The 220920-nt window shown below is 74.6% G+C and carries 182 protein-coding genes, 1 tRNA gene, 2 pseudogenes and 3 riboswitches (1 of these 188 only partly in view); of the genes and pseudogenes, 105 read left to right on the forward strand and 80 right to left on the reverse strand.

Annotated elements, in window-relative coordinates:
* Both rimI and ABIE39_RS05380 read left to right on the forward strand, forming a co-directional pair.
* Positions 1–246, forward strand: the final stretch of a protein-coding gene (gene rimI, locus ABIE39_RS05375; RefSeq protein WP_175007858.1) for a ribosomal protein S18-alanine N-acetyltransferase. 294 nt of this gene lie to the left of the window's left edge; the window shows 246 of its 540 coding nt (coding positions 295–540); its start codon lies beyond the left edge, outside the window; its stop codon occupies positions 244–246.
* A complete protein-coding gene (locus tag ABIE39_RS05380; RefSeq protein ID WP_175007859.1) occupies positions 243–1091 on the forward strand; it encodes a rhodanese-like domain-containing protein in 849 nt (282 codons plus the stop codon). Before rimI ends, ABIE39_RS05380 begins: the two co-directional genes overlap by 4 nt.
* Before the next feature lie 106 nt (positions 1092–1197).
* Here the strand turns inward: ABIE39_RS05380 and ABIE39_RS05385 are convergent, their stop codons facing one another.
* Positions 1198–1845: a malonic semialdehyde reductase gene (locus tag ABIE39_RS05385; RefSeq protein WP_175007860.1), complete on the reverse strand. Its 648-nt coding sequence runs from the start codon at positions 1843–1845 to the stop codon at positions 1198–1200.
* Between the two features lie 100 nt (positions 1846–1945).
* Here ABIE39_RS05385 and tsaD point away from each other — a divergent pair, with 100 nt between their 5' ends.
* Positions 1946–3013 (forward strand): tRNA (adenosine(37)-N6)-threonylcarbamoyltransferase complex transferase subunit TsaD, encoded by a 1068-nt coding sequence (gene tsaD, locus ABIE39_RS05390; RefSeq protein WP_175007861.1) that lies wholly within the window; start codon positions 1946–1948, stop codon positions 3011–3013.
* 13 nt (positions 3014–3026) lie between these two features.
* Here tsaD and ABIE39_RS05395 read toward each other — a convergent pair whose 3' ends face one another.
* Both ABIE39_RS05395 and ABIE39_RS05400 read right to left on the reverse strand, forming a co-directional pair.
* On the reverse strand, positions 3027–4184 hold the full coding sequence (locus tag ABIE39_RS05395) for a glutamate--cysteine ligase (protein WP_021482303.1): 1158 nt from the start codon (positions 4182–4184) through the stop codon (positions 3027–3029).
* On the reverse strand, positions 4181–5482 hold the full coding sequence (locus ABIE39_RS05400) for a class I SAM-dependent methyltransferase (RefSeq protein WP_354050728.1): 1302 nt from the start codon (positions 5480–5482) through the stop codon (positions 4181–4183). Before ABIE39_RS05400 ends, ABIE39_RS05395 begins: the two co-directional genes overlap by 4 nt.
* A gap of 238 nt (positions 5483–5720) precedes the next feature.
* On the opposite strand from ABIE39_RS05400, the gene groES reads away from it, so the two are divergent.
* Entirely contained in the window at positions 5721–6017 is a 297-nt protein-coding gene (gene groES, locus ABIE39_RS05405; RefSeq protein WP_108048801.1) for a co-chaperone GroES, read from the forward strand.
* Positions 6018–6205: 188 nt separating this feature from the next.
* Here groES and ABIE39_RS05410 read toward each other — a convergent pair whose 3' ends face one another.
* Positions 6206–6496 carry a WhiB family transcriptional regulator gene (locus tag ABIE39_RS05410; protein WP_175007863.1) on the reverse strand — a complete coding sequence of 97 codons (291 nt, stop codon included), beginning with the start codon at positions 6494–6496 and terminating at the stop codon, positions 6206–6208.
* A 305-nt stretch (positions 6497–6801) separates the two neighbouring features.
* Here ABIE39_RS05410 and ABIE39_RS05415 point away from each other — a divergent pair, with 305 nt between their 5' ends.
* Together ABIE39_RS05415 and guaB are read left to right on the forward strand one after the other, a co-directional pair.
* Positions 6802–7887 (forward strand): MerR family transcriptional regulator, encoded by a 1086-nt coding sequence (locus ABIE39_RS05415; RefSeq protein ID WP_255436999.1) that lies wholly within the window; start codon positions 6802–6804, stop codon positions 7885–7887.
* Between the two features lie 127 nt (positions 7888–8014).
* Complete coding sequence (gene guaB / locus ABIE39_RS05420; protein WP_021479849.1) at positions 8015–9544, forward strand: IMP dehydrogenase; 1530 nt, start codon at positions 8015–8017, stop codon at positions 9542–9544.
* 97 nt (positions 9545–9641) lie between these two features.
* On the opposite strand, the gene ABIE39_RS05425 is transcribed toward guaB, so the two are convergent.
* A complete protein-coding gene (locus tag ABIE39_RS05425) occupies positions 9642–11255 on the reverse strand; it encodes an FAD-dependent oxidoreductase (RefSeq protein ID WP_175007865.1) in 1614 nt (537 codons plus the stop codon).
* A gap of 359 nt (positions 11256–11614) precedes the next feature.
* On the opposite strand from ABIE39_RS05425, the gene ABIE39_RS05430 reads away from it, so the two are divergent.
* Positions 11615–12253, forward strand: a complete 639-nt coding sequence (locus ABIE39_RS05430) for a Rid family hydrolase (protein ID WP_074808939.1) — start codon at positions 11615–11617, stop codon at positions 12251–12253.
* A 123-nt stretch (positions 12254–12376) separates the two neighbouring features.
* Here the strand turns inward: ABIE39_RS05430 and ABIE39_RS05435 are convergent, their stop codons facing one another.
* Together ABIE39_RS05435 and ABIE39_RS05440 are read right to left on the reverse strand one after the other, a co-directional pair.
* Positions 12377–13912 carry a helix-turn-helix domain-containing protein gene (locus tag ABIE39_RS05435; protein WP_186810343.1) on the reverse strand — a complete coding sequence of 512 codons (1536 nt, stop codon included), beginning with the start codon at positions 13910–13912 and terminating at the stop codon, positions 12377–12379.
* A 138-nt stretch (positions 13913–14050) separates the two neighbouring features.
* On the reverse strand, positions 14051–14752 hold the full coding sequence (locus ABIE39_RS05440; protein ID WP_209827164.1) for an exonuclease domain-containing protein: 702 nt from the start codon (positions 14750–14752) through the stop codon (positions 14051–14053).
* 148 nt (positions 14753–14900) lie between these two features.
* Here ABIE39_RS05440 and ABIE39_RS05445 point away from each other — a divergent pair, with 148 nt between their 5' ends.
* Genes ABIE39_RS05445 through ABIE39_RS05460 form a run of 4 tightly spaced genes read left to right on the forward strand, consistent with a single transcriptional unit; the run spans position 14901 to position 19346 of the window.
* A complete protein-coding gene (locus tag ABIE39_RS05445; RefSeq protein ID WP_175007868.1) occupies positions 14901–16025 on the forward strand; it encodes a GuaB3 family IMP dehydrogenase-related protein in 1125 nt (374 codons plus the stop codon).
* Between the two features lie 8 nt (positions 16026–16033).
* Entirely contained in the window at positions 16034–16654 is a 621-nt protein-coding gene (locus ABIE39_RS05450) for a GNAT family N-acetyltransferase (protein WP_354050732.1), read from the forward strand.
* On the forward strand, positions 16651–17706 hold the full coding sequence (locus tag ABIE39_RS05455) for a GNAT family N-acetyltransferase (protein WP_209827166.1): 1056 nt from the start codon (positions 16651–16653) through the stop codon (positions 17704–17706). Before ABIE39_RS05450 ends, ABIE39_RS05455 begins: the two co-directional genes overlap by 4 nt.
* Positions 17703–19346, forward strand: a complete 1644-nt coding sequence (locus ABIE39_RS05460; RefSeq protein WP_354050734.1) for a succinic semialdehyde dehydrogenase — start codon at positions 17703–17705, stop codon at positions 19344–19346. Before ABIE39_RS05455 ends, ABIE39_RS05460 begins: the two co-directional genes overlap by 4 nt.
* Positions 19347–19356: 10 nt before the next feature.
* Here the strand turns inward: ABIE39_RS05460 and ABIE39_RS05465 are convergent, their stop codons facing one another.
* The 5 genes from ABIE39_RS05465 to ABIE39_RS05485 form a co-directional block, all read right to left on the reverse strand.
* The gene (locus tag ABIE39_RS05465; RefSeq protein ID WP_354050736.1) at positions 19357–19902 is read right to left on the reverse strand and encodes a SanA/YdcF family protein; all 546 of its coding nucleotides are present in this window, start codon (positions 19900–19902) and stop codon (positions 19357–19359) included.
* 269 nt (positions 19903–20171) lie between these two features.
* Complete coding sequence (locus tag ABIE39_RS05470; RefSeq protein ID WP_354050738.1) at positions 20172–21149, reverse strand: DUF4031 domain-containing protein; 978 nt, start codon at positions 21147–21149, stop codon at positions 20172–20174.
* A gap of 120 nt (positions 21150–21269) precedes the next feature.
* Positions 21270–22529: an acetate/propionate family kinase gene (locus ABIE39_RS05475; protein ID WP_074808948.1), complete on the reverse strand. Its 1260-nt coding sequence runs from the start codon at positions 22527–22529 to the stop codon at positions 21270–21272.
* On the reverse strand, positions 22526–24715 hold the full coding sequence (pta, locus tag ABIE39_RS05480) for a phosphate acetyltransferase (RefSeq protein ID WP_175007873.1): 2190 nt from the start codon (positions 24713–24715) through the stop codon (positions 22526–22528). Before pta ends, ABIE39_RS05475 begins: the two co-directional genes overlap by 4 nt.
* Positions 24712–27213: a phosphoketolase family protein gene (locus ABIE39_RS05485; RefSeq protein ID WP_209827182.1), complete on the reverse strand. Its 2502-nt coding sequence runs from the start codon at positions 27211–27213 to the stop codon at positions 24712–24714. Before ABIE39_RS05485 ends, pta begins: the two co-directional genes overlap by 4 nt.
* A 260-nt stretch (positions 27214–27473) precedes the next feature.
* Here ABIE39_RS05485 and ABIE39_RS05490 point away from each other — a divergent pair, with 260 nt between their 5' ends.
* Together ABIE39_RS05490 and ABIE39_RS05495 are read left to right on the forward strand one after the other, a co-directional pair.
* Entirely contained in the window at positions 27474–28367 is an 894-nt protein-coding gene (locus tag ABIE39_RS05490; RefSeq protein WP_354050741.1) for an SURF1 family protein, read from the forward strand.
* A 194-nt stretch (positions 28368–28561) separates the two neighbouring features.
* A complete protein-coding gene (locus ABIE39_RS05495) occupies positions 28562–28843 on the forward strand; it encodes a hypothetical protein (protein ID WP_354050743.1) in 282 nt (93 codons plus the stop codon).
* Between the two features lie 142 nt (positions 28844–28985).
* On the opposite strand, the gene ABIE39_RS05500 is transcribed toward ABIE39_RS05495, so the two are convergent.
* From ABIE39_RS05500 to ABIE39_RS05510, 3 genes are read right to left on the reverse strand one after another with little or no spacing between them, the layout of a single operon-like run.
* Positions 28986–30023 (reverse strand): GNAT family N-acetyltransferase, encoded by a 1038-nt coding sequence (locus tag ABIE39_RS05500; protein WP_175007877.1) that lies wholly within the window; start codon positions 30021–30023, stop codon positions 28986–28988.
* Between the two features lie 26 nt (positions 30024–30049).
* A complete protein-coding gene (locus tag ABIE39_RS05505) occupies positions 30050–31783 on the reverse strand; it encodes an ABC transporter ATP-binding protein (protein ID WP_354050745.1) in 1734 nt (577 codons plus the stop codon).
* Positions 31780–33576 (reverse strand): ABC transporter transmembrane domain-containing protein, encoded by a 1797-nt coding sequence (locus ABIE39_RS05510; RefSeq protein ID WP_175007879.1) that lies wholly within the window; start codon positions 33574–33576, stop codon positions 31780–31782. Before ABIE39_RS05510 ends, ABIE39_RS05505 begins: the two co-directional genes overlap by 4 nt.
* A 121-nt stretch (positions 33577–33697) precedes the next feature.
* Here ABIE39_RS05510 and ABIE39_RS05515 point away from each other — a divergent pair, with 121 nt between their 5' ends.
* Together ABIE39_RS05515 and ABIE39_RS05520 are read left to right on the forward strand one after the other, a co-directional pair.
* On the forward strand, positions 33698–34144 hold the full coding sequence (locus ABIE39_RS05515) for a DUF3817 domain-containing protein (protein ID WP_354050747.1): 447 nt from the start codon (positions 33698–33700) through the stop codon (positions 34142–34144).
* On the forward strand, positions 34141–35451 hold the full coding sequence (locus ABIE39_RS05520; protein ID WP_354050749.1) for a ThiF family adenylyltransferase: 1311 nt from the start codon (positions 34141–34143) through the stop codon (positions 35449–35451). The genes ABIE39_RS05515 and ABIE39_RS05520 overlap by 4 nt, the downstream gene beginning before the upstream one ends.
* 98 nt (positions 35452–35549) lie before the next feature.
* Here the strand turns inward: ABIE39_RS05520 and ABIE39_RS05525 are convergent, their stop codons facing one another.
* The 3 genes from ABIE39_RS05525 to thiO form a co-directional block, all read right to left on the reverse strand.
* Positions 35550–36392 (reverse strand): thiazole synthase, encoded by an 843-nt coding sequence (locus ABIE39_RS05525; protein WP_354050751.1) that lies wholly within the window; start codon positions 36390–36392, stop codon positions 35550–35552.
* A 9-nt stretch (positions 36393–36401) separates the two neighbouring features.
* Positions 36402–36635, reverse strand: coding sequence for a sulfur carrier protein ThiS (gene thiS, locus ABIE39_RS05530; protein WP_076405108.1), 234 nt, complete (start codon positions 36633–36635; stop codon positions 36402–36404).
* Positions 36636–36640: 5 nt separating this feature from the next.
* Entirely contained in the window at positions 36641–37933 is a 1293-nt protein-coding gene (gene thiO / locus ABIE39_RS05535; RefSeq protein WP_354050753.1) for a glycine oxidase ThiO, read from the reverse strand.
* Positions 37923–38025, reverse strand: a riboswitch (TPP riboswitch). It overlaps the preceding gene by 11 nt.
* Positions 38026–38069: 44 nt before the next feature.
* On the opposite strand from thiO, the gene thiE reads away from it, so the two are divergent.
* The gene (thiE, locus tag ABIE39_RS05540) at positions 38070–38783 is read left to right on the forward strand and encodes a thiamine phosphate synthase (RefSeq protein ID WP_502914833.1); all 714 of its coding nucleotides are present in this window, start codon (positions 38070–38072) and stop codon (positions 38781–38783) included.
* 42 nt (positions 38784–38825) lie between these two features.
* Entirely contained in the window at positions 38826–40439 is a 1614-nt protein-coding gene (gene guaA, locus ABIE39_RS05545) for a glutamine-hydrolyzing GMP synthase (protein ID WP_354050755.1), read from the forward strand.
* 84 nt (positions 40440–40523) lie between these two features.
* Here the strand turns inward: guaA and ABIE39_RS05550 are convergent, their stop codons facing one another.
* The 3 genes from ABIE39_RS05550 to ABIE39_RS05560 all read right to left on the reverse strand — a co-directional run bounded on the left by ABIE39_RS05550 (position 40524) and on the right by ABIE39_RS05560 (position 43079).
* Positions 40524–40949, reverse strand: coding sequence for a DUF6228 family protein (locus ABIE39_RS05550; RefSeq protein ID WP_354050757.1), 426 nt, complete (start codon positions 40947–40949; stop codon positions 40524–40526).
* 9 nt (positions 40950–40958) lie between these two features.
* Positions 40959–41871 (reverse strand): IS5 family transposase gene (locus tag ABIE39_RS05555; protein WP_354050759.1). Its coding sequence is split into 2 segments (ribosomal slippage): positions 40959–41507 and positions 41509–41871, totalling 912 coding nucleotides; the frame shifts between segments, so codons are not numbered across the junction.
* Between the two features lie 47 nt (positions 41872–41918).
* On the reverse strand, positions 41919–43079 hold the full coding sequence (locus tag ABIE39_RS05560; RefSeq protein ID WP_209827196.1) for a glycosyltransferase family 4 protein: 1161 nt from the start codon (positions 43077–43079) through the stop codon (positions 41919–41921).
* A 225-nt stretch (positions 43080–43304) separates the two neighbouring features.
* On the opposite strand from ABIE39_RS05560, the gene ABIE39_RS05565 reads away from it, so the two are divergent.
* Positions 43305–44132 (forward strand): hypothetical protein, encoded by an 828-nt coding sequence (locus ABIE39_RS05565; protein WP_354050761.1) that lies wholly within the window; start codon positions 43305–43307, stop codon positions 44130–44132.
* Positions 44133–44279: 147 nt separating this feature from the next.
* On the opposite strand, the gene ABIE39_RS05570 is transcribed toward ABIE39_RS05565, so the two are convergent.
* Together ABIE39_RS05570 and ABIE39_RS05575 are read right to left on the reverse strand one after the other, a co-directional pair.
* A complete protein-coding gene (locus ABIE39_RS05570) occupies positions 44280–44867 on the reverse strand; it encodes a hypothetical protein (protein ID WP_209827198.1) in 588 nt (195 codons plus the stop codon).
* A complete protein-coding gene (locus ABIE39_RS05575; RefSeq protein ID WP_186810345.1) occupies positions 44867–46684 on the reverse strand; it encodes a PspC domain-containing protein in 1818 nt (605 codons plus the stop codon). Before ABIE39_RS05575 ends, ABIE39_RS05570 begins: the two co-directional genes overlap by 1 nt.
* A 136-nt stretch (positions 46685–46820) precedes the next feature.
* Between ABIE39_RS05575 and ABIE39_RS05580 the strand changes: the two genes are divergently transcribed.
* Positions 46821–48194 (forward strand): PspC domain-containing protein, encoded by a 1374-nt coding sequence (locus ABIE39_RS05580; RefSeq protein ID WP_175007887.1) that lies wholly within the window; start codon positions 46821–46823, stop codon positions 48192–48194.
* Positions 48191–48889: a LuxR C-terminal-related transcriptional regulator gene (locus ABIE39_RS05585; RefSeq protein ID WP_354050764.1), complete on the forward strand. Its 699-nt coding sequence runs from the start codon at positions 48191–48193 to the stop codon at positions 48887–48889. Before ABIE39_RS05580 ends, ABIE39_RS05585 begins: the two co-directional genes overlap by 4 nt.
* Before the next feature lie 7 nt (positions 48890–48896).
* Here ABIE39_RS05585 and cobA read toward each other — a convergent pair whose 3' ends face one another.
* From cobA to ABIE39_RS05610, 5 genes are read right to left on the reverse strand one after another with little or no spacing between them, the layout of a single operon-like run.
* Positions 48897–50309 carry a uroporphyrinogen-III C-methyltransferase gene (gene cobA, locus ABIE39_RS05590; protein ID WP_354050766.1) on the reverse strand — a complete coding sequence of 471 codons (1413 nt, stop codon included), beginning with the start codon at positions 50307–50309 and terminating at the stop codon, positions 48897–48899.
* 20 nt (positions 50310–50329) lie between these two features.
* Positions 50330–51712 carry a sulfate adenylyltransferase subunit 1 gene (locus ABIE39_RS05595; protein ID WP_209827202.1) on the reverse strand — a complete coding sequence of 461 codons (1383 nt, stop codon included), beginning with the start codon at positions 51710–51712 and terminating at the stop codon, positions 50330–50332.
* Entirely contained in the window at positions 51712–52707 is a 996-nt protein-coding gene (cysD, locus tag ABIE39_RS05600) for a sulfate adenylyltransferase subunit CysD (protein ID WP_209827204.1), read from the reverse strand. The genes ABIE39_RS05595 and cysD overlap by 1 nt, the downstream gene beginning before the upstream one ends.
* A gap of 8 nt (positions 52708–52715) precedes the next feature.
* Positions 52716–53594: a phosphoadenylyl-sulfate reductase gene (locus ABIE39_RS05605; RefSeq protein WP_209827206.1), complete on the reverse strand. Its 879-nt coding sequence runs from the start codon at positions 53592–53594 to the stop codon at positions 52716–52718.
* The gene (locus ABIE39_RS05610) at positions 53591–55360 is read right to left on the reverse strand and encodes a nitrite/sulfite reductase (RefSeq protein ID WP_354050769.1); all 1770 of its coding nucleotides are present in this window, start codon (positions 55358–55360) and stop codon (positions 53591–53593) included. Before ABIE39_RS05610 ends, ABIE39_RS05605 begins: the two co-directional genes overlap by 4 nt.
* A 411-nt stretch (positions 55361–55771) precedes the next feature.
* On the opposite strand from ABIE39_RS05610, the gene ABIE39_RS05615 reads away from it, so the two are divergent.
* The 4 genes from ABIE39_RS05615 (at position 55772) to ABIE39_RS05630 (ending at position 58110) form a co-directional block, all read left to right on the forward strand.
* Positions 55772–56137: a hypothetical protein gene (locus tag ABIE39_RS05615; protein WP_209827210.1), complete on the forward strand. Its 366-nt coding sequence runs from the start codon at positions 55772–55774 to the stop codon at positions 56135–56137.
* Between the two features lie 99 nt (positions 56138–56236).
* Positions 56237–56797, forward strand: coding sequence for a PadR family transcriptional regulator (locus ABIE39_RS05620; RefSeq protein WP_209827213.1), 561 nt, complete (start codon positions 56237–56239; stop codon positions 56795–56797).
* Entirely contained in the window at positions 56794–57600 is an 807-nt protein-coding gene (locus tag ABIE39_RS05625) for an alpha/beta fold hydrolase (RefSeq protein WP_209827215.1), read from the forward strand. Before ABIE39_RS05620 ends, ABIE39_RS05625 begins: the two co-directional genes overlap by 4 nt.
* A 27-nt stretch (positions 57601–57627) precedes the next feature.
* Positions 57628–58110: a DUF456 domain-containing protein gene (locus ABIE39_RS05630; protein WP_354050771.1), complete on the forward strand. Its 483-nt coding sequence runs from the start codon at positions 57628–57630 to the stop codon at positions 58108–58110.
* A gap of 17 nt (positions 58111–58127) precedes the next feature.
* Here the strand turns inward: ABIE39_RS05630 and ABIE39_RS05635 are convergent, their stop codons facing one another.
* The gene (locus ABIE39_RS05635; protein WP_354050772.1) at positions 58128–58508 is read right to left on the reverse strand and encodes a VOC family protein; all 381 of its coding nucleotides are present in this window, start codon (positions 58506–58508) and stop codon (positions 58128–58130) included.
* A gap of 170 nt (positions 58509–58678) precedes the next feature.
* Here ABIE39_RS05635 and ABIE39_RS05640 point away from each other — a divergent pair, with 170 nt between their 5' ends.
* Complete coding sequence (locus ABIE39_RS05640; RefSeq protein WP_354050774.1) at positions 58679–61438, forward strand: UvrD-helicase domain-containing protein; 2760 nt, start codon at positions 58679–58681, stop codon at positions 61436–61438.
* Positions 61439–61528: 90 nt separating this feature from the next.
* On the opposite strand, the gene ABIE39_RS05645 is transcribed toward ABIE39_RS05640, so the two are convergent.
* Complete coding sequence (locus tag ABIE39_RS05645; RefSeq protein ID WP_354050776.1) at positions 61529–62242, reverse strand: DUF6518 family protein; 714 nt, start codon at positions 62240–62242, stop codon at positions 61529–61531.
* A 106-nt stretch (positions 62243–62348) separates the two neighbouring features.
* Here ABIE39_RS05645 and ABIE39_RS05650 point away from each other — a divergent pair, with 106 nt between their 5' ends.
* Positions 62349–63266, forward strand: a complete 918-nt coding sequence (locus ABIE39_RS05650) for a DUF5996 family protein (RefSeq protein WP_354050778.1) — start codon at positions 62349–62351, stop codon at positions 63264–63266.
* 51 nt (positions 63267–63317) lie between these two features.
* Here the strand turns inward: ABIE39_RS05650 and ABIE39_RS05655 are convergent, their stop codons facing one another.
* Both ABIE39_RS05655 and ABIE39_RS05660 read right to left on the reverse strand, forming a co-directional pair.
* Complete coding sequence (locus ABIE39_RS05655) at positions 63318–63893, reverse strand: Clp protease N-terminal domain-containing protein (RefSeq protein ID WP_354050780.1); 576 nt, start codon at positions 63891–63893, stop codon at positions 63318–63320.
* A 1-nt stretch (position 63894) separates the two neighbouring features.
* Positions 63895–64116 (reverse strand): helix-turn-helix domain-containing protein, encoded by a 222-nt coding sequence (locus ABIE39_RS05660; protein WP_031316040.1) that lies wholly within the window; start codon positions 64114–64116, stop codon positions 63895–63897.
* 209 nt (positions 64117–64325) lie between these two features.
* Between ABIE39_RS05660 and sucC the strand changes: the two genes are divergently transcribed.
* The 3 genes from sucC to ABIE39_RS05675 all read left to right on the forward strand — a co-directional run bounded on the left by sucC (position 64326) and on the right by ABIE39_RS05675 (position 67833).
* The gene (gene sucC / locus ABIE39_RS05665; RefSeq protein WP_021482339.1) at positions 64326–65495 is read left to right on the forward strand and encodes an ADP-forming succinate--CoA ligase subunit beta; all 1170 of its coding nucleotides are present in this window, start codon (positions 64326–64328) and stop codon (positions 65493–65495) included.
* A 37-nt stretch (positions 65496–65532) separates the two neighbouring features.
* On the forward strand, positions 65533–66423 hold the full coding sequence (gene sucD / locus ABIE39_RS05670; RefSeq protein WP_021482340.1) for a succinate--CoA ligase subunit alpha: 891 nt from the start codon (positions 65533–65535) through the stop codon (positions 66421–66423).
* Positions 66424–66588: 165 nt separating this feature from the next.
* Complete coding sequence (locus ABIE39_RS05675; protein WP_354050783.1) at positions 66589–67833, forward strand: cell division protein PerM; 1245 nt, start codon at positions 66589–66591, stop codon at positions 67831–67833.
* A gap of 148 nt (positions 67834–67981) precedes the next feature.
* Here ABIE39_RS05675 and ABIE39_RS05680 read toward each other — a convergent pair whose 3' ends face one another.
* Complete coding sequence (locus ABIE39_RS05680) at positions 67982–68593, reverse strand: hypothetical protein (RefSeq protein WP_186810346.1); 612 nt, start codon at positions 68591–68593, stop codon at positions 67982–67984.
* 138 nt (positions 68594–68731) lie between these two features.
* Here ABIE39_RS05680 and purN point away from each other — a divergent pair, with 138 nt between their 5' ends.
* Positions 68732–69373 (forward strand): phosphoribosylglycinamide formyltransferase, encoded by a 642-nt coding sequence (gene purN, locus ABIE39_RS05685; protein WP_108048604.1) that lies wholly within the window; start codon positions 68732–68734, stop codon positions 69371–69373.
* On the opposite strand, the gene ABIE39_RS05690 is transcribed toward purN, so the two are convergent.
* Positions 69370–69987 carry a helix-turn-helix domain-containing protein gene (locus tag ABIE39_RS05690; protein WP_175007903.1) on the reverse strand — a complete coding sequence of 206 codons (618 nt, stop codon included), beginning with the start codon at positions 69985–69987 and terminating at the stop codon, positions 69370–69372. The two genes, purN and ABIE39_RS05690, sit on opposite strands and share 4 nt — an antisense overlap.
* Positions 69988–70091: 104 nt before the next feature.
* On the opposite strand from ABIE39_RS05690, the gene ABIE39_RS05695 reads away from it, so the two are divergent.
* Together ABIE39_RS05695 and purH are read left to right on the forward strand one after the other, a co-directional pair.
* On the forward strand, positions 70092–71558 hold the full coding sequence (locus ABIE39_RS05695) for an MFS transporter (RefSeq protein ID WP_354050786.1): 1467 nt from the start codon (positions 70092–70094) through the stop codon (positions 71556–71558).
* Between the two features lie 4 nt (positions 71559–71562).
* A riboswitch (ZMP/ZTP riboswitch) is annotated at positions 71563–71651 on the forward strand.
* A gap of 60 nt (positions 71652–71711) precedes the next feature.
* Positions 71712–73394 (forward strand): bifunctional phosphoribosylaminoimidazolecarboxamide formyltransferase/IMP cyclohydrolase, encoded by a 1683-nt coding sequence (gene purH, locus ABIE39_RS05700; protein WP_074809012.1) that lies wholly within the window; start codon positions 71712–71714, stop codon positions 73392–73394.
* A gap of 72 nt (positions 73395–73466) precedes the next feature.
* Here the strand turns inward: purH and ABIE39_RS05705 are convergent, their stop codons facing one another.
* Positions 73467–74852, reverse strand: a complete 1386-nt coding sequence (locus ABIE39_RS05705) for an FAD-dependent oxidoreductase (protein ID WP_354050788.1) — start codon at positions 74850–74852, stop codon at positions 73467–73469.
* 54 nt (positions 74853–74906) lie between these two features.
* Between ABIE39_RS05705 and ABIE39_RS05710 the strand changes: the two genes are divergently transcribed.
* The gene (locus ABIE39_RS05710; RefSeq protein ID WP_175007907.1) at positions 74907–75338 is read left to right on the forward strand and encodes a DUF3017 domain-containing protein; all 432 of its coding nucleotides are present in this window, start codon (positions 74907–74909) and stop codon (positions 75336–75338) included.
* Positions 75339–75434: 96 nt separating this feature from the next.
* Here ABIE39_RS05710 and ABIE39_RS05715 read toward each other — a convergent pair whose 3' ends face one another.
* A complete protein-coding gene (locus ABIE39_RS05715; protein ID WP_354050790.1) occupies positions 75435–76517 on the reverse strand; it encodes an MIP/aquaporin family protein in 1083 nt (360 codons plus the stop codon).
* A gap of 374 nt (positions 76518–76891) precedes the next feature.
* On the opposite strand from ABIE39_RS05715, the gene ABIE39_RS05720 reads away from it, so the two are divergent.
* The 8 genes from ABIE39_RS05720 (at position 76892) to ABIE39_RS05755 (ending at position 94546) form a co-directional block, all read left to right on the forward strand.
* Complete coding sequence (locus ABIE39_RS05720; RefSeq protein ID WP_354050792.1) at positions 76892–78109, forward strand: NADP-dependent isocitrate dehydrogenase; 1218 nt, start codon at positions 76892–76894, stop codon at positions 78107–78109.
* A gap of 143 nt (positions 78110–78252) precedes the next feature.
* Complete coding sequence (locus tag ABIE39_RS05725; protein WP_354050794.1) at positions 78253–79239, forward strand: malate dehydrogenase; 987 nt, start codon at positions 78253–78255, stop codon at positions 79237–79239.
* A gap of 125 nt (positions 79240–79364) precedes the next feature.
* A complete protein-coding gene (locus ABIE39_RS05730) occupies positions 79365–83009 on the forward strand; it encodes an ATP-binding cassette domain-containing protein (RefSeq protein ID WP_354050796.1) in 3645 nt (1214 codons plus the stop codon).
* 278 nt (positions 83010–83287) lie between these two features.
* Positions 83288–89476 carry a pullulanase-type alpha-1,6-glucosidase gene (pulA, locus tag ABIE39_RS05735; RefSeq protein ID WP_354050797.1) on the forward strand — a complete coding sequence of 2063 codons (6189 nt, stop codon included), beginning with the start codon at positions 83288–83290 and terminating at the stop codon, positions 89474–89476.
* Between the two features lie 142 nt (positions 89477–89618).
* Positions 89619–90110: a GNAT family N-acetyltransferase gene (locus ABIE39_RS05740; RefSeq protein WP_175007912.1), complete on the forward strand. Its 492-nt coding sequence runs from the start codon at positions 89619–89621 to the stop codon at positions 90108–90110.
* Between the two features lie 350 nt (positions 90111–90460).
* Positions 90461–92017 (forward strand): multiple monosaccharide ABC transporter ATP-binding protein, encoded by a 1557-nt coding sequence (mmsA, locus tag ABIE39_RS05745; RefSeq protein ID WP_043652783.1) that lies wholly within the window; start codon positions 90461–90463, stop codon positions 92015–92017.
* A gap of 55 nt (positions 92018–92072) precedes the next feature.
* Complete coding sequence (mmsB, locus tag ABIE39_RS05750) at positions 92073–93362, forward strand: multiple monosaccharide ABC transporter permease (protein ID WP_051027756.1); 1290 nt, start codon at positions 92073–92075, stop codon at positions 93360–93362.
* 71 nt (positions 93363–93433) lie between these two features.
* On the forward strand, positions 93434–94546 hold the full coding sequence (locus ABIE39_RS05755; protein ID WP_043652781.1) for a substrate-binding domain-containing protein: 1113 nt from the start codon (positions 93434–93436) through the stop codon (positions 94544–94546).
* Positions 94547–94697: 151 nt separating this feature from the next.
* Here the strand turns inward: ABIE39_RS05755 and purU are convergent, their stop codons facing one another.
* Positions 94698–95618 carry a formyltetrahydrofolate deformylase gene (purU, locus tag ABIE39_RS05760; protein WP_354050798.1) on the reverse strand — a complete coding sequence of 307 codons (921 nt, stop codon included), beginning with the start codon at positions 95616–95618 and terminating at the stop codon, positions 94698–94700.
* Between the two features lie 108 nt (positions 95619–95726).
* Here purU and ABIE39_RS05765 point away from each other — a divergent pair, with 108 nt between their 5' ends.
* From ABIE39_RS05765 to ABIE39_RS05785, 5 genes are all read left to right on the forward strand, one after another.
* On the forward strand, positions 95727–96245 hold the full coding sequence (locus ABIE39_RS05765) for a GNAT family N-acetyltransferase (protein WP_043652776.1): 519 nt from the start codon (positions 95727–95729) through the stop codon (positions 96243–96245).
* A 31-nt stretch (positions 96246–96276) separates the two neighbouring features.
* A riboswitch (ZMP/ZTP riboswitch) is annotated at positions 96277–96387 on the forward strand.
* An 81-nt stretch (positions 96388–96468) separates the two neighbouring features.
* Positions 96469–97758, forward strand: coding sequence for a serine hydroxymethyltransferase (glyA, locus tag ABIE39_RS05770; RefSeq protein ID WP_043652773.1), 1290 nt, complete (start codon positions 96469–96471; stop codon positions 97756–97758).
* The gene (locus ABIE39_RS05775) at positions 97755–98636 is read left to right on the forward strand and encodes a bifunctional methylenetetrahydrofolate dehydrogenase/methenyltetrahydrofolate cyclohydrolase (protein WP_209827237.1); all 882 of its coding nucleotides are present in this window, start codon (positions 97755–97757) and stop codon (positions 98634–98636) included. The genes glyA and ABIE39_RS05775 overlap by 4 nt, the downstream gene beginning before the upstream one ends.
* An 85-nt stretch (positions 98637–98721) precedes the next feature.
* Positions 98722–100065 carry an MFS transporter gene (locus ABIE39_RS05780; RefSeq protein ID WP_354050801.1) on the forward strand — a complete coding sequence of 448 codons (1344 nt, stop codon included), beginning with the start codon at positions 98722–98724 and terminating at the stop codon, positions 100063–100065.
* A 45-nt stretch (positions 100066–100110) separates the two neighbouring features.
* Positions 100111–100914 (forward strand): exodeoxyribonuclease III, encoded by an 804-nt coding sequence (locus ABIE39_RS05785; RefSeq protein ID WP_083385320.1) that lies wholly within the window; start codon positions 100111–100113, stop codon positions 100912–100914.
* A 10-nt stretch (positions 100915–100924) separates the two neighbouring features.
* Here the strand turns inward: ABIE39_RS05785 and galK are convergent, their stop codons facing one another.
* The 7 genes and pseudogenes from galK to ABIE39_RS05820 form a co-directional block, all read right to left on the reverse strand.
* Positions 100925–102187, reverse strand: a complete 1263-nt coding sequence (gene galK, locus ABIE39_RS05790; protein ID WP_502914836.1) for a galactokinase — start codon at positions 102185–102187, stop codon at positions 100925–100927.
* Between the two features lie 24 nt (positions 102188–102211).
* A pseudogene (gene galT / locus ABIE39_RS05795) lies at positions 102212–103414 on the reverse strand (galactose-1-phosphate uridylyltransferase); the annotation flags it as partial.
* A 63-nt stretch (positions 103415–103477) separates the two neighbouring features.
* Positions 103478–104251 carry a DeoR/GlpR family DNA-binding transcription regulator gene (locus ABIE39_RS05800; RefSeq protein ID WP_043652765.1) on the reverse strand — a complete coding sequence of 258 codons (774 nt, stop codon included), beginning with the start codon at positions 104249–104251 and terminating at the stop codon, positions 103478–103480.
* Between the two features lie 92 nt (positions 104252–104343).
* Positions 104344–105555, reverse strand: a complete 1212-nt coding sequence (locus ABIE39_RS05805) for an ABC transporter permease (RefSeq protein ID WP_175007917.1) — start codon at positions 105553–105555, stop codon at positions 104344–104346.
* Positions 105552–106445, reverse strand: coding sequence for an ABC transporter ATP-binding protein (locus ABIE39_RS05810; protein ID WP_081599852.1), 894 nt, complete (start codon positions 106443–106445; stop codon positions 105552–105554). Before ABIE39_RS05810 ends, ABIE39_RS05805 begins: the two co-directional genes overlap by 4 nt.
* A complete protein-coding gene (locus ABIE39_RS05815) occupies positions 106445–107473 on the reverse strand; it encodes a permuted SH3 domain-containing protein (protein WP_175007918.1) in 1029 nt (342 codons plus the stop codon). Before ABIE39_RS05815 ends, ABIE39_RS05810 begins: the two co-directional genes overlap by 1 nt.
* A gap of 430 nt (positions 107474–107903) precedes the next feature.
* Entirely contained in the window at positions 107904–109052 is a 1149-nt protein-coding gene (locus tag ABIE39_RS05820) for a P-loop NTPase (protein ID WP_175007919.1), read from the reverse strand.
* 109 nt (positions 109053–109161) lie between these two features.
* Between ABIE39_RS05820 and ABIE39_RS05825 the strand changes: the two genes are divergently transcribed.
* On the forward strand, positions 109162–109959 hold the full coding sequence (locus ABIE39_RS05825) for a maleylpyruvate isomerase N-terminal domain-containing protein (RefSeq protein WP_209827243.1): 798 nt from the start codon (positions 109162–109164) through the stop codon (positions 109957–109959).
* Positions 109960–110035: 76 nt separating this feature from the next.
* Here the strand turns inward: ABIE39_RS05825 and ABIE39_RS05830 are convergent, their stop codons facing one another.
* Together ABIE39_RS05830 and ABIE39_RS05835 are read right to left on the reverse strand one after the other, a co-directional pair.
* Positions 110036–110545, reverse strand: a complete 510-nt coding sequence (locus ABIE39_RS05830; protein WP_085388831.1) for a DUF1003 domain-containing protein — start codon at positions 110543–110545, stop codon at positions 110036–110038.
* Positions 110538–111878 carry a magnesium transporter MgtE N-terminal domain-containing protein gene (locus ABIE39_RS05835; RefSeq protein WP_085388346.1) on the reverse strand — a complete coding sequence of 447 codons (1341 nt, stop codon included), beginning with the start codon at positions 111876–111878 and terminating at the stop codon, positions 110538–110540. The genes ABIE39_RS05830 and ABIE39_RS05835 overlap by 8 nt, the downstream gene beginning before the upstream one ends.
* Before the next feature lie 155 nt (positions 111879–112033).
* Between ABIE39_RS05835 and ABIE39_RS05840 the strand changes: the two genes are divergently transcribed.
* Positions 112034–112816, forward strand: a complete 783-nt coding sequence (locus ABIE39_RS05840; protein WP_354050806.1) for a YflT domain-containing protein — start codon at positions 112034–112036, stop codon at positions 112814–112816.
* 268 nt (positions 112817–113084) lie between these two features.
* On the opposite strand, the gene ABIE39_RS05845 is transcribed toward ABIE39_RS05840, so the two are convergent.
* Complete coding sequence (locus ABIE39_RS05845) at positions 113085–114722, reverse strand: aminopeptidase P family protein (protein ID WP_209827245.1); 1638 nt, start codon at positions 114720–114722, stop codon at positions 113085–113087.
* Positions 114719–115615 (reverse strand): alpha/beta fold hydrolase, encoded by an 897-nt coding sequence (locus tag ABIE39_RS05850; protein WP_175007925.1) that lies wholly within the window; start codon positions 115613–115615, stop codon positions 114719–114721. The genes ABIE39_RS05845 and ABIE39_RS05850 overlap by 4 nt, the downstream gene beginning before the upstream one ends.
* A 117-nt stretch (positions 115616–115732) precedes the next feature.
* Between ABIE39_RS05850 and ABIE39_RS05855 the strand changes: the two genes are divergently transcribed.
* Together ABIE39_RS05855 and ABIE39_RS05860 are read left to right on the forward strand one after the other, a co-directional pair.
* A complete protein-coding gene (locus ABIE39_RS05855; RefSeq protein WP_175007926.1) occupies positions 115733–116572 on the forward strand; it encodes a PHP domain-containing protein in 840 nt (279 codons plus the stop codon).
* Between the two features lie 7 nt (positions 116573–116579).
* On the forward strand, positions 116580–117212 hold the full coding sequence (locus ABIE39_RS05860; RefSeq protein ID WP_061266900.1) for a MarC family protein: 633 nt from the start codon (positions 116580–116582) through the stop codon (positions 117210–117212).
* A gap of 87 nt (positions 117213–117299) precedes the next feature.
* Here the strand turns inward: ABIE39_RS05860 and ABIE39_RS05865 are convergent, their stop codons facing one another.
* The gene (locus ABIE39_RS05865) at positions 117300–119126 is read right to left on the reverse strand and encodes a chitinase (protein WP_354050808.1); all 1827 of its coding nucleotides are present in this window, start codon (positions 119124–119126) and stop codon (positions 117300–117302) included.
* Between the two features lie 139 nt (positions 119127–119265).
* Between ABIE39_RS05865 and ABIE39_RS05870 the strand changes: the two genes are divergently transcribed.
* The gene (locus ABIE39_RS05870; protein ID WP_232423032.1) at positions 119266–119985 is read left to right on the forward strand and encodes a FadR/GntR family transcriptional regulator; all 720 of its coding nucleotides are present in this window, start codon (positions 119266–119268) and stop codon (positions 119983–119985) included.
* Positions 119982–121172, forward strand: a complete 1191-nt coding sequence (locus ABIE39_RS05875; protein WP_051028539.1) for a CynX/NimT family MFS transporter — start codon at positions 119982–119984, stop codon at positions 121170–121172. The genes ABIE39_RS05870 and ABIE39_RS05875 overlap by 4 nt, the downstream gene beginning before the upstream one ends.
* Before the next feature lie 97 nt (positions 121173–121269).
* Here the strand turns inward: ABIE39_RS05875 and ABIE39_RS05880 are convergent, their stop codons facing one another.
* Positions 121270–122937: a DEAD/DEAH box helicase gene (locus tag ABIE39_RS05880; RefSeq protein WP_209827249.1), complete on the reverse strand. Its 1668-nt coding sequence runs from the start codon at positions 122935–122937 to the stop codon at positions 121270–121272.
* 242 nt (positions 122938–123179) lie between these two features.
* On the opposite strand from ABIE39_RS05880, the gene ABIE39_RS05885 reads away from it, so the two are divergent.
* Positions 123180–123893, forward strand: a complete 714-nt coding sequence (locus ABIE39_RS05885) for a ferritin-like fold-containing protein (protein WP_051028611.1) — start codon at positions 123180–123182, stop codon at positions 123891–123893.
* A gap of 88 nt (positions 123894–123981) precedes the next feature.
* On the opposite strand, the gene ABIE39_RS05890 is transcribed toward ABIE39_RS05885, so the two are convergent.
* Positions 123982–124206 (reverse strand): DUF3107 domain-containing protein, encoded by a 225-nt coding sequence (locus ABIE39_RS05890; protein ID WP_034654117.1) that lies wholly within the window; start codon positions 124204–124206, stop codon positions 123982–123984.
* A gap of 94 nt (positions 124207–124300) precedes the next feature.
* On the reverse strand, positions 124301–125038 hold the full coding sequence (locus ABIE39_RS05895) for a TetR/AcrR family transcriptional regulator (protein ID WP_051028608.1): 738 nt from the start codon (positions 125036–125038) through the stop codon (positions 124301–124303).
* Positions 125039–125104: 66 nt separating this feature from the next.
* On the opposite strand from ABIE39_RS05895, the gene ABIE39_RS05900 reads away from it, so the two are divergent.
* Genes ABIE39_RS05900 through ABIE39_RS05910 form a run of 3 tightly spaced genes read left to right on the forward strand, consistent with a single transcriptional unit; the run spans position 125105 to position 133071 of the window.
* Positions 125105–126076, forward strand: coding sequence for a DUF3152 domain-containing protein (locus ABIE39_RS05900; RefSeq protein WP_354050812.1), 972 nt, complete (start codon positions 125105–125107; stop codon positions 126074–126076).
* A gap of 57 nt (positions 126077–126133) precedes the next feature.
* Positions 126134–129502, forward strand: a complete 3369-nt coding sequence (locus ABIE39_RS05905; protein WP_354050814.1) for a PD-(D/E)XK nuclease family protein — start codon at positions 126134–126136, stop codon at positions 129500–129502.
* On the forward strand, positions 129499–133071 hold the full coding sequence (locus tag ABIE39_RS05910; RefSeq protein WP_502914834.1) for an ATP-dependent helicase: 3573 nt from the start codon (positions 129499–129501) through the stop codon (positions 133069–133071). Before ABIE39_RS05905 ends, ABIE39_RS05910 begins: the two co-directional genes overlap by 4 nt.
* Positions 133072–133083: 12 nt before the next feature.
* On the opposite strand, the gene ABIE39_RS05915 is transcribed toward ABIE39_RS05910, so the two are convergent.
* Positions 133084–134004: a phosphotransferase gene (locus tag ABIE39_RS05915; protein WP_108047431.1), complete on the reverse strand. Its 921-nt coding sequence runs from the start codon at positions 134002–134004 to the stop codon at positions 133084–133086.
* Between the two features lie 125 nt (positions 134005–134129).
* Between ABIE39_RS05915 and nudC the strand changes: the two genes are divergently transcribed.
* Positions 134130–135269 carry an NAD(+) diphosphatase gene (gene nudC, locus ABIE39_RS05920; RefSeq protein ID WP_354050816.1) on the forward strand — a complete coding sequence of 380 codons (1140 nt, stop codon included), beginning with the start codon at positions 134130–134132 and terminating at the stop codon, positions 135267–135269.
* Positions 135270–135397: 128 nt separating this feature from the next.
* Here the strand turns inward: nudC and ABIE39_RS05925 are convergent, their stop codons facing one another.
* Positions 135398–135664 (reverse strand): mycoredoxin, encoded by a 267-nt coding sequence (locus tag ABIE39_RS05925; RefSeq protein WP_043658319.1) that lies wholly within the window; start codon positions 135662–135664, stop codon positions 135398–135400.
* A 126-nt stretch (positions 135665–135790) separates the two neighbouring features.
* Between ABIE39_RS05925 and ABIE39_RS05930 the strand changes: the two genes are divergently transcribed.
* From ABIE39_RS05930 to ABIE39_RS05940, 3 genes are all read left to right on the forward strand, one after another.
* Complete coding sequence (locus ABIE39_RS05930) at positions 135791–137845, forward strand: ATP-dependent helicase (protein ID WP_354050818.1); 2055 nt, start codon at positions 135791–135793, stop codon at positions 137843–137845.
* 166 nt (positions 137846–138011) lie between these two features.
* On the forward strand, positions 138012–138167 hold the full coding sequence (locus ABIE39_RS05935) for a hypothetical protein (protein ID WP_167405678.1): 156 nt from the start codon (positions 138012–138014) through the stop codon (positions 138165–138167).
* 178 nt (positions 138168–138345) lie between these two features.
* Positions 138346–138777 (forward strand): WhiB family transcriptional regulator, encoded by a 432-nt coding sequence (locus tag ABIE39_RS05940; protein ID WP_081600232.1) that lies wholly within the window; start codon positions 138346–138348, stop codon positions 138775–138777.
* Here ABIE39_RS05940 and ABIE39_RS05945 read toward each other — a convergent pair.
* Entirely contained in the window at positions 138751–139851 is a 1101-nt protein-coding gene (locus ABIE39_RS05945) for a ThiF family adenylyltransferase (RefSeq protein ID WP_354050819.1), read from the reverse strand. The two genes, ABIE39_RS05940 and ABIE39_RS05945, sit on opposite strands and share 27 nt — an antisense overlap.
* A gap of 235 nt (positions 139852–140086) precedes the next feature.
* On the opposite strand from ABIE39_RS05945, the gene ABIE39_RS05950 reads away from it, so the two are divergent.
* Complete coding sequence (locus tag ABIE39_RS05950) at positions 140087–140671, forward strand: YgjP-like metallopeptidase domain-containing protein (protein WP_354050820.1); 585 nt, start codon at positions 140087–140089, stop codon at positions 140669–140671.
* Positions 140672–140687: 16 nt separating this feature from the next.
* On the opposite strand, the gene ABIE39_RS05955 is transcribed toward ABIE39_RS05950, so the two are convergent.
* Positions 140688–142274: a zinc-dependent metalloprotease gene (locus ABIE39_RS05955; RefSeq protein WP_354050821.1), complete on the reverse strand. Its 1587-nt coding sequence runs from the start codon at positions 142272–142274 to the stop codon at positions 140688–140690.
* A 69-nt stretch (positions 142275–142343) separates the two neighbouring features.
* Here ABIE39_RS05955 and ABIE39_RS05960 point away from each other — a divergent pair, with 69 nt between their 5' ends.
* Complete coding sequence (locus tag ABIE39_RS05960) at positions 142344–143456, forward strand: NAD-dependent epimerase/dehydratase family protein (protein WP_354050823.1); 1113 nt, start codon at positions 142344–142346, stop codon at positions 143454–143456.
* A 68-nt stretch (positions 143457–143524) separates the two neighbouring features.
* Positions 143525–144634, forward strand: a complete 1110-nt coding sequence (locus ABIE39_RS05965; RefSeq protein WP_175007933.1) for a PDZ domain-containing protein — start codon at positions 143525–143527, stop codon at positions 144632–144634.
* A 15-nt stretch (positions 144635–144649) separates the two neighbouring features.
* Here ABIE39_RS05965 and ABIE39_RS05970 read toward each other — a convergent pair whose 3' ends face one another.
* Positions 144650–145279: a PPA1309 family protein gene (locus tag ABIE39_RS05970; protein ID WP_354050824.1), complete on the reverse strand. Its 630-nt coding sequence runs from the start codon at positions 145277–145279 to the stop codon at positions 144650–144652.
* A gap of 163 nt (positions 145280–145442) precedes the next feature.
* Here ABIE39_RS05970 and ABIE39_RS05975 point away from each other — a divergent pair, with 163 nt between their 5' ends.
* From ABIE39_RS05975 to ABIE39_RS06000, 6 genes are all read left to right on the forward strand, one after another.
* Positions 145443–148502, forward strand: a complete 3060-nt coding sequence (locus ABIE39_RS05975) for a UPF0182 family protein (protein WP_175007934.1) — start codon at positions 145443–145445, stop codon at positions 148500–148502.
* Between the two features lie 134 nt (positions 148503–148636).
* Positions 148637–149689, forward strand: coding sequence for an aldose 1-epimerase (locus ABIE39_RS05980; protein ID WP_354050825.1), 1053 nt, complete (start codon positions 148637–148639; stop codon positions 149687–149689).
* Between the two features lie 62 nt (positions 149690–149751).
* Positions 149752–149825: transfer RNA gene (locus ABIE39_RS05985), tRNA-Met, on the forward strand.
* Positions 149826–150024: 199 nt separating this feature from the next.
* A complete protein-coding gene (locus ABIE39_RS05990) occupies positions 150025–150903 on the forward strand; it encodes an ABC transporter substrate-binding protein (protein WP_354050826.1) in 879 nt (292 codons plus the stop codon).
* A 7-nt stretch (positions 150904–150910) separates the two neighbouring features.
* Positions 150911–151840 carry an amino acid ABC transporter permease gene (locus ABIE39_RS05995; RefSeq protein WP_085388326.1) on the forward strand — a complete coding sequence of 310 codons (930 nt, stop codon included), beginning with the start codon at positions 150911–150913 and terminating at the stop codon, positions 151838–151840.
* A complete protein-coding gene (locus ABIE39_RS06000) occupies positions 151837–152634 on the forward strand; it encodes an amino acid ABC transporter ATP-binding protein (RefSeq protein ID WP_354050827.1) in 798 nt (265 codons plus the stop codon). Before ABIE39_RS05995 ends, ABIE39_RS06000 begins: the two co-directional genes overlap by 4 nt.
* Before the next feature lie 51 nt (positions 152635–152685).
* Here the strand turns inward: ABIE39_RS06000 and ABIE39_RS06005 are convergent, their stop codons facing one another.
* Positions 152686–154953 (reverse strand): serine/threonine-protein kinase, encoded by a 2268-nt coding sequence (locus ABIE39_RS06005; RefSeq protein WP_354050828.1) that lies wholly within the window; start codon positions 154951–154953, stop codon positions 152686–152688.
* Between the two features lie 95 nt (positions 154954–155048).
* On the opposite strand from ABIE39_RS06005, the gene ABIE39_RS06010 reads away from it, so the two are divergent.
* The 3 genes from ABIE39_RS06010 (at position 155049) to ABIE39_RS06020 (ending at position 157874) form a co-directional block, all read left to right on the forward strand.
* Positions 155049–157043: a thioredoxin domain-containing protein gene (locus tag ABIE39_RS06010; protein WP_354050829.1), complete on the forward strand. Its 1995-nt coding sequence runs from the start codon at positions 155049–155051 to the stop codon at positions 157041–157043.
* A 76-nt stretch (positions 157044–157119) separates the two neighbouring features.
* A complete protein-coding gene (locus tag ABIE39_RS06015; protein WP_061266925.1) occupies positions 157120–157596 on the forward strand; it encodes a dsRBD fold-containing protein in 477 nt (158 codons plus the stop codon).
* On the forward strand, positions 157593–157874 hold the full coding sequence (locus ABIE39_RS06020) for an acylphosphatase (protein ID WP_175007940.1): 282 nt from the start codon (positions 157593–157595) through the stop codon (positions 157872–157874). Before ABIE39_RS06015 ends, ABIE39_RS06020 begins: the two co-directional genes overlap by 4 nt.
* Positions 157875–157924: 50 nt before the next feature.
* Here the strand turns inward: ABIE39_RS06020 and ABIE39_RS06025 are convergent, their stop codons facing one another.
* Positions 157925–159046, reverse strand: coding sequence for a M15 family metallopeptidase (locus ABIE39_RS06025; RefSeq protein ID WP_354050831.1), 1122 nt, complete (start codon positions 159044–159046; stop codon positions 157925–157927).
* Between the two features lie 192 nt (positions 159047–159238).
* Between ABIE39_RS06025 and ABIE39_RS06030 the strand changes: the two genes are divergently transcribed.
* Positions 159239–160369, forward strand: a complete 1131-nt coding sequence (locus tag ABIE39_RS06030) for a T6SS phospholipase effector Tle1-like catalytic domain-containing protein (RefSeq protein ID WP_354050833.1) — start codon at positions 159239–159241, stop codon at positions 160367–160369.
* A gap of 33 nt (positions 160370–160402) precedes the next feature.
* Positions 160403–160945, forward strand: a complete 543-nt coding sequence (locus tag ABIE39_RS06035; protein WP_255437006.1) for a DsbA family protein — start codon at positions 160403–160405, stop codon at positions 160943–160945.
* 140 nt (positions 160946–161085) lie between these two features.
* Here the strand turns inward: ABIE39_RS06035 and nhaA are convergent, their stop codons facing one another.
* Positions 161086–162501 carry a Na+/H+ antiporter NhaA gene (nhaA, locus tag ABIE39_RS06040; RefSeq protein WP_209827259.1) on the reverse strand — a complete coding sequence of 472 codons (1416 nt, stop codon included), beginning with the start codon at positions 162499–162501 and terminating at the stop codon, positions 161086–161088.
* A 396-nt stretch (positions 162502–162897) separates the two neighbouring features.
* On the opposite strand from nhaA, the gene ABIE39_RS06045 reads away from it, so the two are divergent.
* The 4 genes from ABIE39_RS06045 (at position 162898) to ABIE39_RS06060 (ending at position 166761) form a co-directional block, all read left to right on the forward strand.
* Positions 162898–163377, forward strand: coding sequence for a deaminase (locus ABIE39_RS06045; RefSeq protein ID WP_175007945.1), 480 nt, complete (start codon positions 162898–162900; stop codon positions 163375–163377).
* A gap of 59 nt (positions 163378–163436) precedes the next feature.
* On the forward strand, positions 163437–164912 hold the full coding sequence (locus ABIE39_RS06050; RefSeq protein ID WP_175007946.1) for a solute carrier family 23 protein: 1476 nt from the start codon (positions 163437–163439) through the stop codon (positions 164910–164912).
* A gap of 83 nt (positions 164913–164995) precedes the next feature.
* Entirely contained in the window at positions 164996–166315 is a 1320-nt protein-coding gene (locus ABIE39_RS06055) for a molybdopterin molybdotransferase MoeA (RefSeq protein ID WP_354050835.1), read from the forward strand.
* Positions 166312–166761, forward strand: coding sequence for a molybdenum cofactor biosynthesis protein MoaE (locus ABIE39_RS06060; RefSeq protein WP_175007948.1), 450 nt, complete (start codon positions 166312–166314; stop codon positions 166759–166761). Before ABIE39_RS06055 ends, ABIE39_RS06060 begins: the two co-directional genes overlap by 4 nt.
* A gap of 170 nt (positions 166762–166931) precedes the next feature.
* Here ABIE39_RS06060 and ABIE39_RS06065 read toward each other — a convergent pair whose 3' ends face one another.
* Both ABIE39_RS06065 and moaA read right to left on the reverse strand, forming a co-directional pair.
* The gene (locus ABIE39_RS06065; protein ID WP_175007949.1) at positions 166932–167204 is read right to left on the reverse strand and encodes a hypothetical protein; all 273 of its coding nucleotides are present in this window, start codon (positions 167202–167204) and stop codon (positions 166932–166934) included.
* A gap of 98 nt (positions 167205–167302) precedes the next feature.
* A complete protein-coding gene (gene moaA / locus ABIE39_RS06070) occupies positions 167303–168409 on the reverse strand; it encodes a GTP 3',8-cyclase MoaA (RefSeq protein WP_175007950.1) in 1107 nt (368 codons plus the stop codon).
* 257 nt (positions 168410–168666) lie between these two features.
* Between moaA and ABIE39_RS06075 the strand changes: the two genes are divergently transcribed.
* From ABIE39_RS06075 to ABIE39_RS06085, 3 genes are read left to right on the forward strand one after another with little or no spacing between them, the layout of a single operon-like run.
* Positions 168667–169941: an XdhC family protein gene (locus ABIE39_RS06075; RefSeq protein WP_354050837.1), complete on the forward strand. Its 1275-nt coding sequence runs from the start codon at positions 168667–168669 to the stop codon at positions 169939–169941.
* A complete protein-coding gene (locus ABIE39_RS06080; RefSeq protein ID WP_209827267.1) occupies positions 169941–170810 on the forward strand; it encodes an FAD binding domain-containing protein in 870 nt (289 codons plus the stop codon). Before ABIE39_RS06075 ends, ABIE39_RS06080 begins: the two co-directional genes overlap by 1 nt.
* Positions 170807–173827, forward strand: a complete 3021-nt coding sequence (locus ABIE39_RS06085; RefSeq protein WP_354050838.1) for a molybdopterin-dependent oxidoreductase — start codon at positions 170807–170809, stop codon at positions 173825–173827. The genes ABIE39_RS06080 and ABIE39_RS06085 overlap by 4 nt, the downstream gene beginning before the upstream one ends.
* Before the next feature lie 51 nt (positions 173828–173878).
* Here the strand turns inward: ABIE39_RS06085 and ABIE39_RS06090 are convergent, their stop codons facing one another.
* Positions 173879–174550 (reverse strand): nucleotidyltransferase family protein, encoded by a 672-nt coding sequence (locus ABIE39_RS06090; protein WP_354050840.1) that lies wholly within the window; start codon positions 174548–174550, stop codon positions 173879–173881.
* Positions 174551–174727: 177 nt separating this feature from the next.
* Here ABIE39_RS06090 and ABIE39_RS06095 point away from each other — a divergent pair, with 177 nt between their 5' ends.
* Positions 174728–175891: an SPFH domain-containing protein gene (locus ABIE39_RS06095; protein ID WP_209827272.1), complete on the forward strand. Its 1164-nt coding sequence runs from the start codon at positions 174728–174730 to the stop codon at positions 175889–175891.
* Between the two features lie 2 nt (positions 175892–175893).
* Positions 175894–176970, forward strand: a complete 1077-nt coding sequence (locus ABIE39_RS06100; RefSeq protein ID WP_209827273.1) for a TFIIB-type zinc ribbon-containing protein — start codon at positions 175894–175896, stop codon at positions 176968–176970.
* Between the two features lie 4 nt (positions 176971–176974).
* Here ABIE39_RS06100 and ABIE39_RS06105 read toward each other — a convergent pair whose 3' ends face one another.
* Positions 176975–177382 (reverse strand): winged helix-turn-helix transcriptional regulator, encoded by a 408-nt coding sequence (locus ABIE39_RS06105; protein WP_074809138.1) that lies wholly within the window; start codon positions 177380–177382, stop codon positions 176975–176977.
* Positions 177383–177523: 141 nt separating this feature from the next.
* Between ABIE39_RS06105 and ABIE39_RS06110 the strand changes: the two genes are divergently transcribed.
* Complete coding sequence (locus ABIE39_RS06110; RefSeq protein ID WP_354050842.1) at positions 177524–178402, forward strand: SDR family oxidoreductase; 879 nt, start codon at positions 177524–177526, stop codon at positions 178400–178402.
* A gap of 51 nt (positions 178403–178453) precedes the next feature.
* Here the strand turns inward: ABIE39_RS06110 and ABIE39_RS06115 are convergent, their stop codons facing one another.
* Both ABIE39_RS06115 and ABIE39_RS06120 read right to left on the reverse strand, forming a co-directional pair.
* Entirely contained in the window at positions 178454–178837 is a 384-nt protein-coding gene (locus ABIE39_RS06115; RefSeq protein WP_074809141.1) for a universal stress protein, read from the reverse strand.
* A 45-nt stretch (positions 178838–178882) separates the two neighbouring features.
* Positions 178883–179740 carry an IclR family transcriptional regulator domain-containing protein gene (locus ABIE39_RS06120; RefSeq protein WP_175007958.1) on the reverse strand — a complete coding sequence of 286 codons (858 nt, stop codon included), beginning with the start codon at positions 179738–179740 and terminating at the stop codon, positions 178883–178885.
* 70 nt (positions 179741–179810) lie between these two features.
* Between ABIE39_RS06120 and eda the strand changes: the two genes are divergently transcribed.
* From eda to ABIE39_RS06150, 6 genes are all read left to right on the forward strand, one after another.
* A complete protein-coding gene (gene eda, locus ABIE39_RS06125) occupies positions 179811–180470 on the forward strand; it encodes a bifunctional 4-hydroxy-2-oxoglutarate aldolase/2-dehydro-3-deoxy-phosphogluconate aldolase (RefSeq protein WP_209827275.1) in 660 nt (219 codons plus the stop codon).
* A gap of 2 nt (positions 180471–180472) precedes the next feature.
* The gene (locus tag ABIE39_RS06130; protein ID WP_175007960.1) at positions 180473–181594 is read left to right on the forward strand and encodes a PfkB family carbohydrate kinase; all 1122 of its coding nucleotides are present in this window, start codon (positions 180473–180475) and stop codon (positions 181592–181594) included.
* A gap of 87 nt (positions 181595–181681) precedes the next feature.
* Entirely contained in the window at positions 181682–182077 is a 396-nt protein-coding gene (locus ABIE39_RS06135; protein ID WP_175007961.1) for a DUF8817 family protein, read from the forward strand.
* A gap of 112 nt (positions 182078–182189) precedes the next feature.
* On the forward strand, positions 182190–182654 hold the full coding sequence (locus ABIE39_RS06140; protein WP_354050845.1) for a TFIIB-type zinc ribbon-containing protein: 465 nt from the start codon (positions 182190–182192) through the stop codon (positions 182652–182654).
* Positions 182655–182679: 25 nt separating this feature from the next.
* On the forward strand, positions 182680–183450 hold the full coding sequence (locus tag ABIE39_RS06145; RefSeq protein ID WP_175007963.1) for an SDR family oxidoreductase: 771 nt from the start codon (positions 182680–182682) through the stop codon (positions 183448–183450).
* A 100-nt stretch (positions 183451–183550) separates the two neighbouring features.
* Entirely contained in the window at positions 183551–184528 is a 978-nt protein-coding gene (locus ABIE39_RS06150) for a bile acid:sodium symporter family protein (protein WP_354050847.1), read from the forward strand.
* A 108-nt stretch (positions 184529–184636) separates the two neighbouring features.
* On the opposite strand, the gene ABIE39_RS06155 is transcribed toward ABIE39_RS06150, so the two are convergent.
* Both ABIE39_RS06155 and ABIE39_RS06160 read right to left on the reverse strand, forming a co-directional pair.
* On the reverse strand, positions 184637–185098 hold the full coding sequence (locus tag ABIE39_RS06155) for a SufE family protein (RefSeq protein WP_175007965.1): 462 nt from the start codon (positions 185096–185098) through the stop codon (positions 184637–184639).
* A 158-nt stretch (positions 185099–185256) separates the two neighbouring features.
* A complete protein-coding gene (locus ABIE39_RS06160) occupies positions 185257–186168 on the reverse strand; it encodes a rhodanese-like domain-containing protein (protein ID WP_175007966.1) in 912 nt (303 codons plus the stop codon).
* A gap of 136 nt (positions 186169–186304) precedes the next feature.
* On the opposite strand from ABIE39_RS06160, the gene ABIE39_RS06165 reads away from it, so the two are divergent.
* A complete protein-coding gene (locus ABIE39_RS06165) occupies positions 186305–186835 on the forward strand; it encodes a methyltransferase (RefSeq protein ID WP_175007967.1) in 531 nt (176 codons plus the stop codon).
* Between the two features lie 7 nt (positions 186836–186842).
* Here the strand turns inward: ABIE39_RS06165 and ABIE39_RS06170 are convergent, their stop codons facing one another.
* Positions 186843–188237 (reverse strand): aspartate aminotransferase family protein, encoded by a 1395-nt coding sequence (locus ABIE39_RS06170; protein WP_354050850.1) that lies wholly within the window; start codon positions 188235–188237, stop codon positions 186843–186845.
* 93 nt (positions 188238–188330) lie between these two features.
* Here ABIE39_RS06170 and ABIE39_RS06175 point away from each other — a divergent pair, with 93 nt between their 5' ends.
* The 4 genes from ABIE39_RS06175 (at position 188331) to ABIE39_RS06190 (ending at position 192974) form a co-directional block, all read left to right on the forward strand.
* On the forward strand, positions 188331–189251 hold the full coding sequence (locus ABIE39_RS06175) for a LysR family transcriptional regulator (protein WP_086148833.1): 921 nt from the start codon (positions 188331–188333) through the stop codon (positions 189249–189251).
* 68 nt (positions 189252–189319) lie between these two features.
* Entirely contained in the window at positions 189320–190633 is a 1314-nt protein-coding gene (locus tag ABIE39_RS06180; RefSeq protein WP_354050852.1) for a transcriptional regulator, read from the forward strand.
* A 178-nt stretch (positions 190634–190811) separates the two neighbouring features.
* Positions 190812–192335: an aldehyde dehydrogenase gene (gene adh / locus ABIE39_RS06185; protein ID WP_074809157.1), complete on the forward strand. Its 1524-nt coding sequence runs from the start codon at positions 190812–190814 to the stop codon at positions 192333–192335.
* Positions 192336–192530: 195 nt separating this feature from the next.
* A complete protein-coding gene (locus ABIE39_RS06190; protein WP_354050900.1) occupies positions 192531–192974 on the forward strand; it encodes a DUF779 domain-containing protein in 444 nt (147 codons plus the stop codon).
* Here the strand turns inward: ABIE39_RS06190 and ABIE39_RS06195 are convergent.
* Positions 192971–193711 (reverse strand): FliH/SctL family protein, encoded by a 741-nt coding sequence (locus ABIE39_RS06195; protein ID WP_354050854.1) that lies wholly within the window; start codon positions 193709–193711, stop codon positions 192971–192973. The two genes, ABIE39_RS06190 and ABIE39_RS06195, sit on opposite strands and share 4 nt — an antisense overlap.
* A gap of 44 nt (positions 193712–193755) precedes the next feature.
* On the reverse strand, positions 193756–194037 hold the full coding sequence (locus tag ABIE39_RS06200) for a DUF3892 domain-containing protein (RefSeq protein ID WP_076405185.1): 282 nt from the start codon (positions 194035–194037) through the stop codon (positions 193756–193758).
* A 415-nt stretch (positions 194038–194452) separates the two neighbouring features.
* Here ABIE39_RS06200 and ABIE39_RS06205 point away from each other — a divergent pair, with 415 nt between their 5' ends.
* The 6 genes from ABIE39_RS06205 (at position 194453) to ABIE39_RS06230 (ending at position 203049) form a co-directional block, all read left to right on the forward strand.
* Positions 194453–196612 (forward strand): hypothetical protein, encoded by a 2160-nt coding sequence (locus ABIE39_RS06205; protein WP_354050856.1) that lies wholly within the window; start codon positions 194453–194455, stop codon positions 196610–196612.
* Positions 196613–196704: 92 nt separating this feature from the next.
* Entirely contained in the window at positions 196705–198285 is a 1581-nt protein-coding gene (locus tag ABIE39_RS06210) for a class I SAM-dependent DNA methyltransferase (protein WP_502914837.1), read from the forward strand.
* The gene (locus ABIE39_RS06215) at positions 198278–199468 is read left to right on the forward strand and encodes a restriction endonuclease subunit S (RefSeq protein WP_354050860.1); all 1191 of its coding nucleotides are present in this window, start codon (positions 198278–198280) and stop codon (positions 199466–199468) included. Before ABIE39_RS06210 ends, ABIE39_RS06215 begins: the two co-directional genes overlap by 8 nt.
* Positions 199469–199719: 251 nt before the next feature.
* Complete coding sequence (locus ABIE39_RS06220; RefSeq protein WP_354050862.1) at positions 199720–199941, forward strand: hypothetical protein; 222 nt, start codon at positions 199720–199722, stop codon at positions 199939–199941.
* Positions 199942–199978: 37 nt separating this feature from the next.
* The gene (locus tag ABIE39_RS06225) at positions 199979–201466 is read left to right on the forward strand and encodes a hypothetical protein (RefSeq protein ID WP_354050864.1); all 1488 of its coding nucleotides are present in this window, start codon (positions 199979–199981) and stop codon (positions 201464–201466) included.
* Positions 201467–201657: 191 nt separating this feature from the next.
* Entirely contained in the window at positions 201658–203049 is a 1392-nt protein-coding gene (locus ABIE39_RS06230) for an SNIPE associated domain-containing protein (protein WP_354050866.1), read from the forward strand.
* Positions 203050–203064: 15 nt separating this feature from the next.
* Here the strand turns inward: ABIE39_RS06230 and ABIE39_RS06235 are convergent, their stop codons facing one another.
* The 6 genes and pseudogenes from ABIE39_RS06235 to zorA all read right to left on the reverse strand — a co-directional run bounded on the left by ABIE39_RS06235 (position 203065) and on the right by zorA (position 211423).
* Positions 203065–203556 carry a HipA domain-containing protein gene (locus tag ABIE39_RS06235; protein WP_354050868.1) on the reverse strand — a complete coding sequence of 164 codons (492 nt, stop codon included), beginning with the start codon at positions 203554–203556 and terminating at the stop codon, positions 203065–203067.
* Positions 203552–203845, reverse strand: a pseudogene (locus ABIE39_RS06240) (HipA domain-containing protein); the annotation flags it as partial. The gene ABIE39_RS06235 and the pseudogene ABIE39_RS06240, both read right to left, overlap by 5 nt.
* A gap of 452 nt (positions 203846–204297) precedes the next feature.
* Positions 204298–207315 (reverse strand): DEAD/DEAH box helicase, encoded by a 3018-nt coding sequence (locus tag ABIE39_RS06245; RefSeq protein ID WP_354050870.1) that lies wholly within the window; start codon positions 207313–207315, stop codon positions 204298–204300.
* 4 nt (positions 207316–207319) lie between these two features.
* Entirely contained in the window at positions 207320–208732 is a 1413-nt protein-coding gene (locus ABIE39_RS06250; protein ID WP_354050872.1) for an EH signature domain-containing protein, read from the reverse strand.
* A 131-nt stretch (positions 208733–208863) separates the two neighbouring features.
* Positions 208864–209652, reverse strand: coding sequence for an OmpA/MotB family protein (locus ABIE39_RS06255; RefSeq protein ID WP_354050874.1), 789 nt, complete (start codon positions 209650–209652; stop codon positions 208864–208866).
* Positions 209645–211423: an anti-phage ZorAB system protein ZorA gene (gene zorA, locus ABIE39_RS06260; protein WP_354050876.1), complete on the reverse strand. Its 1779-nt coding sequence runs from the start codon at positions 211421–211423 to the stop codon at positions 209645–209647. Before zorA ends, ABIE39_RS06255 begins: the two co-directional genes overlap by 8 nt.
* Positions 211424–211785: 362 nt before the next feature.
* Here zorA and ABIE39_RS06265 point away from each other — a divergent pair, with 362 nt between their 5' ends.
* The 3 genes from ABIE39_RS06265 (at position 211786) to ABIE39_RS06275 (ending at position 216547) form a co-directional block, all read left to right on the forward strand.
* Positions 211786–215133, forward strand: a complete 3348-nt coding sequence (locus tag ABIE39_RS06265) for a type I restriction endonuclease subunit R (protein WP_354050878.1) — start codon at positions 211786–211788, stop codon at positions 215131–215133.
* A 10-nt stretch (positions 215134–215143) separates the two neighbouring features.
* Positions 215144–216121: a phospholipase D-like domain-containing protein gene (locus tag ABIE39_RS06270; protein WP_354050880.1), complete on the forward strand. Its 978-nt coding sequence runs from the start codon at positions 215144–215146 to the stop codon at positions 216119–216121.
* Between the two features lie 171 nt (positions 216122–216292).
* Positions 216293–216547, forward strand: a complete 255-nt coding sequence (locus ABIE39_RS06275; protein ID WP_354050882.1) for a hypothetical protein — start codon at positions 216293–216295, stop codon at positions 216545–216547.
* Positions 216548–216984: 437 nt separating this feature from the next.
* Here the strand turns inward: ABIE39_RS06275 and ABIE39_RS06280 are convergent, their stop codons facing one another.
* Positions 216985–217350: a DoxX family protein gene (locus tag ABIE39_RS06280; RefSeq protein ID WP_034653676.1), complete on the reverse strand. Its 366-nt coding sequence runs from the start codon at positions 217348–217350 to the stop codon at positions 216985–216987.
* 154 nt (positions 217351–217504) lie between these two features.
* Here ABIE39_RS06280 and ABIE39_RS06285 point away from each other — a divergent pair, with 154 nt between their 5' ends.
* Entirely contained in the window at positions 217505–217942 is a 438-nt protein-coding gene (locus ABIE39_RS06285) for a winged helix-turn-helix transcriptional regulator (protein ID WP_354050884.1), read from the forward strand.
* Between the two features lie 45 nt (positions 217943–217987).
* Here ABIE39_RS06285 and ABIE39_RS06290 read toward each other — a convergent pair whose 3' ends face one another.
* Positions 217988–218851: a hypothetical protein gene (locus ABIE39_RS06290; protein ID WP_354050886.1), complete on the reverse strand. Its 864-nt coding sequence runs from the start codon at positions 218849–218851 to the stop codon at positions 217988–217990.
* A gap of 176 nt (positions 218852–219027) precedes the next feature.
* Positions 219028–220743, reverse strand: a complete 1716-nt coding sequence (gene aceB, locus ABIE39_RS06295; RefSeq protein ID WP_175007977.1) for a malate synthase A — start codon at positions 220741–220743, stop codon at positions 219028–219030.
* Positions 220744–220920 lie beyond the last annotated feature (177 nt).

Below are 220920 nucleotides of genomic sequence, written 5' to 3' on the forward strand. Positions count from 1 at the left end.
CTCCTGGAGGCGCTGGTCGAGCGGTCGCGCGAGCTCGGGGCGAGCGCGGTGCTGCTCGAGGTGCGCGTCGACAACGACGCGGCGCTCGGGCTCTACGCGAAGCACGGGTTCGAGCAGCTCGGCATCCGCAAGCGGTACTACCAGCCCGAGGACGTGGACGCGTACACGATGCGGCTCGAGCTGGGCCCCACGCCGCCCCGCGACGAGCCGGACTACGGGACGGCGTCCGCCGACGTGGTCGCGTGACGGGCGACCTCGCGCGGCGCGACCGCGTGCTCGTCGACGCGCGGGGCCTCGCCGCGGCGCTCGCGGGCGACCGCCCGCCCGTCGTGCTCGACGTGCGGTGGGCGCTGGGCGTCACGGACGGGCGCGAGCAGCACCGTGCCGCGCACGTGCCGGGCGCGGTGTACGTGGACCTGGAGACGGAGCTCGCGGGGCCGCCGTCGCCCGCCGCGGGCCGCCACCCGTTGCCGGAGCCGGGCGCCCTCCAGGCGGCGGCCCGGCGGTGGGGCGTCCGCGCCGACCGTGGCGTCGTCGTGTACGACGCCCTGGGCGGCACGTCGGCCGCGCGCGCGTGGTGGCTGCTGCGGTGGGCCGGCCACGACGACGTCCGCCTCCTCGACGGCGGCCTGCCCGCGTGGCGCGCGGCGGGGTACCCGACCGAGGAGGGCGACGTGCGGCCCGAGCCGGGGGACGTCGTCGTCTCCCCGGGCGGGATGCCGGTGCTCGACGCCGACGACGCGGCCCGGCTCGCGGCGTCGGGCGTGCTGCTCGACGCGCGCGCGGGCGAGCGCTACCGCGGGGAGGTCGAGCCCGTCGACCCGCGGGCCGGCCACGTCCCCGGCGCGGTGAGCGCCCCGACGACGGGCAACCTCGCCGCCGACGGGACGTTCCTCGCCCCGGACGCGCTCGGCGCGCGGTTCGCCGCGCTCGGCGTCGACCCGTCGAGCCGGGTCGGGGTGTACTGCGGCTCGGGCGTCACCGCCGCGCACGAGGTCGCCGCGCTCGCGACGCTCGGCGTGGACGCGGCGCTCTACGCCGGGTCGTGGTCGCAGTGGTCGAACGACCCGGACCGCCCCGTCGCGACCTGACGGACGGCGGCGCGCCCGGCGCCGGGGGCGACCCGCAGCCCCCGGGACGCGACGAGGCGGCACCCCGGTGGGGTACCGCCTCGGCGCGCACGGTGCGGGACGTGGCTCAGAGGACCTCGGCGACCTGGTGGAAGTCGAGGCGCGCCTGGCGCGGGAAGTGCGCGCCCTCGTCGGCCGGGTAGCCCACGTTGATCGCGACGAGCGTGCGCCAGCCGGACTCGCCGAAGAACTCGGCGTCGATCCCGGCGGCGTCGAAGCCGGTCATGGGGCCCACGGACAGGCCGGCGGCGCGCAGCCCGACGATGAGGTAGCCGATCTGGATGAGCGCGTTGGTGCGGGCCATGCCCTCGCGCAGCTCCGTCTGCGGGTCGAGCTGCTCGGCGATGCCCTCGCGGAACGGCGCGAGCGTGCCGAGGTGCTGGTGGAACGACGGGTCGGCGGCGGCGACGATCGTCACCGGCGCGGCGAGCGTCTTGTCGCGGTTGAAGTCCGCCATGTGCGCGCCGAGGCGCTGCTTCGCCTCGGACGTGCGGACGACGAGCAGCCGCAGCGGCAGGGTGTTCATCGCGGTGGGCGCCCAGCGGACGAGGTCCCAGGCGGCCTGGATCTGCTCGTCGGTGACGGGCTCGTCCGAGAACGCGTGCGTCGTGTGCGCCGCGCGGAACAGGCGGTCCGCGGCCTGCGCGTCGATCGCGAGCCGGTCGGCCTGCTCGGTCGGCGCGGCGGAGGACTCGATGAGGGTGTCGGTGCTCATGACCCGTACGAACAGTTGAACCCTTGATCATCTTCCGGACAGACGGTGTGACGTGCGCGACACGCACGGCCCGCCCCCGCGCGCGACTACCCTGGAGACCATGGTCCCCACCGCTCCCGCGAGCTCCGGCGAGCCCCTGGTGCTCGGCATCGAGACGTCCTGCGACGAGACGGGCGTCGCGCTCGTCCGTGGCCGCGAGCTCCTCGTCGACACGGTCGCGAGCTCCATGGACGAGCACGCGCGCTACGGCGGGATCATCCCCGAGGTCGCGTCGCGCGCCCACCTCGAGGCGATGATCCCGACGCTCGAGCGCACGCTCGGCACGGCCGACGTCGACCTCTCCGAGATCGACGCGATCGCCGTGACCGCCGGGCCGGGGCTCGTCGGCCCGCTGACCATCGGCGCCTCGGCGGCGAAGGCCCTCGCGCTGGCGCTCGGCAAGCCGCTCTACGGCGTGAACCACGTGATCGGCCACGCCGCCGTCGACGAGCTCGTGCACGGCGCGTTCCCCGAGCGCGTCATGGCGCTCGTCGTGTCCGGCGGGCACAGCTCGCTCCTGCTCGTGGACGACGTCGCGACGTCGGTCACGGAGCTCGGCTCGACGCTCGACGACGCCGCGGGGGAGGCGTTCGACAAGGTCGGGCGCCTGCTCGGCCTGCCGTACCCCGGCGGCCCGCACATCGACCGCCTCGCGCGCGAGGGCGACCCCACGGCGATCCGGTTCCCGCGCGGCCTCACCGCGCGCAAGGACCAGGAGAAGCACGCGTACGACTTCTCGTTCTCGGGCCTCAAGACGGCCGTCGCGCGCTGGGTCGAGGCGCGCCAGGACGCGGGGGAGGAGATCCCCGTGCACGACGTCGCCGCCTCCTTCGCGGAGTCCGTCGCCGACGTGCTCACCGCGAAGACCATCGCCGCGTGCGAGCGGCACGGCGTGTCGACGCTCGTCGTCGGCGGCGGGTTCAGCGCGAACTCGCAGCTGCGCGACATGGCGGCGAAGCGCTGCGCGGAGGCGGGCATCGAGCTGCGCATCCCGCCGATCCGCTACTGCACCGACAACGGGGCGATGATCGCTGCCCTCGGCTCGGCCGTCGTGCGGGCGGGCGTCGCGCCGTCGAGCCTGGACATCGGCGTCGACTCGTCGATGCCGCTCACCGTCACGCACGTGTGACGGCCCGGCCGGGTCACAGGGGCCGGCCGGCCCGCATCTCGGCGACGAGCGAGCGCACGACGGCGTCCAGCTCGCCCCCGTGGCGCCGCGCCACCGCGCGCTGCCGTTGGTAGGACGCGCCGCGCCGCACGATCGTGCGCACGCCGTCGAGCTCGTCGAGGCACCCGAGGCGCGCCGCGACCGGCTCGAGCTCGACGAGCAGCCGCCCGACGGCGTCGGTCACGAGCTCCTCGTTGCCCTCGCGGTCGAGGATGATGATGGCGTCCATCCCGTAGCGCGCCGAGCGCCACTTGTTCTCCTGCGCGTACCAGGGCGGGATGCTCGGCAGCTCGCGGCCCTCGTCGAGCATCGTCGAGAAGTGCTCGACGAGGCAGTGCGTGAGCGCGGCGAGCGCCAGGAGCTCGGAGATGTTCGTGACGCCGTCGCAGATGCGCGTCTCGAGCGTGCCGAACTGCGGCGCGGGCCGCAGGTCCCACCGGACCTCGTCGAACGCGTCGATGACGCCGGTGTGCAGCATGTCGGCGACGTACCCCTCGAGCTCCTCCCACGTCCCGAACTGGAACGGCAGCCCCGCGGTCGGCAGCTGCTGGAACATCAGCGCGCGGTTCGACGCGTAGCCGGTGTCCTTGCCGCCCCAGAACGGCGAGCTCGCCGAGAGCGACTGGAGGTGGGCGAACGTCGTGAGCATCGCGCGCTGGATCGGCAGCACCTTGGCGCGGTCCTCGATGCCGACGTGCACGTGCACGCCGTAGATGAGCATCTGCCGCCCCCACCACTGGGTGCGGTCGATGAGGGTGGTGTAGCGCTGCTTGTCGGTGACCTTCTGCTGCGCCCAGCGCGCGAACGGGTGCGTGCCCGCGCTCATGAGCTCGACGCGCAGCGGGTCGGTCACGGCGCGCAGCTCCTCGACCGAGCGCTGCAGGTCGCGCCCCGCCTCGCCGACCGTACGGCACACCCCGCTGACGACCTCGACCGTGTTGAGCAGGAGCTCCTGCTTGATCGACGGGTGCGGGCCCCCGTCGGCCGGGCGCACGGCGTCGAGCACGGTCTGCGCGACCTGCCGCAGGTCGCCCGAGTCGGCGTCGACGAGCGCGAGCTCCCACTCGAGCCCGACGGTCGAGCGCTCCGAGCGGGCGAAGGGGATCGCCGTGCGGCGCGGCAGGGCGCTCACCGGGGCCCGCCCTGCTCGCCGTCGGTCGGGGCGCCTGCCTGCGTCCCCGCCGGGGGAGCGGACAGCGGCTCGACGACGAGCACCTGCTGGGAGCCGCCGACGCGCGTGAGGACGATCGTCGCGGTCGCGTCGCCCGTGAGAGCGAGCTGACGCCGGAGCTGCTCGGGTGTGACGGCCGTGCCCCGCTTCTTGATCGTCAGGCGCCCCACGCCGCGCTCGCGCAGGTAGGAGCGCAGCCGCTTGAGGCCGAACGGCATGGTGTCGAGCACGCGGTAGCCGCGCGCGAGCCCGTCCGCGAGCCCGGTCGCGTCGAGCGGCGCGGGGGAGTCGGTCGTCACGTACGCGATGGTCCGGTCGAGCAGGCGGCCGCCCAGGCCGCTTGCCGCGTGGGCGACGAGTCCGGCCCGGATCACGGCGCCGTCCGGCTCGTAGAGGTACTGCCCGACGGCGCCCACCTCGGGCACCACGTCCGCGTCGCCCGGGCGATGGGCGATCCGACGGGTCGTGGTCCGCTCGGTCCCGTCGGGCCCGGTCCACGACGACAGGACGAGCGCGGAGCGCCCCGGTCCTTCGGGCGCGAGCGGGCCGAACCAGAGCCCGGCCTCCACGACGTCGCCGTCCACCGACACCCACTCGGTCTCGGCGTCCTCGGGCAGTCCGGCGTGCGGGATGCCCGGACCGACCTTGATGCCGACCGCGGGCACGCGCTCGCGCAGCGCCCACACCGCGTCGAGCGGCGGGGCGTAGGCCTTCGGGTCGAACACGCGCGTGCCGGCGCGCGTGCGGCGCGCCGGGTCGGCGTACACGCCCTCGATCCGCTCGCCCTCCAGGTCGAGCGCGAGCCCGTCGCCGTGGCGCACCTCGGCCTCGGGGAAGTGGCGCAGGTTGACGGTCGCGATCGCCGCCGTGAGCTCGTCGACGTCGGTCGCGAGCACCTCGAGCTCCGCGGCGGCGAACGCGAGCGCGTCGACGCCGATCCCGCTCGTGAGGTCCGCGACGCGCCGGATCCCCGCCTCCTGGTACCGCCGGGCGTGCAGCCCCGCGACGACGAGCCGGCTCGCCTGCTCCAGCCCCGCCTGCGTGAAGAGCATGCCGTCGGCGAACGCGCCGAGCTTGCCGTGCGCCGCGGCGCGCAGCCGGGACTGGGTGAGGGCCGCGGCGGCCAGGTCGGGGTCGACGCCCTTCGCGCGCAGCCCGGCCGCGAGCACGAGCGCCTGCTGCTCGTCGTACGGCGGGAGCGCGCCGAGCAGGGCCCAGCCCTCGGGGCTGAGCAGCTTGGTCAGCGTGGCGGCGTCCATGGCGTCGATCCTTCCACGGGGGCCGGGGACCACGCGCAGCCTGGGCCAGGTCGTCCGCAGGACGGACGTTGGCACTCGCCTTGACCGAGTGCTAACCGGGACCTAGATTTGAGACGTGCCGCCACCGCTCGCGGAGGCGGCACCACGTGCGACCAGGCTGTCCGGCACCCGCGACGACGGCCAGCCGGTGCGCTCGACCCATCCGTTGCAGTTCTCACCGCGAAAGGGGAGGTCCGACGTGTCGGTCCCCATCAAGCCGCTCGAGGACCGGATCGTCGTGAAGGCCCTCGAGGCCGAGACCACGACCGCATCCGGCCTGGTCATCCCGGACACCGCCAAGGAGAAGCCCCAGGAGGGCGAGGTCCTGGCCGTCGGTCCGGGCCGTGTCGACGACAACGGCAACCGCGTCCCGCTCGACGTGAGCGTCGGCGACAAGGTCATCTACAGCAAGTACGGCGGCACCGAGGTCAAGTACGGCGGCGAGGACTACCTCGTCCTGTCCGCGCGCGACATCCTCGCCGTGGTGGTCGGCTGACGCCGACCCGGTTCAGCAGCAGGGCCCCGCGACCGTCGGTCGCGGGGCCCTGCTGCGTTCCGTGGCCGGTCGCCCCACCGGTGGTCCCACGGGTCGTGCGCACGGGTGCCCGGTGCGACGTCGGACCGGGGCCGTGCAGGTCTGCTGGTGGCGCGGGGGCGCCGAGGGCGGTGCCAGGGGAGGGTGCGTCAGCCGGTGCGGCGGGCGCCGCCCGCGAGGATGGCGGCGCGCTCGTCCTCGCTCAGGCCGCCCCACACCCCGTACGGCTCGCGCACGCGGAGCGACTGCTCGCGGCACTGCAGCATCACGGGGCACGAGTGGCAGATCGCCTTCGCGGCCTCCGCCCGCCGTCGTCGCGTCGAGCCGCGCTCACCCTCGGGGTGGAAGAACAACGTGTCGTCCGCGTCGCGGCACGAACCCTGGTACTGCCATTCCCACAGCTCCATGACGGGCCCGGGGAGCCTCGAGATCTCTGCCATGCCGAACAACCTACAAGCGTTGCAAGGGTTGTTCAAGTCCCCTGTGAGGAAAAAGTGAACGAGCAGGTTGAACCGCTCGTGGAGCGGTGTGAGTTTGCCCAACCGCGTCGGCCGATCCGGTCGCGCTGACGCGATCGGCTGCGCGCGGCGCGTTTGCGCGTGCAGCGAACAAATATGGCGCGGGTGTGGCGCGAAGGGTGCACGACTGTGACCTCTACGAGGTGGCGAGACGGGTGCCCGCTCGGCAGAATCGATCCATGACCTCAGTCCGGTCCGCCCCCGACCCCGAGGGAGCCCGACCGAGCATGACCTCGTCTCCCGGCCTCGCCGTCGCCGCCGTCGCGCGCCGGCTCGGCGTCGCGCCCGCGACCCTGCGCACCTGGGACCGTCGCTACGGCCTCGGCCCCTCGCAGCACCGGGCCGGCTCCCACCGGCGCTACACGGACGACGACGTCGCTCGCCTCGTCGTGATGCGCCGACTCACGCTCGACGGCGTCGCCCCCGCCGACGCGGCCCGCGCCGCCCTCGCCGCGGACGAGGAGGAGCTCGCGGCGAACCGCGGCGCGATCTCCTTCGACGACCGCGGCGGCGACGGCGCGGCGGACCTGGACGCCGACGAGCCCGAGACGGACGACGACGCGCCCGAGCCGCCGCCGTCGCGCCCGTTCCTGCGCGCCGTCCCCGGGGGCGAGCCCGCGCGCGCCGCGGGGCCCCGCCCGGTCGGCGTCCGCGAGGGGCCGCGGCCCACGCGCGTCTCCGACGTCGTCGACGCGGCCATCGCCTACGACCAGCGCGCGTGCGACCGGCTGCTGCGCATCCCGACGGGCGGAGACCCGGCCGCGTGGTGGTCCGACCTCGTCGAGCCCGCGCTCGAGCGCCTGGCCGAGCGCACCGTGCTCGCCGGCCCGGGCGAGGTGCCCGAGGTCGTGCTCGCGAACGCGACGCTCGTCGCGCTGCGCGAGTACACGCAGGCGAGCGAGGACGCGATCGTGGCCGCCGGCGGTCCGCCCCGGAACCACCCGAGCCGCATGCGGCGCATCGTGCTCGTGTTCGCCGCGCCCGACGAGCCGCTCCCGCTGGCCGCGCACGCGCTCGCCGCGTCGCTCGCGTCGCACGGCGCGATGGCGCGCATCGTCACCGGGCCCGCGAACGTGCACCGCACGCTCGAGATCGTGACGATGGTGCGGCCGTCCGCCGTCGCGATGGTCACCACCCAGGCGCGACCCGACCTGGGCATCGTGCACGCCGCGCACGACGCGAACCCGAGCCTGCCGTTCTTCGTGGGGCTCCCGAGCGACCAGGCCGCGGAGGAGCTGCCGCTCGCCGCGACCGTCCACCGGGTGCGCAGCTTCACGGGCCTCCTCCACGAGCTGCTCGCCGTCGTGCGCTGAGCTGCCCGCGGGCCCGCCGGTCGGGCGGGGTGCGCGCTCGTGCACCCCGCCGTCCGCCCCTCGCGCGGGCCCGGCCGACGAGCACCGGCCGGGAATACGGCGAGGGCCCGCGGCGTAGAATCCTGGTGTGACCGCCTCGCCCGTCCCCGCCGCCGTCCCCGACCGTGACCCCTTCGGATTCCTGGGTCTCACCTACGACGACGTCCTGCTGCAGCCCGGCTACTCGGACCTGGCGCCGTCGGACATCGACACCACGACGCGCCTGACGCGCGAGATCTCGATCCGCGTGCCGCTCGTCTCGGCGGCCATGGACACCGTCACCGAGTCGCGCATGGCCATCGCGATGGCGCGCCAGGGCGGCATCGGCGTGCTGCACCGCAACCTCTCGATCGAGGACCAGGCGCTCCAGGTCGACCTGGTGAAGCGCACGCAGACGGGCATCATCGACAACCCGGTGACCATCGGTCCCGACGCGACGCTCGAGGAGCTCGACAAGACCGCGGGCGAGTACCGGATCTCCGGATTCCCCGTCCTGGACGCCGAGCGCCGCCTCATCGGCATGGTGACCAACCGCGACCTGCGCTTCACGCCCGTCGCCGAGTGGGCGACGACGAAGGTCGACGAGGTCATGACGCCCCAGCCGCTCATCACGGGACCGGCGGGCATCTCCCGCGAGGAGGCGACCGCCCTCCTGCGCAAGCACAAGCTCGAGCGCCTGCCGCTCGTCGACGCGGACGGCCGCCTCACCGGGCTCATCACGGTCAAGGACTTCGTCAAGTCCGAGCAGTTCCCGAACGCGTCGAAGGACGGCCAGGGCCGCCTGCTCGTCGGCGCCGCGATCGGCTACTTCGGCGACGCGTGGCAGCGCGCCACGACGCTCATCGACGCGGGCGTCGACGTGCTGGTCGCGGACACGGCGCACGGCAACGTCCGGATGCTCATCGAGATGGTCGCGCGCCTCAAGTCCGACCCGGCGACACGCGACGTCCAGGTGATCGGCGGCAACGTCGCGACGCGCGAGGGCGCGCAGGCGTTCGTCGACGCGGGCGCCGACGCGGTCAAGGTCGGCGTCGGGCCGGGCTCCATCTGCACCACGCGCATCGTCACGGGCGTCGGCGTCCCGCAGGTGACCGCCGTCTACGAGGCGTCGCTCGCCGCGCGTCCGGCCGGCGTGCCGGTCATCGCCGACGGCGGCATGCGCCACTCGGGCGAGATCGGCAAGGCGATCGTCGCGGGCGCGGAGACGGTGATGCTCGGCTCGATGCTCGCGGGCACCGAGGAGTCCCCGGGCGAGACGATCCTCGTCAAGGGCAAGCAGTACAAGGCGTACCGCGGCATGGGCTCCATGGGCGCCATGTCCTCGCGCGGCAAGAAGTCCTACTCGAAGGACCGCTACTTCCAGGCCGAGGTCACGAGCGACGACATGATCGTCCCCGAGGGCGTCGAGGGCCAGGTGCCGTACAAGGGCTCGCTCGGCACCGTCGCGCACCAGCTCGTCGGTGGCCTGCACCAGACGATGTTCTACGTCGGCGCCCGCACCGTGCCCGAGCTCCAGGAGAAGGGCCGCTTCATCCGCATCACGTCGGCGTCGCTCAAGGAGAGCCACCCGCACGACGTGCAGATGACGGTCGAGGCCCCCAACTACACGGGCTTCTGACCACCGGCACGCGGCACCACGACGGACGGCCCGGCACCACCCTCACGGGGTGGCGCCGGGCCGTCGGCGTTGCGTCAGCGCCTCGTGCGGTCGGCCGTCACGACGCCATGACGCGGGCGTGCAGCGCCTGGACCGCGTAGCGCGCGGCCCAGAACGCGCCGTGCTGCCAGGCCGAGATCTCGGACATCCAGTCGCCCGCGAAGTACACGTTCCCGGCGCCCTGCTGGAGGAGCTTGAAGCGCGACGACTGCGTGTTCGGGTACGCCCACGCGCCCTCGATGTAGGGCACCTTGTGCCACGCGATGGAGAACGAGCTCTCGAGCTCCGTCCGGTACTTCTCGCCGTGGATCTTCACGCCCTGCTCGACGGCGCGCATCTCCCGCTGCCGCGGCGTCATGTCCGCGTAGGCGCGCGCGTTGGCGCCGGTGTTGTAGTAGCCCACGACGAGCCCCCGGCGCTCCCCGTAGCCGTAGGACGGGTACCAGACGTGGGCGAGGTCCATGTCCGTCTCGGTGATGCCGCCGTAGATGCGGTGGTCGTCCTCCCAGAACCGGGACCGGTACTGGAGCCCGATCTTGCCCGCGGGCGACCCGACGGCGAACTCGCCGAGCGCGGCGTCGACGTCGGGCCCCCAGTTCGTGTCCCAGCGGCGCATGAGCCCCGCGGGCGCCGAGACGACGGCGAAGTCGGCGTCGATCTGCCGCGCCTTGCCGTTGTGGGCGGAGTAGGTGACCGAGACGCCGCGCGGCGTGTTCTTCACCGCGGTGACGGGCGAGCTGAGCTGGACGTTCTGCTTGCCGATCGCCCTGACGAAGTAGTCGTAGGTCGTGTCCATGCCGCCCTTCGGCTGGAACATGAGCATCGACTGCTCCCAGTTGATCTCGAACGGGAAGTACTGCCCGACCTTCGAGGCGAGCACCTCCGACACCGAGCCCGGACCGGGGAGCGGGGTCCCGTGCTCGTTCCAGGCGGACGGGTACACGGCGTACCCGCGGTTGTTGCCGCCCCGGTAGCTGCCGTCGGCCTGGAGCGAGCCCCACGACCGGAGGAACGCGCGCAGGTTCTCCTTGTCCGCGGCGGTGAGCTTCTGGTCGAGCGCCCCCTGGTCGGTCGCATAGCTGAGCAGCTCGGACGTGTAGCCGAACACGTCGGCCTTCGCGGTGCGGTACCGGACGGGGTTGCCGGGGGTCGCGCCGGAGCGCTCGTTGTAGAGGTAGGCGTCCGCGTTGGCGTTGGTGAACACCTCGTAGGGGACGCCGAGCTCGCGCAGGTAGTCCATGGTGACCATCCACTGGGCGATGCGCCCCGCACCCGCGTTCATGTAGACGCCGTCGGCGAACCGTGCCTTCTGGGTGACGCCGTTGACGTCGGTCTCCGCGTCGCCGCCGCGTATGGTCAGCGTCCGGCCGCCGACGCGGTGCCGCGCCTCGAGGACGGTGACCCGGTAGCCGGCCTTCTGCAGCTCGTACGCCGTGGCCAGGCCCGCCGGCCCGGCGCCGACGACGACGACCTTCTTCGCGGACCGGCCGGTGAGGCTGAAGTCGCTGCCCCGCGGCGGTGTCCACGACTCGTTCCGCGGCTGCGCGGCGGCCGTGGGCGCGAGCCCGACCGCGCCCATCGTCGCGAACATGACGCCGGCGCTGGAGCCGACCCCGACGGCCTGGAGGAAGTTGCGGCGCGAGACGCCGGTCGTCTTCTCGTCAGTGACCATGTGGCTGGAGCCCTCTCGTCCACGGCCTGACGGGCGGGGAGCCCGGCCCACGATGCCGGGTGCCGCCGTCAGCACCGGGGCCGACGCTAGGGACGTGTCGTCGCGAGCACGGGTCCGGCGCGTTTCGTGCCGGTCAACGGATCGGGGTCCGGCGTAAACGTCTCGTGACGCCGCCCGTTCGCCGGTCCGCGGGACGGCGCGGCGGTGCGCCCGCGGTGCGCCGGCGTCGGCGACGACCCGACACGTCACCGACACGGCACGGAAACGGGGGCTGGCTAGCGTCGCGGCCCCGGCGGTCCTCGCGACCGGCCGGAGCCCGGGCGCCAGGGTGGCGCCCGTCGTCCCCCTGGGAGGCCTGCATGAAGAACCGCACCAAGGTCGTCGTCGCCGTCGCCCTCACCGCCGCCGTCGCCGTCCCCGGCACCGCCGTCGCCGCCGGGAGGCTGTTCGAGCCGAAGCCGACCGAGGCCCACTCCTTCGTCACCGGCGACACCCCGTCCATCGCCGACGGGGTCGCGATCGGGAAGAACGTCGCCTGGTACAAGTCGTCCGGCCTCGGTCCCGCCGCGATGAACACGACGCCGGGCGCGACGGCCGAGCAGCGCTACGTCCCGACCGACGTCTTCCCGGGCGGCGTCCTGCCGGCGGGCGTGACGATCACGGAGGCGCAGGGCATCAACGTCCTCATGCGGATCGGGGAGAACCTCGAGCGGGCCGGGCTCTCCTACGACGACGTCGTCTCCATGCGGGTGTTCCTCCAGAACCCCGCCGGCCAGGAGAAGATGGACTTCGCCGGCTGGAACCGCGCCTACCGGCAGTTCTTCGCGAACACGAACCTCGCGACCGGCGCGACGCTCGAGGTCCAGCTCGGCTCGGCCCGGACGGCGCCCATGGTCGTCAACGCGGCCCGGCCGTCGCGCTTCGCGCTCGAGATCGAGAACCTCCCGGTCGACGGCTGGCTCGTCGAGGTGGAGGTCGACGCCGTCTACCCGAAGTGACGACGACCTCCCCGACGTGACGACGACGGGCCGCCCTCCCGGAGGAGGGCGGCCCGTCGTGGTCGTGCGGGCGCCGCGGGCTCTGCGTGCGCCGAGGCCGCCGGCGCCGAGGCGGGCGAAGGGTCAGTCGCGGAACGTCTCGATGTTGGCGCCGAGCTCGCGCAGGCGCTCGGTGAGGCCCTCGTAGCCGCGCGCGATGATGTCGACGCCGCGCAGGACGGAGGTGCCCTTGGCCGCGAGCATCGCGAGCAGGATGACGACGGCGGGACGCAGCGCGGGCGGGCAGCTCACCTCGGCGCCCGACCAGCGCGTCGGGCCCGTCACCTGGAGCCGGTGCGCGTCCAGGAGCCGCACGTCCGCGCCGAGCCGCGTGAGGTCGGTGAGGTGGATGGCGCGACCCTCGTAGACCCAGTCGTGGATGAGCGTCGTGCCCTGCGCGTTCGCGGCGATGACCGCGAAGAACGGCAGGTTGTCGATGTTGAGGCCGGGGAACGGCATGGGGTGGATCTTGTCGATCGGCGCGTGCAGCTCGCTGGGGTGCACCGTGACGTCGACGAGGCGCGAGCGGCCGTTGCGCGCCACGTACTCGGCGCTCTGCGTGTACCGCAGACCCATCTCGGCGAGGGTCGCGAGCTCGATCTCCATGAACTCGATCGGGACGCGGGCCACGGTGATCTCCGAGCCCGTGACGATGCCCGCCGTGAGCAGGCTCATCGCCTCGACCGGGTCCTCCGAGACGGCGTACTCCACGTCCACGTCGATGTCGGTGCGGCCGTGCACGCGCAGGGTCGTCGTGCCGATGCCCTCGACGCGGACGCCGAGCAGCTCGAGGTAGAAGCACAGGTCCTGCACCATGTAGTTGGAGCTGGCGTTGCGGATCGTCGTCACGCCGTCGCGGCGGGCCGCGGCCATGAGCGCGTTCTCGGTGACGGTGTCGCCGCGCTCGGTGAGCACGACCGACAGGTCCGTGCCCGACGCCGGCGCGACCGTCGCGTGGTAGTTCCCGCCGGTCGCGGTGACGGCGAGGCCGAAGGGCCGGAGGGCGATCATGTGCGGCTCGACGGTGCGCGTCCCGAGGTCGCAGCCGCCCGCGTACGGGAGCTCGAACGTGTCCCGCAGCCCGAGCAGGGGCCCGAGGAACATGATGATCGAGCGCGTGCGGCGCGCGGCGTCGACGTCGATCGCGGCGAGGTCGAGCCGCTCCGGCACGACGATCTCGAGGTCGCGGCCGCCCGTCGTCCACGTCGCCCGCACGCCGATGGAGCGCAGCACGTCGACGATCCGGTCGACCTCGACGATGCGGGCCACGCCGCGCAGGGTGGTGCGGCCGCGGTTGAGGAGCGAGGCGCACAGCAGCGCGACCGCGCCGTTCTTCGAGGAGTTGACCTCGATGCGGCCGGAGAGGGTCTGGCCGCCCTGGACGCGCAGGTGCGCGTGCTTGGGGCCGCCGAGGCTGATGATCTCGGAGTCGAGCGCGAGCCCGATGCGGTTGAGCATCTCCAGGCTGAGGTTCTGCGAGCCCTGCTCGATGCGGTGCACGGCGCTCTGGCTCGTGCCGAGCCGCTCCGCGAGCTGGGTCTGGGTGAGACCACGGTTCTGGCGGGCGCCACGGATGAGCGCCCCGACCTGCGTGAGAGGTGCGTCGTCGATCGCTGTCATGAGAGCGACGATAACTCATGGATGAGATATCGACGCGGCGAGCGGCCCGCTTCAAGCGCTCGCCATGCCACCATCACACGACCTTCACCCGGATCATGAGATATGCGCCGAGGTTCCTCGCGGGGGTGGTGACCCGCGTCAGCCCGGCCAGCGGCCGTCCGCCCCGGCGCCGACGTAGGGCCGGTCACGCTCCGGGTCGAGGGCGTCGACCCACCGCCGGTGCGCGACGACCTGCAGGTCGTGCAGCGCGGCCGGTCCGAGACCCGCCAGGTCGGGGTACGCCCGCGCGAGCGCGTCGAGCAGGTCGAGCGTCGCGAGCACGTCCCCGTCCGCGGTGTGCAGGGGCCCGACGTCGAGCACCTCGTAGCGCGCGCACAGGTCGACGAGCCGGCGCTTGCCCTCGCGGGAGGGGTCCCACGCCCGGTCGAGCACGAGCGGGTCGAGCACCGGCCGGACCGGTCGCCCGAGGCGCGCGGAGAGCGTCGGCAGGCCGTGGCGCACGAGCTCGGTGTCGAGGATCGCGAGGTCGAACGCCGCGTTGTAGGCGACGAGGGGGACGCCGTCGCGCTGGGCGTCGACCACGAGCGTCGCGATCTCGTCGAGCGCGACGGCGGGCGCCGTCCCGTGCGCCGTGGCGTGCGCGGTCGTGATGCCGTGGATCGCCGTGGCCTCCGCCGGGATCTCGACGCCCGGGTCGAGGAGCCACGTGCGCACGTGCGTGGCACCCGGCTCGCGGAGCACGAGCGCGGCGGTGACGACGCGGTCGACGTCGACGTCGAGGCCCGTGGTCTCGGTGTCGAGACCGAGCAGCGGTCCCGCCGTCCAGGGCGTCGTCGTCATGGTCCACCTCTGCCGTCCGGTCGGGTCCCGGGGCGCCCGGCGCTCCCGTCGTCGCCGGACGTCCCGGCGACGAGCGTCACCCTGCCAGCGCCCACCCACACGGTGGTCGGTGCAGGTGACGGGCACGGCCCGCCGGTAGGCTGACCCGGTGAGCAACGAGATCGAGATCGGACGTGGCAAGCGCGGTCGGCGCGCGTTCTCCTTCGACGACGTCGCCGTCGTGCCCTCGCGGCGCACGCGCGACCCGGAGGAGGTGTCGGTCGGCTGGCAGATCGATGCCTACCACTTCGAGCTGCCGATCCTCGCGGCGCCCATGGACTCGGTCATGAGCCCGGCCACCGCCGTCGCGCTCGGCAACCACGGCGGCCTCGGCGTCCTCGACCTCGAGGGCCTGTGGACGCGCTACGACGACCCGACCGCGCTCCTCGAGGAGATCGCCGGGCTCGAGCCGCTCGAGGCCACGCGCCGCATGCAGGAGATCTACGCCGAGCCCATCAAGGCCGACCTCATCACGCAGCGCCTCAAGGAGATCCGCGCGGCGGGCGTCACGGTCGCCGCGGCCCTGTCGCCGCAGCGCACGCAGGAGCACTACCAGACGGTGGTCGACGCGGGCGTCGACCTGTTCGTCATCCGCGGCACGACGGTCTCCGCCGAGCACGTGTCCGGCGTCGCCGAGCCGCTCAACCTCAAGCGCTTCATCTACGAGCTCGACGTCCCGGTCGTCGTGGGCGGCGCGTCCACGTACACCGCGGCGCTGCACCTCATGCGCACGGGCGCCGCGGGCGTCCTCGTCGGCTTCGGCGGCGGCGCGGCCCACACCACGCGGGTCTCGCTCGGCATCCACGCGCCCATGGCGACCGCGGTCGCGGACGTCGCGGCGGCACGGCGCGACTACCTCGACGAGTCGGGCGGCCGCTACGTGCACGTCATCGCGGACGGCGGCGTCGGCCGCTCGGGCGACCTCGTCAAGGCGGTCGCGTGCGGCGCCGACGCGGTCATGCTCGGCGCGGCGCTCGCGCGGGCCGAGGAGGCGCCGGGCAAGGGCTGGCACTGGGGCTCGGAGGCCCACCACGCCCAGCTCCCGCGCGGCGAGCGCGTGCGCGTCGGCACGGCCGGCACGCTCGAGGAGATCCTCTTCGGGCCGGGCCGCCAGGCTGACGGCACGCTCAACCTCGTCGGCGCGCTCCGCCGGGCCATGGCGACGACCGGGTACTCGGACCTCAAGGAGTTCCAGCGCGTCGAGGTCGTCGTCTCCCCGTACCAGCCGCGCTGACCGGCGCCGTGGCCGGACGCATCGCCGACGGTCCGCGCCTGACGCACGCCGGTGACGGCGTGCCGGGCGGCGGAGCCGTGCCCGCCGAGGGCGCGGGCCGCCCGGGGACCGACGCCGTGGACGGGGCCTCCACGGAGGTGGCCGCCATCGACGTGTCCTTCACGGAGGTCGAGGACGGCGACGTCGAGGCGGTCGTCGCGCTGTGGCGCGACCCCTACCGCGACCTCGCCGACGCCCGTCTGGGCGAGACCTCGACCGTCCTCGTGGGCCGCGCGACGCGGGACCTGCCCGCGGTGGCCACGGACGGCGCACCGGGGGAGCCCGGCCCTCGCGAGGTCGCGGCCGGGGAGCTCGTCGCGACGGCGATGACCGGCGTGGACGGGCACCGGGGCTGGCTCTACTACGTGGCGGTCGACCCGCGCCTCCAGGGCCGCGGGGCGGGCCGTGCGACGGTCGTCGCGGCGGAGGCGTGGCTCGCCGCCCAGGGCGCGCGGGCCGTGCGCCTCATGGTGCGCGCCACGAACGACGCGGTGCGTGGCTTCTACGAGCGGCTCGGGTACGCGGACCAGGAGTGCGTCGTGCTCGGCCGCCCGCTCGGCGCCCCGGACGCCCGCGACGCCGGACGATGAACCCCGCCGCGTGGCGGCCGGACGACGACGACCTCGCCGCCCTCGAGACCGAGCACCGCGCGCGCGTCGCCGCGCTCGACCCCCTCGTCGCGGTCCCCGCCCTCGGCGCCACGACGGACGACGAGCGACTCCTCGCCGTGCGGCTCCCGGACGGCTCGCGCGCCGCGGGGCTCCTGGGCGTGGGGGACGTCCGGCCGGACTCCGTGGCGGCGGGGTTCCGCGCGCTGCGCGAGCACCGGCTGCGGGCGCGCGCAGCGGGACCGGACGTGGGTGGCGCGGTCCGCGCGCTCGTGGCGGTCTGGACGGCGCGCGTGGGGCGCGACCCAGGTAGGGCACCGGAGGGCGACGGGCTGCCCGAGCGGGGCCCCGCGCCCCGCGACCACGGCCTGGCGCTCCTGTGGCCGAGCCGCGACGTCGAGGCCGTGGGCGCGCTCGCGGCGAGCGGCCTGCGCCCGACCGTCCACCTCGCCGCGCGCCGCGGCGCCTCCTCGGTCCGGCCCCGCGACGACCTCCCCGGGATCGTGCTGGCCGACGCCGGCCCGGACGACGTGACCGCCGTCGTCGAGCACCAGCGCGCCGAGCTCGCGTACGACGAGCTCGTGGGCGCGGCCCGCGTCCGGCCGCTCGCGGCCGAGCACCTCGCCGCCCAGGTCGCGGCCGCCGTCGAGAACCCGCGCACCACGGTGCTCGTGGCACGCCGCCAGGTGCCGGGGGAGCGGGCGGGCGAGGTCGTGGGCGTCGTCGCGGTCGAGCCGCCCGAGCGCTCCGGGGCCGTGGCCGGGACGGTCGCGGCAGGGCCGGTCGCCTATCTCGTCCTGCTGCACGTGACGGGCAGCGCGCGCGGCACCGGCCTCGGCGGGGCGCTCGTCGACGCGGCGCTCGCGCGCGTGCACGAGCGGGCGGGGCCGGGCGCCGTCGTCGTGCTGCACCACGGCGTGCTCAACCCGCTGTCCGCGCCCTTCTGGGCGCGGCAGGGCTTCCGGCCCGTGCTCACCACGTGGGAGCGGCCCGTCGACGCGCTGTCAGCGCCACGACGTAGCCTGTCCCCATGACGAGCTCATCCGGCACACCCGGCTCCGGGCGCGGCGACGGCGCCGCGCTGGACGGTCTGATCGACCCCGAGAACCCGGCCGCGACCTACGTCCTCGAGCCGGAGGTCGTGGCCCCCCTCGCGCAGCGCGTCGTCACGTCCAACGAGGCGGGCATGCACCGCTCCGTCCTGCCCTCCACGGGAGCGCCGCTCGCCGCGGTCCCCGTGTCGTCCGTCGAGGACGTCGCCCGTGCCGTGGCGCGCGCCCGGGCGGCGCAGCCGGCCTGGGCCGCCCGCTCCGTGCGCGAGCGCGCGGCCGCGCTGCGGCGGTTCGGCGAGCTCGTGCTCGCGCGCCAGTCGGACGGCCTCGACCTCATCCAGATGGAGTCCGGCAAGTCGCGGCGCAGCGCGTTCGAGGAGATCGCGGACGTCGCGATCCTCACGCGTCACTACGCCCAGCGCGGCCCGCGCTACCTCGCCGACCGGAGGGCGCCCGGGATGCTGCCCGTGCTCACCGGCACGCGCGTGCACCGTCGCCCCGTGGGCGTCGTCGGCGTCATCGCGCCGTGGAACTACCCGCTGACGCTCGCGCTCGCCGAGGCCGTGCCCGCGCTCGTGGCGGGGAACGCCGTCGTGCTCAAGCCGGACCCGCAGACGACGCTCACCGCGCTGTGGGGCGCGGAGCTGCTCGAGGAGGCGGGACTGCCCGCGGACCTGTTCCTCGTCGTCGCGGGCGGGGGAGAGGTCGGCGCCGCGGTGACCGACCACGTGGACCACATCGCGTTCACCGGCTCGACCGCCACCGGCCGCAAGGTCGCCGCGCGCGCGGGGGAGCGCCTCATCGGCGCGACGCTCGAGCTCGGCGGCAAGAACCCGCTGTACGTCGCGGCCGACGCCGACGTGCGCGCCGCCGCGCGCGGTGCCGTGCGCGCGTGCTTCTCCAACTCCGGCCAGCTCTGCGTGTCGATCGAGCGGCTCGTGCTGCACGAGGACGTCGCGGACGCCTTCCTCGACGAGTTCGTGCCGCTCGTCCGCGAGATGCGCCTCGGCGCGGGGCTCGACTACTCCGCGGACATGGGGTCGCTCACGTCGCAGGCGCAGCTCGACCGCGTGGTCGCCCACGTCGAGGACGCCATCGCGCGCGGCGCGCGCGTCCTCGCGGGCGGCGTGCACCGGGCGGACATCGGCCCGTGGTTCTACGCGCCCACCGTCCTCGACGACGTGCCCGACGACGCGGCGTGCGCGCGCGAGGAGACGTTCGGCCCGGTCGTCTCCGTGCGCCGGGTCGCGAGCGACGACGAGGCCGTCGAGGTCATGAACGACACCGAGTACGGGCTCAACGCGAGCGTGTGGACGCGCGACGCGGCACGGGGCCGTCGGATCGCGGCGCGCGTCGAGGCCGGGACGGTCAACGTCAACGACGGCTACTCCGCGACGTGGGGCTCCGTCGGGGCCCCGATGGGCGGGTTCAAGGCGTCCGGCCTCGGGCGCCGCCACGGGCGCGAGGGGATCGAGGCGCTCACCGAGGCGCAGACGATCTCCGTGCAGCGCGGCGCGAACCAGGGCCTCACGCTCGACACGCTCTACCAGCTCGGCGGCGAGCTGCCGAGCAAGGTCCTCACGTCGGCGCTCGACGTCATGCGCCGCCTGCGGCTGCCCTGAGGAGCCCCGCTCAGCGGAGCACGGCGTCGAGCACGGCCTTCGTCGCCGCGGGGACCTCGCGGGCGCGGTAGAGCACGGCCTTCCACGGCTCGACGCTCGTCGCGCTGACGCCGACCCCCACGGCGTCGAGACCTGCGACGCGGCACGAGAACAGCGTGCGCGGCAGGTGGTACCCCTGCGTGACGACCACCGCCGTGCCGACGCCGAACTCCGACGCCGCGCGCGTGCACGTCGCGTGGGTGTCGAATCCCTCGCGGTCGAGCAGGATCGCGTCGTCGGGCACGCCGCGGCTGAGCAGCCACGCGCGCATCGAGCCGGGCTCGTCGTAGTCGTCGTGCGCGTCGCCGCTCACGAGCACGACGGGCGCGACGCCCCGGCCGTAGAGCTCCGCCGCCGCGTCGAGCCGACGGCGCAGGTACGTGGACGGAGTCCCGTCCGGCCGCAGGCCCGCCCCCGGCACGACGATCGCGTCGCTCTCCGGCACGTGCGCGGCGTGGGCGACGTGCGCGCGCCCGACCGCCTGCACGACGACGAACGGCGCCAGCACGAGCACCACGAGCCCCGTCGCCGTCCCGAGGGTGAGGCGCCGCCGTCGGGACCGGCGCGGACGACCCCCCGCAGGCCGGCCGGACGGTGGTGCCGGAGGTGACGCCGGATCGTCGATCACGTCCTGACCCTAACGCCGCCACCGCGTCGACCAGGCCCTCCTGGCCGGCCGAGCAGGTTGTCCTGGTCCGTCCGCAGTCCGGGACGGACCACGACCGCCTGCTCGGCGGATGGGGGTGGGGGCTGGGGTGGGGGCGGGGCGGGGGCTGGGAGTGAGGGTCAGGCTCGGGCGTCGAGGGTCGTGAGCTCGGCGGTGAGGTTGGCTCGGGCGCGGTCCTCCCAGAGCGTCGCGCCCTGCGGGGTGCGGAACAGCGCACCGCCGGCGAGCAGTCCGCGCAGGACGGCGGCCCGCCCGGCCCGGAAGGTGTCGTCGGGCACGTGGGCGTACTCGGCGCGCACCTGGCGGGCGTAGCGGGCGTACCGGTCCGGCGCGGACCCGAGGACGGCGAGGTCGGCGTCCGAGACGAGCGCCCCGGGCCCGTCGTCCTCGGCCGGGGCGTGGTCGGTCGTCACGAGCACGAGCCGCACGACCTCCTCGACCTCGCGAGCACCGAGGTGGCTCGCCAGCCGGGCGTCCGCGAGCTCGGCCGACCGCTCCTCGTCGCGGCCCGCCTCGCCGTCGTGCACGGCGTCGTGGAACCACAGCGCGAGCTGCGTCACCCCGGGCGTCGCGCCCGTGACCGCCGTCGCGCCGCCCGACGCGCCCGTGGCCGACGCCGCGCCACGTGCCACGCCGACCGACGGCGCGGCGTCGGGCACGCCGGGCGGGCGTCCCTCCAGGAGCGCGAGCGAGTCGAGGGCGTGCACGAGGTGCTCGGGCCCGTGGTAGACGCGGTGCGGCTCGTGCCAGCGCTCGACGAGCTCGACCCCGACGTCGCGCGCGCCCGGGAGGAGCGCGTCCCAGCGCGCGAGGAGGGCGTCGGCCTTCGCCGCGCTCCGTGCCCGGCCGGGCACGCGCAGGCCCGAGGCGCCGAGGCGCCGGGCGAGCTCACGACCCCCGACCGGGACCGCGCCCGCGGCGACCGCGACGTCGTACCGCTCGGCGGCGACGTCGTAGTGGTCGAGGTCGAACGCCCGCGGGCTCACGCCGATCGACGCCGCGAACGCGTGCAGCTCCGCGAGCGACGCGTCGGACACGAGATGGCTGAACAGCGTCCCGTGCGCGGGCCACGCGGGCGGGTCGATGAGAACGGTCACCGCCCGAGCATGCCACCGACCGGTGAGCCGACGCGCGGGCGTCGGCTCACCGGCCGGGGAACGGGCCGAGCCCGGCGGGGCTCCCCCGGCAAGGTCCGGGCGAGTCCCGGGCGGCGAGCCTCAGCCGGCGCGCGACGCCGCCTCGACGACCTCGACCGACTGGCGGGCGATGGCGAGCTCCTCCATCGTCGGGACCACCATGACGAGCGTGCTCGTCCAGTCCGGCGAGATGACGCGCGGCTCGCCGGAGTCGACGGCGTTGCGGTCCGGGTCGACGGCGAGGCCGAGCGGCTCGAGGCCCTCGACGACGGCGGCGCGCACCTCGGCGTCGTGCTCGCCGACGCCCGCGGTGAAGGCCACGACGTCCACGCGGCCGAGGACGGCGGCGTACGCGCCGACGTACTTGCGGAGCCGGTGGATGTACACGTCGAACGCGAGGCGGGCGCCCTCGTGACCGGCCTCCATGAGCCGGTGCAGCTCGCGGAAGTCGTTCACGCCGGACAGGCCCTTGACGCCCGAGCGCTTGTTGAACAGGTCGTCGATCTCGTCGATGCTCATGCCCGCGTTGCGCGCGAGGTGGAACACGACCGCCGGGTCGATGTCGCCGGTCCGCGTGCCCATGACGAGGCCCTCGAGCGGGGTGAGGCCCATCGAGGTCTCGACCGGCACGCCGCCCTTCACGGCCGACGCCGAGGCGCCGTTGCCGAGGTGCAGGACGATCGTGTTGAGACCCTCGATCCGGCGCCCGAGGACGCGCGCGACCTTCCCCGAGACGTACTGGTGGCTCGTGCCGTGGGCGCCGTAGCGCCGGATCGCGTACTTCTCGGCGACCTCGGCGTCCAGGGCGTACGTCGCCACGTGCGCCGGCAGCCGCTGGAAGAACGCCGTGTCGAACACCGCGACGTGCGGCACGTCGCCGAGCAGCGACCGCGCGACCTCGATGCCCTTGACGTTCGCCGGGTTGTGCAGCGGCGCGAGCGGGGACAGCGAGCGGATCCGCTCGAGCACGCCGTCGTCGACGAGGACCGGGTCGGCGAACAGCGAGCCGCCCTGCACGACGCGGTGCCCCACCGCGTACACGTCGGCGTCGGAGAGCGTCGGGCCGACCTCGTCGAACATCCCGAGCGCGATGCGCAGCGCGTGCCCGTGGTCCGCGACGGGCTCCTCGCGCGTCGTCGTGTTCCCGGCGAACCGGTGCTTGATGATCCCGGACTCCTCGCCGATGCGCTCGATCGTGCCCGCGGCGATCGCCTCGCCGCCGACGGGGTTGACGAGCTGGTACTTGAGCGAGGACGACCCCGAGTTCATGACGAGCACGGACCCGTGCGCGCCGTACGCGCTGTAGGGGTTGGGGCGCTCGCCCTCGGGCAGGATCGTCATGACGTGGCTCCCTGGGAGTCAGAGGTGGGGTCGACGGCGTCGGCCGGGGCCTGCGCCTGGATCGCGGTGATCGCGACGGTGTTGACGATGTCCTGCACGAGCGCGCCGCGCGAGAGGTCGTTCACCGGCTTGTTGAGGCCCTGGAGGACCGGCCCGACCGCGACGGCGCCCGCCGAGCGCTGCACGGCCTTGTAGGTGTTGTTGCCCGTGTTGAGGTCCGGGAAGATGAACACGGTCGCGCGCCCCGCGACGTCCGAGCCCGGCATCTTCGACGCCGCGACGGACGCGTCCACCGCGGCGTCGTACTGGATCGGGCCCTCGACGAACAGGTCGGGGCGGCGCTCGCGCACGAGCGCCGTGCCCCGGCGCACCTTGTCCACGTCGGCCCCCGATCCGGACTCGCCGGTCGAGTACGACAGCATCGCGACCCGCTGGTCGACGCCGAACTGCTGCGCCGTCGCCGCCGAGGAGATCGCGATGTCCGCGAGCTGCTCGGCCGTCGGGTCGGGGATGACCGCGCAGTCGCCGTAGACGAGCACGCGGTCCTGCAGGCACATGAGGAACACGGACGAGACGACGGACACGCCCGGCTGGGTCTTGATGATCTCGAACGACGGCTTGATGGTGTGCGCCGTCGTGTGCTTCGCGCCCGACACCATGCCGTCCGCGAGGCCGAGGTGGACCATCATCGTGCCGAAGTAGGACACGTCCTGGACGCGCTCGCGCGCCTCCTCGAGCGTCATGCCCTTGTGCGCGCGCAACCGCTGGTACTCCGCGGCGAACCGCTCCACGAGCTCCGGGTCGTGCGGGCTGACGACGTGCGCGGCGTCGATGTCGAGGCCGAGCTCCGCCGCGCGGGCACGGACCTTCTGCTCCTCGCCGAGGATCGTCAGCTCCGCGACCTGGCGGCCGAGCAGCGTGGACGCGGCGCGCAGGATGCGGTCGTCGTCGCCCTCGGGCAGCACGACGTGCTTGCGGTCCGCGCGGGCGCGGGACAGCAGCTCGTACTCGAACATGAGCGGCGTGACGACCTCGGGGCGGGGCACGTCGAGCCCCGCGAGGAGCGCCGCGCCGTCGACGCTCTGCTCGAACAGGGCGAGCGCCGTGTCGACCTTGCGCTGCGACTCCTTGGTCACGCGGCCCCGGGCGCTCGCGGCGGCGCTCGCCGAGCGGAACGTCCCGAGGTCGGTGCGGATGACCGGCAGGCTCGGGTCGAGGTCCGCGACGAGGCGCGCCGTCGACTCGGGCGGGAAGAACCCGCCGTTGAGGATGACGCCCGCGAGTGACGGGAAGCCGGACGCCGAGTGGGCGGCGAGCAGCCCGATGAGGATGTCCACCCGGTCGCCGGGCGTGATGACGACGGCGCCGTCGGTGAGCCGGTCGAGCAGGTGCTCGAACGACATCGCGCCGACGAGCAGGTCGGTCGCCTCGCGCGCGAGGAGCTCCTCCTCGCCGAACGCGAGCGTCCCGCCCACGGCCTCCATGAGGATCCGCACGGTCGGTGCGTCGAGGAACGGGTCCTCGGGCACCGCCCAGCCCGGCAGCCGCGTGCCCGGGGCGGGCTCCGCCGTCGGGCCCGACGATGTCCCGCCCGCGAGCGGCTCGCCGTCCGGGCCGAGCGACCCGAGGAGCGCGCGCACCGCGTCGAGGTCGTCGGGCTGCACGCGGTTCGCGACGACGCCGATGGGCTGCGCGTGCTGCGAGCGCAGCTCGGCGACGCTCACCTCGATGAGGTTCCCCACGGCGTCGGGCGTGCGGCCCTTGCCGGAGACCACGAGGAGGACCGGCGCGCCGAGGTTCGCCGCGACGCGCGCGTTGAACGACAGCTCGGTCGGCCCGGCGACGTCGGTGTAGTCGGTGCCCACGACGACCACGAAGTCGCACTGGCTCGCGACCTCGTGGTACCGAGCCACGATCCGCGAGAGCGCGGCCTCCTGGTCGGCGTGGACGTCCTCGTACGTGACGCCGATCGCCTGCTCGGCGGTCGTGTCGACGCCGTCGTGCGCGAGCAGGAGCTCGAGCACGTAGTCCTGCACGTCCGGGCCGGCGGCCCGGGTGACCGGTCGGAAGACCCCGACCCGCTGGACCTTGCGGACCAGCAGGTCGAGGACCCCCAGCGCGATCGTGGACTTGCCCGTCTCGCCCTCGGGCGAGGTGATGTAGATGCTGCGAGCGGTGTCGCTCACTCGTTGTCTCCTCCGGTGTCCTGCACGGCGGCGCTCGCGCCGTTGTACTGCGGGCCACCCTCCTCGGTCGCCGTCTCGCCGACGTCCGGCCACACCCAGTCGCGCACCTCGGGGATGTCCTCCCCGTGCTCGCGGGTGTACTGGCGGGCCGCCAGCCGCGCGTCGACCATCTCCTGGCGCAGACCCGCGTAGGTCGAGCGCAGGGACGGCACACGGTCGATGACGTCGACCACCAGGTGGTAGCGGTCGATGTCGTTGAGCATGGCCATGTCGAACGGGGTGGTGGTGGTGCCCTCCTCCTTGTAGCCGCGCACGTGGATGTTCGCGTGGTTCGTGCGGCGGTACGTGAGGCGGTGGATCAGCCACGGGTAGCCGTGGTAGTTGAAGATGACGGGCCTGTCCGTCGTGAAGAGCGTGTCGAAGTCCTTGTCCGACATGCCGTGCGGGTGCTCCTTCTCGTCCTGGAGCCGCATGAGGTCGACGACGTTCACGACCCGGACCTTGAGGTGGGGGATGCGTCGGCGCAGGATGTCCGCCGCGGCGAGCACCTCGAGCGTGGGCACGTCGCCCGCCGAGCCGAGCACGACGTCCGGGTCCTCGCCCTCGACCTCCGTGCCGGCCCACTCCCAGATGCCGAGGCCGCGCGTGCAGTGCGCGACCGCCTGGTCCATCGACAAGAACTGCGGCGCCGGCTGCTTGCCTGCGACGACGACGTTCACGTACTGGCGCGAGCGCAGGCAGTGGTCGTAGGTGGACAGGAGCGTGTTCGCGTCCGGCGGCAGGTAGACGCGGACGATCTCGGCCTTCTTGTTCACGACGTGGTCGATGAAGCCCGGGTCCTGGTGGCTGAAGCCGTTGTGGTCCTGGCGCCACACGTGGCTCGACAGCAGGTAGTTGAGGCTCGCGACCGGCCGCCGCCACGGGATGTGGTTCGTGACCTTGAGCCACTTCGCGTGCTGGTTGAACATCGAGTCGACGATGTGGATGAACGCCTCGTAGCTCGTGAACAGGCCGTGCCGCCCGGTGAGCAGGTAGCCCTCCAGCCAGCCCTGGCACTGGTGCTCCGAGAGCATCTCCATGACGCGGCCGGCGCGCGCGAGGTGCTCGTCGACGTCAGGCCCGAAGAAGTCGGCGTTCCACTGCTTGTCCGTGACCTCGTACACGGCCTGGAGCCGGTTCGACGCGGTCTCGTCGGGGCCGAAGATCCGGAAGTTGTCCGGGTTCATCCGCACGACGTCGGTGAGCCACTGCCCGAGGACGCGCGTCGACTCGGCGATGGAGCTGCCCGGCGCCTTCACGTCCACGGCGTAGTCGCGGAAGTCCGGCAGCCGCAGGTCCTTGAGCAGGAGCCCGCCGTTCGCGTGCGGGTTGTCGCTCATCCGGAGCGTGCCCTCGGGGGCGAGCGCCGCGACGTCGTCGACCAGGCGGCCGTCCTCGTCGAAGAGCTCGTCGGCCCGGTACGACTCGAGCCAGCCGCGCAGCACCTCGAGGTGCTCCGGGGTGTCCCGGGCGCTCGCGAGCGGCACCTGGTGCGCGCGCCACGAGTCCTCGGTCTTCTTGCCGTCGATGACGGGCGGGCACGTCCAGCCCTTCGGCGTGCGGAACACGATCATCGGCCACGCGGGCCGCTCGTCGTTCCCCGCCGCGGCGTCGGCCTTGATCTGCGCGATGTGGTTGAGCACCTCGTCGAGGAGGTGCGCGAAGCGGCGGTGCACCTCGAAGTGGTCCTCGCCGTCGAACCCGCCCGTGAAGAAGTAGGGCGTGTGGCCGTAGCCGATCATGAGGTCGCGCAGCTCGTCGTCGCTGATGCGCGCGAGCACCGTCGGGTTGGCGATCTTGTAGCCGTTCAGGTGCAGGATCGGCAGCACGACGCCGTCGTTGCGCGCGTTGACGAACTTGTTCGAGTGCCAGCTCGTCGCGAGCGGGCCCGTCTCCGCCTCACCGTCGCCGACGACCGCGGCGACGAGGAGGTCGGGGTTGTCGAACGCGGCGCCGTACGCGTGGGAGAGCGCGTAGCCCAGCTCGCCGCCCTCGTGGATCGACCCCGGCGTCTCCGGCGCGACGTGGCTCGGGATGCCGCCCGGGAAGGAGAACTGGCGGAACAGCCGGCGCAGGCCCTCGGTGTCCTGGGTGACGTCCGAGTAGGTCTCGGAGTACGTCCCCTCGAGGTACGCGTTCGCGACGAGGCCCGGGCCGCCGTGGCCGGGACCGGCGACGTAGATCGTCGACTGGCGGCGCTGCGCGATCGCGCGGTTGAGGTGCGCGTAGAGGAAGTTGAGGCCCGGCGTGGTGCCCCAGTGACCCAGCAGGCGCGGCTTGACGTCGTCGCGGTCCAGCGGCGTGCGCAGCAGCGGGTTGTCCAGGAGGTAGATCTGGCCGACGGAGAGGTAGTTCGCCGCGCGCCACCAGGCGTCGACGCGACGCAGGGTGTCGTCGTCGAGCGGTGCGATCTCGGCGGGTTGCCAGGCGGTGGACTCGGTGACGGTGGTCGTGCTCATCTCACGCTCCTGCGGGGGAAGGGTCCGTGAACGACTACGGCTTCATACAACCCCATCGACCGGGGGCCTGCACTATTCCTCCTGGCGCCCGGCGGTGTGACCTGCGCCCACGACGGCACAAAAGGTCCAAGGTCCCGCGGACGGGAACCACGGTCGAGGACGTTGTCCCCGGCGGCGGAGGTCCGTGGGCGGCGTGTGACGTTCGCCCGGGAGGCGGGACGGATGCGGGGACTCGCCCGCGCCCCGGATACCGTGGGGTCGTGCCCGAGCCCACCGCGCCCCGCTCGTTCTGGGCGGTCGCCCGCGAGCCCCGGGTCGTCGGGCTGCTCGTGCTCCTCCTCGTCGCCGCGGCGGTGTGCGCGCGGCTCGGTGTCTGGCAGCTCGACCGCGCCCAGCAGCGTGCCGAGCTCGCGGCGCAGCACGAGGCCGCCGAGCTCGAGGCCGCCGGACCCGAGGGCGTCGGCGTGCTGCTCCCGCCGCAGTCCACGTTCCCCGGCGAGCTCGTGGGCCGCCAGGCCTGGGTCGAGGGCGAGTACGACGCGGCGGGGCAGCTCCTCGTGGAGGGTCGCGCGCTCGACGGCCGCGTCGGCTACCTCGTGCTCACCCCGCTCCGCGTGACCGACGACGGCACGCAGGGCGCGTCGTGGGCCGACCTCTCGGGCGCCCCGGTCCTGCCCGTCGTGCGGGGCTGGGTCGAGTCGCCCGAGGAGAGCGCCGCGCTCGACCCGCCCGACGGCGTCGTGCGCCTCACCGGCTACCTCCAGGCGTCCGAGGCGGCCGGGCAGGGCGGCTCCGCCCCTGGTCGGACCGACGCGATCTCGACGGGCGAGCTCGTCAACCAGTGGGGCGGGCCGATGTACTCGGGGTACCTCGTCCTGCTGTCCTCGGACCCGGCGCAGCCGTCGGCGGCCGACGGCGGCCCCGCCCAGCTTCCGCGCCCCACCATCGAGGGCGGCACGGGGCTCAACCTGCAGAACCTGTTCTACGCGCTCCAGTGGTGGGTGTTCGGCGGGTTCGCCGTCCTGCTGTGGGTCCGGCTCGTGCGCGACGAGGCGGCGGGCGGCAAGCGCCGCACCCGCGGGGAGGACGCCGGGATCGCGGGCCTGCCCGGTCCCGCCGACGTCGACGCGACCGGACCTCGACCGGCCCCCTGAGGCGCGGCCGGGACCGCGCGTCCCGGCCCGGGCCGGGGGTGGGACGATGCCCCGTCTCACGACGTGACACAGCGGTTGCCCGGGATATGTACGGGCCGCAGTCTTATCCCGCCCGGGCAGAGTGTCCGGGCGGTCCGCCGGTCGGCGTCGCCCGGCGGTCGGAGAGACACGGGGGTACTCCATGAAGAAGCGTCTTGCACCGTTCGCCGTGGCAGTCGTCACGATCGGCCTGGTCCTCGCCCCGGCGGCGAGCGCGAGCGCGGCGAGCCAGGACCACGCCGTACAACTGCGGCACCCGCGACGCGAAGATCACGGCGAGCGCGCCGACGAACGTGTCGCTCACGGCCAACGGGGCGACCAAGAGCGCGCGCAACAGCGCGGGCGCGGCGGTCACGCTGTACGACTACGACGGCCAGGGCACCGCCTACGCGACGTCGACCGACGCGTCGGTGGCGATCCACGTCTCGTGCTTCTGACGCGTTCGTCCCGGCGGGTCGCCTGACTCCGTAAGGTCGCCCGACGCGTCATCCGGTGCCCGGTCGTCGTCCGCGACGGCCGGGCACCGGCACGTCCGGCGACCGGTGCGCGTCCGACGCCGCCGGCACCGCCGGGCGGCGGTCAGCCGTCGAGGTCGAGGTCCTTGAACCACGACTCGGTGACGTAGTCCGTCTCCCAGCCGAGCGAGCGGTAGAGCTGGTCGGCCTTCGTGGGGGAGTCGGCGTCGACCTCGAGCGCCACGCGGTCACGACCGTCTCGGGCGGCGTCCGCGATCACCGTCGCGAGGAGCGACTTCGCCACGCCGCGGCCGCGGGCGGCGCGCGTCACGCCGATGTACTCGACGTAGGTGCCCCGTGCGCCGCTCTCGCCGGCGGCGATCGACGAGCACACCACGGTGCCCGCGGGCACGCGGCGGCCGTCGTCGGTCTCCACGTACGCGAGCCACCAGTGGTCCCAGCTGTGGCCCGGGTCCTCGCGGAGCCGCTGCACGAACTCCGAGAAGCTCTCGCGGTAGGAGTTGAAGTGGTCCTGGAAGGACGTCTCCAGCATCTGGTGCACGACCTGGAGGTCGGTCGCGACGGGCATCCCGTTCTCGTGCCGCTCGACCGGCCGGACCGTGACCCCGGCGCGCGGTGCGAGCGCGGCCTCGTCCGGGACGACGGGGCGCGTCATGTGCAGCCAGCTGCGCCGTCGGGCGTACCCGGCGCGCGTCAGCCACTGCGCCTGCCGCGTGTCGTCGGCGAACGGGCTCTCGTCGAGGCGCGTCGCCGTCACCCCGCGCAGGCGCGCCATCGCGACCGCCGTGCGCTCCGCCCAGCGGTAGAACGCGTCGGCGATCGCGTCGACCTCGGGCACGTCGCGGTCGAAGTAGCCCCAGACGGTCGCCCGCCCGGCGGCGCGGTCGTGCACGGTCACCCAGGCGCGGGGGACGTCGTCGGGCCCGACGGCGACGAGCTGGCGCCGCGTCCACGACGCCAGCCCCGCGACCTCGGACTCGATCCCGGCGGGGTCGACGTGCGTCGACCCCGTCCCCTGGAGCTCGTCCAGGCGTCGCAGCCGGACGAGGGCGTCGATGTCGGCGTAGCCGGGGACCCGTGCCCGCCAGGGGCTCGGGAGGGTCGGGAGGTCGTGCGGGGTGGCGCTCGTGGTGTCAGGCATCAGCACCATCTTGGCACCGTCCGGCGCTATTCCTGCTGCCAGGAGTGCCAGAGCCGCGCGTAGTCGCCGCCCGCGGCCACGAGCTCGTCGTGCGGACCGATCTCGCTGATCCGGCCGCCGTCGACCACGGCGACGCGGTCGGCGTCGTGCGCGGTGTGCAGGCGGTGCGCGATCGCGACGACCGTGCGGCCGGCGAGCACGGCGTCGAGCGAGCGCTCGAGATGCCGGGCCGCGCGCGGGTCGAGCAGGGACGTCGCCTCGTCGAGCACGAGCGTGTGCGGGTCGAGCAGCACGAGCCGCGCGAGCGCGAGCTGCTGCGCCTGCGCCGGGGTGAGGACGTGCCCGCCCGACCCGACGGCCGTCGTGAGGCCCTCGGGCAGCGACTCGGCCCACCCGCGCGCGTCGACGGCGTCGAGCGCGTCGAGCAGCTCCGCCTCGCTCGCGTCGACCTTCGCGAGGCGCAGGTTGTCCGCGAGCGTGCCGACGAACACGTGGTGCTCCTGGGTGACGAGCGCGACCTCGCGCCGCAGGTCCTCGAGCGGCAGGTCGACGAGCCGTACGCCGCCGGAGCGGACGGACCCCGCCGTCGGAGGGTGGATGCCCGCGAGCATGCGGCCGAGGGTCGACTTGCCCGCGCCCGACGGCCCGACGACGGCGAGCCGCTCGCCCGGCTCGAGGTCGAGCGAGACGCCGTGCAGCACGGGGTGGCCCTCGCGGTAGGCGTACTCGACGTCGCGCGCGACGAGGCGGTCACCGTCGGGCACGTCGCCCGTCGGGACGCGGTCGCCGGGCACCTGCGCGACGCCGACGATGCGCGCGTACGACGCCGCGGCCACCTGGATCTCGTCGAGCCAGAAGATGAGGTTCCACACCGGCCCGGCGAGCTGGAACGCGTACGTGGTCACCGTGGCCACGGCGCCGAGCGTCGTCTGGCCCTGCGAGAGCAGCCACGCGCCCCAGACGAGCGCCGCGACGGGCGCGATCGCGATGGCCAGGTCGATGCCCGGGAACAGCACGGTGCGCAGCCCCAGGGTGTACCGCTCCGCCTCGAACGCCTCGGTGAGGTCGGCGCGCACGCGCGCCTGGCGGCGCTCGGTGAGCGAGAGCGCGTCGACGGTGCGCGCGCCCTCGACGCTCTCGGTGATGGTGCCGTTGAGCGTCGCGTAGGCGGCGGCCTCGCGCTGGTACCCGGCCGACGCGCGCTTGAGGTACCACCGCGAGACGACGACGAGCAGCGGCACGCCCACGAACAGCGCGAGCGCGACGAGGGGCGCGACCACGACGGCCGCGACCGCCGTGAGCACGAGCGTGACGACGGCGACGAGGAGCTGCGGCACGCCGAACCGCACGGCGTGCTGGATGCGGTCGACGTCGTTCGTCGTGCGCGCGACGAGGTCGCCCGTGCCCGCGCGCTCCACCGTGGACAGCGGCAGCGACGTCACCGTCTCGACGAGGTCCTCGCGCAGCTCGGCGAACACGGTCTCGCCGAAGACCATGGACAGGCGCTGCGCGTAGCGGCGCAGGACGGCCTGCGCGAGGACCGCGCCCGCACCCACGGCGACGACGGTCGTCACGTACGAGGACGTGGTGCCCTCGGTGACGGCGTCGACGAGCCGGCCGAGGAGCCACGGCCCCACGAGGCCCGCGACCGCGGCCAGCGTGTGGAGGACGGCGATGAGCACGAACGTGCCGCGGTGCCGGGCGAACAGGCGTCCGGCGGCGGCGCGGACGGCGGGGCCGTCGGCGACGGGGAGCCTCATGCCTGGCCTCCTTCGGGTGCGGTGCGGGCGAGGGCGGGGGTGTCGTCGAGCGAGCGCCCGACGACGCGCAGGTACCGGGCCGCGTCGTCGTCCGGCGCGGTCGCGGGGGAGTGGGCGCGGTCGACGAGGTCGCGGTGCGTGCCGCGCGCCGTCACCCGGCCGTCCTCGAGGAGCAGCACCTCGTCGACGTGCTCGAGCACGAGCGGCGAGGCCGTGACGACGAGGGTCGTGCGCCCGCGGCGGGCCTGCGCGAGGCTCGCGGCGATCCGCGCCTCGGTGTGCGCGTCGACGGCGCTCGTCGGCTCGACGAGGACGAGGATCTCCGGGTCCGTGAGGAGCGCCCGGGCGAGCGCGACGCGCTGGCGCTGGCCGCCCGAGAGCGACCGCCCCTTCTCGGGCAGCTCGCCCGCGAGGCCGTCGGGCACGGAGTCGAGCACGTCGTGCGCGTCGGCCGTGCTCACCGCGGCGAGCACCTCGGCCTCCGTCGCGGCACCGCGCGCGTCGAGCTCGTCGCGCAGCGCGCCCGAGAAGAGCTGCGGCGTCGCCTCGGCGACGACGACGCGGCGCCGCAGCGCGTGCTTGTCGAGCGCGGCGAGCAGCGTCCCGCCGAGCCGCACGGGCGTGGCCGCCTCCGCGGCGTCGTCGAACCGACCCAGCCGGGTCGCGACGGCCGCCGACGCGTCCGGGTCCGCCGAGACGAGCGCGACGACGCGTCCCGGCTCGAGCACGAGGCCGCTCGTCTCGTCGACCAGGGGGCTGCCCTCGGGCGGCATGGGCGCGGTGGCCGGGGTCGCGCCCGCGGCCGGCTCGACCGCGAGGACGCGCACGATCTTGCGCGCGGCGACGTGGGCGCGCGTCGCGATGTTGAGCATCTGCGTCGCGACCTGGAGCGGCCAGCCGAGGAACGCCGCGTACCCGTAGAACGCGACGAGCTGGCCGGGCGTGATCTCGCCGCGCAGGGCCGCCGTCGCGCCGAGGTAGACGACGAGCACGACGAGCAGGCCGGGCAGCAGCACCTGGAGCGCGTCGAGCGTGGCCTGCGTGTGCGCGACCTTCACGCCGGCCTCGCGGACCTTCTGCGACTGCCGCGCGTAGCGGCCCACGAACACGCCCTCGCCGCCGATGCCGCGCAGGATCCGCAGGCCCGACACCGTGTCCGCGCCGAGCGTCGTCAGGCGACCTTGCGCCTCGCGCTGCGCGGCCTGGCGCTGCTGCAGCGGCTTGACGAGCAGCGCGAGCACCGCGGCCACGACCGGCAGGCCCAGCACGACGACGAGCCCGAGCTGGAGCGACGTCGAGAGCATGATGACCGCCACGACCACGTACGCGCCGAGCGCGCCGAGGAACTGGCCCATCATCGAGAAGAGCTGGCCCACGCGCATCGCGTCGCTCGCGACGGTGGACACGACCTCGCCCGTCGGGAGCTCCTCGGTGATCGCGTCGCCCGAGCGGGCCGTGACGTCGCCCACGAGCTGCGACGTCGTGAGCGCCGAGCGCAGCCAGTTCGCGATGTCGAACCGGTGCTGCGTCACGCCCGTGACGACGATGCCCAGGCCCAGCGCGAGCAGGAGGCCCGCCCAGCGCCACAGCTCCGCGCCGAACCCGGCGGTGAGCCCCTCGTCGAGCGCGCGGCCGAGCATGTACGGCTGGAACGCCTGGCACGCGAAGTTCACGAGGCCGAGCAGCACGGACACCGTGAGCACCGTCCACTGGCGCCGGGCGATCCAGAGGAGGTAACGGGACGGGCCGCGCAGGTCGGGGGTCCCCGGGTCGGGGAGAGGGAGGGGTCGCACGGTGTTCTACCCTAGGTTCGGCGTCCGACACGCGGCGACGGTTTAACACGGCGACTGCGTCACGCCACCGCACGCGGCGGAGACCGCCGCGGCCGTCTCGCCCGGAACGAGGACCTCTCCCATGACCACGCAGGACCCGGCCACCCCGACCGACGCGCCCGTCGTCGCCCCCGCCGACGCGGCGGCCCCCAGCACGGAGGCGGCGCGCACCGCGATCCGCAAGGCGCGCGGCGCGCTCGCGCGCTACCGGGTCCTCGCGATCATCACGGGCGTGATGCTGCTCATCCTGTGCGTCGAGATGATCGTCAAGTACGGCGTGGGCCAGTTCGTCGACGTCGACGGGATCATGCGGTACGTGTCCTGGATCCCCTTCGCGCACGGCTGGATCTACGTCGTGTACCTCGTCACGGTGCTCGACCTGTGGACCAAGATGCGCTGGGGCTGGGGTCGCCTCGCGACGATGGTGTTCGCCGGCGTCGTCCCGGTCATGTCGTTCATCCTGGAGAAGAAGGTGCACGCCGAGGCGGAGGCGAAGCTCGCCGCGCTGGAGGAGCGGTACGCGGCATGACGACGCCGCTCGCGCCCCTCGTCGCGCCCGGTCCCGAGCTCTCGACGCCGGAGCTCGAGCGGTACGCGCGCCACCTCGCGCTACCGGGCGTCGGCACCGACGGCCAGCGCCGGCTCGCGGCCGCGCGCGTGCTCGTCGTCGGCGCGGGCGGCCTCGGCAGCCCCGCGCTGCTCTATCTCGCCGCCGCGGGCGTCGGCACGATCGGCATCGTCGACGACGACGCGGTCGACACGTCCAACCTGCAGCGCCAGGTCATCCACGGCGGGTCCGACGTAGGGCGCCGCAAGGTCGACTCCGCGCGCGAGAGCATCGCGGACGTCAACCCGCACGTGCACGTGGTCGAGCACGCGCTGCGGCTCGACGCGGACAACGCGCTCGACGTGCTGCGCGGCTACGACGTCGTGCTCGACGGCGCCGACAACTTCCCGACCCGCTACCTCGTCTCCGACGCGGCCGAGGTCCTCGGCCTCCCCGTGGTGTGGGGCTCGATCTACCGTTTCCAGGGACAGGTCAGCGTCTTCTGGGCCGCGCCCCGGTTCGCCGTGCCCGACGACGCCGCGCACCCGGACGCGGCGGGTCCCGACAGCGCGGAGCCGGGAGAGCAGGGTCCGCGCGGGGTCACGTACCGCGACGTGTTCCCCGTCCCGCCGCCCCCGGGCGCGGCGCCCGACTGCGCGACCGGCGGCGTGTTCGGCGCGATGTGCGGGACCGTCGGCTCCGTGATGGCGACCGAGGCGATCAAGCTCGTCACCGGCGCCGGCACGACGCTGCTGGGCCGCCTCGCCGTCTACGACGCGCTCGACCTCTCCTGGCGCCAGCTCACCGTCCGCGCCGACCCGACGCGCGAGCCCGTCGTCGCGCTCCTGCCGGGGGACGACGCCTACGCCGCGTTCTGCGGGCTCCGGCCTCCGGCGTCGGCCGCGGTGGCCTCCGGTGCCGGGGCGGCGACGACCGATGCGTCGGAGGCGGCGCCGCGCGACGTGTCCGCCCCCGACGCGGCCGCCCTCCTGCACGGCGACGACGCGCCGTACGTGCTCGACGTGCGCGAGGACTGGGAGGCGCAGGTCCGCCCGCTCCCCGGGTCGACGCTCGTCCCGAGCGGCGTGTTCCTCGGCGGCACGCAGGACCCCGCCGCCGCCGCGGCGCTCGCGGACCTGCCGGCCGACCGCCCGGTGCTCGTGGTGTGCGCGGTCGGCGGCCGGTCGGCCCGCGTCGCCGACGTCGCCCGCGCCGCGGGCATCGACGCGCGCTCCGTGGTCGGCGGCGTCCCCGCCCTCCTCGACGCCCAGGAGGCCAACGTCCCGTAGCCCGGATCGTCAGCGCCGATGCCGAGCATGCGTCTGCCGCTCGTGCAGGGCGGCTCGTGGGCTGTGTCCGCATGGTCGGCCCCACCACGGGTCTTCGGTCAGAGGGCGAGGTCGAGGCGGCCCTGGGGGGACGAGCTCGCGAGGGCGCCCTCGCGGCGGGGGATGCGCCCGGCGCCCGCGGCGAGCCGGCCCGACTCGACGGCGAGGCGCATCGCGTGGGCCATGCGGACCGGGTCGGCGGCGCGCGTGACGGCCGTCGCGAGGAGCACGCCGTCGCAGCCGAGCTCCATGGCGAGCGCGGCGTCGGACGCCGTGCCGATCCCCGCGTCGAGGATCACGGGCACCCGGGCCGCGGCGGCGATCGCCTCGATGTTGCGCGGGTTGAGGATGCCGAGCCCGGTGCCGATGGGCGCCCCCAGGGGCATGACAGCCGCGCAGCCGACGTCCTCCAGCCGTCGCGCGAGGATCGGGTCGTCGTTCGTGTAGGGCAGCACGACGAACCCGTCGCGGACGAGCTGGTCGGCCGCCTCGACGAGGCCGACCGGGTCGGGCAGGAGGGTCACGTCGTCGGCGATCACCTCGAGCTTGACCCACTCGGTGCCGCACGCCTCGCGCGCGAGGTGCGCGGTGAGCACCGCCTCGCGCACGGAGAAGCAGCCGGCGGTGTTGGGGAGCGCGCGGATGCCGAGGCGGGCGAGCAGCGCCCAGATCCCCGCGTCGGGGCTCGCGTCGCCGCCGGCACGGACGGCGACGCGACGCATCGCGACGGTGGTCAGGGCGGTGCCCGACGCGACGAGCGCGTCCTCGAGCGTGAGCAGGTTCGCGGCCCCGCCGGTGCCCATGACGAGGCGGGACCCGATCGGGGTGCCGGCGACGACGAGCGGGTCGTCGGCACCGGCCGGGCCGCTCGCGGTGGCGGGGGAGAGGTCGGTCGTGGTCATGGGTCCTCCTCAGCCGCCCTGGACGGCGGTGACGATCTCGATGCGGTCCCCGGGGGCGACGACGGTCGTCGCCCAGGCGCCGCGCGGCACGACGGCGTCCCCGACCGCCACCGCGACGCCCTGCGGCGTGCCGTCGGCGACGTAGGCGGGGACGAGCGCGGCGACGAGCCGCTCCAGGTCGACGTCGCCGTCGAGCGGGTACGGCTCGCCGTTGACGAGCGCGGTCGGTGCGGGTGCGGTCACGGGTCTCACCTCGGTGTCGTGGCGGTGCGGACGAAGCGGTCGGTGCGGGCGGTCGCGAGGGCGGTCGCGACGTCGTCCCCGGGGGCGGTCCCGCCGGGCTCGGTCCCGTCGTCCCCGGGAAGGCCGCCGAGCCCGGCGACGACGGCGTCGGCCGTGAGCGGGGCGAGCAGGATGCCGTTGCGGCCGTGGCCCGTCGCGAGGTGCAGCCCCGGGACGTCCGTGGGCCCGACGAGCGGAAGGTTGTCCGGGGTCGCCGGGCGGGCCCGCGGCGTCACCTCGACCAGGGCGGCCTCGTCGATCCCCGGCAGGAGGGCACGCGCGTCCCGCAGGAGCGCGAAGACGCCGCCGGCGGTGGCGCGGCGGTCGTCGGGGTTCTCCTCGGTGGTCGCCCCCACGACGACCTCCCGGTGCCCGGCGCGCGGCCCACCAGGCTCCGGGTCGCGCGGCACGACGTACACCGGCCGGCCCTGCACCAGCCCGCGCACGACGTGCTCCAGCGCGAGGTCCGGGCCCGCGTCGAGCCGCAGCGTCTGTCCCTTCACCGGGCGGGTGGGCACGACGACGCCCGGCACGCCCGCGAGCAGGGCGCCCGACTGCCAGCCCGCCGCGACGACGACCGCACCCGCGCGGTGGAGCCGGCCCGCGTCGTCGTGCACGCCGACGACGCGCCCGGCCGGGTCGAGCGCGAGCCGGGTCGCGGCCGCGCGGACGACGCGCGCCCCGGTGGCCGAGCTCGCGCCTGGGGCGTCGCGTCGGCCGAGCGCCGCGAGCAGCGCGGCGTGCGTCGCCCGCGGGTCGACCGCGTGGTCCGCGGGCGCCCACGCGGCCCCGGCGACGCGCGGCCCGAGGTAGGGCTCGCGGCGGCGCGCGTCGGCGACGGTGAGCTCGTGCGACGCGAGACCGTGCACCGCGTGCAGGGCGAGGACGCGACGGAGCAGCGCGAGGTCGTCCGCGTCGTAGGCGAGAGTGAGCGTCCCGGCGGTCCGCAGCCCGACGTCCGCCCCCGTCGCCGTGTGCAGGTCCGCGGCGAACGCGGGCCACGCTGCGGCGGCCGCGAGGTGGAGCCGCAGGGCGGCCTCCTCCCCGAAGTCGGCCTCGGTCACCGGTGCGAGCATCCCCGCGGCGGCGTGGGTCGCGCCCGCGCCCGGCGCCGGATCGAGCACCGTGACGGTCATGCCCGCGCTCGCCCCACGCCACGCGACGGCGAGGCCGAGGATCCCGCCCCCGACGACGACGACGTCGCGCGCCTCGCCGGGCACGGCGGAGCCACCCGCGGACGGGTGGACGGACAGGCTCATGTGCGCTCCCTTCGCTGGCATGACCCAGATCAGGTTCGACGGTCGGCGGCGACGCCCTCTCAGCCCCGTGCGGGGCTCCCGTGCTGTCGGCCACAGTACCTCCTGCGGCGGACGCGCCGGGGCTAGGCTCCCGCGGGTGAGCTCCGAGACCTCCACCACCTTGGCCGCCCTCGCCCCGGCGGCGGCGGACGCCGCACGCGCCCGGCTCGCCGACGCCCGCCTGTACCTCTGCACGGACGCGCGCGAGGAGCGCGGCGACCTCGAGGACTTCCTGCGGGCGGCGCTCGCGGGCGGGGTGGACGTCGTGCAGCTCCGCGACAAGACGCTCGACGTCGCGCGCGAGCTCGAGCTCCAGGAGGTCGTCGCGCGGGTCGCGACGGAGCACGGCGCGCTGTGGGCCGTGAACGACCGGGCGGACGTGGCGTCGGTCACGGGCGCCCCGGTCGTGCACATGGGTCAGGGCGACCTGCCCGTGCCGGCGGTCCGGGCGCTGCTGGGCGCGGGGCCCGTCCTCGGCCGGTCCACGCACTCGGCCGCGCAGGCGGCCGCGGCGGAGGCCGACCCGGCGGTGGACTACTTCTGCGTGGGCCCGTTGTGGGCGACCCCGACGAAGCCGGGACGCGCCGCCGTCGGCCTCGACCTGCTGCGGGACGTCGCGGCGACCCGGCCCGCGACGCCCTGGTTCGCGATCGGCGGCATCGACGCGGACCGGCTCGACGCGGTCCTCGACGCGGGCGCGACCCGGATCGTGGTGGTGCGCGCGATCACCGGGGCGAGCGACCCGGAGGCCGCCGCCCGCGCCCTGCGCGAGCGGGTCCTGGAGCGCGCCGTCGCGCGCGCCGACGCCTGAGACGCGGGACGAGCCTCGCCGCACGGCGACTATCCTGGGCGGGTGACGTCACCCGCCACCGCTCCCGACACCCCCACCACCGCCGAGGTGGCCTCGACACCGCGGCCCGTGCTCGTCGTCGACTTCGGCGCCCAGTACGCGCAGCTCATCGCGCGCCGCGTGCGCGAGGCCAACGTCTACTCCGAGATCGTGCCGCACACGTTCACGGTCGAGCAGATGCTCGCCAAGGACCCGGCCGCGATCATCCTCTCGGGCGGTCCCTCGTCCGTGTACGCGACGGGCGCCCCGTTCGTCGACCCGGCGCTGTTCGAGGCCGGCGTCCCCGTCATGGGCATCTGCTACGGCTTCCAGGCCATGGCGAAGGCGCTCGGCGGCGAGGTCGCCCAGACGGGCCTGCGCGAGTACGGCGGCACCGAGGTCGAGGTGTGCGCCGCGGGCGTGCTGCTCGACGGCACGCCGCAGAACCAGACCACGTGGATGAGCCACGGCGACGCCGTGCACCGCGCGCCCAAGGGCTTCGAGGTCCTCGCGACGTCGTCCGGCTCGCCGGTCGCCGCGTTCGAGGACCGCGAGCGCCGCCTCTACGGCGTGCAGTGGCACCCCGAGGTCAAGCACTCCGCGCACGGCCAGACGGTGCTGGAGCACTTCCTGTACGACGGCGCGGGACTCGCCCCGGACTGGACGCCCGGCAACGTCATCGCGGACCAGGTCGCGGCGATCCGCGCCCAGGTGGGCGACGCGCGCGTCATCTGCGCGCTCTCGGGCGGCGTGGACTCCGCCGTCGCCGCGGCGCTCGTGCAGCGCGCGGTGGGCGACCAGCTCACGTGCGTGCACGTCGACCACGGGCTGATGCGCGCGGGCGAGGTCGAGCAGATCGAGCGCGACTTCGTCGCGGCGACGGGCGTCAACCTCGTGATCCGCGACGAGAAGGAGCGGTTCCTCACCGCGCTCGCCGGGCACAGCGACCCGGAGACGAAGCGCAAGATCATCGGCCGCGAGTTCATCCGCGTGTTCGAGGACGCGGCGCGCCAGATCGTCGAGGACGCGGGCGAGCACGGCGCCGAGGTGAAGTTCCTCGTGCAGGGCACCCTCTACCCGGACGTCGTCGAGTCCGGCGGCGGCGAGGGCGCGGCGAACATCAAGAGCCACCACAACGTCGGCGGCCTGCCCGACGACCTGCAGTTCTCGCTCGTCGAGCCGCTGCGCACGCTGTTCAAGGACGAGGTCCGCGCGGTCGGCCGCGAGCTCGGCGTGCCCGAAGAGATCGTCGCGCGGCAGCCGTTCCCGGGCCCCGGGCTGGGTATCCGCATCGTCGGCGAGGTCACGGCGGACCGCCTCGAGACGCTGCGCGCCGCCGACGCGATCGCGCGCGAGGAGCTCACGAAGGCCGGCCTCGACCAGGAGATCTGGCAGTGCCCGGTCGTGCTGCTCGCCGACGTCCGCTCGGTCGGCGTCCAGGGCGACGGCCGCACCTACGGTCACCCGATCGTGCTGCGCCCCGTCTCGTCCGAGGACGCGATGACGGCGGACTGGACGCGCCTGCCGTACGACGTGCTGTCCGTCATCTCGACGCGCATCACCAACGAGGTCTCCGAGGTCAACCGCGTCGTGCTCGACGTGACGAGCAAGCCCCCGGGCACCATCGAGTGGGAGTGACTCCCTAGGACGTGTCTCCTAAAGGAAGGCACTGAGCGACAGTGCAGTTGACCTCTTGACCGCTGATTACGCGGACCTCGGGGATCAGGTCGAGGTGTCGAGAAGGGCGTGAAACGCATCTGCTATGCGGCGCACGTCCTCACCTGCTCCGTGGTGCGTCGTCGTCGAGAAGGTCCAAGAGTCGTCGTCGTACGGCCTGTTCGTGACCTCCCACCGGAGGTGAACATGACCGTCGTGACGCGCGACAACACGCAACTCGTCCTCAAGCGACTGCCAGGTACGTTCGCCTGTCCACCCTCGGAACTCGTCGTACAGGCCGTACAGAAACGCCGAGAGTCCGCCGCTTCCCAGGGAGAGAATGATCCGCTGCTCGACTTGCAGATGGTCTCCGACTGCCCGAACGAGCATCCCAGACACGTACGGGTCGTCGGGACCGTATGGAAACGACTGTTCGAACTCCAGCGTCAAGCCGGTCGAAGCGGGAATGCGCACCGCAGCCTGATCGAACACGCCGCCAATCTACCGGGATCGCAACCAACTGATGATCGCCGCCAGTACTGCTCCGGCCCGGTACACAGCGGCGTGCTTGTCGTAGCGGGTGGCGAGGCCGCGCCATTGCTTGAGCAGGTTGAAGGACCGCTCGACGACGTTCCTCCGCTTGTACGTCTCCCGGTCGAGCTTCGGCGGGCGACCGCCTCTTGCCCCACGCCGCTTGCGGTTGGCCTGCTGGTCGGACGGCTCAGGGACCACGGCCCTGATCCCGCGCCGACGCAGCATCGCCCGGTTCCCGCGCGAGGAGTACGCCTTGTCCCCGAGCACCGCGTCCGGCGTGGTCCGCGGCCGGCCCGCACCGAGGCGTGGGACGCTGATGTCTGCCAGCACGAGCTCAAGCGCGCGCCCGTCGTGAGACTGCCCCGGAGTCACCACCACCGCCAGCGGGCGGCCACGCCCGTCGACAGCGTGGTGAATCTTGCTCGTCAACCCGCCACGAGACCGCCCAATGCCATGACCTTCGGGTTCACTGTGGACGACGCCCTCGCGAAGCCTCTTGTGATTCGACGTCGCCCCCTGTGTCCTGCTCTGCGCGCCTCGTGTTCGTTGCGTGCTGGTGCGCGCGGTTGATCGTCGAGTCCACCGACACCGTCCAGTCGATCTCACCGGCCGCGTCAGCCTCGGCCATCAGGTGCGCCAGAATGCTGTCCCAGGTGCCGTCGTCGGAGAACCTCTTATGCCGCTTCCACACCGTCTGCCACGGCCCGAACGCCTCCCGAGGCAGGTCCCGCCAAGGAATCCCGGTCCGATACCGGTAGGCGATGCCCTCGACCACAGTGCGGTGATCACCGAACGGGCGACCGACCTTGCCCGCGTTCGACGGCAGCAACGGCTCGATCCGCTCCCACTGATCGTCCGTAAGAACCTGGAACCGACTCACGGCCTCGAGTCTGACGCCCGCACCAACTAAGAGTTGGGAGACACGCCCTAGCGGGACGGACGGGCCCGACGATCCACGGCGATCGTCGCGGCCCGTTCGTATGCCCGCTCCACGTCGGCGAGCACGCGCGGCCAGCCCGCCGACGACGGCACGTCCCGGTTGTGCGCGATGATCCGGTCGAGCAGGCCGTCCTCGGTCGCGAAACGCACGAGCGCGTCGGCGAGGCCGGGGTCGTCGTCCGCCACGAGCGCGTCCACGCCGTCGGTGAGGCGCTCCGCGACGCCCGACTGCGAGCGGGTGAGCACCGCCAGCCCGGCGGCCTGGCCCTCGAGCGCGGCGATGCCGAACGCCTCCTCGACGGCGGGCGCGGCGAACACGTCGGCACGCGCGTAGAGCCGCTGGAGGCCCGTCGCGTCGAGGCGCCCCGGGAGCGACACGACCGACCCCAGCCCGTGCTCCGCGACGAAGCGCCGCGCGTCGGGCAGCTCGGGGCCGTCCCCGGCGAGCGTCACGTGGAGCGCCCCCTCGGGGAGGCGCGCGACGGCGTCGCGCACGACCTCCAGGAGTGGCAGCACGCGCTTGCGCGGGGCGAACCGCGTCGCGGCCACGACGTGGACGGCTGCGCCCTCCATGCGGCCGGCGCGCTCGGTGCGGGGGACGCGCCACGCGTCGAGGTCGAGGCCGTTGTGCAGCACCACGACCTCGCCCCGGTCGCCGACGATGCGGCGCAGGGGAGCGGCGGTCAGCTCGCTCACGGCCGACCACAGCACGGGCCAGCGGGACCAGCGGACCACGCGGTCGAGCCCGGCGAACGCGCGCTCCGCGCCGCCCCACACGCTGTGCACGGTGAGGACCGCGGGCAGCCCCGCGCGCACGACCGTGCGCAGCGACGCCTGCGTGGAGGGTGTCAGCACGCCCATGTGCAGGTGCACGACGTCGGGCCGGTCGGCGCGCAGGACCCGCGCCACGTGGTGCGGCGCGCGCGGGTGCACGGGGTAGCCGCCCGGGACGCGCGCGGCGAGCCGGTGCACCGTGACGTCGCCGTCCCGCTCGGTCGACACGCCGTGGGCGCCGGGGCGCGCGGGCGTCGTGCAGACGACCGCGACGTCGTGACCGGCGGCCGCCTGCTGCTGCGCGAGCCGCGCGACCTGGGTCTCGATGCCGCCGAGCAGCGGCAGGTAGCAGTCGGTCAGGTGGGTGATGCGCACGGACGGCATCCTCCCATCCCGAACTCGGCGGGCCGTGCGGTCGTCGCCGCGCCTGCCCTGAGGTGCGCGCCCGCCCTGAGGTGCGCGTTCGCCGCGCGGTGGGCGTCTCCCGTCGCTACCGTGGGCCCCGTATGGGTGGTTCGACCGTCCCGTGACCGGCCCGCACCCGCGGGTCGTCTCGTGCGGGCGGCTGCAGGTGGGTCCTGACGAAGGGGAGAACGCGCCATGTCGAGCACCGTCACCGTCACACCGACGAAGGGGGCACGGGGCATCGGCCTCGTGTCGATCATCGCGGGCATCATCCTTCTCCTCGCGGGCATCGGCACATGGATCGTCGTGTCGAACCAGCTCTCCGCCGAGGAGATCACCGTCTCGGACGACGCGTCGTTCCTCGCGGGGCGCCACGTCAACGGGCCGCTCACCGCGTACGCGCAGGCCGAGGTCATCAACAAGCACGCGCTCGAGGCGAGCGACGGCAAGACCTACGCCGAGCTCGACCAGGACGACCCGACGCGCCAGACCGTCATGACGGCCTCGTTCCTGCGCGCGTCGCTGTTCACGTCCGTCGTGGCGTTCGGGGTGTGCGCCCTCGTCATCGGGCTGGGCATCCTGTTCATCCTCGTCGGCATCGCGCTGCGTCGGCTCGCGGGCGGGCCGAGCGTCGCCGTCGAGACCCCGGGCGGCTACTCGTCGTCGGGCGACCTGTCGGACGCCGGGCGGCACGCCGCGCCCGCGCACGCGTCCCCGGGGCACGTCGAGCCGTCGCCGACGGCGCCTCCCGTGCGTCCCGAGCCGACGTCCCCGGGCCGCCCGTCCGCGCTCTCGACCCCCGGGGCAGAGGGCCGCGCGGCCGCACCCGGCACGACCGCGACGCCCGTCGAGCCGACCGGTGCCGCGGGGACGGGCACGCCGAGCGCGCCGGGCTCCTCGCCCGCGGCCTCGCCCGACACCCCGATGACGACCACCGGGCCGACCGCGCCCGAGCACCGGGCCGACGGCCCGACGCACCGGGCCGACGACCCGACGCGGCGGGGCGACGAGCCGACTCCCTGACCGTCCCGGCAGCCCGTCCGGGCGCCGAGGACCCGCTCCCACCGGGTCGCACCGGGGAGAGCGTGCGGGGCGGCGTCGCTCGGGCACACCGAGGGCCGTGGCACGTCGTGCCACGGCCCTCGGCGTGCCCGGAGGTCCCGGTACGGATCAGCCCCGACGGCGTCGCGCGCCGGAGACGATCGACCCGACGACGAGCGTGACGCCCGCCGCGGCGAGCACGACGATCGTCGCGAGCCCGAGGTCGACGCGGGCGCCGAGCGCGGCAGCCAGCACCACGACGGCGAAGGCGACGATGACGAAGCCCCACACGATCGTGGCGACACGCGGGCCGCGCCGCGGGAGCGGGCCGGGGTCCGCGGTCCCGCCGGGACCGGTCTGCTCGGCCGCGGACGACGGGTCGGCGCTCGACGTCGTCGGGCCGGCGCCGGAGGACGACGCACCGACGGACGACGCACCGACGGACGGCGCGTCGACAGACGGTCTGTCGACCGACAGCGGGTCGACCGACAGCGGGCCGACCGACGGCGCGGTGGGAAGCGGCGTGGTGGCTCCGACGTCGGCGAGCGGCGTCGCGGCCGGGAGCGGGGTCGTCGCACGGCTGTCGGCCGCGGACGACACGGCCGGGAGCGGGACCGTCGGGTCCGCCGCGGACGCCGGGTGCTCCGTGCGGGCGGGGTCGAACAGCTCGTCCCCGAGCGGCCGCGTCTCGTCGTCGCGGTGGTTCTCGTCGTTCATCAGTCCTCCTCGATCGTGACCTGGCCGGCGCCGACCTCGACCTGCAGCACGAGCAGCGGGTCGTCGCCCGCCTGGACCTCGTCGTTGTCGAACGTCACCGGCTGCGTGCTGACCCCGCCGATCTCCTGCCGGTCGCCGTCGACGTGCCAGCGCGCGTTGCCCGCGAGCACCTGCACCTCGGCGCGGACGGGGACACCGTCCGGCACGACGACCGTCGCGTCGCCCGCGCCGAGCCGGACGGGGACCTCGACGGGCGAGCCGGCGGTCGCGTCGGACAGGTCCAGGTCGGACAGGTCGATGCGCGGGTCGCCGAACGAGACGCCGAACCCCTGCGCGGCGACGTCGGGGTCGGTGATGCGGTGCGTGCCGTCGGTGACGGTGCGCACGGAGTCGTCGACGAACACGGTGAACGGGGTCGTGCGCCACGCCGAGGCGGGGAGCGCGACGACGAGCAGGACCACCGCGAGCCAGCCGAGGCCGCCGCTCGTCCGCCCGCGCAGGCCGCTCACGACGATCGCGAGCCCGGCGAGGATCCCGCTGAGGCCGGCCCACGTGAGGAAGACGGGCCAGGGCAGCTCGCCCTGACGGTCGATCACGAGGAGCAGCGCCCCGAGCAGGAGGCTCAGCCCGACGACGACGCCGGTCGTCGTGGCACCCGGGCCGCGCGGGCGCGGGGGCTTGGGCGGGCGCGGGGCGCGCGGGGGCTGCGGCGGGCGTGGCGGCTGCGGTCCGCGGCCCTGGGCGGCGGCCCCGTGGTGCCCGAGCGGCGACGTGACGCCCGGCGTGTACGGGGCCCCCGGCGTGTACGGAGCACCCTGCATGGACGGAGCGCCCTGCACGGACGGAGCACCGTGCGCAGACGGGGGGAGGGGGGCGGTCGTGCCGTGGGCGGCGGCCGCGTACGGGCTCGCCTCCGCCGACCAGACCGCGTCGTCCTGCGTCCCGGACGTCGCGCCGCCCGCGGGCGTCCCGCCGGGGGCGCCGGACGTCGTCGGGCCGCCCGGGAACGCCGGGCCGGGGCTGCCCCACGGGGCGTCCGAGGGTGCACCGCCGTCGGGGGCGCCGGGGGACGCCGTCGGGCCGTGGCCCGGGGCGTGCGGGCCCTGCGCCGGACCGGCGCCGCCCGGACCGTAGCCCGGGCCGCCCTGCCACGGCGGCGCCTGCGGCGGCGTGCCCTGCCCGCCGCGGGGGGCGCGCTGCGTGAGCGCCGAGACCGCGACGACCGCCACGGTGACGAAGGCCGCGACCCAGAACAGGCCGGTCAGCCAGCCCAGGTGGAGCGCGTCCCACCACGACCACCAGCCGCCGCCCCACGAGAACCCGACCACGACGAACGCCGCCGCGCCGAGCAGCGCGACGTCGACGTTGCCGCGGAAGGCCTCCTGGAGGTGGATGCGACCGTCGCGGCGCTCGGGCAGCAGGGCCCACGCCGCGCCGTACAGGACGAGCCCGGCGCCGGAGAGGAAGAACGTCACGAACAGCAGGCCGCGCACGACGAGCGGGTCGATCCCGAAGCGCTCCGCGACACCGGACGCGACGCCGCCGATCCAGCGGTCGTCCGACCGGTAGATGCCGACGCGGCGGACCGCGTCGAAGAAGCCGTCGGTGCCGCTCGGCCGCCGGGGTGCCTCGCCGGGCGCGGCGCCCGCGGGTGCGCCCGGGGGCGGGCCGGCGGGGCCGGCCCAGCCCGGTCCGGCGCCGTGGTCGGGGCCGCTCGGTCCCGGGGGGACCGTTCCCGGCTGCGCGCCGGGTGTCTCGGTGTCGCCGCCGGAGCTCCCGGGCTGGGCGCCGGGTCCGGGGAGGTCGGGAGTGCTCATGACCACCATGCTGGTGCGCGGGGCGCACGGCCGGTATCGGGTGCCACCCTGACCCGACCCTGAACCGTCCGGCACGCGACCCTGGTTTCCCCGCCCGGGGACGCTCGGGGCGCCCGCGCCGTGTGACGATCGGGGGGTGACGACAGCAGCCCGGCCCGGTGCCCGACCGCGCGACCTGCCGCTGCGCCGTCCCGAGCGCGGCCGGTGGGTCGGTGGCGTGTGCGCGGGCCTCGCGGCGCACCTCGGCGTCGGCGTGGGGGTCGTGCGCCTCGTCATGGCGCTCCTCGCGCTCGCAGGCGGCGCGGGCGTCGCGCTGTACGTGTTCTGGTGGCTCACCGTGCCGCCGGGCGACCCGCTGGCCGCGCGCGACGAGCAGCGCCCCGCCTCGCTGTCGCGGCTCGCGCCGCGCCTCCAGGGGAGCGTGCGGCGCCTGCCCGTGCGCGACGTCGCGATCGGCGTCGTCCTGCTGGGCGGCGCCGCGCTGCTCGTGGCGCTGCGCACGGGCGTCGACGTCGAGGTCTCCTGGGTCATCCCGGTCCTCATCGCGCTCGCGGGCGCGGCGCTCGCGTGGAGCCAGCTCGACGCCGTCGAGCGGGGCCGGCTGCTCACCCGGGCGGGCGGGCGCACGCCCGCCGGGGTCCTGCGCATCGCGGGCGGCGTCGTGCTCGTGCTCGTCGGCATCGTGCTGCTCGTCGGCCAGGACGCGCGGCCCACCCAGGTCGTCCGGGCCGCCGTGGCCGCGGTCGCGGTGCTCGCGGGCGTCGCGATCGTCCTCGCCCCGTGGTGGCTGCGGCTGATGCGCGAGCTCGGCGACGAGCGGGCCGCCCGGGCGCGCGAGGCCGAGCGGGCCGACATCGCCGCGCACCTGCACGACTCCGTGCTCCAGACGCTCGCGCTCATCCGCGCCCGCTCCTCCGACGCCGACACGGTCGCGCGCCTCGCCCGCGCCCAGGAGCGCGAGCTGCGCGAGTGGCTGTACGACGACCGCCCGTCGCCGGGCACGTCGCTCGCCGCGGAGCTGCGCGGGCTCGTCGCTGAGGTCGAGGACGGGCGCGTGGGCCGGCGCGCGGAACCCATCGGCGCGGCGCCCGGCACGCCCGATCCCGGGCCGGTCGTCGTGGACGTCGTCGTCGTGGGGGACTGCACCCCGACGCAGGAGACGGCGGCGCTGCTCCAGGCGACGCGCGAGGCCCTCGTCAACGCCGTCGCGCACGGCGGGCCGCCGTACTCCGTCTACCTCGAGGTGAGCGACGCCGCGGTCGAGGTGTTCGTCCGTGACCGGGGCGAGGGCTTCGACATGGACGACGTCGCCCCCGACCGGTTCGGGGTGCGCGAGTCGATCCTCGGGCGCGTGCAGCGCCGCGGGGGCAAGGCCGAGATCATCAGCCGTCCGGGGTGGGGCACCGAGGTACGGTTGCGCGTGCCGCAGGCCGTGCCGCAAGCCGCGCCGAAGGAGGCGCCGACGGACCCCGGCCCGGCGAGCACCGCACCGAGCGAGGAGACCCCGTGACGACCATCCCCAGCGCGACGCCGGACGGCGCGCCCGCCACCGGGCCCGTCCCCGTGGTGCTCGTGGACGACCACCACATGTTCCGAGCCGGGGTGCGCGCGAGCCTCGACCCGGGGCTCGTCGCGGTCGTGGGCGAGGCGGACGACGTGGAGTCGGCGGTCGCGCGCGTCCACGAGCTGCGGCCGCCGGTCGTGCTCCTCGACGTGCACCTGCCCGGCGGGAACGGCGGCGGGGGTGCGGAGGTCATCCAGCGCTGCGCGGACCTGCTCGGCGACGTGCGGTTCCTCGCGCTGTCCGTGTCCGACGCCGCGGAGGACGTCGTCGCGGTCATCCGCGCCGGGGCGCGGGGCTACGTGACCAAGGCGATCTCGGGCCCGGACCTGTCGGCCGCCGTCGGGCAGGTCGCGGGCGGCGACGCCGTGTTCTCCCCGCGGCTCGCGGGCTTCGTGCTCGACGCGTTCGGCACGGGTGCGGCGGACGTCGCCGTGCACGACGACGAGCTCGACCGCCTCTCCGCGCGTGAGCAGGAGGTCATGCGCCTCATCGCGCGGGGGTACACGTACCGCGAGGTCGCGTCGGAGCTGTTCATCTCGATCAAGACCGTCGAGACCCACGTCTCCGCGGTCCTGCGCAAGCTCCAGCTCTCGTCCCGTCACGAGCTCACCCGCTGGGCGGCCCAGCGCCGCCTCCTCTGAGCTCCGCTCAGCGCGGGGCGGGCGGGGTACGGGGCGGCCAGGCAGCGGAGAGGGTGACCACGTCGCCGACGACGGTCACGGCCGGGGGGCGGACGTCGGCCTCGCGGGCCCGCTCGGCGATGGTCGCGAGCGTCCCGACCGTGGTCCGCTGGCGCGGGCCGTAGCCGTCCTCGACGACGGCGACCGGCGTCTCGGGCGACCGGCCCTGCGCGACGAGCGCCGCGGCGGTCTCCCCGAGGCGCGAGACGCCCATGAGCAGGACGACGGTGTGGTCGCTCGCGGCGGGGACCTTCCCGACGTCCTCGTGCCCCGTGAGCACGGTGAACCCGCGCGACAGGCCACGGTGCGTCACGGGGATGCCCGCCGCGGCGGGCACGGACACGGCGCTGGTCACGCCCGGGACGACCTCCACCGGGATGCCGTGCGCGCGGCACGCGTCGAGCTCCTCCCCGCCGCGCCCGAAGACGTACGGGTCGCCGCCCTTGAGCCGGACGACCCGGCGGCCCACGAGGGCGTGGTGCACGAGGATCCGGTTGATCTCGTCCTGCGGCACGGGGTGGTTGCCCGACGTCTTGCCGACGTCCACGACCACGACGTCGTCGCCGAGCTCGGCGAGCAGCGCGCGCGGCGCGAGCCGGTCGACCACGACGACGTCGGCCTCCGCGAGCACCCGGCGTCCGCGCACGGAGATCAGGCCCGCGTCACCCGGGCCTCCGCCGACGAGCGCCACGGAGCCCACGGGACGCACGAGCGGCGCGGTGACGGCCCCCGCGGGGAAGGCCTCGGACCCGGACCCCGCCTGCGCGGCGGGAGCCGCCGGGCCGGCGTCGGGAGGGGCCGGACGCACCGGTCGCAGCGGGAGCTCGCCCGTCTCGAGGAGCGCCGCGACGGCGTCGCGCACGCGTACGGCGCGCCGGGGGTCCCGGCCCGCGTTGACGGCCACCGTGACCTCGGCCTCAGCGGTGCCGGGTGCGCCCGGCACGAGCGTGCGCGCGACGGCCGGGACCCACGCGGTCGCGCGCTCGGCGTCGCCGGCGGTGACGCAGAAGACGCGGTCCGCCTCGGCGTCGGCCGCGACCTCGGCGTCGACGCGGGCGTCGCCCGTCGCGGTGTGGACGAGCCACGCGCCGTCGAGGTCGCCCGTGAGGTAGTCGCGCCGCACCCAGGCGAGCCGGCCGTCCCGTGCCGGGCCGGCCGCGGGGCCGTGCGCGGCCGCGTGACCCGTGGTCCCCGGGCCGTGCGCCGCGAGGAGCTCGGCGAGGTCCTCGCACGCGAACGGCGAGACGACGGTCACGACCGCGCCCGCGTCGAGGAGGCCCCGCGTGCGGCGTGCGGCGACGGGGCCGCCGCCGACGACGACGACGCTGCGGCCGTCGAGACGCAGGCCGAGGGGGTACGTCTCGTGGGTGGGTGCGGTCACGGTGCCAGCCTAGGTGTCGTCTAGATCGCGTAGGAGCCGGGGCGTTCCGCCGGACGGCGGGCGGCGGCGAGCGCGTCGCCGACCATGCCGGCGGCGAGCGTGCCGCCGTCCTGGGCGTCGACGAGCAGGAAGGCGCCCGTGCGGCGCGCCACGACGTACTCCTCCGCCGCGACGGGCGACGCGAGCCGCAGCGTCACGCGGCCGATGTCGTTGAGCTCCAGGCGCTCGGCGGGCTCGAGCTCGGCGGTGTCCAGGTCGAGGCGCCCGACGACGTCGCGCACCACGGCCTGCACGGTGCGGGTCGTGTGCTTGAGCAGCACGCGCGCGCCGGGCAGGAGCGGGCGGTCGCCCAGCCACGCGACCGTGCCCTCGACGTCCTGCGTGACGTCGGGGGCCTCGGCCGCGGACGCGAGGAGGTCGCCGCGCGCGACGTCCACGTCGTCGGCGAGGCGGATCGTCACCGACTGCGGGGCGAACGCCTCGGTGAGCTCCGTGCCGCTCGCGAGGGAGTCGGCGGTGTCGATCCCGACGACCGTCGTGCGGCGCCCGGACGGCAGCACCACGACCTCGTCGCCGACCGTCACGACGCCCGACGCGACCTGCCCGGCGTACCCGCGGTAGTCGCGGTAGCGCTCGTCGGCCGCGGCCTGCGGGCGGATGACGACCTGGACGGGGAAGCGGAACGCCTCGGTCTCCGGGTCGTCGCCGGTCGGGAGCTCCTCGAGCAGCTCGAGCAGGCTCGGGCCGTCGTACCAGGGCGTGCGCGTGCTCGCCCGGTCCACGACGTTGTCGCCGACGAGCGCCGAGACGGGGATCGTGTGCACGTCGCCGACGCCGAGCGACGTCGCGGCCGCGCGGATGTCCGCCGCGAGCTCCTCGTAGCGCGCCTCGCTGTAGTCGACGAGGTCGATCTTGTTCACCGCGACGACGACGTGCGGCACGCGCAGCAGGCTCGCGACCGCGAGGTGGCGCCGCGTCTGCTCCAGCAGGCCCTTGCGCGCGTCGATGAGCAGCACGACGACGTCCGCCGTCGACGCCCCGGTCACCGTGTTGCGCGTGTACTGCACGTGCCCGGGGCAGTCGGCGAGGATGAACGACCGGCGTGCGGTCGCGAAGTACCGGTACGCGACGTCGATCGTGATGCCCTGCTCGCGCTCGGCGCGCAGGCCGTCGGTGAGCAGCGCGAGGTCCGCGGTCTCGAGGCCGCGGTCGCGCGAGACGCGCTCGACCGCGTCGAGCTGGTCCGCGAGCACCGACTTCGAGTCGAACAGCAGGCGGCCCACGAGCGTGGACTTGCCGTCGTCGACGGAGCCCGCCGTCGCGAGGCGCAGCAGCGTGCCGCGGCGCGCGTCGTCGAGCGGGGGCGCCGCGTCCGCGGTGCCGGTGGTGGTCTGGGTGCCCATCAGAAGTACCCCTCCTTCTTGCGGTCCTCCATGGCGGCCTCGGAGAGGCGGTCGTCGGCGCGGGTCGCGCCGCGCTCGGTGATGCGCGTCGCGGCGACCTCGGCGATGACGTCGTCGACGCCGGTCGCGTCCGAGCGCACGGCTCCGGTGCACGACATGTCGCCCACCGTCCGGTAGCGCACGGTCTCCGTCCGCAGCGACGCGGCCTCGGCGTCCGTGCGGGGCGCGGAGTACGGCCCGACGGCCAGCAGCATCCCGTCGCGGTCGAACACCTCGCGCTCGTGCGCGTAGTAGAGCCCGGGGAGCTCGATGCGCTCGCGCGCGATGTAGCGCCACACGTCGAGCTCGGTCCAGTTCGACAGCGGGAACACGCGCACGTGCTCGCCCGGGCGGTGCCGCCCGTTGTAGAGGTTCCACAGCTCGGGGCGCTGGTTGCGCGGGTCCCACTGGCCGAACTCGTCGCGCAGGGAGAACACGCGCTCCTTGGCGCGCGCCTTCTCCTCGTCGCGGCGGCCGCCGCCGAACACGGCGTCGAACCGGTGCCCCGAGATGGCGTCGAGGAGCGGCTGCGTCTGGAGCGGGTTGCGCGTGCCGTCGGCGCGCTCGCGCAGCCGGCCGTCGTCGATGTAGTCCTGCACGCGCGCCACCTCGAGGCGCAGGCCGAGGCGCTCGGCCGTGGCGTCGCGGTAGGCCAGCACCTCGGGGAAGTTGTGCCCCGTGTCCACGTGCAGCACGGGGAACGGCACGGGCCCGGGCGCGAACGCCTTGACCGCGAGGTGCAGCATCACCACGGAGTCCTTGCCCCCGCTGAACAGCAGGACCGGACGCTCGAACTCGGCGACGACCTCCCGCACGATGTGGATGCCCTCGCTCTCGAGCGCGTCGAGCTGGGCGAGGCGGCGGCTGCCGGGGAGCGCCGCGGCGGGCGCGGTGCCCGCGTCGGCGGAGGCGCCGGGGGAGCCCGGCGCGTCGGTCGTCAGGTCGATGGTCGTCATGCCCGTCCTCATCCGTGGAGTCCGCACTCTGTCTTGTCGAGCCCTGCCCAGCGGCCGGCCCTCGGGTCCTCGCCCGGCGCGACCCGCCGGGTGCACGGCCGGCAGCCGATCGACGGGTAGCCGTCGTTCAGCAGGGGGTTGAGGATCACCTGGTGCCGCGCGGCGTACGCGAGCAGGTCGTCGAACGACCAGGCCGCGAGCGGGTTGATCTTCACGAGCCCGTTCTTCTCGTCGAACGTCACGAGCGGGGTGCTCGTCCGGGTCGGCGCCTCGTCGCGACGCACGCCCGTGACCCACACCTCGTAGCCCGCGAGCGTGCGGTGCAGCGGTTCGACCTTGCGCAGCTGGCAGCACAGCGCCGGGTCGCGGCCGAACAGGTCCTTGCCGTGCGCCGCGTCCTGCTGGGCGACCGTGAGGTCGGGCCGGACGTCGACGATCGTCACGTCCATCTGCTGCTCGACGGCGTCGCGCGTCCCGACGGTCTCGGCGAAGTGGTAGCCCGTGTCGAGGAACAGCACGTCGACCCACGGGATCTGCGTCGCCACGACGTGGGGGAGCACGGCGTCGGCCATGGAGCACGCGACCGCGACGGAGGTCCCGAACTCGCGCGCCGCCCAGGCGATGACCTCCTCGGCCGTCGCCTCCGGACGGGTTGCCCCCTCGACACCGGGCGTGCCGGCGCCGTGCAGCAGCTCGGCGCCGCGGCGCGCGATCTCTCGCAGCTCGTCGAGGGACCGCTTGGCCCTGCCGTGCTGAGCGCGCTCCGCGTGGTGCGCGGCCTTCGCGCTCTCGCGCTGCTCGGTCCGGGCACGGGCCGCGGCGCGCAGCGCCGCGAGCGGGTCGGTGCTCGCGGGTGCACCGGGCCCGCCGGTCAGGTCTGCGGTCATCGGAGCGCCTCCTCGTCCGCGCGGTGCGCCCACTCGGCGAAGGTCTCGGACCCGTCCTTGTCGCTCTCGTAGCGCCGGACGACGCGCTCGACGTAGTCGGTGAGGTCGTCCGCGGTCACCTTGAGCCCGCGGACGGTACGGCCCATGCCCGCGACCTCGCGGTCGTCGGAGGCCAGCCCGCCGCCCAGGTGGACCTGGAAGCCGGGGACCTGCTGACCGTCGTCGTCCATGACGAGCTGGCCCTTGAGGCCGATGTCCGCCGTCTGGATGCGCGCGCACGAGTTGGGGCAGCCGTTGACGTGCAGGGAGAGCGGCTTCATCTGGGACAGGTCCCCGAGCCGCTGCTCGAGCTCGTCGATCGTCGCGGTCGCGGTGTCCTTCGTGTCGACGATCGCGAGCTTGCAGTACTCGATGCCGGTGCACGCGATCGTGCTGCGGCGGAACGGGCTCGGCCGGGCGTCGAGGCCGTTCTCCTTGAGCGTCGACACGACGTGCTCGACGTGCTCGTCCGGCACGTCGAGGACGAGGAGCTTCTGGTGCGGTGTGAGGCGCACGCGGTGCGACCCGACCGACTCCGCGAGGTCGGCGACGTTCGCGAGGATCGTGCCGGACACGCGCCCGACGTACGGCGCGGCCCCGACGTAGTTGAGCCCGTCCTTCTGCTTGTGCACGCCCACGTGGTCGCCGGGGACGGACGGCTTGGGCGCCGGCGGGCCGTCGGGCAGCGCGTACCCGAGGTACTCGGTCTCGAGCACCTCCCGGAACTTCTCCGGCCCCCAGTCGGCGAGCAGGAACTTCAGGCGCGCCTTGTTGCGCAGCCGGCGGTAGCCGTAGTCGCGGAAGATCTGCACGACGCCGTGCCACACGTCGGGCACCTGCTCCTCGGTGACGAACGCCCCGAGGCGCTCCCCGAGGCGCGGGTTCGCGGACAGCCCGCCGCCGACCCAGAGGTCGAACCCGACGCCGAGCTCCGGGTGGCGGTGCGCGACGAAGGCGACGTCGTTGATCTCGTGGACGACGTCCTGGCTCGGGTGGCCGGTGAGCGCCGTCTTGAACTTGCGGGGCAGGTTCGCGAGCTCGGGGACGCCGATGTACTTCTCGGTGATCCCCGCGACGGCGGGGCCGATGTCGATGAGCTCGTCGGCGGCGATGCCCGCGACGGGGCTGCCCAGCACGACGCGCGGGACGTCGCCGCACGCCTCGGTCGTCTGCAGCCCGACGGACTCCAGGCGGCGCCAGATCTCGGGGACGTCCTCGACCTCGACCCAGTGGAGCTGGATGTTCTGGCGGTCGGTGATGTCCGCGCTGTCGCGGGCGAACTCCGTGGAGATGCCCGCGACGACGCGGAGCTGCTCGGTCGTGAGCGCCCCGCCGTCGATGCGGACCCGGAGCATGAAGTACCGGTCCTCGAGCTCGTGCGGCTCGAGCGTCGCGGTCCGGCCGCCGTCGATCCCGGGCTTGCGCTGCGTGTACAGGCCCCACCAGCGGAAGCGTCCGTGGAGGTCGTCGCCGGGGATGGAGTCGAAGCCCTCGTGTGCGTAGACCGTCTCGATGCGCTCGCGCACGGACAGGCCGCCGTCCTCCTGCTTCCACTTCTCGTTCGCGTTGAGCGGCTCGGTGCCGTCGACCTTCCACTGCCCGTTCGGCCGTGCGGCGCGCGCGGGGCGGTCTCCCGGCGTCCGGGCCGGGCGCTCGGCGGGCCGCGGTGGACGGGCGGGCGGAGTGCTGCCGTCCGTGGCCTCGGGCGCAGTCGGTGCCTGCGTCATCGGGGTTCCTCGTGTCCTCGTTCGGGGGCGGGGACGCGCGACGGCGAGCGCTCAGCGAGGATGCTGCGAGTGGCTGAGGACCGACGGCGCGCGCCGGTTCTCAGGGGTTCTCGGGAAGAGAGGCGAGCGACGGCTCGCGCTGAGTCGGGCGCGGTTCAGCGACAACAGCTGAGACACGTGTGCGCGCACGCCGGCGTCCCGTGACCGGAGGTCACGAGGAGGGTGCGGGCTGCCGTGGTCATGCCGAGAACAGTAGCGGCGGTCCGGACGCGTGGACAGCCCCGGTCCGCATGGTGGGAAACCGCAAATAGTAGACCGATTCGGTCTGCTTTGTCGAGCCCTGGCGCGACCGGGCGCATCTCACCTTGTGCAAACTTTCACGACACGGACGTCAGCAAATACCATGGGCTCATGGAGCTCCTCTACAACGTCTTCGTCGCGCTGCACTTCATCGGGTGGGCCATCGTGCTCGGTGGCTACCTCGCGTCCCTGCGCTCGCCGGGCCTGTACAAGGGCGTCTTCCACGGTGCGCTCACCGCGCTCGTCGCGGGGATCGCCATGGTCGGGATCGGCGAGGCGTCGGTCTGGGGTGACGGCGGTCCGGACATGGCCAAGATCGGCGTCAAGCTGGTCGTCGCCCTCGTCATCGCCGTCCTCGCGTTCGTCGCCAAGCGCCAGGGGGCCAAGGCCTCCGACGGTGCCGTGGCGCCGGGCCTCAAGCACGCCATCGGCGGCCTGACCCTCGTCAACATCCTCGTCGCCGTGTTCTGGAACTGACCGCACCGCCGGCCCCCGGCCCGTCGACGCTCCGCGTCGGCGGGCCGTCGTCGTCTCCGAGGCGTTGACCCGCTTCTAGGTGCATGGTCCACTAGTCGCATGGTCCTTCGATATCTCGTGCTCGGGCTCCTCACGGTCCGGCCCATGACCGGCTACGACCTCAAGCGCGCGTTCGACACCTCCGTGCACCACTTCTGGGCCGCCGACCGCTCGCAGCTCTACCGCACGCTCGCGGCCCTCGTCGACGCGGGCCTCGCCGAGGTGGAGGTCGTGCCGCAGGAGAGCTACCCCGACCGCAAGGTCCACACGATCACCGCCGCGGGCCGCGCGGCGCTCCGCGACTGGCTCGCCGCGCCGCTCGAGCCGGAGGACGCGCGCGAGCCCTTCCTCGGGCGGCTGTTCTTCGCCGACCAGCTCGACGACGCGGGCGTCGCGGAGCTCCTCGCGTCCCGCCGCGCGCAGGCGGAGGAGGCGGTCGCGGCGCTCACCGCCGAGCAGGAGCGCGTCGCCGCCGTCCTGGCCGACGGCGATCCCGACGCCGACCGCGTCCGCGGCACCCGGGGGCTCGCCCTGCGCCTCGCCACGCTCCGCCACGGTCTCGCGCACGCCCGGACCGAGCTCGCGTGGCTCGACGAGACCGAGCGGGAGGTGCTCCCGTGACCACGCCGGACGCCGTCGGACGCCACCCCGCGACGCCGCCCGACGGCGCGGGGACGGGCGAGGTCGCCGTCGTCCTGCTGCACGGCGGCAACGTCGCGTCGTGGATGTGGGAGCCGCAGGTCGAGCACCTCGCCGACCTCGACGTCCGGACACCGGACCTGCCCGGGTTCGGGTCCCGGGCGGCCGAGGACGTCGTGTCGCTCGACGCCACCGCCGACGACGTGGCCGCCCTCGTCGCGGCTCTGCCCGCGGGCCGGGCCGTGCACCTCGTCGGGCTGTCGTACGGCGGGATCGTCGCCCTCCGGGTCGCGGCACGGCACCCCGGGCTCGTGCGCTCCGTCCTCGCGTCCGGCGCGGCGGTCGACGGCGTGCCCGGGCTCGCGGGCGTCGTCGGGCGCGCGCAGCTCGGGGTGTGGGACAGGCGCTGGTACTGGGAGGCGCAGGCGCGAGCCTTCCGCCTCCCCGCCGACGCGCGCGACCTCTTCGTCCGGTCCGGCCTCGCGATCCGCCGCGACAACATGGCCCGCACCCTGCGCGACGTCTACGGCGGCTGCTGGCCGACGGGCCTCGAGGCGTCGGGCGCGCGCGTCCTCGCCGTCGCGGGCTCGCGCGACCTGCGCGCCGCCCGCTCCGCGCTCGGGACGATCGCCCGCCGGGCGCCGGACGCCGTCGTCCGCCTGGCGCCCGGCATGCACCACCAGTGGAGCGCGGAGGACCCCGACCTGTTCAGCGCGATGATCCGCTCGTGGGTGGTCGACGGCGTCGCGCACCCCCGGCTGGTCCCGCCCGCGGGACGTGCGTAGCGCGACGGACGTGCGAGTGTTTCCCCCGTGAGCGTCGGTGGAGAGGTCCTCGTCGGGCTGGCGATCCTGGTCGGGCTGATCGGGATCGTCGTGCAGATCCTGCCCGGGAACGTGCTCGTGCTCGGGGCGATCCTCGTCTGGGCGATCGTCACGGGCGGCACGGCGGCCTGGGTCGTCTTCGCGGTCGCGGCCGTGCTCGTCGTCGCCGCCGAGGTGTCGCAGTACGTCCTCGCGGGTCGGCACATGCGCCGGGCGGACGTCCCGTGGTCGACCCTCGTGTGGGGCGGGATCGCGGGCGTCGTCGGGTTCTTCGTCATCCCCGTGATCGGGCTCTTCATCGGGTTCGTGCTCGCCGTGTTCCTCGCCGAGCTCGTACGCCGCCGCGACCGGCGCGCCGCCTGGCGCGCGACGGTCGCCGCCATGCAGGCGACCGGCATCACGATCCTCGTCCAGCTCCTCGGCGGGCTGCTCGCCGCCGCGACGTGGGGCATCGGGCTCGCGATCACCTGACCCGGGGGCGTCTCCGGTCAGCCGGGGAGCTCCATCACGTAGAGGGTGTTGCCGTCGGCGTCGCGCAGCGCGAACATCGGCGGGACCCCCTCCCAGCGCAGGAGCTCGCCCGTGTCCGCGCCCGCCGCGGAGAGCGTCGCGTGGTCGCCCGCGGCGTCCGTCGTCGTGAGGCGGATGCCGGTGTCCACGCCCGCGCCGCGGCCGTCGTCGGCCCGGACGAGCGCGACGGACGTCGCGGCGCCCGGGGGTGCGACCTCGATCCAGCGGAAGCCCGCCTGGAGCTCACCGTCCATCCGGAGCTCGAGGCCGAGCGTCCCGGTGTAGAACGCGAGCGCGCGGTCCTGGTCGGCGACCGGGACCGCGACGGTGTGCACGCCTGTGAGGTGCGTCGTCGCCATGGTGACTCCTTCGTGGTGCGGGCCCGTGCTGTGCGCACGTGCTGCGGACGATCGGGGAGACCGCGCCGGGCGGCGGGACTCATCGGCACGACCCGTCGGCGGCGCTCGTCGGTGGACGCGGCGGCCGGGCGGTGCCGGGTGTGGGCGCGGGCGCCTAGGCTGGAGGGGCTATGGCTTCGCTCTTCGAGAACCTCCCGCTGCCCGGCCTCGAAACGCTGTTCGACGGCCCGCGCGTCGACCACGGCGGCGAGTCCCGCCTCCCGCGGACCGCCCCGCGCTGGACCGACGACCCGGCCGTGCCCGACGGCGCCGGGTCGCCCGCCGGTGACGGCGCGCCGGGGGCGACCGGCGGTGCGCCGTCGGGCGAGCGCCGCGGCCGGTACGCGCACCTCGACCCCGACGCGCTGCTCGACGGGCTCAACCCGCAGCAGCGCGAGGCCGTCGTGCACGCGGGCGGGCCGCTGCTCATCGTCGCGGGCGCCGGGTCGGGCAAGACGCGCGTGCTGACGCACCGGATCGCGCACCTGCTCGCCACGGGCCGGGCGCGCGCCGGGCAGATCCTCGCGATCACCTTCACCAACAAGGCCGCGGCCGAGATGCGCGAGCGTGTCGAGGCGCTCGTCGGGCCGTCGGCGCGGAACATGTGGGTCTCCACGTTCCACTCGGCGTGCGTGCGCATCCTGCGGCGCGAGGCGAAGACGCTCGGCCTGCGGTCGAGCTTCTCGATCTACGACGCCGCCGACTCCCAGCGGCTCATCACCCTCGTCACGCGCGAGCTCGACCTGGACCCGAAGAAGTACCCGGCGCGGTCGCTCGCCAACAAGATCTCGGACCTCAAGAACGAGCTCATCGACCCCGAGACCTACGCGCGCGACTCCGGCGCCCACGCGACGGACGACGGCCTCGCGGCGCGGGCCGGCCAGCACGGCGCGAACGTGCCCGAGTTCGACCAGGTGCTCGCCGACGTCTACACGCGCTACCAGGCCCGGCTCGTCGCGGCGAGCGCGCTCGACTTCGACGACATCATCATGACCACGGTCAACCTGCTCCAGGCGTTCCCCGCGGTCGCCGAGCACTACCGTCGCCGGTTCCGCCACGTGCTCGTCGACGAGTACCAGGACACCAACCACGCGCAGTACGTGCTCGTGCGCGAGCTCGCGGGCGTGGGCGAGGACTCCGCCGCGACCGACGCGGCGACGAGCGGCACGGGCGAGGCGCAGGTCCCGGCGCTCGACCCGGCCGAGCTCACCGTCGTCGGCGACGCCGACCAGTCGATCTACGCGTTCCGCGGCGCCACGATCCGCAACATCCTCGAGTTCGAGGCCGACTACCCGGACGCCCGCACCATCCTGCTCGAGCAGAACTACCGCTCGACGCAGAACATCCTCTCGGCTGCCAACGCCGTCATCTCGCGCAACCCCGACCGCAAGCCCAAGCGCCTGTGGACGGACTCGGGCGCGGGCGCGAAGGTGATCGGCTACGTCGCCGACAACGAGCACGAGGAGGCGCGGTTCGTCGCGGAGGAGATCGACCGCCTCGGCGACACCGAGGGCGTGCGTCCCGGCGACGTCGCGGTCTTCTACCGCACCAACGCGCAGTCCCGGGCGCTCGAGGAGGTGCTCATCCGCGTCGGCCTGCCGTACAAGGTCGTCGGGGGCACCCGCTTCTACGAGCGCCGTGAGGTCAAGGACGCCGTGGCGTACCTGCGCGCGATCGACAACCTCGACGACGACGTCAACCTGCGCCGCGTCCTCAACGTGCCCAAGCGGGGCCTCGGCGACCGCGCCGAGGGCGCCGTCGCGGCGCTCGCGGACCGCGAGCGCATCTCGTTCGGCGCGGCGCTCGCCCGCATCGACGAGATCCCCGGCCTGACGAACCGCACGCTCAACCCGTTGCGGGCCTTCGCGGAGCTCATGACGGGGCTGCGCGAGCTCGCGGACTCCGGCGCGAGCCCGTCCGAGATCCTCGGCGCCGTCCTCGACCGCACCGGCTACCTGGCCGAGCTGCGCGCGAGCGACGACCCGCAGGACGCGACGCGCGTCGAGAACCTCGCCGAGCTGCACGCCGTCGCGACCGAGTTCAGCGAGCTCGACCCCGAGGGCACGCTCTCCGACTTCCTCGAGCGCGTCTCGCTCGTCGCCGACGCCGACCAGATCCCCGCGGACGACGGCGACGACGAGGACGCCGAGGTCGAGGAGAAGGAGGACCCGGGCGTCGTCACGCTCATGACCCTGCACACCGCCAAGGGCCTCGAGTTCCCGGTCGTGTTCCTCACCGGCATGGAGGACGGCACGTTCCCGCACATGCGGTCCCTGCACGACGACGCCGAGCTCGCCGAGGAGCGCCGCCTCGCCTACGTGGGCATCACCCGCGCGCGCGAGCGGCTCTACGTGTCGCGGTCCGCGGTGCGCTCCGCGTGGGGCATGGCGAACGAGTTCCCGCCGAGCCGGTTCCTCGAGGAGATCCCCGAGGAGCTGTGGGACTGGCGGCGGCGCGAGTCGTCGATGGCGACCCTGCGCGCGGGCGGGTCCGTCTGGGGGCGCGGGTCGGGCTCGTGGTCCGGTTCGCGTTCCGGATTCGGGTCGGGGTCGGGGTCGCGCGCCGAGGGGGCCGGTGCCGGTTCCGCCACTCGTAGCCCTCGATCCTCGGGCTCCTCCCGCCAGGCCCGCCACGATCCGGCCTCGACCTCCTCGGCGCGATCGTCGTTCGGCTCGCCGTCCGGCGGGGCGAAGTTCGGGTCGGCGACGCCGCGGGCCGACGGGGACGTGCCGAACCTCGCCGTCGGCGACAAGGTCACGCACGACGCGTACGGGCTCGGGACGGTCGTCTCGCTCGAGGGCGCGGGGCCGAACGCCGTCGCGAAGATCGACTTCGGCGCGGACGGCACCAAACGGCTGCTGCTGCGGTACTCGCCCGTCACCAAGCTCTGACGCGCCATGCTCCGACGCGCCACGCGCTGACACACAGGGCGGTCGACCGGCCGGTCGAGCGCCCTGCGTGCGCGGGGGACGTCCGCCGCGTCAGCCGATCGTGCCGAGCGCGCGGTAGGCGAGGACGAACGCCGTGGCGACGACGGCGGTGCCTCCCGCGGCGACGGCCACCGGGACGGGGCCGCGCAGGCGCCGGGCCAGCACGGCGCTGAGCAGCACGAGCGACGCGAGCCCGATCACGACCCAGTACGTGGCGCCCGTCGTCTCGACGACCGTCGTGAGCCCGTACACCGACTCGCCGAGGCCGATGCCCGCGAGCACCGCCGTGCCGAGGGCCGCGCGCACGCCCGGGCGCCACAGCCACGCCGCGGCGACCCCGACGAACGGGCCGACGACGAGGCCGACCACCCCGAACAGCGTCGGGTCGTAGAAGAACCCGCGCAGGTCGGCGGCGACCGTGTACCCGAGGGTGAGCAGCACGAAGCTCGCGGCACCGAGCACGGCGGCGTGCCACGTCCGCGTCCGCGCGTCGCGGGCGGCCCAGGCGACGGCGAGCGCGGTGAGCAGGGTCCAGCCGCTCGCCGAGTTCGCGAAGGGGGCTGCGGCGTCGGCCAGGAAGCCCTGGGCGAAGGACGTGAGGCCGCCGAGCAGGAAGCTCGCGGCGAGCACGACGGCGCCCCGCGCCCACGGCTGCCCGCCGGGAGCAGGGACGCCGGTCGAGCGGGAGGCCGCGGAGCGCGTGCGGAGGGCGGGGGCGTCGGAGCGGTCGTCCGAGCGGTGGGGGAGCGCGGTCTGGTCGGGCACACCCCGACGGTAGGCGCGGCTCCGCGGCGGGGCGTCAGCCCGTCGTCGGGCACGAGCACGCGCACGGTCCTACCGTGGCAGGACGACCGAGCCCGAGGAGCCTGCCGTGACCCAGCCGTCGGCCGCCCGTCCCGCCCCCTGGCCCGACCTCAACGTGCGGCGCTGGGAGCCGACGCGCCGGCCGCTGCACCTGTTCACGCAGGTCGTCGGCAAGGTCGTGCTCGACTTCACCCCGTTCGTCAACCACTGGTGGAACGTCGCGTTCCACGTGACGGCGCGAGGGTTCGTGACCCCCGTCATGCAGGTGGGCGAACGTGCCCTCGACGTCGAGATCGACCTCGTGGGGGAGCGGGTCGCGTTCCGCACGTCCGACGGGCGCACCGAGACGATCGGGCTGGGGCCGATGTCGGTGGCCGACTTCTACGCCCGCACCCTCGCGTGCCTCGACCGGCTCGACGTCCCCGTGCGCGTCTGGTCGACCCCGCGCGAGATCCCCGACCCCGTACCGTTCGAGCAGGACACCGCGGTCGGGGAGTGGGACGGCGAGCTCACGCGCACCTGGCTCGCGACCGTGCAGCGTGTTGCCGCGGTCATGGAGCGGTTCCGCTCCGGGTTCTACGGCAAGTCCAGCGGGCCGCGCTTCTACTGGGGCGCGTTCGACCTGGGGCTCACGCTGTTCAACGGGAAGCCGCACCCGCAGCCGGACGACCTCGAGCCCATCTACCGCTACGCGGAGAACGCGGAGAACGTCGCCGTCGGCTACTGGCCGGGAGACCCGACGACGCACGCCGACCAGGTGTACGCCTACGCCTACCCGGAGCCGCCCGGCGCCGCGGGCCTCGACCTGGCGCCGGGGTACTGGGACCCCGCCCTGCGCGAGGCGGTGCTCCCGTGCGGCGTGCTGCGCGACGCCGCCGACCCCGACGCCGTGCTGCTCGCGTTCTTCGAGCGGTCGTACCGCGAGCTGGCCACGGCGGCCGGGTGGGACCTGGACGCGTTCACCGGGCCGGTCCCGCCGGGCTGACCGCGGGCACGCCGAGCCTGCGCGGTTCGACGTGCCCCCGTCGCGCGCCGGTCAGGACGCGGCGCGGTGCCGGGTCGCGAGCGCGGCGCGCAGCCCGGCGTCGTCGGACCCGGCGGCCGTGAGCGCTCCGGCGAGCGCCCGGTGCGCCGTCGAGCCCGTGCTGCGCGCGACGGCGGCGAGGACGTGGCCCGAGTCGATCACGCGCGACGCGTCGTGCACCGCCTCGCGCAGCGAGAGCTCGAGCACCTTCTTCGCCTCCGGGGTGAACGGGACGTGCGAGCGGCTTCGGCGTCGCCCGCGGCCCCGCGCGTCGTCTCCCGCCCGGTCGAGCGCGCCGGGGCCGAACGCGGCGTCCGTGCGGGCCCGGACCTGGTCCAGGTCGATCCCGAGCGCGGCCAGGGCGGGGCCGTCGAGGGCGTCGCGGCCGCCGGCCACGTCGACCTGGCGCTCGAGCTCAGCGGGGCTCACGCCGACCGCGGCGAGCGCGGCCGACCCTGCGCTGCCCTCCTGCCGGGCGAGCGACAGGAGCAGGTGCACCCCGTCGATCGCGTCGTCGCCGCGCTCCCGCGCGACCTCCTGGGCGCCGACCACGGTCTCCCGGGCGTCGGCGGCGAAGCGTTCGAACATGTCACGACCTCCTCGTGGTGCGGGACGCGCCGTACTTCTTGTGCACGGCCTGACGCGTGACGCCGAGCCGGTCGGCGATCTCCTGCCAGGACCAGCCGAGCGACCGGGCGTGCTCGACCTGGAGCGCCTCGAGGCGCTCGGCCAGCACGCGCAGCGACCGCACGGCCCGCAGCCCGACGTCCGGGTCGGTGCTGCTCGCAGCGTCCATGTCGACGGGTTCCATGCGTGTCAATATAGGTTGACACGCCTGGTGGTGTCAACAGTGGTTGACGCGCGCCGCCAGAGGTGACGAAGGGAACACCCGCCCGCGTGGCCCCGCAGCGACCCCGGATAGGCGCGTCCCGGAGCGGGGGCTACCCTGTACGGGGATGTCTTGATGTCGAGACATCGGTCATGCCGCACACGGCGCATCAGACGGAAGGACGCAGCAGGGTGGACCTGTTCGAATACCAGGCGCGTGACATCTTCGAGAAGCACGGCGTGCCCGTGCTGGGCGGGGTCGTCGCGACGACGCCCGAGGAGGCCCGCGCGGGAGCCGAGAAGCTCGGCGGGGGCACCGTGGTCGTCAAGGCCCAGGTGAAGACCGGCGGCCGCGGCAAGGCCGGCGGCGTCAAGCTCGCCCACTCGCCCGAGGAGGCCGCCGAGAAGGCGTCCGAGATCCTCGGCATGGACATCAAGGGCCACACCGTCCACCGCGTGATGGTGGCACAGGGTGCCAAGATCGCCGAGGAGTTCTACTTCTCGGTGCTGCTGGACCGCTCGAACCGCAACTACCTCGCCATGTGCTCCGTCGAGGGCGGCATGGAGATCGAGCAGCTCGCCGTCGAGCGTCCCGAGGCGCTCGCCAAGGTCGCCGTCGACCCGATCGTGGGCATCGACGAGGCGAAGGCGCGCGAGATCGTCGACGCAGCGGGCTTCGCCGAGGAGCTCAAGGCGCCGGTCGCCGACGTCATCCGCTCGCTGTGGACCGTGTTCACGGCCGAGGACGCGACGCTCGTCGAGGTGAACCCGCTCGTCCGCACCGAGGACGGCTCGATCATCGCGCTCGACGGCAAGGTCACGCTCGACGACAACGCGTCGGAGGTCCGTCACCCGGACCACGAGGCGCTGGAGGACAAGGAGTCGACCGACCCGCTCGAGGCGAAGGCCAAGGAGAACGGCCTCAACTACGTCAAGCTCGACGGCGAGGTCGGCATCATCGGCAACGGCGCCGGGCTCGTCATGAGCACGCTCGACGTCGTCGCGTACGCGGGCGAGGAGCACGGCGGCGTCAAGCCGGCCAACTTCCTCGACATCGGCGGCGGCGCGAACGCGCAGGTCATGGCGAACGGTCTCGACGTCATCCTCAACGACCCGCAGGTCAAGTCGGTCTTCGTCAACGTCTTCGGTGGCATCACCGCGTGCGACGAGGTCGCGAAGGGCATCGTCGGCGCGCTCGAGATCCTCGGCGACGAGGCGACCAAGCCGCTCGTCGTGCGCCTCGACGGCAACAACGTGGAGCTCGGCCGCGCGATCCTGCGCGAGGCGAACCACCCGCTCGTGACCCTCGCCGAGACCATGGACGGCGGTGCCGCCAAGGCGGCCGAGCTGGCCAACGCCTGATCGCCCGTAGACGCGGAAAGCTGAGACAGAGAACACCATGTCGATCTACCTGAACTCCGACTCCAAGATCATCGTCCAGGGCATCACCGGCGGGATGGGTGCCAAGCACACCGCCCTCATGCTCGACTCGGGCGCGCAGATCGTCGGCGGCGTCAACGCCCGCAAGGCCGGCACGACCGTCACCCACAAGGACCACGAGGGCAACGACGTCACGCTGCCGGTGTTCGGCACCGTCGCCGAGGCGATGGCCGAGACGGGCGCGAACGTGTCCGTCCTGTTCGTCCCGCCGGCGTTCACCAAGGACGCCGCGATCGAGGCGATCGACGCCGAGATGCCGCTCATCGTCGTCATCACCGAGGGCGTGCCCGTCCAGGACACGGCCGAGGTCTGGGCCTACCTGCAGGGCAAGGGCACGCGCATGATCGGCCCGAACTGCCCCGGCATCATCACGCCGGGCGAGTCGCTCGCCGGCATCACCCCGCACACCATCACGGGCAAGGGCCCGGTCGGTCTCGTGTCGAAGTCGGGCACGCTGACCTACCAGATGATGTACGAGCTCAAGGACCTCGGCTTCTCGACCGCCATCGGCATCGGCGGCGACCCGATCGTGGGCACCACGCACATCGACGCGCTCGAGGCGTTCGAGAACGACCCCGAGACCAAGGCGATCGTCATGATCGGCGAGATCGGTGGCGACGCCGAGGAGCGCGCCGCGGCGTACATCAAGGAGCACGTCACGAAGCCGGTCGTCGGCTACGTCGCCGGCTTCACCGCCCCCGAGGGCAAGACGATGGGCCACGCCGGCGCCATCGTCTCCGGCTCCGCGGGCACCGCCCAGGCGAAGAAGGAGGCCCTGGAGGCCGTCGGCGTCAAGGTCGGCAAGACGCCGTCCGAGACCGCCGCGCTCCTGCGCGAGGTTCTCGCCTGACCCTGGCTCCGTCGGGCCGCACGGCCCGCAGCCACCCCGTACGACGCCCCGCGACCGGTCCGCCGGTCGCGGGGCGTCGTCGTCCCCGGAGCCGGTGGCGCCGGTAGTCTGGCGCGCCGGGGCGAATGCCCCGAACCGACCTCTCGATCGACGACGATGGGCACCATGAGCACCACCAGCACGACTCGCGGTGCGCGCACGCGCACCGTGGAAGGCAGCCCGGCACCCGCACCCGTCGGGGTGCGCCGTGCACCGTCCGGCGTGCTCGCCGCGCTCCAGGCGCTCACCCTGTCGCTCGCCGTCGTCGTGCTCCCGGGGGTCGTCGCGTTCCTGGCGTCCTCGACCGGTGTCTCCGAGGGGACGGGCTGGGGACAGTCGGTCACCGTCGCGGCGGGCTTCTGGCTCCTCGGGCACGGCGTCCCGCTCGTCGCGAGCGGCACGACGGTCACCCTCGTCCCGCTCGGGCTCACCGCGCTCGCGCTCTTCTGCTGCTTCGCGTCGGCACGCCGCTCGGCGCACACCGCGACCTCCGCCTGGGTCGCCGGCACCGTCACGTACGCGCTCGCGACGCTCGGCGTCGCGCTGCTCGCCGGCTCGACGCCGCCCTGGGGGCTGGGCGTCGCCGTCGTCGGGGGAGCGGTCGTCGGAGGGCTCGGGCTCGGCGGCGGGATCCTCGCGCGCCCGGACGCGCCGTTCGTCGCCGACCTCGCCCGGCGCCTCGACCGGGTCGTGCCCCCGGCGGTGCGCCTCGGCCTGCGTGGCGGGCTGCTCGGCACGAGCCTGCTCGTCGGCGCCTCTGCCGTCGTCGTGGGTGCGTGGCTCGTCGCGGGTCGCGCGACGTCGGGCGACATCGTCGCCGGGCTCGTGCCCGGCACCGTCGGGGGGATCGTCCTCGCGCTCGGCCAGCTCGCCGTCCTGCCGAACCTCGTGGCGTGGGCCGGGGCGTGGCTCGTCGGCCCCGGCTTCGCCGTGGGCGAGGGGAGCACGTTCGCGCCCGGCGGGTCGGAGCCGGGCGCGCTGCCCGCGATCCCGCTCCTCGGGGCGCTGCCCGGTGACGACTGGACGAACGCCATCACCCCCTGGGTCCCGGCGGCCGTCGTCGCGCTCGGCGTCGTCGCGGGCGTCTTCGTCTGGCGGCGCCTGCGCGAGGTGACGGGCACCCACCCCGACGACGACGTCCCCTGGTCCGCCGTCGTCCTCGCGCTGACGGGCGTCGCGCTCGCGTCCGGCCTGCTCGTCGGGTTCGTGAGCTGGCTCGCCGGGGGAGCGGTGGGCCCCGGCCGGCTCGAGGTCGTGGGCGCGGACGCGCTCGTCGTCGGGGCGCTCGCCGCGGCCGAGACAAGCGGCGGCGCCGCGCTCGCCGTCCTGTGGGCACGGCTCGAGGTCCTGGGCCGGCGCCACGCCGACTGACCGGCGCGCAGCCTGGTCGCCGGGGTGGACCGGGCAGGAGCTGCCGCGCGGCGTCGTCCGCGGCGGTCAGCCCGCCGGGGTCGCCGGCCCCGTCACGCGCTCACCGTCCGCGAGCTGCGTCGCGAACGGGTGACGGAGCCTCGACGCGTCAGGAGGACGCGGGGGCGGGGGTCGGGATCCAGCGCGCGAACTTCTCCTCGAGCGCGTGCGTGCGCTCGACGTCGCAGCGCTTCTCGGCCGAGACGGTGATCGCCCCGTCGAGGCACTGCTGGTGCGCGAGCGCGACGTCCCAGGTGACGAGCGTCGAGACCATCTGGAGCGCGAGCATGGCCGAGAGCCCGACGCCGATCCCGAGGGCCGGGACCAGCGCACCCCGCACGCGGGCTCGCCAGACGGCCAGCAGCGCCCGGATGCCCACGACGATCGCGCCGAGCGCGAGCGCGAGGCTCACGGCCTGCCACGGGAACGGCATGGTGCTCACGACGATGACGGCGAGCAGGAGCAGACCGAAGTGCAGGGTGCGCCGCGTCGCCTGCCGGGCGAGCTCCGGGTCCGGCTCCGGGGGCTCCGGCTGCGCGGGGCGGCGGTGACCCGGCCCGGCCTGCTGGTCCGGGCGCACGGGTGCCGGGGGGAGCGGGGCGGGCGCGGGGCCCGGTGCGGGTGCCGGCGCGTCCGGACGCGCTCCGTCCTCCGGCTGCGCGGGCTCGGGTCGAGGCTGCTGCGGCGCGTCGGGACGGGGCGGTGCGTACGGGTTGCCCACGGGCAGCTCCTCGGTCGGTCGGGCGGCTCGCGGTACATTCTCCCATCGGAGGCTGCGTGCCCCGACGGGTGTCCGACCGGCCCGCCGCCGCGACCGCGCCCCGAGACCCGCGAACCCCCGAAGCCCCGCAGGAGCACCGTGCAGACGCCGTCCGGCCACCCCGTCGAGTCCACCTCCGCCGCCCGCGTCGTCGTCCTGGTGTCCGGGGCGGGCAGCAACCTCGCGGCGCTCCTCGCCGCGCACGACGACGCCGCGTACGGCGCGCGCGTCGTCGGCGTCGTCTCCGACAAGGCCGACGCCGGCGGTCTGGACCTCGCCCGCGAGGCGGGCGTCGCCGCCGTCGTCGTCGCCCCCGGGGAGTTCGAGGACCGCGGCGCGTGGAACGAGGCCGTCGCCCAGGCGGTGGACGTGTTCCGGCCCGACCTCGTGGTCCTCGCCGGGTTCATGCGCATCCTCGGCCCCGCCTTCGTGGGGCGCTTCGCGGGCCGCACGCTCAACACCCACCCCGCGCTCCTGCCGTCCTTCCCCGGCGCCCACGGCGTGCGCGACGCGCTCGCCTACGGCGTCCGCGTCACGGGCTGCACGGTCCACGTGGTCGACGACGGCGTCGACACCGGCCCGATCGTCGCCCAGGTCGCGGTGCCCGTCGAGGACGGCGACGACGAGTCGTCGCTGCACGAGCGCATCAAGGTGGCCGAGCGCGCCCTGCTCGTCGAGACCGTGGGGCGCGTCGCGCGCGAGGGCCTGCGCATCGACGGTCGCCGGGTCGTCCTGGGCTAGCCGGCCGGCGCCGCGGCCGGTCGGCCCGACGGATCCTCTCCGGGCGGGGGCGACGGTTCGTCGTCCGCGGAGGGCAGGTCGCGCGGGGCGAGCACCGCGAGGACCTGGTAGGTCTCGCGGCGCGCCTCGGGGTCCGCGCGCCCCTCGTCGAGCGACCGCGTGTTCCAGCGCTCCAGGAGCTCCTGGAGCTCACGCGTCATCGTCGCCGCCTGCTCGGGGCTGAGGACGAGCGTGCTCAGCGCGAGGATGCGATCCTCGCGCGCGCCCATCACGCTCCCGCGGCGGAAGGTCTCCTCGGCCCAGGCGAGCGCCGGGCGGACGACGTGGCGCACCGCGTCGGGCGTCCCGGGCTCCACCGCGTAGCTCTGCGCGACGTTCTTCCACACGCGGTCCCGCCGGTCGCGGGCGTGCTCGGGGGCCTCGACGATCATGCCCGCCCGGGCGAGGACGCGGAGGTGGAAGCTCACGGAGTTGGCGGGCTCCCCGGTGGCCCGGGCGAGGTCCGCCGCGCGCGCGTGCCCGAGGACGGCGAGCTCCATGAGGATCCGTTGGCGCAGCGGGTGCGCGATCGCGCGCAGCGCCGCGGGGTCCTGGACGTGGAAGGTGTCGAGCACACGCCGAGGCTAGCAACGCCCGGGCATCCCGCACGGGGGAGTGCTCACCACATAGTGCGCAATGACTATTGCGCAACTGGCGTTGCGCACATAGGTTCGTCGGCATGACGAACCAGCCGCCGACGTCCCCGCCCGACCGCCCGTCCCCGCCTTCGTCCAGGGCCGCGGTCGGTCTGGCGCCGGACGCGCCCACCGCGACCCCCGACCCGGGCACGACCGCGGACGCCCCGGTCCCCGAGGGGACCCCGGACGCCACCGGCTCCGCACCAGTCGACCCGCCGTCGCTCCTGCGCAACCGCTCGTACCTGCTGCTCATGACCGGCCTGACCGCCGAGTCGCTCGGTGCGGGGGTGGCGCTCTTCGCCGTCCCGCTCGTGGCGTACGGGCTGACCGGGTCCGTCGTGCAGGCGGGGGTGGTGGCCGCCGTCGGGCAGGTGGGCGCGCTCCTGGCCACGCTGCCCGCGGGCGTCGTCGCCGACCGGGTGGACCGACGCCGCCTCGTCGTGGGCGCGGCGACCGTCGGGGCCCTGCTCTGGACGACCGTCGCCGTCGCCGCCGGCACCGGGTCGCTCACGGCGTGGCACCTCGCCGCCGTCCTCTTCGGGGCCTCCGCCGTCGGCGCGCTCGTGGACCCGGCGACGAGCGGCGCGTTCCGCTCGGTCGTGCCGGTGCCGCAGCTCCCGACGGCGCTCGCGGCCGCGCAGGGGCGGGACGCGGTGGCGAGCCTGCTCGCCGGACCGCTCGGCGGGGCGCTCTACGCCGTCGCGCACGCCGTCCCGCTCGCCGGGGCCGCGATCGGGCACGCGGCGACCGCGGTGTGCACGTGGCTCGTGCGCGAGCCGCTCAACGGCGACGTCGAGGCGGCGCGCGCGACCCGGCCCCTCGCGGCGCTGCGCGAGGGCCTGCGCTTCGTGTGGTCCGTGCCGCTGTTCCGTGCGCTGCTCGGCCTGTTCGTCGTCATCAACGTCGCGTTCGGGAGCCTCATGGTCGGCATCAACCTCGAGCTCGTGCGCACGCGCACCGCGCCGGTCCTCATCGGCCTCGTCGACCTCGCGGTCGGCGTGGGCGTGCTCGTCGGCGCGGTGCTCGCGCCCCGGCTCGTCGCGCGGGTCCGCGCGGGGGCGCTCGTCGTCGCGGCGCTCGGCGTGCTCGCCGCGGGGTCCGTCGTCATGGCCGTGCTGGAGTCGTACGCGGCGTACCTCGCGGTGCTGCCTGTCGCTCTCCTGCTCGTCCCGGCCGTGAACGCGGGCCTGTCGGGTTATGCCGCGGCCGTCACCCCGCCGCAGCTCCAGGGCCGGCTCGCGTCCGTGCTCGGGCTCACCGGGCTGGCGGCCGGCCCCCTCGTCCCGCTCGTCGGGAGCGGGCTCCTCGAGCGGTTCGGGCTCGGGACCGCGCTCGCGGTGCTCGCGGGGCTGCTCGTCGTCACGGTCGCGGTCCTCAGCACGGTCCGGTCCCTCTGGCGGGTCGGCACCCCGGACACGTGGGCCGACGACGCGGCCGCCCTCGCGGCGTCGGGCACCGTGCCGTGCGCCGCGCCGGCCGAGCCGGGGCCTTCGCCGTCGGGCCGCTAGACTGGACGACGGCCGCGACTGGCGAGGGTGGGAACGACCACCGGGGAGCGGCCGGATCTACCTGCTGGAGCGTCGACCGCCTGGGCGCCTGGGTTCTGCCACTCGCGTCGGCTCCGCCGGCGCAGCGACCGCGACCCAGAGGAGCCCCTCGTCATGTCCCACCCGGCCCCGCACGTGCCCTCCGCCCCCGACGTCCAGCTCACCGACGACGCACGGCGCCCCGTGCGGCGTGCGCTGCTGAGCGTCTACGACAAGACGGGCCTCGTCGAGCTCGCGACGGCGCTGCACGCCGCGGGCGTCGAGCTCGTCTCCACCGGCTCGACGGCGTCGACGGTCGCGGCCGCGGGCGTCCCGGTGACGAAGGTCGAGGACCTCACCGGTTTCCCCGAGTGCCTCGAGGGCCGCGTCAAGACGCTCCACCCGCGGGTGCACGCCGGCATCCTCGCGGACTCGCGCAAGGCCGACCACCTCGCGCAGCTCGACGAGCTCGGCATCGCGCCGTTCGAGCTCGTCGTCGTCAACCTCTACCCGTTCGCCGCGACCGTGGCGTCGGGCGCCGGGCCGGACGAGGTCGTCGAGCAGATCGACATCGGCGGCCCGTCGATGGTCCGCGCCGCGGCGAAGAACCACCCGAGCGTCGCGGTCGTCGTCGACCCCGCCCGCTACGACGACGTCGTCACGGCCGTGCAGGCGGGCGGCTTCACCTACGCGCAGCGCAAGGCGCTCGCCGCCGCGGCGTTCGTGCACACCGCGACGTACGACGTCGCCGTCGCGTCCTGGATGGGCAACGTCGTCGCGCCCACGGACGCGGTCGAGACCGACGGCGAGACCGTGAGCACCGGCTTCCCGGCCTGGATCGGCGCCACGTGGGACCGCGCCGACGTGCTCCGGTACGGCGAGAACCCGCACCAGCGTGCCGCGCTCTACACGAACGGCCACGGCGCGACGGGGCTCGCCCAGGCCACGCAGCTCCACGGCAAGGCGATGAGCTACAACAACTACGTCGACGCCGACGCGGCGTGGCGCGCCGCGCACGACCACGACGAGCCGGCCGTCGCGATCATCAAGCACGCGAACCCGTGCGGCATCGCGGTCGGGGCCGACGTCGCCGAGGCGCACGCGCGCGCCCACGCGACCGACCCGGTCTCCGCCTACGGCGGCGTGATCGCCGCGAACCGCGTCGTGACCCGCGCGGCCGCGGAGCAGATCGCGCCGGTCTTCACCGAGGTGGTCGTCGCGCCCGGGTTCGAGCCGGACGCGCTCGAGGTGCTCCGGGCGAAGAAGAACCTGCGCCTCCTCGTCGTCGACGCCCCGCCGACGACGACCGTCGAGACCCGCCCCGTCAGCGGCGGCCTGCTCGTGCAGAGCACGGACCGGGTCGACGCCGTCGTGACCGACGCCGAGGGGAACGTCACCGGCGGCGACGCGCCCGAGCACTGGACGCTCGTCACGGGCGACGCGGCGGACGACGCGACGCTCGCGGACCTCGCGTTCGCGTGGCGCGCGATCCGCGCCGCGAAGTCGAACGCGATCCTCCTCGCGCGCGACGGGGCCGCCGTCGGGGTCGGGATGGGGCAGGTCAACCGTGTCGACTCGTGCCGCCTCGCGGTCGAGCGGGCCAACACGCTCGCGGAGGGCGAGGAGCGGGCCCGGGGCGCCGTCGCAGCCTCCGACGCGTTCTTCCCGTTCGCCGACGGCCTGCAGATCCTGCTCGACGCGGGCGTGCGCGCCGTCGTGGCACCGGGCGGGTCGATCCGCGACGCCGAGGTGGTCGAGGCGGCACGGGCCGCGGGCGTGACGATGTACTTCACGGGGACGCGCCACTTCGCGCACTGACGCGACCCGCGCGACGGCCCCGTCGGTCACCGGACCGGCGGGGCCGTCGCGCGCCCGGCGTCGGGCCGGGCGTCAGGAGAGGGCGTCGCGCAGGCGTCGGGCCGGGTCGCGCGCGACGTCGAGGTCGACGCGCAGGCGGCCCGTCCGGTTCATCGCCTTGCGCACCGGGCCGACGTCGCGCGGCGAGTCGACGAGGAGCACGGCCCGGACGTCGGTGCCCCGCGCTGCGGGGTCGTCGCCCGCGGGAGGATCGCCGGGCCCGGAGAGCGTCGGGGGCGGCACGTAGAACGCGGCCCAGCCCTCGTGGCCGGTGGCGCCGCCCGCGGGGTCGCCGCGCAGCACGACCTCGTCGCCCTCGGCCGGCACCCCGAACAGCGCGAGGTCGTGCCCGAGCTGCTGGGAGAACACGTAGGGCGCGTGCGCGGCCCGGTCGCCGTCGTCGCCGAGCAGCGCCGCGACGGTCGCGTCCGGGTCGTGGAGCGCCGCCGACCAGTGCCCGCCGGGCACGGCGCCGAGCACGGGGTGGTCGCGGTTCGCGCAGTCGCCGACCGCCCAGAGGCCGGGCAGCCCCGGCACGGCGCCGTCCGCGTCCACCGGGACGCCGCCGCGCGCGTCGCGCGGCACGACGCCGTCGAGCCAGTCGGTGGCGGGCCGGGCGCCGACGGCGGCGAGCACGACGTCGGCCGGCAGCTCGCGGCCGTCGGCGAGCCGCACGCCGTCGGGCCGGACCTCCGCGACGGTCGCGCCGGTGACCAGCTCGGCACCCGCGGCGGCGTACCAGGGAGCGAGGTGCGCCCCGACGTCCGGGCCGAGCTGGCGGTGCAGCGGCGCGCCCGCGGCCTCGACGACCGTGACGTGCGCGCCCGCGCCCGCCGCGACCCCGGCGAGCTCCGCGCCGATCCACCCGGCCCCGACGAGGACGAGGCGCAGGCCGGGTCGCAGCGCGGCGCGCAGGCTCTCGGCGTCGGCCGCGGTGTGGAGCACGCGCGCGTGCTCCCAGCCGCGGGGCCGCACGGGCACGGAACCGACCGCGAGCACGACGGCGTCGGCGACGAGACGGTCGCCCGACCGCGTCTCGACGGACCAGCCCGGAGCGTCGGGGGCCCCCGCCCGCTCGAGGCGTACGGCCGGGTCGGCGAGGCGGAGGTCGTCGGCGAGCGCGTCGACGTCCACCCCGAGGTCGTCGGCGAGCCACGCGGGGGAGGGCCGGCTGAGGAGCTCCTTCGACAGGGGCGGTCGGTCGTACGGCGGCACGCCCTCCGCGCCGAGCAGCGTCACCCGCCCGGCGTAGCCGCGGCGGCGGAGCGCCGCGACGGTCTGGGCGCCTGCGAGCCCGGCCCCGACGACGACCACGGACGACGGCGGCCCGCCGTCGTGGGACGCGGGCGCGGGACCGGGCACCGGGCCGGTCGTGGTGGCGAGGGGAGCGGACGGGACCGGCGGCACGACGGACGGCATGCACGTCACGCTAGGGCACGACGGTAGGCTTCCGGGCGTGGAAGGTGCAGCAGCGTGAGCGACGTCACCGCGGACGGGGGGACGCGGCACCGGCCACGCGCGACGCTCGTGCCGGTGTGGCACCACGTGGACGACGAGACCGACGACGGCCCGGTTCCCGAGGGCGCTCCCGCGCCCGACGACGCGACCCCGCCCCCGGTGCCCGAGCCACCCGCGAGCCTCGCGCCGTCCCGCCAGCCCGCGATGTGGCTGGTCCTCGCGGGCGTCGCCGTCTCCACGCTCGTGTCCGTCCTCGCCGGTGCGCGGGCGGGCTGCTTCGCGCTCGCGGGGCTGCTCGCCGTCGCGGGCGTGTGCCGCGCGGCGATCCCCGGCCCGGGCCCGGTCGGCATCACCGTCCGGTCGCGCGGCCTCGACGTCTTCTTCTTCCTCGCGCCCGCCGCGGTCATGGCGTTCCTCGCGCTGAGCCTGGACCAGGGCGAGCTCTGACGCCCGCGCGGAGCGCCGCGCGCGACGTCGGGCACTGACGACGACGGGCCCGGACCGCGTGCGCGGTCCGGGCCCGTCGGGTGTGCGGGGGAGAGGTCAGACCCGCGGGGTCGTGCCCTCACCGGCGGTGGGGGCGTCGGGGTCGTCCGTCTCGGGCTCCGTCTCGACGACCTCCTCGACCGCGACCACGTCACCGTTCTCGTCCGTGACGACGACCGCCTCCTCGACGACGGTGCCCGCGCCGGCCCCGGCGACGGCCGCGCCCGCACCGGCGCCGACCGCGCTCCCGGCACCGCCGGCGACCTCGGCCTCGGTCAGCGTGACGACGTGGTCCTCACCGAGCAGGTCGTCCTGCTTCGGGGCGAACGCGAACGCGCGGTAGAAGAGGCCCGCGATCGCGGCGCCGAGGAGCGGCGCGACCCAGAAGACCCACTGCTGCTTCCACAGGTCCCCGTCGCCCGCGAACACGGCCGACGCCATGGAGCGCGCCGGGTTGAGCGACGCGTTCGTGACGGGCACCGCGACGAGGATCAGGGCGGTGAGGGTGAGGCCGATGACGACCGGCGCGTACTGCACGGTCGCGCGCTTGTCGGTCACGCCGAGGATCACGCCGACGAAGACCGCGGTCGCGATGGTCTCGATGAGCAGCGCGGCGAGCAGCCCGAACTCGGTGCCGCCCTGCGACGCCGTGGAGAGGGACGAGAAGTCGCCGTAGCCGTTCGCGGTCGACACGAAGAGGCCGCCGCGGCCCTCCTGCCCGACGAGCGCGGGCAGCGAGTTGGGGACGGTGGCGAGCAGGACGAGGCCCGCGAGGAGGGCGCCGACGAGCTGCGCGACCCAGTAGGGCAGCACGTCGCGCCATGCGGTGCGGCCGCCGATGGCGGCGCCGAGCGTCACCGCCGGGTTGAAGTGGCCGCCGGAGACGTTGCCGACGGCGGCGGCGCCGGCGAGCAGCGCGAGGCCGCCCGCGAGAGCGACGGCGAGGGCGTTCTGCTGGCTGACGAAGGTGTACAGCGCCACACCGATGATCGCGAGGACGAGGAAGAACGTGCCGAAGACCTCGGCGCCGAGGCGCGCGAGGAGGCTGGGCTGGACGACAGCGACGGCCTCGGTCGGCGCGAGGCGCGCGTCGTCGACGTAGCCCTCCGGTGCGCCGGGAGCGGTGGTGTCCTGGGACATGATGATCCTGTCTGGTTCGGTGGGAACTTCGGGCAGTCCCGGCCCGGTGTGCCACGGTGCGGCACCGGCGGGCCGTCGGGACGACGGCACGATGCCTGACCGAGTGCCCGGCCATTCCGGCATCTGGGGGCATCTTGCCACCACCACCCGGGAGATGCGTGGAGATCTGCGGTGCTGCACCTGAGAACGGACGCCCGGTCTCACGATCCGAACGCGGTCGCCGGGGGCCGACAAAGTATCTTGACGTCGAGAAGTCGAGTACCCTGGACCGCGGTCAGCAACGCCCTCGTGTGCGACGGACCGGGCCCACGGGCCGCACGGTCGCCGTCCGACACCCGGGGGCTCCAGTCCCCGACAGTTGGAGCGATCTGCGCATGGGCAAGATCAAGGTCGTCAACCCGGTCGTCGAGCTCGACGGCGACGAGATGACGCGCATCATCTGGCAGTTCATCAAGGACCGCCTCATCCACCCGTACCTCGACGTGGACCTCAAGTACTACGACCTGTCGATCCAGAACCGCGACGCGACCGACGACCAGGTCACGATCGACGCCGCGCACGCGATCAAGCAGTACAACGTCGGCGTCAAGTGCGCGACGATCACGCCCGACGAGGCGCGCGTCGAGGAGTTCGGCCTGAAGAAGATGTGGGTCTCGCCGAACGGCACGATCCGCAACATCCTCGGTGGCGTCGTCTTCCGCGAGCCGATCATCATCTCCAACATCCCGCGCCTCGTGCCGGGCTGGAACAAGCCGATCATCATCGGCCGTCACGCCCACGGCGACCAGTACAAGTCGACCAACTTCAAGGTCCCCGGCCCGGGCAAGATCACGATGACGTTCGAGCCGGCCGACGGCTCCGAGGCCCAGAAGTTCGAGGTCGTGACCATGCCCGAGGAGGGCGGCGTCGCGATGGGCATGTACAACTTCAACGAGTCGATCCGCGACTTCGCGCGCGCCTCGTTCGCGTACGGCCTCCAGCGCGAGTACCCCGTGTACCTCTCGACGAAGAACACGATCCTCAAGGCCTACGACGGCGCCTTCAAGGACATCTTCCAGGAGGTGTTCGACGCCGAGTTCGCCGAGGCGTTCGCCGCGAAGGGCCTCACGTACGAGCACCGCCTCATCGACGACATGGTCGCCTCGGCCATGAAGTGGGAGGGCGGCTACGTCTGGGCCTGCAAGAACTACGACGGCGACGTGCAGTCCGACACCGTCGCGCAGGGCTTCGGCTCGCTCGGCCTCATGACGTCGGTCCTCATGACCCCGGACGGCCAGACCGTCGAGGCCGAGGCCGCGCACGGCACCGTGACGCGTCACTACCGCCAGCACCAGCAGGGCAAGCCGACGTCGACGAACCCGATCGCGTCGATCTTCGCGTGGACCCGTGGCCTCCTGCACCGCGGCAAGCTCGACGGCACGCCCGAGGTCACCGAGTTCGCGCAGACGCTCGAGGACGTCGTCATCAAGACGGTCGAGTCCGGCAAGATGACGAAGGACCTCGCGCTCCTCATCGGCCCGGACCAGGAGTGGCTGACGACGGAGGAGTTCCTCGCCGCGCTCGACGAGAACCTCAAGGCGCGCCTGGGCTGACCCGGCCCGCACCGCACGCCCGACGGCGGCGCCCCCTCGCGCAGGGGGCGCCGCCGTCGTCGTCCCCGCGCACGGGCGGAGACGCACCCGTGGGCGTGCCGCGCCGCACGTCCGGGCGGGTCGCGTTGTGGGAGAGTGAGCGCATGACTTCCCCCGTGAACGTGACGGTGACCGGCGCGGCCGGTCAGATCGGTTACGCGCTGCTGTTCCGCATCGCGTCGGGCCAGATGCTCGGCCCCGACACCCCCGTGCGCCTGCGCCTCCTCGAGATCCCGCAGGGCGTCAAGGCCGCCGAGGGCACGGCCATGGAGCTGGACGACTGCGCGTTCCCGCTGCTCGCCGGCATCGACATCTTCGACGACCCGACGGCGGCGTTCGACGGCACGAACGTCGCGCTGCTCGTGGGCGCCCGCCCGCGCGGCCCGGGCATGGAGCGCGGCGACCTGCTCGAGGCGAACGGCGGCATCTTCAAGCCGCAGGGCCAGGCGATCAACGCCGGCGCGGCGGACGACGTCCGCGTCCTCGTGGTCGGCAACCCCGCGAACACGAACGCGCTCATCGCCGCGTCGAACGCTCCCGACGTGCCGAAGGACCGGTTCACCGCGATGACGCGGCTGGACCACAACCGCGCGCTCACGCAGGTCGCGAAGCGTGCGGGTGTCCCGGTGTCCGAGGTGCGCAAGGTGACCATCTGGGGCAACCACTCGGCGACGCAGTACCCCGACCTCTTCCACGCGGACGTCGCGGGAACGCCGGGCGCGCGGCTCGCCGAGGACCGCGAGTGGCTGGAGAGCACCTTCATCCCGACGGTCGCGAAGCGCGGCGCGGCGATCATCGACGCGCGCGGCGCGTCGTCCGCGGCGTCGGCGGCGAATGCAGCCATCGACCACGTGCACGACTGGGTCCTCGGCACGCCCGAGGGCGACTGGACGAGCGCGGGCGTCGTGTCGGACGGGTCGTACGGCGTCCCGACCGGCCTCATCTCGTCGTTCCCGGTGGTCTCGCGCGACGGGTCGTGGGAGATCGTCCAGGGCCTGGAGCTCTCGGACTTCTCGCGCGGGCGCATCGACGCGTCGGTCGCGGAGCTCCAGGAGGAGCGTCAGGCCGTCGAGGAGCTCGGCCTGGTCTGATCCTCACCGCCGCGGCCCGGGTCCCCCAGGGACCCGGGCCGCGCTGCGTCCCGGGCCGGGCAGGGGCCGCGGGGAGCGAAAATCCCTGCGTCGGCGGGGGTGGGTCGCCGTAGGGTCGTGGGGCCATGATCGACGCCTCCCTGCCGACCGAGCAGCCCACGAACCCCCCGTCCGACCCGCACGCCGCGCCGTCGGCCAGCGCCCCGCGCCCGCCCGACCCGGCCCGCCGCCTGGACTGGCGCCGGCTGCGCGGGCCGCAGGCCGTCGTCGCGCTGCTCGCGCTCGCCGTGGGCGCGGTCGGTGCCGCGCTGGGCACGGTCATCGCCGGGTGGCTCGCCGAGGACCCGACGACGGCGACGCTCCAGCTCCTCGCCGCGTGCGTCGTCGGGGCGGCGCTGCTCGACACCGTCGGCCAGGTCGTGTGGGCGGGCGTGGTCGACCGCGCCGAGGGCCGCCTGCGCGGCGACCTCCTCACCGCGGCGCTGCACCAACCGCTCGCCACGCTCACGGAGCAGGCGGTCGGCGAGGTGCTCGACCGCGTCGACGACGACACGCACGCCGTCGGCACTCTCGTGCGCCGCCAGCTGTGGGGCGCGGGACGCACCGTCGTCGGCGTGCTGCCGATGTGGGTCGTCGCCGGCCTGACCTGGTGGCCGGCGTGGGTCCTCTTCCCGGCGCTGGGGGCGGTCGCGTGGTTCATCGTGCGCCCGATGCTGGGCGAGATCGCGCGCCGCAAGGTCATCGAGGAGATGGCGTGGACCGACCACGCCGCGGCGTTCGAGGAGTCCGTCGCGGCGCGGGACGACCTGCGCACGAGCCTCGGGCAGTCGTTCGCGATCCGCCGCCTCGCCGAGCGCTCCGCCCGGGTGCACCGGAAGTTCGAGGCCGTGCTCGTCGTCGAGGCGCGCATGCTCCGCCGCGCCGGTCTCGTGCTCGCCTCGCTGCTCGCGGGCGTGGCCGTGGCGGGCGCCGCGCTCGCCGCGGACGGCGACCTGGGCGTCGACCGGCTCGTCACCCTGTTCCTCGTCACCGCGCTCTTCGTCGGGCAGGTGGACAACCTGGTCCACCACCTCCCGGACATCCAGGAGGGGCTGGGCGCGCTCACGCGCATCCGGCAGATGCTCGCCGTCGAGCCGGAGCCGACGGGCGGGCGCACGCTGCCCGCCGGGCCGGTCGGGATCGAGGTGCGCGACCTGCACTTCTCCTACGCCGAGGGCACGTTCGCGCTCGACGGGGTGGACCTGCACGTGCCCGCGGGGGAGACGGTCGCGCTCGTCGGGCGCACCGGCTCGGGCAAGTCGACGCTGGCGTCGCTGCTGTCGCGCGCGGTCGAGCCGCCGCGCGGCGCGGTCCTCGTCGGCGGCGTCGACGTGCGCGACCTCGACCTCCAGGCGCTGCGCGCGGCGGTCGGCGTCGTCACGCAGCGCACCGAGATCCTCGCGGGCACGCTCGCGGAGAACGTCGCGCTGTTCGCGGACGTGCCGCGGTCCGACGTCGAGGCGGCCGTGCGCGAGCTGCGGCTCGACGACTGGGTCGCGGGCCTGCCCGACGGCCTGGACACGCTGCTCGGGCCCGGCGGGACGTCGCTCTCGGCGGGGGAGGAGCAGCTCGTCGCGTTCGCCCGCCTGCTGGTGCGCGACGTCCAGGTCGTCGTGCTCGACGAGGCGACGGCGCGCATGGACCCGCTCACGGAGGCGCGCGTCGTCGCCGCGTCGGAGCGCCTGCTCGCGGGGCGCACGGGCGTGCTCGTCGCGCACCGGCTCACCACGATCGAGCGCGCCGGGCTGCTGGCGGTCCTCGACCACGGCCGCGTCGTGCAGCAGGGCGAGCGCGCCGCGCTCGCCCAGGCGCCCGGTCCCTACCGCGACCTGCTCGCGGCGAGCGTCGCGCAGGACGGCGGCCCGCGCGCCGACGACGTCGACGACCTCGCTCCCGGCGCCACGGCGCCCGCCCTCGTGAGCGGCCCGTCGGTCCGCGCGACGGAGGGGCACGACGAGGACGGGGCCAGGGCGTCCGCAGCCGCCCCGGCCTCGGACGCGGTCGGTGGCCGCCGACGGCGCGGCGAGCCGCCCGTCCTCGACGACCCGGGCGACGGACCGAGCCTCGCGCGCGGCGTCGCGCACGCCCTGTTCGTCCGTCCGGCGTGGGGCGTGGTGGGCGCGGTCCTGTTCCTCGTCACGAGCCTCGTGTCGGCCCAGGGCGCCGTCACCGGCTTCCTCTGGGGCCAGGCGGTCCAGGACCTCGACTCCGGCTTCCCGGCGCGGCAGCTCGTGCCGCTCGCCGTGCTCCTCGTGGTCGCGCCGCTGTGCCTCGCGTGGGCGCTGTACGTCTACCCGCGCTGGTGGGTCGAGGTGCTGCTGCGCGTACGCATGGCGGTCATGGCCGGCCAGACCCGCCAGCACCGGCTCACGGCCACGCCGCCCGGCGAGGTCGTCGCCCGTGCCATGGACGCCGACCGGTTCGTCCGGTACGCCGACCGCTGGGTCGACTTCGTCAACGGCCTCGTCATCGCGGGCGTCACCGCGCTGCTCAGCCGGTCGTGGCTCGCGGGCGCCGTGCTCCTCGCGGTCATGGTCGTGTCCGCGGCGGCGTCGGCCCTCGGGCGGCCGATCGCGGGCCGGTCGGCGACGCGGTCGTCGGCCGCGCGCGCCCGGTTCGGACGCGCGCTCGTCTCGGCGCTCGACTCCGCGCGGACGGTGAAGCTCGCCGCCCGCACGCCCCAGGTGCACGCGCACCTGCGCGAGGTGGACGACGGGCGCGTGCGCGCCGCCGTGTTCGAGCACCGCGTGCAGGCCGCGCTCGACGGCGTCCCGCTCGTCATGATCCAGCTCGGCGTCGTCGCGGCCTGGGCCGGGCTGCTCACCGGGACGTGGGACCTCGCGACGGCGCTCCTCGTCGCGAACGCCGTGACCGGCTTCGGCTGGTTCGGCGTCGTCGCGGGCGCCGTCGTGACCGAGGCGCCGGGTACCCGCTCGTGGCAGCGCGCGACGAGCCGGTTCGCCGCGGGGACGGACCTCATGGACCTGCCCCCCGGCGTCGACCTGCTCACGGGCGCCGCCCCCACGCCCGACCCGGGGCCCCGGCGGCCGCTCGAGCGGATCGACCTGGACGGCGTGACCGCGCTGCACGACGACGGCACGATCGGCGTCCAGGACGTCGACCTGTCCGTCGCGCGCGGCGAGCTCGTCCTGCTGCTCGGGCAGGTCGGCGCGGGCAAGTCGAGCCTGCTCTCGGCGCTCGCGGGCCTCATGGAGCACACGGGCCGCATCCGCTGGAACGGCGCGGACGTCGTCGACGCCCAGACGTTCCTGCGGCCGGGCCAGGTCGCGCACGTCGCGCAGGTGCCGCGCGTGCTCTCCGGGACGTTCGCCGACAACGTGCGGCTCGGCCACGAGCGCGACGTCCACGGGCCCGTCGCGGCTGCGCGCCTCGAGCGGGACGTCGTCGAGGCCGGCGGGCACGAGGCGCTCGTCGGGCACCGCGGCGTGCGGCTCTCGGGTGGCCAGGTCCAGCGGCTCGCCCTGGCGCGGGCGCTCGCGACCGACGCCGAGCTCCTGCTGGCCGACGACGTCTCCAGCGCGCTCGACGCGGCGACGGAGATCGAGCTGTGGGAGTCGCTGCGCGAGCGGGGGACCACGGTCGTCGGCTCGACCTCCAAGCGGGCCGCGCTCGCGCGGGCGGACCGCGTCGTCGTGCTCGACGAGGGCCGGGTCGCCGCCGTCGGGCCGTGGGCCGAGCTCGCCTCGCGCTGGGGTCACCTGGCGGGCTGAGCGCCGCACCCTCCCGGACCCGGGGCCGTCCTCGTCAGGTCTTCCTGAGCGGGACGGCCCCGGGTTCGTCGCGTCCCGGGCGGGTGGGGAGCGGTGTCGGCGGGTCGCTTGCCGAACCTTGCTGCAACTTTCTGCAACCAGTACAGTTCGGCTCAGCCGTACGCTGAGGAAGCCGCGGTCGACGTCGCCCGCTGCTGGTCCCCGTCGTCCGCGTCTCTGCCGGCACCTGCCTGCTCACGCCTGCGGTCCCGCACCAACCACCGGACGAGGGAGTCCTCATGACCTCCACGCCGCGACGTCGCCGCGTCCCGCGCACACCGTCGCCCCACCCATCCGCCACCACCCGCCGCGCGCGCGGGGCTCGCACGACGGCGTCGGTCACCGCCGTCGCGCTCGCCGCCTCGGGCCTGGCGGGCGTCACGCTCGCCGCGTTCGCCGCCCCCGCCGCGGGGGCCGACGAGCGCACCCTCGCCCTCGTGGGCGACCTCCAGTCCGAGCTCGGCTGCCCCGCCGACTGGGACCCCGCGTGCGCGGCGACCGAGCTCGCGCCCACCGACACCGCCGGCGTCTGGTCCGCCGACTTCGAGGTGCCCGCGGGCGCCTACGAGTACAAGGTCGCGTACGACGACGCCTGGGACGAGGCGTACGGGCGCGAGGGCAGCCAGGACAACGCGCCCCTCGTGCTCGGCGGCGACGCGACCGTGCGCGTCACGTTCGACGAGTCGACCCACCGCATCGCGCTCACGCCGCTCGGGCTCGCGGGCGGCTACGACGAGGCGCAGGACGCCGACCTCGTGGTGCCTCCCGTGCGCCAGCCCGGGTCGGACGAGCGCTTCTACTTCGTCATGACCGACCGGTTCGCGAACGGCGACCCGTCGAACGACACGGCGGGGCTCGGCGACGACCCGCTCGTCTCCGGGTTCGACCCGACGAACAAGGGCTTCTACCAGGGCGGCGACATCGCGGGCCTGCGGCAGAACCTCGACTACGTCGAGGGCCTCGGCACGACGGCGATCTGGCTCACGCCGTCGTTCAAGAACCAGCCGGTCCAGGGCACGGGCACCGACGCGTCGGCGGGCTACCACGGCTACTGGATCACCGACTTCACGCAGATCGACCCGCACCTCGGCACCAACGCCGAGCTCGAGGCGCTCATCGACGAGGCGCACGACCGCGGGATCAAGGTCTACTTCGACATCATCACGAACCACACGGCCGACGTGATCGACTACGAGGAGAAGCAGTACTCGTACATCGACCAGGCCACGTCGCCGTACCGCGACGCCGAAGGCACCGTGTTCGACCCGGCGGACCACGCGGGCACCGGCGACTTCCCGGCGCTGGACGCCGCGACGTCGTTCCCCTACACGCCGGTCGTCCCCGCGGGCAAGGAGGACCTCAAGGTCCCCGCCTGGCTCAACGACCCGACGCTCTACCACAACCGCGGCAACTCGACGTGGACCGGGGAGTCCGTGACGTACGGGGACTTCGACGGTCTCGACGACCTCATGACGGAGCACCCGACGGTCGTCGACGGGTTCGTCGACGTCTACCAGGACTGGATCGACCTCGGGATCGACGGCTTCCGCATCGACACCGTCAAGCACGTGAACTTCGAGTTCTGGGAGACGTGGACCACCGAGGTCCTCGACTACGCGCACGCGCAGGGCAAGGACGACTTCTTCATGTTCGGCGAGGTGTACGACGCCGACGCGGCGAAGCTGTCGCCCTACGTCCGCAAGACCGACATGAGCTCGACGCTCGACTTCACGTTCCAGTCCGCCGCGACGAGCTTCGCGAGCGGCAACAGCGCCAAGGGCCTCGCGTCGCTCTTCGCGAGCGACGACATGTACACGACGCCCACGACGAACGCGCAGGCGCTGCCGACGTTCCTCGGCAACCACGACATGGGCCGCGTCGGGTACATGCTCGCGAGCACCGACGACCCGCTCGCGCGCGACGAGCTCGCGCACGACCTCATGTACCTGACCCGCGGGCAGCCGGTCGTGTACTACGGCGACGAGCAGGGCTTCGCGGGGACGGGCGGCGACAAGGACGCCCGCCAGACCCTGTTCGCGACCCAGGTCGACGAGTACGCCGGCCAGCCTCTCGTCACCGGCGAGCAGGCGGGCAGCGTCGACCGCTTCGGCACGGACGCGCCGCTCTACGCGCACATCGCCGAGCTCGCCGCGCTGCGCGAGGCGCACCCGGCGCTGGCCGACGGCGCCCAGGTCGAGCGCTACGTCGAGAACGGCGCGGGCGTGTACGCCTTCAGCCGCGTGGACCGCACGGAGAAGGTCGAGCACCTCGTCGCGCTGAACAACGCGGCGCAGGAGCGGACGGCGACCTTCACGACCCTCACGCCCGGCGCCTCGTACGAGGTGCTCTACGGCGAGTCGGCCGCGCCCGTCACGGCCGACGCCGACGGCGTCGTCACGCTGACCGTCCCGGCCACGGGCACCGTCGTGCTGCGGGCCGACCGCGAGGTCGGCGCGGACTCGTCGGGCGACATCGCCCTCACCGTGCCGCGCGCCGGCGCAGCGGTCACCGGCGTCGCGCCCGTGACGGCCGCGGTCGACGCGGACGCGTGGGCCGAGACGTCGTTCGCGTGGCGCGAGGTCGGGAGCGCCGAGTGGCACCCCCTCGGCACCGCCGAGGACACCGCGCCGCGCGTCTTCCACGACGTCGCGGGCCTCGCCGACGGCACGCTCGTCGAGTACCGCGTCGTGACGACCGACGCCGACGGCGACCGCGCCGCCGCGTCCACGTTCGCGAGCGTCGGGGTCGACGTGAGCGGCGACGCGAGCACCGAGCCGGAGCCCGAGATCGATCTCGTGACCGTGCCCGGCAGCCACAACGCGGCCATGGGCTGCGCGGGCGACTGGGCGCCGGGCTGCGAGGCGGCGAAGCTCACGCAGCGCGCCGACGGCGTCTACGCGGGGACGTTCGACGTCCCGGCCGGGACGTACGAGTACAAGGTCGCGATCAACGGGTCGTGGACGGTCAACTACGGCGTCGGCGGCGTACAGGACGGCAGCAACGCGACGTACACGACGTCCGGCGGCCCGGTGACGTTCTACTGGGACCCGGTGAGCAAGGACTTCTCGAGCACCGCGCAGGGGCCGATCGTCACGCTCGCGGGCTCGTTCCAGGACCAGGTCGGCTGCCCCGGCTCGTGGGCGCCCGACTGCCTCGCGTCCTGGCTCAAGGACCCGGACGGCGACGGCGTCTACACCTGGTCGACCGACCGCCTCGCGGCCGGCGCGTACGAGGGCAAGGTCGCGCACGGCCTGAGCTGGGCGGAGAACTACGGCGTCGGCGGCGCGCGCGACGGGGCGAACTACCAGTTCTCCGTCGGTGACGGCGAGCTGGTCACCTTCTCCTACGACCTCGCGTCCCACGTCCTGACGATCGACGTCGCGAACCCGCCGCTCCCCGGCACCGGCCAGCAGGCCGCGCACTGGGTGCGCGAGGGCGTCGTCGCCTGGCCGGGGGCCCTCGGCACGGGCGACGAGTGGACCCTGTGGGCCGCCCCCGAGGGCGGGCTCTCGGTCACCCCGGGAGGCGCCGACGGCGAGGTCCGGGCCCCGGAGGGCACGGCGTCGTACACGCTCCAGGTCGACCCGTCGGGCCTGCCCGACGACGTCGCGGCCGAGTTCCCGGCGCTCGCCGGGCACACCGCGCTGCGGGTGCTCGACGACGGCGAGCCGCTCGACCGCGCGGAGGTCGAGGCGGCGCTCACGGGCCAGCTGCTCGTCACCCGGGCCGACGGCGGCGCGCTCACGGCCGCGACCGGTGTCCAGGTGCCGGGCGTCGTCGACGACCTGTTCGCCGAGGAAGCGGCCGAGCGCGAGCTCGGCGTCTCGTGGCACGCCAACGGCAAGTGGGCGTCGTTCGCGCTGTGGGCGCCGACGGCGAAGGCCGTCTCGGTGCTCGCGTGGCCCGCGGGGGCGTCGCTCGACGACGACCCGCGCCGGTTCGAGGCAGCCCGCCAGGCCGACGGCACGTGGACCCTCGACGGCAAGGCGGCCGACAAGATGCTCGGCGGCGCGGCCGTCGGCTGGAAGGGCGCGCGCTACCTCTACGAGGTGCAGGTCTACGTCCCGAGCACGGGGAAGGTCGAGACGAACGTCGTCACCGACCCGTACTCGGTGGGCCTGACGCTCGACTCCACGCACTCGGTGGCCGTCGACCTCGACGACCCCGCGTTCCGCCCGAGCGCCTGGGAGGGCACGCCCGCCCCGGTCGTCGAGCGGTCGGTCGACCAGACGATCTACGAGCTCCACGTCCGGGACTTCTCGATCTCCGACGAGACGGTCCCGGCGGAGCGGCGCGGCACGTACCTCGCGTTCGCGGAGAAGGACTCGGCCGGCATGACGCACCTGCGCGAGCTCGCGGACGCGGGCGTCACCACGGTGCACCTGCTCCCGACGTTCGACATCGCGTCGATCCCCGAGGACCGCGCGGCCCAGGCCACGACCGGCGACCTCACCGGGTTCGCGCCCGACTCGCCCGAGCAGCAGGCCGCCGTCGCGGCGGTGCAGGCGCAGGACGGCTTCAACTGGGGCTACGACCCGTGGCACTTCAGCACGCCGGAGGGGTCGTACGCGGTCGACGCGGACGGCGGCGCGCGCGTGGCCGAGTTCCGCACCATGGTCGGCTCGCTCCACGGTGCCGGGCTGCAGGTCGTGCTCGACCAGGTGTTCAACCACACCGCCGCGAGCGGGCAGGACGCGAAGTCCGTCCTCGACAAGGTCGTGCCGGGCTACTACCACCGGCAGAACCCGACCACCGGCTCCGTCGAGACGAGCACGTGCTGCCAGAACGTCGCGACCGAGCACGCGATGGCGGGCAAGCTCATGGTCGACTCGGTCGTCACGTGGGCGAAGGACTACCGCGTCGACGGGTTCCGCTTCGACCTCATGGGCCACCACTCGAAGCAGAACATGCTCGACGTCCGGGCCGCGCTCGACGAGCTCACGCTCGCCGAGGACGGCGTCGACGGGAAGTCCGTCTACCTGTACGGCGAGGGCTGGGACTTCGGCGAGGTCGCGGGCAACGCGCTGTTCGAGCAGGCCACGCAGGGCCAGCTCGGCGGCACGGGCATCGGGACCTTCTCCGACCGGCTGCGCGACGCGGTGCACGGCGGCTCGCCCGTCGACGGCGCCACGACGTTCACGCAGGGCTTCGGCACGGGCCTGGCGACCGACCCGAACGGGCAGCCCGCCCGGGCGGGGGAGCCGGGGACGGTGAACGACGGGTCCGCCGACGAGCTCGCCGACCTCGGTCACCAGACCGACCTCGTGCGCCTCGGCCTCGCGGGCAACCTGCGCGACTACACGCTCGTCACGTCGACGGGCGAGGAGAAGCGCGGCGACGAGATCGACTACCGCGGGGCGCCGGCCGGCTACGCCGACTCGCCCGAGGAGGTCGTGACCTACGTCGACGCGCACGACAACGAGACGCTGTTCGACCTGCTCACGCTCAAGCTCCCGGCGGACACGCCGATGGACGAGCGGGTGCGCATGAACACGGTCTCGCTCGCGACCGCGGCGCTCTCCCAGACGCCGTCGTTCTGGCACGCGGGCACGGACCTGCTGCGGTCGAAGTCGCTCGACCGCAACAGCTACGACTCGGGCGACTGGTTCAACGCGATCGACTGGACCGGTCAGGACAACGGGTTCGGCAAGGGCCTGCCGATGGCGGCCGACAACGAGGACAAGTGGCCGCTCATGGCCCCGCTCCTCGCGGACCCGGCGCTCAAGCCGTCGCCCGACGACATCGCCACCGCGTCGGCGCAGGCCCAGGACCTCCTGCGGCTGCGGCACTCGACCGAGCTCTTCCGGCTCGGCGACCCGGAGCTGATCCGGGAGAAGGTCACCTTCCCGGGCGCCGGGACGGACCAGGTCCAGGGCGTCGTGGCGATGGCGGTGGACGACACCGTCGGTGCCGACGTGGACCCGGCGCTCGACGGGCTGCTGGCCGTCTTCAACGCCTCCCCGGACGAGGTCACCGTCCCGCTGTCCGCGCTCGCGGGCCGCGAGTACGTGCTCTCGCCCGTGCAGCAGGAGGGGAGCGACGACGTCGTGCGGGGCACCGCGTGGGACGCGACCACCGGCACGGTGACCGTCCCCGGGCGGTCCGTCGCCGTCCTCGTGCAGCCGCAGGCCGGGGCGGAGCTGCCCGTCTCCGTCGAGGTGCAGACGCGCTGCCTCGCGGGCAAGGCGTACGTCGCGGTCCGGGCGACGAACGACGGCGCCGTGCCGGTCGACGTCCGGCTCGCCACGCCGTTCGGCGAGAAGGCGGTCGCGGACGTCGCGCCCGGCAAGAACGCCTACCAGTCGTTCGCGACGCGCCAGAAGGCGGTCGCGGCCGGCGAGGCCACGGTGACCGCCACCGCGGTGGTCGACGGCGAGGAGGTCACCTCGACCTTCACCGTCGAGCACGAGGGTGCCACCTGCTCCTGAGCCGACCGCCGAGGTAGGACGACCCGCCGAGGGAGAGCCCTGGTCATCACCAGGGCTCTCCCTCGGCTTACCCGGGGTCTACCTCGGCGCACCCCGGTCGGCGTCGTTGTCTCCCGGGGGGCTGGTGCTAGCGTCGCGAGCCGTGACCACCTCGCCCTCGCCCGCCGTCCGCCCGACGGCGGGTCTCGTCTTCCGTCCGGCCGTCGCCGCCGACCTGCCCCGGGTGGTCGAGCTCATCGCCGACGACGCGATCGCGCGCGCCCGCACCGGCGAGGTCGGCCCCGAGCACGAGGCGGCGTTCGCCGCGATCGACGCGGACCCGAACAACGCCCTGGTGGTCGTGGAGCGCGGCGGCGAGGTCGTGGGCACCATGCAGCTGACGGTCGTCCCGGGGATCTCGCGCGGCGGTGCGTCGCGGCTGCTGGTCGAGGCCGTCCGGGTCGACCGGCGGCTGCGAGGGCAGGGCGTCGGCCGCGCCATGATGGCCTGGGCGCACGCGTGGGGTGTCGCGCGTGGCTGCGCGCTCGCCCAGCTCACGTCCGACAAGCGACGCACGGACGCCCACCGGTTCTACCGGTCGCTCGGTTACGAGCAGTCGCACGAGGGCTTCAAGCGCCCGCTCCCACCTCGCTAGGCCCGCTTCCACCTCGCGAGGCCCGGACGGCCGGCACCGCCGCGGCCGCCTCGGTGCACCGCGCCTGTCGGCAGCGCTGTGTGCGCCCTCGCCTGAAAGCGCTCTCAAGCATTCACGTCCTGATCGCTTGGGCCAGACCGCACGTGTTCGCGCTCACATCCGGGGCATATGTCTGCGCTGTCATAGGACCAAGGTCGCTATTCGATCACAGTTCGCCCCGGCCTTGCGTTCAGGAGTTGACGCCAAGATCGCGACGGGCATAGCGTCGGGCCCGCTCGGACGGCGCTGAGGGTGTCCGGGTCCGCGGGGCACAGGTGCCCCGCGCGCTGTCCTCGGCAGGAGGAGGTCCGATGACGGACGAGCGCGTGATCCTCGAGATGCGGGGCATCACCAAGGAGTTCCCGGGCGTGCGCGCCCTCGACGACGTCAACCTGCGCGTCCGCGCAGGGGAGATCCACGCGATCTGCGGGGAGAACGGCGCCGGCAAGTCGACGCTCATGAAGGTGCTCTCGGGCGTGTACCCGCACGGCACGTACACGGGCGACATCTACTACGAGGGCGCCGAGGTCCGGTTCAAGGACATCCGCTCGAGCGAGCAGGCGGGCATCGTCATCATCCACCAGGAGCTCGCGCTCATCCCGGAGCTCTCGATCACCGAGAACATCTTCCTCGGCAACGAGGTCAAGGGGTCGTTCGGGATCGACTGGGGCGTGGCGCGGCGCCGGGCGGAGGAGCTCATGGCCCGCGTAGGGCTCCAGGAGTCGCCCGACGCCCAGATCAAGAACATCGGTGTCGGCAAGCAGCAGCTCGTGGAGATCGCCCGCGCGCTGGCGAAGGACGTGCGCCTGCTCATCCTCGACGAGCCGACGTCCGCGCTCAACGAGGAGGACTCGGAGCACCTGCTCGACCTGCTGCGCGGCCTGCGCTCCCGCGGCATGACGAGCATCATCATCTCCCACAAGCTCAACGAGATCGAGGCCATCGCGGACTCGATCACGATCATCCGTGACGGCCGCTCGATCGAGACGCTCGACGTGAAGCACGACGCCGTCGACGAGGACCGCATCATCCGCGGCATGGTCGGCCGCTCGCTCGAGTCGCGCTTCCCCGACCACACCCCGTCGATCGGCGAGACCTTCTTCGAGGTCGAGGGGTGGACCGTCGAGCACCCCGAGGTGCCCGGGCGCCTCGTGTGCAAGGGGTCGACCTTCCACGTGCGACGCGGCGAGATCGTCGGCTTCGCCGGGATCATGGGCGCGGGGCGCACCGAGCTCGCGCGCTCGATCTTCGGGCGCACCTACGGGCGCTACCTCTCCGGCGTCGTCCGCATCGACGGGCGCGAGGTCTCCATGCCCACGGTGCTCTCGGCGATCGAGAACCGCATCGCGTACGTCCCCGAGGACCGCAAGTCCCTCGGCCTCAACCTGCTCGACACGATCCTGGGCACGATCCAGTCGGCGAACCTGCCGCGCATCGCGAAGGCCGGCGTCATCGACCGCGACGCGGCGTTCGTCGCGGCGGAGGGCTACCGCAAGGCGTTCTCCATCAAGGCGCCGAGCGTGCACGAGGGCGTCGCGAAGCTCTCCGGCGGCAACCAGCAGAAGGTGCTGCTCGCCAAGTGGATGTACACCGAGCCGGAGCTCCTCATCCTCGACGAGCCGACGCGCGGGATCGACGTCGGCGCCAAGTACGAGATCTACGGGCTCGTCCAGAAGCTCGCGGACGCGGGCCGTGGCGTGGTCGTCATCTCGTCGGAGCTGCCCGAGCTGCTCGGGCTGTGCGACCGCATCTACACCGTCTTCGAGGGGCGCATCACCGGTGAGGTCTCCCGGGCCGACGCGACCCAGGAGGGGCTCATGCGGCTCATGACCGGGACGCAGAGCGACGCGCCCGCCGACGCGGCCTGACCCGGCCGCCCCACCCCCCAGCCACCCCGTCTCGACCGAGAAGGAACCACCGACGATGTCGTCCATCAAGCAGCTGCTGAGCGGCGGAGCGCGCCAGTTCGGCATGCTCTTCGCGCTCCTCGCCCTGATCATCTTCTTCCAGATCGCGACCGGGGGGCGCGTCCTCACCCCGAGCAACGCGCAGAACCTGCTCAACGGCAACTCCTACATCCTCATCCTCGCGATCGGCATGGTGCTCGTGATCATCGCGGGCCACATCGACCTGTCCGTCGGGTCGGTCGCGGCGGTGACCGGCATCATCGTCGCCCTCGCGATCCGGGACTGGGGGATCCCGTGGTGGCTCGGCATCCTCCTGGGGCTGTGCGTCGGCGCGGTCATCGGCGCGTGGCAGGGCTTCTGGGTCGCGTACGTCGGCATCCCGGGCTTCATCACGACCCTCGCCGGGATGATGATCTTCCGCGGCCTCAACCAGTACATCGGCAAGTCCAACACCGTCCCCGTCCCGACCGAGATCCAGTGGATCGGCGGCGGCTACCTGCCCGAGTGGGGACCGGGCACCGGCCTCAACAACTCGACGCTCCTGCTCGGCGTCCTCGCGATCGCGGCGGTCGTGTGGTCGGAGCTCCGCCGCCGGGCCAGCGCCCGCAAGCTCGGCGCCGACCCGGTCCCGACGTCGGTCGCCGTGACGCGCGTCGTCCTCTTCAGCGCCGTCATCGCCTACCTCACGTACCTCTACGGCTCGGGCCGCGTCGGGACCTCGATCCCCGTGCCCGCGGTCATCCTCATCCTGCTCGTCATCGTCTACCAGTTCGTCGCGCAGCGGACCGTCGGCGGCCGCCACGTGTACGCGGTCGGCGGCAACCGGGCCGCCGCGGCGCTGTCCGGCGTCGACATCAAGCGCACGAACTTCTTCGTCATGATGAACATGTCGGTCCTCGCGGCGCTCGCGGGCATGATCTTCATCGGCCGCTCGACCGCGTCCGGCCCCTTCGACGGCAACATGTGGGAGCTCGACGCGATCGCGGCCGTCTTCATCGGCGGCGCCGCCGTCTCGGGCGGTGTCGGCACGGTCGTCGGCTCCGTCATCGGCGGGCTCGTCATGGCCGTGCTCAACAACGGCCTGCAGCTCATGGGCATCGGCTCGGACCGCACCCAGATCATCAAGGGCCTCGTGCTCCTCATCGCGGTCGCGTTCGACGTCTACAACAAGGTGCAGGGCCGCCCGTCGATCATCGGGCTGATCTTCCCCTCGCGACGCGACAAGGGCACCGGTGCCGTCACCGGCGCCGACGACCCGCAGCCCGAGGTCCCGGTCGAGGCCGGCGCCACGGCCGCCAAGGGCTGAGCCCTCCCGAACCTTCCCGCACGACCCCCGGACCGCATCCGACGACGGATGCCCGACAGAAAGTGGTACCCATGAAGAAGCTCACCACGACGCTCCTGGCGCTCACCGCCGCGAGCGCGCTCGTGCTCAGCGGCTGCTCCTCCGAGCGCGGGGGCGACAGCGGTGGCGGCGAGACGTCCGGCGGCGGCGAGTCCGCGGCGGCCGGCTTCGAGGAGGGCGCGACGATCGGTGTCGCGCTCCCGCAGAAGACGTCGGAGAACTGGGTCCTCGCCGAGAGCCTGTTCAACGACGGTCTCGAGGAGGCCGGCTTCAAGCCGATCGTCCAGTTCGCCAACGGCGGCGTCTCCGAGCAGCAGAGCCAGATCGACGCGATGGTCGAGCAGGGCGCGAAGGTGATCATCGTCGGCGCGATCGACGGGTCGCAGCTCGGCACCCAGCTCAAGAACGCCAAGGACAACGGCGCGACCGTCATCGCCTACGACCGTCTCGTCAAGAACACGGACGCCGTGGACGAGTACATCGCGTTCGACAACTTCAAGGTCGGCGAGCTCCAGGGCCAGGCCCTGCTCCAGGGCCTCGAGGAGCGCAAGGGCGAGGCGCCGTACAACGTCGAGCTCATCGCCGGCTCGCCCGACGACGCGAACTCGACGCCGTTCTTCGAGGGCGCCATGAGCGTCCTCCAGCCGAAGATCGACGACGGCACGCTCGTCATCCCGTCGGGCCAGACGTCGTTCGAGCAGGTCGCGACGCAGGGCTGGAAGGCCGAGAACGCCCAGAAGCGCATGGACACGGTGCTCTCGGGCAGCTACTCCGACAAGGAGATCGACGGCGTCCTGTCGCCGAACGACACCCTGGCGCGCGCCGCCCTCACCTCGGCGAAGCAGGCCGGCAAGGAGACCCCGGTCATCACCGGCCAGGACTCCGAGGTCGAGTCCGTGAAGTCGATCGTCGCGGGCGAGCAGTACTCGACGATCTACAAGGACACGCGCAAGCTCGTCGAGGAGTCGATCAACGCGGTCACGGCGCTCCAGGCGGGCGACGAGCCGGAGATCAACGACACCGAGTCGTACGACAACGGCGTGAAGGTCGTCCCGGCCTTCCTGCTCGAGCCCGTCATCGTCACGCAGGAGAACGCCGCCGAGGTCTACGCGGGCGACCCCACCCTGGAGGAGCTCACCAAGTGACCCGTTCGCGCTGAGCGACCGGGAGGCGGCGGCGAACCGGCACGCCGCCGCACGACGGCCCCCGTCACGTCCGAGACGTGGCGGGGGCCGCCGTCGTGCGCGAGAGAGCGGCGGGCGCGCGACGGGGGTGCCGGGCGCGCGCGGCGGCTGCTCAGCGGAAGACGACGGTGCGGTGCCCGTCGAGGAGCACGCGGTGCTCCGCGTGCCAGCGGACGGCGCGCGCGAGCGTCTGGCGCTCGACGTCCTCGCCGATCGCGACGAGGTCCTCGACGCGGCGCGAGTGGTCGACGCGCTCGACGTCCTGCTCGATGATCGGGCCCTCGTCGAGGTCGCCCGTCACGTAGTGGGAGGTCGCGCCGATGAGCTTGACGCCGCGGTCGTGCGCCTGGGCGTACGGGCGCGCGCCCTTGAAGCTCGGCAGGAACGAATGGTGGATGTTGATGATGCGCCCGGGCATCTCGCGGCACAGCTCGTCCGAGAGGATCTGCATGTACCGGGCGAGCACGACGAGCTCGACGTCGAGCTCGTCGACGAGCTCGCGCAGGCGCGCCTCGGCGACGGCCTTCGTGTCCCGCGTGACGGGCACGTGGTGGAAGGGCTTGCCGTAGAACGACGCGATGTCCTCGAGGTCGCGGTGGTTGCCGACGACGCCGACGACCTCGATCGGCATGCCCTGCGAGCGCTCGCGGTACAGGAGGTCGACGAGGCAGTGCGGTGCCTTCGAGACCATGAGCAGGGTGCGCACGCGCCGCCCGACGACGTCGAGCCGCCACGTCATGGCGAACCGCGCCGCGACCTCCTCGACGGCCCGCTCGAGCTCGGCGCGCTGCGCGGCGGCCTCGACCTGGACGCGCATGAAGAACAGCCCGGAGAGCGGGTCGCCGAACTGCTGCGACTCGGTGATGTTGCCCCCGAGCCGCGCGAGGGCCCCGGCCACGGCGTGCACGATCCCCGGCCCGTCCGGGCACGAGAGCGTGAGGACCCAGTGCGTGGGTGCGCCGGTGGGGGGCTGCGCGGTGCGGGTCGCCGGGACGTCGGTGACGTCGGCGCCGCGGGGATCTGTCGTGGACACCCCTCAGAGGGTAGCCGCGCCCGCGCCCGGCAGGGGCCGCGTCCTGCTCGCGGACACGACCGGTGGACGTGCCCGGTCCCGGTGCGCGATGTCTGACACGATGTCCCCATGAACGACGCGCAGATCACGACCCGCCTCGTCACCGACGCCGAGGCCGGTGAGCTCCTGACCCTGCGCCGGGCGGCGTTCGTCACCGAGGCGCAGCTCTACCAGGACCCGAACATCCCGCCGCTGACCCAGACGCTCCACGAGCTGCGCGAGGACCTCGCGCGCGAGGACGTCGTGACGATCGGTGCGTGGCTCGGCCCGCGGCTCGTCGGGTCCGTGCGGGTGGAGATCGAGGACAGCAAGGCGACGCTCGGCCGGCTCGCCGTCGCGCCGGACATGCAGGGCCGCGGCATCGGGACCCAGATGCTCTTCGAGGTGCTGCCGTACCTGCCGGAGCAGACGACGGAGATCTGGGTGTTCACGGGCAAGGACTCGAAGCAGAACCTCGCCATGTACACCAAGCACGGCTACGAGGAGCAGTACGACAAGGCGGCGGGCGACCTCACGTACACCTACCTGCGCCGCATCCTCGGCGAGGCCGAGGCGCGCAACGAGTCGGGCGCCGTCGGGCAGGAGTAGCCCGGCACCGCCCGCGGGCCGTGCGCTAGGATCGACGCGTCGCGACTGGCGCCGCCCGGTGGAACTCCGCCCGGGCAGGGTGGATCACCACCGGGGAGCGGCACGCTGTGCAGACGACGGGTCGTTCGCCTGGGCCCCGGGTCACCCCCTGGTGGGGCGTACCCGGCGAGCCGGGAACGTGACCACCGACGACGAACTGCCAGACACCCGCGGAGGAGACGCCATGAGCGCCCAGCCAGCCGACAACGTCCTCGACACCCCGCTCGCCGAGCTCGACCCCGAGATCGCGGCCGTCCTCGACGGGGAGCTCGCGCGCCAGCGCGACACCCTCGAGATGATCGCGTCCGAGAACTTCGTCCCGCGCGCCGTCCTGCAGGCGCAGGGCTCCGTGCTCACCAACAAGTACGCCGAGGGCTACCCGGGCCGCCGGTACTACGGCGGCTGCGAGCAGGTCGACATCGCGGAGAACCTCGCGATCGCCCGCGCCAAGTCGCTGTTCGGCGCGGAGCACGTCAACGTGCAGCCGCACTCGGGCGCCCAGGCGAACGCCGCCGTCCTGCACGCGCTCATCAACAAGGGCGACCGGATCCTCGGCCTCGAGCTGGCGCACGGCGGCCACCTCACGCACGGCATGAAGATCAACTTCTCGGGCAAGCTCTACGACGTCTCCGCGTACGGCGTGGACCCGCAGTCGTACCGCGTGGAGATGGACGAGGTCCGCAAGCAGGCCCTCGAGACCCGCCCCGACGTCATCATCGCCGGCTGGTCCGCGTACCCGCGCCACCTCGACTTCGCGGCGTTCCGCGAGATCGCGGACGAGGCCGGCGCGAAGCTGTGGGTGGACATGGCGCACTTCGCGGGCCTCGTGGCCGCGGGCCTGCACCCGTCCCCGGTGCCGTACGCGGACGTCGTGTCCTCCACGGTCCACAAGACCATCGGCGGCCCCCGCTCCGGCTTCATCCTCAGCAAGGAGGAGTACGCCAAGAAGATCGACTCCGCCGTGTTCCCGGGCCAGCAGGGCGGCCCGCTCATGCACGTCGTCGCGGCCAAGGCCGTGTCGTTCAAGGTCGCTGCGACGGACGGCTTCCGCGACCGCCAGGAGCGCACGCTGCGCGGCGCGAGCATCATCGCGGACCGGCTGACCCAGGCCGACGTCGCCGCGGCCGGCGTCTCCGTCCTCACGGGCGGCACCGACGTCCACCTCGTCCTCGTCGACCTGCGCCACTCGGCGCTCGACGGCCAGCAGGCCGAGGACCTCCTGCACGAGGTCGGCATCACCGTGAACCGCAACGCCGTGCCGTTCGACCCGCGCCCGCCGCGCGTCACGTCCGGCCTGCGCATCGGCACGCCGGCGCTCGCGACCCGCGGCTTCGGCGACGCCGAGTTCACGGAGGTCGCCGAGATCATCGCGACCGCGCTGCGCGAGGGCGCCGCGACCGACGCCGAGGCGCTGCGCGCCCGCGTGCAGAAGCTCACGGCCGACTTCCCGCTGTACCCGGGCCTCCAGCAGTGACCGCCCGGATCCTCGACGGCAAGGCCACCGCCGCCGCGATCAAGGCGGAGCTCAAGGACCGCCTCGCGGTCCTCGCGGGGAAGGGCGTCGTGCCCGGTCTGGGCACGCTCCTCGTCGGCGACGACCCGGGCTCGCAGTGGTACGTCGCGGGCAAGCACCGCGACTGCGCGGAGGTCGGGCTCGCGTCGATCCGGGAGGACCTCCCGGGCGACGCGACGCAGGAGGAGATCGAGGCCGCCGTCCGGCGCCTCAACGACGATCCGGCCTGCACGGGGTACATCGTGCAGCTCCCGCTCCCGAAGGGCATCGACACCAACCGCGTGCTCGAGCTCATCGACCCGGCCAAGGACGCGGACGGGCTGCACCCGACCAACCTCGGCCGGCTCGTGCTGCGCGTCAACGAGGAGGTCACGTCGCCGCTCCCGTGCACGCCGCGCGGGATCATCGAGCTCGTCGAGCGGCACGGGATCTCCCTCGCGGGCAAGGAGGTCGTGGTCGTGGGGCGCGGCGTCACCGTCGGCCGCTCGATCGGCCTGCTGCTCACGCGGCGCGCGGTCAACGCGACCGTGACGCTCACGCACACCGGCACGACGGACCTCCCCGCGCTCGTGCGCCGCGCCGACGTCGTCGTCGCGGCCGCGGGGGTCCGCGGGATCGTCACGCGCGACATGGTGAAGCCGGGCGCCGTCGTGATCGACGTCGGCGTCTCGCGCGAGGTCGACCCGGAGACCGGCAAGAGCCGCGTCGTCGGGGATGCCGCGCCCGACGTCGCCGAGGTCGCGGGCTGGATCTCGCCGAACCCCGGCGGGGTCGGCCCGATGACGCGCGCGATGCTCCTCGCGAACGTCGTCGACGCGGCGGAGCGCGCCTCCGCCTGAGCTCGACGCAGGGCGCGGTCGCGGGTCACCCGCGGCCGCGCCCTGCGGCGTTCCCGGGACGGCGCGCGAGCGCTAGTCTGCGCGGGTGACGGAGCGCATCGCGACGACGGCGGCGTACGCCGTGCAGGGCTTCGGGTTCGCGGTGGTGCTCACGAGCATCCCCGGCTACAAGGACCGGCTCGGCATGGGCGACGACGTCGTGACGCTCGTCGTGCTGGGCGTGTGCGTCCTCGCCGGTCTGGGCAGCGCGCTGTCCGGCGTCGTGGCGGCGCTGCACGGCGCACGGACCGTGGTGGTCGGTGGCCTGCTGCTCGCCGCAGCGGCGGTGGCGGGGATCGGCCTCGCGCCGTCGTGGCCGGTCTTCTTCGGGGCGATCGGCCTCTACGGGCTCGCGCTCGGCGCCGTCGACGCCGCGATGAACATGCTCGGGATCGACGTCGAGCGCGCGCACGGCCGCAGCCTGCTCGCGTCGTTCTACGCCGCGAACGCGGCCGGGGGAGTGCTCGGCGCGCTCGCGGTCTCGGGCGGCGCGCTGGCCGGTCTCGGCCAGCCGGTCGCGCTCCCGCTGGCGGCGCTGCTCGTCGCCGCGGGCGCGGTCTGGCTCGCGCTGCAGCTGCCCGACGGCGGCCGTGCCGTCCCGGGTGCCGTCGTCCCGGACGCCGCGGTCCGGGACGCTGTGGTCCGGGATGCCGTCGCGAGCGACGCCGTGGTCCGGGACGCCGTCGTCCGGGACGGCCCGGCCGGCACGGGCGCCGTGGCCACGCCCGGGACGGTGACGTGGGTCGCGGCGGGCACGATCGCGCTGCTCGGCGCGGGGATGCTCGCGTTCCCCGTCGCGGACTCCGCCGTGTCGAGCTGGAGCGCGACGTTCCTGCGCGACGTCCTCGCGGCGAGCGCGGCCGCCGCCCCGCTGGGTTACGCGGCGTACCAGGCGGCGCTCATCGTGTCGCGGCTCGTCGGGGACGGCCTGGTCGAGCGCCTCGGCCGGGTCCGGGTCGTGCGGCTGGGCGGCACGCTCGGCGCCCTCGGGTTCGTCGCGGTGGCGGCCGCCCCGGCCTGGCCCGTCGCCGTGCTCGGCCTCGCGGTGACCGGCCTCGGGCTCGGCGTCGTCGCACCGCTCGCGTTCTCGGCGGTCGGGGACCGGGCGCGGGAGGCCGTCGCGGCGGGCCGCACCGGGGCGACGGGGGAGGCGGCCTCCGGGGTCGTGGCGACGGTCACCGACCGCGCGGTCGCGCGGCTCAACGTCTTCACCTATGCGGGCGCCGTGCTCGGCGGCGTGCTCACCGGCGTCTTCGCGACCGCGCACCACCTCCGGGTCGGGTTCGTCGTGCTGGCCGTGCTCGCAGCCGTCTCGGCGGTCCTCGCGAGCGCGTTCCGACCCGCCCGCGCCGTCGTGGCGCCCGTGAGCGAGGCCACTCCGCCCGCGTGACACCGGAGCGCCTCGCTGTCGGTGGCGTGTGATGGGATGGCCCGCGTGCTGACCCTTGCCACCGCCAACGTCAACGGAATCCGCGCCGCCTACCGCCGGGGGATGGACGCCTGGATCGCGTCCCGGACGCCCGACGTCCTGCTGCTCCAGGAGGTGCGTGCCCCCGACTCGGTCGTCAACGACCTGCTGGAGGGCTGGCACGTCGCCCACCAGGCGTGCGACATCAAGGGCCGCGCCGGGGTCGCGGTCGCATCACGCCTGCCCGTGTCCGCGGTCCGCGTCGGCCTCGGGGCCGGCGAGCCCGAGCCGCCCGTCGACACCGGACGCTGGGTCGAGGCCGACCTGGAGCTGCCCGACGGCGGTCGTCTCACCGTGGTCTCGGCGTACATCCACTCGGGCACCGTGAGCCAGCCGGAGACGATGGTCGCGAAGTACGCCTACCTGGAGAAGGTGACGGCGCGGCTGCGTGAGCTCGCGGCCACGGGCGAGAAGGTCGTCCTGGCGGGCGACCTCAACATCGCGCACCGCAACGTCGACATCAAGAACTGGAAGGGCAACCTCAAGAGCGCGGGGTTCCTCCCGGAGGAGCGCGCGTACGTCGACGTGTGGCTGGACCAGGTCGGGCTCGTCGACCTGGGTCGCGTCCACGGCGGCGAGGGCCCGGGCCCGTTCACGTGGTGGTCGTGGCGCGGGCGCGCGTTCGACAACGACTCGGGCTGGCGCATCGACTACCAGCTCGCGACACCGTCGCTCGCCGAGCGCGCGGTCAAGGTCGAGGTCGACCGCGCGCCGTCGCACGAGGAGCGCTGGAGCGACCACGCGCCCCTCGTCGTCACCTACGACGTCTGAGCCGACCCGGTCAGGCGACCCGCTCGGCGGGCGCGGACGGCGTCGCGAGCAGGAAGCCGGGGGCGCCGAGCCCTTCGCGCTCGAACGCGGCGCGCACGGCGTCTGCGACGGTCTCGACCTGGTCCGCGCGCACGAGCGCGATGGCGGAGCCGCCGAACCCGCCGCCGGTCATCCGCGCACCGAGCGCGCCTGCGACGCGCGCCGCGTCGACCGCGACGTCGAGCTCGACGCTCGACACCTCGTAGTCGTCGCGCAACGACGCGTGCGACGCGTTCAGCAGCGGGCCGACGGCGTCCGGCCGCCCCTCGCGCAGCAGCGCCACGAGCTCGCGCACCCGGCCGATCTCGGTGACGACGTGGCGCACCCGGCGGCGCGCGACGTCGTCGGGCAGCGCGTCGAGCGCCCGGGCGAGCGCGGCCACCGGGTCGTCGCTCGCGTCCACCGCGTCGGCGAGCTCGCGCAGCGAGGCGATCCCGAGCGTGCGGGCGGCGTCCTCGCACGTCGCGCGGCGCTGCGCGTACTGGCCGTCGACGAGCCGGTGCTCCGCCCGGGTGTCCACGACGAGCAGGGCGAGTCCCGCGGCGTCGAGGTCGAACGGCACCTGCGTGGCGGACTCGACCGGGTCGAGCCCGGGGCGGCAGTCGAGGAGGAGCGCGTGACCGGCCTGCGCGCGCAGCGCCGCCGACTGGTCCATGCCGCCCGTGGGCGCGCCCGCGATCTCGTTCTCGGCACGGACGCTCGCCGTGGCGAGGACGGCGCGGCCCGCGTCGGTCGCCGCGAGGCCGAGCCCGGCGACGTCGTCGAGCGCGACGGCGACCGCGCACTCGAGGGCCGCGGACGACGAGAGCCCGGCGCCGAACGGGACGCTCGAGTCGACGGCCGCGTCGAACCCGGGGACGGCGGCGGGGTCCGCGCCCTGGGCGACGAGGTGCTCGCGCAGAGCCCAGGCCACGCCCGCGACGTACGAGCCCCAGCCGGCGACCTCGCCCGGGCCGACGTCCTCGAGGCGGGCCGTCCACGTCTCGCCGGGCGCCTGCGCGGACGCGAGGCGGACGAGCGAGTCGGTGCGCGGCCGCAGCGCGACGTAGGTGCGGTGGGGCAGCGCGACCGGCAGGCACAGGCCCGCGTTGTAGTCGGTGTGCTCCCCGATGAGGTTGACGCGCCCGGGCGCGGCCCACACGCGGACCTCCTCGCCGGTCTCGTCCGCGCCGAACGCCTCCGCGAGCACGGCACGGGCGCGCGCGGCGCCGTCGTCGTCCGACAGCGCGGGCACCCAGCCCCGGGCGGTGCTCGCCGGGGCGAGCTCCTGGAGCCGTGCGGCGATGCGCTCGGGCGTGGTGTCGCTGATCCACGCGCCCATGCCCGACTCCGAGCCCGCGAGATACTTGAGCTTGCCGGGCGCGCGCAGCACGGAGAACACCTGGAGGTGCAGCCGCGCGAGCGTGACGTCGTCGGTGCCGCCGTCGGCGACCGAGCGGCCCTCGCGGGCCGGGGCCTGGTGCCACGCGGCGATGTACGGCAGGGGGATGGGGTCGCCGTCGGCCGTCTCGAAGAACCGGTCCAGGCGGCGCAGCAGCTCGAGGTACGCGCTGGCGAGGTCGTCGCGCTCGGCGTCCGTGAGCGCAGGCAGGTCGGGCACGTCGCGCCGCGGCGCGAGGTGGACCTCGACGGGCCACCGCGCCGCGTAGGGCACGTACGCGACCCAGTGCTCGGTCTCGAGGACGACGCGGCGGCCGTCCGCGAGCTCGGACTCGAGCACGTCGCGCAGCAGGCTGCGGCCGGTGCGGCGGTGGTGCTCGCGGGCCTGGTCGAGCAGCGCGCGCGTGCGCGGCGTCACGTACGGGTAGCCGTAGATCTGGCCGTGCGGGTGGTGCAGGGTGACGCCGATCTCCGGGCCGCGGTTCTCGAAGCAGAAGACCTGCTCCACCCCCGGCTCGGCGCCCAGCGCGGCGGTGCGGTCCGCCCACGCGTCGATGATCGTGCGGACCCGCTGCGGCGGGAGCGCGCCGAACGACGCGCGGTGGTCGCTCGAGAAGCACACGACCTCGCACCGACCCGCCGCCGGTGCGTGCTGCTGGAGCGGCGCGTCCGTGACCACCGCGTCCGGGACGCCGGGCACGCGCTGGAGCGACGGGAAGCGGTTCTCGAAGACCACGACGTCGTAGTCCGTGTCGGGGACCTCGCCGTCCGAGTACGCGCTGCCGGGCCGCGCGGGGCAGAGCGGGCACGAGTCCGCGGCAGGCAGGAAGGTCCGGTTCATGCGGTGCGCGGCGAGCGGGACCCAGTCGCCGGTGAGCGGATCCCGGCGCATCTCCGGGCCGACGTACGGGTGCGGGGTCCCGTCCGGGCCCGGCACCGGGGCGAAGCGGTCCGGCAACGGTCGCGGGTCGTCGAGCCGTCGCGTGCGCTCGCCCGAGACGTACGCGGGGGAGTCGTCGAAGTAGACGAGCTCGCGGCCGTCGGCGAGCCGGGTCGAGGTGCGGCGCAGGTGCGGGTTCATGCGTGGGATGTTCCGATCGCGGTGCGGTGGGGGAGTGCGGGGAGCCGGGGCTGCGGTCGCCGGTCAGGCGACGACGAGCTGCTCGACCAGGTCCTGGACGCGCGCGCGCTCGTCCTCGGCGAGCCCGGCGTCGGTGACGAGGACGTCCACGTCGGCGAACGTCGCGAAGACGCGCAGGCCCGTGGTGTGCCACTTCGTGTGGTCGGCGAGGACGACGGTGCGCCCGGCGGACTCGATGAGCGCGCGGTTCGTCGCGGCCTCGTCGAGGTTCGGCGTCGTGAGCCCGATCTCCGGGTCGACGCCGTGCGCGCCGACGAACGCGAGGTCGACGCGCAGCCCGGACAGCGCGGCCTCGGCGAGCGGGCCGACGAGCGCGTCGGACGGCGTACGGCTGCCGCCGGTGAGGATCGTCTCCAGGCGCGGGTCGTTGGCCCGGTGCAGGACCTCGGCGACCGGGAGGGAGTTCGTCACGACCGTCAGCGGCCGCAGCGCGGGGTCCGCGGCGATGCGGGCGGCGAGCAGGTGCGTCGTCGTGCCGGCGCTCAGCGCGACGGAGGCGTTCGGCGTGATGAGGCGCGCCGCCGCGGTGGCGATCGCCTCCTTCTCCACGGCCTCCCGCGAGCTCTTCGCGGCGAAGCCGGGCTCGTGCGCGGTCGTGTGCGGGGCGACGGCACCCCCGTGGACCTTCCGGACGAGGCCCTGGTCGGCGAGCTCCACGAGGTCGCGCCGGATCGTCATGTCCGAGACGCCGAGCTCCCGCGTCAGGTCGCCGATCCGGACCGCGCCGTGGTCGCGGATCTCCGCGAGGATGCGCTCCTGGCGCTGTGAGGCGAGCATGCCGACAGTATTGTCCACATCGCCGAGAAATCCAACATGACCGAACAGGAACCAACATCGCTCGGCCCGGCGACGAGGCCGGGCCGAGCGGGTCAGTACCGGATCGCGTCGATCACCTTGACGCGCACCGCGACGAGCGCGGGAAGGAGCCCCGCCAGCGCCCCGATCCCGATGGCCGCGAGCATCCCGGTCACCGCGGCGGAGAACGGGAAGCCGGGCGCGTCCTGGACGGCCGAACCCATGAGCACGTCGAGCGGGACGTTGTGCAGCACGACGATCGCGACCGTCACGCCCAGCACGCCCGCGACGGTCGTCGCGACGACGCTCTCCATCATCACGGAGAAGAAGACGCGCCCGGAGCTCGCGCCGAAGCTGCGGCGGATCCCGATCTCGCGGATCCGGTACCGCACCGTGACGAGCGCGATGTTCACGAGGCCGAGCCCGCCGAGCAGCAGCGCGATCGCGCTCACGCCGAGCACGACCCACCGGATCGCGCCGTCGACGACCGACGCCGACGGCGAGTCGGACCGGTAGACGTCGGCCTGGACGCCCTGGAGCGCGCCCGCCACGTCGCGGCGCACCGTCTCGACGAGCGCGTCCGACAGGTCGTCGGGCACCCACAGCTCGAGCCGGGGCGGCCCCATCATCTCCATCGACTCGGGGGTGACCCACGTCGACTGGGCGTCGACCAGCGCGTACGCGACCGGGTCCATGTCGGGCCAGTCGTCGGGGAAGGCCCCGACGACGGTCGCGACGACCGGGTTGTCCCCGCCGATCGTCACCGTCGGGTGCTCGGCCACGGTCGTCCCGCCGAGCGCGTCGAGGAACGCCTGGTTGACGACGAGCGCGGGCGCGAGGCGGTCCGCGTCCGCCTCGGTGAACCAGCGACCCGACGTCACCTGGAAGCGGTGCATCGTGGCCCAGTCGGGCTCCACCCCGGTCGTGGTGATCTCGCGCGTGCCGTCGGGGAACCGCACCGGTGCGGGCGCGTCGCGCAGCATCGAGGAGTAGCCGATGCCATAGCGGTCGACGATCTCGTCGAACACCTGCTCGTACTCCTCCGACGTGGGCATGACGCTCCCGCCCTCGCCCGTGGGCCATGCCGAGACCTGGAGCGTCGCGGCGCGACCGCCCCAGCGTTCGTTCTGCTCGGCGGAGACCTGGCGCAGCATCTCCCCGGCCGCCGAGATCGTGGTGATCGCGCAGACCGCGACGGCGACGCCGACGAGCGCGAGCAGCACCCGGACCTTGTGGACGCGCAGCTCGTCCCAGGCCTCGAGGAGGGCGCCGACGACGCCGGTCATGCCGTGGCCCCCGCGTCGCGTGCGGTGTCCGGGGTCCCGGCCGCGGTGGCGGCGGACGCGCGAGCGGAGAGTGCGTGAGCGACCCCGACGAGCGGCCGGGCCACGTGCTCGGCCTGGTGGTCGTGGCTCGTCCCGGGGTCGGTCCCGGGATCGTGGTCGGTGCCTGGGGCGCCGAGCGCCCCGAGGGAACCGGCGCTGCGCGCGCTGATGGAGATCGGGGTGAGCACGCCGTCGGCGAGGCGGAACTGGCGGGCGGCGCGCGACGCGACGGCGAGGTCGTGCGTGATCGCGATGAGCGCGGACCCGTTCTCGCCGGCGATGGTGTCGAGCAGGTCCATGACCTCGCTGCCCGTGTCGACGTCGAGCGCCCCCGTGGGCTCGTCCGCGAGGATGACGCGCGGGACGCGCACCAGGGCGCGGGCGATCGCGACGCGCTGCTGCTCGCCGCCCGAGAGCTTCTCCGGGGTCGTGTCGAGCCGGTCGCCGAGGCCGACCCGCTCGAGCATCTGGGCGGCCAGCGTGCGCCGCTGCCAGAACTGCCGTCCGCGCGCGTACAGCAGCGGGGCGACGACGTTCTCGAGCGCGGTACGGCCCTGCAGCAGGTTGAACTGCTGGAAGACGAACCCGAAGTCCGTGCCGCGGCGTCGCGCCCGGGCGCGGCCGGAGAGCCGGCCGATCGGGACGCCGTCGAGCAGGTAGTCCCCGCTCGTCGGGCTGTCGAGCAGGCCGAGGATGTTGAGCAGGGTCGACTTGCCCGTCCCCGAGCGGCCCACGATCGAGACGTGCTCGCCCGCGCCGACCGTGAGGTCGATGCCGCGCAGGATCTCGAGCTCGCGGTCGTCGGGGAGCAGCACCGAGCGGGTGACCCCGCTGAGCTCCAGGAGGCTCATCAGTACGAGGCCTCGCTGTCGTCCGTGACCATCATGTCGTCCATGACCGGCATGACGTCCTGGCCCGGCACGAACTCGAGGACCTCGTCGCCCTCGGCGAGGCCCTCGGTCACCTGGACGACGGACCCGTCGGTGAGGCCGAGCGTCACGGCGCGCTCCTCGGGCTCGCCCTCCGCGCCGACGACCCACACCTTGCCCTGCTCGACGCGGCCGAGGACCGCCGTCACGGGGACCACGAGGGCGCCCTCGACGGAGCCCGCGGTGATCTCCAGCTCGGCGGCGAGCCCGGCGAAGACGGTGACGTCGCCCGGGACGGCGCACGTCACGCTCGCGGAGGACGCGCCGGCGGCCGGGTCGGGTGCGCCCTCCTCGGGCGTGCCCGCGGGGGCGGCGGCGGCGCCCATGCGAAGGTTCGTGCACACGAACGGCGCGGGGCCGCCGGTGACCGTGACGGTCGCCTCGCCGGGGATCTGGAGGAGCCGGAACTGCTGCTCGGCGACCATGCTGCCCGTGACCGAGAGCGTGCCGGGCGAGACGGTCGCGAAGTCCTCGCCGACGGCGACCTCCTGGTCCTTGAGCGCCGTGAACGTGGCGACCGTCCCGCCGATGGTGGCCGTGACGGTCTCTCGCGTGACCTTCGGTCGACGCTCGGTGACCGTGACCTCGCCCGTCTCGGGGTCGGTCTCGGTCAAGGGCTCGCGAGGCTCCTCGAGGGTGACCTCGAGGAGGGGCGCGCCCGCCTCGACGACGTCGCCGGGCTTGGCGTGGACCGCGGTCACGACGCCGCGCTGCGTGACCTTCTGGGGTGCCGCCGGGTCGGCGACGACCTGGCCGGTCAGCACCACGGTGTTCGTGACGTCCCCGGTGGTCACCGCGACGCGCGGCTCGACGATCTGCGCCGTGGGGAACGCCGGGTCGACCGGTGGCTCGGGCGCAGAGCGGAAGGCGATCACGGCGAGCAGGGCGGCGATCGCCGCCCAGATCACGATGCGGAGGGCGGGGAAGATGATCCGGCGGGTGATACCCACGTGCGGGCTCCTGGGACGACGGTGGCGGGACGACGGTGGCGGGACGACGGTGGCGGGACGAGCGGACGCTCTGGTGGGGCCGACGGCGGCCCGGCCCGAGGCTAGGGCGGGGACACGGACGGCGTCGTCATCCCTGGGGAGGAGTTCTGTCGCGGCTTCGTCACCGGTGGGTCACCGGCCGGTCACGTCGACGTGACCGCGCGGGGCGGGCGGGCGAGGCGGGCAGGGCAGGGACGCCCTGACGGGCAGTGGAGGTGGCGTCGCAGGTCAACAGGCTCGAGAGCGAGGAGCGGGCACGGCGGAGCGGCGGCGGTGCCACGGCACGATCCCCCTCACCGGCCCCCACGGCCGTCCCCCCGGTCGAGATGCGGGCGAGACTATACCGTGGCACGCAGAAAAGACAGGGCCGACGTCCGGGGCGGGGGTCGGGTCAGACGACCGTGACGCCGAGCGACCGCCCCGCGAGCCCGCGCGGACGGCGCGCGAGGCCGGTCGCGACGTCGCGCAGCGCGGCCGCGGCGGGAGAACCCGGGTCGGAGAGCACGACCGGGGTGCCGCCGTCGCCCGCCTCGCGCAGCGACACGTCGAGCGGGACCTGGCCGAGGAGGGGGACCGTGGTCCCCGTCGCGCGCGACAGGTTCGCCGCGACGCGCTCGCCGCCGCCTGCCCCGAACACCTCGAGGCGCGACCCGTCGGGCTGCTCGAGCCACGACATGTTCTCGACCACGCCGACGACGCCCTGCTGGGTCTGCGTCGCGACCGACCCGGCCCGCTCCGCGACCTCCGCGGCGGCGACCTGCGGCGTCGTGACGACGACGATCTCGCTGCCGGGCAGGAGCTGCGCGACCGAGATGGCGATGTCGCCCGTGCCGGGCGGCAGGTCGAGGAGCAGCACGTCGAGGTCGCCCCAGAACACGTCCGCGAGGAACTGCTGGAGGGCGCGGTGCAGCATCGGTCCCCGCCACACGACGGGCTGGCCCGGGGGCACGAACATGCCGATCGAGACGACCTTCACCCCGTGCGCGATCGGCGGCAGGAGCATGTTGTCGACGCGCGTGGGCTGCCGGTCGACGCCGAGCATGCGCGGGATCGAGAACCCGTAGATGTCCGCGTCGACGACGCCGACCTCGAGGCCCTGCGCGGCGAGCGCGACCGCGAGGTTCGCCGTGACCGACGACTTGCCCACACCGCCCTTGCCCGACGCGATCGCGTACACCTTCGTCAGCGACCCCGGCTTGGCGAAGGGGATCTCGGGCTCGCCCACGCCGCCGCGCAGCATCGTGCGCAGCTCGGCCCGCTGCTCCGCGCTCATCACGCCGAGGTCGACCCGGACGTCCGCCACGCCGTCGACCGCGCGCACCGCGGCGTCGACGTCGCGCGCGAGCGTGTCGCGCATCGGGCACGTGGCGACCGTGAGGTCGACGCCGACCGTCACGACGGCGCCCGGCGCACCGGGCTCGACCTCGACCGAGCGGATCATGCCGAGGTCCGTGACGGGGCGGCGGATCTCCGGGTCCAGGACCGTGGTGAGGGCCTGCCGGACGGCGTGCTCGAGCAGGTCTGCGGCGGGGTCGGGCATGCCCCCATCGTAGGCGGGGCCGACACCCGGTCGGCCGGGCCGTAGGTCCCGGGCCGGACGTGAGCCCCGTCGCACGACGAGCGTCGCGGATCGGGGCTACCGTGCACGGATGGACGCCCTGGCCTCCCTCGCGCGGGACAGCGAGCTGTTCGGCGACGCCGTGCGCAGCGCCCCGCCCGACGCGCGCGTCCCCGCGTGCCCCGAGTGGACGGGCGCCGACCTGCTCTACCACCTCGCCGAGGTGCAGGACTTCTGGGCGCGCGTCGTCGGCCCGGCTCCCGGGGAGGGGGTCGACGGCGACGAGGTCGAGCCGCTCGCGCGGCCGGCGTCCGACGCCGAGCTGCCCGCGCTGCTCCAGCGCTCGACGAGCCGGCTCGTCGCGGCGCTCACCGGTCGCGACCCCGACGAGCCGTGCTGGTCGTGGCACGACGACGGCCGGCACGTCGGCTGGGTGCTGCGACGCCAGGCGCACGAGGCGCTCGTCCACCGCGCCGACGCGGAGCTCACGGCCGGTCGCGACGTCACGCCCGCCGACCCGGCCGTCGCGGCGGACGGCGTCGACGAGGTGCTGTCCGTCATGGTGGACGGGGTGCCTGGCTGGGGCGTCTTCACGCCCGACGGCGCGACGGTGTCGGTCGTCGTCGACGGCCCGGGGGAGCGCCCGCGGAGCTGGGAGCTCGCGTTCGGGCGCTTCACGGGGACCGGTCCGGAGTCGGGGACGGCGTACGACCTCGACGTCGCGCAGCTCGTCGACCTGCCCGGCTCGACGACGACGCAGGTCTTCGGCCCGGCCTGGGCGCTCGACCTGTGGCTCTGGGGCCGTGGCCCGGCGGACGGGCTCGCCGTGGCGGGCGATCCCGCCCTCGCCGAGCGGCTGCGCCGGATCGCGGCGGAGGGCACGCAGTAGTGCTCGCGACGTCGACCCGAGAGGCCGAGGTCGGCCCTCGGGAGGTCGACGCGGGGACGGGCGGGCCGATCTCGGCTCAGCGGTCGGCGACCTCGTCGTCGGGCTGACGGGCCGTCTTCTCCTCCAGCTCCTCGAGCAGGTTGCGGATCTCGGACCGCACGAAGTCGCGCGTGGCGACCTCGCTCAGCGCGATGCGCAGCGCGGCCATCTCGCGCGCGAGGTACTCGGTGTCCGCGAGGTTGCGCTCCGCGCGCTGACGGTCCTGCTCCGCGGTGACGCGGTCGCGGTCGTCCTGACGGTTCTGGGCGAGCAGGATGAGCGGCGCGGCGTACGACGCCTGGAGCGAGAGCATGAGCGTGAGCGCGGTGAACCCGAACTCGGCGGAGTCGAACCGCAACCCCTCCGGGCCCCACGAGTTCCACGCGATCCACAGCGCGCAGAACACGGTGAGGTAGACGAGGAACCGCGGCGTGCCGAGGAAGCGTGCGATGCCCTCCGTCGAGCGGCCGACGGCGTCCTGGTCGACCTTGACGCGCGGGAAGAAGCTGCGGCGCGCGGTCTTCGGCGTGTCGAGGCGGTCAGCCACGGGCCACCCCCGCGGTGCCCGGCCGTCCGGGCGCGGCGGTGCGCGCGCGCCCGCTCGCGACGGCACGGCGCGCGGCCTCGGTGTCCTCGTCGTCGGTCTCGCGCCAGTCGTCGGGCAGCATGTGGTCGAGCACGTCGTCCACGCTGATCGCGCCGAGCAGGCGTTTCTCCGCGTCGAGCACGGGCACGCACAGCAGGTCGTAGGTCGCGAGGATGCGCGTCACGCGCCCGAGCGGCGCGTCGGGCGTCACGCCCTCGACGTCGGAGTCGAGCACCGAGCCGACGGCCGCGTGCGGGGGCTCGCGCAGCAGGCGCTGGAAGTGCGCGACGCCGAGGAACCGGCCCGTGGGCGTCTCGAGCGGCGGGCGCGCGACGAACACCATCGACGCGAGCGCGGGCGCGAGGTCCTTGCGGCGGATCTGCGCGAGCGCGGTCGCGATGGTGGTCTCCGGGCCGAGCACGACCGGGTCGGACGTCATGAGGCCGCCCGCGGTGTCCTCCGCGTAGGAGAGGAGCCGGCGCACGTCGCGCGCCTCGTCGGGCTCCATGAGCTCGAGGAGCTGGGCGGCCTGGGCCTCGGGGAGCTCGTGCAGGAGGTCGGCCGCGTCGTCGGGCTGCATCGCCTCCAGGACGTCGGCGGCGCGGTCGGTGTCGAGCCCGGAGAGGATCGCGACCTGGTCGTCCTCGGGCAGCTCCTCCAGGACGTCGGCGAGCCGCTCGTTGTCGAGCGCGCCCGCGACCTCGAGCCGGCGCGTGTCGCCGAGGTCGTGGATGACGTCGGCGAGGTCGGCGGGCTTGAGGTCGTCGTACGCGGCGAGGAGCATCGCGGCGCCCTGCGCCTCCGTGCTCCCGGCGAGCCCGGTCACGGCGTCGACGTCGACGACGAGCGCGTCGCCCCGCCGGCGCAGCCCGAGCGTGCCCTTGTGCTGCGCCTGGCGGCGCACGTACAGCTTGGTGACGAGCCAGTCGCCGGTCCGCTGGCGCTCGATCGCGAGGTCCTCGACCGTCGCCGAGCCCGACCCGTCGACGAACTGCACCGTGCGCTCCAGGAGCTCGCTCACGGCCAGCGTCTCCATGGCGCGCTGCTCGAACCGCCGCATGTTGACGAGCCCGGTGGAGATGACCTGGCCCGCGTCGATGCTCGTCACGCGCGTCAGGGGCAGGAAGACACGGCGTCGGCCGGGCACCTCGACCACGAGGCCCACCGCGCGCGGCGCCCCCTTCGGCCTGATGAGCACGACGACGTCCCGCACCCGCCCGACCTGGTCGCCGATGGGGTCGAACACGCTGGTCCCGGCCAGGCGCGCGACGAAGACGGTGGTGGCTGCACTCACGCCGCCAGCCTACGCACGCGCCCCGGTCGCCGCGCTCCGTCCCGACAGGTGGCGGGCGTCCCGAGCCGTCTCCCGGCCGCCTCCCCGTCGTCGTCGGCCGGTCGGGGCGGGGAGCGGCCCTCGCGCGCTCCGCCCGGGTAGGACAGACTGGGCGAATGAGCATGTCACGCCCGGGTGCCGTCCCCCGTGTCCCCACCCCGCCGCGCGGCGAGGAGGTGGCGTCGTACGCGACCTACCTCGAGGCGCAGAAGGCGGTCGACTTCCTCTCGGACAACAAGTTCGCGGTCGAGCTCGTGACGATCGTCGGCACCGACCTCAAGATGGTCGAGCGCGTGACGGGCCGCCTCACCTACGGTCGCGTCGCGATCGCGGGTGCCGCGTCCGGCGCGTGGTTCGGCCTCTTCGTCGGCCTGCTGCTCTTCATGTTCTCCGGCCAGGGCGGGTTCGTGCTCACCGCCGTCGGGATCGGCGCCGGGTTCGGCCTGCTCTTCTCGGTGCTGTCGTACGCGCTGACGCAGGGCAAGCGCGACTTCACGTCGCAGAGCCAGATCGTCGCCTCGTCCTACGGCATCCTCTGCGCGCCCGAGCGCGCGGGCGAGGCACGCCAGCTCCTGGGCCGCATGCCCGAGGGCGCGGGCGGCGTCCGCGCGCCCGCCGCGCCGGCCAACCCCGGCTGGGGCACCCCCGGCACCACGCCCCCCGCCGCGCCGCCCGCCTCGGTCCCGGAGCCCTCGGCGGGCGTCCCCGCCGCGGCCCCTCCGGCCGCGCCCCCGGCCCGCACGCCCGACCCGCGCTGGACGACGCCGACCGGCGAGCCGCGCTACGGCGCCATGCGTCCGACGTCGGACCAGCCGACCGACGCGCCGGCACCCGACGCGGGCCCCGGGTCGGCGCCCGCCCCCGGCACGCACCCGGACCAGCCCGAGCGCCCTGCCTGACCGAGCAGGCGTCCCCGGACCGGTGGGACGACGAAGGCCGACCGTCGGACGTCGTCGTCCGTCGGCCGGCCCTCGGCGGAAGCGCCGCTAGCGCTTCCGCGACTTCACTGCGGTCTCGGCAGCCCTCTCGCGCTTCTGGGCGCGCTTCTCCTTGATGGACATCGACGCTTCCTTCTTGATGCTCTTCGCCACGTGAGTTCACCTCCCCTCACCGGTGGATGAACGGGCCACCATAGCCCAGTTCCTCCGCCGGTGAGCCGGGCGCGACTCAGCCGCGCAGCCGCGCCATCCAGGCCTCGACGTCCTCGGGCCGACGGGGCAGCGCGGCCGACAGGTTCTCGTTGCCGTCGGCCGTGACGAGGACGTCGTCCTCGATGCGGACGCCGATGCCGCGGTACTCCGCCGGGACGGCCAGGTCGTCCGCCTTGAAGTACAGACCCGGCTCGATCGTGAAGACCATGCCCGGCTCGAGCACCCCGTCGAGGTAGAGCTCGCGCCGCGCCTGCGCGCAGTCGTGCACGTCGAGGCCGAGGTGGTGGCTCGTGCCGTGCACCATCCAGCGGCGGTGCTGCTGCCCCTCGGGCGAGAGCGACTCGGCGGCGCTCACCGGGAGCAGACCCCACTCCTCGAGGCGCGCGGCGATGACCTCCATCGCGGCGGCGTGCACGTCGCGGAAGCGCGCGCCCGGCACCGCGACGGCGAACGCGGCGTCCGCGGCGTCGAGCACGGCCTGGTACACGCGGCGCTGGACGTCGGTGAACTCGCCGTCGACGGGCAGCGTGCGCGTCACGTCGGCCGTGTAGAGCGAGTCGACCTCGACGCCCGCGTCGAGCAGCACGAGCTCGCCGGTCCGCACGACGCCGTCGTTGCGGATCCAGTGCAGCGTCGTCGCGTGCTCGCCGGCTGCGGCGATCGTCTCGTAGCCGACCGTGTTGCCCTCGAGGCGCGCGTGGGCGTCGAACGTCGTCTCGATGACGCGCTCGCCGCGACGGTGCCCGAGGGCGCGCGGCAGGCTCCGCACGACCTCCTCGAAGCCCGCGATCGTCGCCGCGACGGCCTCGCGCATCTGCTCGACCTCGTGCGCGTCCTTGACCAGGCGCAGCTCGGAGACCGCCTCGACGAGCGCGGCGTCCGTGCGGCGGTACGCGGCCTCGGCGCGCGCGAGCCACTCGGCCTCGCTGAGCTCTTGGTCCTCGGCGGCCTCGTCGACGCCCGCCTCCGCGCGGATCGCCTCGACGAGCGCCTCGACGGCCTCGTCCGCGCCCGCGACGACGAGGAGCATCACCCCGCCGGCGCCGACGTCCTTCGCGAGCGCGTCACGCAGCTCGTCGACGTGCCGCGCCTCCACGCCGGTCGCGGTCGTGACGTCGTCGAGCGACGGACGCGCGCCGACCCAGAACTCGCCGTACCGCGCGTCCGCGTAGAACTCCTCGGTGTCGCGCGCCGCGAGCGGGCGGACGTAGAGCACGGCGTGGTGGTCGGACCCGGCGTCCCCGGTGCCCGGCTCCACGGGGTGCAGCACGAGCACCGCGTCGGGCTCCTGGTCCGTGCCGTAGCCCGTGAGGTGCGCGAACGCCGAGTGCGGGCGGAAGCGGTAGTCCGTGTCGTTCGACCGCGTCTTGAGCGGGCCGGCGGGCACGACGAGGCGCGCGCCCGGGAACCGGGCCGACAGCGCGGCGCGGCGCGCGACGGTGAACGGGGCGGCCGGCAGCGGCTCGACGTCGAGCGCGGCGCGCGGCGCCCAGCCGCTCGTGATGAAGGCCTTGAACGCGTCGGAGTCCGGGCGCTGGGAGCGGTTGCTCCCGCGCGCGGCCAGGTCCTGGGTCTCGCCGGGACCGGCGTGCTCGGTGGCCTGGTCGGGCGTCTCGGACGGGGGCGCGGGCGTGACGGGGGTGGCGTCGGTCATGCCCCCAGTCTCGCACCGCGCACGCGGCCGAAGTCCGCGAGCGCGCGCCCGAGCACGCGGTTGAAGGCCTCGGGGGCCTCGCTGTTGACGTCGTGGCCGGCGCGCGGCACGACGACGAGCGCCGCGTCCGCGGCCGCCGCGAGGTAGCGCTGCTCGTCGAGGCGCATGTGGTCGCGCGCGCCGTTGACGAGCCACACCGGGACGTCGACGTCGCGCACGTGGGCGAGCCACGAGCGGCCCGCGAGCTGGGTGAGCGCGTCGGTGACGACGTGCCAGCCGGGCGCGACCGGCGTGGGGGGCCCGGCGTCGGCCGGCCCGGCCAGCGCGTACGAGGACGCGGCACCGCCCGGCAGGCCGCGCCCGCCGCGGGCGATCGTGCCCCACGCGGTCGCGGTCGTGCGCGCGGCCCAGCGGGCGCCGCGGCCGACGGCGCCGCCCCCGGCGACGACGAGGCGCGCGACGTCGCGGTACAGCGCGACCGGCTTGCCCTTGGGGTCGGACGTGCAGGCCGCGGCGACCACACCCGCGAGGTTGGCGGGGCGGCGGGCCGCCCAGGCGAGCGACGTGTAGCCGCCGAGCGAGAGGCCGACGAGCGCGACGCGGCGGTCGGGGCCGAACGACGCGGCCGCCTCGTCGAGCACCTCGAAGGAGCGGTCGAGCGTGAAGCGCTCGTGCGCGCGGGCGCCGTGCGCGGGCAGGTCGACCGCGACGGTGTCGTGGCCGAGTGCGCGCACGTGCTCGACCTGGTGGTCCCAGATCGCGCCCGAGGTGCGCATGCCGTGGACGAAGACCACCGCGGGCGGAGCCTGCGCGGGGTCGGGGGACGTCGGCGTCGAGGGGGTCGTGGGGGAGGTCGTCGCGGGGGCTGCCGTGGGGGGCGTCGTGAGGGTCATCGCTCCTGACCATGGCACCCGAGCCTGGGACGGCCGTGGTGAGGCGCCGGGCCCCGTGTGGACATCGTGTGGGGGTCCGGTGCCGTCCTGCCCGGGCGTCGTCACTATCCTGGACCCGTGCGCATCGACCTCCACACCCACTCGACCGTGTCCGACGGCACGGACGCACCGGGAGGGGTCGTCGAGGCCGCCGCCGCGGCCGGTCTCGACGTCGTCGCGCTCACCGACCACGACACGACGGCGGGCTGGGCGCAGGCGACGGACGCGGCGCTCGCGCACGGGGTCGCGCTCGTGCGCGGTGCGGAGATCTCGGCCCGCTCCGGCGGTATCAGCGTGCACGTGCTGTCCTACCTGCACGACCCGGCGCACGCCGCCCTCCTGGCCGAGCTCGACCGCACGCGCGACGCGCGCACGAGCCGGGCCCGGCGGATGGTCGACCTCATCGCCGAGGACTACCCGATCACGTGGGAGGATGTGCTCGCCCAGACCGTCGCGGGGACGACGATCGGGCGACCGCACATCGCCGACGCGCTCGTCGCGGCCGGGCTCGCGCCCGACCGCTCCGCCGCGTTCGCGACCATCCTCGCCACGGACACCCCGTACTACGTGCCCCACTACGCGCCCGACGCCGTCGTGGCCGTGCGCGGGATCCGCGCCGCGGGCGGCGTGCCCGTCTTCGCCCACCCGGGCGCGGACGGTCGCGGCCGCGTCGTGGCCGACGCCGTGATCGAGGAGATGGCCGAGGCGGGGCTCGCCGGGCTCGAGGTGTTCCACCGCGACCACGACGAGCGTCAGCGTGCACGGCTCGAGGACCTGGCCCGGACCCTGGGCCTGTTCGTCACCGGGTCGAGCGACTACCACGGGGCCGGCAAACCGAACCGGCTCGGGGAGAACACGACAGCACCGACCGTGCTGGAGCAGATCGAGGAGCTGGGACAGTTGGACGTGATCCGATGATCGGACGATGAGCGAGTTCTTCGACGTCCGGCTCTTCACGGAGGTCTTCGTCACCCTGTTCGTCATCATGGACCCGCCCGGCACGGTGCCGGTGTTCCTGGGCCTGACGAGCGCGATGGGTGCCAAGCAGCGCAACCAGGCGGCGCGCACCGCGATCCTCGTGGCGTTCGGCGTAATCGTCGCGTTCGCGGTGTTCGGCCAGCAGATCCTCAACTACATGCACATCTCGCTGCCCGCGCTCCAGACGGCGGGCGGCCTGCTGCTGCTCCTCGTGGCGATGGAGCTGCTCACCGGGAAGATGGAGGAGCCGCAGCCGTCGGGCAACAAGGGCGTCAACGTCGCGCTCGTGCCGCTCGGGACGCCGCTGCTCGCCGGCCCGGGTGCGATCGTCGCGACGATGGTCTTCGTGCAGCGCGCGGGGGAGCGCGGCGGGGGCGTCGCCGAGTGGGTCGCCATCGCAGCGGGCGTCGTCGCGGTGCACGTGTGCCTGTGGCTCTCGATGCGCTTCGCGAACGTCATCAACCGCGTCCTCGGCGACTCGGGCACGATCCTCGTGACGCGGATCGCCGGTCTGCTCCTCGCGGCCATCGCCGTCCAGCTCGTGGCCGACGCCGTCATCGAGTTCGTCCAGACCGCCTGACCCGCGGCCCGTCGTCGCGGACGACCGGCGTCCGGGGCGGTGGCCCCGGACGCCGGTCGCCGTTCGCGGTCGCGCGCTCGTGGTCGGTCAGGGCCAGTACGCGTCGAAGGCCCGGGAGAACTCTCCGCCGTTGAAGCGGTCCCAGTTGATCGACCACGTCATGAGGCCGCGCAGCCCCGGCCAGCGCCCGTGGGTCCGGTACGACCCGCAGCCCGTGCCCTTCGTGAGGCAGTCCAGGGCCTGGGTGACCTGCGCGGGCGGGGTGTGGCCGTTGCCCGCCTGCGTGCTGGCCGGCAGGCCGATCGCGACCTGGTCGGGGCGGAGCGGGGGGAACATCTTCGTCGTGTCGCGCGCGACCGGGAAGCCGGTGAGCAGCATGTCCGTCAGCGCGACGTGGAAGTCCGCCCCGCCCATCGAGTGGTACTGGTCGTCGAGCCCCATGATCGGCCCCGAGTTGTAGTGCTGGACGTGGAGCAGCGTCAGGTCGTCGCGCAGGGCGTGGATCACCGGCAGGTAGGCGCCGCAGCGCGGGTCCTGGCCGCCCCACGGGCCGGAGCCGTAGAACTGGTAGCCGTTCTGGACGAAGAAGGTCTCCGGCGCCATCGTCAGCACGAAGTCGTCGCCGTAGCGCGCGGTGAGCGACTTGAGCGCGGAGACGAGGTTGACGATCACGGGGGTGGTCGGGGCGCGGAAGTCCGTGTCGCCCGGGTTCAGGTACAGCGAGTGCCCCTCGAAGTCGATGTCGACCCCGTCCAGCCCGTAGGTGTCGATGATCGAGCTCACGGAGGCGACGAACGCGTCGCGCGCGGCGGTCGTCGTGAGCTGGACCTGGCCGTTCTGCCCGCCGATCGAGAGGAGCACCTTCTTCCCGGCCGCGCGCTTCGCGGCGACGGCGGCCTTGAACTCCGCGACCGACTCCACGTTCGGGCACTCGGTCCGCGGGCAGAGGCTGAACCGGATGTCGCCGGACGTGACGCTCGTCGGCTCGCCGAACGCGAGGTTGATGACGTCCCACGAGTCCGGGACGTCCGCCATGCGGACGTAGCCCGACCCGTTGGCGAACGACGTGTGCAGGTAGCCGACGAGCGCGTGCGCCGGCAGCCCGGCGCCGGGTCCGCCGCCGGTGCCGCCGGTCGCCGTGGTGACGGCGACGGCGGCGGAGCGGGGTGACTCGCCCGCGGCGTTGGTCGCGGTGACCTGGAAGGAGTAGGCGGTGGCGGCGGTGAGCCCGGAGACGGTGGTGGACGGGGCCGCGGTCGCGGCGACGCGGGTGCCGTCGCGGTAGACGGCGTAGCCGGTGGCGCCGGCCACGGCACCCCAGGTGAGGGGCACGCTCGTGGCGGTGGGCGTCCCGGCGGTCAGACCGGTGGGGGTCGCGGGCGGCTGCGCCGTGCCGCCGCCCGGACCCACGAGGCTGACGTCGTCCACGAGGTAGGCGGGCTGGCCGTACCAGCCGTGCACGAAGACCGTCGCGGTCGTCGCCGTCGCGGTCGTCGTGAAGGTCACGCTGAGCCGTTGCCAGGTCGGTGCCGAGGGCGTCCAGGTGGTGACGTCCTGCGCCGTCGCGCCGCTCGCCCCGAGGTACGCGTAGGAGCCCTGGACCCACGCGCTGAGCGTGTAGGTCGACGAGGGTCGGACGGCGACGGTCTGCGAGCAGCGCGCGTTGTCCGTCCCGGCGGGCGTGGCCCGGAGCGCCCCGCTGCCGGTGCGGACCGGGCTCGTGGCCGGCTGCCCCGTGGAGCCGGAGCAGGTCCACCCGGACAGCCCGGACTCGAACCCGCCGTTGACGGCGAGCTCGGTGTCCGCGGCCGCGGCGGTCGTGGTGCCGGTGAGGAGCGTCCCGACGAGCGTGGCGGAGGCGACCAGGGCGAGGAGGCTGCGCCGTCGTCGGGGTCGTGACGCGGTGGGGTCCATGGTGGTCTCGCTTTCGTCGTCGAAGGAGCGGTCCTGTCGCAAGGTCCTCGCGGTGCCGCGCGCTGGTCAACCCCCGTACGCGGGACCCCGTACGCCCGCTGCGCCGCCCGCGCCAAACAGGGGATGTTAGGTTCTTTCGGTGAACCAGCCGATCATGCCTCCCCGCAAGGTGTCGGAGCTCGTCGTCGAACGGCTCACGGAACGCGTCGAGCGCGGGGAGTGGCCCGTCGGCACCCGTATCCCGCCGGAGCCCGAGCTCGTCGCCGAGCTCGGCGTCGGGCGCAACACGGTGCGCGAGGCCGTGCGCGCGCTCGAGCACGCCGGGATCCTCGAGCCGCGCCGCGGCGACGGCACCTACGTGCGCGCGGCCGACGGGCTCGACGCCGCACTGACCCGGCGGGCCCGGACCACGGACGCGCTCCACGTGCTCGAGGTGCGCGAGATCCTCGAGCGCGGTGCGGCGCGTGCCGCTGCCGGGCGGGCCGACGCCGTCGCCCTCCGCCGCCTCGACGCGGCCCTCGCCGCCCAGGTCGCGGCACGCGACGGGGACGAGCAGGCCTTCCAGGCCGCCGACGTCGCCTTCCACGGCGAGGTCGTGCGCGCCGGGGGCAACCCCCTGCTCGCCGACCTCTACGGAGGCCTCGACCACGCGCTCGTCCGCACGCTCCCCTCCGGCGGGCAGCGTCGGCACCACCGCGACGTCCCCGGTCACGAGGAGGTCGTCGCGGCGATCCGGGCGGCCGACGCCGACGCGGCCGAGGCCGCCGTCGTCGCGACGATCGACGCCGTGCGGGCGCAGCTCGTCGAGGCCGCCGCGGACCGTCCCGGTCGCAGCGACGCCGGGGAGGCCGAGGCGTGAGCGGGCTGCGCAGGCCGCTGGGGCTGGCCGCCGTCGTCGCGATCGTCCTCGCGGCGCTCAACCTCCGCCCCGCCGTCGTCGCGATCTCGCCCGTGCTCGGCGAGATCCGCACGGACCTGGGCCTCAGCGCGACGGCGGCGGGCGTGCTCACGACGCTCCCCGTCCTGTGCTTCGGGCTCCTCGCGCCGCTCGCGCCCGTGCTCGCGCGGCGCTGGGGGCTCGAGCGGGCGCTCTTCGTGAGCCTCGTCCTGCTGTGCGTCGGGTTCGCGCTGCGCCTCGTGCCCTCGACCGCGGGGCTGTTCGCCGGGACGGTGGTCGCCGGGTGCGCGATCGGGCTCGGGAACGTGCTGCTGCCCGCGCTCATCAAGCGCGACTTCGCCGACCGCATCGGCCTCATGACCGGCCTCTACTCGATGGCGCTCTCCGGCGGGGCGGCGCTCGCGGCGGGCCTGACCCTGCCGGTCGCGTCGGCGGCCGGTCTCGACTGGCGCGGCGCGCTCGCGACCTGGGGCGTCCTCGCCGTGCTCGGGGCGCTCGTGTGGGTGCCGCGCGCGCTGCGGCCCGACCCCTCCGGCACGGTGGCGTTCGGACCCGGCGCGGGGCCGGCCGCCGCGCGGTCGGCGGTGTGGCGCAGCCCGCTCGCCTGGGCGGTCACCGTCGTCATGGGCATGCAGTCGCTGTCGTTCTACGCGGTCAACGCCTGGCTGCCCGAGATCATGGTCGCGCTCGGCCGGACGCCGGAGGTGGGCGGCTGGCTCCTCGCGCTGTGCAACCTCGCGGGGATCGTCGGCTCGTTCGTCACCCCGGTCCTCGCCGGGCGCATGCCGCGCCAACGCGGCATCGGCCTCGTGCTCGTGGTCCTCGTCGGCTCAGGGCTGCTCGGGCTCGCCGTCGCGCCCGGCGGCGCGGCGCTCTGGGTCCTGCTGGTCGGCCTCGGGCAGGGTGGCGGGATCAGCCTCGCGCTCACTCTCATGGCGCTGCGGGCGCGCGACGCCGCGCACACGTCCGAGCTCTCCGGCATGGCGCAGAGCGCCGGCTACCTGCTCGCCGCGACCGGTCCGCTCGGCCTCGGGCTCGCGCACGACGTCACGGGCGCGTGGACGCTCCCGCTCCTGCTCCTCGTCGCCGCGGCGGCCGTCCAGGGCGTCGCGGTGTGGTTCGCCGGGCGTGACGCGCACGTGCACTGACCCGGACGCGACGAACCCCGGGCCGCGTCCCCACGGCCTGGTGACAGTGGGGCGCGACCCGGGGTTCGTCGTCGGGCTCGGGAACCGCCGGGAGCGACTACTCCGCGGGCTGGGCGGTCGCCTCGGCGGCGCCGCCCTGCTGCTCGACCGGACGGCCGCCGCGCGTGCGGCGGCGGCTGCGGGACCGACGACGGCGCTCGCCGCCCTCGGTCGCCGGGGCGCCCTCGGTCGCCTCGGTGCGCTCGCCCTCGGCACGAGCGCTCGTGCGCTCGGTCTCGCCGCGACGCCCGCCGGAGCGGCCCTGGCCGCCGGACCGGCCCCGCTCGCCGTCGGACCGGCCGCGGCCGCCGTCGGACCGGTCGCCCTGGCGCCCGCGCGACCCGCCCGCGGGCGTGTGCCGCTTGCCGGTCTCGCCGAGGTCCTCGATCTCCTCCGCCTCGAGCCCGGCGAGCGTGCGCCGCTCCTTGGGGAGACGGCCCTTCGTGCCCTCGGGGATGTGCAGGTCGGTGTACAGGTGCGGCGAGCTCGAGTACGTCTCGACCGGCTCGGGGATGCCGAGGTCGAGGGCCTTGTCGATGAGCGACCAGCGGGGGATGTCGTCCCAGTCGACGAACGTCACCGCGGTGCCCTTGTTGCCCGCGCGGCCGGTGCGGCCGGTGCGGTGCAGGTACGTCTTCTCGTCCTCCGGGCACTGGTAGTTCACGACGTGGGTGACGTCCTCGACGTCGATGCCGCGCGCCGCGACGTCCGTCGCGACGAGCACGTCGATCTTGCCGTTGCGGAACGCGCGCAGCGCCTGCTCGCGCGCGCCCTGCCCGAGGTCGCCGTGGATCGAGCCGGCCGCGAACCCGCGGTCGACGAGCTCGTCCGCCACCTTCGCGGCGGTCCGCTTGGTCCGGGCGAACACGATGGTGCGCCCGCGGCCCTCGGCCTGGAGGATGCGCGCGAGCATCTCGACCTTGTCCAGCGCGTGCGCGCGGTAGACGACCTGCTCGATGTTCTTGACCGTCTGGCCGCCGTCGTCGGGGTCGTTCGCGCGGATGTGCGTCGGCTGCTTCATGTAGCGGCGCGCCATCGAGACGACGGCGCCCGGCATGGTCGCCGAGAAGAGCATCGTGTGGCGCTGCGCGGGCGTGCGCGCCAGGATCTTCTCGACGTCCGGGAGGAACCCGAGGTCGAGCATCTCGTCCGCCTCGTCGAGGACCACGGTCGCGGCGCGCGTGAGGTTGAGGTGGCCCTGGTTCATCAGGTCGATCATGCGGCCGGGCGTGCCGACGACGACCTCGACGCCGCGCGTCAGCGCCTCGACCTGCGGCTCGTAGGCGCGACCGCCGTAGAGCTGGACGATGCGCACCGAGCGGCGCTTCGAGGCCGTGGTGAGGTCGTTCGCGACCTGGACGGCGAGCTCGCGCGTCGGGACGACGACGAGCGCCTGCGGCTTGCCGGGGGAGGGCAGCTCGTCGAAGCCTGGCTCGCCCGGGGCGACGACGCGGTGCAGCAGCGGCACGCCGAAGCCGAGGGTCTTGCCGGTACCGGTCTTGGCCTGGCCGATGATGTCGTGGCCGGACATGGCGACCGGGAGGGTCATCGCCTGGATGGGGAACGGCTGGACGATGCCCGCGTCGGAGAGAGCGTCGACGATCTCCTGGCGGACGCCGAAGTCCGCGAAGGTCGTGTTGTCCGCGTGGACGCTGGCGGCGACGGACGTCGCGTCCGCGCTCACGTCCGGCGTCGCGTCGGTGGTGGTGGCGTCTGTGGTGGTCACTGGTGCCTCTGTCTCGTTCGGGCACGCGCGACCGTCGGCGGGCCCGTCGGGGCCCGGAGCCGGGGAGGTTCCCGGTCGCGGTCGTGCGCACCTCGTGGCCGGCAGCCGATCGTGGGATGTCGTGGCCAGGCCCGCGCTGCGGACCGTGCCGTGCCGTCGTCGTACGCGTGACGAGCGTGAGGTCTGGACGACCGGGCAACCGATGTACGTCGGCCATGATATCGGAGAACTATCCTGGCCCGATGAGCGACGCCGAGCACGCGAGCCCCACGACCCTGCCCCCGGCGGACCACACCGACGCGGTGGAGCTGCTCGGCCTCGTCGCGTACACCGAGCTCGCGAGCTTCGGGCGCCTCGCGGGCGACGCCGCGCACGCCCCCACGCTGCGCCAGCGCCAGGCCCTGTCCCGCCTCGCGGCTGCGATGCTCGACCGGCAGGAGCGCGTGCTCGTGCGCGTCGAGGAGCTGGGCGGTGACCCGGCGGACTGCATGACCCCGTTCGACGGCCTGTTCGACGACTTCGACGCGCGCACGAAGCCCAGCACGTGGTGGGAGGGCATCCTCAAGGGCTACGTGGGCCAGGGCGTCGCGGACGACTTCTGCCTCCTCGCGGCCCAGGGTCTCGACGAGCGCTCGCGCGACGTCGTCGTGGAGGCGCTCACGCACGACACCCCCTCGCAGCGCTACGCCCCGGTCATCGCCGAGGTCGCCGCCGAGGACCCGGTGCTCGCGTCGCGCCTCGCGCTGTGGGGGCGGCGGCTCGTCGGCGAGGCGCTCGGCGTCGTCGGCGACGTGCTGTCGCGGCGTCCCGCGCTCGCCCGGCTCGTGGCGGCGGGGGCCGAGCCGGTCGCCGCGGGCGGCGGCAGCGGGCCCGCGCCCGCGACCCAGTCCTGGGTGTTCGCGCGCCTCACGGCGGAGCACTCCCGGCGGATGGACCGGCTGGGCCTGGCGGCATGACGAGACCGCCGCCGCGCCCAGGGGGCGCGGCGGCGGCACGTGGCGGTCGGGTCCCGACGCTCGGGGCCCGGCGCTCAGACCTTGCGGCTCAGAGGGAGCCGAAACCGACCCGGCGCTGCTCCTCGGTGCCGATCTCGACGTAGCCGAGCGACGCCGTCGGGACGATCACGCGGCGACCGCGCGAGTCGGTGAGCTCGAGGGCGGGGGCGCCGCCGAGCGCGTCGGCGACCGCGGTGGCCACGGCCTCGGCGGTCAGGTCCGTGTCGACGACGATCTCACGGGCCAGGTTCTGCACACCGATCGTGACTTCCACTCAGCTCTCCTCACAGCGGCTGCGCCAGGCGCAGCGACGACGGGCCTCGGGCCGCCGGTGGGCGTCCCACCGGCGACAACGCGATCGATAGTAGTCAGATTCCCGTCGCCGACCCGTCGGGCGCGCTGAGGGAGCCCGACGGTGGCCGCCGCAGCATGCCGCGCACCCCGCGCCACACGAGGCGCGGCACGAGCCGGGTGACGTCGTCGGCCGTCGCGCCGCCGTCCGGCCGTACGACCTCCGTCGCGGCGGCCCGCCCGACGGCGGTGCACGTCCGGGCGACGACGAGCGCCTCGTCGGCGTCGAGGTCCGTGATGCGCACGAGGACGTCGGCGAACGCGCCGGCGATCGTCGTGTCGGGCGCGAGCACGCGCGCCCGGACGACCGGGTCCCGCATGACGTCGGACTCGAAGAGCAGCGCGGCCGAGCGGCCCGCCGCGCGCGCGTACGCGACGTAGGCCCGCACGATGCCCTCGATCACGGCGAGGCCGTCGACCGCCAGGGCGTCGGGGTCGCCCGCGGGCGTCCCGGGCGCCGGGTCGCGGAAGGGGTCCAGGGTCGCGTGCACGGCGCCCACGAGGCGGTCGCCCTGGTCGTCGACGATCGCGAGGTAGAGGTCGAGCTTCGACGGGAAGTGCCGGTACAGCACGGGCTTGCCGACCCCGGCGCGGTCGGCGATGTCGTCCATCGAGATGTGGTGGTAGCCGTGGGAGGCGAAGAGCTCCTCGGCGATGGTGAGGAGCTGCGCGCGGCGCTCGTCGCGCGGCATCCGGGTGCGCAGCCCGGGGGGAGCCGCGGCCGCGCCGCGCGTGCGTCCCTCGGTGGCTCCCATGGGGGGAGGATACGGAAACCGCGCTTCGTGTCGACCGTGCGTCGCGAGGAGTGGGACGATGGGCGGGTGCCCGACAGACATACCCCCCCGAACCGCCTCTCGAGCGCCCGTGCGGGGCGCCGTACGACGGGTCTGCGGCACGGCGCCGCCGTGGCCGCGTGCCTCGTCGTCGGCCTGGGCGGCGGTGCGGCGACGGCGGAGGTCTGGGACCTGGGCGGGGCGGCGAGCACCGAGGCCGCTCCCGCCGCCGACGCCCGGGTGGATCCACCGGTCCCCGAGCGCGACGAGACCGCGGCGGTGAGCCGGTCGTCCGTGGAGCGCGCGGGCGCCGTCGAGCAGGGCCCGGGCCTCCTCGGCCCGATCGCGCCGCGCCCGGACGCGATCACCGCGCCCGAGCCCGCGCCCGCCCCGACGACGACGCCGGAGCCCGTCGTGGAACCGGCACCGGTCGAGGCGCCCGAGGCTCCGGTCGCGGAGCCCGGCTCCGGTCTGCTCGGGACGGTCGTCGTCGCGCCGGACCTCGGCGGCTCGCTCGTCGTCGTGCCGGGGGAGAGCCCGGCGCCCGGGAGCGGCACGGTCCGCTCCGTCCGGGTGGAGGTCGAGGCCGGGCTCCCCGTCGACGGCGAGGTGTTCGCCGCCGCGGTGCTCGCCACGCTCAACGACCCGCGCGGCTGGTCGGTCCCCGACGGCGTGACGTTCTCCCGGACGGCCGCCGACGACGCGTCCATCCGGGTCGTGCTCGCGAGCCCCGCCACGACCGACCGCCTGTGCGCCCCGCTCGCGACCGAGGGCCGCTACTCGTGCGGGAACTCGGTCACGGGTGCTGCCGTGCTGAACTTCGAGCGCTGGGTCCTCGGGGCGCCGGACTTCGGCGACGACCTCGCCACGTACCGGCAGTACCTCGTCAACCACGAGGTCGGGCACGTGCTCGGCCACGGCCACGAGGACTGCCTCGCGCCGGGCGCCGTGGCCCCGGTGATGGTCCAGCAGTCCATCTCGGCCCAGGGCTGCCTGACCAACGGCTGGCCCGTCCCGTAGTCCCGCGCGTCGCGCGCCCGCCCGGCGGTGTGGGTGGCGCGTGATGGGATCGGGTCCGTGCCCCGGACGACGACCGCCCCCCGCCTCGTCGCGCGGCCTCGCGAGCTCGAGGCCGACGCGGTGCTCGACGACTCCCAGCGCGCGGCGATCACCGCCGCGGCCGGGCCCGGGGCGACTCTCGTGGTGGGCGCGCCGGGCACGGGCAAGACCCTCGTCGCGCAGGAGGTCGTGCTCGCGGCCCTGCGCGACGGCGTCGCGCCCGAGCGCGTGCTCCTCCTCGCCGCGTCGCGCCGTGCCGCGGCCGCGCTCCGCGACCGCCTGTCGGACCGCGCGCGCCGCACCGTCGGCGCGCCCCTCGTGCGCACCGCCGCGTCCGCGGCCTTCGCCGTCCTGCGGGAGCGCGCGGCCGCGCTCGGCGAGCCCGTCCCGACGCTGATCTCCGGGCCGGAGCAGGACCTCGTGCTCGCCGAGCTCCTGGAGGGCCACCTCGACGGCGGTCTCGCGCACCTCGGCACCCCGCTCGCGCTGCCCGCGGGCCTGCCGGAGGAGGCGCTCGGCCTCCGCGGGCTGCGCCAGGAGCTCCGCGACCTCCTCATGCGCGCGGCGGAGCGCGGCCTGACCCCGGCCGACCTCGCCGCGCTCGGCGAGCGCTACGAGCGCCCGGAGTGGTCGCTCGGTGCCCAGCTCTACGCGGAGTACCTCGACGTCACCGCGCTGCGCACCGGGACACCCGACTCCGGGTCGCGGTTCGACCCGGCGATCGTGGTCGACGAGGCGGCGGAGGCGCTGCTCGCGTGGGACGACGAGGTGCCCGACGCCGCCCGGCCGCGCTGGGACCTCGTCGTCGTCGACGACTACCAGGAGGCGACGGTCGCCACCGCGCGCCTCCTGCACGTGCTGCACGACGACGGCGCGCGCCTCGTGCTGCTCGGGGACCCGGACGCGGCGGTGCAGACGTTCCGCGGCGCGAGCCCGGGGCTCGTGGGCCGCGCGTCCGCCCCCGCCCGCCGGGACGGCGCGCGCCGGGGCGAGCTGGGCGCGCGCGTCGCCGTCCTGGGCACGGCGTGGCGCCAGAGCGCTGCGCTGCGCGAGGTGACGCGGCGCGTGACCGCGCAGGTCGGCACCGTCGCCGGGGCCGTGCACCGTGGTGCCGCACCGCGGGACGCCGGCGAGCAGGTGGGTGAGGAGGCCGACGGCGGTCCCGGTGCCCCGCCCGTGCAGGTGGCGGTGCTCTCGGCCGTCGCGCAGGAGGCAGCGTTCGTCGCTCGGGAGCTGCGCGCGGAGCACCTGCTGCACGGCACCCCCTGGCACCGGATGGCCGTCGTCGCGCGCACGGGGACGCGGCTCGCGGCGCTGCGCCGCGAGCTCGTCGCCGCCTCGGTCCCCGTGACGCTGCTCGGCTCCGACGTCCCGCTGCGCGACGAGCCGGCGGTCGCGCCGCTCCTCGCCGCGGTCCGCGTGTGCGTCGCCGACGCGGAGGACCTCGAGGCCCTCGACCCGTTCACGGCGGCGGCGCTGCTCACGTCGCCCGTCGGCGCGCTCGACGTCGTCGCGCTGCGTCGCCTGCGCCGGGCGCTGCGGGCCGAGGAGCTCGAGGGCGGGGGCGGGCGCTCGTCCGACGCGCTGCTCGTCGAGCTGCTCCTCGACCCGGCGCGCGCCGCGACGCTGCCGCCCACGGTGCGCCGCGGGCCGGTCGCGGTCGCGCGCGCTCTCGCCGCAGGACGCGCGGCGGCCGCCGAGCCCGGCGCGACCGCGCAGACGGTGCTGTGGGCGGTGTGGGCCGCGACCGGTCTCGCGGAGCGGTGGCGGTCGGCGGCGCTCGACGGCGGTCCCGCCGGGGCGCGCGCGGACCGTGACCTCGACGCGGTGCTCGCGCTGTTCCGCGCCGCGGAGACGTTCGTCGACCGCATGCCGGGCGCCCCCGCCGGAGCGTTCGTCGAGTACCTCGCCTCGCAGGACCTGCCCGCCGACTCGCTCGCGGCGAGCGCGAGCGGGGCCGACGCCGTGGCGGCGCTCACCCCCGCCGGTGCTGCCGGGCGCGAGTGGGAGGTCGTCGTGGTGGCGGGCGTCCAGGACGGCGTGTGGCCCGACCTCCGGCTGCGCGACTCGCTGCTCGGCTCGCAGGCGCTCGTCGAGCTCCTCGCCGGCCGCGCGCAGGACGCGCACGGGGTCGGCTCGCAGGCGCGCGCCCAGGTGCTCGCGGACGAGCTGCGGGCGTTCGTCGTCGCGACGTCGCGCGCGACGCGTCGCCTCGTCGTGACGGCCGTGCAGGACGCGGAGGAGGCGCCGTCGGTGTTCTGCGACCTCGTCGTGCCGCCGTCGGCACCCGAGGGTCCCGGGGGCACGGACGGCTCGGGAGGCCCGGACGGCGCCGACGGTCCCGGCGGGCGTGGTGGTCCGCAGGACGGGCCGGTCGAGCCCGCCGAGCGGCGGCACGTGCGCGTCGGTGCCCCGCTCGACCTGCGCGGGCTGGTCGCCGCGGCCCGTGGCGTCCTCGTCGAGACGGCGGCGCGCGAGGCAGGCGGGGCCGGGGCCCCCGGGCCGGACGAGCGCGCGGTCGCGGCGGCGACGCTCCTGGCGGACCTCGGGGCGCTCGGCGTCGCGGAGGCCCGCCCGGAGACGTGGTACGGCGTCGCGGGGGTGTCGAGCACGGCACCGCTGCGCGGTGCGGAGGAGACGGTCACCGTGTCGCCGTCGAAGGTCGAGACGGTCTCGACGTGCCCGCTGCGCTGGTCGCTCGAGGCGGCCGGCGGGACGGCGCCCGACGCGACGCACCAGAGCCTCGGCACGCTCGTCCACTCCATCGCCGAGAGCCACCCGTCCGGGTCGCTCGCCGAGCTGCGCGCGGAGCTCGACCGCCGGTGGGCGGAGCTCGCGCTGCCCGACGGCTGGCCCGCGCGCCAGCTCCGTCGCCGCGCCGAGCGCATGGTCGAGAAGCTCGCGGCCTACGTCGCGCAGGCGGGCGAGCCGCTCCTCGTCGAGCCGTCGTTCGACGTCACCGTCGGCCGCGCCCGGCTGCGCGGCACGATCGACCGCGTCGAGGCGGCGGGGGACGGCAAGGTCCGCGTCGTCGACCTCAAGACCGGTCGGCGCACCGCGACGAAGGCGGAGGGCGCGGAGCACCCCCAGCTCGGGGCCTACCAGCTCGCGGTCGAGGCGGGTGCGCTCGACGTGCCGGAGGGCACGCGCAGCGCGGGCGCGCAGCTCGTGTACGTCGGGAGCACCCACGTGGGCCCGGCCGTCGTGGCGCAGCCGGCGCTCGAGCCGGAGCCCGACGGGTCGAGCTGGGCGCGCGACCTCGTCGACGAGGCCGCCGGCACCATGTCGGCGGCGACGTTCACCGCCCGCCAGAACGGGCTGTGCGAGATGTGCCCCGTGCGCCGGGCGTGCCCGGTGCAGCCCGAGGGCAGGAGGGTGGTGGCGTGAGCAGCGAGCTGTTCGAGCTCCCGGAGGCGGGCGCGAGCGGGTCGACGGTGCGCCTGGTCGCGGCCGACGGGCTCCCGGTCGAGAGCGAGGACGCGGGGGGCGACGAGCACCGGGCGGCGGAGCCGCCACGGCCGACGCTCTCCGCGACCCGGATCGCCGACCTCCTCGGACGTCCCCGCCCGACCCCGGAGCAGGTCGAGGTGATCGAGGCGCCGCTCGAGCCGACGCTCGTCGTCGCCGGGGCCGGCTCGGGCAAGACGGAGACGATGGCGGCGCGCGTCGTCTGGCTCATCGCGAACGAGCTCGTCCCCCCGGACGCGGTGCTGGGCCTCACGTTCACGCGCAAGGCGGCGGGCGAGCTCGCGGAGCGCGTCCAGGTGCGGCTCGCCCAGCTCGCGCGCGCCCGGGGCGGCGCGGCCTCGGCGCTCTCGCTGCTCGACCGGCCGACCGTCGCGACGTACAACGCGTACGCCGCGTCGCTCGTCGGCGACCACGGGCTGCGCGTCGGCGTCGAGCCGGGGGCCCGCCTGCTCGGTGAGGCGCAGCAGTGGCAGCTCGCGTCGGAGGTCGTGGAGTCCTGGGACGACGACCTGGGCACCGACCGCGCCCTGAGCACGGTCGTCGCGGCGGTGCTCGGGCTCTCCGGCGCGCTCGGCGAGCACCTCCTCGACCCCGCCGAGGCGCGGGACCGCCTGGCCGAGATCGTCGAGCAGCTCGACGCGCTCCCGCTCGGGCCGCGGCAGAGGGCCCGGACGAAGGAGGTCGAGAAGCTCGTCGGCGACGTCGCGGAACGGGTCCGGCTGCTCGACGTCGTCGCGGAGTACCGCCGCCGCAAGCGCGCGACCGACTCCCTCGACTTCGGCGACCAGGTGGCGCTCGCGGCGCGGCTCGCGCGCGAGGTGCCGGTCGTGGGGGAGACCGAGCGGGCCCGGTTCCGCGTCGTGCTCCTCGACGAGTACCAGGACACGTCGCACGCGCAGGTCGAGCTCCTCGCGGGGCTGTTCGGCGGCGGGCACCCCGTGACGGCCGTGGGCGACCCGCACCAGTCGATCTACGGGTGGCGCGGCGCGAGCGCGGGCGGCCTCGCGCGGTTCCCCGACCGCTTCCCGCGCGCGGGGGGCGACCGCTCGGCCGTGCGCTTCCTCTCGACGTCGTGGCGCAACGACGCCGCCGTCCTCGCGGCGGCGAACGTCACCGCCGGCCCGCTGCGCGGTGCCGTCGCGGGTGGGCGGGGCGACCGGGTCGAGGTGCCGCCGCTCGCGCTGCGCCCTGACGCGGGCCCGGGCGCGGTGGCTGCGCACGTGGCGGCCACCGCCGAGGAGGAGGCCGCGGCCGTGGCCGAACGCGTCGCCGCGCGGTGGCGCCCGGCGAGCGCGCCCGGGGGACGCGTCACCGCGGCCGTGCTGTGCCGCAAGCGCAGCCAGTTCGCGGCGGTCGAGGTCGCGCTGCGGCGGCGCGGGCTGCCCGTGGAGGTCGTCGGCCTCGGCGGGCTGCTCACGACGCCCGAGGTCGTCGACGTCGTCGCTCTGCTCGAGGCCGTGCACGACCCCTCGCGCGGCGACGCGCTCGTGCGGCTCCTCACCGGGCCGCGGCTCAACCTCGGTGCGGCCGACCTGCACGCGCTCGGGAGCCGCGCGGCGGACCTCGCGCGGCTCGAGGGCGCGCTGGGCTCGCGCCGTCGCGCCTCCGCCGCGGAGGACACCGAGTCGGGGCTCGTGGTGGTCGAGGGGGACGTCGCCGACCACCGCTCGATCGTCGACGCGCTCGACGACCTGCCGGACCCGGGCGAGCCTGCCGCGGACGGGCGCACGCTCTCCGCCCAGGGTCACGCACGGCTCTCGGCGCTCTCGCGGACCCTGCGCGCGCTGCGCGGTCTCACGTACCTGTCGCTCCCGGAGCTCGTCGTCGAGGCGGAGCGGGCCCTCGGCCTCGACGTCGAGGCCGTGACGAACGAGGCGTTGCTCGCGTCGCGGCGGCTCGTCGACCCGGAGGCCGTGAGCGACCGGGCCCGCGAGCACCTCGACGCGTTCCGCGACGTCGCCGCGACGTTCACGCAGACGGCGGACGTCGTGACGCTCGGGGCGTTCCTCGCGTGGCTCGGGGTCGCCTCGACGCGGGAGAACGGCCTCGACCTGCCCGTGCGGGAACCCGACCCGGACGCGGTGCAGGTCATCACCGCGCACGCCGCGAAGGGCCTCGAGTGGGACGTCGTCGTCGTGCCCGGTCTCGTGGACGGCGTGTTCCCCACGACGGCCGAGTCGTCGTCGGGCGTGCGCGCGGACAGCGGCTGGCTCACCGACGTGAGCCAGCTCCCGTACCCGCTGCGCGGCGACGCCGCCGACCTGCCCGAATTCCGCTTCGACCTCGCGGCGGACACGAAGGAGCTCGTGGCGCGGCGCGACGAGTTCCGCGCGGCGAGCGGCGAGCACCAGCTCGCCGAGGAGCGACGCCTCGCCTACGTGGCCTTCACGCGGGCGCGCCGCGAGCTGTACCTCACGGCGTCCTGGTGGCAGACGGGGTCGCGCCCGCGCGCGCTGTCGCCGTTCCTCGTCGAGCTCGTCGAGGCGGGGATCGTGACGGCCGACGGGTGGTCGGCCCCGCCCGGTCCCGACGACTCCAACCCGCTCGAGGACGTCGAGGTGACCGGCACGTGGCCCGTGCCCGACGACGCTCCCGGCGGGTCGGCGCGGTCCGTCCTGCGGGACACCGCGGCGGCCGTCGAACGCGCGGCGGTCGAGCGTGCGGCGGTCGAGCGGGCCGCGGCGGAGCGCGCCGCGTCGGTCGGGGCAGAGGCGTCCGACACCGCGCGAGGTCAGAGGACCGCCGACGACGCGAGCGGCCCCGCCGGGCTCACGGCGCCCTCGGGAGTCCTCGTCGACGCCGAGGGTCGCGACCTCGTGGCGCTGGCACGCGTCCTGCTCGCGGAGCGTGCCGAGCGCTCGGGCCGGGAGGTCGAGCTGCCGGCGCACGTCTCGGCGTCGAGCCTCGTCCGGCTCGCGGCGGACCGCGACGAGTACGCGCTGCACCTGCGCCGCCCGGTCCCGGTGGAGCCCACGGTCCACGCGCGCCGGGGCACCCGGTTCCACCTGTGGGCCGAGCGCTACTTCACGACGTCGTCCCTGCTCGACGTCGAGGACCTCCCCGGGGCGGACGACGACGACCTCGACCCCGACGCCGACCTCGAGACGCTCCAGCGGACGTTCCTGGCCTCGGAGTGGGCGACGCGCACGCCCGTCGCCGTCGAGGTCGACGTCGAGACGCCCGTCGGGTCGACGGTCCTGCGGTCGCGCATCGACGCGGTGTTCCCCGAGCTCCCCGAGCACGCGAGCGGGGCGCGTGACGCCGTCGTGGTCGTCGACTGGAAGACGGGGCGCGCGCCGTCGGACCCGGAGGCGCGCAGCGTGCGCGAGGTGCAGCTCGCCGTCTACCGGCTCGCGTGGTCGCGCTGGACGGGGGTGCCGCTCGAGAAGGTGAACGCCGCGTTCTACTACGTCGCCTCCGACGAGACCGTGCGTCCGCGCCGCCTGCTGGGCGAGGCCGAGATCGAGGCGCTGCTGGTCGCCGACTGAGCCGGCGGGACCTCAGTCGTCGGCGTCCTGCGTCGCCTCGTCGAGGTCGGCGAGCATGTCGAGCGCGTCGGCGACCACGTCGTCGAGGCCGTTGCGCACGCCGTGCAGCAGCCAGCGCGCGAGGGCGAGCTCGCCGACGAGGAGCGCGCGGTCCAGCAGGTGCTTGTCCGTGAGCTCGGTGCGGCGCAGCTGGTAGGCCTCCATGATCGAGTCGACGACCTCGGGCGGCGCCGAGACCAGCAGCCACGCGAGGTCGTCCGCGGGGTCCGCGACGCGCGCGCCCGCCCAGTCCGTCACGGCGACGACGCGCCCGCGGGCGACGAGCACCTGCTCCGGGCCGAGGTCGCCGTGCACGACGACCGGCTGGAACCGCCACAGCGAGACGTCCTCGAGCGCGGTCTCCCAGCGGCGCAGGAGCGTCGGCGGCACCTTGCCCGTGGCCGCGGCCTCGTCGAGCTCCGCCATGCGGCGCGCGCGGTACTCCTCGACCTCGTAGCCCGGCAGGCCGGCGTCGTCGACGATCGTGCGCGGCAGCTCGTGGACCGACGCGAGCACACGGCCCAGGTCGGCCGCGAGGCCCGGTCCGGGTCGCAGGCCGTCGACGTCGAGCGGCTCGCCCTCGAGCGCCGGGTGCACGACGGCACGCCCGCCCTCCGGGAGGAGCGCGGTGCCGCTGACGCGCGGCACGGCGAACGACAGCACCCCCGACTCGGCGTAGTGCTGCAGCGAGCCCAGCAGCTCCGCCTCGGCCTCGAGCGCGGCGCCGGCCTGCAGGCTGCGGGGTGCGCGCACGGTCCAGCGGGTGCCGTCGGCGTCGGTGACGACGGCGGTGTCGTAGTCGCCCGGATCCTCGACGGGCCGTGCGCTGCGGGCGTCCAGACCGGGCACGGCGGCGGTCGCGAGCGCGGCGAGGGTCAACGGAGAACGAGGCACGCGACCACGGTAGTCGGTCTCTGCACGCGCCCGGTCGACCCACGCCGTCCCCGGCGCCGCACCCCCGCGAGGCGGCGCCCCCTGCAGGGCGGGTGGCCCGGTCCCCGGTGGCCTACGGTCGGGGGGTGAGCACCCCTGCCGCCCGGCCGTCGTCGGGCACGAGCGACCCTGCCGTGACCCCGGACCGACCCGGCACCGCGCCGGTCGACGCCCGGACCGGCACCCCGACCGGCACGCCGACGGGCGCGACCCCCGGGCCGGGCGCGCTGCCGCGCACGCCGCTCGACCACCTCCCGCTGCCGCTCGACGGCGCGTTCGTCGACCGCGCGGAGCACCGGCGCGCGGAGCCGGACCTCGTGCGCACGCTGCGGTCGCAGCCGACGACGCGCGTCCTGCTCGTCCACCGCGGCCGGCTCGCGCTCGGCGGCCCCGGCGTGGCCGGCGGCGTCGCCCTGCTGTACCCGGCCGAGCTCCGCGACGTGGACCCGGCGACCGACGACGACCCCGCGCGCTGGCTCTTCCTCGGCGAGGACGACGGCACGGCGTACCTCGCGCTCGTGCTCCCCGAGGACGCGGACGCCGAGGAGGTCGACATCGAGGGCGTCGACGCGTCGGAGCCGTACGCGGTCCTCGCGCGCGACCACGCGTGGTCCGGGCTGCGCGACCTCGTCGGCGCGGTCCCTGCGCCGGTCGCCGGGCTGGCGACGGAGGCGGTGGCGCTCGCGGCGTGGCACGCGAACCACCCGCGCTGCCCGCGCTGCGGCGGCCGGACGACCGTCGAGAAGGGCGGGTGGACGCGCCGCTGCGTGGCGCAGGGCGTCGAGCTGTACCCGCGCACCGACCCGGCGGTGATCATGACCGTCGTGCACGGCGAGGGGCCCGACGAGCGACTGCTGCTCGGGCACGCGGCCCACTGGCCGGAGCGGCGGTTCTCGACCCTCGCGGGCTACGTCGAGCCCGGCGAGTCGCTCGAGAACGCGGTGCGACGGGAGGTCGCGGAGGAGGCGGGCGTCGTCGTCGGCGACGTGGCCTACCGGGGGAGCCAGCCGTGGCCGTTCCCCGCGTCGCTCATGCTCGGCTTCTCGGCCCGCGCCCTGACGACGGAGCTGCACGTGGACGGCGTCGAGCTCACCGACGCGCGCTGGTTCACGCGGGCCGAGCTCGCCGAGGCCGTCCGGTCGCGCGAGGTGCTGCTGCCGGGCCGGTCGTCGATCGCGCGGGCGCTCCTCGAGGACTGGTTCGGCGCGAGCCTCGCCGACGGCTGAGGGCGGCTGAGGGCGGCTGAGGGCGGCTCAGGGCGGGAGCGGCGCGAGGCGCCGTCGTCGGGCCGCCCGCGCCGGGTGCGCGAAGGGCCCGGTCCGGAGTCCCGGATCGGGCCCTCGTGCGTGCCGCGTCAGGCGGCGAGGCGCTTCTTGACCTCCGCGAGGGACGGGTTCGTCGCGGCGGAGCCGTCGGGGAAGACGACGGTCGGCACGGTGCGGTTGCCGTCGTTGACGGACTCCACGAACTCTGCGGTGCCGGGCGTCTCCTCGATGTTGACCTCGGTGTAGCCGATGCCCTCGGAGTCGAGCTGCGTCTTGAGGCGGCGGCAGTACCCGCACCACGTCGTCGAGTACATGACGACCGAGCCGGTGTCGGGAAGGGTCGGGGCGGTGCTCATCGAGGGCTCTCCTGCTGCGGTTCCGGGCGGCGCGTGCCGCGGGCGGTCGGGTCGTGACGGTAACACCGGGGGAGCGCGGGCTGTTCCCGGCCCGCGTGTCAGCCGGGCCTGCGAGAATCGCGGGTGATGTCCACGCCACCGGTCTCACGCCCGCTCGCCCACCGCTCCGCCGACGAGATCCTCGACGCCCTCGACCCCGACCAGCGCGACGTCGCGGTCGCGCTGCGCGGGCCCGTGTGCGTGCTCGCCGGCGCGGGGACGGGCAAGACGCGCGCGATCACGCACCGCATCGCGTACGGGGTCCGCACGGGCGTGTACGTGCCGACGAGCGTGCTCGCCGTGACCTTCACGGCGCGCGCGGCGGGGGAGATGCGCACGCGCCTGCGCGAGCTCGGTGCGACGGGAGTCCAGGCGCGCACGTTCCACGCGGCCGCGCTGCGCCAGCTCGGCTACTTCTGGCCCAAGGTCGTCGGCGGGGCGCCGCCGCGCATCCTCGAGCACAAGGCACCCGTCGTGGCGGAGTCGGCGCGCCGGCTCGGCGTCGGGGTGGACCGCGTCGCGGTGCGGGACCTGTCGTCCGAGATCGAGTGGGCCAAGGTCTCGCTCGTCACCGCCGACGACTACGTCCGCGCGTGCGAGGCGATCGACCGCGAGCCCCCCGCCGGGTTCGACCACCAGACCGTCGCGCGACTCCTCACGGCCTACGAGGACGTGAAGACCGAGCGGTCGGTCATCGACTTCGAGGACGTGCTCCTCATGCTCGGCGACATGCTCGCCACGCAGGGCGCGGTGGCCGACGAGGTGCGGCGCCAGTACCGCCACTTCGTCGTCGACGAGTACCAGGACGTCTCGCCCCTGCAGCAGTTCGTCCTCGACCAGTGGCTCGGGGGACGCGACGAGCTGTGCGTCGTCGGCGACCCGTCGCAGACGATCTACTCGTTCACCGGCGCGACGCCGCACCACCTCCTCACGTTCTCGCGCACCCACCCGAAGGCTCAGGTGATCCGCCTCGTGCGCGACTACCGCTCGACGCCGCAGGTGGTGAACCTCGCGAACCAGCTCCTCGCGCGCGCGGGCCGTGCGGGCGGCGCGCACCAGGCACTCGAGCTCGTCGCCCAGCGGCCGGCGGGGCCGCCCGTCGCCTTCACCGCGTACGACGACGACGAGGCGGAGGCGAGCGGGATCGCGCAGCGCATCGGGCGGCTCCTCGCCGCGGGCACGCGCGCGAGCGAGATCGCGGTGCTCTACCGGACCAACGCGCAGTCGGAGGCGTTCGAGTCGGCGCTCGCGGACGCGGGCATCGGCTACCTCGTGCGGGGCGGGGAGCGCTTCTTCCAGCGCAAGGAGGTCCGCGACGCGATCGTCCTGCTGCGCGGGGCGGCCCGCTCCGCCGACCCGGACGTCCCCATGCCGGAGACGGTGCGCGACGTCCTGGCCGCCGCGGGCTGGGCCCCCGCGCCGCCGGCCGCGCGCGGCGCGGCGCGGGAGCGCTGGGAGTCCACGCAGGCTCTCGTCGCGCTCGCCGACGACGTCGCCGGGCTCGCCGCGGCGTCCGACGCCCCGGCCCCGACCGTCGCGACCTTCGTCGCCGAGCTCGACGAGCGCGCCGCGGCCCAGCACGCCCCGACGGTCGAGGGAGTGACCCTGGCGTCGCTGCACGCGGCGAAGGGCCTGGAGTGGGACGCCGTCTTCCTCGCCGGGATGAGCGAGGGGCTCATGCCGATCTCCCTCGCGGAGACGGACGAGGCGGTCGCGGAGGAGCGCCGGCTGCTCTACGTCGGCATCACGCGGGCACGCGAGCACCTCGAGCTCTCGTTCGCGCGCTCGCGCAACCCCGGCGGCCGGGCGACGCGCCGGCGCACGCGGTTCCTCGACGGGCTCTGGCCCGACGAGCCGGGCGTGCGCGGGACGCGGCGTGCGCGCGCGGGGCAGTCCAAGGTCCGGCTCACGGGGGAGTACGACCAGGCGCTGTTCGAGGAGCTGCGCGAGTGGCGTCGCCAGGTCGCGCAGGAGACGGACAAGCCGGCGTTCACCGTGCTCGTGGACTCGGCGCTCGCGGCCGTCGCCGAGACGCGGCCGACGAGCCAGGCCGACCTCGCACGCATCAACGGTCTGGGGCCCGCGAAGATCGAGCGGTACGGGGCCACGATCCTCGAGATCGTGCGCCGCGCGGAGGGCTGACGAGCCCCCGTCCGTGCCTCTCGACGAGGGCCGGGTGAACTCGTCGAAGAATTTCTCGTAAATAAGTTGTGCCTCCTGTGAGGGGCGGCATATGGTCGACGAGTCCTGTTGGGAAGGGGCGCGCCGAGAGGCGGGCGCCTGATGGAGAGAGGGGGTGGGAGAGCTGATGAACAACCAGATCGCCATGGCGAACCTGCTGGATCACGCGTCCGCGTACACGGGCACGCCAGGAGAGCTCCGTCCGCGTGCCATCGCGCACCGCGGCGGCACCTTCATCGCCCGCCCCGCTCCCGACTCCGCCACCAGGACGAACCCGGTCTGACCGACCGGAACCTTCCAGGCCGCGGAGTCCCTCTAGGACCCGCGGCCTTCGTGTTCTCCGAGCACGTCCGCCGATGAGGATCACCGGCCCCACCCGTCTCCACGAGACGGGGCCGCTGTCCTCAGGGTCCTGTGACGACGACGTTCACACCCACGACAGGACATCACTGGAGGACATCGTGCGGCTCACCGCGCTGCTCGACAACATCACCGCTCAGGGGGGATCCGGCCCCTGGGTCCCTCACCAACCGCTGGCCACGCCGCTCGGCGAGAACGACTCCGCGGAGTTCGACCGCCTTCTCGCGGGCCTGCTGCCCTGCCGCACCAACGACCCGGAGCTCTGGTTCGCCGAGCGCACCGCCGAGGTCGAGGAGGCCAAGGCCCTGTGCCGCACCTGCCCGCTCGTCGAGGGCTGCCTCGCCGGTGCGGTCGAGCGTCGCGAGCCCTGGGGCGTCTGGGGCGGCGAGGTCTTCGTGGACGGCGTCGTGGTCGCGCGCAAGCGCGGCCGCGGCCGTCCGAGCAAGGCCGAGGTGCTCGCCCGCGAGGCCGAGCGCCAGGCCCAGGAGGCCGCACGGACCGAGGCGTCAGTCGGCGCCTCGACGGCGGCCTGACATGGGCAGCGGCGCCCCGTCCGGGGGCGTGCGCGCCAGCTCGCCGCACCCGCAGCGCGGGTGGCGGCTCGACCCGCGCAGCCGCGGCACGGCATCGGGAGCAGGAATCTCGATGCAGGTCGTGGCTGCGCGGGGCACCAGCCCGTCCAGGGCTGCCAGGACCTGACCGAGCGCGACGGCCGCGGCCGACGCCGCGAGCAGCGTCTCCTCGCTCCGGTGCGCGGACGCCTCGCGCAGCTGTCGAGCGACCTGCGGCCAGCAGGGGTCCACGTCCGCGCGGTGCAGGTCCGCGCACGTCAGGCACGGGTCGAGCCCCGGCCGGACGAACGGCCCGACCACGACGTCGGCCTCGCGCACCACGACCGACAGGTGCGCGACCCCCGCACCCACCAACCTCCGGACCCGGACCGGGTCCGCGGCTCCGTGCTCGACCACGACGACGACGTCGGGCGCGGGGGCCCGTGCCTCCTCCGGCGTGACCGGGGTCGAGGCCGTCACGACGCCCGGGGCGACCTCCTCGACGATCCGCCGCACCGCACCCTCGCGCGGCGACCCGACGTCCCGCAGCCGGTAGGCCCCACCCCCGACGTCCGTGGTGAGCACCGTGCCCGGGTCGTCGAGGACGAGCGCGCCCACCCCTGCCGTGGCGAGGTGGACGGCGAGCGCGGCACCCACCCGCCCGAGCCCGACGACCGCGACGGTCGCCCGGGCGCGCCCCGCGAGCACGCGGTGCCCCGCGCCGTCGGGCAGCAACGCCGACAGCACCGCGAGGTCCGCCGCGCCGTGCCCCGGGGCGGGCGACGCCGGCCGGCGTCGGCGCGCCGTGACGAGGAGGTGCGCCTCGTCGAGCAGGCGGACGAGCGCGGCGCGGCGCGTGCGCTGCGCGGGGGAGCCGGGGACGTCGGGTGCGCCGCCGCGCCGCGCGGGCGCGGCGAGCGCGCGCAGCCAGCGCTCCTCGTCCGCGTCGAGCCCGGTGAGCCGCACCGACCACCGCGGGTCGGTGCCGACCTGGACCTCGCCGGGGCCGCGCCGCAGGAGCGGCGCCTCGGGTCGCAGCACGCGTCGTCGCTGCACGGCTCCTCCGTCCGTCGTCGTGCGGCGTCCGGCCGGACGCCCGACGTCAGCCTGGCACGGGCCCGAGAGCCGCCGACGGTTGTCCACAGGCTCCGCCCCGATGGTCCGGCGGGGAGGAACTCTTTGCCGTCGCCACAGGTCTCCACGTCGTCCGCTCGACCGAACTCCGCGGGAGAGCGCGCCACTCCGCGCGCGCCCCTGCCATTTCGTGGCAAGAACCACTACGGTCTGAGGCGTGGTCCGGGAGACGATCGTGGAGGTTCGGCGCAGCCGCCGACGCAAGAGCACGGTGAGCGCCTACCGCGACGGCGAGCGCACGATCGTCGCGATCCCGGCGCGGTTCACGCGCGCGCAGGAGCGCGAGTGGGTCCAGCGCATGCTCGACCGCCTCGCCGACTCCGAGCGCCGGCGGCGGCCGTCGGACGCGGAGCTGGAGCGCCGCGCCCTCGAGCTGTCGGACAAGTACCTGGACGGCCGCGCGCGGCCCACGAGCGTGCGGTGGGCCGGGAACCAGGACCGCCGGTGGGGCTCGTGCACGCTCATCGACGGCACGATCCGCATCTCGACGCGCGTCCGGGGGATGCCGTCCTGGGTGCTCGACTACGTGCTCCTGCACGAGCTCGCGCACCTGCTCCACGCCGGTCACGGCCCGGGGTTCTGGAAGCTGCTCGACGCCTACCCGCGCACGGAGCGGGCGCGGGGGTTCCTGGAGGGCGTGTCGTTCTCGCGGGACGCGGACCTCGAGCCGGACGACGCGGACGTCGAGCCGGGGGACGGCGCCGCGGGGACCACGGCACCGCCCGCGGAGACGGCGAGCTGACCCGGAGGGGACCAGGTCAGCGCGGCGCCCCGCCCTGGCCGGCCGCGTCGTCCGTCCCACCGTCGTCCGTCGGTCCGTCTGCGGCCGGGCCGTCCGTCGGCGTGTCGGCAGCCGGGGCGCCACCTTCGTCGGAGCCCTCGCGGGACGGTCCGGCATTCGGCGAACCCTCCGCGGCGCGGAAGATCTCCTCGAGCGCGCGGTCGACGTCCGCCTCCTCCGCGCGGGTCGCGGCGCGCCGCCCCTCGTAGCCGGACGGGTCGTCGAGGTCGGTCCCGTCGGGCAGCAGGTCGGGGTGGTCCCACACGGCGTCGCGCGCACCGGCGCCGGACTGCGCCGCGATGAGCGCCCACAGGGCGGCCGCGTCGCGCGAGCGCCGGGGGCGCAGCTCGAGGCCGACGAGCGTCGCGAACGTGTGCTCCGCGGGCCCGCCCGCCGCACGACGACGGCGCAGCATCTCGCGCAGCGGGACGGCGTGGGGCAGGTGGGGGAGCGCCGCGACGGCGGTCACCTCGTCGACCCAGCCCTCGACGAGCGCGAGCGTCGTCTCGAGGCGCGCCAGGGTCGCCTGCTGCTCGGGCGTGTTCTGCAGGCCGAAGACACCGCCCGACAGCGCGCGCTGGAGCGCGTCCGTGTCCGCGAGGTCGACGTCGGCGAGCTGGGACTCGAGCGCGGAGAGGTCGATGGTGATGCCGCGCGCGTAGGCGTCGACGAGCCCGCGCAGGTGCCCGCGCAGCCACGAGACGTGCGTGAACAGGCGGGCGTGGGCGGCTTCGCGCAGGGCGAGGAAGAGGCTTACCTCCTCCGCGGGGGCGTCGAGGCCCTCGGCGAACGCCGCGACGTTCGTGGGCAGGAGGACCGTCGCGGGCCGGTCGAGCAGCGGCAGCCCGACGTCGGTCGCGCCGAAGACCTCGCGCGAGAGCGTCCCGGCCGCCTGGCCCACCTGCATGCCGAACACCGCGGAGCCGAGGCGTCGCATGAGCGCGGCCGGGTCGCCCGCGGGCAGCCCGAGCGCACCGGCCGGCAGGCCGGGCAGCGTGAACCCCACGCCCGGCAGGGCGGAGGTGTCGTCCCCCATGCCTTCGGGGAGCTGGTCGCGCAGGACCGTGGCGAGCGCGTCCGCGACGGACGCGGCGACCGGGGCGACGAGCTCGTTCCACGCGGGGAGCGTGTGCTCGACCCACTCGGACCGGCTCCACGCCTGGCTCTTCCCGCCCGACGGCGGCAGGTCGGTGACGGCGTCGAGCCAGAGCTCGGCGACCGACAGCGCCTCGGTGACGGCGCGCTGCTGCGCCGGCGAGATCGACGGGTCGCCCTCGGCGACGGCGACCTGGCGCGCGACGTCGTGCGAGACGTCCGTGTTGACCGGGCCGTCGCTCGGCGTCGACAGCATCCGCTGGACCTGCGCGAGGACGTGCTGGAACAGCTGCGGGTCGGCCGCGCCGCCCGCGGCGAGCGCCTGCGGGTCGAGCCCGCGGGCGCGCAGCTCGCGCAGCGCCTCGTCGGCGTCGGGCCCGAGCATCGAGCGGAGCAGCTCCTCGAACCGCGGGTCGAAGGGCGTGTTGTCGTCCGGTCCGGGCGTACGGTCGGGGGGAAGGCTGCTCATGGCGACTCCTCACGGTAGCGTCGGTGATCACCGTAACCACGATCGAGCGCCGAGAACGGGGGCTGGGCCATGTCCGAGGGCCGGGTTCGCTCACGGCGCAGCGAGGCGCTCCCCGCGGCGGGCGAGCCCCCGGTCGGTCCGGGGGAGGACCCCATCGCGAGCGCGGCGACCACCCCGGTCGACGAGGTCGCCGACCGCGACCCGGTGGTGGTCGTCGGCGTCGGGCAGGTGGCGGACGCGGTGCGCGCGGGCCTGGGCGCCGCCGAGGCGTCGCCCGTGGACGCGCTCGTCTGGCCCGTCGGGGCGCGACGTCTCGTCGTGGTGGCGCCCGCGGGCGAGTTCGGGACGCCGCGCGCCCGGACGGACGCGGAGCAGCGCGCCCGCCTCGCGCTCCTGGGCCGTCGCGCGGGGGAGGCGGCGGTCGCGGCGGGGATCGAGCACGTCGTCGCCGTGTCGTCCGCCGCGGTGCACGGCGCGTCGCCCGAGCGGGGCGTCATCGACGACGACGACCCCGTGGCCCCCGACGACGGGCCCGGCTTCGCGGGCGACCTCGTGGCGTTCGAGGACGCGCTGCGGGAGGCGCTCGGCGGGGTGCCGCTCGCGCTCGTGCGGCCGGCGGTCGTCGTCGGGCCGGGCGTGGACACCGTGCTCACGCGGCACTTCGAGGCCCCGCGCCTGCTCACGGTGCGCGGCGGCGGCCGCACGTGGCAGCTCGTGCACGTCGACGACGTGGTGGGGGCGGTGCGCGTCGCGCTGGACCAGGGCCTCGTCGGCGGTCTGACGGCCGGACCGGTGCGCGACGGCGAGCCCGACGCGCTCGACTCGGAGACGGTGGCCGCGGCGGCCGGGATGCGCACGGTGCAGCTCCCGCCCGCGACGGCGTTCGGGACCGCCGAGCGGCTGCACCGGGTCGGTGCGCTGCCGTCACCGGCGAACGACCTCGCGTTCGTCGTGCACCCGTGGTCGGTCTCGGCGCGGCGTCTGCACGACGCCGGGTGGCGGCCGGAGTGGTCGGGCGCCGCGGCGCTCGAGGTGCTCCTCGCCGAGGTGCGAGGCCGCACGGGCGTCGGCGGTCGACGGTTCGGTGGTCGGGACGCCGCGGCGCTCGGCGCGGCGGGGGCGGCCGTCGCGGTCCTGGGCACGGCCGCCGTCTGGCGGCAGGCCCGCTCGCGCCGCCCGTAGGGGCGGCTCCCGGGCGGCGTCCACGTCGTCGGCAGGGAGATCCCAGCAACCTCGGGGATGATGTCCCGGTGAGCGACGCCCCCTCCTTCGACGCCCTCCTCGCCGAGGACGAGCACGACCCGCCGCCCGTGACCCGGCGGTCGCTGACGTTCGGCATCTCCCTGCTCGCGACGACCCTGCTCGTCGCGGGTCTCGCGATCCTGCCCGCGCCGTACGCGGTGCGGTCGCCCGGACCGACGGAGGACACGCTCGGCCAGCAGGACGGCACGCCCCTCATCTCGATCACCGGCGCCGAGACGTACGACTCGACGGGCGAGCTGCTCCTGACGACCGTGTCCGTCGCCGGCGGCCCGGGCTACCCGGTGAACCTCGGCCAGGTGGTGCAGGGGTGGTTCGACCGGTCGCGCAGCGTGCGCCCGGTCGAGGAGGTCTTCCCGACGGGCCGCACCAAGGAGGAGACCGAGCAGCAGGGCCAGGCGGAGATGATCAGCTCGCAGGAGAACGCGACGGTCGCCGCGCTCACCGAGCTGGGGTACGACGTGCCCGCGACGCTCACGGTCGAGGGCACGGTGCCGGACAGCGGGTCCGACGGCGTCGTCGAGCCGGGCGACGTCATCGTGGCGCTCGACGGCACGCCCGTGCGGACGTACCAGGACCTCATCGACGGCCTGGCCGCGGTCGACCCGGGCGACGACGTGACGCTGCGCGTGCAGCGCGACGGCGCGGAGACGGACCTCACGGTCGCGACGACGGACGGCGGCGACACCGCGCTGCTCGGCGTGTTCATCGACCCCGCGTTCGACTTCCCGGTGGACGTCGAGATCCAGATCGAGGACATCGGCGGCCCGAGCGCGGGCACCATGTTCGCGCTCGGGATCGTCGACCAGCTCACGCCCGAGGACGAGGCGAACGGCGTCGTCATCGCGGGCACGGGCACCATGAGCGTCGAGGGCGACGTGGGTCCGATCGGCGGCATCCAGCAGAAGCTCTACGGCGCGCTGCGCGACGGCGCGACGTGGTTCCTCGCCCCGCAGGCCAACTGCCCCGAGGTCGTGGGCAACGTGCCCGACGGCCTGCACGTGGCGGCGGTCTCGACGCTCGCCGACGCGCGCGCGGCGATGGAGGCGATCGGCGCGGGCGAGGGCGACTCCCTGCCCACGTGCGAGGCGCGCGGCTGACGCCGCCCGCGCGCGTCAGTCCTCGAGCGTCGCGCGCAGCGCCTCGACCAGCCCGGGCACCAGGTCGGGGCCGCCCGCGACGTCGGTCGCCGAGTCGTGGGCGCGCGACCGGACGGCGCACCACGCGGTGCCGTCGCGCAGCACGCCGACGGCGAGGCGCACGTCCTGCCGGCCGGGGTGGTTCGTGAGGTAGGCGAGCGCGGCGTCCGGGTCGTCGGGGACGCCCTCCTCGGCGGCCGGCGGCAGCACGATCCGCTCGACGACGAGCGCGGCACCGTCGACGGTCTCCGGCCACGCGACGCGGGCGAGCCCGTCCTCCAGGTCGCCGTCCACGGCGAAGCCCTCCTGCTCGATCGACAGCAGGTGGTGCGGGTCGGCCTCGGCCGCGGCCACGACGTCGGGCGGGAGCCGGTCGACGAGCGTCGGGTCGGCGCCGAGGGCGCCCGCCGTCCCGACGAGCGCGAAGAGCCGCGGCGGGACGTCCCAGCCCGCGTCGGCCGCGTGCGTCTCGATCTCGTGGACCGCGAGCGCGAGCGCGTGCTGCGGGGTGGGGCCGCCGGGCGCGACGGGGTCGGGACCGGCGTCGGGTCCGGGCGCGGGGGTCGTGGCGTCGGGGCCGGGGGCGGCGTCGTCAGGCTGGGGCATGCCCCCATCGTCCCTCATCGCTGCCGGCCCGCGACGCCCCGCGCCGCCGCGGGCCGGGTGCCCGGCCGTCCCCCACGCGGCGCCGGACCGTGGGAACCTTGGGGGAGGACCGGGCGTTGACCCCGGTGCACGCCCGAGCCACGACCGAAGAGGTATACCCACCGTGTCATTCGCCGCAGCGCCCCGCCGGCCGTCCTCCGGGGGGCGGCCCTCCCGGCGCCGGAGCCCGATCGGGATCGCGATCGCCGTCGTCGGCGCCCTCGTCGTCCTCCTGCTCCTGCTCGCCCAGTTCTGGACCGAGGTGCTGTGGTTCCAGCAGCTCGACTTCGCGAACGTCCTGTGGACCCAGTGGGGCGCCCGCATCGCCCTGTTCGTCGCGGGCTTCCTCGTCATGGGCGGGCTCGTCTTCCTGTCGTTCTCGCTCGCGTACCGGTCGCGGCCCATCTACGCGCCGTCCACCCCCGAGCAGGCGACCCTCGACCAGTACCGCGAGGCGATCGAGCCGCTGCGCAAGGTCGTCATGATCGTGGCCCCGGCGCTCGTCGGCTTCTTCGCCGGCGCGGCGGCGTCCTCGCAGTGGCAGACGGTCCTCCTGGCGCTGAACTCGGTCCCGTTCGGCACGACGGACCCGCAGTGGGGCATCGACCTGTCCTTCTACGTGTTCACGCTGCCCGCCCTCCGGTTCGTCGTGAGCTTCCTCATGGCGGTCGTCATCATCGCGGGCATCGCCGCCGTCGCGACGCACTACCTCTACGGCGGCCTGCGGATCGGTGGCGGCTCCGACGCGGGCCCCCGCACGACGACCGCCGCGCGCGTCCAGCTCTCGGTGATCGCCGCGCTGCTGCTCGTCCTCATCGGTGCGAACTACTGGCTCGACCGGTACTCGATCCTCACCTCGGGCGGCGCGAAGTTCGACGGCGCGTCGTACGCGGACGTGCACGCGGTGATCCCGTCCAAGGCGATCCTCACCGTCGTCGCGCTCTTCGTCGCGGCCCTGTTCGTGGTGACCGCGGTGCGCGGCAACTGGCGCCTGCCCGCCATCGGCGTGGGCCTCATGGTGGTCTCGGCCATCGCGATCGGCGGGATCTACCCGGCCGTCGTCCAGCGCTTCCAGGTCACGCCGAACGCGCAGGACTTCGAGGAGGAGTACATCCAGCGCAACATCGACGCGACGAAGGCCGCCTACGGCATCGACGACGTCCAGACCGAGCAGTACAACGCCAAGACGGAGGCCGAGGCCGGCGCGCTGCGCGAGGACGCGGACACGACGGCGTCGATCCGCCTCCTGGACCCCGAGATCGTCAGCCCGTCGTTCAGCCAGCTCCAGCAGAACAAGCAGTACTACCAGTTCTCGAGCTCGCTGTCGGTGGACCGCTACACGATCGACGACGAGAGCCGCGACACGGTCATCGCCGTGCGCGAGCTCAACCAGGACGGCCTCGGCGCCGACCAGCGCAACTGGGTCAACGACCACACGGTCTACACGCACGGCTTCGGCGTCGTGGCGGCGTACGGCAACCAGATCGGCCCCGACGGCCGCCCGGCGTTCTACGAAGGCTCGATCCCGTCGACGGGCGCCTTCACGGACGCGGGCGGCTACGAGCCGCGCATCTACTTCTCGCCCGAGGCGCCCGAGTACTCGATCGTCGGCGCGCCCGAGGGTCGCGAGCCCTGGGAGCTGGACTACCCGGTGGACGACGCGGGCGGCCAGGTCAACAACACGTTCCCGACGGGGGAGATCGAGGCGGGCCCGAGCGTCGGGTCGTTCGTCAACAAGGTGCTCTACGCCCTGAAGTTCGGGTCCGAGCAGATCCTGTTCTCGGACCGCGTGACGGACGAGTCGCAGATCCTCTACGACCGCAGCCCGCGCGACCGCGTCGCGAAGGTCGCGCCGTACCTCACGCTCGACGGGCGCGTGTACCCCGCGGTCGTCGACGGCCGCGTGAAGTGGATCGTGGACGGCTACACGACGTCGAACGCCTACCCGTACTCCACGTCGGAGTCGCTCGAGGACTCGACGCGCGACTCGCTCGTCGCGGCCAACTCGGTCGAGGCGCTCGCCCCGCAGCAGGTGAACTACATCCGCAACTCGGTCAAGGCGACCGTCGACGCGTACGACGGCTCGGTCGACCTGTACGCGTGGGACACGGAGGACCCGGTCCTCCAGGCCTGGTCGAACGTCTTCCCGAGCTCCGTGCAGCCCCTGTCCGAGATCTCGGGCGACCTCATGAGCCACCTGCGCTACCCCGAGGACCTGTTCAAGGTGCAGCGCACGCTCCTCGCGAGCTACCACGTGGACGACGCGAACGAGTTCTTCTCGGGCCAGGACTTCTGGCGCAGCCCGGAGGACCCGACGGCGAGCGGCAACGTCAAGCCGCTCCAGCCGCCGTACTACCTCACGCTGCAGATGCCGAGCCAGGAGGCGCCGACCTTCTCGCTCATGTCGACGTACATCCCCGGCGGTGGCTCGGACCGCAACATCCTCACCGGGTTCCTCGCGGTGGACGCGGAACCGGGCAGCGAGGCGGGCGTGCGGTCGGAGGACTACGGCACGCTGCGGCTCCTCGAGCTGCCGCGCAACGCGACGGTGCCCGGTCCGGGGCAGGTGCAGAACAACTTCAACACCGACCCGACGGCGGCCGACGGCCTGCTGGCGCTGCGCCGCGGTGACTCGACGGTCATCAACGGCAACCTGCTGACGCTGCCGGTCGGCGGCGGCCTGCTCTACGTCCAGCCGGTGTACGTCCAGTCGACCGAGGGCACGCGGTTCCCGCTACTGCGCAAGGTGCTCGTCTCCTTCGGCGACGAGATCGGCTTCGCCGACACGCTCGACGAGGCGCTGGACCAGGTGTTCGGCGGCGACTCGGGCGCGAACGCCGGCGACGCGGACGGCGGCGTCGAGACCGAGGTCCCGGACCAGCCGGCCGACGGCGAGTCGCCGGACGCGGGCACGACCGACCCGGGCACGACGGACCCCGGCACCGAGCCCCCGGCCACCGAGGAGCCGGCGCCGCCGGCCGACGGCGGCACGGTCGACGGCGGCGCGCGCGCCGAGCTCGACCAGGCGCTGCGCCAGGCGCAGCAGGCCATCGAGGACGGCCAGGCGGCGCTCGCCGAGGGCGACTTCGCGGCCTACGGCGAGGCGCAGGACCGCCTCCAGCAGGCGCTCGAGTCGGCCCTCGCGGCCGAGCAGGCGCTCGACACGGAGTCGTCGGCGGGCTGACGTACCCCCGTCGCGCGAGCGACGCACCGCCACGGACGGGCGGGGACACCAGCGGGTGTCCCCGCCCGTCCGTCGTCTGCGGCGGACCGGGACGGAGTTGTCATTTCCTGCCCCGGGCGGGAGGATCGCTCCTCGTGACTTCTGCAACGGTTTGCAGCAACGCTTTCAGCGCGGCGGGCGACGACACCACGACCGTGCCGGCGGTGCGGCTGCACCACACGTCCGGCGCCGAGCTCGTCGTCGCGCTGCGGGGCGCGGCCGTCCTCGCGTGGCGCGCCCCCTGGCGCGGCGCTGACGGCGTCGAGCGCGTCGAGGACCTCGTCGACGGGTACGCCGACGAGGCGGAGGTCGCCGCGCACGACGCCGCACGGTCGGCGCTCATGGCGCCGTTCGTCAACCGCCTCGCGGGCGGGGAGTACATGTTCGACGGCGTCCGCCACCACGTGCCCCCGGTGCTCCCCTGGGAGCCGCTCACCATGCACGGGTTCGCGCGCACGCTCGACTGGACGGTCGTCGAGGATGCGGGGGAGGGCGGGGTCGCCGCGCGCGACACGGCGGCCGCCGACGGAGCGGAGCGGGAGTCCGTGACGCTCCGGACGGTCGTCCACGCCGACGCGCACGCGGGCTACCCGTTCGCGCTCGTGCTGGAGGTCCGGTACGTCCTCGGCGCCGGCTCCCTCGACGTCACGCTGCGCGCCCGCAACGTCGGGACGACGGCGGCCCCCGTCTCGCTCGGCTGGCACCCCTACCTCCGGGTCCCCGGGCACGGCGCGGTCGACGCGCTGGAGCTCACGGTGCCGGCCCGTCGCGCCGTCGTGACGGATGCCGGCATGCTCCCGCTCGCGGGGGAGGCCGCGTTCGGGGCGATCGACGGCGTCGGTCCCCTCCCGCTCGCGGGCGCGAGCCTCGACCACGCGTTCGCCGACCTCCGGGCCGACGCCGACGGCCGCGCGCGCACGGTCGTGCGCGACCCCGCCACGGGGCAGGGGCTCGCCGTCTGGCAGGAGCGTGGCCTCGTGCACGTCTACACGGGGGACGGTCTGGCGCGGCGCGGCCGCGCCGCGATCGCGGTCGAGCCGGTGGAGACGCTGACCGACGCGTTCAACCGGCCGGACTGCGCCGCCGACGTGCGGCTCGAGCCGGGGGCCGTCCGCGAGTTCGCGTTCGGGGTCGAGGTCCTGGCGTGACCCACGTCTCGTCCACCCGATTTGGCCTGGTCCGGAACCTCACGTAGAGTAGTGATCACCGACGCGGGGTGGAGCAGCTCGGTAGCTCGCTGGGCTCATAACCCAGAGGTCGCAGGTTCAAATCCTGCCCCCGCTACTCCTGAGAGGCCCTCGGTCAGCAGACATGCTGACCGAGGGCCTCTCGCTTTCTCCCGTACAGAGTCGGTGTCCTCGTGCTGTGACGCGCCCCACCCGGCCGAGGCGCGGGCGGGGGAAGCCACGGCCCACGGCCCGGCGTTATCGTCAGTGGCCGGCGCCCACCACTCCCGCGGGCGCCCGACACCCGGAAGGTCACCATGCGCCGTCTGCGTCCCCGTCCCGCCGTCCTGACCGCCGTCACGGCGGTCGCCGCGCTCACGCTGGCGGCCTGTTCGTCGGGTGCCGACGACGGCGGCTACGCCGCGAGCCCGAGCGAGAGCGCGTCGGGCGACGCGCAGTGTGAGCCGGGTGCGCTCCCGACGCTCACCGACGGCGTGCTGACCGTCGGCGCCGGCGAGCCGTACTCCCCGTGGTACGTAGGGGAGCAGGACTCGGGCGAGGGCTTCGAGTCGGCGCTCATCTACGCCGTCGCGGACCGCCTGGGCTACGCGGCCGACGACGTCGTGTGGGAGACCGTGACGTTCGAGCAGATCATCAGCCCGGCCGTGAAGCCGTTCGACGTGGCCGCCTACCAGACGTCGATCACGGACGAGCGCAAGCAGGCCGTCGACTTCTCGAGCCCGTACCTCACGACGCGCCAGGGCGTCATCGTCATGGAGGACGGCCCGTACGCGGGCGCGACGACGCTGGCCGAGCTCGACGGCGCGCGCATCGGGGTCACCGCCGCCCAGACGAGCCTCACGCTCGCCGAGGCCGCGTGGGGCGAGGACGCCGACATCTCGCCGTACAGCGCCGCCGGTGACGGCATGCAGGCGCTGCAGTCCGGCACGATCGACGCGATGGTCATGGACGTCGACCAGGGCGTCGCCGCCTCGACCGAGTACTTCCCGGACTCCGTCGTCATCGGCACCCTGCCCGACGAGGGCGTGGTCGAGCAGTACGGCCTCGTGCTGGACCTCGGCTCGGAGCTCACGGGCTGCGTGTCGCAGGCCGTCGACGACCTGGAGGCGGACGGCACGCTGGCCGAGCTGCGCACGACGTGGCTCAAGTCGGACGACATCCCCGTCCTCCAGTGACCCGGCCATGACCGTGCCCGACGACGCGCGCCCGCCCGGAGGCGTCGGGTCGCCCGACGCGGTCCCGGCCGCCGCGTGGTCACCCTCGCCGCTCGCGCTCGACCGGGCCGCGTTCCGACGCGCGCAGCGGCGGCGGTCGCTCCTCGTCGCGCTCGTGAGCACGGTGCTCGTCGTCGCGGCGGTGGTGCTCGTCGTCGTCAACGCGCCGGGCTGGGAGCGGGCGCGGACCGCGTTCTTCGACCCGGCGATGGCGTGGGAGTCGCTGCCCGCGATCCTCGAGGGCCTGTGGCTCAACCTGCGCGTGTGGGTCGTCGCGGGCGTCGTCGGCACGGTGCTCGGCCTCGGCCTCGCGGTCGCGCGCACGAGCCGCATCCCGGCGCTGTTCCCGCTGCGCGCGTTCGCGACGGTGTACGTCGACCTGTTCCGCGGCGTGCCGCTCCTCCTCGTGCTGCTGCTCGTCGGGTTCGGGCTGCCGGCGCTGCGGCTGGAGTGGCTGCCGACGTCGGGCGCGTTCCTCGGCGCGCTCGCGATCGTCCTCACGTACACCGCGTACCTCGCGGAGGTGTTCCGCGCGGGCATCGAGTCGGTGCACCCGTCGCAGGTCGCGGCGGCGCGCTCGCTCGGCCTCACGCGCGCGCAGACGACGCGGCGCGTCGTGCTGCCGCAGGCGGTCCGCAACGTCACCGCGCCGCTCGCGAACAACCTCGTCTCGCTGCAGAAGGACTCGGGCCTCATCTCCGTCCTCGGCGCCGTCGACGCGATCCGCGCCGCGCAGATCGCGACGACGGGCAGCTACAACTTCACGCCCTACGTCGTCGCGGGGATCCTGTTCTTCCTCGTGTCGTTCCCGCTGACGCGCGCGGTCGACGCGTACCAGGCGCGCCGCGGCTGGGGCCGGTCGCTCGCGACGGTGAGCGGGGCGGGGGACATCCGATGAGCGCCTCCGCGACGTCGTCCGGCGCGAGCCCCCGGGACGGGCGTCACCTGCTGTCCCTGCGGGGCGTGCGCAAGACGTACCCGGCCGTGGGCGCCCCGGGCGGGCGGCGGGTCGTGCTCGACGGCATCGACCTCGACGTCGACGCGCACCGGTGCGTCGTGCTCGTCGGGTCGTCCGGCTCGGGCAAGTCGACGCTGCTGCGGGTCGTCAACCTGCTCGACGAGGTCGACGACGGCCAGATCCTGCTCGACGGCGAGGACGTCGCCGACCCGCGCCTCGACGCCAACCGGGTCCGCGCCCGCATGGGCATGGTCTTCCAGGCGTACAACCTCTTCCCGCACCTCACGGTGCTCGACAACGTGACCCTCGCGCCCCGGCTCGTGCACCGGCGCCCGCGCGACGAGGCGGAGGCGGCGGCGGTCGAGATGCTGGGCCGCGTCGGGCTCGGGCACAAGGTGACGTCCTATCCCGACCAGCTCTCGGGCGGCGAGCAGCAGCGCGCGGCGATCGCGCGCGCCCTCGTCAACGGTCCCGAGCTGCTCCTGCTCGACGAGGTGACGTCCGCGCTCGACCCCGAGCTCGTGGGCGAAGTGCTCGACCTGCTCGCCGAGCTGCGCGCGGAGGGCCGCACGATGCTCGTCGCGACGCACGAGATGGGGTTCGCGCGCCGCGTCGCCGACGACGTCTGCTTCCTCCACGAGGGCCGCGTCCACGAGCGCGGCACGCCCGAGCAGGTGCTCGGCGACCCGCAGCGCGAGCGGACCCGCGCGTTCCTGCGCCGTCTGCACGCCTGACCGCGCCCTCGGGACCGCGCCGAGCACCGCCCGGGCCGACCCGGACCCCGGTCAGCCTCGCAGCACGAGCACGACCGTGGCAGCGACCGACGCGCAGGCGACGAGGACGTACGGCCACGTCCACGTGCGCTGCCCGGCGACACGCAGCACCAGGGCCACCGCGAGCGCGGCCAGGGCGAGCACGGGACCGTCGACGAGCGGGGCCAGGTCGACCGAGACGCGCAGGGTCTCCAGGAGCTGGGGCGGCAGGGGGACGAACGGTTGGCTCTGGCGGGCCGCGCCGTCGGGCACGAGCCACAGCGTGCGCAGGACCGCCAGGACCGCGAGGACGCTCGGAAGAGCCCGCAGGAGCGCGCCGCCGACCCGCGAACGGTCCCGGGACGACGACGCGGCAGGTCGGACGGGCCGTGCGGACCGCGTGGCGGACGCCGGGGCCGCCTCCTGGTGCGGCGGCGTCGTGGCTGCGGACGGGCCGGCGGCGCGCGGGGCCGGGGTGCTCGTGACCGCCGCGCCGGCGATCCGTGGCCGGGCGGACCCCGGACGCGCGGAGGGCGACGACGGCGTCGGGCCGAGGTGCTGGACGGGGCTCCGGCGCGGCGGGACCGACGGCGGGACCGGCCGGCCGACCTGCGTGGCGACGAGGTCGGGGGAGTCCATGACGCGGGTCCGTCCGACAGCGGGCGGGACCGGCTCCGGCCGGGGCAGCGCCGACGGACCGCGGCCCAGCGTGGAGACGCGCTGCACGGGCACCGGCCAGGGACGTGGGTCCGGGGAGCCGGACGCCGGCACGGGGACGGGGCCGTCCGTCCGCAACCGCGCGGCCCGGGCCGCGGGCTCGGCGCCGGAGCCCGGCACGAGGAGCATCGGGGGCGTCGGGCGACGGTACTCGCGCCACCCGCGCAGGGTGTCGGCGTGCCCCGCGGGCGGTGCCGCGGCCTGCCACCGCATTGCCTGCCAGAGCCAGTCCTTGAGCTCCGCCGGGGTCCGGCCGTCGGCCACGTGGGCGCCGATGCTCGCGACGTGGTCGGCGATCACCTCGGCGGCCGCGCCGTCGAACCCGTCGCCGTGCACCTCGGCCAGCACGCTCATCAGCGTCGCGTCGTAGACCAGGGCGTGCCACGGCTCCCGGACGCGGGCCGCGTCGGCCGCCCTGCCGACCGAGGGGACCTCCGCCGCCCGCTCGGTCCGGACGGGTGCGCCGGTGGCGGCGGCCAGCCCGGCGACCGGGCCCAGCGCGCGCTCGGCCGCGGTGGCGCCGTCGGCCACGATCCGTGACGTGAGGAGCAGGGTGTCGTCGGCGGCCTCCCCGGCGAGCCGGGCGCGCAGCACCGCGACGACGCTCTCGAGCGCGGGGCGGTGGTTCGGCTGGTAGCGGGTCATCGACAGGATCAGGTCCTGCAGGTGGGGGTCGATCTCGGGCAGCTCGGCGGGGGACCGGGCCGGTTCCGTCCCGGCCGGCACCCCGACCAGGTCGTCCGGGACCTCCCGCACGAGGTCGTCGGCCTCGAGGTCGCGGCCGAGGAAGTTGAGGTCCGCCGGCACGACTCCCGTGGCGGCGAAGATCAGGAGCAGACCGAGCGCGTACACGTCCGAGCGGGGGTGCACGCGGCGGGCGAACAGCTCCGGCGCCATGTACGCGAGCGTTCCGACCGGCTGGGTGGACGTCGCCGTGTCGAACAGCTTGGCGATGCCGAGGTCGATGAGGACCGCCCGGTCGCCGTCGACCATGATGTTGGCGGGCTTCAGGTCGCGGTGCACGCAGTGCTGCTCCTGCAGCACGAGCAGGGCCTCCGCGACGTGCGACGCCAGCCGCAGCGCCTGTCGTCCGTCCAGCGGGCCCGACGCGCGGACCTGCTCGCGCAGCGTGGCGCCGGGGACCAGCTCCATGGCGAACCACGGCTGGTCGTCATCCAGGCCCGAGCGCACGAACGCGGGGAAGCCGCGCCCGCCCACGGCCCGCAGCAGCCTCGCCTCCTGCGTGAAGCGCTCGCGGGAACCCTCCTGGAGACCCGTGAGCACCTTCACGGCGACCTCCGCGCCGTCCGCGTCCGTCGCGCGGTAGACGTGCGCGAACCCGCCGTGCCCGAGCACGTCGGCGAGGGTGAACGGGCCCTTGCGGTCACCGCTCGCCGGCACCTGGCGGACGGGCCGGCGGGGCAGGGGCGCGGGGCCCGGCCCGGCCTCCGGTGCGGCAGCAGGTCGCGCGGAGACGTCGGGCGCGGCGGACGTCGGCCCGGCGTGGTCGGCGGGGGCCCGCGTGGTCAGGCGGGTGTCGTCGTCGGTCGCCACCGCGAGGGGGGACTGCTCGGGGCCGGGCATGGGCGCAACGTTACAAGCGCGCCGCTCCTGGCCGGAGCAGACGACTCCGACGGCCCGAGCCGCGAGCGGCGCGTCGACCTGGGAGGCTGGACGTCATGGTCAACCGCCTCGCCGCCGCCGTGAGCCCGTACCTGCGCCAGCACGCGGGCAACCCGGTCGACTGGTACCCGTGGGGCGCCGAGGCGTTCGCGGAGGCGCGCCGCCGAGACGTGCCGGTCATGGTGTCGGTGGGGTACGCCACGTGCCACTGGTGCCACGTCATGGCGCGCGAGAGCTTCTCCGACCCGGACATCGGTGCGCTGCTCGCGCGCGGGTTCGTCGCGGTGAAGGTCGACCGCGAGGAGCACCCCGACGTCGACGCGAGCCTCCTCGCCGCGGCGAGCGCGTTCACCCCGGACCTGGGCTGGCCGCTCACGGTGTTCACGACGCCCGACGGCGCCCCGTTCTACGCGGGCACGTACTGGCCGCCCGTCCCCGTCGCCGGGCGACCTGCGTTCCGGGACGTGCTCGACGCCGTCGCGCAGGCCTGGGAGCAGCGGCGCGACCAGGCGGTCGAGACCGGGGACGCGATCCGCGCCGCGCTGCGCGACGCGGCGGCGGGCCGCCGGACGGGCGTGCCGCGCGCGGCCGCCACGGCGGTCGACGGCTCGGGGACGTCCGCCGCCGCCGACGGCGGGCTCGTGGCCGACCCGGCCGAGCACGCCCGGCGGGTCGTCGACCGGCTGGAGGCGGCGGAGGACCGCGTGCACGGCGGCTTCGGCGGCGCGCCCAAGTTCCCCGTCGCCCCGACGCTCGAGCTCCTGCTCGACGTCGCCGCGTCGTCCGTCGTGGACCCGGAGGTCGCGCGGCGCGCGCTCGTCCTCGCGGGGCGCACGATCGACGCGATGGCGGCGAGCCCGCTGCGCGACGTCGACGGCGGGTTCTTCCGGTACGCGACCCGGCCGGACTGGTCCGAGCCGCACTACGAGCGGATGCTCTACGACAACGCCCAGCTGCTCTCGGCGGCGACGACGCTCGCCGTGCTGCGCCGCACCGGACCCGTGGACGGACCGCTGCGCACGCCCGCCGAGGCGCCCGGCACGCCGGACCCGGGCGAGGCGACCGCCGAGGTGGCGGGCGACGTCGGCCGCTTCCTCCTGCGCGTGCTGCGCCTGGCCGACGGCGCGTTCGCGAGCGCGCAGGACTCGGAGTCCGTGGTGGACGGCGAGCGCGTCGAGGGCGGGTACTACCTGCTCCCGCCGGGCGAGCGCGCCCACCACGAGCCGCCGCCGCTCGACACGAAGGTGCTCACGGGGTGGAACGGGCTCGCGGTCGAAGCGCTCGCGCGCGCCGGGCACCACCTGGCGCTGCCCGACCTCACGGACGCCGCGCGCGCGGCCGCCGACCGGCTGCTCGCGACGCACGTCCGGGCCGACGGGTCGCTCGTGCGGGCGTCGGAGGGCGGCGTCGTCTCGGACGCCGTCGCGACGCTGGAGGACCACGGCGCGTTCGCGGCGGCGCTCCTCGTGCTCGGGGGACTCACCGGGGAGGCGCGGTACGTGCGCGAGGGCCTGCGCCTCGTCGACGCGACCGTCGGCGCGGACGGCGACCTCACGCCGCCGCAGGGCACGGACCCGGTGCTCACCGAGCTCGGGCTGGCCGCCGGCGCGGCGGCGGACCCGTCGGAGGGCGCGGTGCTCTCGGGCACGACGGCGGCCGCCCGGGCCGCGCTGCTCGCGCACCTCACGACGGGCGAGCCGCGGTACCGGGACGCCGCGCTCGCGCACGTCGCCGCGTCCGCCTCCGCGAGCGAGCACCCGATCGGCGCGGCGGGCGTGCTGCGCGTCGCCGTCGGGCTCGCGGAGCCGCCCCACCAGCTCGTGGTCGTCGCCGACGCCGACCGGCGCGAGGGGTTCCTCGCCGCCGCGCGCGACTGGTACCACCCGGGCGGGCTGCTGCTCGCCGCGACGCCCGGCGACGCCGCGGCCCTCACCGCCGACGGCGTCGGTCTGCTCGCCGACCGCGGGCCGGGCGCCTACCTGTGCGCGGACTTCGTGTGCCGGCTCCCCGTGCACGACCCCGCGGCGCTGCGGGACCAGCTCGGGGCGTGACGTCCCCGGGCACCGGGGGTGCAGGGCACGGGCCACGGTCGCATGATGGAAGAGCGGTGCGGCACGAGGAGGAGCCATGAGGGCATCGGTCGGGGACAGGATCGTGACCGCCTCGGGCGTCGTCGGCGGGGCGGTGCGCGACGGGGTCGTGGTCGAGCTGCGGCACGAGGACGGCTCGCCGCCGTACCTCGTCGAGTGGGCCGACACGGGCGAGCGGACGCTCGTCTACCCGGGGTCGGACAGCTACGTCGAGCACGTCCCGGGTGCGGAGACGGGCGACGGCACGGACACCACGAAGGTGTGGCGCGTGCAGGTGAGCGTCGTCGAGTCGGAGGGCCGGACCACGGCGGAGGCGGTCCTCGTCGCGGAGACGCCCGAGCACGTGCGGACCGTCGGGCGGGCGCGGCGCGACCCGCACGACCGCGACGTCCCGCTCATCGGCGACGAGATCGCCGTCGGGCGGGCGCTGCGCCGGCTCGCGGACCGGCTGCTGGACGACGCCGAGTCGGACATCGCGTCGTCGACGGGCGCCCCGGCGCACGTGCACCAGTGACGCGCCCGGGCGAGGGCGCGGCACCCGGTACCGCGGACGCCGCGGTGCGGGCGCTCGTGCACGGGCGCGTGCAGGGCGTCGGCTTCCGCTGGGCGACGCGTGAGCGGCTCGCCGCCCTCGGCCTCGACGGCGCGGCGACCAACCGGCCCGACGGGACCGTCGAGGTCGTCGCGTCCGGGGCGCCGGACGCCGTCGACCGCCTCGTCGCCTGGCTGCGGGACGGCCCGACCCCGGGCGACGTCACGCACGTCGACGTCGAGCGGGCGCACGCCTCCTGAGGACTCGCGCCCGGCGCTCCCCGGCGTTCCCGGCGCGAGCGGCGCCGCGCTCAGCCGTCCGCGCGGGCCAGCACGGACTCCCAGTGCCAGGGCTCGGGCACGCGCCCGTCGGGCTCGGCGAAGTCGGGGTGCGTCCACCCGTAGGTCTCGGCGTTCTGCTTGAGCCACTCGTACTGGGGGGTGCCGAACGCCTGGACGCCGCCGCCCAGGTCGACGGCGAACCCCAGCCCGTGGTTCGAGCACCCGGGCGGCGCCGCGATGGGCGACGACGGGTCGTACAGGCCCTGCTGCTCCTCGAACGTGCGGTACGAGGAGTTGATCGTCAGGTGCACGCCGAACCGCTCGACGTACGCGGCGTCGAGGGCGACGAGCCCGTCGAGCACGTCGGCGCGCACCCGGTCGCCGGGCGACCAGGGGATCGGCGCGAGGGCGGAGTCGGGCACGCGGCCGCCGTCGGGGTCCCACACCTGGTCCGGCGCCGGGCACGAGACGGCGTCCTGCGCGACCGACGTCTCCTCCGTCGACGTGCTCACGACCCCGAGGCCTGCCCCCAGGTCGAGCACCGCCTGCTCGAGCGCCGCGAGGTCGTCGCCCGCGAGCCCCGCCTCCGCGGCGTCGTCGGCCGCGGCCGCGGTGTCCAGCGCGTCGCGCAGCCGGGCCCGGACCGCCTCGTCGGCGCCGAGGCCCTCCGTCGCGGCGTAGATCTTCTCGCCCAGCTCGCGGGCGGTCGCGAGGCTCGCGCGCGCCGCGCTCACCTCGCCGCGCGCGTGGTCGAGCATCGAGGCGTGCACGGCGTCCGACGCCGAGACGAGCGACCGGTCCGCCGCGTCCGTACCCGTGGTCATCCGGTCGAGGAACGGTGCCGTGAGCAGGGCGCGGGCGTCGTCCACCTCGGTCGTCAGCGCGGCCCGTACCGCCGGGTCGGCGACCTTCCCGTCCGACGCCGCGAGCAGGTCCTCGGCGGTCGCGGTCCGGTCGGCCAGCGCGTCGTACTCCGTGTCCCGGTACCAGGCGAACGCCCCGCCGCCCCCGCCGAGGACGAGGGCGAGCGCCACGACGGCCGCGATCCACGCGGCCCGGTGCCGGTGCGGCTCGCGCGCGTGCCGACGCTCCCGGCCACCCGGCGGGTGGTCCGCGGGGTCGGCGGGCGGGGCGGTGCTCGTGGCGGTCACACCGCCAGAACCTACGGCACGACGACGACCGCCCCGGACGGATCCGGGGTGCGCACGGACACGCTCACGGCTTGCTCACGAACCCCGACCGGTCCGTGCGTCGGCGGGCGCCGTCGTGCATCAGCCGGAGCGCGACGACCCTCCCCAGATGGTGTCCCCGACGCGCCGCCGGGGGCGGATCGAGGAGGGGTCATGAAGCGGCTGGTGCTGTGCTGCGACGGCACGTGGAACTCGCCGGTGAACGCGAGCGTGTCGAACATCGAGAAGATCGCGCGCTCGGTCCGCACCGGCATCGGACCGGACGGCGTCCAGCAGATGGTGTTCTCCGTCGAGGGGGTCGGGGCGCAGGGCTACCTCGTCGACCGGCTCCTCGGCGGGGCGTTCGGGTACGGCCTGACGCGCAACGTCGTCGCGGGGTACCGGCACCTCGCGCTCAACTACGAGCCCGGCGACGAGATCTACGTCTTCGGGTTCAGCCGCGGCGCGTACACGGCGCGCAGCGTCGTCGGCATGGTCGCGACCGTCGGGCTGCTCACCCAGGACGCGCTCGCGCGCGACCACCTGTGCGAGGCCGAGGACGTCTACCGCGACCGCGACGCCGCTCGCCGGGCCGAGCGTGCCCGCACGTTCCGCGCCGCGTACTGCCACGACCACGTGCCCGTCGCGTTCCTCGGGGTGTTCGACACGGTGGGTGCGCTCGGCGTCCCCGGGCTGTCGCGCCGCCGCAGCCGGTTCCACGACCTGCGTCTGTCGACCGACGTCCGGTGCGCCCGCCAGGCGCTCGCCATCGACGACCGCCGCATCACGTTCGAGCCGTGCCTCTGGGACGTGCCCGTGGCCATGGCGTCCCGGGTCAAGCAGGTCTGGTTCCCCGGCGGGCACAGCGACGTCGGGGGCGGCGCGCGGGCGCGCGCCCTCTCGGACACCGCCCTGCTGTGGATGCTCGGCGAGGCCGTCGCGCGCGGTCTCGTCGTCGACGAGGAGCGGCTGCGCGCGCAGCTCCACCGCGACGACGAGCTCGTCTGCCGCGTCCGCCCCGGGCTGCTCTTCGGCGCGCTCAACCTCGTCAAGCGCCTGCACCACCGCCCGCGCTTCCGCGGCGCGCTGCGGGTCCTCGCGGGCGTCCCGACCCCGCCCGAGACCGTCGACGCCGTCTTCCTCGCCGAGACGGCCGTGACGCTCAGCGCCGACCCCGCGTCGGTCTACGCGCGCCACGCGCGGAACCTCGGCTGGTGGCGCGACAGCGCGGGCCCGGACCTCGCACGCGTCGTCGAGCCGGTGCCGGGCGCCGCCCAGGAGACCCGGCCCCTCGCCCTCGCCTGACCACGCGCGCCGCCCCGTGCCATGCTGGGCAGCGTGAGCGAGCAGACCCCCGACCGCGTCCCGGCCGCGCAGCTCGTCCCCGCCGACGCGCACGTCCTCGGGGACCCCGCCGCGCCCGTCACCATCGTCGAGTTCGGCGACCTCGAGTGCCCGTACTGCGCCGCCGCCGCCCCGGTGCTGCGGCAGGTCGTCGAGTCCTCCGACGGCCGGGTGCGCCTCGTGTTCCGCCACTTCCCGCTGTTCGAGATCCACCCGCACGCGCTGTCGGCCGCGCTCGCCGTCGAGGCGGCCGCCGCGCAGGGCAGGTTCTGGGAGATGCAGGCCGCGCTGTTCGCGCACCAGGACCAGCTCGGCGAGGCCGGGCTCGCCGAGCGGGCCGAGGAGCTCGGGCTCGACGGCGCGTCGGTCGTCGGGGACGCGGCCCAGCAGCACGCCGCCCCGGTGCAGCGCGACTACGCCGACGCGCTCGCGGTCGGCGTGCAGGGCACCCCGACGCTCTTCGTCGACGGCGTCCGCTACCGCGGCCGCGTCACCGCCGAGGGCCTGCGGGCCGCGATCGCCGCCGCGCGGTCGTAGGTCACCGCGCAGGCCCGAGCGCCCGGCCGGCCGGACCCCGGCCCGCGCCGTGCCGCGCCGCGCCGCGCCGTGCCGTGCCGTGCCGTGGCGTGCCGTGGCGTGTCGTGCTCGCCGCCCGCGACCCCTGACGCGCCGCGCGGTCACGTGGTCGCGGGCGGGTGCCAGGGGAGCGGTGGGAGCTCCGGTGGCGGGCCGCCCGCGCCGGGCGAGCACAGGGGCCAGCGCTCGCCGAAGAGCCGCAGCGCCACGGAGCCGAGCACGGCGGCGACGAGCGAGCCCGCGAGGATGCCGATCTTGGCCTGCTCGACGAGCGCCTCGTCGTCGAACGCGAGCTCGGCGATGAAGAGCGAGATGGTGAACCCGATGCCGGCGAGGATCGCCCCGCCGAGCAGGTGGGAGTACCGCACCCGCCCCGGGAGGTCGCCGAGGCCGAGCCGCAGGGCCAGCGCCGCGGCCCCGAAGATGCCGACGGCGTTGCCCACGACGAGCGCGACGGCGACGCCGATCGTCACGGGCGACGTGGCGGCGGCGCGCAGCGACTCGCCGTCGAGCCGCACGCCCGCGTTCGCGAGGCCGAAGACGGGCACGACGACGTACGCGCTCCACGGGTGCAGCACGCGCTGGAGGCGCTCGCTGGTGGGCACGGCCGCGCGCGCGGCGAGCTCGGTGAGGTGCTCACGCTCCGCCGTCGTCTCCTGCGCGAGCCGCTTGGCGTACTTCGGCACGACGGCGACGTCCACGGGGCGCGACGAGCGCGACGGCACGAGCAGGCCCACGAGCACGCCCGCGAGCGTCGCGTGCACGCCCGAGGCGTACACCGCGCCCCACAGCGCGATCCCGGCGAGCGCGTACGGCGTGAGGCGCCAGACGCCGAGCCAGCGCAGCACGAGGATCACGGCGACGAGCACGGCGGCGACGCCGAGCCCCGGGAGCCACAGGTCGTCGGTGTAGAAGAGCGCCATGACGGAGATGGCGCCGATGTCGTCGACGACGGCGAGCGTGAGGAGGAAGAGCCGGAGCTGGTCGGGGCAGCGCGGCCCGAACAGCGCGAGGATGCCGACGAGGAACGCGGTGTCCGTCGACATGACGATGCCCCAGCCGTGCTGAGCGGGGGACCCCACGTTGAACGCGAGGTAGATCAGCGCGGGCACGGCGAGGCCGCCCAGCGCGCCCAGCGCCGGGACGGCGACGGTGCGGCGGTTGCGGAGCTCGCCGCTCGTCACCTCGCGGTTGATCTCGAGGCCGATGACGAGGAAGAACACGGCCATCGCGGCGTCGTTGACCCAGTGGTGCAGGTCCATCTCGAACGTCCACGGCCCGACGCGCCAGCCCGCCTCCGTGGACCAGAGCGCGTCGTAGGCGCCGGACCACGCGGAGTTCGCCCACACGAGCGCGACGACCGTGGCGGCGAGGAGCAGGACGGCGCCGCCCGCCTCGGTCGCGAGGAACGAGCGGAGCGAGGGCGCCACGGGGCGGAGCTGGAAGCGCAGCGGCGGGCCCGGTCGGGCGGGGACGCGGACGACGGGGAGGTACGACGGCGGAGCGGGCTCGGTCACTGGGCCTCCGGGTGGGTCGGGACGGGGCGGCGCCCCGGGCGTCGGACCTGCGCTGGGACAACTCTTCCGGGCGGCAGATCCTTCCGCAACAGACCTCACGGGAGCATCGAGGCGGGGGCTCTGCCCGACGCGGAAATCCGTATCTCGGAAAAGTTCTTCCGAAACCCTTGTGACGTCCGCCACGCGCTGCTACCGTCGAGAGTGCCAACGGCGGGCCCGGGCCGAGCGACACGCTCGGTGGTCGACACGATCGATCCGACACCGGCAGCTACCTACCAGGCGGACGTGACAACTCGCCTGCAGCGGCCCGCCGGCCGCCTCCTCCCGGCTCACCGACGAGCCCGGACGCCGGAGGCGGAGCACCCGGCGTCGCTGCCCGAACCGTGGAGACTCACCATGGACACTCTTGTCGTGGACACATCACACCTGGACCGAGCCGTCGCCCTCGCGGTCGACAGCGTCGCGCACGCCGGAGGACCCTTCGGCGCCGTCGTCGTCACCGCCGACGGGCAGGTGTTCGAGGGCAACAACCGGGTCACGCAGGACAACGACCCCACCGCGCACGCCGAGGTCACCGCGATCCGGCGCGCGTGCGCCGCGCTCGGCACCTTCGACCTCACGGGCGCGACGCTCTACTCGAGCTGCGAGCCGTGCCCCATGTGCCTCGCGTCCGCCCTCTGGGCGCGCGTGCAGGCCGTGCACTACGCCGCCGACCGGTACGACGCCGCGCGCGCCGGCTTCGACGACGCCGCCTTCTACGACTTCTTCGACGCCGACCCGGCCGACCGGGTGATGCAGGTCGTGCACGAGCGCACGGCCACCGCCACCGCGCCGTTCGACGCCTGGCGCGCCCTCGACTCCCGGGTCGAGTACTGACCGGCCGCGCGGTCGATCGGTACCTCGGGAAAGGGCACAAGGACGTGACTCTCCTCGGCATGCGGCGGCAGACCGCCGGGAACGACGACGCACGCGGCACCGGACCGGCCACCGGCCGGCTCGACCGCTTCTTCCGGATCACCGAGCGCGGCTCGACCACGGGGCGCGAGCTCCGCGGCGGGCTGGTGACCTTCTTCGCGATGGCGTACATCGTCATCCTCAACCCCCTCATCCTCGGCGGGACGAGCGCCGAGAACGCGCCCGTCGACGTCGCGGGCGGGTGGCTCCAGACGGCGCAGGTCGGCGCGATGACCGGCCTCGCCGCCGGTGGCCTGACCATCCTGTTCGGGCTCGTCGCGAACCTCCCGTTCGCGCTCGCGGCCGGGCTGGGCATCAACTCGTTCCTCGCCGTCGCCGTCATCGGCGACGTCACGTGGCCCGAGGCGATGGGGCTCGTGCTCGTCAACGGCCTGCTCATCGTGCTGCTCGCCGTGACGGGCGCGCGGTCGGCGATCTTCAACGCCGTCCCGCGCCAGCTCAAGGCCGCGATCACGGTCGGCATCGGCCTGTTCATCGCGTTCATCGGGTTCGTCGACGCGGGGTTCGTCACGCGCACCCCGGGCGGGCCGCCGGTGCAGCTCGGCGACGGCGGGTCCATCACCTCGGTCCCGACGCTCGTGTTCGTCGTCGGGCTGCTCACCATGGGCGTCCTCGTGGCGCGCAAGGTCAAGGGCGGGCTGCTCATCGGGCTCGTCGCGACGACCGTCGTCGCGATCGTCGCCGAGTCCGTGCTGCACCTCGGCCCGGCGTCGGAGACGAACCCCGGCGGCTGGCACCTCACCGTGCCGGCGCTGCCCAGCTCGCTGGTGTCGGTGCCCGACCTCAGCCTGTTCGGGCAGCTCTCGTTCGGCGCGTTCGACCGGATCGGGGCGCTCGCGGCGACGATGCTCGTGTTCACGCTGTTCTTCACGAACTTCTTCGACGCGATGGGCACGATGACGGGGCTCGCCAAGCAGGGCGGCCTCGCCGACGCGGACGGCAACTTCCCGCGCATCAAGTCGGCGCTCGTCGTCGAGGGCGTGGGCGCGGTCGTCGGTGGGGCGACGTCGTCGTCGTCGAACACGGTGTTCGTCGACTCGGCGGCGGGCGTGGGCGAGGGTGCGCGGACGGGCCTCGCCTCGGTCGTCACGGGCGGGCTCTTCCTCGTCGCGATGTTCCTGACGCCGCTGACGGCGGTGGTGCCGATCGAGGTCGCGAGCGCGGTGCTCGTCGTCGTGGGCGCGATGATGATGGGCCAGATCAAGGAGATCGACCTCACCGACTTCACGGTGACGCTGCCGGTGTTCCTCACGATCGTGACGATGCCGCTCACGTACTCGATCGCGAACGGCATCGGTATCGGGTTCGTCACGTGGGTCCTGCTGCGGACCGCGTGCGGGCGGGCGCGCGACGTCCACCCGCTGCTGTGGGTGGTCGCGGCCGGGTTCGTCGTGTACTTCGTGCGCGGTCCGCTCACCGCGGTCGTGGGAGGCTGAGCCTCGACATCGACCGCACGGCCGACGGGTCGCCCGCTCCTCCGGGTGGCCCGTCGGCGTGCGAGGAACGGGGAGGGCGAGGCATGGCCGGGACAGCACGGGTGAGCGTCGACGAGCACCGCGCGGACGTCGCGGCCCTCCTCGCACCCCTCGTGGACGCGGCCCGACGGCGCGCCCGCACCCAGGACGTCGACCTCGCCGCCGCGCTCGGCTGGGTCCTCGCGGGGGACCTCGTCGCGCCCGTCGCCGTCCCGCTGTTCCGCAACTCGCAGATGGACGGGTACGCCGTCCGCGCCGCGGACGTCGCCGACGCGCGGACGGAGGCCCCCGTCCGCCTGGCCGTGGCCGCCGAGATCGCGGCGGCGCCGGGCGTCCCGCCCCGGCTCGCGCCGGGCACGGCCGCCCGCATCATGACGGGCGCGCCCGTTCCCGAGGGAGCGGACGCCGTCGTGCCCGTCGAGGACACCGCGACCGGGACGTTCGCCCGCACGCCCACGGGTGCGGCGCGGGACGACCGCACCGGTCCGGCGGCCGGAGACGCTCTTGCCACGCCGGGCACGGCGGAGGCCGTCGAGGTCCGGGTGCCGCGGGCCGCGGGAGACTTCGTGCGCCAAGCGGGCTCCGACGTCCGCCCCGGCGACGTCCTGCTGCCCGACGGGACGGTTCTCGCGCCGCACCACCTGGCCGCCGCCGCGGCGTGCGGGGTCGGGCGCGTCCGGGTCGTCGCGCGGCCGCGCGTCGCGGTCCTGTCGACGGGGTCGGAGCTCGTCGGCCCGGGAGAGACCCCGGGCCCCGGGCAGGTCTTCGACGCGAACGCCGACGCGCTCGGTGCCGCCGTGCGGCGCGCGGGCGGCGACGTGGTGCTCACGGCCCGGTGCGGCGACGACGCCGAGCGGTTCGCCGTCGTGCTCGCCGAGGCCGCGGCGGTCGCGGACCTCGTGGTGACGTCGGGAGGCGTGTCGCAGGGCGCGTACGAGGTGGTCAAGGACGTCCTCGGCGGGGGCGCGTCGTCGGACGTGACGTTCCGCTCCGTCGCGATGCAGCCGGGCGGGCCGCAGGGGTTCGGCACCGTGGACGGGGTGCCCGTGCTCACCTTCCCGGGCAACCCGGTGAGCGCGCAGGTGTCGTTCGCGATGTTCCTGCGCGAGCCGCTCGAGCGGGCCGCGGGCCTGCCCGGCGCCGAGCGCGTGCGCACGGCGGTGCTCGCCGAGCCGCTGACCTCGCCCGCGGGCAAGCGGCAGCTCCTGCGGGGCGCGACGGGTCCGGGGGGCACGGTGCGCGTCGTCGGGGGAGCGGGCTCCCACCTCGTCGCGTCGATGGCGCGCGCGGACGTGCTCGTGGACGTCCCGGCCGACGTGACAGAGTGGGACGCCGGGACCGAGGTGGAGGTGCGGGAGCTGTGACGCAGGAGACGGACGGCGGCGCGCCGCCCACGGACCCCAGCCGTGTGACGACGGACGTGCTCGACGACGCCGTGTCGCGCGCCGTCGAGGAGGCCGTCGGGGGGCCCGAGTGCGGGGCGGTCGTGACGTTCCGCGGCGTGGTGCGCGACGTCGACGGCGGTCGGGGCGTGACGCGGCTCGACTACGAGGCGCACCCCGACGCCACGGCGGTGATCCGGCGCTGCGTCGCGGACGTGGCGACCGAGACGGGGCTGCGGGCCGCCGCGGTCCACCGGTACGGCAGCCTGGGGATCGGTGACGTCGCGCTCGTCGCGGCCGCGGCAGCGGGCCACCGCCGCGAGGCGTTCGAGGCCTGCTCGCTGCTCGTCGAGCGCATCAAGGCCGAGGTGCCGATCTGGAAGCGCCAGCACTTCGACGACGGCGTCTCGGAGTGGGTCGGGCTGTAGGACCAGGGCCGCTGGACCGTCGGTCAGACGACGAGAGGCGAGAAGCGTCCCCCGGCCGGAGCCGGGGAGGGGCCACTTCTCGCCTCTCGCGAGCTTCCTTCGGGATCCGCCGGGCGACGACGATGTCGGGCGGGTTGCCCGGCCGCTCGGGCCGGGAGGGGACGGTCGGGTCAGCGCGCGGCGGGGCGGTTGTCGAGCAGCATGCCGATGCCGAGGCCGACGGCGGTCCCGAGGACGAGGCCGAACCAGCTCAGCACGACGACCCCGACGACGGCGCCGACGGCCGCGCCCAGGACGCTCTTGGTGCCGGCCTTCCAGGAGCCGGACCGCTCGTCGGTGCGGTAGATCGGGAGCGCGGACGCGCTGTTGTCCGGGGTCGTCGAGGACGCGCCGGAGATCGAGGAGGAGGGGCGGTTGGTGGGTGCGGGAGAGATCGTCGTCACGAGATCCATGGTAGGAAGAGACGGCGGCTCTGACCTGGGCTGATGCACCGAGGTGACCGGCTTCACCCTATGATCTGCGCCACCGCCCGGCGCTCACCTCAGCCGCCGATCGCGCCCATGCTGCGTGTCGTCGCCGCGAAGGCGTCGGCGGCGAGCGTGGGGGCGTCGCTGCCGTGCGCGAGCGGCTTGCGCCACGTCGCGCCCTGCCACGCCCGGGCGAGGGCGTCGTCGCGCTCGTCCTCGTCGAGGTCGTCCGAGCGCAGGATCGCGCGCAGGTCGGTCTCGTCGTCGCCGAACAGGCACGAGCGCACGGTGCCCTCGGCGGTGAGCCGGGTGCGGTCGCACGCGCCGCAGAACGAGCGCGTGACGGAGGCGATGACGCCGACCGTCTGGGGTCCGCCGTCCACGAGCCACTCCTCGGCGGGCGCCGACGGGTCGTCGCGCCCGACCTCGAGCAGGTCGAAGCGGGTGCCCAGCACGCCCAGGAGGTCCGTCGCGGAGACGAGGTCGTCGCGCGTCCAGCGGCCGTCGGCGTCGAGCGGCATCTGCTCGATGAACCGCAGGTGGCAGCCGTGCTCGACCGCCCACGCGAGGAGGTCGGCCGCGCCCGCCAGCGTCTCGGGCATGAGGACGGCGTTGAGCTTCACCGGGGCGAGGCCGGCGTCGAGCGCGGCCCGGATCCCGGCGAGCACGTCGGGCAGGCGGTCGCGCCGCGTGAGGCGCGCGAAGTGCGCGCGGTCGACCGAGTCGAGGGAGATGTTCACGCGGTCGAGCCCGGCGTCGACGAGCCCGCGGACGCGCTTGTCGAGGCCGATCGCGTTGGTCGTCAGCGAGAGGGACACGCCCGGCGCGGCGGCGCGCGCGGCGCGCAGGATGTCGGCGAGGTCGTTCCGCAGGAGCGGCTCGCCGCCGGTGAACCGGACGTCGGTGATGCCGAGCCGCGCCACCGCGACCCGCACGACCCTGCCGATCTCGTCGGGCGTGAGCAGGTCCTCGCGGGGGATCGCGGGCAGCCCTTCGGCGGGCATGCAGTACGTGCACCGCAGCGAGCACTTCTCGGTGATGGAGATGCGCAGGTCGCGCGCCACGCGGCCGTACCGGTCGACGAGCGCGTCGGTCGCCGGGCGGGCCGGGTCGAGGTCGGCCGGGACGCCGGAGGGCGCGGCGGACCGCAGCCTGGGCATCCCGAGCGAGACGGCGGTCATGGGCTGATCGTAGTCGTCCGTCCCGCCGGGACGGTGACCTACGCCTCAGCGCGTGCTAGCGTGGAGTCCGTCGAGCGGAAGATCGGTTCCGCTGGACGGAAAGGCCCCTCGGTGCTCGAGGGACGTCAACGGGCGGATTCAAGCCCTGCGACCGGGAGCGTCACAGCCGACGCCGGCCCGGGTGCGCAGGGGACTCACCGCAAGGGTTCACTGGAAGGACGCCGGTTCGCCGGCACCCTGGCGGAAGCGAGGCCACGATGCTCCACATCGTCGACCGGCTCGCCCCCTGGCTCGGTCCGGGGCAGCCACCCTTCGCCGTGGCGACGGTGGTCGCCGCGTCGGGGTCCGTGCCGCGCCCGGTCGGCACCGCGATGGCGGTCCGCGCCGACGGCGCCGTGCTCGGCAGCCTGTCGGGCGGGTGCGTCGAGGGTGCCGTCCACGCCGCGGCGCTCGACGCGATCGCGTCCGGCACGAGCCACCGCGAGACGTTCGGGTACAGCGACGACGACGCGTTCGCCGTCGGGCTGAGCTGCGGCGGGACGCTGGACGTCCACGTCCAGCCGGTGCTCCCGGACGACGACGCGACGCGCGCCCTGCACGCGCTCGCGGCGCGGGAAGAGCCCGCCGCGCCCGTGGCCCTCGTCCGCCGCATCGACGGCGGCGCGCGCACGGTCGTCGTCGTGGACGACCCGGGCGCTGCCGACGAGGCAGCGGTCGCCCGGGTGCTGCGCGGGCTCGTCGGCCCCGACAGCCTGGCAGCCGCCGCGGCGCAGGTCGTGGCGGTGCTGCGGGCGGGCGGCACGGCGACCGTGCACGCGGCGCACGGCGGGCCGGGCGCGCGGCCGTCGTCGCCCGAGGCGCCCGCCGGCGCGCAGGTCCGGGCAGGAGCCGCCGTCCCGGGTGACCCGTGCGACGACGTCGAGCCGGTCACGCTGCTCGTCGAGACGCGGCTGCCCGCGCCGCGCTTCCTCGTGTGCGGGGCCAACGACTTCGCGGGCGCGCTCGTGCGGCACGTCCGGCTCGTGGGCTACCGCGTGACGCTCGTCGATGCGCGCGAGGTGTTCGCGGACCCACGCCGTTTCCCCGAGGCGGAGGTCGTCGTCGACTGGCCCGACCGCTATCTCGCCGTGGAGGCCGCCGCGGGCCGGCTCGACGCGCGGACCGCCGTCGCCGTGCTCACGCACGACGCGAAGTTCGACGTGCCGCTCCTGCGGCTCGCGCTGGACCTGCCGCTCGCGTACGTCGGCGCGATGGGCTCGCGCCGCTCGCACGCCCAGCGCGTCGCCGCGCTGCGTGCCGAGGGCGTGGGCGAGGCCGCGCTCGCGCGCCTGCGGTCGCCCATCGGGCTCGACCTCGGCGCCGTCACGCCCGAGGAGGTCGCCGTCTCCGTCACCGCGGAGCTCGTCGCCACCCGGCACGGGCGCTCCGCCGTCGTCCCGCTCAGCAGCAGCTCGGGCCCGCTCCACGCGGAGCCCGCCGCACGACCGGACGGTGCACCGACGCACCGCCCCCACCCCGAGGAGGCCCCCTGATGGACCTGGGCACCGTCACCGACCTCGTCCCGACCGCCGACCCCGCCGACTGGCGCGAGGGCGACGCGTGGCTCGCGGGCGGGACCGTCCTGTTCTCCTACGGCAGCGAGACGCTCCGGCGCCTGCTCGACCTGACGAGCGCGGGGTGGCCCGCGCTGACGGTCACCGGCGACGGCCTGGAGATCGCCGCGACGTGCACCGTCGCCGAGCTGTGGGCGTTCGAGGAGAGCGCGCAGGCCGCGCCCGTGCGCGAGCGGTGGCGCGCGCTGGACCTCGTGCGGCCGTGCTGCGACAGCTTCGTCGCGTCGTTCAAGATCTGGAACACGTCGACCGTCGGGGGCAACGTCTGCACGTCCCTGCCTGCCGGGCCGATGATCTCGCTCACCGCGGCGCTCGACGGCGTCGCGGAGATCTGGGGGCCGGGCGGCACCCGCCGGGAGCAGCCCGTCGTCGACCTCGTCACGGGCGAGCTGCGCAACACGCTCGCGCCCGCGGAGCTCCTGCGCGCGATCCGTCTGCCGGACCACGCGCTGCGCTCGCGGACGGCGTTCCGCCGCCTGTCCCTGTCGAACCTCGGGCGCTCCGGCGTGCTGCTCGTCGGCCGGGTCGACCCGCCCGACGCCGGGGGCGCCTTCGTCCTCACGGTCACCGCGTCGACGCGCCGGCCCGTGCAGCTCCGCTTCGCGGCGGACGCGCTGCCCACCGCTGCGGACCTCGTCACCACGCTCGACGGCGCGATCCCCGCCGACCTCTACCACGACGACATCCACGGGCTGCCCGAGTGGCGCCGGGACATGACCTACCGCCTCGGCGAGCAGATCCGCGCGGAGCTCGTCGACGGCACGACCTCGGACGGAGGCCTCCGATGACGACGACGCCCGCCCCGGACCCGGCCCCGCCGGTGACGATCGACGGCCGCACCGCCCGCACCGAGCCGCGGGCGGGCCAGTGCCTGCGCACCTACCTGCGCGAGCAGGGCGCGCTCGGCGTGAAGAAGGGGTGCGACGGCGGCGACTGCGGCGCGTGCACCGTGCACGTCGACGGCGTCCCGGTGCACTCGTGCGTCTACCCCGCACGACGCGCGGCCGGTCACGAGGTGACGACGATCGCGGGGCTCGCGGCGACGTCGTGCCCGGGCGGCGCGGCCGGGGACGAGCCCGCGGGCGCGTGCGACCACGCCCCCCACGGCCCGCAGGACGCGCTGCACCCGGTGCAGCAGCAGTTCCTCGACGCGCAGGGCTTCCAGTGCGGGTTCTGCACCGCCGGGATGATCATGACCGCCGCGACGTTCGACGACGCGCAGCGCGAGAACCTGCCGCGCAACCTCAAGGGCAACCTGTGCCGCTGCACGGGGTACCGGGCGATCGAGGACGCCGTCCTCGGGCGCGGCGACACGACCGGGAGCGCGCCGGGCACGGGTGAGCGCGCGCCGTCGGGCGGTGACCAGGCCGCTACCTCGGGTGACCAGGCCGCTACCTCGGGTGACCAGGCCGCTACCTCGGGTGACCTGGGCTCTGCCTCGCGGGATCACGCCGCTCGCTCGGCCGGCCGGGCGTTCGGGCGCGACGTGCCCGCGCCGGCGGGGCGGGGGATCGTCACCGGGACGGTGCGGTACACGCTCGACGTGGACCCGGCGGACTACCCGGGCCTGCTCCACCTCAAGCTCGTGCGGTCCCCGCACGCGCACGCGCGCGTGGTCGCGATCGACACGACGGAGGCGCTCGCGGTGCCCGGCGTGCACGCCGTGCTCACGCACGAGGACGCGCCCGCGACCCGGTTCTCGACCGCGCAGCACGAGCTGTTCACCGACGACCCCGACGACACGCGGATCCTCGACGACGTGGTGCGGCACGTCGGCCAGCGGGTCGCGGCCGTCGTCGCCGAGACCGTCGCCGCCGCTGAGGAGGGCGTGCGCCGGGTCCGCGTCGAGTACGAGCCGCTGCCCGCCGTCGTCGACCCGGAAGCGGCCATGGCGCCCGGCGCCCCGCTCGTGCACCCCGAGCTCGACGCCGCCGCCGCGCGTGTCTCGCGGCCGGAGGCGAACGTCGTCGCCGAGGTGCACAGCGAGCTCGGCGACGTCGAGCGCGGGCTCGCGGAGGCCGACGTCGTGCACGAGGCCACGTACCGCACCCACCGCGTGCAGCACGCGGCGCTCGAGACGCACTGCGCCGTCGCGTCGCTCGACGACGACGGGCGGCTCGTCGTGCGGTCGTCCACGCAGGTGCCGTTCCTCGCGCGCCGCCACCTGGCGCGCGTCCTCGACCTCGACCCGGAGCGCGTGCGCGTGCACTGCGAGCGCGTGGGCGGCGGGTTCGGCGGCAAGCAGGAGGTGCTCACGGAGGACGTCATCGCGCTCGCGACCCTGCGGCTCGGCCGGCCCGTGCAGCTCGAGCTCACGCGCCGCGAGCAGTTCGTCGGCACGACGACGCGCCACCCGTTCCGCATCCGCGTGCGCGCGGGCGCGCGCCGCGACGGCACCCTCACGGCGCTGCACCTCGACGTCCTCAGCAACACCGGGGCGTACGGGAACCACGGCCCGGGCGTCATGTTCCACGGGTGCGGCGAGTCGCTCGCCGTCTACCGGTGCGACAACAAGAAGGTCGACGCCCACTGTGTCTACACGAACACGGTGCCCGCGGGCGCGTTCCGCGGGTACGGGCTGTCGCAGATGATCTTCGCGGTCGAGTCGGCGGTCGACGAGCTCGCGCGCCGGCTCGGGATGGACCCGGTCGAGCTGCGGCGCCGCAACGTCGTGCGCGACGGCGACCCCATGCTCTCCACGCACCCGACCCCCGAGGAAGACGTGCTCTACGGCAGCTACGGGCTCGACCAGTGCCTCGACCTGGCCGCCGACGCGCTCGCACGGGGCCGGGCGCGCGACGTCGCCGCGTACGGCGCGCGCGCCGGGTCCGGGCCGGACGCGCTCCCGGACCTGGGCCCGGAGTGGGGTGTCGGCGAGGGGACGGCGCTGTCCATGATCGACACCGTCCCGCCCCGCGGGCACTACGCGCACGCCCGCGTGCGGATCCGGCCGGACGGGGTCGTCGAGGCCGAGGTCGGGACCGCCGAGTTCGGCAACGGCACGACGACCGTCCACGCCCAGCTCGTCGCCAGCGCGCTCGGGCAGGACGCCGCCGACGTCGTCGTGCGGCAGTCCGACACCGACCTCGTCGAGCACGACACCGGCGCGTTCGGGTCCACCGGCACGGTCGTCGCGGGCAAGGCGTCGCTCGCCGCCGCGCAGGACCTCGCCGAGGCGGTGCTCAAGGTCGCGGCCGGGGTCGCGGGCGCGGCGCCCGGCGACTGCCGGCTCGTGCCCGGCGCTGTCGACTGCGCCGGGACGGTCCTGCCGCTGGCCGACGTCGCGCGCGCCGCCGACGACGCGGGGATCGACCTCGTCGCCGAGGGCCGCTGGGGCGGCACCCCGCGCTCCGTCGCGTTCAACGTGCACGGCTTCCGCGTCGCGGTGCACCGCGGGACGGGGGAGATCCGCATCCTCCAGTCGGTCCAGGCCGCCGACGCCGGGGAGGTCGTCAACCCGCGCCAGTGCCGCGGCCAGGTCGAGGGCGGCATCGCGCAGGCCCTGGGCGCGGCGCTCTACGAGAACGTGGTGGTCGACGAGACGGGCCGTGTCACGACGGACATCTTCCGCCAGTACCACCTGCCCACGTTCGCGGACACCCCGCGCAGCGAGGTCTACTTCGCGCGGACGTCGGACACGGTGGGCCCGATGGGCGCGAAGTCGATGAGCGAGAGCCCGTTCAACCCCGTCGCGCCCGCGCTCGCCAACGCGGTCCGCGCCGCGACGGGCGTGCGGTTCACGGAGCTGCCGCTCGCCCGCGACCGCGTCTACCTGGGCATCAAGGCCGCTACCCCCACCCGCTGAGTGCACGGAACAGTCGCGTCCGACGTCGGTCGGCGCGACTGTCTCCCGCACTCAGCGGGGGCGGGGCGGCGGGTCGAGGAGGTCGAGGTCGGCCGCGGTGTCGAGGTCGCGGCCGTCGCCGGAGTGGTCGACGACGTCGACCAGGTCGGCGTGGGCGCGCAGGAAGTCGCGGGCGCCGTGGTCGCCGCGGGCGCTCGCGGCGGCGGGTCCCGCGAGCGCGGCGTCGAGGACGAGCGGGTGCGCCCAGCGAGGACGGCCCGCCCCTGCCGCGCCCTCGGCGGCGGCGAGCCAGCGCGACGCGGTCACGCGCCCGGGGCGGTGCGCGGCGAGGAGGCGCGCGACGTCGTCGGGCCCGACCCCGGGTTGGTCCACGTGCGCGACGACGACCCGGGCGGGGACCAGGTCCAGAGCGGCGGCGACGCCGACGCGCAGGGACGAGGCCATCCCGGTGGCCCAGTCGGGGTTCTCGACGACGTGCACCCCGGGGCCGTCGAGCGACGACCCGGCCCGGGCACCGGCCGCCCCGGCGCCGAGCACCACGACGACGGCGTCGCACCCGCCCGCGAGCAGGGTCCTCGTCGCGTGCTCGACGAGCGTCCCGCCGCGGTGGGGGAGCAGCGCCTTGGGGCCGCGGCCCAGGCGCGACCCCGCGCCGGCGGCGAGCAGGACCGCGACGGCGGGCGCGGCAGGCGTCGGCGGGCCCGACGGCGGCGAGGTGGGCACCCGGCCAGGATAGGTCGCCGCGCCGCACGCGCGTCGTGGCCACCAGTGGGTTTTACCCGTCCTTGGCCATTTCATCGGCAGACGGGGATGCCGCTATGCTCGGCGCGCCGGGGCGACGCGGCGGGTCGTGGACCTGCTCGTCGACGACCGTCCCGCACGACGAGCGAAGGAGTCCGGATGAGCTTCATGGAGAAGCTGCGCGGCCAGCTGATCGACATCGTCGAGTTCCTCGACGAGAGCCGGGACACGATCGTCTGGCGCTTCCCGCGCCAGGGCAACGAGATCAAGAACCAGGCGAAGCTCGTCGTGCGCGAGGGGCAGAGCGCCGTCTTCGTGAGCGAGGGCCGGCTCGCCGACGTGTTCGGGCCAGGCACGTACACGCTCGAGACCAAGAACCTGCCGATCCTGTCGACGCTGCAGGGCTGGAAGCACGGGTTCAGCTCACCGTTCAAGGCGGAGGTCTACTTCGTCACGACGCGCCAGCTCACCGACCTCACGTGGGGCACGCAGAACCCGGTGATCCTGCGCGACCCGGAGCTCGGCGCGGTGCGGCTGCGCGCGTTCGGCACGTACGCGCTGCAGGTCGTGGACCCGGCGGCGCTGCTGCGCCAGCTCGTGGGCACCGACCCGCAGTTCCGCACCGACGAGATCGGCGACTACTTCCGCCGCCTCGTGGTCGGCCAGCTCGGGCCGGCGCTCGCGGAGGCCGGCGTCGCGGCGGTCGACCTCGCCGCGAACCAGGGCCAGATCGCCACGCGCCTCGCGGGCCAGCTCTCGGAGGACCTCTCGGAGTACGGCATCGCCGTCCGGCGCTTCGTCCTCGAGAACGTCTCCTTCCCGCCCGAGGTCGAGGCGGCGCTCGACAAGCGGACCCAGATGGCCGTCGTCGGGAACCTCGACCAGTACACGAGGTTCCAGGCGGCGAACGCGATCGAGACCGCGGCGGGGAACCCCGGCGGGGCGGGCGACGGCCTGGGCCTCGGCGCAGGGATGGGCCTCGGCGCCGCCATGGGGCAGCAGCTCGCGCAGTCGCTCGGGACGCCGTCGGCCCCGCAGGCCCCGGCGGCGCCCGCCGGGCCGCCGCCGCTGCCCGCCGCGGAGTCGCCCTGGTACTGGGCCGTGGACGGCGCGCAGGCGGGTCCCGGCACGACGGCGGACCTCGCGGGTCACGTCCGGTCCGGGGCCCTGACCCGCGGGTCGCTCGTCTGGCAGCAGGGCATGGACGCCTGGACGCCCGCCGGGCAGGTCCCGGCGCTCGCGTCGCTGTTCGCCGCGACCCCGCCGCCGCTGCCGCCGACGGGCACCCCGACCGGCACCTCCAGCGACCCGGCGGCGGGCTGACCGTGAGCGACACCCAGGGCGGGCTGGTCCGCACGCGCTGCGACGCGTGCGGGTCGCAGCTCGCGTACGCGCCGGGCACGCAGCACCTGCGCTGCGTCGCGTGCGGCGGCACGGTCGACATCGTGCACGCGCCGGGGGATGCGGTCGACGAGCACTCCTTCGACGCGTGGGCCGCGGCCCAGGGGGGCGTGCGCGCCGGGCTCCTCGACGCCCGCACCCTCGTGTGCGACGGCTGCGGCGCGACGACGCAGGGCACGGACCTGTCCGTCGCGTGCCGCTTCTGCGGAGGCCACCTCGTCGTGGCGGCCGAGGCGGACGGGCTCGTGCAGCCGGAAGCGGTCGTGCCGTTCGGCGTCGAGCAGGCGCAGGCGCGCGAGGCGTTCCGGCGATGGGTCCGCTCGCGCTGGTTCGCGCCGGGCGAGCTGAAGAAGGTGGGGGACACCGAGTCGCTGCACGGCTCGTACGTGCCGCACTGGACGTTCGACGCGCGCACGTCGTCCGCGTACACGGGCCAGCGCGGCGACGCGTACTACGTCACCGTGAAGCAGGGGGACCAGGAGCGCCAGGAGCGGCGCGTGAGCTGGACGCACGTCGCGGGGCACGTCGCGCGCGACTTCGACGACGTGCTCGTGCCCGCGTCGTCCCAGGTCGCCGAGCGCGACCTCGCCCGGCTCGGACCGTGGCCGCTCGCGCAGGCCGTGCCGTTCCGCGCCGAGTACCTCGCCGGGTTCGCGGCGGCGCGCTACGAGGTCGAGCCGCCCGTCGGGCTCGAGCGGGCGCAGCAGAAGATGGCCCCCGTCATCCGGCGGGACGTCGAGCGCGACATCGGCGGCGACGAGCAGCGCGTGGGGTCGGTCCGCACCGCCTACGCCGACGTGATGTTCAAGCTCGTGCTCCTGCCGCTGTGGATCGCGACGTACGTGTACGCGGGCAGGCAGTGGCAGGTCATGGTCAACGCGAACACGGGACAGGTGGTCGGACGACGCCCCTACAGCGTCGGCAAGATCGTGCTCGCCGTCGTGGCGGGCCTGCTCGTGGTCGCCGCGCTCGTCTGGTGGTACGTGCGCTCGCAGACGTGAACGGTCAGTCGCGGCGGGCGTCGTACGCGCGCTGGGACGCCGACACCTCGTCGACCGCGCCCTCGAGGACGTCGATGAGCCCCGAGAGGCTGTCCGCGACGCGGCGCCCGAGGTCGGTGAGGGAGTACTCGACGTGGGGCGGGATGCTCGCCCGCACCTCGCGCACGACGATGCCGTCGCGCTCGAGGGACTGGAGGGTCTGCGCGAGCATCTTCTCGCTGACCCCGTCGATGCGGCGGCGGAGCGCGTTGAAGCGCACCGCGCCGTCGCGCAGGCCCGCGACCGTGAGCACGCCCCAGCGCCCGGTCACGGCCTCGAGCACGTGGCGCGAGGTGCACCCGCGCTGGAAGACGTCGGCCACCATCGCGTCGGTGGGTCCGGTGTCCTCCACGGGACGGGCGTCGGTGGTCATCGCCCCAGGATACGGCGCCCGCGTGCGGCAAGTGCTGTGAGATAGGTCGCACTTACTCACGGTTTGCACTTACGAAAAGTAAGCGCATGCTGGTGGTCGTGCGGTCGACCGGCCGCGCCCCGCACTCGAAGGAGCCCGCGCATGTCCATCGCCGTCACCGGAGCCAGCGGCCACCTCGGCCGCCTCGTCGTCGAGTCCCTCCTCGCCCGCGGCGCCGACGCGTCCCAGGTCGTCGCGCTCGCGCGCACGACCGCCAAGGTCGCGGACCTCGCCGACCGTGGCGTCGAGGTCCGCGAGGCCGACTACGCGCAGCCGGAGACGCTCACCCCGGCGCTCGCCGGGGTGGACGTCCTCGTGCTCGTCTCCGGGTCCGAGGTCGGGCAGCGCGTCGAGCAGCACCGCAACGTCGTCGACGCCGCGCGGGCCGCCGGGGTCGCGCGCGTGGTCTACACGAGCGCCCCGCACGCGACGACGTCCGCGCTCGTGCTCGCGCCCGAGCACAAGGCGACCGAGGAGCTCCTCGCCGCCTCGGGCCTCGCCACGACCGTCCTGCGCAACAACTGGTACACCGAGAACTACGTCGGCGACGTGCTCGCCGCGCGCGAGTCCGGCGAGATCGTCGCGAGCGTGGGCGACGGCCGCGTCGCGAGCGCGAGCCGCGCGGACTTCGCCGAGGCGGCGGCCGTCGTCGCGCTCGCCGCGCACGAGGACGCTTCCGCGCACGCGGGCGCCGTGTACGAGCTGAGCGGTGACGTCGCGTGGACGTACGACGACCTGGCCGCCGCGGCGGCCGAGGTGCTCGGGCGCCCCGTCGTCTACCGGCGCGTGTCGCCCGACGAGCACCGCGCGCTCCTGCTGGGCGCGGGCCTGGACGAGGGGACGGCCGGGTTCGTCGTCGCGCTGGACGGCAACATCCGCGACGGCCTGCTCGCCGAGGTCACCGAGGATCTGCGCCGGCTCCTGGGCCGCCCGACGACGCCGCTCGTCGACGGGCTGCGCACCGCCGTCGCGCAGGGCTGAGCCGGACGGCGCGGCCGTCCGGGCGACCGGGCGGCCGCGCGGCGGCGTCCGTCAGTGGGACGCCTTGACGACGAGCACGGGGACGGGCGAGTCCAGCAGGACGCGCTGCGTGGTGCTGCCGAGCAGGAACTTGCCGACGGGCGAGCGCTTGCGCGCCCCCACGACGACGAGGTCGGGGGTCGTGCGCTCGGCCTCGTCGATGATCGCCTCGGCCGGGTCGCGGTGCTCGGGGCGGTACGAGACCTCGGGGCGCGCGACCTGGGCGGGGAGCGTGTCGAGCAGGTGCGCGAGGCTCGCGGGGACACCGGCGTCGGCGTCCTGCGGCGTGAGCACGAGGACCGCCAGGGGGGTCGAGCGGTGGACCGCCTCGGCGACGGCCGCCCGGAATGCGGTCTCGCCCTGCGGGGAGTCGTTGTACGCCACGAGGACGGTCATCGCGCGGGCCCTTCCGTCATTCCGTCGTGCTGCGGTTGAACTCTCTCACAGCGCGGCGTCCGTCGCCGGTCGGCGGGTCGCGCCGTCCCCGGGACCGCGGAGCACGGCGTCGGGCACCGCCAGGGTCGGGGGCAGCAGTGGCGGCACGACCTCGCGCAGGATCGCCTCGATCTCCCGCCGACGCCGCGCGCCGAGCCGCTCGGCAGGCGCCGTGACGCTCACGGCGGCGACCGGCTGCCCGGCGCGCAGGACCGGGACGGCGACGCAGCTGATGCCCGGCTCGTTCTCCTCCGTCTCCGTGGCGAACCCCGTCGCGCGCGTGGCCTCGCACGTCGCGCGCAGCGCGGCGGGCGTCACGGGGTGGTCCTCGGGTGCGGCGGCGGCGTACCAGGCGAGCGCGCCGTCGTCGAGAGCCCGCTGGGAGAGCAGCGCGCGCCCGAGCGCGGTGGTCGCCGCCGGGCGGCGCCGACCGACGGCCGACCAGACGCGGACGGCGCGCGCCGGCTCGACCTTGTCGAGGTAGACGATCTCGGTGCCGGCGAGGGCACCGAGGTGCACGAGCTCGTCGGTCGCGCGGCACACCGCGACGAGCACCGGGTGCAGGAGCGCGGGGAGGTTCTCCTCGCCGAGGTAGACCGTCGCGAGCGCGGTGGCCGCCGGGCCGAGGCGGTAGTCGCCGGTCGTCGCGTCCTGCTCGGCGTACCCGCGGAACCGCAGGGCCGCGAGCGTGCGGTGCAGGGACGCCTTGTGCAGCCCGAGCGAGCGCGCGAGATCCCCGAGCGCGACGCCCCCGGGACCGGCCGCGGCGAGCGCCTCGAGCGCGACGAGCGCCTTGTCGACGCTGCCGAGCGGGCTCTCGGCCGCCCCCGGGGTGCCCGTCGGCGCACGTCCGGCTTCCGCCATCGTGACTCCTTCGCCTAGAGTGCGTTCCGTAGTGAACAACAGGTGTTCACCATAGCGAAACGGAGCCTGGATGTCACCCCTGGGACCCCTGGAGGGGATCGCGCGTGCCCGCGTCGTGCCGGTCGTCGTCGTCGACGACGCGGTGCAGGGCGTCCTCGTCGCGAGCGCGCTGCGCGACGGCGGCCTGCCCGTCGCCGAGGTCACGTTCCGCACCGCCGGGGCGCGCGCGGCGATCGAGGCGATCGCGCGCGACGTGCCCGACGTGCTGGTCGGCGCCGGCACCGTCGTCACGGCCGCGCAGGTCGACGAGGCGGTCGACGCCGGAGCGCGGTTCCTCGTCTCGCCCGGGCTCTCCGCCGGCGTCGTGCGCCGCGCGCAGGAGCTCGGCGTGCCCGTCGTCCCGGGTGTCGCGACGCCGTCGGACGTCATCGCCGCGCTCGACCTCGGCCTCGACGTCGTCAAGCTGTTCCCCGCGAACGTCGTCGGCGGGCCCGCCGCCGTCAAGGCGTTCTCCGCGCCGTTCCCCGGCCTGCGGTTCGTGCCGACGGGCGGCGTGAGCGCCGCCAACCTGCTCGACTACCTCGCCCTGCCCGCCGTGCTCGCCGCCGGCGGCTCCTGGATGGTCGACGCCGCGCTCGTGCGCGCGGGCGACACCGCCGAGATCACGCGCCGCACGCGCGAGGCCGTCGCGCTCGCCGCGTCCGCCCCCCACCCCGCCGAAGGAGCCTGACCATGACCGACACCCTCACCGCCCGGGCCCCGCTCGCCGTCCGCCCCGCGGCCGACTGCGCCTACGACGTCGTCGCGCTCGGCGAGGTCATGCTGCGCCTCGACCCGGGGGAGCGCCGCATCAAGACGGCCCGCAGCTTCGACGTGTGGGAGGGCGGCGGCGAGTACAACGTCGCGCGTGGCCTGCGCCGGGCGTTCGGCCTGCGCGGCGCGATCGTCACCGCGCTCGCGGACAACGAGGTCGGGCGCCTCGTCGAGGACCTCATGCTCACGGGTGGGCTCGACACGCGCTGGGTCCGGTGGCGCGAGGACGACGGCATCGGCCGCACGGTGCGCAACGGGCTCAACTTCACCGAGCGCGGGTTCGGGGTGCGCGGCGCGGTCGGCGTCTCCGACCGCGGCAACACCGCGATCGCCCAGCTCCGGCCCGACGACGTCGACTGGGACGACGTGTTCGGCCGCGGCGTGCGGTGGTTCCACACCGGCGGCATCTTCGCCGCGCTGTCGGAGTCCTCCGCGGACGTCGCCGAGGCGGCCATGGCCGCCGCCCGCCGCCACGGCACGGTCGTCTCCTACGACCTCAACTACCGCCCCTCGCTCTGGAAGGGCATCGGCGGCGTCGAGCGCGCGCAGGAGGTGAACCGCCGCCTCGCGCGGTACGTCGACGTGATGATCGGCAACGAGGAGGACTTCACCGCGTCGCTCGGGTTCGCGGTCGAGGGCGTCGACGAGAACCTCACCGACCTCGACACGTCCGCGTTCCGAGCGATGATCACGCGCGCGGCCGAGGAGTACCCGAACTTCCAGGTCGTCGCGACGACGCTGCGCGGCGTGCGGACCGCGACGGTCAACGACTGGGGCGCGATCGCGTGGTCGCGCGTGCAGGGCTTCGCGGAGGCGACGCACCGCCCCGGCCTGGAGATCCTCGACCGCGTGGGCGGCGGCGACTCGTTCGCGTCGGGCCTCGCGTACGGGCTCATGGAGCTCGGCTCGATCCAGGAGGCCGTCGAGTACGGCGCGGCGCACGGGGCGCTCGCGATGACGACCCCCGGCGACACGTCGACGGCGTCGCTCGCCGAGGTCCGCAAGCTCGCGTCGGGCGGCAGCGCGCGCGTGCAGCGCTGACCTCTCCGCCACCCGTCTCCCGCCGTGCCGGGCCGCACGTCCAGGGTTAGTGTGGGCGGGCTGTCGGCGGGAGGCGGGAGGTGCGGCGTGGCTGGTGGGGCCTTCGTGCCCGGGCTGCCCCGCCGCGGCGCTCAGGAACCGCCCGACCTCGGCCGAGCCCTGGAGCACGCGCGCATCCTCCGCGCGGCGGGCGACCCGGCCGGTGCCGCCCAGGTCCTGGACCGGGCCTTCGCGGCCGAGGGGGTGCGGACCCGCACCGTCGCCGAGCGCGTCCGGTTCCGCGCCCTGGTGCTGCGTGCCGACCTCGCGCTCGCCCTGCACGACGACGCGGCCGCCGCGCGCTTCCTCGAGGGCGTGGAGTGGTTCCGCGCCGGGGCCGACTTCCTCCCGCGCGTGGCCGACGCGCTCGCCGCCCTCGACGACGAGGTGCACCTCGCCGACGAGCTGCGCGACCGCCTCGCGAGCGAGCGTCGTACGGGCTGACCCGCCGGCCCGACCTGCCGCGCCGGGAACCGCCCGCCCGGGAGCCGCGTTGGACTGCGCAGTACCGGTGCGGGCGCCGACCGCGCCCGGCCCATCTCGCGAGGAGGCAGACATGCTGTGCCCCACCGACCAGACCGTGCTCGTCATGACCGAGCGCAAGGGCGTGGAGATCGACTACTGCCCCACGTGCCGCGGCGTGTGGCTCGACCGCGGCGAGCTGGACAAGATCATCGACCGCTCGGTGGAGGGCGAGATCGCCGCCGAGGCCGCGGGCCCGGCCGCCGCCGTGCCGCCCGCACCCGCCGCACCGGCCCCGACGTCGTACCCGCCGGCCGCGGCCGCGGACTACGGCAGCCCCGCCCCGCGCTCCGGGGAGCGGTACGGCGACCGCCGCGACGACGACCGTGACCGCTACCGCGACGACCGCTACCGCGACGACCGCTATGACGAGCGTCCCCGCGACGACCGGTACCGCGACGACCGGGACCGCCGGTACGACGGCCGCGACCGCTACGACCCCCGCTACCGCAAGCGCAAGAAGAAGGAGTCGTGGCTCGAGGACCTCTTCGACTTCTGACGCGCCCCGTGGTCGACTGTCCCGCGTGACCGTCCTCGACTCGTTCTCGCTCGTCGGCCGCACGGCCCTGCTCACCGGCGGCAGCCGCGGCATCGGGCGCGCCGTCGCCCGCGCGCTCGGCGAGGCGGGGGCCCGCGTCGCGGTCACGGCGACGACCGCGGCGGCGGCCGACGAGGCCGCCGCCGCTCTCCGGGACGCAGGGACCGACGCCCGCGGCTACGTGCTCGACGTCACCGACCGCGAGCAGGTGGACGACGTCGTCGCGCGCGCCGCCGTCGACCTCGGCACGGTCGACCTGCTCGTCAACAACGCGGGCGTGTCGATCGGCGGCGCGGCCCTCGAGATCGGTGACGACGTCTGGCACCGCACGCTCGCGACCAACCTCGACGGCGTCTGGTACTGCTCGCGCGCCGTCGCCCGGGAGCTCGTCGCGCAGGGCCGGCCGGGGACGATCGTCAACGTCGGCTCGATGTCCGCGTCGATCGTCAACCGGCCCCGCTGGCAGCCCGCGTACCTCGCGTCCAAGGCGGCGGTGCACCAGCTCACCAAGGGCCTCGCCGCCGAGTGGGCGCCGCACGGCATCCGCGTGAACGCGGTGGCGCCCGGGTACGTGCGCACCGAGGCGTCGCCCGTGGACCGGCCGGAGTACCACGACGACTGCGTCGCGCCCGCCGCGATGCAGCGCTGGGCGGAGCCGGAGGAGATCGGGCCGCCCGTCGTGTTCCTCGCGAGCGCGGCGTCGAGCTTCATGACCGGTGCGGTCGTCACGGTCGACGGCGGCTACACGCTGTTCTGACCGGTCGGCGCGGCCTCGGGTCGGCGCTCCGGGCCGGGGTCGAGGGCGCCCGCCGGGCGGGTGCCGTCGGGGCCGCGCGCCCGGGCTAGGCTCGGTCCCCGTGCGCGCAGTCCTGAGCAGGTGGGTCGACCCCTTCGTCGTGACGCTGCTCGTGGTGCTCGTGCTCGGGCTCGTCGTGCCCGTGGGGCCGGGCACGCAGCGCGTGGTCGACGCCGCCGCGGACGTCGCGGTCACCGTCCTCTTCCTCGTCTACGGCATGCGCCTGTCCACGCGGGAGGTCTGGGCCGGGCTGCGCAACTGGCGCCTGCAGGGCGGGATCCTCGCCGCGACGTACGTCGTCTTCCCGGTGCTCGGGCTCGTCACCGCGTGGGCGATCGAGCCGCTCGTCGGGGCGCCGCTCGCGGCCGGCATGCTCTACCTGTCGCTGCTGCCGTCGACCGTGCAGTCGTCCGTGGCGTTCACGTCGGTCGCCCGCGGCAACGTCGCTGGGGCGATCTGCGGCGCGACGGTGTCGAACGTCGCGGGCATGGTGATCACCCCGCTGCTCGTGCTGTGGCTCATGACGGGGACCGGCGGGGGAGCCGACGGCCCCACGGGCGGGCTCGGTGGCCTGCGCACCGTGCTGCTCCAGCTGCTGCTGCCGTTCGTCGTCGGGCAGCTCCTCCAGCCGTGGGCGGGGGACTGGGTCCGCGCGCGGCGCTGGCTCACGCTCGGCGTCGACCGCGGCACGATCCTCGTCGTGGTGTTCGGGGCGGTCGCGGCGGCGTCGTCGGCGGGCGTGTGGTCGAGCGTGTCCGGGTGGTCGATCGTCGCGCTGCTCGTCGTCAGCGCGCTCGTCCTCGCCGTCATGCTCGCGGCCACGTGGTGGGGCGGCGCGGCGCTGGGGCTCTCGACCGAGGACCGGGTCGCGCTCCTCATGTGCGGGTCGAAGAAGTCGCTCGCGACGGGCCTGCCCATGGCGAGCGTGCTGTTCCCCGTCGCGGTCGCCGGCGTCGTGGCGGTTCCGGTGATCGTCTTCCACCAGCTCCAGCTCGTCGTCTGCGCCGTCCTGGCGAGACGCCTGGCCCTCCGAGACTGACGCGCCTGACGTCACCGGAGCGACTGAGGCCGACCATGCGGATACGTCCCGTCGTGGCGGCCGGGCGGGCGGCAACCGCATGCTCGGCGATCCGTGCGGGACCTCCCGTCAGGAGCGGGCCGCTACCTGCTCGCGGACCTGGCGCTTGGCGCGCGTGAGCATGCCGTTCATGCCGCCGATGCGCAGCGGGCTCACCGCGCGCGTCAGGCCGATCGACATCGGGAAGTCGTCGGGCACGTCGAGCACCTCCTGCACCGTCAGGCCCGAGAGGCCCTGCGCGAGGATCGACGCGAAGCCGCGCGTCGTCGGGGCCTCGGCGGGTGCGGTCGCGTAGAAGTGCACGACGCCTGCGTCGTCGACCTCCGCGAAGGCCCGCACCGGAGACTGGCACTCCTCGATCCGCTCCAGCAGACCGGGCGCGCTCGCGTAGCGCTCGGGGAGGTCGGGCAGCTCGTTCGCGAACTCGAGCAGCAGCTGGAGGCGCTCGCGCTCCGGCATCGCGAGGAAGTCCTCGCGGATCTCCGCGAGCGTCGCGGGCAGGTCGGGCGAAGCGTCGGAGGGGGAGCTCATGGTGGCGATCCTCGCATCGGGGCCGGGGCGGCGGGACGGCAGTCCCACCGTGCGGAACGCTCCGCGGACGTGACGTATGCCCGCGGCACGCCGACGGCGCGCGGTCCGTCCCGGGGGACGGGCCGCGCGCCGTCGGGCACGCTCGCGCGGGGCGCGGGTCAGCTGAGCGACGCCGGGGCCTCGCCGGGCTCCTCGCCCTTGACGATCGGCACGCGCACCGCGTTGCCCCACTCGGTCCACGAGCCGTCGTAGTTGCGGACCTTGTCGAAGCCGAGCAGGTACGTGAGCGCGAACCACGTGTGGCTCGACCGCTCGCCGATGCGGCAGTAGGTGACGACCTCGTCGTCCGTCGCGAGGCCGAGGCCGCCCTCCTGGTAGATCGCCTCGAGCTGCTCGCGCGACTTGTAGGTGCCGTCCTCGGCGACCGCCGTCGCCCACGGGACGTTGCGCGCCGTCGGGATGTGCCCGCCGCGCAGCACGCCCTCCTCCGGGTAGTCGGGGATGTGGAGGCGCTCGCCGGTGTACTCCTGCGGAGAGCGGATGTCGACGAGCGGCCCGTTGCCGATGTGCGCGAGGACGTCCTCCTTGAACGCGCGGATCGTCACGTCGTCGCGCTCGACGACCGGGTACTCGACCGCGACCGGCTCGGGGACGTCCGTCGTGACCTCGCGGCCCTCGGCGATCCACTTGCCGCGGCCGCCGTCGAGCAGGCGGACGTCCTCGTGGCCGAACAGCGTGAAGACCCACGCCGCGTAGGCCGCCCACCAGTTGTTCTTGTCGCCGTAGACGACGATCGTCGTGTCGCGCGCGATGCCCTTGCCGCCGAGGAGCTGGGCGAAGCCCTTGCCGTCGATGTAGTCACGCGTGTCGGGGTCGTTGAGGTCGGTGTGCCAGTCGATCTTCACCGCGCCGGGGATGTGCCCGGTCTCGTAGAGCAGCACGTCCTCGTCGGACTCGACGACGACGACGCCCGGCTCGCCCAGGTGCTCGGCGAGCCAGTCGGTGCTCACGAGGCGGTCGGGGTGGGCGTACTGCGTGATCTTCTCGCTGGTGTCGAGCGGTGCGGGCATCGTGTCCTCCGGGCGCGTGGTGGGCGTTCGCTCGTCAGGCTAGGTCTGCCGTCCGCATCACGGAAGGCTCGCGACGCATGCTGAGACGGTGTAAACGCACGCTGCGGCCGCCCGCTCGGGTGGCCACACTGGACGTGTGACCGCCACCGTCCCGGAGCGCGTGCGGCGGGCCGTGGCGCTGCTCGACCTCCGCGGCGACGAGGCCGTGCTCGAGATCGGACCCGGCCCCGGGGCGGCCGCCGAGCTCGTGCTCGCCACCCACCCCGGCGTGCGGTACGTCGCGCTCGACCGGTCCGCCACGGCGGTCGCCCGCACGACCGCGCGCAACCGGGTCGCTGTCGACGACGGCCGCCTCGTCGTGCGGCGCGGGGAGCTCGCGGCGACCGGCGGTCCGGACGTCCCCGGCGGCCCGTTCGACGTCGCGTTCGCGGTGGACGTCAACGTCTTCTGGACGCGCGTGGCCCACGCCGAGGCGAGCGCCCTCGCCGCGCTGCTCGCCCCGGGCGGAGCGCTCTGGCTCGTCCATCAGACGCCCGACGGCGCCGACGGCCGCGTCCTCGACGGCGTCCGCGCGTCGCTCGACGTCCCCGCGCTCGGCCCGGTGACGGTCGTGCGCGACGGGGTGCTCGCCGTCGGCGCGCGACGGGTGGCCGACCCGCCCGGGTGAGGGGCCGTCAGCCCAGGAGCTCGCGCGTCGCGTCGCCGAGCGCCTGGTCGAGCAGCTCGAGGCCGAGGTCGAGCTCCTCCTCGCTCACGGTGAGCGGCGGGGCGATGCGGAACACGCCGCCCATGCCGCGGAGCTGCACGACGTTCATGTGGAGCCCGAGCTCGAGCGCCCGCCGGGTCACGAGGGCACCGAGGGCGTCGGCGCCCTCCTTCGTCTCGCGGTCCAGCACGAGCTCGATGCCCTGGAGCAGTCCGCGACCGCGCACGTCGCCGATCGTCGCGTGGCGGTCCTGGAGGTCGAGCAGCCCGGTGCGCAGGCGGTCGCCGAGCACACGCGCGCGGGCGTCCATCCGCCCTTCCTCCAGGACGTCGAGCACCGTGGAGCCGACCGCCGCGACGAGCGGGTCGGAGACGTGCGTCGTGAAGAAGAGGAAGCCGCGCTCGTGCGCGCGCGCCTCGATCTCGGCGCTCGTGACGACCGCAGCGAGCGGGAGCCCGGCGCCGAGGGTCTTGGAGAGGGTGAGGATGTCGGGGACCACGGGCTCCTCGCCGTCGCGCCCCTCGAACGCGTACCAGGAGCCGGTGCGGCACAGCGCCGTCTGCGCCTCGTCGAGGATCAGGAGCATCCCCCGCTCGTGGCACTTGTCGCGCAGCGCGGCGAGGTAGCCGGGCGGGAGCTCGACGATCCCGCCCGAGCTGAGGATCGGCTCGACGAGGCACGCCGCGAGGCTGCCCGTCGACTGCACGTCGACGAGGTCGAACGCGAGGTCGAGCTGACGGCGCCAGTCGTGCGTGCCGTCGGGCGCGACGTGGTCGGGCCGGTACGCGTTGGGCACCGGGACGACGAGGTTGCCGGGCGCCGTCGGGCCGTAGCCGCGGCGGCCCGCGCTGTACGTCGCGGCGGCCGCGGCGTGCGTCATGCCGTGCCACGACCCGGCGAGCGAGACGACCTCGTGCCGTCCCGTGACGAGCTTCGCCATCCGGATCGCGGCCTCGTTCGACTCGGCGCCGGTCGTCAGCAGGAGCACCTTCTCGAGCGGGTCGGGCAGCGTCCCCGCGAGCCGGCGCGCGAGGTCGACGACCGGGCGCGACAGCATCCCGGAGAAGAGGTGGTCGAGCGTCCCGACCTGGCGGCGCACCGTCTCGACGATCGCGGGGTGGCTGTGCCCGAGGATCGCGCTCATCTGCCCGGACGTGAAGTCGAGGACCCGGCGCCCGTCCGCCGTCGTGACGAAGCTGCCCGACGCGCTCTCGACGATCTCCGGTGTGAACGGGCCGCCGTACCGCACGAGGTGGCGGTCGGCGTCGGCCCAGAAGCGCGCGGCGTCGTCCGCGGCGGCCGCAGCCGGGCCCGCGCCGGGGGCGGACGGGCGGGCGGGCGCGGGGGAGGGCGAGAGAGTCATCCTCGGAGCGTAGGGACGCATCCTTGTGCGCGTACAGCACGAGTCTGCGTACAGTCTGTGCGGAGAACCAGCACAGGGAGGGGAGGCGCGTGCGTGCTCAACGCCGCCCGGCTGCAGATCCTCGCCCGGCTCGAGAGCCTGGGGACCGTGCGTGCCGTCGGGGCCTCGCTCCACCTGAGCCCGTCCGCCGTCTCCGCGCAGCTCGCCGCGCTCGAGGCCGAGACCGGCGCACGCCTCCTGGAGCGCACGGGCCGACGCGTCCGCCTCACGCCCGCGGGCCGCACGCTCGCCCGGCACGCGCGCGTCATCCTCGACCAGATGGCGCTCGCCGAGGCCGAGCTCGCCCACCCCGACGGCGAGCCCGCCGGGGTCGTGCGCGTCGCCGCGTTCTCGAGCGCTGTGCGCGCGCTCGTCATCCCGCTCGCGGCGCGGCTCGCCGTCGAGCACCCGCGCGTGGAGGTCGAGGTCGACGAGCTGGACCCGCGCGAGAGCGGGCCCGCGCTCCGGCGGGCGGACGTCGACGTCGCGGTGACCGCCGACCTGCTCGACGGCGCGCTGCTCGCGGGGCCCGACGTCGCGACCGTCCCGCTGCTCGAGGACCCCGTCGTGCTCGTCACGCCGCGTGGTGACCGGGCCCCCGGTGAGCCGGCCGACCTCGCGCACCTCGCCGACGCGCGGTGGGCCGCCGACCTGCCCGGGCGCTACCTGTCCACGCTCGTCGAGAGCGCGTGCCGCGAGGCCGGCTTCGAGCCGCGCGTCGTCGCCCGGTTGCCCAGCTACGAGCTGCTGCTCGCGCACGTCGAGGCCGGGCTGTCCGTCGCGCTGCTGCCGGGCCTCGCCGTCGACCCGCGGTACGCCGTCGACGCCCGCCCGCTCCGCGTGCCCCGCACGCGCCCGGTGTACGCGGCCGTGCGGCGCGGGGCGGCGCCCACCGCCGCGACCACCGCCGTCCTCGGCGCGCTGCGCCGCGTCGCGCGCGAGGTCGCCGGTCACACGCCGCCCGGGACCGGCTGACGCCCGCTCGCGCGGCCCCCCGTGCGACCTACACTGGCCCCAGCACCGCACGACGACGTGGAGGTCCCGTGCCGCGCACTCCAGCACCGCCGCCCCGCTCCGAGGAGCACCCGCGCCGCCCCGACGCGCGCCGCGACCCGCGCTCCGTCCGCGCCGCCTACCGCTCGTTCCTCGACCACGGCATCCTCCCGCGCGGCGTCCACCCGCTCGTCGCCGACTCGTGGCGCCGGTCCGTGCACAGCGGCGTCGACCCGGAGGCGCCCCGCACCGACTCGGGCCTCGCCCACGACGACCTCGTCGCGTACCGCGAGGCGCACCCGCTCGCCGGCGTCATGCCCGTCGTGCGCGAGCTCGTCGTCGACGCCGCCGCCGACGACGGCCTCGTCGTCGCGGTGTCCGACGACGCCGGCCGCCTCCTGTGGGTCGAGGGCGACCGGGCGCTGCGCGACGCCGTCGACCGCGTCGGGTTCGTCGAGGGGTCGGTGTGGCGCGAGGAACGCGTCGGCACGAACGCGCCCGGGACGGCGCTCGCGACGCGCAGTCCCGTCCAGGTGCTCGGCGCCGAGCACTTCTCCCGGCCCGTGCAGGCGTTCAGCTGCACGGCCGTGCCCGTCCACGACCCCGCGACCGGGCGCGTCCTCGGGGTCCTCGACGTCACCGGGCGCCAGTCCGCCGCGTCGGGCGTCGTGCTCTCGCTCGTGCGCGCGACCGTGCTGAGCCTCGAGCGCGAGCTCGCCCAGCGCGCCGCGACGACGGGACCCGACGACGGACCCGGCCGGGTCCCAGGACCGCCCCGCGACGGCGCGCCCGAGCTGCTCGTGCTCGGGACGGCGCCCGTGCTGCGGTCGCCCGACGGCCTCGACCACCGCCTGTCGCTGCGCCACGCCGAGATCCTCGTGCTCCTCGCGACGCACCCCCGCGGGCTGTCCGCCGACGAGCTCGCCGTCCTGCTGCACCCCGGCGAGCTCTCCGACGTGACCGTCCGCGCCGAGGTGTCGCGCCTGCGGCGCGTCGCGGGCGCGCTCCTCGCGGGGTCGCGCCCCTACCGGCTCGCACGACCCCTGCGGACCGACGCCGACGTCGTGCGGGACCACCTCGGGGCGGGCGACGTCCGCGGCGCCGTCGCCGCCTACCGCGCGCCGCTCCTGCCGCGCTCCGGCGCGCCCGCCGTCGAGCACCTGCGCGCCGAGCTCGCGGCCGAGCTGCGCACCGCCGTCGTGGCCGCGGGCGGCGCCGACGTGCTCGACGCGTGGACGCGCACCGACGACGGTGCCGAGGACCACGCCGCGTGGACGCGGCTGCAGCGCGTCGCCGACCACGGCAGCCCGCTGTGGGTCCGCGCCCGCGCCCACCTCGACCTGCTCGACGACGAGCTCGCCTGAGGTCCGGCAATCCGCCCGCTGCAACGGTCCTGCAACCCTGCGGTGCCTACCGTCGGCCGCACGGCGCGACGAGGCGCCGGGCCGCGCACCGCCGTCGGACGCTCCCCGCCCGACGGCGACCTCCCCAGGAGCGCGGCGAGGACCAGCACTGCGAGTCAGCACTGCGAGGAGGCAGACGATGACGGTCTACGCAGCCCCCGGCACGGACGGGGCGATCGCCGAGTACAAGGCCCGGTACGACCACTGGATCGGCGGCGAGTACGTCGCGCCGGCCGGCGGGCAGTACTTCGAGAACCCCAGCCCGGTGACCGGCCGGACGTTCACTGAGGTCGCGCGCGGCACCGCCGACGACATCGAGCGCGCGCTCGACGCCGCGCACGGCGCCGCCCGGTCGTGGGGCCGCACGAGCGCGACCGAGCGCGCCAACATCCTCAACAAGATCGCCGACCGCATGGAGGAGAACCTCGAGCGGATCGCCGTCGCCGAGTCGTGGGAGAACGGCAAGCCCGTCCGCGAGACCCTCGCCGCCGACATCCCGCTCGCGATCGACCACTTCCGCTACTTCGCGGGCGCGATCCGCGCGCAGGAGGGGTCGATCTCGGAGATCGACGAGGACACCATCGCGTACCACTTCCACGAGCCGCTCGGCGTCGTCGGCCAGATCATCCCGTGGAACTTCCCGATCCTCATGGCCGTGTGGAAGCTCGCCCCGGCGCTCGCGGCGGGCAACTGCGTCGTGCTCAAGCCGGCCGAGCAGACCCCCGCGTCGATCCTCTTCCTGATGGACATCGTCGGGGACCTGCTGCCGCCCGGGGTGGTGAACGTCGTCAACGGGTTCGGCGTCGAGGCGGGCAAGCCGCTCGCGTCCAGCCCGCGCATCCGCAAGATCGCGTTCACGGGCGAGACGACGACCGGCCGCCTGATCATGCAGTACGCGAGCCAGAACATCATCCCGGTCACGCTCGAGCTCGGCGGCAAGTCGCCGAACATCTTCTTCTCCGACGTCGCGGACGCTCGCGACGACTTCTACGACAAGGCTCTCGAGGGGTTCACGATGTTCGCCCTCAACCAGGGCGAGGTGTGCACGTGCCCGTCGCGCGCCCTCATCCAGTCGTCGATCTACGACACGTTCCTCGGCGACGCGGTCGCCCGGACCCAGGCCGTCAAGCAGGGCAACCCGCTCGACACCGAGACGATGATCGGCGCGCAGGCGTCGAACGACCAGCTCGAGAAGATCCTGTCGTACATCGAGATCGGCAAGGCCGAGGGTGCGAAGGTCCTCACCGGCGGGTCGCGCGCCGAGCTCGGCGGCGACCTCGCGGGCGGGTACTACGTGACGCCCACGATCTTCGAGGGCAAGAACTCGATGCGGATCTTCCAGGAGGAGATCTTCGGGCCCGTCGTCGCGGTCACCGACTTCTCCGACTTCGACGACGCCATGACCATCGCCAACGACACCCTCTACGGGCTCGGCGCCGGCGTCTGGTCGCGGTCGGGGAACACCGCCTACCGCGCGGGCCGCACCATCGAGGCCGGGCGCGTGTGGACGAACTGCTACCACGCGTACCCCGCCGCCGCCGCGTTCGGCGGGTACAAGGGCTCCGGCGTCGGGCGCGAGAACCACAAGATGATGCTCGACCACTACCAGCAGACGAAGAACCTCCTCGTCTCCTACTCGGCCCAGAAGCTGGGCTTCTTCTAGACCAACCCCACCCGCCCTGCCCGCCCCACCGACCACGGGCTCGGCTCCCCCCGGCCGCCGAGCAGGTGGTCTTGGCTCGTCCGGCCGTCCGGACGGACCACGACCACCTGCTCGCGGCGCCGGGATCGCCTGGTCGGCCGACACTTGGAGAGTTTCGTGGTCGACGACGTTTCCTCGGTCCGCCCGGTGGGCGCGATGCCCGCGCGCGTCGCGCTCACCGACGACGCCGCGGCGCTGCTCGCGCGGCTGCGGACGGTCCACGGCGAGCTCATGTTCCACCAGTCCGGCGGGTGCTGCGACGGGTCGTCGCCCATGTGCTACCCGCAGGGCGACTTCCTGCTCGGCGACGCCGACGTGCACCTCGGTGACCTCGTCGTCGACGCGCCCGGTCCCACGGACGGCGCCGGCGCGGACGGCCCCGCCGGGGCGGACGGCGCGGCGGGCCGGTTCGTCGTGCCCGTCTGGATGAGCCGCGCACAGTTCGAGTACTGGAAGCACACCCACCTGACGATCGACGTCGTGCCCGGTCGCGGCGCGGGGTTCAGCGTCGAGGCGCCCGAGGGCGTGCGCTTCATCATCCGGTCGCGCCTGCTCGCCGACGACGAGTGGCAGGCGCTCGACGCCCTCGCGGGTCCCTAGAAAGTCCAGGCGTCCTCGACCGTCGTGTAGACGACGTCGACGTGGTCCCAGTCGAGCGAGACGTTCATGGTGAGGTCGGCCGGGTCCGTGACTCCGAACCCCTGCTTCCAGGTGATCGACTGCCCCGGGAGGACCGGGGCCGTGGGTGCGCCGCCGTAGCCCTGGCCGGAGTCGAACACCTCGTCGCCTGCGGTACCCCCGCTCGTGACCTGGGTGTACCCGGACGAGGACCAGGTGGTGGCCGTCCCGTTGGTGACGGTGAACGTGAAGCTGAGGTAGGTGGGGAAGTCCCCGACGGCCGCCCACTCGCTCGGGGTGAAGTAGCCGTCGTTGGTGACGGTGAGCGTGAGACCGTCCTCCCACTCCATGGGCGTGCCGAACGACGTCACGGGGTTCTGGTTCGCAGCCTCGGCTTCGTCCTTGCCGGTGGAGTAGCCGGCCTCGTAGCCGTCGTTGAACTCCTCGGTCCGCTCGGCGAGGAAGTCGGCACCCGCGCGCGCGCCCGTCGTCGACCCGTGCTCGTACCCGAGGTCGTAGCCCTCCTGGTACGTGCCGGTCAGGGTGGGTTCGGCGCCGGTCGGCTCGGCCGAGGTCGACGACGCGGTCGGGGTCACCTCCGGGGCGACCGGCGCCGCGAGACCGCACGCGGTGAGCGACCCGACGAGCGAGAGGGCCGCTGCGACGGCGCGGACGCCGCGCAGCGGGGGCACGGACAGGGGCTGGCTGTACGGGGACATGGTGCTCCTTCGGTTCGGCATGGCGTCGGTGGGTCGGGGCGCGCTCAGTGGCGGGGGAGATGCAGGAGGTTGTCGGTCTCGCGTCCGTTCGCGACGGACGTGATGTAGCGGGTCCCGCGCGGGCTCACGCGGGCGACGACGTCGGCCTGGTTGTGCGTGCGCTCGTCGAACGTGCGGAAGCGCTCGCCGCGGCGGATGGCGGCGTGCACGGCCTCCCGGGTCCCGGCGCGGAGCGGTCCGGTCGTGGTGGTCGAGTAGCGGACCTCGACGACGTGCTCGTTGGTGGTGCCCGGGTGCGCGACCCGGACGGAGCGGATGAACGGCATGGTGGCCTCCTTGCGATGCGATGCGATGCGATGCGATGCGATGCGATGCGATGCGATGCGATGCTGGGTGCAGCGAGACCGGGGTGTCGGAGCTCAGTCCTCGTCGGCGTCCGGCTCGGCCGCGGCTCGGTCGCCGGGCGGGGTGAGGCACACGCAGTGCGGGCACAGGCCGCGTCCCTCGTGGAGGGGGTACACGGACCCGCACCGGCACCTCACGTGGCTGATCGGGGTCATGCGAGCTCCTTCGCCCTGCGCCGGCCGCGGTGACCGGTCATGGAGGAGCGTTCTCGATCTGCACCCGGCATGGCGATACAAAGAGCGATAAGAGGCCTTATCGCGCCATTGCGTCCATCGTCCCCGGATCCCGATAGTGTCGGGACCTCGACGACGAACACGACCTGGGGAGGTGCGCACCGTGACTGTTTCTCCTGCGATCCCCGCGCCGTCGCCGCTGCTCGCGGACCTGCGCCTCACGCTCGCCGACGTCGCCGAGCTCGCCCACGTCCGACGTCCGGTGGTGTCGGTCTGGCGCCGGCGCCACGCCACGGGCGTCACGCCGTTCCCCGCGCCGGTGCGACGGGCGGTCACCGTCCCGGGACGGTCGCGCTCCGAGGCGCTGCTGTTCCGCGCGTCGGACGTGGCGGACTGGGTCGAGGCGAGCGGCCTCGGCAACAACCGCGCGTTCCGCGCGGACGTCGCGCTGCGGGCCGTGCTCGACGACGCGTCCGGCCCGGACCGCGACGTCGCCTTCGCCGGGCTCACCGCGCTCCTGCGACTCAAGGCCTACGTGTCCGAGCCCCTCGCGTCCCTCGACGCGGACGACGTCCTCGACCTGGCGGACGAGCTCGACCCGGACGACGACGCCCTCTACGCGGAGGTCGAGGCGCTCGGGGATCACCTCGACCGGTTCACGGCGCTCGCGGACCTTGCCGCCGGGTCGGCGTACACGGCCGGGGCCGCGGTGGAGGCACTGCTCGCCGACCGGTTCCGCGCGGGTCGTGACGAGCTCTCCCGGTCGGCGCTCGCGCCCGCCGCGCTCGCGCTCGTCGCGGACCTGGCGGGCGCCGTCGGGGGCGACCACGCGGCGTCGGGCGTGACGGTGGAGCGCGCCGTCGCCGACCCGTACCCGGGCTGCGGGGACCTCCTGGCAGCCGTCCTCGGCCGCGGCGAGGTCGTCGAGTCCCCGACGGCCCACGTGCCGACGGGCGACGCCCACCGCCTCGTCCGCCGCCGGCTCGGCGCGCACGGCTGGTCGGTGCGGCCGTTGGAGGCCGAGTCCGTTTCCGGTACTCCCGGGTCTCACGAGCTCCCGCTCGTGGTGACCCAGGTCCCGCCGGTCGGCTCCGGTGCGCTGGACGACGTCGCCGTCCTCGACCTCGTCGACGACCTCGTGCTCGGCCTCGCCGACGGTCAGTACGCGCTCGTGATCGGGCCGGCCAGCGCGCTGATCGACGGATCGTCGTCGCCCGAGGCGGAGTCGGTGCGCTCGGCCATGCTGCGACCGAACCGCCTGCGCGCGGCGGTGCTCCTGCCCGCTGGCCTCCTCGTGGAGCGCTCACGCGAGCGCCTCGCGCTCTGGGTTGTCCGGGGCGGCGACCCCGACCCGGACCTCGACATCGCGGACCGCTGGATGACCGTGGCCGACCTCTCGGGGGTCTCGCCCGTTCGGGGTGCGTTCCCCGGTGGGGTGGTCGAGGACCTCGTGACCGACGTCGTCGCGGCGCTCGGCACGTCGGACGACGTCGCGCGGCACACCTTCCGGTACTCCCGGTTCGTGCACACCCGTGAGCTGCTCGCCGCACAGGGGAGCGTGGTAGAGGTCGCCCGCCCGGTCGAGCCGGTCGCGCGCGACGACGGCGGTGCCGCGGTGTCGCGCGCGACCGAGCTCGTCGACGGCATCGACGGCGACTCGCGGCCCGCGCTCGGCGTCAAGGTCGAGCGCGGCGACGCCGAGCCGGCGAGCCGGGTGCGGCTGGGCAGCGTCGTCGAGGGCGGTGTCGTGCGCCGTGTGCCGGGCAACCGGCTCGACGACGCCGACGTGCGCGCGCCCGGCGACGACCCGGCGGGTGAGTCGCGCGTCCTCGGCGTGCCCGAGCTGCTCGGTGACCTGGAGATCGGGGCGCGTGTCGTCGACCGGCTCGGGTTCGCCGCCCGCTATCCGGCGGGACGTCTCACCGAGCCGGGCGACGTCGTGTTCTGCACGACGCCGCGCCCCGCCGCGATCGTCGACACCGCGGGCTTCTCCGTGGTCGCCTTCCCTGCCCGGGTGCTGCGCCTGCGGGCGCGCGGTCCGGGGGAGCGGCCGGGCGCCGTCGGTCCCGGGGTGCTGCTCGTGCCCGAGGTGCTCGCGCGTGACGTCGCGGCGCAGGCCCGGGGGACCCGCTGGCGGTCCTGGGACGTGCGGCTCGTCCCGGTGGACCAGGCGGACGACGTCGTCGCGGCGCTCGCGCGGGTGCGTGCACGCCGCGCCGCGGCCCGTGCCGAGCTGGCGCGGCTCGAGGAGCTGGAACGGGTGCTGGTCGACGGCGTCACGACCGGTGTCGTACGCATGCGCAAGGATGAGCCCGGCTCGTGAGCAGGGCTGTTCACGAGGACCATTCGAGGAAGCGAGCAGAAGTGCCCCCGAGGACGAAGCAGGCGGTGGCCACGCCGAGCACGGCGACCACCATGAAGGAGCTCAAGGACACGCTGTGGAAGGCCGCGGACAAGCTCCGCGGCTCCATGGACGCGAGCCAGTACAAGGACGTGGTCCTGGGGCTCGTGTTCCTCAAGTACGTCTCCGACGCGTTCGAGGAGCGGCGCGGCGCGATCCTCGCCGAGTGCGTCGCGGACGGCCTGAGCGAGGAGGACGCGCAGCCGCTGCTGGAGGACCAGGACGAGTACCGCGGTGCGGGCGTGTTCTGGGTCCCGACGCGCTCGCGCTGGGCCTACCTCGCGCGGCACGCCAAGGGGCGGGCGGCCACGCCCGAGGAGCCCGGTGCGACGATCGGCGAGCTCGTCGACGACGCGATGGTGCACATCATGGGGTCGAACCCGGCGCTCGCCGCGACGCTCCCGACGATCTTCAACTCGAACAGCGTGGACCAGCGTCGCCTCGGCGAGCTCGTGGACCTGTTCAGCTCGGCGCGGTTCACCGGCGTCGGCGCGATCCGGGCCCGCGACGTGCTCGGCGAGGTGTACGAGTATTTCCTCGCGAAGTTCGCCGCCGCCGAGGGCAAGCGCGGCGGCGAGTTCTACACGCCCCCCGGCGTGGTGCGCGTGCTCGTCGAGATGCTCGAGCCGTACGCGGGCCGCGTGTACGACCCGGCGTGCGGGTCCGGTGGCATGTTCGTCCAGGCCGAGAAGTTCCTCGAGCGGCACGGCGCCGACCCGCAGGCGATCTCCGTGTACGGGCAGGAGCTCAACGAGCGCACCTGGCGCATGGCCAAGATGAACCTCGCCGTGCACGGCCTCACCGGCCAGCTCGGCTCGCGCTGGGGGGACACGTTCGCGCGCGACCTGCACCCCGACGTGCAGATGGACTACGTCATGGCCAACCCACCCTTCAACATTAAGGACTGGGCACGGGCCACCGACGACGCCCGCTGGCGCTACGGCGTCCCGCCCGCGGGGAACGCCAACTACGGCTGGATCCAGCACATCCTGTCCAAGCTCGCGCCCGGCGGGTCCGCCGGTGTGGTCATGGCCAACGGGTCCATGTCGTCCAACTCGGGGGGCGAGGGCGAGATTCGCGCCCAGCTCGTCGAGGCCGACCTCGTCTCCTGCATGGTCGCGCTGCCCACGCAGCTCTTCCGCTCGACCGGGATTCCCGTGTGCGTGTGGTTCTTCGCCAAGGACAAGACAGCGGGCTCGCGCGGGTCCGTCGACCGCACCGGGCAGGTGCTCTTCCTCGACGCGCGGAACCTCGGCCACATGGTCGACCGCGCCGAGCGTGCGCTGTCCGACGACGACATCGCCACCATCGCCGGCACGTTCCACGCCTGGCGCGGGACGAAGTCCGCCGTCGACGCCGGGCTCACCTACGAGGACGTCCCCGGCTTCGCCTACTCCGCGACGCTCGCCGAGATCAAGGACGCCGGCTACGCCCTGACGCCCGGTCGCTACGTCGGCGCCGCCGAGGTCGAGGGCGACCGCGAGCCCGTCGAGGAGAAGATCGCGAGGCTCACCAAGGACCTCTTCGGGCAGTTCGAGGAATCTGCACGGCTGGAGCAGGTCGTCCGCGAGCAGCTGGGCCGGATCGATGGCTGAGGTCGAGTCGACGATCCCCTTGGTCCGACTGGCGGAGCTCTGCAGCAAGATCGGTAGCGGCGCGACGCCGCGAGGTGGGTCCACGGTGTATCAGGACTTAGGCATTGCGTTCATCCGCAGCCAGAACGTTCACGACAACCGATTCGACGAGACCGGTTTGGTGCGCATTAACGACGACGCTGCGGACCAGCTCAAGGGTGTCGAGGTGCAATCAGGGGACGTGTTGCTCAATATCACGGGTGACTCCGTGCTGAGGTGTTGCCTCGTGCCGGACGATGTCCTTCCTGCGCGAGTAAGCCAGCATGTTGCAATCTTGCGCAGCAACGGATCGGTCGTCCCAAGGTTTCTCCAGGGTTTTCTGGTAGCGCCCGGAGTTCGCGCGGAACTGCTCACTATTGCCTCGGGCGGAGCAACGCGGAAGGCGCTGACAAAGGCGCAAATCGAGGCCATTGAGATTCCGCTGCCTAGTCTTCGTCGTCAGCACGCGATCGCTGAGGTTCTCGGTGCGCTCGACGACAAGATCGCGGCCAACACCCGACTTGCCGTTACCGCCCACGGCCTCGCTCGGAGTCTTCTCGCGCTGGGTGAGCCGAACGTGCCGGTGAGCGAGATCGCGGTTCACTCGCGACTGACGGTCAATCCCGAGGTGATGCCGGTGCCCCGCGTTGCGCACTACAGCCTGCCCGCCTTTGACATTGGAACCGGCCCCGAGGTCGTCGCACCTGAGTCGATCAAGAGCAACAAGTTCCTTGTCTCCGAACCGTCGGTCCTCGTCTCGAAACTGAACCCGCGGTTCCCTCGCGTCTGGAACCTCCCGCATCTTCCCGAGGAGCCCGCTCTGGCGTCGACGGAGTTCGTCGTCCTCGTCCCGACGGCGTGCTCGACCACGGTGCTGTGGGCGCTGACGTCGCAACCGCGCTTCGGGGCCGCGCTCGAGGGGATGGTTGCCGGCACGTCGGGCAGCCACCAGCGCGTGAAGCCGGCCGAGATGCTCGCGACGCTCGTACCCGACCCGCGCCGACTCGAGCCGTCGTTGCTCGCACAGGTCGACGCCCTCGGTGCTCGCTCACTCGCTGCTCAGGCCGAGAACGTGACCCTCGCCGCGACCCGGGACACGCTGCTGCCGCAACTCATGTCGGGGAAGCTCCGGGTGCGCGAGACGGCCGAGATGGCAGGGCTATGACGGTGCCGCACGTGTCGCCGGGGTCCAGCACGCCCGCGCCCGCGTCGTCCGCTCGCCGGGGGTGCCCGACGTGCGGACGCGCGATCGCCGCGAACCCGGACGGGTCGTGGCCGCCGCACCTGGATGAGGCCAGCACCGCCGTCTGCCCCGGCCCGCGCCGCACCGCGAGGCGAGGTGCCGCGCGGACGGACGCTGCGCCGTCGGGCACGACTACACGGAACGGGGCCGCCCCGACCGCCGCGAGCCCGAGCGTGCCGGACCTGGACGCCCTGGCCGAGACCCCGCGTCGTCGTATCCGGGAGGAGACGGACGAGGACCGCCCGACCTATCTCCTGCGTCGCGAGGCGCGGTTCCGCGAGCGGGCGATCCTCGACCTCGACGACGGTCCTGCTGGCGAGGACCTCGACGACACGCTCTACCGCGCCCGCGAGTCCCGCGGCGGCCTTCCGACGTTGGGGAGCCGCCGGCGGTAAGTCAGAAAGGTCTGTTTGTTCTGCCAGGGGGAGGAACATGCTGGTCGAGATCGTGTGCCTGGCGCTCGGCATGGCGACGGTCGCCGGAGCTGTGGTCACGGTGGGGACGCTGGGCGGGCTGTACCGGGTGCCGGAGAGCGGTGCGCGTCGGCAGGAGCTGCTCCGTCTGGTTCTGGCGGAGCGATTCTGCTGGGAACCGGGGGATCCTGTCGACGAGGCCTGGGCCACGTCGATGAGTCGCGAGCTCCGCGAGCACGAGACCGTGCCGGATGCCGAGGAACGACGCCAGCAGCTGATCGCCCTCGGGTTGCGGCTGCAGGGGAAGGAGCCCACCCCGACCGCGATCGGCGAGGTGGCCTACCGCTCCGAGATGTTCGACGCCCGAGCGTGGAAGCGCTTGGCGGACGCGTCGATGACCGCGCCGAGCATCCCGGCGCTGCTCGTCGCGTGGCGCAGGCAGTGCGGGATCGAGGAAGTACGGTCGGTGGCGGTCAGCCTGCGCCTCACGTTGTCGACGACGCTCCAGCGGGTCGGGATCCGAGCCGCAACGCTGATCGGGCTCGGGAGCGCTGCGGCGGTCGTGGGTGCCGTCATGGTGTGGGCACTCGTCGGGATCCGCACACCGCTGGTCGACCTCGCCGGTCAGTGGGTCGCTGTCGTGTCGGTCGTCATGGTGGGACTTCTCGTTGCTCTCGAAGTCCGGGATCACATGCTCCCCGAGCTGGCGCGAGGTGGTCGTCTGGGAGGCTGGGTCCTCGTCGTCCCGCTGGTACTCGGTCTCCCCACAGCCGTCGCTCTCGCTCAGCGTCGAGGATGGCTCGCGTCCGGGGCGCAGCTGCTCGACGACCGCATCGGGTCCTGGCCAGCCTCCCCCGTGGTGGGTGCCGTCGTCGTCTGCCTCCTGCTGTTGCTCCCTATCGCTGGCGCGATGCAGCGGTCGTGGGGCTGGCGTACCGCGCCCGTGAACCGCTCCGCACCCGGGCAGCGCTCTGATCGCGTCGAGGCGATCGCCACCGCCACGGGGCTCGCGTTGATGGCCGCTCTCGGGATCACGGCTGTGGCGGATGTCGAGGATCTGTACCTCCCGCTCGGGGTGGCGTTCTTCGGGATCGTCGTGCTCGGGTCTCTGGGCGTCGGCAGCCTCCGTTTCGCTGAGCACCGTGGGCGTACCAAGGACCTCAGGCAGGCCGGTGCCGACCCCGCCCGCGGCGCCTTCCGCTGGTGGCTCGTCGGGCTCGCGATTCTTGCACCGACGCTGATGGATCCTCTTGCTCGGGCGATCGGCTCGGTCGTCGAGCACTCAGTAGCTGCCCCAGGTGGCGTAGTGCGAGGGCTCGCTCTGGCGATGGTGTTCTCCGTGGCCGTGATCGTCGCGGCCTTCGCGGTTCCCGGGGTGCTCGTCTGGCAGGGCGTGGCTGCGCTGCGTCGGTACCGGCGAGTGCTCCGCCGCCACCGAGCGTTCGTGTGGGAGATGCGCGTCCATGCACGGCGCGAACGATCGTACGTGGAAGCACAAGGGTGTTAGGAGAACGCATGAGCACGCAGGGGTATCGATGGAACTCACCACCGAGCTGGCCGGCGCCGCCGGAGGGGTGGGTGCCGCCGGACGGATGGACGCCGCCATCGGATTGGCCGCAACCCCCGCCGGGCTGGCAGTTCTGGGTGCCGATCGCACCGGAGCCTGCACCGGCCACTGCGTCCGCTCCGCCCAGCCCCGTGCCAGTGCCGCTCGCCGCGCCGCCCGCCGTGTCGTCGAGCACCGCGACCGGGCAGCCCACGGGGGACCCGGGGATCCCGCTGTTCGGCGCGAGGCGGCGAGCGCGGGAGCTCGCGGCGTCGGCCGACGGGCTGCGTGCGGAGAACGAGCGGTTGCTCGCGGAGCTCCACCGGGTCGGTGCCCTGGACGCAGTGACGATCGAGCGCGAGCGGGAGGACGCACGGCGCCGGTTCCAGGACGAGACGGCTGCGCTCGACGCCGAGCGGCAGGCGTCGCGCGAGCGGTTCGCAGCAGAGATCGCCGGCCTCACCTCGCGGCGGGAGGCGCTCGACTCGCGTGTCCGCGAGCTTGAGGCGACGGTCGTCCACCTCGAGGAGACGGAGATCCTCCAGGAGGTGGGGGTCTACGAGTATCAGCACCCCCTGGAGAACGTCGAGGCGTACAAGGAGCGCCTCGCCGCGCTGCGCGGTCACATCAAGGACATGGCGAAGGTGGATGGCGGAGCCATCGAGTCCGCTGCGGGATGGACGGTGAACGGGTCCGAGGCGCAGGGGCGCAAGATGGTGTCGCAGATCTCCAAGCTCATGCTGCGTGCCTACAACGGAGAGGCAGACACTCTCGTCCGTGGCTTGAAGCCGCACCGCCTGGCAGCCAGCGTCGACAAGCTCGAGAGGACGAAGGCGACCATCGCTCGGCTCGGCAGCATGATGTCGATCCACGTCTCGGATCGATACCACGACGCGCGAGTCTTCGAGCTCGGCCTCACCGCCGACTATCTCGCGAAGGTCGAGGAGGAGAAGGAAGCGAACCGCGCCGCACGCGAGGCCCTGCGCGAGCAGCGCAAGGTCGAGCAGGAGATCGCGCGAGCGCGCGAGAAGCTGGAGAAGGAGAAGAGCCACCTCGCGAACGTCCTCGAGACGCTCAAGGCGAAGGGCGACCTGGAGGCCGTCGCGCGGTACGAGGCCCAGCTCGCCGACGTCGACCGTGCGATCCAGGACGTCGACTACCGGGCTGCGAACCAGCGCGCGGGCTACGTGTACGTGATCTCGAACCTCGGGGCCTTCGGCGAGGGGATGATCAAGATCGGCATGACGCGTCGGCTCGAACCGATGGACCGGGTCCGAGAGCTCGGTGACGCGTCGGTGCCGTTCGGGTTCGACGTCCACGCGCTCTTCTTCTCCGACGACGCGGTCGGTATCGAGGCAGAGATGCATCGTCGTCTGGCGGAGAAGCGGGTCAACCGGGTGAACCTACGGCGCGAGTTCTTCTACGCGACTCCCCACGACGCGCTCGTCCAGCTCCGGGACCTCGCGGGTGACGTGCTGCAGTTCACCGAGCTGCCCGAGGCGCTGGAGTACCGGCAGAGCCAGAACCTCCGGACGACTGGCTGAGGACGTTCGGCGCCGTCAGGATGCGGCGCGTGCGGCAGTCGCTGATCGGGCGACCGCGGTCGCTCTCTCGGCCACGCGTTTCGGAACCTGAGTGTGTGGGACATCGGCCGGGACCGCATCGAGGCCGTGCAGGACGGCGTCCGCTACCGAGGCGATGGTCTCCACCGCCGTCGCGCGACCCATTCCCCAGGACACCGCCTCCTCGACCAGGAGCGCACCCGTGACGTGGTCGAGCCGGTTCCGACCCGCGACGGCGAGCCCGGAGTGCCGGTACGCGGAGGAGACGAGGTGGACCGGGGCGGCGTCGTACAGGGGTGCGACGCTGTACGACGCCTCGGTGTCGACGAGCAGCGAGTAGTTCTTCGCGTGCGCGTCGCCGTTGCCGACGATCGTGTTGAAGGTGACGAGCCGGAGCAGGTCGGCGAAGGGCCGCGGGGTCGATCGCCTCGGCCGAGGCCGTGCGTGCGACGCTGGCGAGTCGTCCCGGCGACCGCCCGGACGGCTCATACTTGTCCTGCGCGGCGAGACCGAGCACCTGGGCGAGGTCCTCCTGGTGCGACCGTCGGCCGCCGGTGCGGTCGTACCGCTCGACGACGATCACGTCCCGCCCGTCGACCGCGATCAGCTCGCTGCGGGCGGCCGGGACACCGCTTGCCTGGGCGAGCAGCAGCGTCCAGTGCTTGAGCCGCACCACATGCTCGATCCCCGTCCCGCCGAGTGGTTCAGGCTTGACGACGTCGTCCAAGGGACGGAGGTACCCGTCGTCGAACGTGGTTCCTTCGGGTGTGAGCTGCATGGCTCCGGCGCACTCCGAACGAGGTTCTGCCGTCGCGACCTCGACCCTGCTCGACGTCGCAGCGACGTGCGGCTACGAGCTCGTCCTCGTCCCTCGGGGTGCTCGGCTCACCGTCACCACAGACGCGAGCGACGGCGGTGAGCCGTGAGCGCCACGCCCGACGTCCTCGCCGTCCACCTCCGCGGGCACCTAGGCGAGAGACGGTGGGCCTCGACGTCGATGGGCGACGAGCGAGCTCGTCCTGCGACAGCACGGCAACCTGCCGAGCGCGGCGCACGGCCGAGCCGAGGGCGCCCGCGGTCCGCGCACGGAACCACGGCATCGATGTGGTCGTATCTGATTCATCCTGTAATGAAAGCGGATGTGAATCATTCCTGACTCAGAATCAGGCTGCGCCTCGAATGAACCAGATGCGATGCAGGCAGTTCGTCGCGATCAGATCGGGTTGAGCATCAGAGCATCAGAGCATCCGCGAGCTCGTCCTCGGTGACCTTCTCCGGGACGACGATCGCCTCGCGCAGGATCGTCTTCTGCTGCAGGAGTCGGTCGAGGTTGAGGTCGAACGACGTCATGTCCGGGTGGAGCGCCGCGGGCAGGTACACCGAGACCGGTCTCGTCTGGCCGATGCGATAGATCCGGTCGGTCGCCTGCGCCTCCTTCGCCGGGTTCCAGTGCCTCTCGAGATGGATCGCGTGGTTCGCGCCGACGACGGTCAGCCCGACCCCCACGGCCAGGGGGGACATGATGATGACGTTGAACCCCGGGCGCTGCTCGAACCTCTCGATGATGCGCTTGCGCGTCGGTGACGAGCCGGTCGACACCGCTGCCGTGTCGCCGTTCACGACCGACACCGGGAGGTCGTACCGGTCCTGGAGCCAGAGGGCGAGGCTGCGCTGGACCTTCTTGTTGATGACGAAGACGATCGCTTTCTCACCCTTGTCGCGGACCGCATCGAGGACCCCGAGAGCCGCCGTCATCCGAGCGGAGAGCGCGAGCGAACGGGGATCAGTCCCGAGCTCACCGTCGCCGCGCGCCGCGGGGTGCAGGCTCACGGCACGCAGCCCCTGGACCGCCTTCAGCGCAGCACCCTGTGCACCCGACTCCCGCTGGTAGTCCCGCAGGACGTCGTCGTACACCTCGCGCTGTCCCGCGGGCATGGTGACGCCGAGCTCCGGACGAGCCACTCGCGCCGGGCCCTCCTCGGGGCCGTAGACGGTCTTCGGCGGAAGGTCGGCGAGGTGGTCCTCCTTCACGCGCCGCAGCTTGAACGGCCCGACGAGCGCGCGCAGCTCCTTGCCGATACGCATCTTCTCCTGCGGGTCGGCATCCTTCATGGGAGCGACCCACCGCGACCGGAAGTCGGACCACGAGCCGAGCAGCCCGGGCTGGGCGGTGTCCACGAGGCACCAGAAGTCCAGCATGGAGTTCTCGACGGGGGTCCCGGTCGCGAGCAGCTTGAACCGGGCCTTGAGCGCTTTCGCCGCCCGGGTCGCGAGCGTGTCCGGGTTCTTCACCGTCTGTGCCTCGTCGAAGACGACGGTGCCCCAGTCGACCTGCGCCAGGGAGAGCTGGTAGGAGCGGAGCGTGTCGTACGTGGTGAGTACGAGACGCCCCGGCACGTCGAGCCGGCGGTCCCCGTGGTCGGGGCCGACGCGCAGCGAGAATCGGATCGCGTCGTCCCTCACCATCCCGCGGTCGTCGAGGGAGGCGACGGCCGCCGTCGTCTCCCGGCCCGCGCCGACGAGTTGGAACCGCGGCAGGTCCCGCCCACCCTGGAGCACGACGACGTCGCCGAACGGCGACTCCGGAAAGGTCGCCGCGAGCTCCGCCTCCCAGTTCTCGATGAGCGCGACGGGCAGGACGGCGAGGGTCGGGCGCGGGTCCTCGCCCAGCGCACGCTCGGCAGCCATGAGCTCGCGCAGCGCGACCAACGTCATGTAGGTCTTGCCGAGACCCATGTCGTCCGCGAGGACCGCCCCCTGGACGCGGGTGGCCGAAGACTCGTGGGCCTGCGTCGAGGCTGCCATGAGCGCCGCCATCCACTCGACGCCGTCACGCTGGTGCGGATAGGGCGTCCGCGCCAGCGAGTCGTAGTCGACCGGCCGGATTAGCCGGGCCGCGACGGCTGCACCTCGCAGGGCGTCCGCGACGTCCTCTGCGTCGGCGACGTGCACACCCACCTGTACTCGTCGGCCAGGTGCCTCGGGAAGAGCGGCGTCGGCGTCTTCGGCGGGCCCGTCCGACGACGCGCGCGCCTCCTCCTCGAGGCGGTCCCGCGCTTCGTGCAGGGCGGTGGTGGTGGCCTGCTCGTCGCCGATGTCGACGACCTGGTCCCCGACTGCTACCGCGGTCCGCCCGGCCTCGCGGGCAGCGGTCACGTCGCGCTCGACCTGTTCGAGCCTCGGGAGGGAATCGATGAGCCCGGCGAGCACGTCCGCGGGCCGCAGGGCCGGGTCGCCGCCGAACCACGAGATCCCGGACTCGCTCGCGTCCGCGAACGTCTGGGGGACGATGACCCCGATTCCGGCGACCCGCACGCCGAAGTGCAGGTCGACGTCCACCCGCGTGGGATCGTAGAAGTCCCCCGGGGCACGGTAGAAGTCCTGCTTCTCCTCGGCGGGGATGTGCGGGCGGCGCAGCACCTCGCGGACGCCCTCCGCCTGGTCCTCCTCGAGCATCACGAGCTGGTTGCCCACCCGGAGCACGCTCGGTCCCTCGTCCTCGACATGATGGCGGCGTGACGAGACCGCGCTCGGGTCGACCTCGGCTCCCAGGTCGGGGCTGATCGCGAGGGACCCGTCGGGCTGCTCCTCGACGAGCAGGCTCACGGACGCGGGCGACACGGTGCTGAACTCGTCGAGGTGCCCGAGCGAGAAGTTGACGCCGTCGAGCTCCGCCGCATCTCGCTGGGCCGCCTGGATCTCCGCGACCAGTCGCACGTTGTCCGCCTCCGACCGGCGGCCGACCTCCAGGGCAGCGTGCCGTTCGACGGCGCGGATCACCCGGAGCGCGCGTGGAGACAACCGGTATTTGGTCTCGCTCCCGATGGTGACCACGGGACCTGTGCGGCGGCAGGGCTCGTCACCGTCCTCGAGCACGACACGCAGCGACACGTCGAAGTGCCGGGACGTCGTGTTGTGCCGGATCTTCGGCTCGAGCCTGCCCGGGAGCAGCGGGGGAAGCCCGAGGATCGCAGCCTCCTCCGGACCCATCGCCGCGATGTCGCGGGACCGGACCGCGTACCCGTTCGGCAGAGGCAGTGCGGCACCGGCCTCCTCCATCATCTCCAGGACCAGGAACTGCTCCTGCGTCGACCTCTGCCCCTCGCCCTGCCGCAGCAGGTCCAGGTCCTCCGCCGTCGTGACGAAGTTGGCGCCGTCGTCGTCGTACGAGACCTGGAACCGACGCATCGGCGCCGCCGCGTCGTCGGGCCGCATGCGCAGCCGGGAGAGCATGTCCTTCAAGCCCATGGGTTCACCTCGTCACGGAACGTGCGCCGAGCACCGGTAGGCCGAACCGACGCTTGAGCTGGGAGTAGTCGTCAGCGGACATCACGGTCCGCGGGTCGAGGCTCACGCCGAGCTCCTCGACGATGAAGCGGACCGCGTGGTGCTGCCACGTCGACTCGTGATGCGTGATCGACGTGTGGGCTCGTGCACCCCCCGGATGATTCCGCGCATGATCGTTCGGGACGGTGTACGTGAGCATCTCGGGCGTGAACGTCCTGCGGGAGCGGTCCGTGAGGATCCCGCGAGCCGGGCCGTCGAAGATCCAGAGCTTGAAGCTGTGCGACCCTTCGACGAGGTGGAAGGACCCGCAGTCCAGAACGACGATCGCCGTGTCGGTGCGCGCCGTCAGGCTCGAGACGTCCGTCCGGAGCCGGCCGAGCTGCTGCTGCACCGACGCGCGGGCACGGTTACCGAGAACGACCCGCGACTCGCGGACGAGGCCCTGCTCGTAGAGTCCCCACAAGAACCGTTTGCGGGCGGGGAACATGCGGAGCATGTCCTCCTTGCCGTTGTCCCGGGCGTACGTGTCGACCGCCTCGAGGAAGAGGCGCAGATCCTCGACGCTCATCCAGCGCACGGCCTGCTCGCGAGCGGATGGTGGGAGAGGCTCCCACCAACGGTTCCACTGCGCCGAGCGTTGCAGGCGAGGATCGCCGCCGATGTCCACGAGCGCTCCGAGCCACGCGTCGCATGGCGCACCGTTTCCTGTTCGGGTCGTCATGACCTCAAGGAGGTTGTGACCGAAGTAGCGGCCCGCGCTGCCGGGCGCGTCGACCACGGACCGCGCCGTGATCTCCGGGAGGAAGCCGAGACCGGTCGGGTCGGTGTGGTCCGCGCGAGCCAGGCGCTCCAGGTAGACGGCCTGCCGGACGAGCAGCCCGAACCGGCCGGACTCGTACCCCTGCAGCCCCCGGGCGCGGACCCAGTCGTCCAAGGGGTGGGGAATCCCGTCGGCGCCGGAAGCCACGAGCAGCCCCGCGACGCGCCGTGGCGCGTCGCGGACGAGCAGTTCCTCGGAGTGCTCGCGCGCGACGTCCGCGACATCGACGACGACCGGGGCGCGGCGGGGCAGCGGAGCGAGCCGAGCGGCGCGCCGTGCCGCCGCGGACGTGGCGTCGAAGAGTCCCGCCGTCCAGGAGTCGAGCAGGTCGAAGTGCCGGAGCACGAGGTCGACGAGCGCGCGGACGAGGAGCCGCGACGGATGGGGATCCTGACGTTCGACGACCGCCCGCACGAGGTCCGGCGTCATCGAGACCCGAGCCCGCTCCACGTCGTGGCTCCACACCGAGACGAGTGCGCGTGCCACGCGACGCTCGTGGAGCCGCGTCACGATCGCGTCGATCTCCCCGTGGTCGATCGCGGCGCGGATCTCGTCCATCAGCACTCCGAAGGCGCGTCCACCGCCGGCCTCACGCCGCTGCCGAGAGGCTCGCGCCACCAGGCCGGTCCACGAGCCGGTCATGCTCTCCGGCCAGTGCGGGAGATCGAAGGTCGCGGTGGGACGCACGATCAGCCTTCCTCGGCAGGAGCTTCGTCCAGGAGTCGGGAGAGATCCTCCGCGGTCGGGCGGATCACCGTGAACCGGATCTCGATGCGGCGGTTGGCGGCCCGCTCGGCATCCGTCGTCTGCTGCGAGGTCACGGGCCGGGTCTCTCCGTACCCGGACACGGAGAACAGGGGGCTCCCGTCCGAACGCTGGAGCGTCGCGAGCCGGTGGTCGGCGGGAAGCGCCGTCTCCCAGTAGCGCCACAGCGAGATCGCGCGGAAGGTCGACAGCCCCCAGTTGCCGGTTCCCTCGACGCCCTCGAACTGGTTGCTGTCGGTGTGCCCTTCCACGAACACGGTGTCGATGTAGCGGAAGCGGTCGTCTGTGCGGAGCGCCGTAGAGATCGACTCGCCGATCTGCAACGCGACCGCCTGGTGCTCGGGACGCAGCTCCCACTCGGAGCTCTCGAAGCCCAGCAGCTCCGTCGGGATGCTCAGCACCGAGTTGTCCTCGCTGACGTGCACGGCGAGACCTTGGGACTGGAGCCCGTCGGCGATCTCGAGCAGCATTTGTGCCCTGACGTCCTCGGCGCGGCTCAGGTCGGCGATGTGGCTGCTGAACTCGTCACGCTCCTGCTCCGCGGCCTCCTGCTGCGCCGCGAGCGCCTGCTGCTCCTGGGTGACCTGGAGGACGAGCGCCACGACGGCGAGCATGAAGACCGCGAGCAGCGCGGTCATGAGGTCGGTGAAGGAGACCCAGTACGGGTTGTCGGCGTCCGAGGTGTCGCCGGGTCGGCGCCGTCCTCTACGCACGCGCCGACGCCTTCGTCTTCGCGTCGATCTCGTCGACGACCTCCGCGAGGGCCTGGCTGGTCTGCAGCATGTGCGCGGCGAACTCGCGCGTGTGCGCGTCCCAGGTCTCGAGCCGGTCCCGGGTCTGGTGATGGACCTTGTCGCCGTACTCGTCGAGCCAGTCTCGCAGCACGGCGCGCTGGTTCTCGACCCGCTGCTGGAGGTCGTCGAGGAACTGGCGCTGCGACGCACGCAGGGTGTCGAACGCCGTGTTCGCGGACTGCGCGGCGGTCAGGAGCTTCCCGGCCGTCGCCGCCGTGGTCTCGGTGAGCCGGTCGAGCTCCGTCGTGTGTCGGTCCAGCAGCCGAGCCGCCTCCTGGTGCGCCTCGGCGGTCCCGGCGAGCGCGGTCGCGCCGGCGTCGAACGACTCCTCGAGCCGCCGGCTCGTCGTCTCGAACGCGCGGGACGTGGAGCCGAGCAGCTCCGAGGACCGCTGCAGCCCGGTCGTCGCGGCCCCGAGCTTGCCGGCGGCGGCATCCATCCCGACGGCGAGCGCGCTGAGCGACCCGTCGAGGATCTTCGCCTGGCTCGTCACGAGCTCGGTCAGTGTCGACATCTCGGCCTCGAAGGCCTGCGTCCGCTGCGACATCTGGGACCGGAACGACTCTTCCTGCTCCGCGATCTGGCGCTCCTGCGCCGCAGTCTGCGCGGTGGTCGCTGCTGCCTGGGCAGCCGCCGCCTCCTGCATGGAGGCCACCGCGGCACCGACCCGGTCCGAGACTCCCGTGAGCGCGCTGTCCAGCGTGGCCGACGCCGAGCCCAGCTCTGCCGCCTGCCGCTCGCCGATCCCGCGGAAGCTCTCGGTGAACTTGTCCACGAGGTCCTCGAAGACCTGGGCCGACTGGTTCGAGGTCCGCTCCGCCAGCGCATTCATCGACGGTGCCACCGCGGTCTCGATCGCCTGCGTGAGGGCCGACTGCATCTCCTCGGAAAGTCCGGTGACCGTCTCCTGGAGCTTGGTGCCGATCTTCTCGTGCAGTTCCGCCAGCGCCGTCGCCGAGTCCTGCGTGTACTGCTCGATGAGCACGAGCGAGTGCTCCGGCGTCCGCTGGACGAAGATCTCGTCGATCCGGTCGCGGAACGTCGCGATGCGTCGGGAGACGTCCCGTGAGCACCACTTTTCGGTCGCGTTCACGAGGACGCTCGTGAAGACACCCCACACCGAAGCGGTGAAGCCCAGGCTCACGCCGGTGACGAGGGATCCGACACTGTCCCGCATCTCGTCGGCGTCTGCGGTCTCGGTCAGGTTCAGCCCGTCGAGCCCGACAGCGAGCCCGATGAACGTTCCGAGCAGACCGAGCGCGGTGAGGACTGCCGGCATCGTGCTCAGGAGCCGGTTCGTCATTAGGCGTGGTGCGATGCGATCGCCCGAGAAGTAGTGCTCCGCCTCGACCGTGTTCCACACCTTCCCGTCCGGGGAGGTGACCAGAGTCTCGTCGAATTCTCGCCAGAGCTCGCCGGCCTCCCCGAGGCCGCGGGCGCGTCGCCGAGCCTCGCTACGGACCTCGGCGACGTTCTCTGCCGTGAGATCGCCTGTCACCGACTGCAGCTCCGCGACGACTCGGGTCGCCGAGCGACGGGCGAGGAGGACGTAGACCAGCGTCCAGGCGGTGAACCCGATGATGAGAAGGAAGAAGGCGACGATGACGATCGCGTGGACCTCGCCACGGAACGCCGCCGCGAAGTCCGGGCGAACGAGGTTGAGGAACGGCGACCAGTCAGAGGAGCTCACGCAGCGAACCTTTCGTGCAGCACGTATGCCTGGATTCCGCAGGCCTCCAGAGAAGAAGCGCCGGGGGAGAGGCAGTGCGGCGCGACCGGATCGTACGGCGTAGGCGACAAGGTCGAGAAGCTCGTCCAGGGTGAAGTTCGTCGAGTTTCTCGGACGAGGTCGTCGTGTGTGACGGGCGCCGCCTCCCCGGTTCGCCATCGGGCGAGCAGATGGCGCGATAGCCCCTCCTATCGGCGCGCGTCGTGGGCTCACCCTGTCGCAGCGACATGCTGGGCCGGACGAACGACCGCCCAGTAGTCTCACGACCAGCGACGACCAGGACGCGGTCAGTACCTGGCCAGCACCGATGCCACGGAGGAACAGTGCGCAGCAACGAAGCCGAGTGGGAGCACCTCGCGCTCGACCACCTCGCCGGGATCGGCTGGCAGCACCTCGACGGGCCGGCGATCGCGCCCGGCGCGGCGTCCGTCGTCGGGCACCCCGGGTACGCGTCGGGTGGCGAGCCGCTGCCGCAGCGAGAGTCCTGGGACGAAGTGGTGATTCCCTCGCGTGTACGTGCAGCGCTGCGACGCCTCAACCCGGACGTCCCGCGGGACTACCTCGAGCAGGCTCTCGTCGAGATCCTCCGCCCGACGTCGCAGGACGCGATCACGGAGAACAAACGGGTCCACGACGTCCTCGTCGACGGTTACCGCGGCGTCACGTACGTCGAGGACGGCCGTCAGCAGACCCCGACGATCCGCCTCGTCTCCTCGCGCGAGGACGAGAACGAGTGGCTGGCGGTCAACCAGGTCCGCGTGGTCGACGGCGACGTCGAGCGCCGCTTCGACGTCGTGCTGTACCTCAACGGGCTGCCGGTCGTGGTGATGGAGCTCAAGGACGCAGGGAGCGCGAGGGCCGACGTCGCCGCCGCGCACGCGCAGCTCACGACGTACGTGCGCGAGCTGCCCATGGCGTTCCGTGCGTGCGTCCTCACGGTGATCAGCGACGGGATCGTCGCGAAGTACGGGACGCCGTTCACGCCGCTCAACCACTACTCGCCGTGGAACGTGGACGACGACGGGCGTGTCGTCGGCCCGACCGGCGCGCCCGTCCCCACGGTCACCGACGAGGACGAGGCGGCACACCGGGACGGGCACGCCGTCGACGGCATCACGGACGACGTCGCGGAGGGCGAGGTGACCCTCTCGTCGCCGCTCGAGACGATGCTCGACGGACTGTTCAACCCGCAACGGTTCGTGCAGCTGCTGCGCGGGTTCGTGGCGTTCGACGAAGGCGACGACGGGCTCACCAAGCGCGTCGCGAAGCCGCACCAGTACTTCGCGGTGAGCCGCGCGCTCGAGGCGACGGTCCGGGCCGTCGAGACCGACGGTCGCGCGGGCGTCGTCTGGCACACGCAGGGCTCCGGGAAGTCCATGGAGATGGAGCTCTACGCGGCCCACGTGGCGCGGCACCCGAAGCTGTCGAACCCGACGATCGTCGTCGTCACCGACCGCACCGAGCTCGACGGGCAGCTCTACGAGACGTTCGCGCGCTCGCAGCTGCTCACCGAGGCACCCCGGCAGATCAGGCGGAGGGCCGAGCTGCGCGACGAGCTCGCGTCGCGCAGGACCGGGGGCATCTACTTCACGACGCTGCAGAAGTTCGGCCTGACCGCGGAGGAGAAGCACGCGGGCGCCAAGCATCCCGTGCTGTCCGATCGCCGCAACGTCGTGCTCGTCGTCGACGAGGCGCACCGGTCCCACTACGACGACCTCGACGGCTACGCGTGGCACCTGAAGAACGCGCTGCCGAACGCGACGCTCATCGCGTTCACCGGCACACCGATCTCGACCGCCGACCGCAACACCGAGAAGGTCTTCGGCGACGTCATCGACGTGTACGACCTCACGCGCGCCGTCGAGGACGGCGCGACGGTGCCCGTCTACTTCGAGCCTCGGCTCGTCAAGGTCGCGTTCGCGGACGGTCTGGACGCGGAGACGATCGACGCCGCCGCAGACGAGGCGACCGCCGGTCTCGACGACGTCGAGCGCGACCGCATCGAGAAGTCGGTAGCCGTCGTCAACGCCGTGTACGGGGCGCCGGCGCGGTTGCGTGAGCTCGCGGCCGACCTCGTGCAGCACTGGGAGCGGCGGCGTGAGGCGATGGCCGAGCTCGTCCGGGGCACGTCAGTGGCCGACGGCGCCGGGGCGGAGAGTGCTCCGGGCAAGGGGATGATCGTCGCGGCGACGCGCGACATCTGCGCGCGGCTGTACGACGAGATCGTCGCGCTCCGCCCCGACTGGCACTCCGACGACCTGCGCGCGGGGAGGATCAAGGTCGTCTACTCCGGTACTGCGGCAGACCAGCCGCCGATCGCCGATCACGTCCGTCGGGACTCGGAGAACGCCGTCGTCAAGAAGCGCCTGAAGGACCCCGATGACGAGCTCGAGCTCGTCATCGTCAAGGACATGATGCTCACCGGGTACGACTCGCCCCCGCTGCACACGCTCTACCTCGACCGGCCCATGCGCGGAGCGCTGCTCATGCAGACGCTCGCCCGCGTCAACCGCACGTTCCGCGGAAAGAACGCCGGCCTGCTCGTGGCGTCCGCCCCGATCGCGGAGAACCTGCGCGCGGCGCTCGCGGAGTACACGGTGCGTGACCAGGGTGCGCGACCGGTCGGACGCACCGTCGATGACGCGGCCGAGGTGGTGGCGGACCTCGTCGCACGGCTGCGCGAGCTCGTCGACCCGTCGGGATGGCGGGGACGCCTGACGAGTGCCCGCGCGGCGAGGTCGCGTCGTGGCTACCTCGACACGGTTCTCGCGACCGTCGCGTGGCTGCGGGACCCGCGCACCCCCGGCAACGTCACCACGGCAGACGGCGAGGAGACGCGCGGGGCCGAGTTCCGCCGTCGGGCCGCTGCGCTCGCGAGGGCCTGGGCCATCGCCGGTCGGTCCGACGCCGTCACGGATCTCGCGGACGACGCCCGGTTCTACGAGCAGGTCCGCGTGTGGATGGGCAAACTCGACGCCGAGGAGCGCCAGGCTCGGGGCGAGCCCGTGCCCGACGACGTCCAGCGGCTCCTCAACCAGCTCATGGCGACAGCGGTGGTGTCCGGGGAGGTCGTCGACGTGTACTCCGCTGCCGGGCTCGAGCACCCGCGGCTCGACCGCATCGACGACGACTTCCTCGCGACCGCGCAGGCGGCACCGAACCCCCAGCTGACCATCGAGGCGCTGCGCCGGCTCGTCACGGAGGAGTCGAGGCGGTTGACGCGCGGCAACCTCTTGCGGCAACAGGTGTTCTCCGAGCGCCTCCAGGCGATCATGTCGAAGTACGTGAACTCCAATCTCACGTCGGCCGAGGTCATCGCGGCGCTCGTGGAGATGGCACGGGAGGTTGCCGCGGAGGAGACGCGTGGGCAGCGGTTCGAGCCCCCGCTGAACCGTGACGAGCTCGCCTTCTACGACGCCGTGTCGACGAACGAGTCGGCGGTCGACCTGCAGGGCGAGGACGTCCTCGCGCAGATCGCCCGGGACCTCGTCGCCGTGATGCGTCGCGACTTCAAGACCGACTGGACCGTCCGGGACGACGTCAAGGCCAAGCTCCGGTCGTCGATCAAGCGGCTCCTCATCAAGCACAAGTACCCGCCGGACCGGCAGTCCGGCGCGATCGTGCTCGTCATGCAGCAGATGGAATCGATGGCGCCGCGCTACGCGGCGTGACGGAGGAATGATGATCGAGCTCGTCGCCGACACCGTCTGGCGGTCCCTCGAGTCCGCGCCGTTCGTGTCCCCCATCCGGGCAGCGGTGGCCTACCTGGGTGCGGAGGCACCCGAGATCCTTCCGCTGGGTACGGGCGACGTCCTGGTCGTGGACGGATCTGACGCCGCGCTCGCGGCCGGCTCGACGAGCCCGGCCGCGGTCAGGCGCTACGTCGAGTCCGGCGCTGTCGTCGTCTCGCTCGCCGGCCTCCACGCCAAGGTGGTGCTGGAAGGCGGGCCGGCGCCACGCTGCCTGGTCGGGTCCGCGAACGTCTCCACGCACTCGCGGGACGACCTCCGCGAGGCCGCGATCCTCTGCGACGACCCGGCGCTCATCAACCAGGTCGATGCGCAGCTCGACCTGTGGGTCGGCCACCCGTCCGCCGTGGTGGTCGACGAACGATGGCTCACCCGGGCCGAGGGCATCTTCCGTTCCCCTTGTGGGCGGCGGGCCCGACGTACGGAAGCGTGGCAGGACACCGGTCGGCCGCTCCGGCTCGTGGTCGTCGAGGACGACGAGATACCACCCCAGGACGTGCTCGACACGGTCGACCTTCTTCGGGCCCAGCACCGGGATCGCGAAACCATGGTGTACCGGACCACGGACGAGGGGCCCGCCGAGGGGGTGGGTGACTCCGTCCTGCTCTACTGGAGCACGCGAGCCGGACGCCTCCCGCACGGGAACTCGAAGGCTCTCCCCTTGTCACGAGTGGCACGCGTTGTCGAGAGCGGCGGGAAGCGCTACTGCGTCGTCACGGTGGATGCGGGCGGGACCCGGCCGTCGTTTTCTGAGCTCGGAGGTGCCCTGGCTGACGTGGGAACGGCGATCGAGGACGTGGTCGACACGGTGTTCCAGGGACCTGCTCGAGACGCGGCGCTGTCCCTGCTGCTCCCGTCGTCAGAGAGGTCTGGGTCGCGCACGACTGCCCGAGGTGTGCGGCGACGATGAGACGTGTGGTCTAGGGAATGCTCCCCTGCCCGCCCGACTCGACGCGCTTCGACGTCGGGGGGGGGGGGTGTTCCCGGCCCCAGGCAGCCGTCCCATCGGTGCCGGGAGTGCGGACACGAGGCATGGCGGCTCTCCGTCGAGTCGGAGACACACTTCGAGACGCTCGAGGAGTTGCTCGAGGAGCACGATGTGGCGGATCTCGAGAGCCTTGCCGTGCGGGTCACGGACACCATCGACCACGATCCGGTGACGATCCAGGTGATGGCGGACCGGGAGGACGGTTCACCAGCCGTGATCGACATCTTCATCGGCTCGCGGACGGCGGTCCTCCAGTTCCCGTTCAGCAGGGGCGAGTTCTGGGCGGGGTGCGAGTTTCTCTACGACGTCATGATGATCGAGGCCGAGGAGACCTTCGCGGACGACTGACAGCGGGCCTGGCCAGGGGCCCGCCGCGCGTGCGAGGGTGTCGGGTATGACCGATATGTCCCCGTACCGCGACGGCGCGGGCGACGTCGAGGTCCCGTTGCTCGGCGGCGACGTGTCCGACGGGATCGTCCGGCGCGGCGGCACCGTCCGTCGTCCGCGCGGTCCCCACAGCCCCGCGGTCGAGGCCTACCTGCTCCACCTCGAGCGGGCGGGCTTCGAGCGCGCGCCGCGCTTCCTCGGGATCGACGACGACGGTCGCGAGGTCGTGTCGTTCCTGCCCGGGGAGATGGGCGGGCGACCGCCGCACGCGTGGGCGACCGCGGAGGGCGTGCTCGTCCAGCTTGGCGGGTGGCAGCGCGCGCTGCACGACGTCTCGCGCGACGTCGTCCCGCCCGACGGCGTCGCGTGGCCCGCACGCGTGCAGTTCTGGCCGCGTGTCACAGCGCCGCGAACCGGCCGACGGCGACGAACACCGCGAGGGCGAGCAGGACCACGTTCGCCGGGACGGCCTTGGCCTCGCCGAGGCGCACGTGCAGGGGGATCGCGCCGACCTGGGTGAGCGCGAGCCCGACCGCGGCGACGGGAGTGAGCACCGGCGCGACGCCGAGCGCCCAGGGGAGGATCACTCCGACGGCGCCGGCCACCTCGAGCCACCCGATGGCGCGCACGCCCGCCGCGCGCTCGGGCGTGACCCACCGCATCTGCTCCTGGAGCACGGGGATCGGTCGCAGGGCCTTCATGAGCCCGGCGCCGAGGAAGGCGGCGGCGAGCAGACCGGAGGCGATCCACAGGGCGACGTTCATGCGTGAGTCCTTCGAGAGGAGGCGGCGACGGCCCAGGATGGCCGGTCACTCTTTGTGCCTGGGCACATGATGGGTAACCATGAGCACCGGTACAAAAGGCACACCGGTGTGCGTGAGGCACACGGAGCAGCACCCGGAGAAGACGGAGACCCCCATGACGACGACGCCCAGCACGGACGTGCCGGTGGTGCGCGAGCTCGCTGAGCGCCACGGCATCCCGGTCGACCGCGGCTGCGCCGCGGCGGAGGCCACGAGCGAGGTGCGCTCGGTCCTCGACCGGGTGGGCGACAAGTGGAGCGTCCTCATCCTGGGGATGCTCTCCGCCGGCCCGCAGCGCTTCACCGAGCTGCTCCACGGGATCGACGGGATATCGCAGCGCATGCTCACCCTCAACCTGCGCCAGCTCGAGCGGGACGGTCTCGTGAGCCGCACGGTGCACGCCGTCGTGCCGCCGCGCGTCGACTACGCGCTCACAGGGCTCGGCGAGACGCTGCTGCCGCCCGTGCTCGCGCTCGTCGAGTGGGCGCTCGCCCACACGCGCACCATCCGCGAGAACCGCGACGTGTTCGACGCGCGCCGCCCCGTGGGCTGACCGGGCCGTCCGGCCCGCGGGGCGTCGACCAGGTCGGAAGGGCGGTCAGCCCGCGAGCGGGTCGGCCGCGCGCAGGTACCAGGGCTCGTACCGTTCCAGCGAGAGTGTCCAGAGGCCGGGGGCGCCCGCCGGCACCGCGAGGCACACGTTGCCGGTCACGGTGTCGCCCGCGCCGATCAGCCCCGTGCCCACGAGCGCCTGCGGCACCGCGCCGCACCCGCCGTCGGCGGGGACGCCGTCGTCCCCGACGAACCCGATGTCGACGGCGCCCCACGCGGTCACCTCCGAGCTGGACCCGGTGTACGTGGCGGTCACGGGCACGATCCAGTACTCGGTGCCGTCGGGCGGCGGGGTGTTGACGTCGTCGTGCGCGAGCACCTCCGCGGTCGCCTCGTAGGGCTCCTCGAGGAGGACCTCCCACTCCACGCCACCGATCGTGTACCCGTCGAAGAGCCACGGGTCGTCACGCGTGCCCGTCCCCTCCCAGTCGCCCTCGGACCAGTCCTCGTCGGACCAGCCGTCGCCCGGCCACTCGTCGCCGTACGCGTCGTCGGTCGGGGCCGTGACCCACGCGGCGATCCGGGCACCGGCGTCGGTCGCGACGCCCGCGGCGTACCCCGTCCCGCCCCCGACCACGAGGCACACGACGCCGACGAGCAGCCCGACGGCCGTCCGGGAGAGGCCGGCGCGCCCCTGTGCCGGGGGCGTCGGAACGGGCCCCGGGGCCTGGGGGTGCGACGGTCCCGGGTGCGGCGCGGCGGGCTGCGGGGCGCCGGGGTGCGGCGGGCCGGGGTACGCCGCGAGCGGCGGCGCCGCGTACGGGTTCGGGCGCGCGGCCGGGCCGGGGAAGGAGGGCGGCGGGCCGGGAGGAGGCGTCGACGAGGACGGCGGCGTCACAGGGGTGCTCATGGTGCTCCGGTGTCGTGCGGGCGGGCGCCTGGACGACAGGTGCCACCGTGCGTGGCCGGATGTTCCCACACCGCGGACCTTCCCGTCGAGGACGATCTCGTTCCCTCCCGAGCACGACCTCGGTGCCGCCGCCGGGTGGGCGACGGCACCGAGGCCATGGAGGGCGGGAGACCGCCCTACGGCTGGTCCACCTCGGAGCCCACGAGGAACTGCGAGTACGCCCCGATGGTGAGGAACGTCGGGAAGTCCTCGGCGAGCGCGACGGCGCGGAACACGTGCGCCGCGTCGTCGATCCGGTTCCCCGGGGTGCGCGGCAGGTCGTCGACGATCTCCGCGAGCAGCGCCTCGACGCGCTCGCGCGTGATCGGCACGCCGTTCTCGGTGCGCGTGCCGGAGGCGATCCACTGCCACACCTGCGACCGCGAGATCTCGGCGGTCGCGGCGTCCTCCATGAGGTGGTCGATCGCGGCCGCCCCGACACCGCGCAGCCACGACTCGAGGTACCGCACCCCGACGGAGACGTTCGAGCGCAGCCCTGCGGCGGTGACGGTCGCCCCGGCCCGGCGGGCCGAGCCGATGTCGAGCAGCTCGTGCTGGCCCACGCGGACGTCGTCGCGCTGCCGGGCGACCTGGTTCGGCGCGTCCCCCAGCACCGCGTCGAACTCGGTGCGTGCGACCTCGATGAGGTCGGGGTGCGCGACCCACGTGCCGTCGAACCCGTCCGTCGCCTCCCGGCGCTTGTCGGCGCGCACCTGCTCGAACGCGCGCTCGGTGACGTCCGGCCGGCGGCGGTCCGGGATGAACGCGCTCATGCCGCCGATCGCGTGCGCGCCGCGCCGGTGGCACGTCTGCACGAGCAGCTCCGTGTACGCGCGCATGAACGGCGCGGTCATGGTGACCTGCGCGCGGTCGGGCAGCACGTACGAGTCGCCGCGGGTGCGGAAGGCCTTGATGACGGAGAACAGGTAGTCCCAGCGCCCGGCGTTCAGCCCGGCGCAGTGGTCGCGCAGCTCGTGGAGGATCTCGTCCATCTCGAACGCCGCGGGCAGCGTCTCGATGAGCACCGTGGCGCGGATGGTGCCCTGCGGCAGGCCGAGGTGCTCCTGGGCGAGCACGAACACGTCGTTCCACAGGCGCGCCTCGCGGTGGCCCTCGAGCTTGGGCAGGTAGAAGTACGGTCCCCGACCGCGCGCCACGAGCTCGTGCGCGTTGTGGAACAGGTAGAGCCCGAAGTCGACGAGCGACGCCGACGCCGACACGCTCACGCCCGCCCGGTCGACGTACCGCATGTGCTTCTCGATGAGGTGCCACCCGCGCGGGCGGAACACGATCGTCGGGAGGTCGGTGAGCGTCGTCGAGCGCAGGCGGTACTCCTTGCGGTGCTCGCCCGAGCCGGTCGTGTGCGTCAGCGTCCCGCGGATCGCGTCGTGCAGCGCGAGCTGGCCCTCGATCACGTTGCGCCACGTGGGGCTCGACGCGTCCTCGGCGTCCGCGAGCCAGACCTTGGCGCCGGAGTTGAGGGCGTTGATCGTCATCTTGGGGTCGGTCGGGCCGGTGATCTCGACGCGGCGGTCCTCGAGTCCCGGCGCGCCGGCCGAGCCCGCCACGCGCCACGACGGGTCGTCGCGCACGGGCCGCGTCGAGGCGCGGAAGTCGGGGTCGATGCCGTCCGCGACGTCCTGGCGGCGCTGCTGGCGGTCCATGAGCAGCTCGTGGCGGCGCGCCACGAACCGGTCGTGCAGCAGCGTGAGGAAGTCGAGCGCCTCGGGCGTGAGGATCTCGCGGTAGCGCTCGCCCAGCGTGCCGGTGACGCGCAGGGTCCCGGTGACCCGCGGGCTGCTCGCGGGGGCAGGGGACGACGGGGGAGAGGTGGTCGTGGTCAGCGTGGTCATGGCGTGCTCCGAAGGTCGATGTCGCGAGGTAGAGCTCTGGCAGGCCGAGGTAGGGCCTGGGTCCCGCGAGGTAGAGGCGTGGTCATGTCCCAGGCACAAAAAAGCGGGGCCCCGCGGCTACCAACCGACGGGGGCGTATTGGATAAGTGAGGGCGCCGGTGGCCCGCCCCGAGCCCA

The organism is Cellulosimicrobium sp. 4261 (assembly GCF_040546915.1).
GTDB lineage: Bacteria > Actinomycetota > Actinomycetes > Actinomycetales > Cellulomonadaceae > Cellulosimicrobium > Cellulosimicrobium cinnabarinum.

Coding starts and splice junctions, on each gene's coding strand:
- ABIE39_RS06290 (WP_354050886.1), bottom strand. CDS start 218,851: ATGAGCACCCCTGTGACGCCGCCGTCCTCGTCGACGCCTCCTCCCGGC.
- ABIE39_RS05485 (WP_209827182.1), bottom strand. CDS start 27,213: ATGAGCACGACCACCGTCACCGAGTCCACCGCCTGGCAACCCGCCGAG.
- ABIE39_RS06245 (WP_354050870.1), bottom strand. CDS start 207,315: ATGGGCTTGAAGGACATGCTCTCCCGGCTGCGCATGCGGCCCGACGAC.
- ABIE39_RS06200 (WP_076405185.1), bottom strand. CDS start 194,037: ATGCCGTTCATCCGCTCCGTCCGGGTCGCGCACCCGGGCACCACCAAC.
- tsaD (WP_175007861.1), top strand. CDS start 1,946: ATGGTCCCCACCGCTCCCGCGAGCTCCGGCGAGCCCCTGGTGCTCGGC.
- ABIE39_RS05990 (WP_354050826.1), top strand. CDS start 150,025: ATGCGCCGTCTGCGTCCCCGTCCCGCCGTCCTGACCGCCGTCACGGCG.
- glyA (WP_043652773.1), top strand. CDS start 96,469: ATGAGCGCCCAGCCAGCCGACAACGTCCTCGACACCCCGCTCGCCGAG.
- sucD (WP_021482340.1), top strand. CDS start 65,533: ATGTCGATCTACCTGAACTCCGACTCCAAGATCATCGTCCAGGGCATC.
- ABIE39_RS05520 (WP_354050749.1), top strand. CDS start 34,141: ATGACGACGCCGCTCGCGCCCCTCGTCGCGCCCGGTCCCGAGCTCTCG.
- ABIE39_RS06155 (WP_175007965.1), bottom strand. CDS start 185,098: ATGAGCTCCCCCTCCGACGCTTCGCCCGACCTGCCCGCGACGCTCGCG.
- ABIE39_RS05935 (WP_167405678.1), top strand. CDS start 138,012: ATGAACAACCAGATCGCCATGGCGAACCTGCTGGATCACGCGTCCGCG.
- ABIE39_RS05595 (WP_209827202.1), bottom strand. CDS start 51,712: ATGGGCACCCAGACCACCACCGGCACCGCGGACGCGGCGCCCCCGCTC.
- ABIE39_RS05635 (WP_354050772.1), bottom strand. CDS start 58,508: ATGGCGACGACGCACCTCACAGGCGTGCACACCGTCGCGGTCCCGGTC.
- ABIE39_RS05525 (WP_354050751.1), bottom strand. CDS start 36,392: ATGACCACGACCGACCTCTCCCCCGCCACCGCGAGCGGCCCGGCCGGT.
- ABIE39_RS05720 (WP_354050792.1), top strand. CDS start 76,892: ATGGGCAAGATCAAGGTCGTCAACCCGGTCGTCGAGCTCGACGGCGAC.
- ABIE39_RS05570 (WP_209827198.1), bottom strand. CDS start 44,867: ATGAACGACGAGAACCACCGCGACGACGAGACGCGGCCGCTCGGGGAC.
- ABIE39_RS05610 (WP_354050769.1), bottom strand. CDS start 55,360: ATGACGCAGGCACCGACTGCGCCCGAGGCCACGGACGGCAGCACTCCG.
- ABIE39_RS06280 (WP_034653676.1), bottom strand. CDS start 217,350: ATGAACGTCGCCCTGTGGATCGCCTCCGGTCTGCTCGCCGCCGCCTTC.
- ABIE39_RS05765 (WP_043652776.1), top strand. CDS start 95,727: ATGAACGACGCGCAGATCACGACCCGCCTCGTCACCGACGCCGAGGCC.
- ABIE39_RS06285 (WP_354050884.1), top strand. CDS start 217,505: ATGACGACGACGCCCAGCACGGACGTGCCGGTGGTGCGCGAGCTCGCT.
- ABIE39_RS05825 (WP_209827243.1), top strand. CDS start 109,162: ATGGACGCCCTGGCCTCCCTCGCGCGGGACAGCGAGCTGTTCGGCGAC.
- ABIE39_RS05430 (WP_074808939.1), top strand. CDS start 11,615: ATGAAGAACCGCACCAAGGTCGTCGTCGCCGTCGCCCTCACCGCCGCC.
- adh (WP_074809157.1), top strand. CDS start 190,812: ATGACGGTCTACGCAGCCCCCGGCACGGACGGGGCGATCGCCGAGTAC.
- ABIE39_RS06190 (WP_354050900.1), top strand. CDS start 192,531: ATGCCCGCGCGCGTCGCGCTCACCGACGACGCCGCGGCGCTGCTCGCG.
- ABIE39_RS05620 (WP_209827213.1), top strand. CDS start 56,237: ATGGTCCTTCGATATCTCGTGCTCGGGCTCCTCACGGTCCGGCCCATG.
- ABIE39_RS05675 (WP_354050783.1), top strand. CDS start 66,589: ATGAGCACCACCAGCACGACTCGCGGTGCGCGCACGCGCACCGTGGAA.
- ABIE39_RS05960 (WP_354050823.1), top strand. CDS start 142,344: ATGTCCGAGGGCCGGGTTCGCTCACGGCGCAGCGAGGCGCTCCCCGCG.
- ABIE39_RS05805 (WP_175007917.1), bottom strand. CDS start 105,555: ATGACCGGCGTCGTCGGCGCCCTCCTCGAGGCCTGGGACGAGCTGCGC.
- moaA (WP_175007950.1), bottom strand. CDS start 168,409: ATGACCGCCGTCTCGCTCGGGATGCCCAGGCTGCGGTCCGCCGCGCCC.
- ABIE39_RS06055 (WP_354050835.1), top strand. CDS start 164,996: ATGGCCGGGACAGCACGGGTGAGCGTCGACGAGCACCGCGCGGACGTC.
- ABIE39_RS05605 (WP_209827206.1), bottom strand. CDS start 53,594: ATGACCGCAGACCTGACCGGCGGGCCCGGTGCACCCGCGAGCACCGAC.
- ABIE39_RS05415 (WP_255436999.1), top strand. CDS start 6,802: ATGACCTCGTCTCCCGGCCTCGCCGTCGCCGCCGTCGCGCGCCGGCTC.
- purH (WP_074809012.1), top strand. CDS start 71,712: ATGTCCCACCCGGCCCCGCACGTGCCCTCCGCCCCCGACGTCCAGCTC.
- ABIE39_RS06160 (WP_175007966.1), bottom strand. CDS start 186,168: ATGCCCGCACCGCTCGACACCAGCGAGAAGATCACGCAGTACGCCCAC.
- mmsB (WP_051027756.1), top strand. CDS start 92,073: ATGTCGTCCATCAAGCAGCTGCTGAGCGGCGGAGCGCGCCAGTTCGGC.
- ABIE39_RS05425 (WP_175007865.1), bottom strand. CDS start 11,255: ATGGTCACTGACGAGAAGACGACCGGCGTCTCGCGCCGCAACTTCCTC.
- ABIE39_RS06235 (WP_354050868.1), bottom strand. CDS start 203,556: ATGAGCCGTCCGGGCGGTCGCCGGGACGACTCGCCAGCGTCGCACGCA.
- ABIE39_RS05475 (WP_074808948.1), bottom strand. CDS start 22,529: ATGACGATCCTGCCCGAGGGCGAGCGCCCCAACCCCTACAGCGCGTAC.
- ABIE39_RS06130 (WP_175007960.1), top strand. CDS start 180,473: ATGACCGACACCCTCACCGCCCGGGCCCCGCTCGCCGTCCGCCCCGCG.
- ABIE39_RS06000 (WP_354050827.1), top strand. CDS start 151,837: ATGAGCGCCTCCGCGACGTCGTCCGGCGCGAGCCCCCGGGACGGGCGT.
- ABIE39_RS05860 (WP_061266900.1), top strand. CDS start 116,580: ATGAGCGAGTTCTTCGACGTCCGGCTCTTCACGGAGGTCTTCGTCACC.
- aceB (WP_175007977.1), bottom strand. CDS start 220,743: ATGACCACGCTGACCACGACCACCTCTCCCCCGTCGTCCCCTGCCCCC.
- ABIE39_RS06005 (WP_354050828.1), bottom strand. CDS start 154,953: ATGCCCGGCCCCGAGCAGTCCCCCCTCGCGGTGGCGACCGACGACGAC.
- ABIE39_RS05655 (WP_354050780.1), bottom strand. CDS start 63,893: ATGTTCGAACGCTTCGCCGCCGACGCCCGGGAGACCGTGGTCGGCGCC.
- ABIE39_RS05385 (WP_175007860.1), bottom strand. CDS start 1,845: ATGAGCACCGACACCCTCATCGAGTCCTCCGCCGCGCCGACCGAGCAG.
- ABIE39_RS05565 (WP_354050761.1), top strand. CDS start 43,305: ATGTCGAGCACCGTCACCGTCACACCGACGAAGGGGGCACGGGGCATC.
- ABIE39_RS06225 (WP_354050864.1), top strand. CDS start 199,979: ATGCTGGTCGAGATCGTGTGCCTGGCGCTCGGCATGGCGACGGTCGCC.
- ABIE39_RS06045 (WP_175007945.1), top strand. CDS start 162,898: ATGGACACTCTTGTCGTGGACACATCACACCTGGACCGAGCCGTCGCC.
- ABIE39_RS05515 (WP_354050747.1), top strand. CDS start 33,698: ATGACCACGCAGGACCCGGCCACCCCGACCGACGCGCCCGTCGTCGCC.
- ABIE39_RS06195 (WP_354050854.1), bottom strand. CDS start 193,711: ATGTCCCCGTACAGCCAGCCCCTGTCCGTGCCCCCGCTGCGCGGCGTC.
- ABIE39_RS05970 (WP_354050824.1), bottom strand. CDS start 145,279: ATGCCCCAGCCTGACGACGCCGCCCCCGGCCCCGACGCCACGACCCCC.
- ABIE39_RS05640 (WP_354050774.1), top strand. CDS start 58,679: ATGGCTTCGCTCTTCGAGAACCTCCCGCTGCCCGGCCTCGAAACGCTG.
- ABIE39_RS05850 (WP_175007925.1), bottom strand. CDS start 115,615: ATGACCCTCACGACGCCCCCCACGGCAGCCCCCGCGACGACCTCCCCC.
- ABIE39_RS06210 (WP_502914837.1), top strand. CDS start 196,705: ATGAAGGAGCTCAAGGACACGCTGTGGAAGGCCGCGGACAAGCTCCGC.
- ABIE39_RS05955 (WP_354050821.1), bottom strand. CDS start 142,274: ATGAGCAGCCTTCCCCCCGACCGTACGCCCGGACCGGACGACAACACG.
- ABIE39_RS05410 (WP_175007863.1), bottom strand. CDS start 6,496: ATGGCAGAGATCTCGAGGCTCCCCGGGCCCGTCATGGAGCTGTGGGAA.
- ABIE39_RS05460 (WP_354050734.1), top strand. CDS start 17,703: ATGACGAGCTCATCCGGCACACCCGGCTCCGGGCGCGGCGACGGCGCC.
- ABIE39_RS05435 (WP_186810343.1), bottom strand. CDS start 13,912: ATGACAGCGATCGACGACGCACCTCTCACGCAGGTCGGGGCGCTCATC.
- ABIE39_RS05845 (WP_209827245.1), bottom strand. CDS start 114,722: ATGACCGACGCCACCCCCGTCACGCCCGCGCCCCCGTCCGAGACGCCC.
- ABIE39_RS05615 (WP_209827210.1), top strand. CDS start 55,772: ATGGAGCTCCTCTACAACGTCTTCGTCGCGCTGCACTTCATCGGGTGG.
- ABIE39_RS05925 (WP_043658319.1), bottom strand. CDS start 135,664: ATGAGCACCGCCCCGACCCTTCCCGACACCGGCTCGGTCGTCATGTAC.
- ABIE39_RS05400 (WP_354050728.1), bottom strand. CDS start 5,482: ATGGACGCCGCCACGCTGACCAAGCTGCTCAGCCCCGAGGGCTGGGCC.
- ABIE39_RS05505 (WP_354050745.1), bottom strand. CDS start 31,783: ATGAGGCTCCCCGTCGCCGACGGCCCCGCCGTCCGCGCCGCCGCCGGA.
- ABIE39_RS05895 (WP_051028608.1), bottom strand. CDS start 125,038: ATGGGAGCCACCGAGGGACGCACGCGCGGCGCGGCCGCGGCTCCCCCC.
- pulA (WP_354050797.1), top strand. CDS start 83,288: ATGACCTCCACGCCGCGACGTCGCCGCGTCCCGCGCACACCGTCGCCC.
- ABIE39_RS05500 (WP_175007877.1), bottom strand. CDS start 30,023: ATGCCTGACACCACGAGCGCCACCCCGCACGACCTCCCGACCCTCCCG.
- ABIE39_RS05455 (WP_209827166.1), top strand. CDS start 16,651: ATGAACCCCGCCGCGTGGCGGCCGGACGACGACGACCTCGCCGCCCTC.
- mmsA (WP_043652783.1), top strand. CDS start 90,461: ATGACGGACGAGCGCGTGATCCTCGAGATGCGGGGCATCACCAAGGAG.
- ABIE39_RS05800 (WP_043652765.1), bottom strand. CDS start 104,251: ATGCTCGCCTCACAGCGCCAGGAGCGCATCCTCGCGGAGATCCGCGAC.
- ABIE39_RS06050 (WP_175007946.1), top strand. CDS start 163,437: ATGCGGCGGCAGACCGCCGGGAACGACGACGCACGCGGCACCGGACCG.
- ABIE39_RS06085 (WP_354050838.1), top strand. CDS start 170,807: ATGACGACGACGCCCGCCCCGGACCCGGCCCCGCCGGTGACGATCGAC.
- ABIE39_RS06120 (WP_175007958.1), bottom strand. CDS start 179,740: ATGGCGGAAGCCGGACGTGCGCCGACGGGCACCCCGGGGGCGGCCGAG.
- ABIE39_RS06030 (WP_354050833.1), top strand. CDS start 159,239: ATGAAGCGGCTGGTGCTGTGCTGCGACGGCACGTGGAACTCGCCGGTG.
- ABIE39_RS05695 (WP_354050786.1), top strand. CDS start 70,092: ATGACGAACCAGCCGCCGACGTCCCCGCCCGACCGCCCGTCCCCGCCT.
- ABIE39_RS05725 (WP_354050794.1), top strand. CDS start 78,253: ATGACTTCCCCCGTGAACGTGACGGTGACCGGCGCGGCCGGTCAGATC.
- ABIE39_RS06250 (WP_354050872.1), bottom strand. CDS start 208,732: ATGGACGAGATCCGCGCCGCGATCGACCACGGGGAGATCGACGCGATC.
- ABIE39_RS05755 (WP_043652781.1), top strand. CDS start 93,434: ATGAAGAAGCTCACCACGACGCTCCTGGCGCTCACCGCCGCGAGCGCG.
- ABIE39_RS05660 (WP_031316040.1), bottom strand. CDS start 64,116: ATGGAACCCGTCGACATGGACGCTGCGAGCAGCACCGACCCGGACGTC.
- ABIE39_RS06115 (WP_074809141.1), bottom strand. CDS start 178,837: ATGACCGTCCTCGTGGCGTACAACGACTCCCCGCAGGGCGAGACCGCA.
- ABIE39_RS06140 (WP_354050845.1), top strand. CDS start 182,190: ATGCTGTGCCCCACCGACCAGACCGTGCTCGTCATGACCGAGCGCAAG.
- ABIE39_RS05930 (WP_354050818.1), top strand. CDS start 135,791: ATGTCCACGCCACCGGTCTCACGCCCGCTCGCCCACCGCTCCGCCGAC.
- ABIE39_RS05865 (WP_354050808.1), bottom strand. CDS start 119,126: ATGGACCCCACCGCGTCACGACCCCGACGACGGCGCAGCCTCCTCGCC.
- ABIE39_RS06015 (WP_061266925.1), top strand. CDS start 157,120: ATGAGGGCATCGGTCGGGGACAGGATCGTGACCGCCTCGGGCGTCGTC.
- ABIE39_RS06170 (WP_354050850.1), bottom strand. CDS start 188,237: ATGACTCTCTCGCCCTCCCCCGCGCCCGCCCGCCCGTCCGCCCCCGGC.
- cysD (WP_209827204.1), bottom strand. CDS start 52,707: ATGACGACCATCGACCTGACGACCGACGCGCCGGGCTCCCCCGGCGCC.
- thiO (WP_354050753.1), bottom strand. CDS start 37,933: ATGAGCCTGTCCGTCCACCCGTCCGCGGGTGGCTCCGCCGTGCCCGGC.
- ABIE39_RS06215 (WP_354050860.1), top strand. CDS start 198,278: ATGGCTGAGGTCGAGTCGACGATCCCCTTGGTCCGACTGGCGGAGCTC.
- ABIE39_RS06010 (WP_354050829.1), top strand. CDS start 155,049: ATGGTCAACCGCCTCGCCGCCGCCGTGAGCCCGTACCTGCGCCAGCAC.
- ABIE39_RS06075 (WP_354050837.1), top strand. CDS start 168,667: ATGCTCCACATCGTCGACCGGCTCGCCCCCTGGCTCGGTCCGGGGCAG.
- ABIE39_RS05810 (WP_081599852.1), bottom strand. CDS start 106,445: ATGAGCCTCCTGGAGCTCAGCGGGGTCACCCGCTCGGTGCTGCTCCCC.
- ABIE39_RS05705 (WP_354050788.1), bottom strand. CDS start 74,852: ATGCCGTCCGTCGTGCCGCCGGTCCCGTCCGCTCCCCTCGCCACCACG.
- ABIE39_RS05715 (WP_354050790.1), bottom strand. CDS start 76,517: ATGTCCCAGGACACCACCGCTCCCGGCGCACCGGAGGGCTACGTCGAC.
- ABIE39_RS06110 (WP_354050842.1), top strand. CDS start 177,524: ATGTCCATCGCCGTCACCGGAGCCAGCGGCCACCTCGGCCGCCTCGTC.
- ABIE39_RS05995 (WP_085388326.1), top strand. CDS start 150,911: ATGACCGTGCCCGACGACGCGCGCCCGCCCGGAGGCGTCGGGTCGCCC.
- ABIE39_RS06270 (WP_354050880.1), top strand. CDS start 215,144: ATGATCGAGCTCGTCGCCGACACCGTCTGGCGGTCCCTCGAGTCCGCG.
- ABIE39_RS05885 (WP_051028611.1), top strand. CDS start 123,180: ATGAGCGACGCCGAGCACGCGAGCCCCACGACCCTGCCCCCGGCGGAC.
- ABIE39_RS05575 (WP_186810345.1), bottom strand. CDS start 46,684: ATGAGCACTCCCGACCTCCCCGGACCCGGCGCCCAGCCCGGGAGCTCC.
- ABIE39_RS06080 (WP_209827267.1), top strand. CDS start 169,941: ATGGACCTGGGCACCGTCACCGACCTCGTCCCGACCGCCGACCCCGCC.
- eda (WP_209827275.1), top strand. CDS start 179,811: ATGTCACCCCTGGGACCCCTGGAGGGGATCGCGCGTGCCCGCGTCGTG.
- ABIE39_RS05820 (WP_175007919.1), bottom strand. CDS start 109,052: ATGCCCGACCCCGCCGCAGACCTGCTCGAGCACGCCGTCCGGCAGGCC.
- ABIE39_RS05730 (WP_354050796.1), top strand. CDS start 79,365: ATGATCGACGCCTCCCTGCCGACCGAGCAGCCCACGAACCCCCCGTCC.
- ABIE39_RS06095 (WP_209827272.1), top strand. CDS start 174,728: ATGAGCTTCATGGAGAAGCTGCGCGGCCAGCTGATCGACATCGTCGAG.
- ABIE39_RS06105 (WP_074809138.1), bottom strand. CDS start 177,382: ATGACCACCGACGCCCGTCCCGTGGAGGACACCGGACCCACCGACGCG.
- ABIE39_RS05440 (WP_209827164.1), bottom strand. CDS start 14,752: ATGACGACGACGCCCTGGACGGCGGGACCGCTGCTCGGTCTCGACACC.
- ABIE39_RS05840 (WP_354050806.1), top strand. CDS start 112,034: ATGAGCATGTCACGCCCGGGTGCCGTCCCCCGTGTCCCCACCCCGCCG.